The following is a 230,686-nucleotide window of genomic DNA, read 5'->3' on the forward strand; positions in this document are numbered from 1 at the left end:
GGATCGAGACCGATCCTGTGAACGCCAGGCTCGTGCGGCGCAGGAACACGTCGGAGAGGTGGGCCACGCGCTCCGTGCGCACGAGGTGGTCGATCTCCGCGCGGGAGTACGCGGGAGCGGCGGCGAGCGGCGCGTCCTCGCCCTCCCAGCCGGCGATCGCGTCGATGACGAAGGCGGCCTTGGTGCCGTAGCGCTGCAGCAGCGCGCTCGCGCGGGCGGCGCCCACGTCGGCGCCGTAGCGGGCCACCCAGTCGCGCTCGGCCTGCGGGGTGGCCGGGAAGCCGGCGCCGCCGCCGATCGGGAGGCCGAGGGTGGCGACCGTGCGGGGCATGCCCAGGGCCTCCAGCGTCTCGTTCGCGAGGTGCTCGCTGAGCGCGCGGAACGTCGTCCACTTGCCGCCCACGAGGCTGAGCACGGTGGTGTCGCCGAGGCCCGCGATCGTGCCGGGCACGATCCGGTAGTCGCGGGAGACGAACCCGGGTGCGGTGTCGTCGTGGTGCGGCAGCGGGCGGACCCCGGAGAAGCTGTAGACGATCTGCTCACGGAGGACCGGGATCGTTGGGAAAACGTGCGCGACCAGCTCGATGAAGTAGTCGATCTCCTCCTCGGTGCACACCGCGGGAACCGCCATGTCGGCTTCGAGGTCGGTCGTGCCGACCATGACCTTGCCCTTCAGCGGGTAGATGAGGACGATGCGGCCGTCGTTGTTCTCGAAGAAGATCTCGCGGCCGGCGCAGGCCTCCAGCAGCTCGGGGTTGTCGAGCACGATGTGCGAGCCCTTGGTGCCGCCCATGAACTGCGTCGGCCGGCCCAGGGCCGCGTTGGTGAGGTCGGTCCAGGGGCCGGACGCGTTGACGACCACGTCGGCGGTGAGCGTGAACTCGTCGCCGGTCTCCCTGTCGCGCACGAGCACACCGCCGTCCTGCGCGCCGACCGCCTCCAGGTAATTGGCCGCACGGGCGTGCGGGCCCGCAGCCAGTCCGTCGGCGAGGACGTCGAGCGCGAGCCGCTCCGGGTCGTGCACCGAGGCGTCGAAGTAGGTGGCGGTGTATTTGAGGCCGGGGTTGAGCTTCGGGAGGGTCTCCAGCGACTTCCGGCGGCCGTGGAAGCTGTGCCGCGGCACACTGCCGCCCTCGCGCGAGAACGTGTCGTAGATCGTCAGGCCGGTCTTGATCAGGAACGCGCCGCGCTCCTTCGGCTTGCCCTGCTTGTGGGTGAGGAAACGCAGCGGCGCGGCGAGGATGCCGGAGAAGGTGGAGTAGATCGGGATGGTGGTCTGCAGCGGCTTCACGTAGTGCGGCGCGATCTTCAGCAGGCCGTTGCGCTCGGTCACCGACTCCTTGACCAGGCGGAACTCGCCGTTCTCCAGGTAGCGGATGCCGCCGTGGATCATGTGGCTGGAGGCCGCGGACGCGCCGGACACGAAGTCGTTGCGCTCCACGAGCACCACGTCGACGCCCTGCAGGGCGAGGTCGCGGAAGGTGCCGAGCCCGTTGATGCCGCCGCCCACGATGACGACCTGCGCGCTCGGGCGCTCGCGCAACTGCTGGATCTCGGGGCGGACATTCGACTTCGTCGTCACGGTGACTCCTGGAACTTCTACTGAACGGCGGTGGGCTTCGCTATAGTCTTCGATGCCGGCACAACTTCGATCAAGCCGGATGCACATACGTGCAGCGCCACCTCCACCAGTCACCCGAACCCGGAAGGCGGTCCCCGAATGTCCGCGCCCGACACCCAGAACCTCCCCGAGAAGGTCCGCGACGCCCTCAAGGCGGGCCACCTCTACTACATGCAGGACCTGACGATGGAGGCCATCGCCCACGAGATGCACACCTCGCGGTCCAGCGTCTCCCGGCTCCTCTCCTATGCGCGCGCCTCCGGGCTGGTCACCATCCAGATCGCGCAGCCGCACGAGGGCGCCACGCGGGTGCAGCAGGAGCTGCACTCCCGCTACGGCATCGGAGCACACATCGTCCCGATGCCGAGCGCGATCAGCGACGTGGACCGGCTGGAGCGCGTCGCCATCTCGGCTGCACGGATTCTCGACCGCTTCATCGACTCCAACACCACCGTCGGGGTCGCCTGGGGCTCGACGATGAGCGCGCTGAGCAGGCACCTAATCCCGAAGGACCTGCACAACGTGGAGTTCGTGCAGCTCAACGGCGCGGGCAACACCTATACGACCGGCGTGCTCTACGCATCGGAGATCCTGCGCCGGTTCGGGGACACCTACTCCGGGACGATCCAGGAGTTCCCGGTGCCCGCGCTGTTCGACGACCCGCAGACCAAGCAGGCGATGTGGCGCGAGCGCAGCACCCGGCGCATCCTCGACATCCAGGAGCGGATGGACGTGGCCCTGTTCGGCCTGGGCTCGCCGTTCTCCGAGGTGCGCTCGCACGTGTACGCGGGCGGCTACCTCGACCCGGACGACTACGCGTCGCTGGACGAGTCCCGGGTCGTCGGCGACGTCGCCACGGTGTTCTTCCGCGAGGACGGCAGCCACCACGGCATCCCGCTGAACGAGCGGGCCAGCGGGCCGGACATCGACCTGATCAAGCGCGTGCCGCGGCGCGTGTGCATCGTGTCGGGGCCGTCGAAGGTGCACAGCCTGCGAGGCGCACTGGCCGCGGGGCTGATCACCGACCTGATCGTGGACGAGGGGACGGCGCGGGCGCTGGCGGATCTGTCGGAGCCGGTGGAGGACGTCGAGCACGCCGCAGCGTGACGTCACACTGCACGGGGAATAGTTCGCGCGATCCGGCGTTGATCTAGACTCGACAACAGAAGAACGTGCTCCGGGGTCGGTGAGAGTCCGAACCGGCGGTGACAGTCCGCGAGCGGGAGGCGAGAGCCCCCTGCTGAACCGGTGGAATTCCGGTACCGACGGTAATGCGTGCAGGCGGGAGCCTGGGCGCTCAGTCCGGATGGGAGGCGCACGTCGGCGGTCGGTGACGACCGTCGCGAACGCGGGCTTTCCGCTTCAGTGACCCCGGCACCACGTCTCGACGGCAACGAGAGACAGGACGACGGCCGGATGACCCGGACTGGAGATTGGGAAGCCGCGATGCGCACCGCGCTGCGGCTCGCCGAGGGCGGCCCGGCCACCGGCGTGAACCCGCGCGTGGGCTGCGTCATCCTCGACGCCGAGGGCCGCACGATCGCGGAGGGCTTCCACCGGGGTGCGGGCACCGCGCACGCGGAGGTCGACGCGCTCAGCAGCCTCCCCGAGGGCGGGGCGCAGGGAGCGACCGCCGTCGTGACTCTGGAGCCGTGCAACCACTGGGGGCTCACCGGGCCCTGCTCGGAGGCGCTGATCGCCGCCGGGGTCGCCCGCGTCGTGTACGCGGTCGCCGACCCGGGCCGGCACTCCAGCGGAGGGGCCGAGCGACTCAGGGAGGCCGGGGTCGAGGTCGTCGGCGGCGTGCTCGCGGACGACGCGGAGCGCTTCCTCGGCGACTGGCTGACGGCCGCGCGCCTCGGTCGGCCGCACATCACGGTCAAGTGGGCCAGCACCCTCGACGGCCGCACCGCCGCCGCGGACGGCACCAGCCGGTGGATCACCGGCGCGGCCGCCCGGCAACGGGTGCACGAGCAGCGGGAGGCCTCCGACGCCATCGTCGTCGGCACCGGCACCGTCCTGGCCGACGACCCCAGCCTGACCGCCCGGGGCGACGCGGGCGAGCTGCTCGCCACCCAGCCGACGCCCGTCGTCGTCGGGACCCGCGCCGTGCCGAAGGACGCCGCGGTGTTCCGGCACCCGCACCCCGTGATCTTCGAGGGCACCCACGACCTCCACGAGGTGGTCGCCGACCTCCATCAGCGCGGCTTCCGCCGGGTCTACGTGGAGGGCGGCCCGACCCTCGCGAGCGCGTTCGTCGCCGCGGGGCTCGTGGACGAGTACGCCATCTACCTCGCGCCGTCGCTGCTCGGCGGCCCGAAGCTCGCGCTCGGCGACATCGGCGCGGAGACCATCGGCGACCAGCGCAAGCTGCGCGTCCTCGACGTCGAACGGCTCGGCGTCGACCTGTACCTGCGGGCCGTGCCCGTCCCGACCACCCACCAGGAGGCGTGAGCGTGTTCACCGGAATCATCGAAGAGCTGGGCGAGGTCGTCGCCGTCGAGCGCGACGCCGACGCGATGCGGATCACCGTGCGCGGCCCGCTCGCCGTCAGCGACGCCGGGCACGGCGACTCCATCTCGGTCAGCGGCGTCTGCCTCACTGTGATCGGCCAGGACGCCGAGACATTCACAGCCGACGTGATGGCCGAGACGCTCGCGATGAGCACGCTCGACGACGTCGCACCAGGGCGTCGGGTGAACCTGGAGCGCGCCGCGCAGGTCGGCGACCGCCTCGGCGGCCACATCGTCCAGGGCCACATCGACGGCACCGCGACCGTGCTCTCCATCGAGGACGGCAGCGCCTGGCGCGTCGTCCGGCTCAGCCTCGACCCCGCCCACGCGCCGCTGGTCGCGCGCAAGGGCTCCATCGCCATCGACGGCGTCTCGCTCACGGTGAGCGACGTCGGCGGCGGCCGCGAGGACGGCTGGTTCGAGGTCTCGCTCATCCCGGAGACCCTCGCCGCCACGACCCTCGGCGACCGCGTACCCGGCGACCGCGTGAACATCGAGACGGACATCCTCGCCCGGCACGTCGAGCGGATGCTCGCGCTCGAGCCCGACTTCGCCGCCCGCTTCTCCCCCGACACCGAAGCAGCCACCCAGACGCTGACAGAACGGAGTGCGTCATGACGCTCGCCACCATCCCCGAGGCCCTCACCGAGCTGCGCGCCGGCCGGCCCGTCATCGTGGTCGACAACGAGAGCCGCGAGAACGAGGGCGACGTCGTCATCGCCGCCGAGCTCGCCAGCCAGGAGTGGATCGCCTGGACCGTGCGCAACTCCTCCGGCTTCATCTGCGCGCCGATGACGAACGAGATCGCCGACCGCCTGGAGCTGCCGGTGATGGTCGCGAACAACGAGGACGCCCGCGGCACCAACTACACGGTGAGCGTCGACGCGGCCAACCGGCTCTCCACCGGCATCAGCGCCGCCGACCGCGCGCACACCCTGCGCGTGCTCGCCGACACCGAGTCGACGCCCGCCAGCCTCCACCGGCCCGGCCACATCATGCCGCTGCGCGCGGTCGACGGCGGCGTCCGCGAGCGCGACGGCCACACCGAGGCCGCGGTCGACCTCCTGAAGCTCGCCGGGCTGAACCCGGTCGGCGCCATCTCCGAGATCGTCGCGGACGACGGCGAGATGATGCGCCTCCCGGGCCTCCTGGAGCTCGGCGAGCGCGAGGGCGTCCTGGTGATCACCATCGAGGCGCTGATCGCGTACCTGCAGGAGTTCCACTGCGACCAGCAGCTCGCCTCCCCGGCTCCCATCCCGGAGTCGTCGCGGGTGATCTTCGAGGTCGAGACGACCGTCCCCACCACGAACGGCACCTTCCGGATGCGCGCCTACCGCGACCGGATGACCGGCGCCGACCACGTCGCCATCGTCTCGGGCACGCCCTCCGCCGAGGGCACGCTCGTGCGGGTGCACTCGGAGTGCCTGACCGGCGAGGCGTTCGGCTCGCTCAAGTGCGAGTGCGGGCCGCAGCTCGACGCGGCGCTCGCGACCATCCAGCGGGAGGGCGGCGTCGTCGTCTACCTGCGCGGGCACGAGGGCCGCGGCATCGGCCTGATCAACAAGCTGCGCGCCTACAAGCTCCAGGAGGACGGCCTCGACACGCTCGACGCCAACCTGGCGCTGGGCCTGCCGATCGACGCGCGCGACTACGGTGCGGCGACGGCCATCCTGCAGGACCTCGGCATCGAGTCGGTTCGCCTGCTGACCAACAACCCCGAGAAGGTTCGCCAGCTGGAGGAGCACGGCATCACGGTCGAGGAGCGCGTGCCGCTCGTCGTCGGCGTCGGCGTGTTCAACGAGGGTTACCTGGAGACCAAGCGCGACCGCATGGGTCACGTGATCGCCGAGATCGAGAACGAGGAAGACGCCGCTGTCGCGGCGGAGAGGACAGCACGATGAGCGGAGCCGGAGCACCCCAGGCGACCGAGGCCGTCGACGGGAGCGGCCTGCGGGTCGTCATCGTCGCCGGCACCTGGCACGAGCAGATCACCGACGGCCTGATCGCGGGCGCGACCCGGACGCTGGAGGCCGCGGGAGCGGACTACTCGCTCGTGCGGGTCCCTGGCAGCTTCGAGCTCCCCGTCGTCAGCAAGGCGGCGCTGGAGGCCGGCGCCGACGCGGTGGTCGCGCTCGGCGTGATCATCCGCGGCGGCACCCCGCACTTCGAGTACGTCTCGGCGGCGGCGACCGACGGCCTCACCCGGGTGGCGCTGGACACCGGCAAGCCGGTCGGCTTCGGCGTGCTCACGCTGGACGACGAGGCGCAGGGCATCGACCGCGCCGGCCTCCCCGGGTCCAAGGAGGACAAGGGCGAGGAGGCCGCGCACGCGGCGCTCGCGACCGCGATCGTGCTGCGGGAGCTGCGCGCGTAGCGGTCAGGCGAGGCTACGGCTTCCAGACCATCAGGACGACCACGGCGACCAGCAGCAGGCTGGCGACGCCGGAGCCGGCCGCGATGGCCGGATACGTCGACGCCTCGCCGCCCTGCGCGGTGTCGACGGCCCGGAGCGCCTCCGCGGCGCGCCGCATGGTCGGGACGACCAGGAACAGCGTCAGCCCGAGGGCGATCACGTACAGGACGATCGACCAGAGGATCCATGGCGTCGCGATGCTGAGGTCGTACTTCTTGTCGGCCAGCCCCATGACGCCGAAGCCGAAGAAGACCACGAGCAGCGACAGCAGCGAGATCAGGTTCGTCGACTTCGCGAGCACCTCCACCTGACCGGCGTTGCCCGCACGCACGGCGCGCATCGCCGTCATTGGCAGGATGGCCATCGGCCCCACGATGAACACTGCGGACACGACGTGCAGGACGGCGAAGAGGGTTTCCATGCCCTCAGCCTATCGAGCGGGGCGGGCGCCCCGATTCGGCCGGGCCACGCGGGCGGCATAGGGTGAAAGGGACGCCACAAGCGTCCCGTTCCCCTCCCCGCCCGCGCGACGCCCGACCGACGCCCACGCTCTGCGGCTCCTCGTCACGTCACCGGAAGTTCTCCACGCATGTCCACGACGGCCTCCGTCACCTCTCCCGCCCCCGCCAACACCCGCGGTCGCGTCATCCTCGCGAGCCTCATCGGCACCTCCATCGAGTTCTACGACTTCTACGTCTACGCCACCGCCGCGGTTCTGGTCTTCCCGTCGCTGTTCTTCACCAGCGAGGACCCGACAGCCGCGCTGCTGTCGTCGTTCGCCGTGTTCGGCGTCGCGTTCATCGCGCGCCCGGTCGGCTCCATCCTGTTCGGCCACTTCGGCGACCGGATCGGCCGCAAGGGCACCCTCGTCGGCTCGCTGCTCACGATGGGCATCGCGACGGTCCTGATCGGCTGCCTCCCGACCGCGCAGACGCCGGGCTGGGAGTTCTGGGCGCCGTTCCTGCTCGTGGTGATGCGGTTCTGCCAGGGCCTCGGGCTCGGCGGGGAGTGGAGCGGCGCCGCGCTGCTCGCCACCGAGAACGCGCCGGCGGGCAAGCGCGCGATCTACGGGACGTTCCCGCAGCTCGGCGCGCCGATCGGCTTCATCGTCGCCAACCTGCTGTTCCTGGTGCTCAGCCTCTCCATCGACGCGGAGCAGTTCGCGGCGTGGGGCTGGCGGGTGCCGTTCCTGCTGAGCGCGGTGCTCGTCGTCGTCGGCCTATACGTGCGGCTGAAGCTCGTGGAGACCCCCGCCTTCCAGAAGGTCGTGGACACCGGCGAGGTGGCGAAGCTCCCGCTGGCGCGGGTGTTCCGGACCAGCTGGCGGCAGATCGTGCTCGGCACCTTCATCATGCTGGCGACCTACGTGCTGTTCTACCTGATGACAGCCTTCACGCTGACCTACGGGACGACGGCGTCGACCCCGGAAGCCGCGCAGGCCGCCGCCGAGAAGGCCGGCAAGACGTTCTCGGCCGCCGGCTTCGTGCCGGGACTCGGGTACGCGCGCAACGACTTCCTGGTCATGCTCATCGTCGGCGTGGTGTTCTTCGGTGTCTTCACCCTCGTCGCCGGACCGCTCGCCGAGCGCTTCGGCCGCCGGAAGACGCTGATCTGGGTGACGCTCGGGATCATCCTGTTCGGCCTGCTGTTCGTGCCGCTGTTCGCCGGCGGCACGGTCGGGACGATGGCACTCCTCATCGTCGGCTTCACGCTCATGGGGCTCACCTTCGGGCCGATGGGTGCGGAGCTGCCGGAGCTGTTCCCGACGAACGTCCGGTACACGGGCTCAGCCATCGCGTACAACCTGGCCAGCGTGCTCGGCGCGGCGGTCGCGCCGACCATCGCGGTGTGGCTGTGGACGATCGGCGGCGGCAGCACGGTCTGGGTGGGCGTCTACCTCTCCGGCGCCGGCGTACTGACCCTGATCGCACTGCTGCTGTCGAAGGAGACCCGCGACATCGACTTCACCGACAACGTCAGCTGAGCCTCCGCCGCTCCCCCGAGGGGCACGTCGTTGTCACTTTCGCGCGCGAAAAGTGACAACGACGTGCCCCTCGCGCGTGGTCAGTCGAGGAAGAGGGCGCGGAGGCGGCGGGTGGTGAGGATGAGGCCGAGGGCGATCATCACCGCGAAGTAGAGGACGTGCCACAGCATCCCCAGGTCGACGGCGCCGGTCGTGAGGCCGCGGACCAGTTCCACGCCGTGCCAGAGCGGGAGGGCCATGATGATCGACTGGATCCAGGCAGGGTAGACGGTGATCGGGTAGAAGGTCGCCGACAGCAGGAACATCGGCAGCAGGATGAAGTTGATCCAGTCCATCTGCTGGAACGTCTTCATGTAGCTGGTGATGCCCATCCCGAAGCTCGCGAAGCCGAACGCGATCAGCAGCACCGCCGGGAGGGCGAGCAGCGCCCACCAGGACAGGTTCAGGCCGAGCACCTGCATCACGATCTGGAAGCCGATCGCGTACAGCGCGCCGCGCAGGAGCGCCAGCAGGATCTCGCCGAGCGCCACATCCAGCGGGCCGAGGGAGGTCGACAGCATCCCCTCGTACAGCTTGGCGAACTGCATCTTGAAGAAGACGTTCCAGGTGGAGTCGTAGACGGCGCCGTTCATCGCCGCGGTCGCGAGCAGGGCCGGCGCGATGAACGCGGCGTACGGCACCTGCTGGCCGCCGGCGGTCGTGACCTCCCCGACCAGCCGGCCGAAGCCGATGCCGAGCGAGAGCAGGTAGAAGATCGGCTCGAAGAAGCCGGAGACGATGACCAGCCAGTTCGTGCTGCGCGTGGCGGACCAGCCGCGCTGCATCACCGAGCGGGCGTTGCCGGCATAGAGCGCACGGAGCGGACGCGGCCGGGAGGCGGTCTCGACGAACGGGTCGCGGGTGGTGGTCACTTGTTCAGCCTCCGTCGCGCGATCCGGCGCGCCCAACGCCAGAACACGACGAACAGCGCCGCGAGGTAGAGGACGTGCACGAACGTGAGCCAGAGCGGCTCGGCGTAACCGTACGCGAACACGCGGGCGAGCTCGGTGGAGTGCCAGAGCGGAGAGATCCAGCCGATCCACTGCAGGTAGACCGGCATCGACGCCAGCGGGAAGAAGGTGCCGCTGAACAGCGTCATCGGCAGCAGCACGAACCGCATCAGCATCGCGATCTGGCCGGTGTCCTGCTCCAGCGTGGAGACGTACGCCATCACCGGGGCGCCGAACGCCAGGCCGCCGAGGGTCGCGGCCAGGATGGCGAGCCAGCCCCACGGGCTCGGCACCGCCCCGAAGAGCAGCATGAACAGGTAGTAGACGACGCCCGTGCCGAGCAACCGCGCCACCACCGAGATGACGACGCCGTCGATGATCTGCCCCGGAGCGATCGGGGAGGCGCTGATGCCGGTGAACGTCGGATTCCACTTGAACCCGAGGAAGATCGGGTAGGTGAACTCCTCGCTCCCGACGGTGACGGCGGCCGTGCAGAGCAGCGCGGGGGCGACGAACGCCAGGTAGCTCACGCCGTTCACGGCGGTGGGGCCCATGTGGGCGCTCACCAGGCTCCCGAGCCCGACCCCCATCGCGAAGAGGTAGAGGAACGGGTTGCCGAAGCCGGTGACGAGCAGGGTCTGCAGGTACGAGCGCATCACCCGGAAGCGGTGCTCGGCGACGTACCAGGCGCCGAACCGGCGCGGCCGTCCCGAGGCGGCGAGCGCGGCCCGCGTGCCCTCGTCGGCCGAGGTGGCGGTGCTCATTCGATCAGGCTCCGCCCGGTGAGCCGCAGGAAGACGTCCTCCAGACTCGACCGCCGCACCAGGCTGGTGAGCGGGTGGAGGCCGCGCTCGGTCAGCCGGGCGAGCTCGGCCTCCCCGTCGTCGCTGTAGACCAGGATGCGGTCGGGCAGCACCTCGACGCGTTCGCCGATGCCGTCGAGCCGCGGGGCGACCTCGGCATTGCGCTCGGAGCCGAAGCGGACCTCCAGCACCTCCCGCGTCGAGTACTGCCGGATGAGGGACGCCGGGGTGCCCTCGGCCATGATCGTGCCCTTGTCGACCACGACGAGGCGGTCGCAGAGCTGCTCGGCCTCGTCCATGTAGTGCGTGGTGAGCACCAGGGTCGTGCCCTGCTCCTTGAGCCGGAACAGGCGGTCCCAGAGGATGTGCCTGGCCTGTGGGTCGAGGCCGGTGGTCGGCTCGTCCAGCAGCAGGATGCGCGGGTCGTTGATGAGCGCCCGGGCGATGGTGAGCCGGCGCTTCATGCCGCCGGAGAGGTCGTCGACCTTTGCCTTGGCCTTGTCCTCCAGCTGCGCGAACGCGAGCAGCTCGTCGGCGCGCTGCCGGACGCGGGCGGACGGGAGGCCGAAGTAGCGCCCGTAGACGATGAGGTTGTCGCGCACCCGCAGCTCGGTGTCGAGGTTGTCGGACTGCGGCACCACGCCGAGCTGCGACCGGATCTCCGGCCCGTACTTGTCCGGGTCGAGCCCGAGGATGCTCAGCTCGCCCGCCGTGCGGGTGGAGACCGCGCCGATCATCCGCATGGTGGTCGACTTGCCGGCGCCGTTCGGGCCGAGGAGCCCGAACGACTCCCCCGCCTCGACCTCGAAGCTGATGCCGTCGACCGCGGGGAAGTCCTTGTACTTCTTGACGAGGTCGGCGGCGGTGATGACGGACGTCGGCATAGTTCAGCACTGTAGTCCGGGCCACGGACATTCCCGCAGTGTCAGCAAACCGGCAGCCCGCAGGAAGTACGGTCGAAGCAGCATCCCGAACTCCTGTCGAAGGACCCCCCATGAGCACCGAGACCACCGCCGCTCCACGCCGCCGTTCGCCCTTCGCGCGGCGGGAGGCGGACAGCGGACCGCGCGCGCGGTTCAGCCAGCTCCTCCCCTACCTGCTGGAGCACCGCGGAGTGCTCTCGTTCGTCGTCGTGCTGAGCGTGCTCGGCGCTGCCGCAAGCCTCGCCCAGCCGCTGCTGGTCAGCCAGGTCATCACGATCGTCGGCAAGGGTGAGCCGCTGAACGGGATCGTCTGGGGGCTCGTCGCGCTGGTCGTGGTCTCCGCGCTCATCTCGGGCTACCAGCACTACCTCCTGCAGCGCACCGGCGAGGGCGTCGTGCTGTCGTCGCGCCGCAAGCTGGTGGCGCGGATGCTGCGGCTGCCGATCAGCGAGTTCGACACCCGGCGCACCGGAGACCTGGTGTCGCGCGTCGGCTCGGACACCACGCTGCTGCGGGCGGTGCTGACCCAGGGGCTCGTGGAGGCCATCGGCGGCGCGCTGACGTTCATCGGCGCGCTCATCGCCATGCTCATCATCGACCCGGTGCTGCTCGGGCTGACCGTGCTCGTGGTCGCCGTCTCCATCGTCGTGGTCACGCTGTTGTCCGGCCGCATCCGGGTCGCCAGCCAGAAGGCGCAGACCAAGGTCGGCGACCTCGCCGCCGCGGTGGAGCGCGCGATCAGCTCGGTGCGGACGATCCGCGCGGCGAACGCGACGGACCGGGAGATCGCGGCGGTGGATGACGACGCGACCGGGGCGTGGAAGATGGGCATCCAGGTGGCGCGCATCTCCGCGCTCGTCGTGCCGGTCGCCGGGATCGCGATGCAGGTGTCGTTCCTGGTGGTGCTCGGCGTCGGCGGCTTCCGGGTCGCCAGCGGTGCGATCACCGTCGCGAACCTGGTGGCGTTCATCCTCTTCCTGTTCATGATGATCCTGCCGCTCGGCCAGGCGTTCGGCGCGATCACCGCGGTGAACTCGGCGCTCGGCGCGCTCGGGCGCATCCAGGAGATCCTCGATCTCCCCACCGAAGACCAGCACGACCGCGAGATCGCGCCGCTCGGGATGACCGTCGGCGTCGCGAACGAAGGGCTCGCGCCGCACGCGCCCGCGATCGAGTTCGTGGACGTGCAGTTCGCCTACCCGTCCTCGCCCGAGCGCGACGAGCCGTCCGTCGTCGCGGCCGCGCCCGCCGACGCCGAGCGCGTCGCGCTTGCGGCGTTCGGCGGTGTCGACGTGGTCGCCGAGGCGGAGGCGGCGGCCGGGCTCGGCGCCGACACCGCAGTGGCGACGCACGGCGGGGTGCTGCACGGCGTCAGCTTCACGGTGCCGCGCGGTAAGCGCACGGCGCTGGTCGGGCCGTCCGGCGCGGGCAAGTCGACCATCCTCGCGCTGATCGAGCGGTTCTACGACCCGGAGGCCGGCGAGGTGCGCTTCGGCGGGATGGACGTCCGCACGCTCGACCGCGTCGCCCTGCGCTCCAACATCGGCTACGTCGAACAGGACGCCCCGGTGCTCGCCGGCTCGCTGCGCGACAACCTGCGGCTCGCGACGCCGGAGGCGACCGAGGAGCAGTGCGTCGACGTCCTCCACGCCGTCAACCTCACCGAGGTGCTGGAGCGCAGCGACCTCGGCCTGGACGCGCCGGTCGGCGAGGACGGCATCATGCTCTCCGGCGGCGAGCGTCAGCGGCTCGCGATCGCGCGCGCGCTGCTCGCCGCGCCGCCCGTCCTGCTGCTGGACGAGTCGACCTCCAGCCTCGACGGCCGCAACGAGCAGCTCATGCGGGAGGCCATCGACGCCGTCGCCGAGGACCGCACCCTCCTCGTCATCGCGCACCGGCTCTCCACCGTCGTCGACAGCGACCAGATCGTCGTCCTCGACCACGGCCGCGTCGTCGGAGTCGGCACCCACTCCGAACTCGTCGCGACCACCCCCCTTTACCGCGACCTAGCCAAGCACCAACTCCTCGTCTGACCCTCAATCTCTCCCGGACTTATGTACGCGACACGCCGGTCGCAGGCGTACACAAGTCCGGAAGCGATTGTTGGGGTTACGCGTGGAGGTGGTAGCGGAGGGAGGCGAGCTCGGCGTTCAACGCCGGGGGGACGCGGGTGCCGAACTGGGCGAAGAACTGCTCGGTGAGGTCGCACTCGGCGAGCCAGCTCTCGGTGTCGACCTCGAAGAGCTCGGCGACGTCCTCGGCCGGAAGGTCGAGGCCGTCGAGGTCGAGGTCCTCCACCAGCGGCAGGCGGCCGATCGGCGTCGACGCTGCGCCGGCCGTGCCCTCCACCCGGCGCGCGATCCACTCGATGACGCGCGAGTTCTCGCCGAACCCGGGCCACAGGAACCGGCCGTCGTCGCCCTTCCGGAACCAGTTCACCTGGAACACCGCGGGCGCGTTCGAGCCGAGCTTCTCGCCCACGTCGAGCCAGTGACCCCAGTAGTCCGCCATGTTGTAACCGCAGAACGGCAGCATGGCGAACGGGTCGCGGCGCAGCTCGCCGACCGTGCCCTCGGCCGCGGCCGTCTTCTCGGACGAGATGGTCGCGCCGATGAAGACGCCGTGCTTCCAGTCGCGGGCCTGCGCCACGAGCGGCACGTTGGTGGCGCGGCGGCCGCCGAACAGGATGGCGTCGATCGGCACGCCGTCGACCGCGTCCCAGTCGTCCGCGATGGAAGGGCACTGCGCGGCCGACACGCAGAACCGGGAGTTCGGGTGCGCGGCCGGGCGCCCGCTCTCTGGCGTCCAGTCGTTGCCCTGCCAGTCGATCAGGTGCGCGGGCGGGGTCTCCGTGAGGCCCTCCCACCACACGTCGCCGTCGTCGCGCAGCGCCACGTTGGTGAAGATCGTGTTGCCCCAGAGGGTCTCGACCGCGGTCTTGTTGGTCAGCTCGCCCGTCCCCGGCGCGACGCCGAAGAAGCCCGCCTCGGGGTTGATGGCGCGAAGCCTCCCGTCAGCGCCCTGCCGGAGCCAGGCGATGTCGTCTCCGATGGTCTCCACGTTCCAGCCCGGGATGGTGGGCTTCAGCATGGCGAGGTTCGTCTTGCCGCACGCGGACGGGAACGCGGCCGCGAAGTGGAACGCGCGCCCCTCCGGCGAGGTGACCTTGACGAGCAGCATGTGCTCGGCCAGCCAGCCCTCGTCGCGCGCCATCGCCGACGCGATCCGCAGCGCGAAGCACTTCTTGGCCAGGATGGCGTTGCCGCCGTAGCCGGAGCCGAAGGACCAGACCTCGCGCGTCTCCGGGAACTGGACGATGTACTTGGTGGTGTTGCACGGCCAGGACACGTCGTCGTGACGCACCCCGTCGTCGTCGATCAGCGGCGCGCCGACGCTGTGCACGGTGGGCACCCAGGGCTGCCCGGCGTCGATGAGATCGAGCACCTGGCTGGTCACGCGGGTCATCAGCCCCATGCTGACGGTGACGTAGGCGGAGTCGGTCAGCTGGACGCCGACCTGCGAGATGGGGCCGCCGAGCGGTCCCATCGAGAACGGGACGACGTACATCGTGCGGCCGCGCATGCTGCCGGCGAAGACGCCGCGCAGCTCGGCGCGCATGGCCTCCGGCTCGCGCCAGTTGTTGGTCGGGCCGGCATCCTCCTCCTTGAGGGAGCAGATGAAGGTGCGGTCCTCCACGCGGGCGACGTCGCCCGGGTCGGTGCGCGCCAGGAAGCTGTTCGGGCGCCACTCCGGGTTCAGCCGGATGAGCTTGCCCTCGGCGACGAGCTCCTTGGTCAGGCGGTCGGCCTCCCCCGGCGTGCCGTCGCACCAGACGATGCTCTCGGGCTGGGTGAGCTCGGCGATTTCGGCGACCCAGGCGCGGAGGCCGGCGAGGCCGGTCGGGCGGGTCGGTTCGGTGGCAGGCGCTGGGCGTGCGGCCGGGGTGGAGGCCGCCGGGTACGCGTGCGTCTCGTGGTCGGCGTCGGCGTCGTGTGCCTGGTCGGTCAGCGGGAGCTCGGCGATGGACATTCCGTCGTCCTCTCGGTTGGAAAGATCGGGTCGTGAATCCAGGATCGAGCAGGATTCGGGGCCGCGGGTGAGAAACTGCACGTAAAGAATCACGATTCTTTCGCTATTGTGAAGGGATGGACTCCCTCGCCACCGAAGCGGCGACCGCCGACGTCGCCACCCTCGGGCACCGCATCCGGCACTTCCGCACGCAGCGCGGCCTGACCCTGGACGAGCTCGGCGCGGCCGCCGGGGTCGCCGCCAGCCAGCTCTCGCTGATCGAGAACGGCAAGCGCGAGCCGCGCGTCTCCCTGCTCGGCACGCTGGCCGCCGCGCTCGGCGTCCCGCTCGCCGAGCTGCTCTCCGCCGAGCCGCCGGACGAGCGGGCAGCGCTGGAGATCGAGCTCTCCCGTGCCCAGAAGGGCTCACTGTACGGCTCGCTCGGCCTCCCCGCCGTCAAACCGACGAAGGGCACGCCGACCGAGACGCTGGAGGCCCTGGTCGGCCTGCACCGCGAGCTCGCCCGCCGTGCCAGCGAGGCGATCGCGACGCCGGAGGAGGCCAGGCGGGCGAACACCGAGCTGCGCGAGCGGATGCGGCGGCAGGACAACTACATCCCGGAGATCGAGCGGCTCGCGGAGGAGCAGGTGCGCGCCTCGGGACACGTCCGCGGCGCGCTCACCCACCGCGAGGTGAGCGTGATGGCCGAGAAGCTCGGCTTCGAGCTGATCTATGTGGACGACCTCCCGCGCTCCACCCGCTCGATCACCGACCTGGAGAACGGCCGCATCTACCTGCCGCCGGCCTCCATCCCGGGCGGCCACGGCCTCCGTTCGATGGCGCTGCAGGCGATGGCGCACCGGCTGCTCGGCCACGAGCGCCCGGCCAGCTACGCGGACTTCCTGCGGCAGCGGCTGGAGATCAACTACTTCGCGGCGTGCGCGCTGATGCCGGAGGCCGCGGCGGTGGCGTTCCTCCAGCAGGCGAAGAAGGAGAAGGACGTCGCCGTGGAGGACTTCCGCGACGCGTTCGGCGTCACCCACGAGGCCGCGGCGCTGCGCCTGACCAACCTGGCCACCCGGCACCTGGACATGCCCCTGCACTTCCTGCGCGTCGGCGACGACGGCACGCTCTACAAGGGCTACGAGAACGACGGCCTGCCCCTCCCGACCGACGTCACCGGCTCCATCGAGGGCCAGACGGTCTGCCGCAAGTGGGGCGCCCGCAACGCGTTCGCGCGCACGAACCGGACGACGGAGTTCTACCAGTACACCGACACCCCGGCCGGGACGTACTGGTGCTCGACCCAGACCGGCAGCACGGCGGACGGCGGCTTCTCGATCAGCGTGGGCGTGCCGTTCGACCAGGCCAAGTGGTTCCGCGGCCGGGAGACGACGGCGCGCGCCGAGTCCCGCTGCCCGGACGAGTCGTGCTGCAAGCGGCCGGCGACGGAGCTGACCGGGCACTGGGCGGGCAAGGCGTGGCCGAGCGCGCGCCTGCACGCGCACATCCTGTCGCCGCTGCCGTCAGGGTCGTTCCCCGGCGTGGACGACTCGGATGTGTACACCTTCCTGGAGGCGCACTCGGGGATCTGATCGCGCCACATTCGTGCCGAATGGCGCTTATCGCCGCGCCGAAGCGACCATTCGTGCCGAATCTTGTGCGGCTACTTCGGCTGCATCCGAATGGCGCCGTCGAGGCGGATGGTCTCGCCGTTGAGCATCGGGTTCTCCACGATGGCGCGCACCAGCTGCGCGTACTCCGCGGGCCGGCCGAGCCGCGACGGGTGCGGCACCTGGGCCGCCAGCGAGTCCTGCGCGGCCCGCGGGAGGCCGGCCATCATCGGCGTCTCGAAGATGCCGGGCGCGATGGTGACGACGCGGATCAGGCTGCGGGCGAACTCGCGGGCGAGCGGCAGCGTCATCGCGGCGACGCCGCCCTTCGACGCCGAGTAGGCGGGCTGGCCGATCTGGCCGTCGAACGCGGCGACGGACGCGGTGTTGACGATGACGCCGCGCTCCTGGCCGCCGGGGAGGTCCTCGCCGAGCGGCTCGGTCTCCGCCATCGCTGCGGCTGCGAGGCGCACCACGTTGAACGTGCCGATCAGGTTGACCCGGATCACGCGCTCGAAGCTCTCCAGCGGGAGGACGCCGTCGCGGCCGAGCACCTTCTGGGCGGTGGCGATGCCGGCGCAGTTCACGACGACGCGCAGGGGGCCGAGGGAGCCTGCGGCGTCCACGGCGGCCTGCACCTGCTCCTCGTCCGTGACGTCCGCGGCGACGAACCGGGCATGCGGGCCGAGCGCGACGGCGGCCTTCTCGCCCTCCGAGCTGGGCAGGTCCAGGATGACGACGCGCGCGCCGGCCTCCGTGAGCGCCCGGGCGGTGGCGTTGCCGAGGCCGCTGGCGCCGCCGGTGACGAGCGCCGAACATCCGTCGATCTGCATGGGTGATCCTTTCGAGGTGGGTGGCTACAGCCGTTCGATGAGGGTGGCGTTGGCGGTGCCGCCGCCCTCGCACATGGTCTGGAGGCCGAAGCGGCCGCCGGAGGCCTCCAGCTCGTTGAGGAGGGTGCCGAGCAGCCGCGTCCCGGACGAGCCGAGTGCGTGGCCCAGCGCGATCGCGCCGCCGCGCGGGTTCATCCGCGCCGGGTCCGCGCCGAATTCGCGCAGCCACAGCAGCGGCACCGGCGCGAACGCCTCGTTGACCTCGTAGGCGGCGATGTCCTCCAGCTTCACCCCGCTGCGGTCGAGGAGCTTACGGGTCGCGGGGAGGATGCCGGTGAGCATGAACAGCGGGTCACTGCCGGCCACCGCGAACGAGTGGAAGCGGGCGCGCGGCCGGAGCCCCAGCCGCGCCGCCGCCTCCGCGCTCATGATCAGAGCGGCCGAGGCACCGTCGGTGAGCGGCGACGAGTTGCCCGGCGTGATCCGCCAATCCAGCTGCGGGAACCGCTGCGCGAGCCGGTCGGTGCGGAACGACGGCGACAGCGCGGCCAGTTTCTCCGCGGTCGTCCCGGGCCGGATGGTCTCGTCCGCCACGACGCTCCCGCTGTCCGGCGTCGGCACGGGCACGAGCTCGCCCTCGAACGCGCCGGACGCCGCCGCCTCCGCCGCGCGCCGGTGCGACTCGGCGGCGAACGCGTCGAGCTCCTCCCGGGGGAACCCCCAGCGCTCGGCGATCAGCTCGGCCGCGACGCCCTGGTTCACCAGCCCCTCCGGGTAGCGAGCGTGCAGCAGCTCGCCGCCGATCGACGCACCGCCGAGGTTGGAGCCCATCGGTGACCGGCTCATCGACTCCACCCCGCACGCGATCGCGATGTCGTACGCGCCCGCGATGACGCCCTGCGCGGCGAACGCGGCGGCCTGCTGGCTGGAGCCGCACTGCCGGTCGATCGTGACGCCGGGGACGCTCTCCGGAAATCCCGCGCTCAGCAGCGCGGTGCGCGCGATGTTGCCCGCCTGCTCCCCCGACTGCGTCACGCAGCCGGCGATGACGTCGTCCACGAGCGCGGCATCGACGCCGTTGCGGTGCACGATCTCGGCCAGCACCCCGGCGAGCAGGTCGGCCGGGTGGATGTCGGAGAGCTCGCCTCCGGGTTTGCCGCGCCCGGAGGGCGTGCGGACGACGTCGACGATGACGGCTTCGGTGGCCATGATGGTGCGCTCCTCGGCTCGGTGGTGGACTGGGCTCGGATGGTGCCGGGACTCAGACGCTGAACGGGTCCGGCGTCAGGGTGTACTTGGTGCTGAGGTACTCGTGGATGCCCTCCAGGCCTCCCTCGCGCCCCAGCCCCGACTGCTTCACGCCGCCGAAGGGAGCGGCGGCGTTGGAGACGACGCCCACGTTGAGCCCCATCATGCCGGTCTGCAGCCGGTCGATCATCCGCTGGCCGCGCGCGAGGTCCTTCGTGAACACGTACGAGACCAGCCCGAACTCGGTGTCGTTGGCGATCCGCACCGCCTCGTCCTCGTCGCGGAAGCGCACGATCGACAGCACGGGGCCGAAGATCTCCTGCCGCAGGATCTCGCTGCCCGCCCTCACGTCGGTGACGACGGTGGGCTCGAAGAAGGTGCCGGGGCCGGAGACCCGCGACCCGCCCGCGAGCACCGAGGCGCCCCGCGAGACCGCGTCCTCCAGCAGCTCGGCGGCCTTGTCGACGGCGTCCGCGTTGATGAGCGGGCCGATCGTGACGCCGTCCTCGGTGCCGCGGCCGATCTTCATCCCCTTCACGCGGTCGGCGACCCGGCGGCCGAACTCGTCGGCGACGTCCTCGTGCACGATGAACCGGTTGGCGGCCGTGCAGGCCTCCCCGATGTTGCGGAACTTCGCCAGCATCGCGCCGTCCACGGCCCGGTCGAGGTCGGCGTCGTCGAACACGACGAACGGCGCGTTGCCGCCGAGCTCCATCGAGGTGCGCAGCACGTTCTCCGACGCCTGCTGCAGCAGCTTGCGGCCGACCTCGGTCGAGCCGGTGAACGACAGCTTGCGCAGCCGCGGGTCGGCGATGATCGGCGCGGAGACCTTTCCCGAGGTGGAGGTCGTGATCACGTTGAGCACACCGGCGGGGAGGCCGGCGTCCTCCAGCAGCCGGGCGAAGTACAGAGTCGTCAGCGGGGTCAGCTCGGCCGGCTTCACGACGACGGTGCAGCCCGCGGCGAGCGCCGGCGCGATCTTCCTGGTCGCCATCGCGAGCGGGAAGTTCCACGGCGTGACCAGAAAGCACGGCCCGACCGGGTGCTGCGAGACGATCATGCGGCCGGTTCCCTCGGGGTTGGTCCCGTAGCGGCCGGCGATGCGCACGGCCTCCTCGGAGAACCAGCGCAGGAACTCGCCCCCGTAGGTGACCTCCCCGTTGGACTCCGCGAGCGGCTTGCCCATCTCCAGGGTCATCAGGAGGGCGAACTCCTCCCTGCGCTCCTGCAGGAGGTCGAAGGCGCGGCGCAGGATCTCGCCGCGGGCGCGGGGCGGGGTGGCCGCCCAGGCGTCGGCGGCGGCCACCGCGGCGTCGAGCGCGCGCGTGCCGTCCGCCACCGACGCGTCCGCGATCTCGCGGATGAGGTCGCCGGTGGCCGGGTCGTAGACGTTGAGGGTGCCGTTCGATCCCGGCAGCCACTCGCCGCCGATGAACAGGCGGTCGGGCACTCTCTCCAGCAGGGTCTTCTCGTCCATCGTCGCTCCTCGTCTCGTCTCGGGTCGTCGGGTGTTCGCGCGCTCAGTCCTCCACGGCGGACTCCACCAGCGGCACGCTGCGGTGCTCGATCGTGGTCTCCAGGGCGATCACCGTGGAGGTGCGGCTGATGCCGGGCTCGCTGAGGATGCCGCTGATCACCCGCTGCAGGTCGGCGTTCGAGCGCGCGACGACTCGGATCAGCAGGTCCCCTGCCCCGGTCACAGTGTGCACCTCCAGGACCTCCGGGATGCCCCGCAGGTGGTCCACGACCGAGAGGTCGCTCTGGGCGATCTCCGCGGTGACGAACGCCGTGACGGGGAAGCCGAGCCGGAGGCTGTCGATCGTCGGCGCGAAGTCCTTGATCACCCCCGTGCGCTGCAGCCGGTCGAGCCGGGCCTGCACGGTGCCGCGCGCGACGCCGAGCCTCCGGGAGGCCTCGAACACGCCGAGCCGGGGCTCCTCCGTGAGCAGCGCGATGAGGTCGGCATCCAGCCTGTCGATCATGCGGGCACTCCTTCGCTCCTCGCACATCGTACGACCCGCCAGGCGCGTCTCCTACAGGCTGACCGAAGCTCCCAGGAAGGGAAGAGCAGCCTGCTTGAAGGCGCGGGCGCTGAGTGCCGTGATGTGGTTGCGGCGCGGCAGCAGCACCAGCTCGGCGCCGAGCAGGCGGGCGGCCTCGTCCGCGTCGACGGCGACGGGATCGGCGTCGCCCGCCACCACGAGGGTCGGCACGGTCGAGGCCAGCGGCAGCGGATGCTGCGCCATCCCGGCGGCGCACGCAGCGAGCGCCTCGCGGTCGGCCCCGGGGGCCTCGCGCAGGGAGGCCAGCAGCGGCGCCAGCGGGGCGTCTGCCGGCAGCGTGTCCGCGCCGTCCAGGATGGCCCGCTCCACGGCCTCCACGCCCCAGTGGGCGAACTGCTCAACCGTGCCGACGCCGCCGACCACGAGCCGCCTCACGCGCTCCGGCGCGAGGCCGACGAGGGCCAGGGCCACCCAGCTCCCCATCGAGTACCCGACGACATCGACGCGGTCGAGGCCCTGCTCGTCCAGCACAGTCAGCAGGTCCTCCGCGAGCAGGTCGGGCGAGTACGCTGCCGGGTCGTGCGGCGCGTCGGACGCTCCGTGGCCGCGCAGGTCGGGGACGATCGCGCCGCGGCCCGCCTCGGCGAGCGCGGCGACCCAGCCGGTGGACTCCCAGGTGAGCGCGCCGGTGGTCGCGAAGCCGTGGATCAGCAGGACGGGATCGGCTCCGGGATGGCGTTCGACGTGGATGCGCATGGTCCCATCCTCGCCGATCGCGGCCGGGTTCAGGCTCCGACGGCGAGCCGGGCGCGCAGCCGGTCGGCGAGCGCGTCCGCGGTGTCGGCGACCTCGGCGAAGAAGCCGTCGTCCACCGTCCCGGTCATGCGCAGGCGCTGCTCGCAGACCACGAGCGGGTCGCGCGCGGGCCAGGCGGACGGGCCGGGCAGGACGGCGTCGATCAGGACGGGGCCCGCGCCGGACCTGGCGAGGTCCAGCGCCTTCACGGTGGCGTCGTGGACGGCGAGCGCGTCGGCGCCGTCGACCAGCAGGACGGGCATCCCCGCCCCCTCCGTGCGGCCGGAGCTGGAGAGGAAGACCACCGGCAGGGCGGAGCTTCGCGCGGTCGTCACCGCGGTGCGCAGCTCCGCCGCCGATCCGGCGCCGGCGCCGAGCTGGATGAGGGCGCAGCCTCCTGTGCGATCGAGCTTCGCGCAGAGCGCCCAGCCGACGGCGTGGGTCACCGGCCCCTCGACGGTGTCGACGCCACGCCGGAAGCGCAGCGCGGCCGCGGGGTCGCCGCCGAGGGCGATCGACATCCCCGGCTCGTGGGCGGTCGGGAAGGCCCGGTCGCGGGAGGTCTGCAGCGCGAGCGCCGCGCCCACCTGCACCGCCTCCCGGCCGCGCGAGTCGACGTAGCCCGGGAGGACGCCGTGGCCGCGCAGGACGACCGCTTCGCGATCGAGGCGACGGACGGTCGCCAGGGTCCGGTACAGCCGGCGGAGCAGGGCAGCGACGTCGGCGCCCTGTCCGCCGATCGACGCGCCGAGAGCCGGCTCGAGGATCGTGGGGGTCATGCAGGCCACTCTGACCGACCGTCGCGGAGGCGGCAACGCGCCGGTGACACGCCGTGCATCCTGCTCATCCGAGCAGCGGCCGGCGGCCTCCCGCTATACAGACTGCCCTGGTGTGCGCCACAGCTTCGACGGCCACCAGATCGCGCGCCCCACGTCGTACGAGACCGCGGGCACGAGCAGCGAGCGCACCAGCACGGTGTCGAGCAGCACCCCGAACGCGACGATGAACGCGATCTGGACCAGGAACAGGATCGGGATGACGGCGAGGGCCGCGAACGTCGCCGCCAGCACCACGCCTGCCGACGTGATGACGCTGCCGGTCATCCCGAGCCCGCGCAGGATGCCCGGCCGGGTGCCGAGCCGCAGGGACTCCTCCCGCACGCGCGTCATCAGGAAGATGTTGTAGTCCACACCGAGCGCGACCAGGAACACGAAGCCGAACAGCGGCACGCTCGCGTCGGCCCCCGAAAAGCGGAACAGGTGGTCGAACACCAGCGCCGAGACGCCGAGCGCCGCCGCGTATGACAGCACGACGCTGCCGATCAGGAGCACCGGCGCGAGGATCGACCGGAGCAGCAGCATCAGCACCAGCAGGATCACCAGCAGCACGATCGGGATGATCCGCAGCAGGTCGCGCTGGGCCGTGTCGTTGGTGTCGAGGGCGATCGCCGTGACGCCGCCGACGAGCACGCCCGATCCGGCAGCCGGGAGGTCGCGGCGCAGGTCGCGGACCACCTGCTCAGCCGCGGACGAGTCGGGCTGCGCCTTCAGGGTGGCCTGGATGAGGACGCGGCCGTCCTTGACGACCGGCGGCGTGCTCTGGCCCGGCCGCACATTCCCGGCGTACAGGGTCGCGGCCGAGATGCCGTCGTTCTTCTTCGCGGCGGCGAGCACGGCGTCCCCGTCGCCCTCCTTCGCCACGATCAGGACCGGCGCGCCCGACCCGGCGTCGAAGTGCCTCGCGAGCACCTTCTGGCCGTCGACGGCGTCCGACTGGGTGAGCACCAGCGCGGTCTGCTCGACACCGTTCGCCTTGAGCTGCGTCAGCCCGAACGCGCACGCGACGAGGACCACGAACGACACGATCCAGGTCAGGCGCGGCCGGTGCGCGATGAGCAGGCCGACCCGCCGCCAGACGCCGCGGATGCCCTCCAGCCCGGCAACGCGCTCCGTCCCCTCGTGCTTGTGCTCATGCGCGTGCTCGCCGCCCGCGTACGTCGGCCGGAACGGCCAGAACGCCGCCCTGCCGAACACCGCGAGCAGGGTCGGCAGCAGCGTCAGCGCCGACAGCAGCGAGAAGACGATCCCGATCGCGGCGATCGGGCCGAGGCTCTTATTGGAGTTGAGGTCGGAGAACAGCAGGCACAGCAGCGCGAGGATAACCGTGGCCCCGGAGGCCAGGATCGGCTCGAACGCCGCCCGCCATGCCGCCACGATCGCCGTCCAGCGCGACTCGTGCTGCTCCAGAGCCTCCCGGTAACGGGCGACGAGCAGCAACGAGTAGTCGGTGGCCGCGCCGATCACGAGAATGGAGAGGATGCCCTGGCTCTGGCCGCTGAGCTTGATCCAGCCCCAGAGGGCGAAGAGGTAGACGACGAGGATCGCCGCGCACAGCGCGAACACCGACGCGAGCAGCACCAGGACCGGCAGCAGCAGCGCCCGGTACACCAGCAGCAGGATCACGAACACGGCCCCGACGGCGACGAGCAGCAGGATGCCGTCGATGCCGCCGAACGCGTTGACCAGGTCGGCGGTGAGCCCGGCCGGCCCGGTGACCCAGCCCTGCGTCCCGGAGGGCAGCTCCCTCTTCAGTACGCTGCGGAGGTCGGCGACGACCGTCTTCACGTTGTTCGTGTCCGCGACCGGGACGATGAACTCGACCGCACGGCCGTCCTGCGACGGAATGGGACCGGCGACGCTGGTGCGCTGGCCGGACTCCGGAGCCTGCACCCCCTTCACGTCGCCGAGCTTCGCGCCGAGGGCGGAGAACGAGGCGAGGTCGCTCGGCGGGATGGTCGAGTCGGACTGGACGACCACGATCGCGGGCACCGCCTGCGAGTCGGTGAAGCGCTTCTGCCAGTCCTGCCCCGCGGTCGACTCGGCGCTGGCCGGCAGGAACGCGGCCTGGTCGTTGCTCGACACCCCGGAGAGCTTGCCGAAGGTCGGACCGCCGAGGCTCCCGGCGGCGAACCAGATCACGATGACGACGGCGGGCAGCACGATGCGCAGCCAGCGGGCCGGCGTCCAGTCGGATCGGGTCTTCATCTGGGCGCCTCCGGATTAGCTAGCCTGGTTAGTAATCAGCCTAGCGCGCACACGAAGAGTCACGCCACCCGAGGATGACACGACGGGTCGGCAGCTACGACGTGACGACGAGCTCGGCCCCCGCATGCGCCAGCTCCGCCAACGCCGCCTCTGACGACTCCGCCGCCACCCCCGCCACCAGCCCGGTCAGCACCCGCACCCGCTGCCCGTGGCTCAGCGCGTCCAGCGCGGATGCCCGCACGCAGTAGTCGGTCGCGATCCCCACGACGTCGACGGTGTCGATCCCGTGCTCGTCCAGCAGGTTGTGCACCGACGAGCCGGCGTCGGTGCGCCCCTCGAAGATCGAGTACGCCGGGACGCCCTGCCCCTTGCGGATGTGGTAGCCGACGCGGGACGTGTCGAGCGCGGGATGGTACTCCGCGCCGTCCGTGCCCGCGACGCAGTGCGCGGGCCAGGTGTTCACGAAGTCCGGCTCTGCGTCGGTCGCGAAGTGACCGCCGTTGTCGTTGTCGCCGTCGTGCCAGTCGCGGCTCGCGAGGATGATCGCGTACTCGTCGGCGTGCGCGCGGAGGTGTTCGGTGATGGCCGCCGCCACCGCCGCTCCCCCGTCCACGCCGAGCGCTCCGCCCTCGGTGAAGTCGTTCTGCACGTCGATGATGAAGAGCGCCTTGCCCATCGAAGCCTCCGTCCTCGGCCGACCGGCTCAGCCGTTGGTGAGGTTGTCACCGCACTTGTAGAAGCCGGCCGTCAGCGCGTCGATCGCCTGCTTGGCATTGTCGCTCACCGGGCCGAGCGCGTACACAGCGAACGTGAGTTGCGATCCGTCCGCCGCGTCGATGATGCCGGAGAGCGTGTAGCCGTTGTTGATCCAGCCGGTCTTGGCGTGCACCGAGCCGTCCGCGACCGAGCTCGCCCCCGTGAACCGGCTGTAGCCCGGCCCGAGCGTCCCCGTCCGGCCGGCGACCGGGAGTCCGTCGTAGACCACGCCGAGCCCGTTCTGCCGGTTGAGCACCTTGATGAAGAGCCGGGTCAGGTACGCCGGCGGCACGGCGTTGTCGGCGCTCAGCCCGGAGCCGTCGGCGATGTGGATGCCGGTGGTGTCGATGCCGTAGCCCTTCAGCCCGGCCAGCACGCCCGCGTTCTCGGCGGCGAAGGTGTTGCCCGCGCCGGTCTTGATCGCGACGAGCCTGGCCAGCTCCTCCATGATCGTGTTGTCCGAGTACGTCATCGCCTGGTCGATCAGCGTGGTCACCGGCTGCGACTGCACGGCCGCCAGCTGGCGAGCGCCCGCCGGAGCCGTGCCGGAGGTCACCGGGACGTTCGTGCCGAGGTACTGCTGGAAGTACTGCACCGCGCGCCCGACCGGGTCCGTGCTGCGCGGCGACTCGACCGCGCCGGGGTCGTTGCGGTCGCCGTCCACCATCAGCGAGGACATGTACGGCGTCGAGCCCTCGACGACGCGCTCCTCCTGTTCGTCCCAGCTCGGCTGCCACAGCGGGCCGCCGAACAGCGACGTGTCCACCACGATGGAGGTCACGGGCGCACCGCCGAGCGCCTGCTTGGTCTGGGCGGCGAGGTCCTGGATGGAGGGCGCGTTCGTGTAGAAGGCGCCCCGGCCTCCCGGCAGGCGCGACAGCGTGACGTCGCCGCCGCCGACGATGACCACCTGGCCGGGCACGCTGCCCGCGACCACCGTGGTCTGCACGCGGTAGTCCGGGCCGAGCGTCGCGAGGGCTGCGGCCGAGGTCAGCGTCTTGAGCACGGACGCGGTCGGGCCCGGCTTGCCGCCGTCCCGGTCGAACAGCACCTGACCGGTCTTGGCGTTGACGACCTGGGCCTCCAGATTGCCGAGGCGGCCGTCCTGGGCCAGGGAGCCCACCGAGCAGGTCCGGATGCGGCTCGCGGCGGGCTGCGCGGCGGGCACGGGGCGCGCCGGGTCGGCGGTGGGCGTGGGGGTCGGTGTGGGCGTGCGGGTCGCGGAGTGCGTCGGCGTCACCGCGGGCGCGGCCCCGGCAGGCGCCGACCCGGCCGTTGCGCCGAGGGCCACGCTGCCCGCGCCGAGGAGCAGGAACGCGACGGTGGCGCCGGCGGCGATCCAGGCCTTCGGGTGCGTGCGGATGGCGGACAGGACACCCGCGACGGCGCCGTTGAGGGCACCGGAGGCCGCCGCCCCCGAACGCGCCCCGCCGGCCGAGCGACGGCCGGAAGGGGTCGCTCCCGTGCCGGGCTCACTCGTCGCAGAGGAGTCCCCGGCGGGGAGAACAGAGTTCAGGGGGTTCGTCGATTCTGACCCGGTGCCGTCGGTTGCACCGGAGTCGCGCTGGTCCGGTTCGCGCATCCGGGTATAGTACCGGCGTTCCCTGAGAGCGCCAGTCGGCGCGGGCCATCACTCCCGCGCTCCTCCCGCACGCACCCGGCGCGTCGCGGGAGGAGACGAGGAAGCGATGGCGGCTCAGGGCACGGCTACCACTTGGTAGTTGGAGAACTTCACGGTGACCGGGGACACCGTCGCAGCACCCGACAGGTAGGCGCGCAGCCCGACGCTGCCGAACGACTGGAGCGCCGCTGTGGAGTCGGTGAGGCTCACCTGCCACGACGACGGCTCCGCCTGGGTAGCGGGCCAGAGCTTGGCCTGAAGCGTCGTCGGGGATGTGCCCACGGCCTGGACCCGCAGGTTGAGCTGCGTGCCAGGAGTGTAGGTGAGACCGCTGACGACCGCCGAGGTCAGGGTCGTCCCGCTCTGCAGGAGCTGGACCTGGACGGCGCCGCTGGAGCTGATCCACGCTCGACCTTCGTAGGCCACAGAGCCGACCTGCCGCGCGAGCGCCGAGACGAAGAGCCCGCCACCGGTCGGCGCTACGTCGGTCGTGAAGCCGACGGTGGTGTCGGTGCGGCTGGAGGAGACCGAGCCGAGCGACGCCGTCATCGTGCTCCCTGCGGCATCCTTCATGTTGCCGGTGCCCGAGGTGACCGTGTATGACGCCGCCGTGCCGGAGACCGTCCACGCTCCTCCGGTCGTCGCCGAACCCCAGCCGCTCGTCGTGGTCCGGGCGAAGCCGTCCTGCGCGATCGCACCCGCGCTCGAGACGGTCACGGACTTCGACAGGGAGTTGGTCGCGCCCCCGTTGTCGGTGACGGTGAGGGTCACCGTGTAGGTCCCTGCCGCGGCGTAGGTGTGCGCCGCCGTGGCTCCCGAGGCCGTCCCTCCGTCGCCGAAGGTCCAGGCATAGGACGCGATCGTGCCGTCCGGATCGGTCGAGGCGGACCCGTTGACGTTGACCGTCAGCCCGTTGGTTCCGAAGCTGAACGATGCCACGGGCGGCTGGTTGGAGCCGCCTCCCGCGACCACCACCGTGTTGCCGGTGCGCGAAATCGTGTTGCCGTCGGGATCGGTGACCCGGAGCGCGTAGGTGTGTGAGCTGCCCGGCGCGAGCCCGGTGTCGGTGAAGCTCATCGGCCCCGTGTTCCAGAAGTTGTTGCTCTTGACCGCGGTGTAGACCGGGTGCGCCGTGTCGCCGTCGCGCGACAGCGCGTAGGTGAGCTGGATGTTGTCCTGGTCGTAGGTCGAGGTCCAGGCGATGGTCGCCCTCCCCGACGTGGTGGAGGTTGCGTTCGGGGTGAGTGCCGCGTTGTTGTTCGGTCCGGTGGTGCTGCGCCGCACCGCGTCTGTCGCGAAGCGGGTGAGGCCGTACTGGTTCTGCCCGTTCACCTGAGGGAACTCGCCGCCCACGACGACGTATCTGCTGTCGCCCGCGATGGTCCACGTCGCCTGGCCCTGGCCGGTGAAGGTGCCCGTCGCCCAGTTCGGGAACCAGGTCTGCAGGGTCGGCGCCGGCTTGCCCGCGAAGTTGGTGTAGTTGCCCACGGTGTTCTTCGTCACGGTCCCGGTCGCCGCCTTCGAGAACGCGAGCGAATGATGGTACGTGCGCGGGTTCGTCTCGGGGAAGCCGCCGATGTTTCCGCAGAAGTGCGGATGCCCGACCGCATAGAGCACGTTTCCGAGCGGCGCCACCGAGTAGGTGTCGCCGTGGCAGTCCTCCAGCCAGATCAGCGCTCCCGTGACCGGGTCGGCGGAGAAGCTCCCCTCGAAGTTCCCGCCGGAGCCGAAGACGTATCCGGAACCGTAGACGGCGTCCGAGGTCGCGGACAGGGCCGTGATCCCGGCATTGGGCCCGGCGTCGCGGATGACGCTGTTGGCCGCGAACGGCATCGTGGTGGCGTTCGTCCCGTTGAGCATGACGAGGCCGTAGTGGCTCTCGCCGTTGATGTGCTGGAACTGGCCGCCCGCGTAGACGCGGCTCCCGTCTGGGCTCACGGCAAGCGCCTGGACACCCGCGTCCGCCGTGGGCGACCACGCGGTCACGAGCGCGCCGTTCGTCGGGTTGAGCTCGGCGAGGAACGACCGCGAGACGCCGTTGACGTTCGAGAACGTGCCGCCGGCGTAGACCGCCGTGTTCGTCACGGCGAGGGAGCGCACCTGCGAGTCGAAGATCGGCCTGAACGTGGTGATGACCTGCCCGGTCGCAGTGCTGACGGCAGCGAGCCGGTAGTAACTGGCTCCGTTCAGCGTCGTGAAATCGCCGCCCAGGTACACACGCGTGCCGTCCGGCGAGGCCGCCACCACCCTGACCTGCGCGTTCGCCTGCACATTGACGCTGGTGAGGAGGGCGCCGGTGGTGACGTTGTACGCGAGGAAGTTGTTGCGCGGCGTGGTGTTGGATCCGGCGGGCGAGCCCGCGGGACGGGCGGTCGTGAACTTTCCGCCGACGTAGACCGTGTCGCCGACGACGACCTGCGACCAGGCGACGCCGTCGATCTGGGTGGTCGCCAGCGCGGTCGCCCCGACGGTCGGCGGCGAAGCCGGACTCGACGGATTCGGTGGCATCGTGTCCGCCGAGGCGGGCGCGGCGACGCTCAGTCCTCCCCCGATCAGCAGCAGCGCACTGGCCACCGCGGTGAACATACCGAGCATGCGTGCCCGAGATCCCCGTCTCGATTCCATGACATTCCCCAAGGCAAACTGAATTAATCTCAATTTGCCAGGAGTCTACGCCGGCGACGACGGGCGCGCACGGGGGAACGACCGGTCCCAACGGACTCGGAGAAAGACGGAAGAAACGGAGCCGCCCAAGGGAATCGAACCCTTGACCTTCTCATTACGAGTGAGATGCTCTGCCGACTGAGCTAGGGCGGCGTGGCCGGACAAGCGCCCGGGCACAGTCAGATAGCTTACCCGATCCCGCGGGGTGCTTTCGACCACGCGCGGAGGCGGCGGGCACCGCTCAGCCGAGCTGCCCGCCGAGGGCCTGGAGCTGCGCGAACGAGCTGCGGAGACGGTCGGAGAGGGGCTCGACGCCGCCGTGGTCGGCCCAGCACGACCAGGCGTGCCGCATGCCGGCGAACGCCACATACGTGACGAGGCGCGCCCGCTGGTGCAGGGCCTCCTCATCGGCGGCCAGCTCCGGGTCGTCGTGCGCGAGCCTGCGCTGCACGACCGCGCTCAGGGCGTCCTCGAACTTGTGCATGCTCGCCATCCGCTGGGCGAACAGCTCGGGGTTGCCCTTCAGGAGCGAGCGGCGGAGGACGTGCAGCTCCTTCGCAGTGGCCGCGTTCTCGCCGTCGTTGGCGCCGCCGAGGTCACCGTCCAGGTCGCCGGTCTCGATCGCCGCGATGAGGAGGGTGCCCATCCCGTCCAGGATCGGCTCGGCCGGGCCCGCCTGGATGAAGCGCTCGATGCTCTCCTCGTCCGGGAGCTCCGGCAGCTCGCCGATGATCGCCGACTCCTTCGACGGGAAGTAGTTGAAGAAGGTGCGCGGCGAGACGTTCGCCGCGTGACTGATCTCGTCGACCGTGACATGGTCGAATCCCCGCTCGCTGGCCAGTTCGAGCGCGGCGAGCTGGATGGCGCGCCTGGTCGCGATGCGCTTGCGCTCACGGAGGCCCAGCTCGCCCTCCGAGGTCCCGATCTCTACAGTCACGAGTTCGATTATTTCACCGTCTGCAAAATTGCACCACTCCACGCGGCGTTCAGCAGGTCTTGCCCGTGGGCGGCACAGTGCCCCCGACCAGGAAGTCGTCCACAGTGTTGTTCACGCACGAGTTGGACTTGTTGTACGCCGTGTGGCCTTCGCCCTTGTAGGTGAGCAGGTGGCCGTTCTCCAGCTCGGACGCCATGTTCTTCGCCCACACGTACGGGGTGGCCGGGTCGTTCGTGGTGCCGACGACGAGGATGGGCGCGGAGCCCTTCGCTGCGATCGGGCCGCGCTGCGCGGTGGACTTGTACGGCCAGGTGGCGCAGCCGATGTCGCCGTACGCCATGTACGGGCCGATCACCGGCGCCGCGACCGCGAGCTCGGCGGCCTGCGCCCGCATCGCGGCGGGGTTCGCGTCGTAGCCGTAATCGAGGCAGTTGATGGCCGTGAACGCCTCGGTGGAGTTGTCCGAGTAGGTGCCGTCGCTGTTGCGGCTGTTGTAGCCGTCGGCGAGGGTGAACGCGACGGAGGCGTTGCCCTTCATCACGCTCGCGAACATGCTGCTCAGGTACGACCACGCCGTCGCGTCGTAGAGCGGGTAGATGATCGCCGTGACGAGCGTGTTGGCGCCGAGCTCACGGCCGTCCGAGTTGCGGATCGGACTGCGCTCCACCGCGGCCAGCAGCTGGGAGATGGTCTTCATCCCGTCGTCGACCGTGCCGCTGAACGGGCAGTTCTTCTGTGTGAGGCAGCTCTTCAGATACGCACGGAGGGCGCTCTCGAAGCCCATCGCCTGCACCTTCGTCACCTCGTCGTTGCTCGCCGCGGGGTCGAGCGCGCCGTCGAGGACGAGCCTCCCGGTCTTGCCCGGGTAGAGGTCTGCGTACACCGCGCCGAGGTAGGTGCCGTACGAGTACCCGAGGTAGTTGAGCTTCGTGTCGCCGAGCACCGCACGCAGGAGGTCGAGGTCGCGCGCAGCGCTCACCGTGTCCACGTGATCGAGCAGGGCGCCCGTGTTCTTGGCGCACGCGGCGCCGAACTGCTGCGAGATGGCCGTGTTCTCGGCGATCCACTGGTCGGACCCGCGCTGTCCCGGCGTGATCCCGTAGAGGTAGTCGTCCATCTGCTTCGGGTCGTAGCACTTCACCGCGGTCGAATGGCCGACTCCGCGCGGGTCGAAGCCCACGACGTCGAAGTGGCTCTGCAGCGTCTTGTCGGTCGCGTAGTCGACGGAGTCCTTGACGAAGTCGTAACCGGAGCCGCCCGGGCCGCCGGGGTTGACCAGCAGCGACCCCTGCTTCGTGCCCTTCGCCTGCTGGCGGATGAGCGCGAGGGAGACCTGGCCGGCGGAGGGGTCGTTCCAGGTCAGCGGCGCCTTGGCGGTCGCGCACTGCTTGCCGCTGGAGCAGTCGGTCCAGACCAGCTTCTGCTGGTAGAACGGCTGGAGGGCCGCGGACACCTTCTCGGGCGCCGGCGTGGAGGTCGTGGACGACTTCGCAGGAATGAACCAGGTGACGCAGCCGGTCAGCGTCAGCGCGACGACGGCGGCGATCGCGACGAAGACGGTGCGAGCGGCCCGCCGGCGGGCCGGACGGCCCTCTCGGGTGGTCACAGGTCTGTCCCCTTTCGCGCGGCTCCCCCGCGCAGGATCGTCGTGAGCATGGCTTCCAGCGCCAGGGCGGGAGCGACGTTGCCGTCGATCCGCTCGCGGGCGGTCGTGACGGCATCCATCGCGGCGAGCGTAGCCGCGGGACTCGTGTGCGCGCTGAGAGCGGTCAGGCGCTCGCCCAGCTCGACGTTCACCAGGTCGCTGCCGCTGCCGAGCTGCAGCATCATCACATCCCGGTACAGCGAGAGCAGGTCGGTGAGGATGCGGTCGATGCCGTCGCGCAGGCTGCGGGTCGCGCGGCGCTTCTGGTCCTCCTCGAGCTGGCGGAGCTGGCCGCGCAGCGCGGGCGGGATGGCGCCGCCCGGCTCGATCCCGAGCGAGCGGAGGGCGTGCTCGCGCTCCTCGGCGTCGCGCTCCTCGGTGATGGCCTTCGCGTCGGCCCGCGCCACCTCCAGCAGCGTGGCGGCGGCGAGCACGGCCCCGGAGACGGAGCGGATGCCGAGCGCGAGATCGAGGGTCTGCGCGCGCCGGCGGCGGGCCTCCTCGTTGGTGGCGAGCCGGTGCGCCATCCCGATGTGGCTCTGCGCGTGGCGCGCCGCGCGCTCGGCGACGGCGCTGTCCACGCCGTCGCGGCGCTCGATCAGGCGCGCGACGTCCGCGACGCCGGGAACTTTGAGGCGCACGGTGCGGACGCGTGAGCGGATCGTCGGAAGCAGGTCGGCGTCGCTCGGCGCGCAGAGAATCCAGACGGTCCGCTCCGGCGGCTCCTCCAGCGCCTTGAGCAGCACGTTGGAGGTGCGCTCGGTCATCCGGTCGGCGTCCTCGATGACCATCACGCGGTAGCGGCCGACCGACGGCGCGAACTGGGAGCTCGCGACCAGCGTCCGCACCTCCTCGATGGAGATGATGACGCGCTCGGTGCTGAGGACGGCGAGGTCGGGATGCGTGCGGGCCTCCACCTGGCGCTGCGCCGCAAGGTCGCCCTCCGGGTTGCCCGGGCTGAGCAGGGCGGTGGCGAACGCGTAGGCGAGGTTGGAGCGGCCGGACCCGGGAGGGCCGGTGATGAGCCACGAGTGCGTCATGCCGCGGGCCGCCTCGGCGGCGGGTCCGGTGGCGGTGGCCGCCTCGGCGGCGGAGCGGACGACGGCGATCGCCTCGTCCTGACCCGTCAGGTCGTCCCACACCGCCATGCGTTCCAGGCTAGTGGGAACGGAGGACAGCACGGGAGCGGCTGCGGCGGTCAGACGCGGTCCTCCAGCCGGCGGCGGATGTCGGCGGCGATCTCCTCGACCGGGAGGGCGGCGTCCACCACGAGGAACCGCTGCGGCTCCGCCTCGGCGAGCCCGAGGTACGCCGCGCGGACGCGCGCGTGGAACTCGGACCGCTCGGCCTCCAGCCGGTCGTAGCGCGTGCGGGACGTGTCCAGCCGGGCGCGGGCCGCGGTCTCGTCGAGGTCGAGGAGGATCGTCAGGTCCGGGAGGAGCCCTTCGGCCGCCCAGAGCGAGAGGTCGCGCACCTGTCCGGCGTCGAGCACGCGGCCGGCGCCCTGGTAGGCGACGGACGAGTCGATGTAGCGGTCCTGCACGACGACCTCGCCGCGCTCCAGCGCCGGACGCACGACGGTCGCGATGTGGTGGGCGCGGTCGGCCGCGTAGAGGAGGGCCTCCGCGCGCGGTGCGATGTCGCCGCGGTGGTGGAGGACGATCTCGCGGATCTCCACCCCTGCCGCGGTTCCGCCGGGCTCCCTGGTGCGCACGACGGTGCGACCGCGCTCGCGGAGCCACTCCTCCAGGAGGGTGGCCTGCGTCGACTTCCCGACGCCGTCGCCGCCCTCCAGAGTGATGAACAGGCCGCTCCGGGACTCGCTCACTCGGCGGTCTTCTTCGCCGCCGCGCGGGTCGACGTGCCGGTCTTGGGGGCGGCCTTGGTCTTCGCGGCGGTCGTCTTGGCCGCCGTGGTCTTGGCCGCCGTCGTCTTCTTGGCCGCCGTGGTCTTCGCCGCGCTCGTCCGCGCGGTCGCGCGCTTCGCGGCCGGCTTCTTGGCCGGTCCCTTCGCGCGCTTGTCCGCCAGGAGCTGCACTGCGCGGTCGAAGTCGACCTCATCCACCGTCTCACCCCGAGGGATTGTCGCGTTCGTCTCGCCGTCGGTCACGTATGCGCCAAACCGGCCGTCCTTGATCTTGATCGGCTTGCCGCTGACCGGGTCGGCGTCGAACTCCTTGAGGGCGCTGGACGCCCGGCGGTTGCCGTACTTCGGCTGCGCGAAGAGCTCGACGGCGCCGGCGAGGTCTATCCCGAAGATGTCGTCCTCGCTCGGGAGCGAACGCGTGTCCGTGCCCTTCTTCAGGTACGGGCCGTAGCGGCCGTTCGCCGCCTGGATCTCGGTGCCCGTCTCCGGGTCGGCTCCGACCGTGCGCGGCAGGTCGAGCAGCTTCAGCGCGGTGTCGAGGTCGATGGTGGACAGGTCCATCGACTTGAACAGGGAGGCCGTGCGCGGCTTCGCAGCCGTCTTCTTCGCGGTCTTCTTCGGCTCGACGACCTCACCGGTCTGCGGGTCCACCTCGGGCTCCGGCTCCGGGTCCGCCTCGGTCACGTACGGGCCGAAGCGGCCGTCCTTGGCCAGGACGAGCTTGCCGCTCTCGGGGTTCGTGCCGAGCTCGCGGTCGGTCTGGACCGGCGCCTCGATGAGCTCCTTCGCCTTGGCGGGGGTGAGCTCGTCGGGGGCGAGATCCGGCGGGAGGTTGACCCGGCGGGGCGTCGCGTCCTCGGCGGCGCCGGCCTCCTGCACCTCCAGGTACGGGCCGTACTTGCCGATGCGCAGCGTCACGTCGTCGTCGATCGCGATCGAGTTGATGCTGCGCGCGTCGATCTCGCCGAGGTTGTCGATCACCCGGCGCAGGCCCTTGTGCTTGTCGCTGCCGAAGTAGAAGCTGTTCAGCCAGTCGACGCGCTCGGCCTCACCGTCGGCGATCCGGTCGAGGTCGTCCTCCATCTCGGCCGTGAAGTCGTACTGCACGAGGTCGCCGAAGTAGTCCTCCAGCAGGCGCACCACGGAGAAGGCGACCCAGCTCGGCACGAGCGCCTGCCCGCGCTGCGTCACGTAGCCGCGATCGATGATCGTGGAGATGATGCTCGCGAACGTCGACGGGCGCCCGATGCCAAGCTCCTCCAGCGTCTTCACGAGGCTCGCCTCCGTGTAGCGCGGCGGCGGGGTGGTCTCGTGGCCGTCCGCGGCGATGTCCTGGACGCCGAGCACCTGGCCCTGCGTGAGCGGCGGCAGTTTCGCATCGCCGCCCGCGTCGGCGTTGCGCTCCTCGTCGCGGCCCTCCTCGTACGCGTTGAGGAACCCGCGGAACGTGATGACCGTCCCGCTCGCGGTGAACTCGGCGACCGTGCCGTCGAGGGGTCCTTCGCCGATCCGCGCCTCGACGGTGATCGAGGCGGTCTGGCCCTTCGCGTCGGCCATCTGGGAGGCGACGGTCCGCTTCCAGATCAGGTCGTAGAGCCGTAGCTCGGGACCGCGCAGGGACTTCTCCAGCTCCGCGGGCGTGCGGAAGACCTCGCCGGCGGGGCGGATCGCCTCGTGCGCCTCCTGCGCGTTCTTGCTCTTGGAGGCGTAGGTGCGGGGCTTGTCCGGGACGGTCTCCGGGCCGTACAGCTTCGCCGCCTGGGTGCGCGCCGCGTTGGTCGCCTGCTGCGACAGCGACGCGGAGTCGGTGCGCATATAGGTGATGTACCCGTTCTCGTAGAGCGTCTGGGCGACGCTCATCGTCTGACGGGCGGAGAAGCGCAGCTTGCGGGCGGCCTCCTGCTGCATCGTGGAGGTCGTGAACGGCGCCGCCGGTCGACGCGAGTAGGGCTTGGAGTCGACCTTCGCGACGGTGACGGCCGTGCTCTGCTGGCGCACGGCGTCGGCGAGCGCCTGCGCGGACGTCTCGTCGAGGATCGTGGCGCCGGAGGTCAGCCGGCCGTGGTCGTCGAAGTCGCGTCCGGTCGCGACGCGCTCGCCGTTCAGGCGGGCGAGCCGCGCCTCGAACGCCGCGGCGTCCTCCGGGAGGAGCTGGGCGGTGAGCCCCCAGTACGAGGCCGCGACGAACGCGAGCCGCTCGCGCTCGCGGTCCACGACGAGCCGCGTGGCCGCGGACTGCACGCGACCGGCCGAGAGCCCCGGGCCGACCTTGCGCCACAGCACGGGCGACACCTCGTAGCCGTAGAGCCGGTCGAGGATGCGGCGCGTCTCCTGCGCGTCCACCAGGGCCGTGTCGATGTCGCGGGTGTTGTCCCGCGCCTTCTCGATGGCCTCCCGGGTGATCTCGTGGAACACCATGCGCTTCACGGGCACCTTGGGCTTGAGCACCTCGACCAGGTGCCACGCGATGGCCTCCCCTTCGCGGTCCTCATCAGTGGCGAGCAGGAGCTCGTCGGCGTCCTTGAGCGCGCGCTTGAGGTCGGCGACGGTCTTCTTCTTCTGATCGGACACCACGTAGTAGGGGGCGAACTCGTTCTCGACGTCGACGGAGAACTTGCCGAGCGACCCCTTCTTCAGCTCCGGCGGGAGGTTCTTGGGCTCGATCAGGTCGCGGATGTGTCCGACGGATGCCATCACCTCGTAGCCGTCGCCCAGGTACTGGGCGATCGACTTCACCTTGTTCGGCGACTCGACGATGACGAGCTTCTTGGTGCCAGACACGTGACTCCTCTTATATAGCAACTGTGTTCGTACGGACCTCACTGGTCCGAAGCGCGCTCCCCCGAGCGCCGCGCAGAGGGCGGCGAGCGTGGGCCGCACGGCCCAACAGGCAAACCATACACACCTAGGCCGCTTGTGTGCCTAATCGCCGGCCGCCCCGTTCGCCGCGGGCGGACGGCTCGTACGGCGGGGCCTGTTGCTCGCCGAGGCCCGGGAGGACAATGTGATCATGGCAACGACCTCAATGACGACGTACACCGCCAAGCTCATCGACGGCCCTCTGGAAGGCAAGACGATCACGACCTCCTTCCTCGACTCGGGCGACCCGCGACCCCGCCTCGAACTCCGCGCTGCGGCGGGCGGGAAGCACTACCTGTATGTCCGCGGCTCGGCGTCGGAGACGGAGTACGCGTCCGACGACCCGAGCGGCTCGCTCCCGAGCGCGGTGGCGTATCGGTACGTGGAGACGGTGTTCGACTGAGCCGGAGGCCGAGCTCGTCACCGTGACCCCGGCGGACCTGCGCGGGCGGCCGCGGAGGCCTCCCACCCGAGATACGGGACGGAGACCTCCACGCTGACGACGACCGCCGCGACGACGCATCCGGTGACGGAGGCGCCGTTCGCCCGTGCCACGATGTCGGCCTCGGCGCACGGCTCGCCGCTCGTCCTGCCCGCTGCGACGTCGGCCGCGGCGAGCGCGGTCGCGTCGGCGGCGACCGCTGCCTTCTGACGCGCGCCCCAGGCTCCGACCACGCCGATCGTCGCGGTGGTGAGGGTGACCGTGACCGCGACGACGGCGAGCGCGAGGACTGTCCCCGCCCCGCGGTCGTGCCTCGGCGGAAGCGGGGACTCCTCGCACCTGACACCGGAGATGTGACGACTCACGTTCATCCCTCCTCCGTGTCGTCGAGCACGCACGAGCGGGCCGCCACCGTGAGCCCGACAGCGCCGAGGCCGCCAGCCCGGCTCGGTGCCGTGACGGTCACGCAGAGCAATCCGTCATCGGACCCGACCCGTCGGGACGCACCCTCCGGCGGTGCGGGTGCGACGTCCCCACGACCGATGAGCCGCGCCGCGGCCGCCGCGTGATCGAGCAGCCGCGCCTGCTGGGCGCCCGCCTGAATCGCCCCGACGCAGAGCGCCAGACACACCAGCACGGCGGGAAGGGCCGCCGCGAACTCGGCCGTCACGCTCCCCCGTTCGCCGGCCGGGTGCAGCCCGACGCCGCTCGGCCGGCAGCCCTCGCCCGTCCGGCGTGCCGCTGCTTCGTCAGCCATCGACCGTCAACGCCCGTCTGACGAGGTCGGTGAGGATGGACCTCACCTCGTCGCCGCGCAACAGCATCAGCAGCGTGCCGGCGAATGCCACCGCCGCCATCGTCGTGACGGCATACTCCGCCGTGCTCGCTCCCCGTTCCTCCCAGCGCAGCCGGTGAATGATCTCTCGCATCTGTGGTCCCTTCTCCTTCGTTCGTCTTCTGTCGTTTCCGCCGCCCTCCGGCGGCACATCTCGATCGTCTCGTCCGGCGTCTCCGTGGTGGGCGGCGCCGGCGAATCTGTGGACAACTCAGGTGAGGCCGGCGACGGTGGAGGACATCATCCCGAGGATGACGGGCACCACGCCCAGGAGCACGAACGCCGGGAGCACGCACACGCCGAGCGGGAGCAGCAGCCGCACGGCGAGCAGTTCCGCCCGGCGGCGACCGTCCGCGCGGGCGGTCCGCCGCTGCTGTCGGGCCTCGGCGGACAGGAGTTCGATCGCCGGCGCTCCCGCCCGCTCCGCGATGCGGAGCACTCTGTCGACGGACGCGTCGCCGTCCGCGACCGCGTCGAGGCCGATGCGGCGCGCGACCTGCGCGATCGTCACCCGGGCGGACGGCACCGACATGCCTGCCGCGAGCGCGATCGCCATCAGGTCGTGCTGGATCCCCGGGACCGGCCCCTCCCGTGATGCCGACCGGACCAGCGTGCGCGTCCAGGACCGGCCCGCGATGAGCAGAACGCACCCGGACCCGGCCGCCATCCAGCCGAGCGGGCCGGAGACCAGCGTGCCGATCACGTCGACGCCGATCGCGTACGCCATGACGACGCCGACGATGGGCAGCCAGGACATCAGGCGTGCCGTCGCGCGCGGGCCCGCGAGCGCGGTGGCGATGTGGCGCTCGGCTCCGGCACGATCGCGCAGGACCTCGGCCGCGCCGCGCAGCGCGGGCGCGAGCGAGGCGCCCGCGTGTTCTGCGACGGCCCACGCCGCGGCGACGGCTGCGACGCCGGCGTCGCCGCCCCCACCGCCCACCCGCCCACGCCGCGCGGGCAGGGCCGGCCCGTCACCTACCCGGCCAGTCTTGGCCGCCGCGGCCAGCGCCTCGGACGGTGGGATCCCTGCCGCGACGAGCGTCGCCGCTCGCACGACAGCCGGATGGGCCGCCTCCGCAGCCACGTACTCCCACGCCGACCGGGGCGAGATGCCGGCATCGAGGAGCACGGCGAGCGCCTCCACGGAGCTCGATAGGAGGTCGTCGGCTGGGCGGCCCGCTCGATCGCGGGCTGCCTGGCGTCGCTCACTCATGCGCCATCACCGCCAGTCGTCCGTCCGGGGTCGTCCTGAACCGGCCGAAGCCTGCTACTCGGCGGCGGTCTCCCGAGCGCTCGACGTGGACGATCAGTCCGATCGCGCTGATCGTCTGGCGCGCCGTCGCCCTGTCGTCGAGGCCGGCGAGGGCGCCCAGGGCCTCCATCCGGGCGGGGACGTCGTCCAGCGAGTTGGCGTGGAGGGTGCCCGCGCCGCCGTCGTGCCCGGTGTTCAGGGCGGAGAGCAGGTCGGCGACCTCCTCGCCGCGACACTCGCCGAGGACGAGCCGATCCGGCCGCATCCGCAGCGCCTCCCGGACCAGTCTGCGCAGTCCGACGCCGCCGGCGCCCTCCAGGTTCGGCTGGCGGGTCTGCATGCCGACCACGTGCGGGTGCGGGACGCGCAGCTCGGCGACGTCCTCGATGAGCACGATGCGCTCGGTCGGCGGCGCGTGCGCCAGGACGGCGGCCAGCAGCGTCGTCTTGCCCGCGCCACCGGCGCCGGTCACGAGGATGTTCGTCCGCGCGGACACCGCCGCTCGGAGCACGTCCGCGCCGTCGGCGGTCAGCGAACCGGCCCGGACCAGGTCGTCCATCGTGAGCGCGGCCGGTGCGGGGACGCGGATCGACAGCAGGGTCCCTCCCGTCGAGATGGGCGGGAGCACCGCGTGGACGCGGACCCCGCCGGGGAGCCTCACATCCACGAACGGCGTCGCCTCGTCGATGTGCCTGCCGCCGGTGGCGATCAGCCGGGTCGCCAGCGCGCGTGCCGCGTGCGCGTCGGCCGTCCAGCCGTCGACCCGGTGGAGGCCGCGCGGACCGCCGTCCGACCAGAGGACGCCGTCGCCGGTGACGAAAAGGTCCGTGACGCCCGCGCGCATCAGGTACGGAGCGAGCGGGCCGAAGGTGTCCCAGACGTCCGGGGCGGGCGCTGCACGTGCGGATGGCGGTGGCGCCTTCAGCGGTGGCGGGGTCGGCGGCGACGGTTCCACCACTGGCCTCGCTCGCACCGGGGGCTGCGACGTCCACGGCACGGATGGGGCGAACTGCGACGACTGCGTGACCGTCGCGATCGACGGCGTGATCCACTGGCTTGAATTCCTCATGACCTCGACGCTACGAAGTCCGAAGAACGGCCGGACCCGGCGGAGGAGATCAGTGGATAACCCGTGTCATCCACAGCCGGTCGTGGACAAGTCCACCAGAAGGGCCAGGCATGAGCCGTCGGGTTAAAAAAAGGGGGGCCGCACCTATTGGGGGGAACAGGTGCGGCCACTGCGGCGCATGATTGGGGGGAATCGATTGCGCCGCACGCCAGAATTATCATTCGGCCGCTGCCTAGTTTACGCAGAATCAATGCAAACGCAAGTCTGCTCGGAGGCCGTCACTCGCTGGTTGTAGAGTCAGGGATTGTCGCGCCACGACTCGGACACCAGCATCGCGAAGGAGCGAAAAGACTCCCCATGAGCAACACAATCGACAATCTGCTGCACGAAGCCCGGCGGTTCGCGCCCAGCGAGGAGTTCGCCGCCAACGCGGTCGCGACGGCCGAACTCTACGAACGCGCATCGGAGGACAGGCTCGGGTTCTGGGCCGACCAGTCGCGCGACCTCCTGCACTGGCACACGCCCTTCACGCGCACCCTCGACTGGACGAACCCTCCCTTCGCGAAGTGGTTCGACGACGGCGAGCTCAATGTGGCCTACAACTGCCTCGACCGCCACGTCCTCGCCGGCAACGGCGACCGCGTCGCCATCCACTGGGAGGGCGAGCCGGGCGACACCCGCTCGATCACATACGCCGAGCTGACCGCGGAGGTCAAGAAAGCGGCCAACCTGCTCACGAGCCTGGGCATCCGGGCCGGGGACCGCGTCGCGATCTACCTGCCGATGATCCCGGAGGCCGTCATCGCGATGCTGGCCGTCGCCCGCATCGGCGCGGTCCACTCCGTCGTCTTCGGCGGCTTCAGCGCCGAGTCCCTCCGGTCGCGCATCGACGACGCGTCGGCCAAGCTCGTCATCACGGCCGACGGCGGCTGGCGCAAGGGCCGGGTCTTCCCGCTCAAGGACGCCGTCGACGCGGCGCTCGCGAACGGCGAGTCCACGGTCGAGCACGTGCTCGTCGTGAAGCGCGGCGAGAACGAGGTCGCCTGGACCGAGGGCCGCGACCTGTGGTGGCAGGACGAGCTCGCGCTGGTCGACGCCGACCACGTCGCCAAGGCCTTCCCCGCCGAGAACCCGCTGTTCATCCTCTACACGTCGGGCACGACCGGGAAGCCGAAGGGCATCCTGCACACCTCCGGCGGCTACCTGACCCAGGCCGCGTTCACCCACAAGAACGTCTTCGACCTCCACCCGGAGTCCGACGTCTACTGGTGCAGCGCCGACGTCGGCTGGATCACCGGCCACACCTATGTCGTCTACGGTCCGCTCGCCAACGGCGCCACCCAGGTGCTGTACGAGGGCACCCCGGAGACCCCGCACCCGGGCCGCTGGTGGGAGATCATCGAGAAGTACAAGGTCTCGATCTTCTACACGGCTCCGACCGCCATCCGCTCCTTCATGAAGATCGGGCGCCAGCACCCGCAGAAGTTCGACCTGTCCAGCCTGCGCGTACTCGGCTCCGTGGGCGAGCCGATCAACCCCGAGGCGTGGATGTGGTACCGCGACGTCATCGGCGGCGGGGACACCCCGATCGTGGACACCTGGTGGCAGACCGAGACCGGCGCGATCATGGTGTCCGCACTCCCGGGCGTGACCACGCTCAAGCCGGGCAGCGCGCAGGTGCCGCTGCCGGGCATCTCGATCGACATCCTGGACGAGGCCGGCGTGCCGGTCGGCAAGGACCAGGGCGGCCTCCTCGTCGTCACCGAGCCGTGGCCGAGCATGCTGCGCGGCATCTGGGGCGACCCGGACCGCTTCGTGGAGACGTACTGGTCGAAGTTCGGCGACAAGTACTTCGCCGGCGACGGAGCCCGCTACGACACGGACGGCGAGATCTGGCTCATGGGACGCGTGGACGACGTGATGAACGTCTCCGGACACCGCCTCTCGACGGCCGAGATCGAGTCCGCGCTGGTCGCGCACCCGCTCACGGCGGAGGCCGCGGTGGTCGGAGCGGCGGACGAGACGACCGGCCAGGCCGTCGTCGCGTTCGTCATCATCAAGCAGAACCAGCTGGAGACCGCCGAGTCGATCGACGTCGCGGCGGAGCTGCGCAAGCACGTCTCCGAGCAGATCGGTGCGATCGCCCGCCCGCGGGACATCTTCATCGTGACGGAGCTGCCCAAGACCCGCTCGGGCAAGATCATGCGCCGCCTGCTCAAGGACGTCGCCGAGGGCCGGGAGGTCGGCGACACGACTACGCTCGCGGACACGGCCGTGATGAGCTCCATCCAGGCGAAGCTCACCTAGTCGTCCCCGAGCCCCTACGACGAACCGCCGCGGATCAGTGCGATCCGCGGCGGTTCCCGTTCGCAGAGGTTCTATTCGAACGCGACGATGATCTCGACCTCGACGGGCGCGTCGAGCGGGAGCACCGCGACGCCGACCGCGGAGCGGGCGTGGACGCCGGCGTCGCCGAAGATCTCGCCGAGCACTTCGGAGGCGCCGTTGATCACGCCGGGCTGACCGGTGAACGACGGGTCGGACGCGACGAAGCCCACGACCTTCACGACCCGGGTCACGCGGTCGAGCGAGCCGATGACGCTCTTGACCGCGGCGAGCGCGTTGAGCGCGCAGATGCGGGCGTACTCCTTGGCGTCGTCGGCCGGGACGAGCCCGTGGCCGTCGCCGACCTTGCCGGTCGCCGGGAGCGCGCCGGAGATCATCGGGAGCTGGCCGGAGGTGTAGACGTGGCCGGCGTCGACGACGGCCGGCGTGTACGCGGCGACCGGCGGCACGACGTCGGGGAGGTCGATCCCGAGCTCGGCCAGGCGCGCTTCGACGGCGCCCATCAGGCGGCGTCCTCGGCCGGCACCGGACGCTTGAGGTAGGCCACCAGACCGCCCTCGGGGCCGGTCACCACCTGCACCAACTCCCACCCCTCCGAGCCCCAGTTGTTGAGGATCGCGGCCGTGTTATGGATCATGAGAGGAGTCGTAAGGTATTCCCAGCGCAGCATGGTGCTCTTTTCATTCGGGGGGTTTAACAGCTTCATCGCCTACTCTGATCCTATGTCTGCGCAAAAACCACAGGCTAGAGGTGTGCTCGGAGCAGTCGGCGCGTTCGTCGGCATGAGTGCCGTGGCCGGTCTTCTGGTCACCGCTGCCGTCACCCCCGCCATCGCCGTGACGGGCATGGCCGCCAACAACGGCATCGGCGTGTTCGAAGGCCTCCCCGAGTACCTCCAGATCGGTCAGCTCGCCCAGCCGACCACCATCTACGCGAAGAACGGCGACCAGGACGTCCCGCTCGCGACCTTCTATTCCCAGAACCGCCTCCCGGTCGGCTTCGACCAGATGTCGCAGGCGGTCAAGGACGCCGCTATCGCCGGTGAGGACCCGCGGTTCTACAGCCACGGCGGCGTCGATATCCAGGGCACCATGCGCGGTGTGCTGTCGACGGTCTCCGGCGGCGGCGTGCAGGGCGGCTCCTCGATCACCCAGCAGTACGTCAAGAACGTCCTGCTGCAGAAGTGCGAGGCCATGCCGCTCAAGACCGACGCGGAGAAGAAGGCGTACCAGAACTGCGTCGACGACTCGACGGGCGTCACTCCCGACCGCAAGGTCAAGGAGATGAAGTACGCCATCGGCCTCGAGAAGAAGTACACCAAGGACCAGATCCTCGAGGGCTACCTCAACATCGCCGGCTTCGGCGGATCGGTCTACGGCATCGAGGCCGCGGCCCGCTACTACTACAACACCACGGCCGCCGCGCTGACCCCCGCGCAGGCCGCGAGCCTGGTCGCGATCGTCAACGAGCCGACCGGCCTCAAGATCGACAACCCCGGCTCAACGACGAACGGCGCGGCCAACGGCTACGCCAAGAACAAGGACCGCCGCGACTACATCCTCGGCAAGATGTACGAGTACAAGAAGCTGACCAAGGCGCAGTACGACGACGCGATCAAGACCCCGATCCAGCCGGTGATCACGCCGTCGGCGCGCGGCTGCCAGACCGCGGGAGGCGCGGCCTACTTCTGCGACTACGTGCAGAAGATCATCCTCAACGACCCGTCGTTCGGCCAGGACGTCGACACCCGCACGGCGAACTTCAACCGCGGCGGCTACAAGATCTACACCTCGCTCGACCTCGACCTGCAGAAGGTCGCGAATGACACTCTGAACAACTGGATGCCGAAGGACTACAACCAGAACGTCGGGGCGTCCCTCGTCGGTGTGCAGCCGGGAACCGGTCGTGTGCTCTATATGGCTCAGAACAAGGACTACACGCAGGACCCCGACGTGGTCGCGAGCAATCCGGCGGTCTACACAGGCATCAACTTCAACACGGATCAGCAGTATGGCGGCTCCAGTGGCTTCCAGCCCGGATCGACATACAAGGTCTTCACGCTCGCAGAGTGGCTCAAGCAGGGGCACTCGCTGAACGAGACGGTCAACGCTCGGGTGCAGACCTACGGCGGTTCGAACTGGCCGTTCAAGAATTCGTGCACGTCGTCGGGGTCGGGCCCTTGGAAGCCGACCAACGACGACGGCAGCAACCCGGGAACGATGAACGCCATCCAGGCGACTCGTGGCTCTGTCAACACGGCGTTCGTCGGCATGGCGAAGCAGCTCGACCTGTGCAACATCAGGAACGACGCCCAGGCCTTCGGCGTCCACTCTGCTGTTGCGGGCAAGGAGCTCGGGTCGACCGCGGCGAGCGTCCTCGGAACCAACGAAGTCGCTCCCCTGTCGATGGCGACCGCCTTCGCGGGAATCGCCAACAAGGGCGTTGTCTGCACGCCCATCGCAATCGACAAGATCATCGATGGCACCGGTCACGAGGTCGCTGTACCGAAGTCCTCGTGCTCGCAGGCCGTCGATGAGAATGTGGCCGCGGCGATGGACTACGCGCTGCAGCAGCCGCTCGGGCCCGGCGGCACCGCCAATGGCGTGAACACGTCGAGCGTCGACATGCTCGGCAAGACCGGCACCACCGACAACGCCGAACACGTGTGGCTGGTCGCCGCAACCACCAAGGTCGCAGGGGCCTACTGGGCCGGCAACGTCGAGGGCGCTACGTCGATGCGGTCCATCAAGCCCTCGCACGGCAAGACCGTCGCCAACGCTCGCGTCAACGTCCAGAACTCGATGATGATGGCCGCCGTGTCGAAGTACGGTGGCGACAAATTCCCGTCGGTCAACGACAAGCTCATGAAGGGGGTCCAGGTCGCCGTCCCCGACCTCACCGGCAAGTCGCCCGACGAGGCGAAGGCCATCCTGACCAGCCTCGGCCTCGACAGCGCGGACGGCGGTCCGCAGGACTCCGCCGCCGCCGCAGGGACGGTCGCGTCGACCAACCCGCCCGCGGGGTCGCAGGTCGGCAAGGGAACCGTCATCACGATCTACACCAGCAACCAGTCGCTGGTCGCCATCCCGAACGTCATCGGCCAGAAGCTCTCGGCGGCGCAGGCGGCCCTGGCGGCGGCAGGATTCGTCGCGAAGGTCGGCGGCGGCGCCTCCCCCGACGACGTCGTCCAGGCGATGGACCCCGGTGCGGGAACGGCCGCGAAGGCCGGCACCCAGATCATCCTCACCGTGCAGAAGAGCACGCCCACTCCCGGACCGGGAGCGGGCGGCTAGTGCCCGGCGCTTCGCGCTTCCGGCCGGTGGGCGCCGCACTCGCGGTGCTCGCCGGCGCGGGCGTGGCCGCGTTCGCCTACGGCTCGCTCGTGGAGCGCCGCGCGTTCACGCTGCGCGAGGTGAGCGTCCCGGTGCTGCCGGCCGGCGCCCAGCCGATCCGGGTGCTGCACCTTTCCGACCTGCACATGGCGCCGTGGCAGGCCGACAAGCAGGAGTGGCTGCGCCAGCTCGCGCGGTTCCAGCCGGACCTGATCGTGGACACGGGCGACAACCTGAGCCACGAGAACGGCCTGGAGGGCATCCGCGCCGCATTCGACGCGTTCCGCGGCATCCCCGGGGTCTTCGTGCACGGGTCGAACGACTACTACGGCCCGCAGCTCAAGAACCCGTTCAAGTACTTCCTCGGCCCGTCGAAGCGGCACTCCTCGACGGCCCCCCGCCTCGACGACAAGGCGCTCACCGCGTACTTCGACAGCCTCGGCTGGCTGAACCTCAACAACGCCGCCGGCGCCCTCGACATCCGCGGGACGCACCTCGAGTTCTTCGGTGTCAACGACCCGCACATCCAGGCGGACCGCGTGGAGGCCATCCCCGGCGCCCTGGACGAGCTGCGCGAGGACGACCCGTACTCCGACGACGCGATGTGGCCGGCGGACGAGCCGCGCACGGAGCGGCCCACGGTCACGCTCGGAGTGGTGCACGCCCCGTACCGGCGGGTGCTCGACGCGTTCGTCACCTACGGCGCCTCGATGATCTTCGCGGGCCACACCCACGGCGGCCAGGTGTGCGTCCCCGGCTTCGGCGCGCTCGTCACCAACTGCGACATCCCGCGTTCGCAGGTCAAGGGGCTGAGCATCTGGCGGCACGCGTTCCGCGCGGCCTACCTCAACGTGTCGGCGGGGCTCGGGACGTCGATCTACGCGCCGGTGCGCTTCGCCTGCCGGCCGGAGGCGACGCTGGTCACGCTGACGGCGTCGGAGTGAGCCGGGTGGTCATTTGCACCCCCCGCGCTCGTGTATCCTAGATGAGGCCTTCGGGCCACCGGGGTGTGGCGCAGCTTGGTAGCGCGCTTCGTTCGGGACGAAGAGGCCGCAGGTTCAAATCCTGTCACCCCGACCCAGTGGTAAGGCAAAAGGACAGCCGGCTCGCTCAGCGAGCCGGCTGTCCTTTTGCCTTACCACTGTTCGCTGGAGTCTAATGGGCCCCTGCCGCGAGGGGCCCCGGGCGACGCCCCGAGCGAAGCGAGGAGCGGCGTTTGGGGGAGCGCGTAGGGCGCACCCCGACCCAAAGGCAAGAGCCGGTTCGATTATTCGAACCGGCTCTTGTCGTTCTCGGGTCTAAAAAGCGTCGGGCCGCGCGAAATCCACCGTCGCGTACAGCGACTGCGGGTCGATGTGCGAGCGGATCAGCGGCAGCGTGCGCGACACGGTCGTGTTGATGCGCTCGCGGAGGTCGTCGGAGGAGATCGCGTAGTCCGTGAAGTCGGACTCGCTCGCGTAGATGCCGAGCGGGAGCGTCAGCGACTGGAAGAAGCCGAACAGCGGGCGCATCTGGTGCTCCACCAGCAGGGCGTGGCGGTCGCTGCCTCCGGTCGCGGTGAGGACGATCGGCTTGTCGACCAGCGCGTACTGGCCGATGTGGTCGAAGAAGAGCTTGAAGAGGCCCGTGTAGGTGGCGCGGTAGGCCGGTGAGCCCACCACGATGACGTCGGCGGCCTCCACCGTCGCCAGTGCCTCCTGCACCCGCGGGCTCAGCCCGCTGCGGAACGGGGCGGCGCCCAGCTCGCCGAGCAGAGGCGCCAGCTCGATGGTCGTGGAAGTGCCGCCCGTCGCCTCGGCGAACGAGCGTGCGACCGCGTCCACGAGGACCGTCGTGCGGGAGGGCGCGGTGGGGCTGCCGCTCACGCCGACGACGTGGGGTGTGCGTGCCATGCGGGGTACCGCCTTCGCTGGGTGGGGAGGGTCGCGAACGGGCCCAACGCTACCCCCGGCCCTCCCGGAGCGCCCTCGCGGCTGTCACGGTCCGTCATGCAGGCCGACCCGCAGGCCGTCACGCGGGCGGGTACAGCCCCGCCACGATCTCCAGGGAGCGGATGCGGCCCTCCACCGTCGCGGCGCCGGAGGAGACCATCAGCTCGTCCACGCCGGTCGAGGCGATCAGCGCGTCCAAGCGCGCCTTCACGTGGTCCGGTGTGCCGATCGCCTGGCGGGCGTTGCGGGCGGCGATGAACTCCTCCTCGGCCGGGCTGAACTCGTAGGCGAGCGCCTCCTCGACGCTCACCGGCTGCGGCTTGAGGCCGCGGCGCATACGCAGGAACGAGAGCTGGCCGGGCAGGGACAGCGCGCGCACCTGGTCCGGGTCGTCGTCCGACACCACGTTCACGGCGATCATCGCGTGCGGCTCGGCGAGCTGCTCCCCCGGCTCGAAGCGCGAGCGGTAGAGGTCCAGGGCGGCCTCCGTGTTCTCCCCCGCGAAGTGGTGGGCGAACGCGAACGGGAGGCCGAGAGCCGCGGCGACCTGGGCGCTGTAGCCGCTCGACCCCAGCAGCCAGACCTGCGGGGCGTCGCCGAGGCCCGGCACGGCGGTGATGCTGTGCAGCGGGTTCGCGTCGCTCATTCCGCCGTAGAAGAAGCCGAACAGGTCGAGGAGCTGCTGCGGGAAGTCGTCCACGCCGAGGCCCTCCGCGCTGCGGCGCAGCGCCATCGCGGTCGCTCCGTCCGTACCGGGCGCGCGTCCGATGCCGAGGTCGATGCGGTCGCCGTACAGGGCGCGGAGGGTGCCGAACTGCTCCGCGACGACGAGCGGGGCGTGGTTGGGAAGCATCACCCCGCCGGAGCCGACCCGGATGCGCTCGGTCGCCGCCGCGACGCCCGCGATGAGGACGGCCGGCGCGCTGGAGGCGATCGCCGGCATCCCGTGGTGCTCCGCCACCCAGAAACGCCGGTAGCCGAGACGCTCCGCCTGCTGTGCAAGACGGACCGTCCCGGCTACCGCGTCGGCGTTGCTGCCGCCGGCTGGTCTGCTGGCGAGGTCGAGGACGTTGAGGGGGATGCTGGTGGAGGTCACAGGGAGGGCAACCGCTGCCGCCCTCCCGCCATTCCGTCAGGTCAGGACGACCGCACCTTCCGCATCCACGCCGCCACGGCGACGCTCACCAGGCCGATGACCAGGAGGCCGCCGCCGACCCAGATCGACCACTCGGCGATCACGGAGCCGGTGTCGGCGAGGCCCGAGCTGCCCGGGTCGTTGATGGTGGAGGAGGTCGCGTCCGCCGGCGTCACCGTGAGCGACGCGGAGCAGACGTGGCCGCTCGTGGCGCCGGTGCCGGTGATCGTGTACACGCCCGTCGCGTCGGACGGGAGCGTCACCTTGAGTACGTCGCTGCCGTCCGCGTTGGAGTGCTTGGTGAACGTCACCGAGCTCGCCATCACGATGGCCGAGCCGTTGGAGCCGCTTCCGACCCAGGTGATGGACTCGCCGCCGGCCCAGGTGCCGGGGACGCACGTGAGGGTCGCGGTGTGGCCGGCCTGCGTCACGCTCACGTCGAACGTGCAGGGCGCGCCGCTCGGGTACGACACGGCATTCGCGGCCGCGGGCGCCGCCAGCAGCAGCGCCGCGGTGACGGCTGCCGCCGCCAGGATCTTCTTCAACATTCGGGTACGCCTTCCCTCAGACCCGGCCAGTCGTCGGGTTTAGTGATTAATTCTCATTTTACGACGGAGTTGCATGGCACAGCAATCCTCGCGACGGAAGGCCGTGCCCCCACATCGGGGGTCGAGCCGTCCCCCTTCAGCGTCGGGGTGACGTCCACCGTCAGTCCGGGAGCCCACTGCTTCGTACCGAGGAACTGCACGTCGATCGTCTTCGACTCGCCGGGCGCGAGCTGCACCTCCACGACCGCGACCGGGCGCCCGCCGTCCGTGCCCGCGACGGACGGGACGTCCACGCCCTTGCTCTTCACCTCCGCGAGCAGCCCCTGCTCGGGTCCGTAGAAGGCGATCCTCGTCTTGATGTCGCCGGGCGGGACGCCGTAGGACCCGGCTCCCGTGACATAGGCCGGAAGCGCGGTCGCGGCGTTCGCCGGCGCGCCGTTGGTCAGGGTGACCTGCACCATCGAGGTCACCTTCCCGTCCGCGCGGCACACCGCGGCGCCCGCGGCCACCGACGTGCGGAGGTAGTAGTCCATCTTGGAGCCGGTCGCGTCGTTGAAGTAGACGCCGAGGGCGGCGGTCTCCGGCGTCGACACCGGCAGGGCGCCGGCGAGCGTCGTGGTCTGCAGGATCGCCTGCTCCGACGGGTGCGAGCTCCAGATCTGGATGCGGTTCGACGTCCCGGAGGCCGCGAGCGCCTTCACCAGCGCCTTGCCGTCGACACCGCCCATGACGCGGTCGAACACGGCCGACGCCGCCTTGGTGAAGAAGGCGTCCTGCTTCTGCGGAGCGTCGGGATAGCGCGCGTAGATGCCGCTGAGGAGGAGCGGCACGGCGTTCGCGGAGGTCAGCACGTCGCCGGACGGCAGCGCGACGGGCCCCGTCGCCTTCAGCATCGCGCTCAGGACGACCGGGTCGACGGTGATGACGCCGTCGACCACCCCGCCGTGCGTGCGCACCCACATCGCCGCAGCCGTCCGCGCCGCGAGCGGGAAGTCGGGCGTGAAGTTGACGTCCTGGAGGTACCGGCCGACCAGGGGGCCGTAGAGGCCGGTGGTCGCCTCCGGCACGTCGAAGACCGGCGTCGGCCACGGCCCGATGGAGGTGCCCGCCACCTCGGTGGACAGCACCGCCGCCCCCTTGTCCGCGTTCACGAGCGCGACCGAGCCGATGAGGCCTCCGGTGGCGCGGAGCTCGGCGGGGTTCTGCGCGACGATCAGGTACGAACGGGGGCCGTTCGCTCCGAGCATCCCGGGCAGGAGTCGGACGGTGTTGTCGGCGGCCTGCAGATCGGGGGCGACCTCCGACATGAGGGAGCGCATCTTGGTGACGGCCGAGCCGATCGGGCTGATCACGCTGCTCCGGTCGATGGATCCGATGTCGCGCCGGGCCGAGTCGAAGGCCGTCTGGGCCTTGGCCATCACCGGCTGGGCGGCCACGAACGGGGCGAGGTCCAGCTTGCCGCCCGACAGCCGCAGGGTCCGCGGGTCCACCGAGCCCGCGATCGAGACCAGCGGCTTGATGACATCGGTGGCCACGCTGTCGGTGGCCCGGGAGATGGTGCTCACCGCCGACAGATTCCCGCCCACCCACGGGATGCCCTCCGCGAGCTGCCACACGGGATCGCTGGTGAGCGACATCGCGGCGTGCGCGTGCCTCTGCAGTTCGGCGGCGGCGGAGACGGCCCCGGCGGTGTCGCTCGTCGCGACGGCGGAACGGACGGCTTTCACATCCGGCACCGCGGCGTTGAGCTCCTGCTGGGCGAGGAATCCGCGCAGGCCGACCCACGCGATGGCGAGGAAGACCAGGGCGGCGACGACGATCACCGCGAGAAGGAGGCCGCGACCTCGGCGGCTCCGGTGGCGATGGCGCGCCTCGTACGGCGGGGCCGCAGATCGCGGCGGCGCGTCTTGGTGCGAGAGACCAGTCGCCATGAGGATAAAGGTAACAAATCCTCAGTTTATTCAGCAGCCCCTTTCGTACCCCAAAATGGGGGCACGTCGCTGCGTCAGCGACCGAGTCCGCGGAATTGCCACCCGGCGGCGCGCCACCGCTCGGCGTCGAGGGCGTTGCGGCCGTCGATGATCCGGCGATGGGAGACCAGCGCGCCCAGCTCCTCCGGGTCGAGCCCGGTGAACTCCGGCCACTCGGTGATCAGCACGACGATGTCCGCGTCCGCTGCGGCCTCGGCCGCCGACCCCACATAGGTGAGCTGCGGAGCGCGGCGGCTCGCGTTCGCGTTGGCCTCCGGATCGGTCGCGGTGACGATCGCGCCGCCGTCGGCGAGACGCATGGCGATCTCCAGGGCCGGCGAGTCGCGGATGTCGTCCGAGTGCGGCTTGAAGGCCAGCCCCAGCACGGCGACGCGCACCCCTTCGAGGGCGCCGGTCTCCTCGCGCACCAGCTCGACCACGCGCTCGCGGCGGCGCAGGTTGATCTTGTCCACCTCGTCCAGGAACCTGACCGAGTCGCCGCGGCCGAGCTCCCTGGCGCGGGCGCTGAACGCGCGGATGTCCTTCGGCAGGCAGCCCCCGCCGAAGCCGACGCCGGCGTTGAGAAAACGCCGCCCGATCCGGGCGTCGTGACCGATCGCGTCCGCGAGCTGGGTCACATCGGCGCCGGTGGCCTCCGCGATCTCCGCCATCGCGTTGATGAAGGAGATCTTCGTGGCCAGGAACGCGTTCGCCGCGACCTTCACCAGCTCCGCCGTCGCGTAGTCGGTGACGATGACCGGCGTGCCGTTCGCCACCGCAGCCGCGTACACCTCGTCGAGGATGCGCGCGGCTCGCGCGCCCTCCTCGCCCTCCGGCACGCCGTAGACGAGGCGGTCAGGGCTCACGGTGTCCTTGACGGCGAAGCCCTCGCGGAGGAACTCCGGGTTCCAGGCGAGCGTCGCGCCGGGCACGCGCTCGGCGACGAGCTCCGCGAGCCGGGAGGCCGTGCCGACCGGGACGGTGCTCTTGCCGACGATCACGTCGCCGGGCGAGACGTGCTCCAGGAGCGAGTCGAAGGCGGCGTCCACGAACCGGAGGTCGGCCGCGTCGCCCTCCGCGGACTGCGGCGTGCCGACGGCGACGAAGTGCACGTCGGCGTCGGCGATGGCGGCGAAGTCGGTCGTGAACCGCAGCCGCCCGCTGGCCGTGGCGGAGGCGAGCACGTCCGGGAGGCCCGGCTCGAAGAACGGCGCGCGCGCCTCGGAGAGGGCGGCGATCTTCGCCTCGTCCACGTCGACGCCGACGACGGTGTGGCCGAGGTCGGCCATGGCTGCGGCGTGGACGGCTCCGAGGTAGCCGACGCCGATGACGGAGATGCGCATCAGGTGAAGTCCGGGTCCGGTTCGGTGTCGTAGGCGGTGGGCGTGGACGCGGGCCAGTGCCGGCGGCCGTTGTTGAGCACACCCTGGCTCTCATCGAGGTAGCAGTTACCGCACAGCGCCTCGTAGCTCACCGAGGCGCCGTCGATGGCGACCTGGTCGCCGTCGAACACGAAGACGCCGTCGATCTTGCGCGCGTTGAAGATCGCCTTGCGGCCGCAGCGGCAGATCGTCTTCAGCTCCTCGAGGCTATGGGCGACCTCCAGCAGGCGCCGGCTGCCGGGGAACGCGACCGTCTGGAAGTCGGTGCGGATGCCGTAGGCGAGCACCGGCACGTCGTCCAGCAGCGCGATCCGGAGCAGGTCGTCGATCTGCGCCTCGGTGAGGAACTGCGCCTCGTCGACCAGCAGCGCGCTGACGTCGCGGCCGAAGCGCTTGAGCGTCCGCTCGCGGTGCTGCTGGAAGCGTCCGTACGCGTCGGTCTCCGGCGCGATCAGGTAGTCCACCTGCCGGGTCACCCCGAGCCGCGACAGGATGCCCATGTCGCCCTTGGTGTCGATCGCCGGCTTGGCGAGCAGCACCCGGTGCCCGCGCTCCTCGTAGTTGTACGCAGCCTGCAGCATGGCGGTGCTCTTGCCGCTGTTCATCGCGCCGTAGCGGAAATACAGTTTTGCCACGGAGCAATCCTATGCGGGCGCCGGAGGGTCAGGTGAGGTAGCCGTCCTCCGCGGCGCGGCGGATGAGGTCCGCGCGCGAGCTGGTGGGCCTGCCGACCTTGCCGTACTTCTCGCGGACGCGGCGCAGGTAGGTCTTGGCGGTCTCGTACTGGACGTTCATCGCGCGGGCGACCTCGGAGGTCGTGCGGCCGTCGGCATAGAGCACGAGCGCCTGCCGCTCGCCGTCGCTGAGCTTGGGGCGGGAGGCCTCGGGGACGGTCGGGCGCGGACGCCACGCGGGCGCGGGCTCCTGCCCCTCCTCGCGGCCCATCGCGGCGAGGGCCGCGCCGATCAGCTCGGCCATCGGCTGGGTCTTCGTGACGTACGCGACCGCGCCGGCGGCGAGCGCGGCGTCGCGGTCCTCCTGCGTGTCGACGGCGCTCAGGACGACCACCTTCGCGCCGGCCGCCCGGCACGTGCGCACGCGCGCGCCGATCGACACGGACTCGCGGAGCTGGAGGTCCATGATGACCAGATCGGTCGGGAACGCGTCGCTGTGGACGAGCTCCAGCCAGCTCCCTGCGCGCACCACCAGGTCGAAGTCGGGGGCGTTGCGGTCGATCCAGGCGGCGAGACTGTCGAGGAGGATCTCGTGGTCGTCGAGGATGGCGAGCCGGATCGGGGTGGCGGCGGATCCGGGATGTGCTGTGCTGGTGCTCATGGTGCTCGCCTCTCAGGATAGGCGAAGCGGACGGTCAGCCCGCCTGCGCGAACGCGCATGGATGCCACCATCGACACCGACTGCAGCGCGCTGAGGTACGGGACGAGCGCCGACCGGAGCACGCGCCGCGGCTCGTCGACCCGGGCGGTGAGCAGGTAGACCGGGGCGTCGGGCCGCTCCACCGTCACGGCCAGGGTGTCGGGGTGGAGCCCTGGAAGGCCGGCGACGGTCCCGATGAGCGCGCCGACGACCGCGCGCTGCTCCTCGCTCAGCACCTGTTCGAGCCGGTCGGGGTCGTCGACGCGAGAGCGGCGGTCCGTCTCCGCGCCCGTGCCTCGCCGGGAGAGGGCGAGCGCGACGGTCTCGGCCAGCCAGCTCCGCTCGACGGCCTCCACGGCTGACGCGCGGAGCCGCTCGGCGATGCTGCGCGCGCGCCGCCTGTCGTCCTCGGTGACGACGCCGCGGGCGGCCAGCGCGGTCAGGAACGGGACCGCCTCGGCGTTCAGCGCCGTCGCGCGCTCCTGCGCGACCATCCGCGCGGCGACCTGCCGCAGCTCGGCCTCCAGCCGGAGCTGGCCGGCCCGGGCGACCTCCCGCCAGCGGAGCGTCTCGCCGGTCATGGTCCACGCGTATCCCGCGCCGCCGAACGCCAGGGCGAGCACCGGCGTCGCGGCGATGGTCGCGTAGACGAGCGGGTGGTTCGAGATGACCAGCGAGCGCCCCTGCGCGGCGGCGAGCGCGCCGAGCACGACGGCGGCGACGGCGGCGACGGTGAGCACTTCGCCGACGGGACGGTACAGCGGCATCGCCGTCAACAGGAGGGCGACGGCGATCTGGCCCCAGTCGTCCTGGATGCGCTGGTTGTGGCCCCAGACCGCCGCGGCGAAGAGACAAGCGGCGGCGACCGCGACGCCGACGATCGCCAGGTGCGACCACAGCCCCACCGGAGCGAGGCCCGGATGGGTGCGGATCGCCGCGACGACGACCGCCACGAGCAGGACGACGATGGCCCAGATCGCGAGGGCGGGACTGCGGAACTGGTCGTGGTGCAGGATCGTGGAGATCACCGCGTCCGCCACCGCGGCGGCGCCGAGCAGCGGGACGAGGAGCCACGCGGACTGCACGCCGAGCGGGTCCAGCCGCTGCGGCGTGCGCTCGACGGGCAGCGACCGGTAGTGGACGATCGTCTCGGACAGCACCTGGTTCATGACGCCTCCGCGACCGGGAGGGTCATGATCACGGTGGTCCCGACGTCCTCGGCCGAGTAGACGGTGACCGTGCCGCCGACCTTGCTGATCCGGTCGTGCACCGACTGGCGCAGGCCCAGCCGGTCGCCCGGGCCGCCGCCCGCCGCGAAGCCGCGGCCGCCGTCGACGACCATGACCGAGACGGAGGCGTCGCCGCAGGAGAACGCGACCTCGGCGGTGGCGCTGCCGGAGTGCCGCAGCACGTTGACCAGGCACTGGCGGACGGCGAGGCCGACCGCGCGGCGGGCGTCGGCGGTCAGGAGAGCGACGGCCTCCGGCTCGCCGGAGACGTCGACGGCGATGCCCTCGTCGCGCGCATCCTCGATGGCCCGGCGGAGTTCGCTGTCGTACCACGGGTCCTCGTCGGCCGGCGTGTGGTCGTCGGCGGGCAGCCCGGCGCCGCCGATCCGGTGGAGGTCGGACTCGATGCGCTGCCGGAGCCGCGCGGGCAGCTCCCCCGGCTCGGTCGCGGCGACGGCGACGAGCTCGCTGAGCACCGTGTCGTGGAGGTCGGCGGTGGACTCCGCGATCAGCTCGCGCCGCAGGTCGACCAGCCGGGCGTCGCGGACGGCGCGGTGGATGGCGCCCTGGGTCCGCGAGCGCGACCCGCGGGTGAGCCCGTCGAAGGCGAGCACGCCGACCAGCAGCAGGTAGGCGCTCAACGAGATGGCGTCGGGCCGGAAGTCGCGCCCGGCCGCGGTCGCCCCCAGGTACACGGCGGTCTCCGCGAGCGCGAAGCCGAGGGTCGCCCACAGCACGCCGACGAGCGAGCCGGTGCCGGTGCCGCCGACCAGGGTCATCGCGACGACGGGGAGGGCGACGACGAGCAGATTCGTGTCGTGATACGCCGGGGTGCTGTCGAAGATGAGGAAGACGTAGAAGAAGGTGCAGACCGCGCCGACGAGCAGGTAGGCGAGGGTGAGCAGGACGGTGCGCCCGCGCGAGAGCAGGAGGAGCAGCGCGATCATCGGCAGGAGCACGACGGTGCTGATCCAGGAGGCGGCGCCGGTGGTCCCGCCGACCGTCGACACGGTCACGTTGATCGCGGCCATCACCAGGCAGACCAGCGCGGCCCAGCGCGCCGCGGTGGCCAGCGCGCGGGAGTTCGCCGCCCTGGAGAGGTGGCTGGGAAGGCCGAGCGACACCGGACTCCTTCGGCGCGAGAGGGACCGACGGTGGGGGCGTCGGTGGGTGAGCGCGCATTCGGCGGCCTCCCAGTGGGGATTATGGCAGCAACCCTGCCCACTGTGTACCCCGGGCGGAACGGCGTGTTGTACCCCGCGGGAGCGCGTGACCCCCTCAGAACAACGTCGGCTGCACCCCGAGCGTCACCAGCGCCGATTCGGGCGCGACCTCCTCGGGCGCGACCCGATCCACCGCGCGCCGCTCCCCCTCGCCGTCGCGCAGCATCCCGAGTGCCGACGACCGCACCCCTCCGGTCAGCGGGTCCTCCTGCCCGCGCTCGAGCCGGTGTGCTCGGATGAGCGGCTTGATCCGCGCCGCCAGCCAGCTGCGGTACTCCTTGGGCGCGTACGTGCCGCGGCCGTACATGCTGCGGTATCGGGGCAGCAGCTCGGGATGTTCCCTACCGAGCCACAGGTAGTACCACTCCTTCACCCCGGGCTTCAGGTGCAGCGCGGTGTAGAGCACGCTGGTGGCCCCGGCGTCCTTCGCCTGCCGCAGCGCCTCATCCAGGTGCGCGCGCGTGTCCGTGAGGTACGGCAGGATCGGCATCAGGAACACCCCGCAGTCGAGGCCGTGCTCCCGGACCGCGGTGACGGTCGCGAGCCGCGCCTTAGTCGTGGGCGTTCCCGGTTCGACCGACTGCTGGAGCTCGTCGTCGTAGACCGCGATCGACATCGCGAGGTCGACGGGGACCCGCTTCGCCGCCTCCGCCAGCCGGTCGAGGTCGCGCCGGAGCAGCGACCCCTTGGTGAGGATGCTGAACGGCGTGCCCGAGTCTGACAGCGCGTCGATGATGCCGGGCATCAGCGCGTAGCGTCCCTCCGCCCGCTGGTACGGATCGGTGTTGGTGCCGAGCGCGACCGGGTGGTGGCCCCAGCTCGGCCTCGTCAGCTCCTTGCGCAGCACGTCGGCCACGTTGACCTTGACGATGATCTCCTGATCGAAGTCCTTGCCCTGGTCGAGCTCCAGATAGCTGTGCGTGGGACGCGCGAAGCAGTACACGCAGGCGTGCGAGCAGCCGCGGTACGGGTTGATCGTCCAGCCGAAGGGCATCGGCCCTCCCCCGCCCGGGATCTTGTTGAGCGCCGACTTGGCGAGGATCTCGTGGAACGTGATGCCCGCGAACTCCGGCGTGCGCACCGATCGCACCAGGTTGTTCAGCCGGGCGAGACCGGGCAGGGCCGACGGCGTCTCCACCGCCAGCTCCTGCCCGCTCCACCTCATGGGACTATTCGAACATATGTTCGAATCTGCGTCAAGCGGTCACCGGGTCTGGCCGGGCAGCCCCTCGTAGGACAGATTGTCAGCGGCGATGTTCGCGTCGATCAGTGCGGGCAGGCCGGCGAGGAACGTCTTCCGCTCCGACACGACGTTCTTGAAGGCGGCGTCGACGTTCTCGGGCGTGATGCGGGGCATCAGGTAGGTCATGTTCGGCTTGACCTTCTCCCCGCGGACGGTCTTGGCCGCGACCGCGAGTCCGGCAGCGAGCTCCACGGTCCCGTTCTGGAGGGACGTCCCGATGAACCGTCCGCTCTGAACCGCCTTGAGGCCGTCCTCGATGCCGTCGACGGCGACCACGGGGATGTCGGTGAGCCCGGCCTCGCGAAGGGCCTGGACGGCGCCGAGCCCCATGTCGTCGTTCTGGGCGATGACGCCGTCGATGTCGTCTCCGAACGCGGAGATCCAGTTCTTCGTCTTGTTGATCGCCTCGTCGCGCTTCCAGTTCGCGGTGTCTTCGGCGAGCACCGTGATGCCGGGATTCTCGTCGAGCACCTTCTTGATGCCGGTGCTCCGGTCGAGCTGGCCCGAGGCGCCGAGCGGTCCTTTCAGGACGACCACCTTGCCCGAGCCGCCGAGGTGGTCGACCATCGCCTGAGCCTCCTGGACGCCGGAGTCGACGTCGTCCGGCAGCACGCTGCCTGTGAGGTCCTTGCTCAGGATGCGGGTGTTTACCGTGAAGATGGGGATGCCCGCCGCCTTGGCCGCCTGAACCTGCGGCTCGAGCGAGTCGGCCTGCACCGGGAGCACCACGATGGCGTCGACCCGAGCGGAGATGTACTGGTCGACCTGACTGGCCTGGGTGTTCACGTCCGTGTTCGCGGAGTTCCAGAGGAGGTCGATGTCGTTCGCCTTCGCGTACGCGTCCATGCCCTCCTTGCCCGCGGTGATGAAGGAGGTCATCTCGTACGCGGTGACTCCGATGCGGACGCGGTCGGCTGATGCCTCGCCACCGCTGCTGCAGCTCGCGAGGGCGAGCGAGGAGACGGCGAGCGCGGTACCGAGAGCGATGCCGCGGGCGATGGTGGACTTCTTCATTTCATTCCTTTGATTTCGGGATTCCGAGCAGTGGGAGTGGGAGCGGTTACCGTACGTTGCGTTTCGTCGCCCAGACGTCGATGGCCACCGCGGTGACGATCAGCACGCCCTTGATGACGTCCTGCCAGTAGGCGGGCACGATCAGGATGTCGAGGCCGTTGTTGAGGGTCTGGATCAGCAGGAGGCCGAGGGCCGTCCCCCACACGGTGCCCCGCCCGCCCATGAGGCTCGCGCCGCCGATGACGACGGCCGCGATCGCGTCGAGCTCGTAGCCCTGCCCGAGGGTCGGCGCGCCCGAGATGACACGGGAGGAGAGCATGACGCCCGAGACCGCCGCGAGGCCTCCACTGATGGCGTACACGCTGAAGAGGATCCCTCGCGACTTCACGCCCGCGATCTCGGCGGCGAACCGGTTGCCGCCGACGGCGTAGACGCGGAGACCGTAGGACGTGCGCCGCATGATGAGAGCAAGCCCGAGGATTCCGACGACCATGAGGATCACCGGGACGGTGACGCCGAGCACCTTGGTGTTCGCGATCTCGCCGAAGGTCGATGGGAGGCCGTTGATGGGCGCGCCGCCGCCGATGACGAACGCGACGCCCGAGGCGAGTGTCATCATGCCGAGCGTGGCGATGAACGGCGGAACGTTCAGCCGCGAGACGACGAAGCCGTTGAGCGACCCGGCCAGCAGACCGACCGCGACCGCGCTGACGACTGCGAGCCAGAGCTGGTCCGGCGCGCTCTTCGCGACCAGCGCCGCCGTCATGCCGCTCGCCGCGATGACGGAGCCGACCGACAGGTCGATGCCTCCGGTCAGGATCACGAGCGTCTGGCCCAGGGCGATGAGCGCGAACGGCGCGGCCGCCACGAGGATCGTCATCAGGTTGTCGGCCGTGGCGAAGCGGCTGCTCTGCACGATGAAGAACACGATGATCGCGAGCATCACGAGCACCATGGCGTAGCGCACGCCGAACCTCAGGGCGCGGGCCCCGAGCGGTGGGCGCACGGGGGCGACAGGGCGGGCTGTGTCGGTCATAGGGTCGTTTCTCCGGGCTTGGTGGTCGAAAGCTGGCCGGACGCGAGGCGGAAGATCCGGTCCTGCGCATCGGGGCGGGAAAGGTCGTTCCGGTCGAGTTCGGCGGCGACGGCGCCGTTCGCCAGCACGAGCGCGCGGTGGCTGAGGCTGAGGATCTCGGGGAGGTCGGAGGAGGCCATGACGACGGCCATGCCCTGACCCGCGAGCGTGACGATGAGGTCGTAGATCTCGCTCCGGGCGCCGACGTCGACGCCGCGGGTGGGTTCGTCCAGCAGGAGGACGTCGACCGCGCCGATGAGCCAGCGTCCGAGGACGACCTTCTGCTGGTTTCCCCCCGACAGCGTGCCGACTTCTTGGCCGAGGCCGTTGCTGCGCAGAGCGACGGCCTTCATCGCGGCGTCGACGGCTTCACGCCTGCGGGCCTGCGAGATGACCCCGGCGACCGTGAAGTCGCCGATCCGCGGGAGCGACGCGTTGCTCAGCACGTCGAGCGCCAAGACCGCCCCGGCGTCCTTCCGGTCTTCCGGGACCAGCGCCATGCCGGCGCGGATGGAGCGGCCCGGTGACCCCGGAGCGACCGTCGCCCCGGCGACCCTGACCTCGCCCGACGCGACGGCGCGGATGCCGAAGAGGGCTTCCAGCAGTTCCGTACGCCCCGCGCCGACCAGACCGGCGAGACCGACGATCTCCCCGCGCTTGACCTCGAAGTCGAACCCACTGTCCGCCCCCGCGAGCACGAGGTCGGTCACCTCCAGCACGACCTCGGAGCCGGCCGGCTGCTGGTCGGGGAAGAGGTTGCCGAGTTCGCGCCCGATCATCGCCGTGACGATGTCGTCGTCGCTCAGCTCCCGAAGCGGCTCGTCCACGATCAGCTGGCCGTCGCGAAGCACGACGACGCGGTCGGCGACAGCGCGGATCTCCTCCATCTTGTGGGTGGTGAAGAGCAGCGAGACCCCCTGATCTCGCAGGGCGCGCATCGTGCGGAGCAGCATCTCGACCTCGGGCGCCGCGATCGCGCTTGTCGGCTCGTCGAGGAGGATGACGCGCGCACCCTGGCTCGTGGCCTTGATGATCTCGATGATCTGGCGCACCCCGACCGGCAGCCCTCCCATCCGCCGGGTGGGGGCGATGTCTAGTCCGAACCGCGACAGCGCCGCGGCGGCGGCGCGGATCATGGCGGCGCGGTCGAGCAGTCCGAGGGCTCTGCGCGTCTCGCGGCCGAGGTAGAGGTTCTCGTAGACCGTGAGCTCCGGGATCGAGGCCAGCTCCTGGGGGACGATGGCGATGCCCTGAGCGATCGCCTCCTGGACGTTGCCGGACGACAGTTCCCGCCCGTTCCGGGACACTGTCCCCTGGTCCGCGGCGTAGAGCCCGGAGATGATCTTCATCAGAGTGGACTTGCCCGCCCCGTTCTCGCCGGCGATCGCCGTGATCGTCCCGGGCAGCAGGCTGAAGCTGACCCCCTTCAGGACCGGGATCCCTCCGAACGCCTTCGTCACACCGGCGGTGGTGAGTGTCGGCACGCCTGCCGCGTGGGCGGCATCCGTCATCGCTCGCCTCGTGGCAGGGCGGCGGCGCCGGGCCGGCCCGGGACGACGACCGTCTTGATCGCGTCGGGATCCGATCGGTTCATCAGCAGGCCCGCCTCGACCTGGTCGAGTCCGACGTGCCCCGTCACCAGCGGAGCGACCCGGACGGCTCCCCGGGCGACGAGCTCGATCGCGGTCGGCCAGGTGTTCGCGTACCGATACGTCCCGGTCAATTCCAGCTCGCGGTTCTGGATCACGGAGACGGGCAGCTCGAGGTCGTCGTTCCCCATGCCGACGAGCACGATCCGTCCACCGCGGCGCAGAGTCGGGATCGCCTGCCTGATGGCCCTGCCGTTGCCCGAGGCGTCGATGTACGCGTCGAAGTGGAGTTCGAGCGAGCCGAAATCGGTCTCGACGGGATCGACCGTGGCGATGTCGCCGAGAGTCTGCGCGAAGCGGCGGCGGTTCTCCACCGGATCGCTGACGACGACCTCCGACGCACCGAAGGCGAGCGCGACCTGAGCGGTGAGCAGGCCGATCGGGCCGGCGCCGGTGATGAACACTCTGCTCGACGCCGTGACGCCGGCCCGACGGCACGCGTGCACCGCGACCGAGACGGGCTCGATCAAGGCGGCCTCGTCGGCGCTGAGGGAGTCGGGCACGGCGAACGCGAAGTCGTCTTGGATGACGGCGTACTCGGAGAAGACGCCGTCGATCGGATAGGCGCCGTAGAACTCCATCGCGACACACAGGTTGTAGTCGCCCGTCTTGCAGTGCTCGCAGCGCCGGCACGGCCGCTGCGGCTCGATCGAGACGCGTTCGCCGATCCGGGCCGCGGAGACCGCCGAGCCGACGGCGACGATCACGCCGGCGGACTCGTGGCCGAGGATGATCGGCCCCTCGACCACCAGATCGCCGATGTGGCCCTCGTGGTAGAAGTGCGTGTCCGAGCCGCAGACTCCGACCGCTTCGATGCGGACGAGGACCTGGTCGGCATCGAGCGCAGGGATCGGGACATCGCGCAATTCGATCATGCCGGGAGCGGTGAGCACGCTCGCCGACATTTTCGTGGGCAGGGCAGGAGTAGACATCGCAGTCATCGGGTCCTTTCGGTCGAGGCCAACTGGCACGGCCTCCTCGGAATGATCGCGACGAGACTAACCTTAACTCTCATGCGAGATGTTACACTGCTCACATGAGCGGGAAGATTGTCAATCCCGACGAAGCGGTGAAACTCGCCTATGTTAGCAAACGGTATTTCAAGGACTCGGTCCCCCGCACGGAGATCGCTGACGAACTCGGACTCTCGCGCTTCGCCGTCGCCCGGATGATCCAGAAGGCGCTCGAGTTGGGCGTGGTCACGATCACGATCGACGCGCCGGGTCCCGTCGATGTCGATCTCTCGCTGCGGCTCGTCTCCCGCTTCGGCCTGCAGAACGCGTTCGTCGCCCGCATCGCGACCGATGACCGCGAGGAGATCCGCGTCACGCTCGGACGGCTGGCCGCGGACGTGCTCTCCGGGATGATCGCTGAGGACGACATCGTCGGCCTGACCGCGGGCCGGACGCTGATCGAGATGTCACGCGCACTCGGCGAGGTCCCGAGCTGCGATGTCGTCCAGCTGACAGGAGTCGCTGATCCGGTGCGCGAACGCGGAACCGAGGCGGTGAACACCATGGCGCGCCGATCCGGAGGCGCGGTCTATCCGCTGCACGCGCCGTTCGCCGCCACCGACGCGGCGGCCAGGGCCACGATCATGGCGCAGCCAGGCATCCGCCCGAGTCTGGCCAGACTCGACAGACTCACCAAAGCGGTCGTCACCATGGGCGCGTGGCCGGACGATTCCCTCTTGCACGACAGCCTCGAGCCGAGCGGTGAGGCCCGGCGGCTCATCCGGCGCGGTGTCGTCGCCGAGATCGGAACGACCCTGCTCGGCGCCGACGGGCGCGAGATCGACCTGCTGACGGATCGCGTGATCGGCATCCGCACCGCCCAGCTGCGCAGAGTGGCGCAGGTGATCGGCATCGGAGGCGGCCGCCGCAAGCACGCGGCGATCAAAGCCGTCCTCGCGTCCGGGCTGCTCTCGCAGCTCATCACGGATGAGGAGACGGCTCGGTATCTCCTCGCCTGACGCCCGTCACCCGATGCGGCTGGATCGGCCCTGCGGAGGCGCAGCCGGCCGGCAGCTTCTCCGCCGCCGGCCGGCCCGTCCTCCCCGTCAGCTCACGCGTCGCGCAGCGTGGCGCTCCGCAGCGACACCACCTCCCCCGCCCAGCGCTCGCGCAGCCACCGGTCGTGGCTCGCCACCACGACCGCGCCGGGGTAGCCGCCGAGGGCGGCCTCCAGCTCGGTCGCCAGGGTGAGCGAGAGGTGGTTGGTCGGCTCGTCCAGCAGGAAAACGTGCGGCGGCCGCGCCATGATCAGCGCCAGCGCCAGCCGGCGCTGCTGCCCGACGGACAGCGCGCCGACCTCCCGGTCGAGGTCGCGCGGCGCGATGAGGCCGAGCCCCGAGAGCGGGACCGCCTCCGCGCGCCGCTCCCCCAGCGCCAACTCGTAGATCCGGCGCGGGGTCTGCGTCGGGTCCGCGAAGCGCACGTCCTGCTCCAGGAGCTCCACCCGCAGCCCGCGGCGGCGCTGCACCGTGCCGACGAGCGGAACGATCCGACCGGCGAGCACCGAGAGCAGCGTCGACTTCCCTGCCCCGTTGGCCCCGGTCACGAGCACCCGCGACTGCGCCTCCACCGCGAACCGGTCGAGCCTCAGCCGGCCGGGCACGTGGAGGTCGTCCGCCTGCAGCAGCGACCCGGCCTCCTCGCCCACGGCCTGGAACCCCGCGGGGATCCCGGAGAACGCGAGCGGTTTGGGCGGCTTGCGCACCTGCGTGCTGGTCAGCTCCTCCAGCCGGCCGTCCGCGTTGCGCACGCGCCGGCTGATCTGCCGGTCCAGGGTGTTGCCCTTGTACGACTTCACGAACTTGTCGTTGTCACGGACCTTGCCCGACCACGCGATCGAGCGCGCCGTGACGTCCACGGCGTGCTTGAGCGCGACGAGCTCGGCCTGCTCGTCGGCGTACTGCTTCTCCCAGCGGTGCCGCTCGGCCGCCTTCTCGGCGAGGTAGGCGCTGTAGCCGCCGCCGAACACCGTCGTGCCGGAGCGCGTCGGGTCCAGGTCGAGGAGGCCGGTGGCCGCCGAGTCGAGGAACGCGCGGTCGTGGCTCGCGAAGAGCACCGGGCCGTGCCAGCCGAGGAGCTGCGACTCCAGGAACGCGGCGGCCGCGTCGTCCAGGTGGTTCGTCGGCTCGTCGAGCAGCAGCGCCTCCGGCCGGCCGAGCAGCAGCGCGGCCAGCGTGAACCGGCTGCGCTGGCCTCCGGAGACCTCGTCCAGCCGCCGGGCCAGCGGGATGGCGCCGACCCCGAGGCCATCGAGGAGCGCGTCCCGGCGCGACTCGATCGACCACACCTCGGCGAGCTCGGCCGCCGCGAGGGCGGCGTCGTACCGCGCGTGCGCAGCGGGGTCGTCCCCCGCGAGCGCCGCCGCCGCGGCCTCCAGCTCGTGTTCGATGGCACGCACCTCGCCGAGGGCGTCCTCGATCAGCGTGGCGAGCGTCTCGTCGGGCCGGAAGCGGACCTCCTGCCAGAGGAAGCCGACCCGCCTCGGCCGCTGAACGACGCCGGAGTCCGGAGTCTCGGCGCCGGCGAGCACCCGCAGCAGCGTGGACTTGCCCGCGCCGTTCTCGCCGATCAGGCCGAGGCGGGCGCCGGGAGGCACGGTGAGGGAGACATCCGAGAGCACGCGCCGGTCGCCGTAGCTGACGGAGACACCGTCGGCGCGCAGTGGAGTGAGAGTGAGTGTTGGCAATGCTGACCACCTTCCGGGCGCTCCATCACGGAGCAGGCTCCCGCCGGGCGGACTTCCGCGACGAGTGCGCCGGAGCGCCCGGTGCTGGATGACCAGGCGGCGCAGGACCTATGGGGTCGCTCACTCGATCGACGGCGCCTCGGGCGCGGGACGAGAGGAGGTGATCACTTCATAGCGTGGACGACCATAACAGGTCGCGGACGCGGCTGTCCAGTCGATCCGTACCACTCGGTACGGATCGACTGCGGTGACCGGGTGTCAGGCCTTGACGACCTCGCCGGCGGGGCTCTCCGCCAGGTCGAGCACCGCCGCGGTCTCGGCGAGCACGCGCTCGGCCTCCTTCGGGCGGTCGTTGAGCGTGGTGCCGACGGTCGGGATGAGCTGCTTCAGCGTCGGCAGCCAGCCCTCGTAGCGATCGGGGAAGCAGCGCTTCAGGAGGTCGACCATGATCGGCACGGCCGTCGACGCACCGGGTGACGCGCCGAGCAGACCGGCGATCGAGCCGTCCGCCGAGGCGATCACCTCGGTGCCGAACTGCAGCACGCCGCCCTTCTTCGGGTCCTTCTTCATCACCTGCACGCGCTGGCCGGCGGTGATGAGCTCCCAGTCCTCCGACTTCGCGGTCGGCATGAACTCCTGCAGCGCCTTCAGCTTCTTCTCGCGGTTGGCGAGCACCTCGCCCACCAGGTACTTGATGAGGCTGAAGTTGTCGCGCGCGACCGCGAGCATCGGGCCGAGGTTGCCGGCGCGGACCGAGCCGGGCAGGTCCCACCAGCTGCCGCTCTTCAGGAACTTGGGGCTGAAGCCCGCGTACGGGCCGAACAGCAGGGAGGTCTCGCCGTCCACCACGCGCGTGTCCAGGTGCGGGACCGACATGGGCGGGGCGCCGACCGCGGCCTTGCCGTAGACCTTCGCCTGGTGCTGCGCGACGATCTTCGGGTTGGTGGTGCGGAGGAACTGGCCGGAGATCGGGAAGCCGCCGAAGCCCTTGATCTCGGGGATGCCGGACTTCTGCAGTAGGTGGAGCGCGCCGCCGCCCGCGCCGACGAACACGAAGCGCGCGGTGGCCTCGTGCGGCGTGTGGCCGACCTCGTGCCTGACCTTGATCTTCCAGAGCTTGTCGGCGGTGCGCTTGATGCTGAGCACCTTGTGGTTGAGCGCGAGGTCGGCGCCGTTCGCGACCAGGTCGTCCACGAGGGCGCGGGTGAGCGCGCCGAAGTCGACGTCGGTTCCCGCGGTCTGGCGGGTGGCGGCGATGCGCTGCTTGGCGTTGCGCTTCTTGGTGAGCAACGGGGTCCACTCGCCGATCGTCGCCGGGTCCTCCGAGTACTCCATGCCCTCGAACAGCGGCTGGTCCTTGAGCGCCTCGTAGCGCTTGCGGAGGTAGCGGACGTTGTCGCGGCCGCGCACGAACGTCATGTGCGGCGTCGCGTTGATGAACGTGCTCGGGGCAGGCAGGTGACCGGCGGCGACCAGGGAGGCCCAGTACTGCCGGCTCAGCTGAAACTGCTCGTTGATGCTGATGGCCTTGGCCGGGTCCACGCTGCCGTCGGCGGCCTCCGGCATGTAGTTCAGCTCGCAGAGGGCGGCGTGGCCCGTTCCTGCGTTGTTCCACGGGTTCGAGCTCTCCTGGGCGACCTCGCCGAGGGACTCGTAGATGCGGATGGTCCAGTCGGGCTGGACGCGCTGGATCATGGAGCCCAGCGTCGCGCTCATGATGCCGCCGCCGATCAGGACGACGTCGATGGGGTCAGTGCTCACCAGACAATCCTACGGTGAGTGGGCTCGTGACCTGCCGTCGCGCGGGGATTCTGTCTCGATATCGAGACATCGGTCACGCCGCGGACGCCCCCGCGACGATCAGGGCGACTCCGGAGACGACCATGCTGACCAGCAGCACGCCGAAGCCGATCCAGACCAGCGCGATGGCGCCGTTGGGCTTCCGCGGATCGCGGCCGAGCGGCGAGAAGAAGAACCCGGCGGGGATGAGGATGGCGGCGACCAGGACGCCGATCGCGCCGAAATGCATCCAGCCGGTCACCTTCGCCGCGTCGAGCAGCAGCAGCGTGACGAGGCCGAGGATGACGAGGACGCCGGCGTGCGCGTGGCCGGCGCGGAAGAAGGACTTCTGGAGGTCGTTGGCCCCCTGCGTGCCGGTGACGACGCGCAGCATGAAGGTGCCGCCGTACGCGACGCCGATGACGGTGAGCAGGACGATGCCGGCGGTGATGGCGCTGGCGGGTTGCAGCAGCATGACGGCTCCTTGGATAGTTTCGGTATCCAAAGATTAGATAGTATGAGTATCCAGAGTCAAGGGTCGGAGGACGGATGCGCATCTCGGAGCTGGTCGAGCGGACCGGTGTGCCGCTGGCGACGGTCAAGTTCTACCTGCGGCAGGGGATGCTCCCGCCCGGGGCGGCCGTCAGCGCGACGCGCGCGGAGTACGGCGAGGAGCACGTGCGGCGCATCGGCCTCATCCGCGCGCTCTCGGACGTCGCGGGGCTGCCGCTGAGCCGGGTGAAGGACGTGCTCGATCTGATCGACCATCCCGACGGCGAGCTGTTCGACGCGCTGGGGAGCGCGGTCGCGGCGCTGCCGCCGTACCTGGAGGACGCGCAGCCGCCGTACCCCCGCGCCGAGGCCGCCATCGCGTCGATCGGGCAGGTCTACGACGAGCGGTACACGGCGGTCGCCCAGCTCGAACGCGCGCTGGAGGCGGTGGAGGCCGGCGGCATCCCGATGACGGACGAGCGCCTCCACGTGTACGCCGAGCACCTGCGGGCGATGGCGGAGTACGACCTCAGCCGGATGCCGGAGGAAGGCGGCCGGGAGGGCGCGCTCGGCTACGCCGTGCTGGGCACGGCCCTCTACGACCCGGTGGTGGCGGCGCTGCGCCGTCTGGCCCACCAGGACGTCGCCGCGCGCCGCCTCAGCGCGCTCCCCGAGCCGCGGACGGGTTAGTGGGCGACGCGGGAGGCGAGGCGGGCGGCGACGAGTTCCGCGATCTGCACGGCGTTGAGCGCGGCGCCCTTGCGGAGGTTGTCGTTGCTGATGAACAGCGCGAGGCCGCGGCCCTCCGGGGCGCCCTCGTCCGCGCGGATGCGGCCGACGAAGCTCGGGTCCTGGCCGGCGGCCTCCAGCGGGGTGGGGACGTCGGTGAGCGTCACACCGGGGGCGTCCGACAGCAGCTCGGTGGCGCGCTCGGGGCTGATGGGCGACGCGAACTCGGCGTTGATCGACAGCGAGTGGCCGGTGAACACCGGCACGCGCACGCAGGTGCCGCTGACCAGCAGGTCCGGGAGGCCGAGGATCTTGCGGCTCTCGTTGCGGAGCTTCTTCTCCTCGTCGGTCTCGTTGAAGCCGTCCTCCACGATCGATCCCGCGAGCGGGATGACGTCGAACGCGATCGGGCGCACGTACTTCACGGGGTCGGGCATCGTCACGGCCGAGCCGTCGTGCACGAGCTGGAGGAGGTTCTCGTCGGCGACCGCGGTGCGGATCTGGCCGGCCAGCTCCTCGGCGCCGGCGAGGCCCGAGCCCGACACGGCCTGGTAGGTGCTCACGATGAGCCGCTGGAGGCCGGCCTCCTCGTGCAGGACCTTCAGCACGGGCATGGCCGCCATCGTGGTGCAGTTGGGGTTCGCGATGATGCCCTTGCGCGCGTCGGCGATGGCCTCGGGGTTCACCTCGGAGACCACGAGCGGCACGTCCGGGTCCATCCGCCAGCCGCTGGAGTTGTCGATGACGATCGCGCCGGCCTCGGCGAACCGGGGCGCGTGCGCCTTCGAGCCGGTGGCGCCGGCCGAGAACAGGGCGATGTCGATGCCCGAGACGTCGGCGGTCTCCACGTCCTCGACGGTGATCTCCTCGCCACGGAACGGCAGCTTGGTGCCGGCCGAGCGCGACGACGCGAAGAAGCGGATGCTCTTCACCGGGAAGTCGCGCTCCTCCAGCAGCTGGCGCATCACGCCGCCGACCTGGCCGGTGGCGCCGATCACGGCGATGTCGAAGCCGGGAGTGGTCTCGCTCATGGTGTGTCCTTCGTCTGTCTGGTCTGAAGAGGGGAACGGGATGGCGGCGGCGGCCATTCCCGCGAGCGGCGGGAGCGGCTCAGCGGCCGGTGCCGGCGTAGACGATCGCCTTCTCGTCGCCGTCCAGCCCGAAGGCGGTGTGCACGACGCGGGCGGCCTCCGCCACGGTGTCGGCGCGGGTGACGACCGAGATGCGGATCTCGCTGGTGGAGATCATCTCGATGTTGATGCCGGCCTCGTAGAGCGCCTCGAACAGCTTCGCGGAGACGCCGGAGTTGGTCCGCATCCCGGCGCCGACGAGGGCGAGCTTGCCGATCTGGTCGTCGTACTGGAGGGTCTGGAAGCCGACCTCGTCGCGCTCGCCGTTCAGGGCGGTCAGCACGCGCTGGCCTTCCGACTTGGGGAGGGTGAACGAGATGTCGGTGAGGCTGGTCGCCGCGGCGGACACGTTCTGGACGATCATGTCGACGTTGGCGTTGGCCTTCGCGACGATCTTGAAGATCTGCGCGGCCTTGCCCGGGACGTCGGGCACGCCGACGACGGTGATCTTCGCCTCGCTCAGATCGGTGGCGACTCCGGAGATGATCGGCTCTTCCACGGTTCCATCCTTCTTCGCGGCCTCGGCCGCAGCTGCTTCGTTGAGGACGTACGTGCCCACCCGGTTCGAGAACGAGGAGCGCACGTGCAGGGTCACGTTGTGGCGGCGGGCGTACTCCACCGCGCGGATGTGCAGGACCTTCGCTCCGGCTGCCGCGAGCTCCAGCATCTCCTCGCTGGTGATGCGGTCGATCTTGCGCGCGAGCGGGACCTGCCGGGGGTCGGAGGTGAAGACGCCGTCGACGTCGGTGTAGATCTCGCAGACCTCGGCGCCGAGCGCGGCGGCGAGGGCGACGGCGGTCGTGTCGGACCCGCCGCGGCCGAGGGTCGTGATGTCGCGGGTGTCGCGGTTGAAGCCCTGGAAGCCGGCGACGATGGCGATCGCGCCCTCGTCCAGCGCCTCCTTGATGCGGCCGGGGGTGACGTCCACGATGCGGGCGGAGCCGTGCTGGGCGTCGGTGATCATGCCGGCCTGGCTGCCCGTGAAGGAGCGCGCGTCGTAGCCCATGCTCTTGATCGACATCGCGAGCAGCGCCATCGAGATGCGCTCCCCCGCCGTGAGCAGCATGTCCAGCTCGCGCGGCGCCGGGATCGGCGTGACCTCGTGGGCCAGGTCGACCAGCTCGTCGGTGGTGTCGCCCATCGCGGAGACGGCCACGACGACCTCGTTGCCCGCCTTGCGCGTCTCGACGATGCGCTTGGCGACGCGCTTGATGCTCTCGGCGTCGGCGACGGACGAGCCGCCGTATTTCTGAACGATCAGGGCCACAGGCACTCCAGAACTCACGGGAGTGACCATTCTACCGGCCCGGGATATGCCCGCCCGGCCATGTGACGGACCGCCGAGGGGCACGTTGTTGTCACTTTTGGCCACGAAAAGGGACAACGACGTGCCCCTCGGCGGATGGCGGCAGAGGTCAGGAGACCTGGCGGCGGCCCTCGAAGGCGCGGCCGAGGGTGACCTCGTCGGCGTACTCCAGGTCGCCGCCGACGGGGAGGCCGGAGGCGAGGCGGGTGACCCGGATCTCGAGGCTGGTCAGCAGGCGGCTGAGGTAGGTGGCCGTGGCCTCCCCCTCCAGGTTGGGGTCGGTCGCGATGATGACCTCCTGCACCGCGCCGTCGGCGAGGCGCTGCATGAGCTGCCGGATGCGGAGGTCGTCGGGCCCGACGCCGTCGATCGGGCTGATCGCGCCGCCGAGCACGTGGTAGAGCCCGCGGAACTCGCGCGTGCGCTCAATGGCGACGACGTCCTTGGCCTCCTCGACCACGCAGATCGTGTCGGGCGAGCGGCGCGGATCGCGGCAGATCGAGCAGGTGGCCTGCTCGGAGACGTTGCCGCAGATCTCGCAGAAGCGCACCTTGTCGCGCACTTCGAGAAGCACCTCGGCGAGCCGGGTGACGTCGAAGCTCTCGGTCTGCAGGATGTGGAACGCGATGCGCTGCGCCGACTTCGGCCCGATGCCGGGGAGGCGGCCGAGCTCGTCGATCAGCTCCTGGACGATGCCCTCGTACACGGCGTTACCTCATGCCGTTCATGGGAGGGGCGGGCTGCTCCTCCAGGAAGCGTGCGCCGAGGATCTCGCGGACGACGGCCTCGCCGTAGCGCTGCGGAGCCTGGAAGGTGGGCGTGCGGGCGCCGGAGGCGGGGGCGGAGCGCTCGGGGGCGGGGCGGTCGGCGGCGGGACGCTGAGCCTGGGCCTGAGGAGCGGATCGCTCGGGTGCGGCCGCGGGGGCCGAACGCACGGACTCCGCGGGCGCGGCGGACCAGTCGCCCGCCGGCTCCTCGGGGACGGCGGCCTCGTACGGCGGCTCGGTCTCCTCCGGCGGCTCCAGGTCGTCCGGCGGGAGGTCGTCGGGCAGCCCGGCGGCGGAGGGGCCCGGAGCGGCGACGGGCGCCGCGGGGGCCTCCGGACGCTCCAGCGTCGCCACAGCGGCAGCCGGGGCGGACGGGATCGTGACGGTCGCCCACTCGGTGACCGAGGCCGACGGCGACGACGGAGCGGCGGACGACGCTGACGGCGCGCCGCCGGCGGGCCGGGACGCGGGCGCGGACGACGCGGGTCGGCCGGCGGACGACGAGTCCCCGTCCGCGCCGGGCCACGTCGGGGCCTCGGGAGCCGAGGGCGCGCCCGCGGACGGCCGGGCCGGCGCGCCGCCGGACGGAGCGCCGTCGGCGCGCGCGATGAACTTGACCCGGATGCCCAGGACGTCGATGATCGCCTGGCGCAGGTACTCGCTCACGCCCTGGCCGCCCTGCGACTGCGGCTGGCGGAAGCTCTGCACGTCGTTGTCGCTCGGGAACGACAGCGTCAGGACGTCGTCGTTCAGCGACCGGACCTGGGCGGTGAACACGACCATCCACGCGCTGCGCTTGGCGCGCTGCACGGCGTCGAGGATCTGCGGCCAGGAGTCCTTGACCTGCTGCGTGCTCACGGCGCCGACGGCCGCGGGCGCAGCCGGAGCGGCGGGTGCGGCGACCGGCTCGGGAGCCGCGGCGGCGGGAGCAGGCTCCGCGGCCTTCGTGGGCTTCGCGGGAGGCTCGACGGGCTCCGGAGCGACCGGCGTCGAGACCGGGGCGGCCACCGGCGCCGAAGCAGCCGGCGCAGGAGCAGGCGCAGGAACCGAAGCCGGCGCAGGCGCAGCAGCCTCCCGCGCCCCACCGGCGTCGCTCACCCCGACCCGCCGCTCCAGCCGCTCCACGCGCGCCAGCGCCCCGCGCTCGCTGTCGTCGCTCGACGGCACCAGCACGCGCGCGATCATCAGCTCCAGGTGCAGGCGCGGCGAGGTCGCGCCGGTCATCTCGGTGAGCGCGGCGTTCACGATGTCGGCGGCCCGGCTGAGCTCGGCCGCGCCGAACTTCATCGCCTGCACGCCCATCCGGTCGAGCTCGTCCTGCGGCACACCGCGGAGCACGGCGGCCGCGCCGTCGACGCTCGTCGCGGCGACCACGATCAGGTCGCGCAGCCGCTCCAGGAGGTCGTCCACGAAGCGCCGCGGGTCCTGCCCGGTCTGGATGACGCGGTCCACGGCCGCGAACGCACCGGCCGCGTCGCGCGCCGCGATGGCGTCGATGACCTCGTCCAGCAGCGTGGCGTGCGTGTAGCCGAGCAGCGCGACCGCGCGCTCGTACTCGATGCTGCTGCCCTCGGACCCGGCCATCAGCTGGTCGAGCAGGGAGAGCGTGTCGCGCGGCGAGCCGCCTCCGGCGCGCACCACCAGGGGCAGCACGCCCGGTGCGACCGTCATCCCCTCGCTGTCGCAGAGCTGCTGGACGTACTCCAGCATCTGCGCGGGCGGGACGAGCCGGAACGGGTAGTGGTGGGTGCGCGAGCGGATCGTGCCGATGACCTTCTCGGGCTCCGTGGTCGCGAAGATGAACTTCACGTGCTCCGGCGGCTCCTCCACGATCTTCAGCAGGGCATTGAAGCCCTGCGGTGTGACCATGTGCGCCTCATCGAGGATGAAGATCTTGTAGCGGTCGCGGGCGGGGGCGAAGATGGCGCGCTCGCGGATGTCGCGGGCGTCGTCCACGCCGTTGTGGCTGGCGGCGTCGATCTCGACCACGTCGAGCGATCCGGAGCCGTCGCGGCTCAGCTCGACGCAGCTCGCGCACTTTCCGCAGGGGGTGTCGGTGGGGCCTTCGGCGCAGTTGAGGCAGCGCGCCAGGATGCGGGCCGACGTCGTCTTGCCGCAGCCGCGCGGCCCGGAGAACAGATAGGCGTGGTTGACCCGGTTGGTGCGCAGCGCCGTCATGAGCGGCTCGGTCACCTGCGATTGGCCGATCATCTCGGCGAAGGTGTCGGGCCGATAACGGCGATACAGAGCGGTGACCACCCACACATGCTACTTGCCGCAACCGACAATCCGGCCGTCCCGCGAGGACCGTGCGGAATCAGTGACCCGGCACCGACGACGGAGCCGTCAGCGCGGCCATGATGTCCGCCCACAGCGCCTCCCTCGCGCGCTCCGTGGGCTGCGCGGCGGAGCCTGCCGGAAGCAGCAGCGGCGTGTACGGCGGCAGATAGAAGAGGTGCGTCGCCCCCGGCGCGATCAGGTACGCGTCGCCCTCGCGGAGCGGCCGTTTGCGGGCGGCGGCGTCCAGCCACGCGCAGCCGTTCCCGAGCTCCTCGTCGCGTCCGGCGCAGCCCAGCACGACCGGCCCGGGGATGCGCTGGATGTCCAGCACCGCCGCAGGCGCCGGGTCGTGGGTGCCGGTCGTGCACGGCACCCAGGCCCCTCCGACCGTCACGGCCGGGCTGGGCACCGGCGACGGGCAGATGAGCCCGGTGGTGCCGCCCGGCGCGATGGCGCCGTAGACGGTGCCCGGATAGGCGGAGGCCGCCCAGAGCGCAAGCTGCGCGCCGCGGGAGGCCCCGAAGGTGAAGATGCGCTGGTCGTCCACCCCGGGCTGCGCGCGCAGCCAGCTCACGGCGGAGAGGAACCGCTCGGCGGGGAGGCTGCGCACCGGGGCGAGCTGCCCGGCGGAGCCGTAGGTGGAGAGGTCGAGCGTCGGGAAGCCGAAGGCCGCCAGCGTCGCCGACACGAGCACGCCGGTCGGCTCGCCCGGATCGGTGCCGTCGAACACGATGACCCCGGGCCGTACGCCCTCCGCGGAGCTCGTGGGCTGGAAGTAGTCCCCGGTGATGCCGTCGTCGAACACCGCGCGCGACGGCGCCGCCACCGACAGGCCGGTGCGCTGAACCCGGGTCTCGGCGACCCGGCGGCCGCCGACGGAAGCCTGGAGGTCGACCGAGAAGGACGAGCCGCCCCAGGTCACGTCGGAGGTCGCCGCCTCCCCCGTGCTGCTGCGCATCGTCCAGAACAGTCCCATCCCGTCGGCCCCGGTGAACGGCGCCTCCAGCGGGACGTCGCGCGCGAGGTCCACAACTCCGTCGCCCGGGACCGCGTAGACCGCCTGCGACGACCAGAGGCCGCCGGGGACCAGCGAGGCACGGATGGTCACCTCCTGCCCCGGCGGCAGCGCGAGGACCTGGATGCCGACCGGCTGCCACACCGGGCTGGGGTTCGCGCTCAACGCGAAGCGCGGTCCCGCCGCGCCCTGCTGGGTGCCGCAGCCGACCAGCGCGACCGCCGCGAGCGCGACGCCGGCCAGCGCCGCGAGCGCACGGCGCGCGGCGAAGCGGGTCCTCCTGGCGGGGTTCACGGTCCGATGGCTCCTTCCAGCAGCGCGGTCACCCGCGACCAGAATGCCACCCTGGCGTCCTCCGTCGCCTGCGCCGTGGCCGGTGGGAGCCCGTCGAGCCCGATCGGCAGCATCGGCGGCGCGCTCAGCTCGTGCGCAGAGCCCGGGGCGATCAGCGTCTCCCCCAGCGCCCGCGCGCCGCGCTCGTCCGCCCCGGCGCGGGTCCAGTCGCACGCGCTCGGCAGCTGCTCGTCGGCCGTCCCGCAGGCGAGCAGCAGCGGCCCCGGGATGCGGTTCAGCGGCAGGATGGGCGTGTCCGCGATCCGCCGGTTCGGGCTCGCGCACGGCACAGGGCGGCCCTCGTTCAACAGGGTGGGCGCGCCGGACGACGACGCGCACAGCTCGGCGGTCGGCCCGCTCGCGGCGATGGCGCCGTAGACCGTCTGCGGCTCGCTCGCCGCGAACCAGAGCGCGAGCGGGGCCGCGCGGCCGGTGCCGTAGACGACGATGTGGTTCGGGTCGACGCCCGGATCCCGCGCGAGCCAGGCGCGCGCGGCGTCGAAGGCCTCCACCGAGAGGGCGGCAGAGCCCGGGATCTGCCCCTCCGGTCCGAAGGCCGGGAGCATGAGCACGGGAAAGCCGATCGCGGCGATCCGGCGCGCGGCGAAGGCGCCGGAGGCGGCGTCGTCGTCGCCGTCGATGAGGATGACGCCGGGCCGCGGGTGCACGAGCGTCGGCAGCGGGGTGAACAGGGTGCCCGCCCGCAGCGCCTGGGCCTGGTCGGCGGAGGGCGCGGTGCCGGCGGGGACCGCGGCTCTGGCGAGGGCGTCCACCGTCACGTCGCGCTCGACGCTCTGCGCGGACAGGGCGGTGCGCGGCACACGCGCGACGGCGACCCTGACGCCGCGCTGCTCGGCGGTGAGCTCGACCTGCACCGGGCCCTCCGCCCAGGCGCGTTCGAGCTGGGACTGGCTGAGGGACGGGCCGGACATGCTCCAGAACGGCGCGGCGGCGTCCGGTCGCACGTACGGGGCGGTGATCGGCTGCTGGGAGGAGAGGTCCACTCGGCCGCTGGGCGGCACGGCGTAGAGGACGCGGGAGGTCCAGGTCCCCGCGGTCGTGGTCGCGGTGGCGCGGAGGACGACATCCTCCCCCGGGGTCAGGCCGGTGAGCGAGACGACGACCGGGTCGGCGGTGGCGTTCCCGAAGCGCGCGACCTCGATGCGGGCTCCGCCTGCCGGTGCGACGCAGCCGGTGAGGGCCGCGACCGCGACGATCGCGGCAGCGGCGGCGAGCGCGCGCAGCCGCCCCCTCACGACAGCACCGCCCGCAGCAGCAGCTGGCCGACCGCGTTCCAGAACGCGATCCGCGCCTGCTCGGTCGCCTGGCTGCCTGCGCCCGACCCGTCGCCGGGCGCAGGCAGCGCGATGGGGAGGCCGGGCGGCACCGTGACCGCGTGCGCCGCGCCGGGAGCCACGAGCAGCTTGTCGCCCGCGCGCGGCGTCCGGGTGGCGGCGAGCTCCTGCTGCACGGCGCACGCGCCGGGGAACACGTGGTCCACCTGGCCGCAGGTCAGCACGACCGGCCCGTTCACAGCGCCGAGTGGCGGCGCGGAGGTCGTCCCGATGCCCGGGCTGCGCTCGCACGGCACGCCGACGCTGCCCTCGAAGACCGGCGACGCGCTCGATCCGGCGAGGCAGAGCAGCTCGGCGGGACCGGCTCCGGCGAAGAGCCCGTGCAGCCGGGTCGGGAACCGGTTCGCCGCCCAGATCGCCAGCTGCTCCGACGCCCCGGTGCCGTAGACGAAGACGTGGCGCGCGTCGACCGACGCGAGATCGTCCAGCCAGTCCAGGATCGCCGAGATCGTGCCGGCGTCCGTCACCGTGGACAGGTGCACGCCGTCCGCGGAGGTCATCGGCACGACGAACACCGAGGCGCCGAACTGCGAGAGCAGGGCCGCCGTGAAGTCCGCCGAGGCTCCCGGGGTCGGATCGTCGAACATCAGCACCGCGGGCCCGGTCGGGCGCTCGATCGACGACGCGTCGAAGAACCGGCCGACCGGCACGTCCTCGTGCGTCTCGTGCGGCGGCAGCGCGACGCCGGCGGCCGCGGGCGCGAGGTCGTGCGTGTAGACGGTCCGGCCGTCCATGGTGCCGCCCAGCCCCTCCAGCCGGAACGTGCGCCGGGCGACGACCCGGTCGCCGTCGCTCGCGGTCAGCGTCACCGCGTTCGTGTCGTGCATCCACTGCCGGGCGAGGTCGGCGACGCCGAGCTCGGGGCCGCGCAGCGACCAGAACAGGCCGGCGGAGTCCGGCGCGGAGAACGGGGCGAACAGCGGCTTGTCGCGCGCGAGGTCGACCGTCCCGTCGCCGCCGACGTCGTAGCTGGCGGCCGACGTCCAGGCGCCGTGGGGGGAGTCGAGGGAGGCCGTGATCCGCACCCGGGTCCCCGGCTGGGCGTCGATCAGCTCCAGCGGGACCGGCCACAGCACCGAGCTGTAGCGGATCAGCGGCGGCGTGATGAACCGCGGGCCGACCTGGTCGCCGTCAGAGGCGCATCCCGCCAGCACCGCGCCGGCCGCGAGCACTGCGGCGACCACGGCGGCGAGCGCCGGCCGCAGCCCGGCCCTCCGGGTGGACCTGTCGTCCCGCCCGGCTCCGCCGCCGCGCCGCCGCATGGTGCACCCGCCCGCTCAGCCCGCGCCCACCGCCTGCAGCGACTGGCGGGCGATCTCCAGCTCCTCGTCGGTCGGCACGACCAGCACGGCCACGCGGGAGTCGTCGGTGGAGATGAGCCGCGCGTCATGGGACGGGCTCGCGTTGCGCTCGGGGTCCAGGCGGATGCCGAGCACCTCCAGGCCCGCGCACACCTCGGCGCGCAGCCGGGCGTCGTTCTCGCCGATGCCCGCGGTGAAGGTGAGCACATCGAGGCCGCCGAGCTCGGCCGTGTAGGCGCCGATGTAGTGCTTCAACCGGTGCACGGCAGTGTCGAGCGCCAGGCGGGCGGCGGCGTCCCCCGACTCGGCGGCGTGACGGACATCCCGCATGTCGCCGTGGCCGGAGAGCCCGAGCAGGCCGCTGCGCCGGTTGAGCAGCTCGTCGAGGTCGTCGATGCCGAGGCCCGCGCGCCGGGCCAGGTGCAGCAGCACCGCGGGGTCGAGGTCGCCGGAGCGGGTGCCCATGACGAGCCCCTCCAGCGGAGTCATCCCCATCGAGGTGTCGACCGAGCGGCCGGCGTCGACGGCGCAGACCGACGCGCCGTTGCCGAGGTGGAGGACGATCTGCTTCAGGTCGCCGAGCGGCCGGCCGAGGAACTCCGCCGCCGCCTCCGACACGTACTTGTGCGAGGTGCCGTGGAAGCCGTACCGGCGGACCCGGTGCTTCTCGGCGAGCGCCGCGTCGATCGCGTAGGTGTAGGCCTCCGGCGCGAGCGTCTGGTGGAAGGCCGTGTCGAAGACCGCGACGTGCTCCACGTCCGGGAACGCCTTCTTCGCCGCGCGGATGCCCTGCAGGTTCGCCGGGTTGTGCAGCGGGGCGAGGTCGGAGAGGTCCTCGATGTTGATCTCCACCAGGTCGGTGACGATCGTCGGCTCGAAGAACCGCTTGCCGCCGTGGACGACCCGGTGCCCGACCGCGGCGAGCGGGTTCTCGTCCAGGCTCGGGCCCTCGGCGGCGAACGCGTCGAGCATCACCCGGAAGGCGGCGGTGTGGTCCGGGATCGCGAGCGTGGTCTCCCACGTGCCGCCGGGCCCTTTGTGCCGGATGTGGCCCGAGGACTCCCCGATGCGCTCGATGAGTCCGGAGGCCACGGCCTCCTCGGTCCCGGCGTCGATGAGCTGGTACTTCAGCGACGACGAGCCGCTGTTGACCACCAGGACCGCGCTCATCACAGCGCCGCCTGGATCGCGGTGATGGCGACGGTGTCCACGATGTCCTCCACGGTCGCGCCGCGGGACAGGTCGTTGATCGGCTTGCGGAGGCCCTGGAGGACCGGCCCGATCGCGACCGCTCCTGCGCTGCGCTGCACCGCCTTGTAGGTGTTGTTGCCGGTGTTGAGGTCGGGGAAGATGAAGACCGTCGCGCGACCGGCCACCTGCGAGCCGGGCATCTTCGCCGCCGCGACCGCCGCGTCCGCCGCCGCGTCGTACTGGATGGGGCCGGCGACGGCGAGCTGCGGCGCGCGCTCCCTGACCAGCTCCGTCGCGGTGCGCACCTTGTCCACGTCGGCGCCCGCTCCGGAGTCGCCGGTGGAGTACGACAGCATCGCCACGCGCGGCTCGATGCCGAACTGCTCGGCCGTGCGCGCCGACGAGACGGCGATGTCGGCGAGCTGCTCGGCGGTCGGGTCGGGCACGACGGCGCAGTCGCCGTAGACGAGGACCCGGTCGGCCAGCGCCATCAGGAACACGCTCGACACCACCGAGACGCCGGGCGTGGTCTTGATGATCTCGAACGCCGGCCGGATCGTGTGCGCCGTCGTGTGCGCGGCGCCGGACACCATCCCGTCGGCGAGGCCGAGGTGCACCATCATCGTGCCGAAGTAGGAGGCGTCGGTGACGGTGTCCGCGGCCTGGTCGACAGTGATGCCCTTGTGCGCGCGCAGCTTCGCGTACTCGTTCGCGAACCGCAGCCGCAGCACGTCGTCGAACGGACTCAGCACCTCCGCCTTGCCGATGTCCACGCCCAGCTCGATCGCGCGCGACCGCACCTCGAACGGCTCGCCCAGGATCGTCAGCCGCGCGACGCCGCGCGCCAGCAGGGTGGCGGCGGCGCGCAGGATGCGGTCGTCCTCCCCCTCCGGCAGCACGATGTGCTTGTCGGCCGCGCGGGCGCGCTCGATGAGGTCGTACTCGAACATCAGCGGCGTGACCACCGCGTGCCGGGAGACGTCGAGCAGGGAGAGCAGCCGCTCCGCGTCCACGTGCCGCTCGAACAGCGCGAGCGCCGTATCGTACTTGCGCTGCGAGTCGGCGGCGAGCCGGCCGCGCGCGTGGGTGATGCGCACGACGGTGTCGTAGGTGTCCAGCCCGGTGCGGACGATCGGCAGCGGCGAGCGGAGGCCGGCGAGCAGTCGCTCGATCGGCTCCGGGAGGTCGAAGCCGCCGTTCAGGACGATGCCGGCGATGGACGGGAAGGTGCCGGACGCGTTCGCCATCAGCACCGCGAGCAGCACCTCGGTGCGGTCGCCGGGGACCACCACGACCGAGCCCTCCACGAGCCGCGGCAGCACGTTGTTCATCGACATGCCCCCGACGACGACGCCGAGCGCCTCGCGCGCCAGCAGCGCCTCGTCGCCCGCGATCAGCTCGCCGCCGGTGACCTCCATGATCGAGCGGATGCTGGGGGCGACCAGGAAGAGGTCCTCCGGGATCGCCCACACCGGCGGGAGCTCGGGACCGGACGCGGCGGCCGGGCCGGCGGCCTCCACCGCGCCGCTGACCGCGGCCACGATCGCGTCGAGCCGGTCGGCGTCCGCCCGGTTGGCGATGACCGCCACGACGCCCGCGTGCTCCTGGCGCAGCTCGGCGAGCGCGAGCTCCGCGAGCTGGCGGAGCTCCTCCGGCGAGCGCGGCTCGGCCTGGCCCAGCCGTTCGCCGAAGCCCTGGCCGATCCGGCCGCCCAGCACCAGCAGCACCGGAGCGCCGAGGTTCGCGGCGATGCGCGCGTTGTAGCCGAGCTCGGTCGGGCTGCCCACGTCGGTGTAGTCGGAGCCGAGGATGACGACCGCGTCGCTGCGCGCCTCCACCTCCCGGAAGCGCCGGACGATCTCGCCGAGCGCCGCGTCCGCGTCGGCGTGCACGTCGTCGTAGGTGACGCCGATGGCCTCCTCGTAGGAGAGGTCGGCGGTCACGCGGTCGAGCAGCAGCTCCAGCACGTAGTCGCGTTCGACGGCGGAGCGCGCGATCGGCCGGAACACGCCGACGCGTTCGACGGAGTGCCGCAGCGACTCCAGGACGCCGAGCGCCACCGTCGACTTGCCGGTGTGTCCTTCCGCGGAGGTGATGTAGAGCGAACGGGCCACTTTCAGCGGGTCTCCTCGTCTGTGATGCGGTCTGCACTGTCGTCGTCGTCGCTGTCTGCGCGCTCGATCGGCGCGAGCCGGTAGCTGCCGTCGAGCACGGCGGCGCCGGGGGCGTACAGCCGCAGCAGCGGTCGGAACTCCCCCTCCGGCGCGGGCAGCCAGTTGGCGGCGGCCTTCGCGTCGGCCGGCCGGGTCGCGCTGATCGTGATGGTCAGCCCGCCGTCCTCGTCGTACACGATCCCGGGCGTGCGGTCGCCGATCGAGTACCGCCCGATCGGGTTCGCCACCAGGAAGAAGTGCGGGAGGTCGTACATCGTCAGCGACCAGAACGCGTGCACGGGCGGCGTCGGGCTCAGGCGCAGCCGGTAGACGTGCGCGCCGCCGAGCTGCTCGCCGGCGGCGTCCACGTAGGTCGGGAAGTACGCGGCCTCGTAGCCGTGGTTGCCCCACAGCCCGCCGAGGGCGGCGCCGGCCCGGCGGGCGTAGCGGGTGGTCGGGTCGGTGAGCTGCCAGCCGCGGCTGTCGAGCGCGCCGACCTCGAAGAAGTCGGTGTTGTAGTCGAAGACGTGGAGGTTCACCTGCCAGCCGTCGGTCGTCGGCACGGTCGTGTGCAGCGACGACTCGAGCGCCTGCTTGCCGACCGCGTACCCCTCCTCGAGCGCGGCGCGGACGTCCTCCGGCAGCTCGTGCATCGGCGTCGCCCCCGTGAGCCCGATCGGCTCGTACGTCGCCAGCGCGTCCCGGTCGTGGTCGGCGGGAGGGAACTCCTGCGACCACACCCGCATCCGCTCGAAGAAGGTCAGCGCCTCGGTCGGCCCGGCCGCCACCTCCGGGATGCCCGCGGGCGGCGCGAGCGTCTCCAGCGTCGGGGTGAGCACGGTGGCGTCCTGGAGGGCGTGCACGGCGGGGAGGTCGTCCGCCCCCGCGACCGCCCAGCGCCCGACGATGGTGCCGACCCGGGTCGGGAAGCGGATGACGGTGGATTCGGCTCGCCGTTCGTCCCCGGCTTCGTCCTCCCAGCCGGGCGGGACGAGCAGGAACTCACCCGCCGCCGAGCCGGTGGCCCGGGTGCCGACGTAGGCGAAGTTGTTCGTCCAGGCGTCCACGAACTGGAGGACGTAATACCGGTCGCCGACCGCGGGCACGGAGAGCCGGACCGGCCCGACGCTCAGGTCGAGCTGCGCGATCGAGTAAACGGTGTCGTTGTTGATCGAGACGAAGGTGGTCTCCGGACCGGCCAGCGTGCGCGCGTGCCCGAACACGTTGAACGGCGTGGGCGGCACGGCGCCGAGCCCGTCCCGAGTGAACCGCTCGACCTGCTCCAGATCGAACACGAGCGGGAACCCGACCACGAACGCCTCGGAGGCGAGCTCGGCGATCCCGTGCTCGACGGTTTCCTGCTCGGTCATACGCGCACCTCGACTCGTCGGAGTGTCATTCTACAAAGCGTAGAACATAGGTCAGCTGCTGTGCTGCCCACACTCTACGCGGCGCGTGTGACGGGTGCCTGAACACGAAAAAGACCCCCCACGCACCCGCCAGAGCCCGGTTACCCTTGCTGCGTTTCCGCCCTGGGGGAGTTGGCCTGGATGGCGCCACGTGGGGAGCCGCGAACCAGTCTAGCGGGTCCGGCTGGGAGGCCGTGCACAGCAGGGCCTCCGGCGTCCGCTAAGATATTGTGAGCCGTCGCCCGCAGGGTGGTGGCAACCCAGGAGAATTCGCCTAGTGGCCTATGGCGCACGCTTGGAAAGCGTGTTGGGTGCAAGCCCTCGGGGGTTCGAATCCCCCATTCTCCGCCATTTTCCAGAGATCACGAGGGCCCCGAGATCCGCGAGATGACGCGGAAGTCGGGGCCTTTGCTCTTTCCTCAGTCGGCCGGTTCAGCTCTCCGTGCCCACACTTTGCCCACACTTTTCTGATGACCTCCCTCATTGAGGCGCATCGCGACCTCGTCGAGGTCGTCATCGAACAGGTCGGCGTAAGTGTCGAGGGTCATCGCGGCGGACTTGTGCCCGAGCATCCGCTGGACGGCTTTGACGTTCGCTCCGGAGCTGACTGCAAGGCTCGCGGCGGTGTGCCGGAGGTCGTGTGGGGTAAGGCGTTCCAGGCCAGCTCCGGCGAGCGCTGCGAGAAACCAGGACCGCTTGTTCTTGCTGGCGCTCGGGCGGCGGAGGAAGCCGCCGTAGCGATTGGCGAAGACGAGGTCGTCGAGACCCTTCCCGGCGCAAAGCCGAGCCAAAGGTTCGGAGAGGAAATCAGGAAATGGGACGGAACGCCGCTCCCAGGACTTGGGCACGCCCTCGACGACGTTGCCATCCACCTCGGTCGCCGTGTGGTTGATCTCCAGCCGACGCCGTTTCATCGAAATGTCGCGGACGCGGAGGCCCGTGGCCTCCGCCCACCGGAGACCGCAGTAGGCGAGCACCATCAGTAGCGTCGCCTGCATGTCGGTGTCGGCTGCCTCGGCGAAACTAATCACCTCCTCGTGTGTGAGGTATCTACGCGCCTTGTTCGAGTGCTTGCGTGGCGAACCATCGGCGCCGCGGGCAACGTTCTTTGTGATGCGACCATCTTTCAGTGCGACGTCGAGGATGCCAGCGAGCACTCCGAGGGCACGAAGCACGACCGTTGCCGAGCGCGGTCTCGATTCGTCAGCTGTCCACACAGCCTTCGGACTAGACACTGCGGTTCCCTGTCCCAACTCGCGAATCCACTCTGCGACGCCGCTGGGCCGGATGGCGCCGACGGCAACCGTTGACCACCGAGGCTCGACGTACACCCGCCACGACGTCTCAATCGAGTGGAAACTCGAGGGTTTCATCGCCTGACGCTTGTTCGCAAGCCAGCCCGGAGCGAGTTCCCCCACTGTGATTCGTGCCGCCCGGGGATCGATGAATGAGCCGACCGCTTTCGAGACCTCAACGTTCGCCAGGTACAGCTCGGCATCACGCTTAGTCTTGAAGCCTCGTTTGTCCGTCTGACGGTGTTCGGGTGTGCGGTAGCGCACACGCCAACGACGACCCGCACTGGTCTCGTACGGAGTAACAGTTCCCATGATGACCTCCTCACTTGCACGTTCCGGATGGATGCCGACTCTGGCGCGCGCAATCCTTCGGCCTCCCCATTTGTGGGGCATACGCGATGCCTGGTCTCTGTCAGGATCGTGAGTCGGATGGGCAATTCAAGAGGGGGCGTGCGTGAAACTGACGCGAATTGATGTTCGGTTTTTCAAGTCGTTCAACTTCGATTACGAGTTGAAGGCGAAAGAGGACCAGGAAAATCGAGTTCCACCCACGTGGGAGTTGTCGGACGGTAAGTGGTACCCGTTCGTCCGCGTGCCCCTCGATGAAGAGATCACCGCGATTGTCGGCGCCAACGAATCCGGCAAAAGCCAACTCCTTACCGCCATAGAAGCAGCTTTGACCGGCAACCCGATCAAGCGAGAAGACTTCTGCAGATACTCTGACCTCTACTCCGTAAAGCAGGGTGAAATCCGCCTGCCTGAATTTGGAGCGTGGTTCAGGGTGGACAGCGATGAAGCGCGTCCTGCAATTCCGGCTCTGCAATCGGCCAGCGAATTCGCGCTTTACCGACCCGGAAATGCCGCGCCGTTCCTGGTAGTTGAAGGTCAGCGTGTCGCGGTGACTCCTGAACATCTGGCCGAACTCGCACCCGCGTTGCCATCGTTTCACACGCTTCGCACAGATCTGGCGATTCCCGACAGCGTATCAATCGCTCGCCTCGCGGGCCGCAATTTGTCACCGTTCCCGCGGCGGGAACGAGTATCGATCTTGACGACCCTTTTCGGCTCCGAGAAGACCGAAGCGGGCCTCGGCAAAGCACTGCTCCCGTTTCTTTCAACCTCTTCGTCCCCAGACGCGGGAAAGTCCGACGCTGAGTTCGAGCTCGCCCGAAAACTCTTGGTCGATGCAGCGCGAATTGACCAAAGAGCGTTTGGCGAGTTGTTAGACGCTATAGCCGACGGTCGCGAAGGCCAGGTCGAAGGCCTAGTGGACAAGATGAACGCCGCCATCAAGGAAAACCTCAATGTTCAGAGATGGTGGACACAGGACAAGGACTTCGACCTCCTGGTCGAGGCTCGAGAGCACGAACTAGCCTTCACCATCAAGGACCGCACAGCATCCACGTACTCGTTCAAGGAAAGAAGCCAGGGTCTTCGATTCTTCCTGAGCTACTTTGTGCAGCTCACCGCACATCGGCTGCGCAACCAGAAGCCCGACATCTTGCTTCTCGATGAGCCCGACGCATACCTATCCAGTGTCGGCCAACAGGATCTACTGCGAGTCCTACATGATTATGCGTTTCCGGAGGATGGCAGCCCGCGAAGCCAGGTTGTCTACGTGACGCATTCGCCGTTCCTCATCGACAAGAACGCCGGCTACCGCATTCGCGTACTCGACAAGGGGTCGGAGGACGAAGGAACACGCGTCGTGAGAGACGCAGCGAATAACAGGTATGAGCCGTTACGGTCATCCCTTGGCACATACGTTGCGGAGACAGCTTTCATAGGTGGTCAGAACCTATTTGTCGAAGGGCCAGGTGACCAGATCTTGCTGGCGGGCATGTCGTCGCATCTCGCTCGGAGGAATGGATCGACGGCGGGCGTACTTGATCTCAATGCTGTGACCGTCGTTGCGTGCGGAGGTGCTGACGCTATCCCCTACATGGTCTACCTTGCACGAGGGCGGGACACCGTAAAGCCAGCCTGCGTTGCCCTTCTCGACAGCGACAAAGCAGGGAAAGACGCCGCCAAGGTACTCCGACGCGGAGAGGCCCGAAAGAAGCGTGTACTGCAAGATCGCTTCATTGTCACCCTCGCCGATTGGGCGCAGAACAGTGGATTATTCAGAGATGGTGACGTTGAGGAAATTGAGGACCTTGTCCCAATCCCGCTGGCACGCAGGGCCGCACTGAATTACATCGCTCGTTTTGTCGACCTTTCAGGTACACGAGCTGGCGCCTTCAGCGTCGAGCTCATCACGGCTGAGGTGTCACGCGCGAACGGACGAATCTGGCAGGGGCTCACGGCTGCGTTGCGCGTTGCGTTTCCAGAAGAACATCTCGAAAAGGCCGGCTTCGCTCGCGAGGTAGTGGAACTACTCACTATGAACGCTGATGTGGAAGGTGCAAGCGACATTCGCGAGCGTTTCGCCTCATTGCTCGGTCTGCTTTCCGAGACTCTGCTCGACGCTGATGAGGACGAGTCGCACGAGCGCTCGGACGACCGTCTTCAAAGGGCCGTCCGGACGTTCCTGCGCGACTATCCGAAAGGTATGCGCAAGTTCGAGGCGTCGCGCACGCTCAGAACGATCAACACCGCTCTCTCACAGGCGGACCATGCCGACGACATCAGGGCAATCGTCGCGCGACTTGAACGTGAGTACGAGTTGTCAGATCTTTCAAACCCGAATGTCCCGAGGTTCGAGCAGTTCAGGGATGAGATCAAGGCGCTGATCAGTTTGGATCGCGTTCTATACCAAGACGATAGCGATGTAGATCCATCCGCAGCTTTCACAGTTCAAGAACCTACGCAAATCGCACCAGTGTCGGATGTCAGCGTTCCGCCTCGATCAAGCTTAGATTCACCTGGACCGAGCGCGGCCGTTGAATCCGACCTTGTGACTTGACAGCCCGAGCGCCGCATGTCCCTCGACACCACGATTAGGTCCCGATAGATCTACTCGGACCAAGCACGATGAGTTTGGCTTGATTTTGAGCGGTTTTCGATTTCTTAGGCTTGGGTCGAATCTCGCTGAATCAGCTTCAATGTGCGGGGTGAATGCGGGGCGAGCCGGACATCATCGATGCGGACGCTTGCTCGGAAATGGCCTTTTCGCTGGATCGTTCACCAACGGGCGTCACCTCCTACTCTCCCTTTCCGGATCTACGCCTGGCATTCTTCGACCACGATGCAGTGCAGCAAACGGCTTCATTTGAGGCCTGGATATCGAACGGCGCGATGACGCGTACGGCCCAGTGACTTCCGCTTCCGCTTCCGCTTCCGTGGAGCTGGAATACGGCAAATTGTGTAGAGAACGATCGGCCGGTTTGTCAGTGCCAAGCCATAGGCTTTAACGCGGTCCACAATTTGGAGGAGGACGATTGCCCGAGGCGAGACGATCACGATGCACCGTCCCGCGTGAATCTCCGTTGTCATGGCTCGATTTCATCGACCAAGACAATGAGGAAGTGCTGTCGTTCTACCTTTGGCTGCAAGGCCTGGCAGAGGTAGACCAAGAACTAGTCATCGGCCGGATTCGGGCCCTACGCGAACTGGCTGCAGCCGGCGAGATCGATGAGTTCGACGAGGAGTCGCTCGTGCCGATTCGGCGCGATCCCGACCTCTACGAACTGCGCTGGAACGAACTAGGCACGCTCATTAGGCAGTATCACGGCGAACCACCTTCCCGTCCCGAAGTCCTCGTGAACCTGCATCTACATATCAAACGAATATCGCCAACGAGCGAAGCTGTAACCGAGGACCTGCAGAACATCGAAATCAGCCATGCGCTCATGAGGTACCGGGGCGGCGAGTCGCGGAGTTGGCAAAGCTGAGTATTGACGTCGGCGTTTTACGATATAGACTGCAATCTATGTCGAAGCTTCACGATCTGCTGTTCTCCGACCGGATCACCCCAACCCAGCGGAGAGCTACGGAACTCGCCAAAGCTGATTACCGTCTTCTGCTCGGACTAATCAAAGCGCGAAAATCGCGCGGCCTTACTCAGAAAGATGTAGCCGACAAACTTGGTGTCTCGCAGCCCACGATCGCAGACTTCGAGCGGCAGGATTCGGACCCAAAGCTCTCCACCATTCGTCGTTACGCTCACGCCGTGGGCGCCATAGTTACGCACCAAGTGGAACTTGATAACGGTCAGTACGACCAGGTTCAAGACTGGTCGGCTAGGACTTATCGCATTGTCGCACCGCTGAGTTACGCGGCCCCCGCGTCTGCGAGAGCGGACTTCGCACTTGCCGCGTAAGACCACAACGCCTGAGCCATCGCGGGTGAGCAACATTCACGAACTCGTCGCAGCTGTGAATATCTCTGACGTCGTCGTCCATGAAGAACGGGGACGACGGATCTATTGGGAGGACGCCGAGCGCGACGACCTCACTTTTCCACTCACAGACAACTCGCTGGGCATGCGTAATGACGGGCAAGAGATCGGCTTCCGCTTCCGGTCAGTATTCAGCGACGAACGAGCAGAGTTCGTCGCAGACGTCGAAGTGATCTACAGCGCTCAAGAGCCGATCATCGTTGTTGACGAGGTGCTGCGCGAATTCGCCGAGCGAGTCGCGTTCATGGCCGTTTACCCGTTCGTTCGATCATCCATCCACGGATCCGCTAGTCGACTCAATGTGCCCGCCCCGGTACTCGGGATGGTGCGACAGGGAGAGTTCTCGCTGGGTGAAAAGATGAGCGAGGATGAAACTCGGATCGCGTTCGGGGATAACCGCTCCGAATTCTCGGGTCCAGAGTAGAGCAACACACGTTCCGATGCGTGTCGCTGGCTATCCGGGCGTTGTCGATTCTCGCGGGGCCCGGACGACTTAGCGGCCACGTCGCGAATATCGGTTGGGCCAGTTCCCCGGCTCCTCCGCGCAAGAGGCTCGCAGCCCTCCCATTATGAGCCGTGCGCTCAAGTTCGCCCACCGCGAGAGCAGGTGTCGCGCCGGACTTCCGCGGAATTTAGCGGAAGTGCAGGTCCCCGACATCACGGTGATCAGCAGGCCTGGCATCAAGTCGGGGCAAAATGTGGGCAAGCGCACCGAATTGCACGCCTAGACTTTGACGCCGCCTGGGACGAGAAGATTGCGGCGCGCGTGCGCGGCGTCCGCTGAGCAGCAGGACGACCGCGTGGGCCACTCCCAGCGCGGCGAGCGCTGAGGCGAACACCAGACGACCCGCGGCGCCCAGGGAACGGACACCCACCATCGCTCAGCTCGACGCTCTGATGTTCTCCACGTACTTCTGCACCCGCTCGAACAGTTCCACGTCGTAGGGGCCCCACTCAGGCTGCGGGGTGTCCGGACCAACGTAGGGCTCGTCGTGGTAGCGCCGCTGGTACTCGGCCATCTTCGCCTCGAGCTGAGTGCGGATCTCCCGGTACGCCGGATCGTCTGCGATGTTCCGCACCTCGGTCGGGTCGCCGTGCAGGTCGTACAGCTCCCACTCCGGCTCCAAGATCCGGTCGGACGCGCCGGGGACGCCCATCCCCGCGCCGTAATAGTAGATGAGCTTGAAGCAGTCCGTCCGGATGCCGTAGTGCGCGGGGGCGGCGTGGATCGGATCGTCGTGCTCCCAGTAGCGGTAGTACATCGCGTCCGGCCATTCGTCGATCTGATCACCGCGCAGGAGGGGCAGAAAGCTGCGGCCCTGCGACGTGGGGAGCTCGGATGGCTCGATGCCGCAGGCCTCCAGGATTGTGGCGGCGAAGTCGACATTGGTGATGATCGCCTCGCAGCGGCTGCCCGCCTTGATCTGGAGGGGCCAGCGCACCAGCATCGGCATCTGAAGCGACTGGTCGTACATCAGCCGCTTGTCGAACCAGCCGTGATCGCCGAGGAAGAATCCCTGGTCGGAGGTGTAGACGATGAGGGTGTTCTCTGCGTGGCCGGTCTCTTCGAGATGGTCGAGCAGCCGGCCGACGTTGTCGTCGATCGACTGGATGCACTGCAGGTAGTCGCGCATATAGATCTGGTACTTCCAGCTCATGCGGGCAGCACGGTTCTCGGGGCCGCGCAGGTGCTCTGGCACCTCGGTCTTCAGATCGTCGGCGCCCATGTCGTCCGCGATCGTCATGTGGACGCCGCGTACCGCCCTGCTGCGTGTGGCGTAGTCGTCGAAGAAGGTCTCGGGCTCCGGGATGCTGCCATCGGCATAGAGGTGCTTGTGCTTCTCGTCGGGCACCCACGGGCGATGGGGCGCCTTGTGGTGGACCATCGCACAGAACGGCTGGTCCGCGTCGAGGCTGTCGATCCAGTCGATCGAGAGGTCCGTGACGATGTCGGTGGCGTAACCCGGCACGATCCCGGAGCCGTCGGCATCGATCATCTCGGGGTCGAGGTAGTCGCCCTGACCGGGGAACACCCTCCACGCGTCGAAGCCTCGGGGCAGCGACTGGCCGTGCTCTCCCAGGTGCCACTTGCCGAACATCGCCGTCTTGTAGCCGTTGCGCTGCAGCACCTCGACGAATGTCGGGACACGGTAATCGAGTTCGGTCCAGATCGAGGAGACCCCGTTGATGTGGCTGTAGGTCCCGGTCAGGATGGTGGCGCGGGAGGGGCTGCAGATCGAGTTGGTGCAGTAGACCGCGTCCATCCGCATCCCCTCCTGAGCGATCCGGTCGAGGTTCGGGGTGACGTTGACCCGGCTGCCGTAAGCCGAGATGGCGTGCGCTGCGTGGTCGTCCGACATGATGAAGATGATGTTGGGTCGCTTCATGGTCGTCTCCTGTGAAGTCGTGGTCGGTGCGGTCACAGGGTCACCGTGACCAGCAGGGGCAGGTCGGTCACGGAGGAGCCGACACGCAGGTCATACTCGCCGGGCTCGAAACGCCAGGCCCCGTCCCAGTAAGCAAGGGCGCGACGCGGCACAGGGATGGTCGTCTCGACGGTCTGCCCGGATTCCGCACGGACGACAGCGAAGCCCACCAGCCAACGCTCTGGGCGGTCGATTGCCGAGTCGCGCTTTTCGGCATACACCTGGATGACGTGCTTGCCCGCACGGACGCCGGTGTTCGCGACGCGGACGAGGACGTCCGCCCGGCCGTCGTCGAAGCCGTCGGTCGCGGCGTCCTCGAACGTCCAGGTCGTGTAGCCCAGACCGTGGCCGAACGGGTACGCCGGAGCGGCGTCGGAACGCAACCAGGCGCGGTAGCCGATGTGGATGCCCTCGTCGTAGCGCGCGACCCCGTCCTCGGGCGTGACCTCCAGGACCGGCACATCGGCCATGCGGCCCGGCCAGGTGGTCGGCAGGCGACCACCGGGCTCTCGCGCTCCCCTGAGGATGTCCGCGACTGCCGAGCCGTACTCCTGGCCGCCGAACCAGGTCAGTAGGATGGCGGCGGCGTCCGCGCGCCACGGGAGCTCGACGGGCGAGCCTGCGTTCACCACGACGGCGGTTCGTGGGTTGGCGGCCAGGACGGCGCGGACGAGGTCGTCCTGCTTGCCCGGGAGGCGCAGGTCGGAGCGGTCATACCCCTCCGACTCGACGCGCGAGTTGGTACCGACCACGACCACCGCGACGTCGGCCGACGACGCCTGAGCCACCGCCTCCGCGATCAGACGGTCGGGGTCGGTCTCTACCGGCTCGGTGCCGAAGGTGACGCTGAGCGCATTGCTGAGACCTCCGGCGAGACGCTGCGGCTGCAGTTCGACGCGCACCCGGCGCGGGCGTCCGGCACCGAAAGCGACCGGGACGGAGACGGCGGGTGGGGCGAGGAACGCGGCACCGAGGTCGTCTCCGACGCCTGTAGGCGTCGCTTCGGCCTTCAACTCCCCGTCGACGAAGATCCGGCCGGTTCCCACGGAGGCGAAGCCGACGCGGTATACGCCGGACTCGCGCATGGTCAGATCGGTCTCGAACACGAGGGTAGCCAGCGATCCGACCGGTGCGTCGCCGCCGAAGTACACGAGCGCGCTGGCAAGGCGGTCCTCCGCGAAGATCACAGCGCCGTCTTCGTCGAGGAACTCGACTCGCGCGCCGGGAGCGCCTGTGACGGGATTGGTCATCGCATCGCGGTCGAACTCGGCCAGGCCCTCTTGCACGATCGCCCCGAGGGAATACGTGATCTCGGCTTCGGGGAAGGCCGTCGCGATACCGGCCAGCGGCGAAACGACCTTCTCCGGGATGACGGTCGCACTTCCGCCGCCCTGTGTGCGGGCCGCGGAGGCGTTGTGTCCGATCACCGCGATGCGCTGCGGACGTCCGAGCGGGAGGATTCCGTCGTTCTGAACCAGGACCGAGCCCTCCGCGGCGGCCTCCCGTGCGAACGCGACGCCGTCCTCGACGTTCGACGGCTCAGCGGCGACGGCGTCGACACCCTCCAGCGCTCCGACCCGTGCGGCGAGCAGCAGGAGTCGGCGCACCTTCCGATCGATCGCCGACTCTGCGACGTCGCCGCGACGAACGGCATCGACGAGTGTGTCACCCCAAGGGCCGACCGGACCGGGCATCGCGAGGTCCTGCGAGTGCTTCGCGCTCTCGATGCTCCGGACGGCGGTCCAGTCGCTGATCACCACACCGTCGAAGCCCCACTCCGAGTTCAGCGGGGTCTCGAGCAGGTCGTTCTCGGTCGCGGTCGCCCCGTTGACGGAGTTGTAGGCGCTCATGACCAGCCAGGCGCCGGCTTCCGTGATGGCGTCCTCGAACGCCCGGAGGTAGAGCTCGCGGAGGGCGCGGTCGCTCACCGTGACGTCGACGGTGAAGCGCTCGGTCTCGAAGTCGTTGGCCACGTAGTGCTTGGGCGTAGCTCCGACACCGTTGTCCTGCACTCCCCCGACATAGGCGGCGGCGAGCTGGGCGGTGAGTACGGGGTCTTCGCTGAACGCCTCGAAGTGACGGCCGCCGAGCGGCGACCGGTGCAGGTTGATCGTGGGCCCGAGGACGACATCCACGCCCTTGCGCCGCGCCTCGACCGCGGACGCCGCCCCGTAACGGCGCGCGATCTCCGTGTCCCAGGAAGACGAGAGCGCCGTCGCCGAGGGCAGGTTGAGGGACGGGGAACGCTCGTCCCACACCTCGCCGCGGACACCGCTGGGGCCGTCTGAGACGAGGATGCGGCGCAATCCGATCTTCTCGATCGGCCAGGTCGTCCAGAAGTCCCGCCCGGTCAGGAGCCGGACCTTCTCTTCGAGGGTGAGTGCCTCCAGCCGTGAGGTGATCTCCGGTGAGTCCTCGGTGAGCTCGGTCAGGGTGCTTGTGCTCATGCGGCGTCCGTTCGTTCTTCGGTCGAGGCGGGGTCGACCAGTAGTTCTTCGCTGGTTTCGTATCCGAGTCGCCAGGCTCTGGCCCAGACGGGCCCGTCGACGGCGATCGGTGCGGTGTAGGGGTGCCAGAGCCGGCCGTCCGCAGGGGCGGAGCCGAAGGCGGCCAACGGCGGCTCGGATCGATGGTCCGCCTCGGCCGATCGCGCGGGAACCGTCGTCCAGCCGAGGATGGCGCCGGCCGTGTCGCTGGAAAGGGTCAGCACGCCGTCCTGAAGGGTCACTCCGGGCGTAGCCGTCCGTCGTCTGCGGCCGTCCGGGCGCCATCGCTGTTCAAGTTGGTCCTCGGGGAGGAGCCCGAGATCGCCGTAGGCATCTCGCCACGAGGCGAGCGCAGCCCGAAGTCGGTCGAGCTCGGCGGAGTACGCCCGATCCGCCGCGAGGTTCGTGGTCTCATGCGGGTCGGCGATGATGTCGTACAGTTCCTCCGCCGGCTTCGACTGCGCCACGACCGCGCGCTGCACGGGGTCCATTGCAGAAGGCCGCTCACCGCGGGCCCGCTGCTGCGCTTCGTCGGACGCCAGCCGCCGGTAGGCCGACCAGGTCGGGAAACGGTCGGCGTAGTCCGTGTGGAGCATCGCCGGCTTGTCCGGATACTCGTTGCGGATGTAGCGGAACCGGGCGTCCCGGACGGTGCGCGACCGGTCCTCGGCCTCACCCTGACGGTCCCGGCCTCCGTACGCGTACGTATTCGGTTCGTCGACGATCGCTCCCTCCGCCGTCAGCGCCGGCACGCCGTGCATGGCATCGGGGATGTCGATGCCCGCCAAACGCAGCATCGTGGGCGCGAGGTCCATCGTGTGGACCAGACCGGTCGCTCCGGCACCCTCCGGAAGGTGACCGGGCCAGCTGATGATCAGCGGCTCGCGGAGTCCGGACTCGTTGGGCCAGCGCTTCGCGCGCGGCATGCCCTTGCCGTGGTCGCTCCAGAAGACGACGATTGTCTCCTCGAGGAGGCCATCCTCCGCCAGCTCGGCGAGGATGCCGCCGGCCCACACGTCCATCGCGGTGATCAGGTCCGCGTAGCGGGCCCACGCGGTTCGAAACTCCGGCTCGTCCGGGTAATAGGGCGGGAGCGGTGCGGTCGCTGGATCATGCCGTGCGGAATCCGGGACATGCGCTGTCGCCGCCGCGAACGCGTCGTCAGCCAGGTACAGCTGGGATTCGTGCGTGGCCATCCCATGGAAGATCGCGAAGAACGGCGTCTCCGCGTCGGGTCGGTTCCGCCAGTGCGCCGTGGGGCTGCACTCGTCGAACACGACCTCCGGCAGATCCATCTGGAAGTCCGTGAACCAGTTGTTGGTGCAGTAGTAGCCCGCCGTTCGGAGGATTTCCGGGAGCAGGCGGACATCCGGCGGGGGGACCGCCTTGGAGCGCATGTGCATCGTGCCGATCGCGGTGGGGTAGCACCCGGTGATGATGGCGGACCGAGACGGTGCGCAGATGGGTGCGGCGGCGAAGGCGTTGTCGAAGCGGACGCCGCGCGCGGCGAGGGCGTCGAGATTGGGGGTCGAGGCGTACTCGGCACCCGGCCAGACGCCGGCGTAGCATCCGAGGTCCGGGTTGATGTCGTGTGTGCTGATCCACAGGATGTTCGGGCGGCGGGAGGCGGACGGGCTCACGAGACCACGCTCGCCTCGGTCGCCGCGGCCAGGTCGTCCGCGATCGCGATGAGTTCGGTCGCCCCGATGCCCCCGGCCCGCGCCATCCCGAGGATGCTGAACCACGGAGTGGAGGCGACCTGTTCGGTAGTGCCGATCCACGGGAGATGGCGGTCGAGCACCGACCGGATCGCGTCGTCGGCGAGGAGCGCGTGGACCGGTGTCTGCAGCAGGGCCTGCGCGGGCATGTCCTCGAGCGCTGGCAGCGGCTCGGCGACGGCACGCGCGCGCTCGGCGTCGGCACGCACGGCGAGGTGGCGCGCGTCCGCGTCGCCGTGGAGTGGAAGTCCGAGCCGCTCGAAGACACTCGATGGCGCATCGTTCGTGCGGAGCAGCCCGAGCAGCAGGGCGATCATGCTCAGTTCGACGTTGTCGTCCACGATCGGGGACTCCTGACCGGGATCGGTCTCGAGATCCCACAGCAGCGTGCCGTGCTGCCACGAATTGATGCGGAAGCCGCCCTCGGCGTCGATCCGCATCGTGCGCAGTCCCTTGGTGAACGCGAAGGGCTCCGCCGGCTCCCAACCCCGCAACTCGTCCACCCCGAACCTGCTGCGCATGTGCGTCGGCATCAGCGTGTAATCCTCGATGGGACCGTTCGCCGCGTCGGAGCTCGCGCGCATGTAGACGTACCGGCCATCCGTGACGTTGACATGGCCGCCGTGGATGCCGAACAGCGCTCCCGCCTTCCCGTCGGCGAGCTCGAGATCGTGTCCGAGCATGTCGGGCGTCGGTTCCAGGCCGAAGAACTTCAGAACTGTGGGGGCGATGTCGATGGTCTGCGCGAGGTCGCCGCGGCGTGTGTCGGCGCCACCTGACCGGGGGTCCCAGAGGAACATCGGCAGATGAACGAGCTCGTTGAACCACGGCTGCACCGACTTCGCCCACCAGCCGTGCTCTCCGAGGAGGAAGCCATGGTCGGTATTGACGATCAGCATGGTGTCGTCCCACATGTCGTGTTCGTCCATGTAGTCGAGGACGCGCCCGAGCGAGTGGTCGCACATCGAGACCAGCGCCGCGTACTGGGTGCGAGCGTGCTCGACCTGATCGGCGGACTCGACGACCTTCGCGTAGTCCGGCCAGTCGAACTCTGGCCCGTCGTACGCCTCCGGGTACAGGTCCCGGTACTTGTGGTGTACGAAGAACGGCTCGTGCGGGTCGAACAGCTCGATCTGCAGCAGCCAGCGGTCGGCGCCGACGTTGGTGTCGAGGAACTCGATGCCCGCGTCGACGGTGCGGGTCTGGGTGTGCTCGGCCTCGGTGGTCATGTAGCGGCGGTTGACGGCGTCCTGGGTTCGTAGCGTGGCGGGGAACCGGACGCCGCGAAGCGCATCGGCGTCCCCCTTCCAGTTGTCCCCTTCCTGGCCGCGGAAGAACTCCCACGTGTTGTAGCGGGTGTGATAAGTGGCGCCGCCGTCCTCCCAGTAGTGCTGGTGATCGGACACCAGATGCGTGTGCACCCCCGCGTTCTTCAGCATCTCGGGCATCGAGTCGTCGAACGGCTCGAGCGGGCCCCAGCTGCGGTGGAGGAAGTTGTGGCGACCGGTGTGAAGCTCTCGTCGCGCGGGCATGCACGGCATCGAGCCGGCGTAGAAGTTGTCGAACGTCACCGCAGTGCGCGCGAGCCGCGCGAAGTTGGGGGCGTCGACGAAAGTGTCCGCGTACGGCGGCAGCATGTGGCGATTGAGGCTGTCGAACATCAGGATGATGGCGCGCATGTGAATTCTCGTTCCGGGGATCAGACGGCGGCGACGGCGATCGTGCTGGTCGATTCGCGATTCTGGCTGGCGAGCAGAGCGTGGCGCTCCGTCCGTCGTTTCTGCTGGAGGACCGGATCGGGCACGGGGGCCGCCAGGAACAGCCGCTGCGTGTACGGATGCTCCGGACGGGTCGTGACCTGCTCGGCCACGCCCCACTCGACGATCTCCCCGTGGTACATCACCGCGACCCGATGGCTGAGGTGGCGGACCACCGCGAGGTCGTGGGACACGAAGAGGTACGCGACTCCGGTGCGGTCCTGGATCTCCTTGAACAGCTCCAGGACGCGGGCCTGAGTCGACAGGTCCAGCGCTGAGACGGGCTCGTCGCAGACGATGAGCCTGGGCTGGAGCGCGAGCGCCCGGGCGATCGCGACCCGCTGGCGCTGTCCGCCGCTGAACTCGCGGGGAAGACGCTGAGCGGCGTTGCTCGGCAGCCGCACCTCGTCGAGGAGCCCGCGCACCCGTGCACGGGCTTCCTTGACGGGCACGTCCCGCGCCGTGAGAGGTTCCATGAGGATCTGCTCGATGGTCATCGACGGGTTGAGTGACGTGTACGGGTCCTGGAAGACAACCTGGATCTCATGGGCGAGGCCGCGGCGGTCCTTCTTGGAGAGCCGGGCGAGGTCCCGTCCGTCGTAGGTGATCGATCCCCCCGTGACGGGCGCGAGACCGAGCACCGCGCGCCCGAGGGTCGTCTTCCCGGACCCGGATTCGCCTACCAGGCCGACGGTCTCACCCGCCTTGATGTCGAGGGAGACGCCTTTGAGGGCGCGGAACGGCTTCTTCCCGAATCCCTTGGCTGGATACTCGACCTCGACATCGCGGATGTCGACCAGGGTCTCGCTCATCGGAGTACTCCATTCGTGTCGGCGGTCTCGGGCTCGGACGGCGCGTCGACTGCTTCGCCCGTCTCCTCCAGGACCGCGTCGAAGAGGGACTGGGTGTAAGGGTGCTTCGGACCGGCGAAAAGCTCTCGCACCGGTCCGGTCTCGACGATGCGCCCCGAGCGCATGACGGAGACGGTGTCGCAGATGTCGGCGACCACACCGAAGTTGTGGGTCACGAGGACCATCCCCATGTTCCGTTCGCTCTGCAGGCTGCGGAGCAGGTCGAGCACGTCCGCCTGGACCGTCACATCGAGTGCGGTGGTGGGCTCGTCGGCGATCAGCAAGTCGGGGTCGCAAGAGACAGCGCCGGCGATGAGCACGCGCTGCGCCATGCCGCCCGAGATCTGGTGCGGGTACGAGTCGAAGGTGCGCCCCGGGTTCGGGATGCCGACCCTGCGGAGCAGCTCGAGCGCTCGCCTCTTCGCCTCGGCCTTGCCGATCTTCAGCTTGACCCGCATCGGCTCGACGAGCTGGCTCCCGATTGTGAAGGAGGCGTCGAGGTTCGACATCGGCTCCTGGGGGATGTAGGCGATCTTGAGGCCACGGAGGCCGCGCATCTTGGCCTCGCTCTGCGTCGCAAGGTCCGTCCCTTCGAAGGTGATCGATCCGGCGATGATGCGGCCGCCCTCGGGAAGGAGGCGGAGGACCGACCATGCCGTCTGGGTCTTGCCCGAGCCCGACTCGCCGATCAGTCCGTGGACCTCGCCGCGGTGGACCGTGAGGGAGACGTCTTCGACGACCGTGGTGGTCGAGCCGTCCTCTTGGCCGTAGCCGACGGCGAGTTCCTTGACGGAAAGGAGCACCTCAGCCTGGTCGAAGCGGTGGTCGCCGGGGTGCTCGACGATCGGCTCATGGGCGATCGCCGGAACCGCGGTCGCGACGGGGCGCCGCGCACGACGGCGCCGGGTGCGTCCGCTCTGCTCGAGCGTGTCGCGGAGGGCGTTCGCGAGCAGGACCAGCGACATGCAGGTCAGCCCAATCGCCAGGCTGGGCCAGAGCATGAGCACAGGATCCGTGTAGATGTTCGAAAAGCCCTCGTTGAGCATCGAGCCCCACGTCGGGATGGACAGATCGCCCAATCCCAGGAACTCGAGCCCCGCCTGGATGGAGATCGCGATGCCCGCCACGAAGGAGGCCTGCACGAGCGCAGGGCCGCGCACCACGGTCAGGATGTGGCGCGAGATAATGCGCCCGTCGGTCAGGCCCGACACACGGGCGGCGTCGACATACAGCTCGTCGCGCACCGCAGAGACCGTCGAGTACACGAGGCGGTAGAACGCCGGCGAGAGCAGCACACCGAAGATCGCCATGGAGGTCCAGAGCGACGGGCCGAGCACGGCGCGCGCCGCGAGCAGGACGACGATGCCGGGGAGCGCCTGCAGGAGGCCGACCACCCAGGACGAGAGTCCCTCGAACCAGCGTCCGTAGTATCCCGCGATGAGACCTCCGGTGACGCCGACGAGTGCCGCCACGAGCAGGGCGAGCGCCGCGCCCGCGATGCTGAACCGCGTCGCGTAGAGCAGCCGCGAGAGAACGTCGCGTCCCGCACTGTCGGTGCCGAACGGGTGTACAGGGCTGATGCCGCCGAGGACATCCGCGGCCGACGCGGCGTTCGGGTCATGCGGCGCGAGCATCGGCCCGAAGATCGCGACCAACACGATCAGGACGAGGAATGACAGCGCGGCGACCGCAATGGGCTTCTTCAGCAGCCGACGGAGGAGTGGCCGCGACGACCGCGTGGCGGCGGCGTGGATCTCCTCCGTGAGGTCTGCGGCGAGGGGGTCGATCATGACAGACGCACCTTCGGGTTGAGCCAACCTTGTGCCAGGTCGACGACGAGATTGAGCAGGACGACGAGGATCGCTGTCGCGATGACCAGACCCATCACCAGCGGGATGTCGCCCTGCGAGGTCGCGGTCACCGCCACCTGCCCGACGCCGGGGATCGCGAAGATCTGCTCGATGATGACCGCACCGCCGAGCAGCCCGACGAAGTGGACACCCAGCACAGCGAGCGCGGGGCCGGCTGCATTGCGGAGCACGTGCTTCAGGACGACCGACCGGGTGGACAGGCCACGACTCTTGAGAGTGCGCACGTAGTCCTGGCGGAGCGAGTCGAGCATCGAGCCGCGGATCTGCTGGGTGACGCCGGCGATGCCGCCAAGGGACAGCGCGATGATCGGCAGCGTGACCGAGCTGATCCAGCCCTGCGGGGAGTCTGCGAACTGCACGTACCCCGTCGGTGCAAACCAGTGGAGGTTGATGGCGAAGACCACGACCAGCCCGAGCGCGATCAGGAAGCCCGGGATAGCGGTGCCGACCAGCGAGACCACCTGGACCACACCGTCGATCCAGCCGCCGCGGGTCGCGGCCAGCACGCCGAGCACGACGGAGACGATCGCGATGAGGATCGTCGCGCCAAAGACCAGGGAGAGGGTCACCGCCAGCCGGCTGACGATGGCGTCGTCGACCGGCTGGCTGGTGAACCAGGAGGTGCCGAAGTCCCCGTGCAGCACGCCCGACACCCATGATCCGAATTGCGCGATCAGCGGTCGATCGAGCCCGAGCTCGTGCGCCTTCTGGGCGACCGTCTGGGCCGAGGCGTCCTCGCCGAGGAGGCGTCTGGCGATGTCTCCGCCCCCGGCGTAGAGGAGTAGGAATGCGATCACCGAGATGGCGACGACGAGCACGATCCCAGACAGGATGCGGCGGGTGATGAATGCGAGCATGGCAGGGGTCCTCAGCGCCTTACTTCTTCGGGACGAAGTTCCAGAGGTACGGGTAGGCGTTTCCCGTCTGCGTCTGTACCGTCGTGTTCGGGTCGGTGGCGTAGGTCTGCTGGGGCCGGTACCAGGGCGCGAACCAGGCCTGCTTGACGATGTACTCGTTCAGCTGCTTGGCCGCCTGCGCCGACTGGTCCTTGGTTCCGCTCTGGATCGTCTTCGCCAACGAGGCCACGGTGTCGTCCGCAGTGTGGAACGGGTTCCATCCCGCCTTGGGGAGGACATCGAGGGTCAGAGTCTCCCACGTGGTCGGCGCGGCCTTGAGCTGCATGACTGTGCTGCCGTACTTCGCGGCAAGGAGGTCACCGAGGAAGCTCGTCGGCGCCACGTTGACCTGGTTGACCTTGATGCCGATGTCGTCCAGATACTGCGATGTGAGCGCGTACGTGGCCGGGGTGAAGCCCGACGAGGTCGGCATGGTCAACGTGATCTGACCGTCGGAGTAGCCGGCCTCTTTCAGGAGCGCCTTGGCCTTCTTCGGGTCGTAGCTGTAGTAGTTGTCCATCGACTTGTCGTAGCCGGAGGAGTCCGGCGAAAAGATCGAAGAGGTCACGTTGCCGTAGCCCTGGCCGATCGCCTTGAGCATGGCCTTGCGGTCGAAGGCGTAGTTGATCGCCTGACGGACCTTGACGTTGCCGAGGGCCGGCGAGATCGCGCCGCCGCGGTCGAAGAGCAACAGGCCGAAGAAATTCAGCTGCTGGCCGTTGGCTGTGTAGCCGGCGCCCTTCACCTGGGGGATCGTGGAGTTGTCGGAGAGCGGCGCTCCGTTGATCTGGCGCCCCTTGATCGCGTTGAGGATCGCGGTCGGCGTCGAGTACACGTTCATCACGAGCTTCGCGTAGTGCTGCTGCTGAGGCGCCCAGTACTTGGGGTTCTTGGTGAAGACGTACGTGGATCCGACCACGGTCGCCTGCTTGTCGAGGACGTACGGTCCGGAGCCGACCGGCATGGTCTTCTCATCCGGCGTCCCGAACGCGGCCGGGCTCTCCTGCAGGCCCGGATTCTGGGTGAGGAACGACAGCAGCGACGGGTTCGGTGCGCTGAGAGTCAGCTTCAACGTCGTCGGATCCACGGCCGTCGCGTCTGCCAGGGTGCTCAAGTACGCCTTTTGGGGCGAGGTGCCGTCACGGAACCGGAGGAGGTTCTTGGCGGCGACCGTAGCGTCGAACTTCGTGCCGTCGGTGAAGGTCACATCGTCGCGGAGCTTCAACGTCAGGACGGTGTTGTCCGCGTTGTAGGACCACTTGGTCGCCAGCCAGGGCTTGACTGTGCCGTCCGGATCCGCGTGCAGCAGCGTGTCGTACGCCGCCTGGAGGTACGGGGATTCGTTGGCCCACGCCGAGTTGTCGACCGCGAAGGTCGTGGACGCAACGATCGTGCCGATCGTGAGCGTCCCGCCGGATGCGGAGGACGACGACGAGCCGGCGGATGAAGTCGAGGGCGAGCAGCCCGAGAGTGCGAATGCGGCGATGGCCGTCGCTGCGACTGCCGCGACCACCCGCTTCCTGAAGTTGAACATCGTTGTCTCTTCCGGTGCCGTGCGGTCCACCGTGGACCGACCTTGCGGCGAACGTAACAGAAAATCGCGCAGGATTCCACAAGTTGAGTAAAAAAAGTCAATTTGTGGAATACTTCTCGTGAGCGAGAACGCGGGATTACGCTGTTCTCAACACCAGACACGAAGGAACCACGATGAAGTTGGAGCACCTCCTCCTCGGCGTTCTCCTGGTGCGCCCGCGAACCGGTTACGACCTCGCCCGCTACATGGAGATGGATGGCGTCTTCATGCGCCCCCGCACCCAGATGAGCCAGATCTACCGATCGCTTTCGCAGATGGCGGAGCGCGGCTGGGTCACCTTCACGGTGAGCACGCGCCCGGGCGCACAGGACGCCAAGATCTACGAGGCGACCCCGCTCGGCCATGAGGTGTTCATGCAATGGCTGACCACTCCCTTCAAACCCACCGTCGAATCCGTGAATTACGAATTCCGCGCCCGCCTGTTCTTCTCCGGCTTTCTCGACGAGAACGCGGTGATCGACCTTCTAACCATCGAGATCGAGTCGCGCAAGAGGCAGATCGCCAAGTACCGGTACCGCGACCGCACCATCGAGTCGGCCCCGGACTCCGGATTCGACGTCGACCTGGCCACGGAGATCGAGGACTTCGAGCACGAGTCGGGCGCAGCCGCCATGGACAGGATGGTCGGTCGGCTGGTCGAGCTGCGCGAGATGATCCGCGAGCGGCAGCGCAAGCAGCAGCACGAGTTGGAGCCCGCGGGCCAGGGAGCCGGAACATGAGTGCCGGACACCCGATACCTCAAGCCGACATCCCGCCGGGCGTCTTCGTCATGGGCGATCACACCGGCGACGGTCGTCCGGCGGACGGAGAGCGCCCCGTGCACGAGGTTTCGCTGCCGGGATTCTCGATCGATGTCCACACGGTCACGAACGATGCCTTCGCCGCGTTCGTCAACGCCACCGGGTACCGGACGGAGTCCGAGAAGTTCGGTTACTCCGCTGTCTTCCAGCTCGTCTTCGCGGGCGACGACTGTGACATCCTCCGTCGGCCACCGCAGGCCCCGTGGTGGGTCGGCGTCGCCGGCGCCGATTGGCGGCATCCCGGCGGGCGTAACTCCTCGCTCGAGGGGCTCGGCGATCACCCGGTCGTCCACGTCAGCTGGAACGACGCGCAGGCGTACTGCCGGTGGGCAGGCCGACGCCTCCCCACCGAGGCCGAGTGGGAGTACGCCTCCCGCGGCGGGCACGCCGGCCACCGCTTCCCCTGGGGCGACGAGCTGCTCGTCGACGGGGCCTGGAACTGCAACATCTGGCAGGGTGACTTCCCGGGAACGAACACGCTCGACGACGGCTACCTGACCACCGCGCCGGCGCCGCACTATCGGCCCAACGACTACGGCCTGTACCAAACCGTCGGGAACGTCTGGGAGTGGTGCCAGGACTGGTACGACCCCGATTACTACGGCCGCTCGCCCGGCCGGATGCCCGAAGGCCCGGACTCGGGCACGCAACGCGTACTCCGCGGGGGTTCCTTCCTCTGCCACGACTCGTACTGCAACCGCTACCGGAACTCCGCCCGGTCGCAGAACACCCCCGACTCGGCAATGTCGAACGCGGGGTTCCGAACGGTGGCGACCGCCCCGTGACCCGTCGCGACCCGCCCGCCTGCCCGGCCCTGCCACCGAAAGGACCACCATCATGACCGAGAACAGCGTCGACGCCGACATCGCAGCGGATGGTGAGCCCATCGTCCAGGAACCCCGCGACTGTTGCGCTCCCGGACGTGCGGCCTTCCTCCAGACCGCCCCCGACCGCTCGGCCGGCGCGTGACGCAGCGAGCGCGCTTCCCCGCGTCCGTCTTCTCCGTCGGCAGCGAGCCCGACGCCCGCTTCAGCCTCGCGAACGAGCGGACCTTCCTGGCTTGGATCCGGACCGGACTCGCTCTTCTCGCCGGCGGCGTCGCGCTGGAGGCCCTCGGACTCGGCATCCACCCCGGATACCGCTTCGCCGCATCGCTCGTGCTCCTCGCGGCCGGGCTACTGACGCCGTTCCAGGCGTGGCTGGGATGGAAAGCCACGGAACGGGCGCTTCGGAAAGGGACGCCGCTCCCGAATGCGCTCCTCACCCTTCCCCTCGCGGTCGCCGTGCTCATCGTCGGCGTGCTAGTCCTGCTCGGCGTCGTACAGCGATGAGCAAGCTCTTCGACGCCGGCCTGCAACCCGAGCGCACCGCCCTCGCCTGGCGCCGGACCGGGCTCGCGCTCCTGGGCGGATCGCTCGTAGCGGCACGCATCCTCCCCGCCGTACTCGGCGCATGGACAGCCATCCTTGGACTAGGCGGCGTCATCTCCGCCGGCGTGCTCCTCTACGCCATCCACCGCCGGTATCAAAGCCACCACACGACACTCACGACGGAGGGCAAGCTCGCCCCGATGGCGGGTGGGCGTCTCATCGCAATCACCGCCGGATTCGTTCTCGCCGCCGGCGTCCTGACCCTGGCTATCGTGATCGCCGTGCACATCAACGGACGGGCCAGTCTCGGGCTGTGATCCCCTCGGGAAGGCTCGACAGAACTCGCGGAGGGCGTGGGATTCGAACTCTATCTGGGCGTCTTTGACGGCGGCGCTGAGCTTCCACACCGCAGGAAAATCAATGACTCCGACCGTCTTTGATCTCCTTCGACCCCCCTTTGACCTCACCCGCTTGTGCGCAAAATGTGCGCAGATTTGAGGTGTCTAAAGCCCGAGGGCGTTGTGCAACTGACGGAGGCCTATGACAGCGGGCTCTGCGTTTTCTGCTTGAGTCGCTCGTAGGGGGTTTGGCCTGCGAGGGCTCCGTGTGGTCGATCGTAGTTGTAGTAGTCCTCCCATTGTTGGAGGCGGTCGTTGAAGAGGTTGACGTCGTCCATGACCTGCCCCTCCAGGAGCCGGTAGAACTCCTCAGCGTCGATCCGGTGCGAGCGCTCGACCTTGCCGTTCAGGCGCGGTTTGGCCGGTTGGATGCGGATGTGATCGATGCCCTTGTCCAGCAGGTACCAATAGAAGGACTGGCCGAACTCGGTCCTGTTATCGGGATGGACCTTCTCGACCTTGAACGGCAGTTTCGAGAGCACGTGGTCAATGTAGCGGATCGTGGTCTTCTGATCGTGCGTCGGGTAGGCCTTTTGCACGGGGAGCGCCAACTGTGCCTGCGCCGACAAAATTAGGTTTGCCCGTCATAGGGCTTTAAGGATCTCTTCCACTCGGTCCTTCGCATCACCGAAGAGCATCTGCGAGTTCTCGCGCCAGAAGAGGGGGTTGGCTACGCCAGCGTATCCGGAGGCCATCGATCGCTTGAAGACGATGACGTTCTCGGCCTCCCATACCCTCAGCACCGGCATGCCCGCGATCGGCGATCCCGGGTCTTCCGCGGCGGCGGGGTTGACGGTGTCGTTCGCGCCGACGACGAGCACAACGGAGGTCGATGCAAGGTGGTCATTGATCTCGTCCATTTCGAGCACGATGTCATACGGCACCTTCGCCTCAGCAAGTAGCACATTCATGTGCCCTGGAAGGCGTCCGGCCACGGGGTGGATGCCGAAGTGCACCTTGACGCCTCGATCGCCCAGTTGCTTGGCGAGCTCGGCGATCGGGTATTGTGCCTGGGCGACCGCCATTCCGTATCCCGGAGCGATAACAACGCTGGATGCACCGGCGAGCATGGCCGCGGCGGTTACGGCGTCGATCTCACGGTGTTCCGCGTGGTCTTCGGCATCCTTCCTCGGCGCTTCGATGCCAAACCCGCCGGCGATCACTGAGATGAATGACCGGTTCATGGCTTTGCACATTATGTAGGACAGGTATGCACCGGAGGACCCGACAAGCGCGCCGGTGACGATGAGCAGATCGTTGTTCAGCAGGAAGCCGGCCGCGGCGGCCGCCCAACCGGAGTAGCTATTGAGCATCGAGACCACAACCGGCATGTCCCCGCCTCCGATCGAGGCAACTAGGTGCCAGCCCAGCCCCAGCGCCAAGACGGTCACGACGACGAGGAGCCAGGGCTCAGGCGTGATCACGTACCACACTGTCAGGGCGACGAACGCGACGAGCGCGCCTAGGTTGAGCACGTTCTTGCCGGGTAGCACGACAGGCCGCGAGGAGATTCGGGCGGAGAGTTTCAGGAACGCGACGATCGAGCCGATGAAAGTCACTGCACCGATGAAGACACCAATGGACACCTCAGCATGATGAATACCCTCAAGGTCGACGGGAATGCCCACCGCGTACTGAGCGCCGTTCCAGCCGACAAGCATAGCAGCAAGTCCTACGAAGGAATGGAACAAGGCGATCAGCTGCGGCATCGCCGTCATCTCGACCGCTCGCGCCCGCCATAGTCCGATGACGGCGCCGATGAGGACGGCGACGACGAGGAAGGTGAGCCCGAGATCAGCTTGTGGTTGCCCCCATGTCCCGACGACTACCAAGCACAACGTGGCCAGCAGGGCAATCGTCATGCCGGTGATGCCGTAGGTGGCGCCCCGGCGGGCTGACCCGTGCTTGCTGAGCCCTGCAAGGCTCATGATGAACAGCAGACTGGCGACTACATACGCGGCGGTCGCGATATCGGAAACGAGGTCGATGGCTGTCATCGGTCACCTGCCTTCGTGAACATCGCGAGCATTCGACGGGTGACGGCGAAACCGCCAAACACATTGATCGACGCGAGCAGCACGGCGACCGCGGCGAGGACCTGCACTGTAAGCGACGGCGCGACGATCTGCAGCATCGCGCCCACGACGATGATGCCCGAGATCGCGTTGGTCACGCTCATCAATGGGGTGTGCAGCGCATGCGCGACATGCCCGATGACGTAGAACCCGACGACGACTGCGAGCGTTAGAACAAGAAAGTGCTGTGGCAGCGGTGAAGGCGCGATCACGCATATCCCGAACAGCGCCCCGATACCCAGCGCGATCAGCCGAGACTTGGCCGCCACCGACAGGGTTCGCTTCGCCTTCGGAGGTACGACTTCGACGGCCGCCGTCACAACCGTAGCGGCCGAGACCTGCACCGGCGGCGGTGGCCAGGTCACCTCGCCATCCTGTACGACCGTCACCGCGCGCTGCACAACGTCGTCAAAGTCGATGACGAGCTGCCCGTCCTTGCGCGGGGTGAGGAGCTTGATGAGGTTCAGCAGGTTCGTACCGTACAGCTGCGACGCTTGCGCCGGGAGTCGCCCCGCGAGGTTCGTATACCCGAGGATGATCACGCCGTTCGAGGTGATTGTCCGCTCCCCGGGGACCGAGCCCTCCACGTTCCCGCCCTGAGAAGCAGCCATGTCCACGATCACCGATCCGGGCTTCATCGATGCCACGTCCGACGCCGTGATCAACCGGGGAGCGGCGCGCCCTGGGATCAGCGCGGTCGTGATGATGACGTCGACGTCCTTGGCCTGCTCGGAGTAGATCTCCGCCGCTCGTCGGTCGTACGCTTCACTCGTCGCCCTCGCATACCCGTCGGTGGACTGTTCGACTGCGACCTCCACGGGGATATACTCGCCGCCGATCGACCGCACCTGGTCCGCGACTTCCGGGCGCGGGTCCGTCGCCCGCACCACCGCCCCCAGGCTCGAGGCTGCGCCGATCGCCGCCAGACCTGCCACACCGGCACCAGCCACGAGGACCTTCGCCGGCGGCACCTTTCCCGCCGCGGTCACCTGCCCCGTGAAGAACCGGCCGAATTCGTTGGCCGCCTCCACGACCGCGCGGTAGCCGGCGATGTTAGACATCGAGGAGAGCACATCCATCGACTGGGCCCGGGAGATGCGGGGCACGGCGTCCATCGCCAGCGCCGTCAGATTCCGGGTAGCCAAGGCCTCCAAAAGCCCTGGCCTCAAGGCCGGGCTGAGCAGGCCGGCAACCGTGGCTCCGTCCCTCAGGCGAGTGATCTCGTCCGGCGTCAGCTCGCTCACCTTGAGGACGACGTCCGACGTCCACGCCGTCACGCCGTCCACGACCGTGGCGCCGGCCGCCAGGTATGCAGAGTCGAAGTATGACGATGCGACGCCTGCTCCGGCCTCTACAGCTATCTCGTAGCCTAGGTCGCGGAGTTTTGCGACCGTATCTGGTGTTGCCGCGACACGGTTCTCACCGGGTGGCTCGACGACGATGCCAACGCGCATAGTTGGTCCTCTCTGGCTTGTATAAGGTAGTGCCGAGCCGATAGGGCGGCACGCCCTTGGGGAGGTTGCGTGGCTACCAGACTCGGTGGTGCAAGAGATGAAATGTCGATCAACTTCAATGTGGGGCTTGGCAATCGCGAAATGTTGGCACTACCGCCAACAATCCGATAGGCCGTTTTACGCAACCGGGTGGAAGGAATCTCGCCCTTCGCCGGATCAGCGTGTGATGTATATTCCGCCGGAAACGTGGAGATTCTGCGCCGTGATGTGACGCGCCGACGAGCTCGCCAGGAAGTACACAGCCCCCGCAACATCCTCCGGGGTCCCGGGGCGCCCATCGTGCGTCGAGGCCACAAGGGCGCTTCGCATCTGGTCTGGCAGCGGCGTCGAATAGAAGTCGGTTCCTTCTGTGTAGTTCGGCGTCACGGTGTTCACCGTGATCGCGCGCGGGCCGACGAGCCGTGACAGCCCTGCGGTCCATGCCGCCAGCGCTGCTTTTGCTGCACCGTACGAGGTCGCGGCGGACTCGGTTGCTTCGGATCCGATGGCGATTATCGACCCGCCGAGACCAATTCTCGGAAGGAGCGCGGCCGTAGTAAGCACAGCGGGGAGCAGGTTGGCGTCCAGTCCCCGATGCCACTCGGCCGCGAGCTCACGCAGATCTACTGCCTCGGATGCCGGCGGAATTCGGTCCGTGTTCGCTCCGACCGCGTGCACAAGAACATCGATCTCGCGCGGAAGCTCGAGCTTCAGAGCCTCGATATCTGCGGGGTTTGAATGATCGCAACGCAACGAGTCCGCTCCGATCGCAGCCGATGTGTGATCCAGTTTTTCGGGATTTCGTCCGGTGATCCAAACGGAATCACCGTTCGTCGCGAACCGGCTGGCGATCGCCCGCCCGATGCCGCTTGATCCGCCGGCGACTAGGACGTTTCGGCCCATTGTGATCTCTCCTCGCTCGACCGCGGTATGCCATCCTCGATTGCTGAAATGATGCGCGGGTCGTCGGGGACGACGTGATGGGCAAAGCGCTGAATGACACCGTCAGGTCCGATGACGAACTTCTCGAAGTTCCACCGGATGTCGCCTCGATAACCCTCTGCGTCGGCGACTTGCGTCAACTCCTGGTAAAGGCGTGACGCGTGCGGCCCATTGACGTCTACTCTTTCGAACATGGGAAAAGACACGCCCCATGTCGTCGAACAGTATTCGAGGATCTCTTCGTTAGTCCCTGGTTCCTGGCCCATGAATTGGTTGCATGGGAAGCCGAGCACTGTGAATCCCTGACCCTCATAGGTTCGCTGGAGGGCCTCGAGCGCTTCGTACTGCGGCGTCAAACCGCACTTTGAGGCGACGTTCACGATGAGCATCGTCTGACCCTCGAAGCGCCCGAGGGTCGTTGATTCACCTGTGATCGCTCGGATGGGAATAGTGAGCAGGTCTGCCATTTCGTCTCCTTTCAGGTTTCCGGTCACGGTTGAATAGGCGGAATCCGGTGCAACTGGTTACCGCCCGGGCAATCCGAACAAAACGGACGAAACGACGCAGCCCGCGGGACCGATGTGCCATCCGTGGTCGACGCCATTCACGATGGCGCTATCACCCGGAAGCAGCTCGTGCTCGCCATCGTCGAGCACGAGCCAGAGTGAGCCCTCCACGATTGTGTGCGTGTCGATCGTGTTGGTGTAGTGGAGTGGGCGAACCTGGTTCGCGGGGAACCGCACGCGATTCCATCGCGCGGTCCCAACAGGCACCCCGTAGTCCCGATACTCGGAGACGCCGACTGCGCGGGCAGTGGGCTCGCTGACTGCGATATCGGCGACGGAGGTGGCGTCGACGTCTGACGCTTTGGGGTTATGAGTCCATTCGACTTGGTGTACAACGCACGAACGTCCTTCGCGTACATCGGCGATGATGAGCTTCATGGGATGGTCTCCTCTTTCGCGGTCAGTGGACAGCGCAATATCGTCCCGCCCGACATCGCTCGTCTACCGGTTCGAACGGCCGAGTGCGACCGGGAGTTGAATTCCAGTGACGTGCCGCGCCTCGTCGGAGGCGATCCACGCCACCGCGGCAGCGATGTCCTCTGGTTGGCTGATGTAGTCTGGGAGAGCGGGGTTGAACATCGGGCGGTAGACCTCGTACTGGTCGAGAAGCGATCCGACCTCCGTCATCTGCAGGCCGCTCTGCACACCGAACGGGTGCACGCTATTGCAGCGGATCCAGTACGGAGCCAGTTCGTTTGACAACGCCTTAGCAAGACCGGTGACGCCATGCTTGGCCGCGACGTAGTCGGCCATGAATGGCAGACCGACGAGGCCGGCCATCGAACTGGTGAATGTGATCGAACCACCTGTGCCCTGCTCGATCATGATCGGCATCGCCGCCTTCGCGGTGTAGAACGCTCCGGTCAGATTCATCCCGATGGTTACATCCCAGTGCTCATCGTCGATATCCCACGCCATCGCACCGGAGGTCATCCCTGCGTTCGCGACGACCACGTCGAGGCGCCCGAGCTCTGCGACCGCGGCATCAAGCTCCCGCTTCATCGTCCTGTAGTCGCGCGTGTCCGACTGGATTGTGACCACTCGACGGTCGAGGTTCTCGACCATTGCAGCCGTCTCGGCGAGGTCTTCTGGCGCTGACCCCTTGTACGTCACCGTTGGGATGTCCTCGCACAGGTCGAGAGCGATGATGTCCGCTCCCTCAGCTGCAAGCCTCACGGCCTCAGCGCGTCCTTGACCGCGAGCCGCGCCCGTCACGAAGGCGACCTTGCCCACAAAACGCTGCGCGATCGGGTCCGATGGCACGGGCGGCGTCGGAATCGAGCCGAAGGCGGGGGTCGGGTAGTAAGTTGGCGCATCGCTCATGATGGGCTCCTTCTGTTGTCGTTCTGATTGTTGGAATGGATGCTTCGGGTTGATCCGAGGTCAGCCTCTGCCATAGGCATCTACCAGGCCCATCGGCGCGCCCGCGGGATCGGTGGAGGTGAGCCCCTGCGCAACCAACTCCGCTTGGAGCTCGTTAAGCAGACCTCGCGAATACGGGAACATATAGCCGTCCGAGAAGCCGTTGATCATGCGGCAACCGGCAGAGACGTGCTGCGCGCCCGCCTTTGCTCCGGCACCGCCGCCCGACCACGCGATCTTTCCAGCAGCAAGAATCTTCGTGTAGGCGTTGAAGACCAACTCCATCGTCTCAGGGCCGCCGAGCGGCGCCCCCATCTTGACTGCGAGGTCGCCAGGGCCGGCCATCACGGCGTCGATCCCGTCGACGGCGAGGATGTCGTCGAGGTTTTCGTGACCGAGAGGCGTTTCGATGAGCGCAGCAACGAAGATGCTCGTGTCCGTCTCGCGGATCGTTGCCGGCGACATCGTGTAGTCGTTCCAGCGAGTCATTGGATTCCAACCCCGATCACCCTTGGGTCCGAAGCGGGCAGAGCGCACGAGAAGCTCGGCGTCCTCCACGGTCTCGACGGCCGGCATCATGACACCCGACGCACCCACATCGAGTAGCTGCTCGATATCGCCTTGCGTCTTGTCCATCGCGCGGGCGATCACGGGAACACCGTAGACGTTCGCCGCGTTGATGCACGCCGCCAACGATTCGATACCTCGATTACCATGTTCCGCGTCCAGGAAGATGAAGTCGAAACCTGCGCTGGCGAGCAGCCCGCTGTAGTCGTAGTGCGGAATGTACTGACCGGCACCGACCAGCACCTCCTTCTGCGCAAGCAGTTCACGAATCGTGGGAACGTTCTTCATCTCGGTCTCCTTTGCTTCGAGCGATTGGTTCGGTCTTTGGGTTCGGGACCACGACAGAGCATCAGTCGAGGCCGAACGTGACTTTCATCTGCCCACTCGCGGGCCGAGTGGCGGCGATGAACGCCTCCTCTGCAGAGGCGTAGGAGTACGGCGATGTGAGGTAGGCGTCCGCGATTTCAGGAAAGCCCGCGAGATAGTCCTCTGCGTCGGCCAGCACGTGCCTGCGGACCTTCTCGGGGGTGTAGCCGGCCTTGAGCGTTGCGTTTTTCCGGAGAAGGAGATTGATGGGCAGCGGATACACCTCGTCGTTGGGGATGCCGAAATAGAAAACGCGCCCCTCTTCCGCGACCGCCTGCATCGCACTCGTCATGGTCTCGACCTGGTGGCCGATAGCCTCCACAACGATGTCTGCCTGTTCATTCGCTCTGAGCTCGAGAGCCCAGTTGGCGGTGTGGGCATGCACAACCTCATCGATTCCGAACGAGGGGCCGACATCGGACCGGTTCACCCGATCGACGCCGACGACGCTCGCGGCGCCGCGCGACTTCAGGACGTGAGCGAACAACACGCCGATCGGGCCCAGTCCGAGAACCGCAGACGATCGACCAGCGACGTCGCCGATCTGGTTGACAGCGTGGATCACGCACGCGAGCGGCTGAATCATGATCGCCGTCGATGCCTTAAGTTGTTTCGAGTACGAATGGAGGCTGCTGCCTCGCGATACGACGAACTCAGCCAGTCCGTCGTTGGCGGTTGCCCAGCCGACTACATGCTCGCCGACTTCGATCGAGTCATCCGCGGACGCGAGGACCTCCCCGGCGACCTCATGCAGCGAGAACCCGGGGGCGTGTGGCCCTCCAGGCAGAGGGGCGCCGAACGGCCGACCTTGGAAGAAAGGAAGATCACTCCCGCAAACTCCACCTGCGAGGCTGCGGATCATGACTTCCCCCGGCCGCAATTCTGCCGCAGTTGGCGCTGGCGCCTCGTCCATTGCCAGCTGCGATGGGCCGGTTAGCCGCAGGGCCCACATCGATGACTTCATCTATCGCTCCTCGCTGAGTACGAATTCGGGAAAGACCTCCCGCTAGCACGCTACCCATAAGTAGCATGCTACGTTCGCCGTTTGGCCGTGCGGATCGCGGGCGCGACCCGCTGTCGAGCCCCGCCCGTTCACCCCCACACATCCGCCGCGGCATCAGTTGACCGTGACGAATGCCGTCTCTTCGAGCATCTCTTCTTCAGTGAACAGGACTTCCTCGACGTGATGCTCGAGCCAGTCGGCGAGAAGCGCCTGAAGCTGGACAGGGCCGGGGGCGAACTCAGTCGACCTGCCTCGGTACTTTCCTTCTCCGTTGTAGAAACCCGGGGTGCAATGAATACGGAAAGCCAATGCCGCATCTGCTTCAGGCTCGACAGTCGCCGCGATCTCCGCCGTCCACGCATCCTCCATCTCCGCACTTGGCTCGATGAATGCGGCGCCCGCATTCTTCGCAGCCCTGATCATTTCGGTGACGTGCTCCCCGTGAAGCTGCAGCACATGCGAGAAGTTCACGGCATTCGCGCTCTGCATCGGGCCGAGCTGGAAGAAGTTGGGGAACTCATGCGTCATGTAGCCATGGAAGAGGCGCGGCCCTCCCCCCCACACCTCGAGCATGCTGCGACCCTTGCGCCCGATCACTGGCAGAGCTCCGGACATCACGGCCGTCAGCCCGACGTCGAAGCCTGTGGCCACGACCAGCAGATCTAACGGATACTCCTTATCTCCCACGAAGATCGAGTTCTCGCCGAGCCGGGTTGGCCCCCCGAAGTCAGCAGTATCGACGAGTTCCACGTTCGGAAGGTTGAACGCGGGTAGGTACAGGTCGGTGAAAGTCGGACGCTTGCACGCGAAGCGGTACCAGGGCTTCAGAAGTTCCGCAGTCGCAGGGTCATCGACCACTTCGTCAACACGATCACGGATGGCGTTCATCGCGCGCGCATCGAGGTACTCCTCATATAGCTCGCGGATCTCGCCCTTGTACGGCGATATGTAAGTGCCGGTATTGTGCCGATGCAACAGCGGCCAAATGGCCGTCCAGCCGTCGTTCACAAGATCTTCCTCCGGGTTGGCGCCCGTGACGATGTCAAGGAAGTTGTCCATCCGTCGGCGTTGCCACCCGGGCTCAGTGGTGCCGGCCCAGGTGTCATCGGTCTTCTGGTTTCCACGGAAGCTGACGGTGGAAGGCGTCCGCTGGAAAAGGTAGAGCTGATCGGCGTACTTGGCGACCTCCGGCACAATCTGGACTCCCGTCGCACCGGTGCCGATTACCCCGACCTTCTTGCCTTCAAGACCCGTGAGCGGCTCGGTTTCGCTACCACCCGAGTAGGAATAGTCCCATCGACTCGAATGGAATATCTTGCCCTTGAAGTCTTCGATCCCTGGAATGTTCGGCAGCTTCGGGTTCGGGAATCCGCCTGTGGCGACGATGACATAGGTCGCCGTGAACGAGTCGCCGCGATCGGTCTCAATCCGCCAAACGCCGTTCTCCCAGGTCACGCCAGTCGCCCTCGTGTGGAACAGAGCATCTCGGTACAAGTCGAAGTTCCGCGCCAGCTGGTGAAGGAGACCTCGCACCTCGTACCCCGGCGCATATCTCATCGACGGAAGAGCTCCGGTCCGCTCAAGCATCGGAACGTAGATGTGCGACTCGATGTCGACGCGCAGGCCCGGATACCGGTTCCAGTACCACGTGCCACCGAAATCTCCCCCGACATCGAGGATTCGAAGTTCCTCGATCCCAGCTTCGCGTAGATGCACGGCAACCGACAGCCCGGCGATTCCGCCGCCGATAACCAGTGCTTCGACGTGACTTGTGACCGGGTCGCGGTCGACCACGGGCACATGTGGATCGCTCGCAAATCCCGCGAACTCCCCGGTGGCTGAACGGTACAGGGTGCGAGGGTCGCTACGTTCACGACGACTGCGCTCGAATTCGTACTTTGTGCGGATCGCCTCGATGTCGATCTCCGGGAACATGGCCTTGATGTCTTCAACAGTGGTCACTGGTCGTCCTTTGCTGATGGCTGCGTCACGACTGTCGTAGGGGTGGCACATCCGTGAATGAGTCGTCGTAAGCTGCGCCGCTGCAGGCATGTCCACCCTTGGCTGCTTGCCGGCTCCCTTGACGACGTACTTGGCTCGTTCGTACCTTTATCGTATCACGTACCGTAGTTAATTCGATATGAATCTTCGCCGGACGCCGTCACGCTGAGTGGTCGGCCGCTGGAAGAGCCCGCGGGCACGGCACCATCGCGGATCAGCGCGATTAGGACAAGTGCGAGCGACAGAACCGCGGTCGTCGCGGCGGAAGCCCAAGGGAGCAACCCCTCGCGTGCTCTTCCGCCGCGACTGCACCTCAAGGGAGTTAGCTGGGCAGCACGATGGCCGGCCCCGCCTCTTCGGTCGCCACCTCTGCGGCGCCCAGAGTCTCCTCGGCCTCGGCCCCCCGAAGGCGCCGCATGAAGAACGGCGGAATGAGACCCAACGCTGCCATGATCGATGCTGTCAGCAGAGCGAGGGCGACGCCGAGGGTCGGCCCTTTGCTGACGATGACGCTCCCGAAGACGGCAGCGGCGGCGATTGGACCGAAGACGATCTGGGTAGAGATTGCGCCTGTGGCTTGCGGCCGAAGGGCCCCCGGCACCATGATCTGAGGCGCAGCCATCACCGTTCCCTGCTGGCCGACGTTGTAGATGCCAGCCAGGAAGCAAGCGGCGTAGACGACCCAGATGTTGACTGTCTCGGGGGCGACGAGCATCCATGTTCCGAGACCGATCATCGCGATGAGCTTGAATGCGGTCGATGACCAAATCACGCCCCTGACAGTGCCCGTGTTGGCGATCCAACGACCGACAAGCGGGCCGAGGAAGATCGCAGGGATTCCAAACAGCGCTGCTGCGATGCCAGCCTCGACCGCGGTTCCGTGGAGCCCATTCAGGATGTAGACCGGAATGAAGGATTCGGCAACGAGCAACGATCCGGCAGCAAAGAACACCTCGAACATCAGCGCGAGGGAATTCCGGTTCTTGAGCACGGTCGTGGGGATGAACGCCGCCGCCTTACGACGCGCCGTCACAATGCTGAAGCCGATCAACGCAACAGCGGAAACGGCGAAGTAGAGCGTGTTTAGTGGCGATCCGTAGGGGATCGCAGAGGTCCCGAGCGCCAGAGGCAGCACCAGGAATGTGATGAAGGCGGTCAGAAGGATCGCGCCCAACCAGTCGAACGACCCTACGCGGACGGCGAAGGGAGCACACTCCTTCTTTGACGGGCGCGCGCCGAACATGACCAGCAGCGCGGCCACGAGCAGCCCTGCCCCGCTGAAGATGCTCACCCCGCGCCAACCAGCCGACTGGATGATGATCCCGATGATGATCGGGCCCGCGATGACTCCGATTGACGAGACGCTACTCACCGCCCCCAGGAGCGTGCCGGCACGATGCACAGGGAACATGTCTCTGATCAGGGGCAGGCCGATTGTGTAGCTTGCGCTTGTGCCGATCGAGAGCAAGACAGTCGAAGCCACGAGTGCTTCTGCGTCCCAGGCGAGGCCGCGGAGTGCAATGGTGGCAACGACGATCAACAGCGAAACGCCGAGCATCATGGGTCGCGCGTGCGGAAATCGCGCCGCGAGGAAGCCCAGCAATGGCATGGCCACGACGGCCGCGATACCTCCGATGGAGGTCGCGAGAGCATAGAGCTGCATGCCGCCGAGCTCGTTGAGGGCTACGGGAAGCAGGACCGAGAACCCGATCGCGTCGCCGATAACGAAGAAGAAGGTCGCGTAGACCCCGATTAGCGTTGCTACTCGCCGCCCCGAAGGCTGCGTGAGATAGGGATTGAGCACAGAACACTCCTTTGTGTGCGCGGTACTTCCCGTCGGGAAGTGGCGGCGTCATCGTCGTCGCTGGCTAATGGTACGCCATACGGTATCGCGAACGGAAGATGAATCGATGACGGAACTGAGTAGTCAGGCGGGGCGCGCGAATCGCTGCAACCCCTTGAAACGCAGTCGGCCGCCACACCCGTCAGGCGTGGCGGCCAACTGCGTTGCCGTGGCTACTCGAACGTGAGATGCGAGATCTTATCGTCGGTGACCGTGAAGACGAACGTAGGATTGGCCTCCCCGCCCGGGAAGGCATCGCTTTCCAGGTGGTTGAGGACGGCATACACACCGTCGCCGCGATTGGACGCCGACGTGATCTGCAGCGTGTAGACGAACATGCCCGTCGTCCTCTTCAACCATGCTTCAACTTCGGCGACTCCGGTGAATGTCTCCCCCTGGTCGTCGACCCTCGCGTTGTCGGCGAAGAAGGTGATCGTACTCGGCCTCGCGTCGCCGGCCGAGTCGGCGAGAAAACCCCGGATGGCTTCGGGCAGCGTTGTCGTCTCGATCTGCTGGGTGTCGTTCATATGCATTGTCCGTTCTTGGTGTGTTGGGTGGTAGGGGTTGCATACGGGCCGGTTACGACGGTGTCAACACCTCGTCGCGGGCGTTGATCAGCGCCAGGAGGCGCGACCTGACTTCATTGACGTAGTGATCGTCGCTGTAGACGTAGCGACGGTCCCGTTGGATCGCATCGAGCACATTCGCCGCCACTGTCGATGGCTCAACAGTGCCGATCGGGTTCATCGGCGTGCGGATCATGCCAGGGAAGACAGTGCTGACCCCGATCGAAGGCGTTAGCGCGGCCAGTTCGGCGGCGAGTGTGTCCCCGAGCGCAAGTACGCCATGCTTTGCCGCCCCATATGGGCCGACGCCTGCCAGCGGCAGCACTGAGGCCATGGAACCGACATTCACGAGGTGCCCGCCTTCACCAGTCGAGATGATCCGCGGGATGAAGGCACGCACGCCATGGATCGGCCCCCACAGCTGCACTCTGAGCACCCGGTCCCATTCATCGAGCGATGCTTCCCAGGTCGTCTGACCGTTCGGGGCGACACCCGCGCTGCTCACGGCGATATGCAGCCCGCCAAAAGCACGGACGGCGGCTTCCGCAACCGCCTCGACCGAGGACTGGTCTGTCACATCGACCTTAATGGCGCGGACGTCCGCACCGGTGCTTTGCGACAGCCGCTCGGCGTTCGCCTGGGCCAGCTCGAGTTGAAGGTCGGCCAGGAGCAGGCCGCGGACGCCGGCTTCGGCAAGGGCCTCAGCAATAGCCAGCCCGATGCCTCCCGCCGACCCGACGACGACCGCAGCGCGGCCTTTGACTTCGATCACGGTCTCAGTCCTTCCCGTTAGTGTTGGCTCAGCCCGGGATGCCCGCCTCGACGAGATGAAGCATCTGGCCGGTGTCGACACGCAGTTGCATGCCGGTGACGTAGCGGGACTCCTCGGATGCGAAGAACAGAACAGCGTTGGAGATGTCGACCGGCTCCATCCATGGCACGCCCATCGGCGAAGTGGCTTCGAAGGCGGGGATCGCGTCCTCGGGAGTCGGGTTCTCCAGGTCCGGACGGAACAGGCGATAGATGTGATCGTTCTGAATAAGGCGGGTGTTGGTGTTGAACGGGTGGATCACGTTGACGCGGATGCGCCGACTCGCGAAGACGCGTGCGATGTCGTGCGCGTAACGAGCGGCCGCGCGCTTGGCCGACGAATATGCCATGCCTCCGGGACCGATCTTCTCAACTGTGTTCTCCATGAGCGCCGCGGTCGACGAGGTGATGACGATCGATGCGCCCTCTGTGAGGTGAGGCGCGACCGCATCGACGGTATTGACGACCCCGAGGAAATCGACGCCGAACACATCGGTGAACGCCTGAAAGTCCTCCTGGTCGAAGGAGAGGATCCCCGCGTTCGCCGAGATGATGTCGATGTGTCCGAACTCCGCGATACCCTTCGCGACCGCTTCACGCATCTGGCTGGGTTCCCGCACGTCGGCCTTGACGGGCACGATACGACGATCGAGTGCCTCGACAAGCCTGACGGTCTCGTCCATGTCGGCCTGCGAACTCATCTCGTAGGCGGCCGTCGAAATATCCTCAAGGATATCGACGGCGATGATGTCCGCTCCCTCTTCTGCCAGTCGCACGGCGTGGCTCCTGCCCTGCCCCCGTCCGGCGCCCGTGATGAGAGCGACCTTTCCTTCGACTCTGCCGGTCATTTCAACTCCTATTTCTCGGGACCGCATCGATGCGGTCACTGTGGATCGGTGTGTAGTGACAATCTGTGTGTTCGGGTGCGCAGCGCTCAGCTGAAGTCGAGGACCGCACCCTCGAAAACGTGAGGCCCACGAAGTGTGGCCTCTGCGCCGCCGTCGACGAAGATGCTCTGCCCGGTGACGTGCGTGTTCTCCTCGCTCGTGAGCCACGCAAGGAGGCGCGCTACCACCTGTGGCTCGCCAGGGCCGTTGAGCGGCATGGGCGTCGACTTCGAGACCATGGCTCGCCCCTCGGGCGTTGCAAGGTGGGGCGCGACCATCTTCGTGATGAACGTCCCGGGGGCAACCGAGTTGAGGGGGATTCCTTCCCCCGCCCAATCAGATGAGAGCGCCGCCACGCGGACCCATTCGGCGACTGCCCGCTTGCTCGAGGTGTACATGTAGCCTCCCCCGTTGTTCGCGACGAGGTCCTCTCCCAACGCCAAAGCCGCAGCGTCCTCACCTTCGAGCAGCAACCGGGTGAGCTCCGGGTGGTTGGGATGGACAACCGAGATCGACGTCACGACCGCCGCACGAGGCGCGCTCGACGTCAGGAGTTGGGGGCGCAGCCCGACAAGCAGGTCGCGCACGCCGTAGAAGTTGACTTGCAGAGCCTGCGTTGTCATCTCCGTGGTGCCCGCTACTGCGATGATCCCGTCGAGTGTGCCACCGGACAACTCAGCGACTGCATCAGCGACGGTCGCGCGCTGGCCCGGATCGCTGAGATCCACATTGACGTCTGCGCCGTTTCGGGCGATGCCGATCACCCGATTGCCGGCGTTCTCCAATACCTCTTTTGTTGCCTGTCCGATGCCGGAGCCCACCCCGGTCACGGCGTACGTTCTGCTCACGCGCTCACGCTCCTCTCTTTTAGTTCTTGCTCATCGTTGCGATGGTGGCCATATGCTCGTAGGCCAGCCCCGCGTGCAGATCTTCCGCCATCGCGCGACGCCACGGCTGGTTCATCACTGCCCGTGTGTTCATCAGTGACCACAGCGGGAACTTCGTCCACTGGTGCGCGATTTCCATGGCGCGCGGGAGAAGATCCGGGAGAGGCAGCACCTCGTTGACAGCCCCCCATTCCAGCGCTTGTGCGACGGTGATCGTCTGTCCTGCCATCAGAAAGTAGCGTGCCCGGTTGATGCCGATAAGCTGCGACCAGACGATCTGCATGCCATCTGACGGTGGAATGCCCTGCACGAAGTGCGTCCCATCCGAAAACTCGGTCGTGTCCGCAGCGAGCACGACGTCCGCGAGGAGTGGCAACTCGGAATGGCTGACGACTGGCCCGTTGATGGCGGAGATGACCGGGATTTCCAGGCCCACGAAGTTCCGCAGCAGGCGGGAACCGTCGCGGAACAATCGCATGGTCAGGTTCGGGCCGTCCTCCTGCGCCTGGCGCATGAAGTCGTCGATGTCGACCGCAGACGTGTACGAATCGCCAGTACCCGTTAGAACGACGACCTTATTCTCGTAATCGCCGTTTATATATTCGAAGAGTTCACCGAGATCGTGATGGGTACGCTCGTCCCACAGGAACGGTCCGCCCTCCTTGTGAAGGCGCAGAAGCAGCACCCCCGTTTCGTCACGCTCGATGTGCACCGTCGGATAACGGTCCACGTAGTCTTTGAGGCTCATTGCATCTCCTGTCGAGGGCTCGGTCGAGAATGTTGGGTGATCAGTCGAGGGTTATCAGCACCTTCACCGCCGCGCCCGGCGTCTTTGCGAGATCGAGGGCCTCGAGAGCTTGGTCATACGGGAAGCTGTCGCTGATGATCTGCGCGTACTTGTCGGGATTCGCAATGATGGCGTCGGTCACCTCAAAGATCTCGGTGGGGTATGCCACCGACCAGCGGAGGTCGATCTCCTGCACGAGGACTTGGGCGAAGTCGATGAGAATCGGCGTCTTGTGAGTCGCGACGACGACGATCACCGCGCGCGACTTCGCGGCCGCCATCGCCGCCTCGATGACCGCCGGCGACCCCGCAGCGTCGATGTATACGTCGCTTCCGGCACGCATGCTGATACCCAGGGTGTCGGGGGCTTCACCGTGCAACTCCTTCAGCCCAGCGACGACATCCTGAGTCGTCGAATCGATCACGGCGTCCGCGCCGATGTCGAGCGCCTTCTGCATCCGTTGGCCCCCTCGGCCGACGACCACGACGTGGGCAACACCCTTTGCTTTGAGCGACAGCACCGCTCCCAGGCCGATCGGGCCCGCACCGAATACGACCGCCCTATCGCCTGCTTGCGCGCCAGAGCGGTTCACGGCGTGGTGAGCGACAGCCATCGGTTCGTTCAGCGCGGCTACGGCCCACGGGATCTCCTTCGGAATGACGCGGAGCTGGCGACCCGCTTCGAACTCCTTGACCACGACGTACTCTGTGAGCCCGCCTTGCGCTCCGCCACTGCCGCAAATGCCGTCCGCGAACTTGGTGACGTCGATGACGACGTGGTCGCCAATCGCGATCCCACTGCCGACCTCCGCACCGATCTCGACAACTTCCCCGGCCGGCTCGTGTCCGAGGCGCGTTGCACCGATGTGCGGAGGGATGCCCCCCATGTCCGAGTACATGCCGTCCGAACCGCAGACGCCGCACGCTCTGATCCGCAGAAGAACGTCACGCGGACCGATCTCCGGCTCTGGCACCTCCGCCCAACCGTTCTCTCCGACACCCGTCACCTGCACTGATCGCATGGCCACTCCTCTGTGCGCCTATGGGGCCCTCGCGAGCCGCTGGTGGAAATCAAGGCCTCGAGCCGCATCGCTCGAAGTCGTCATGTAGTTCGCGTCACGTAACTGCATCGACGAGAGCGACGGCCGCTCCGCCGCGAGCGTGATGCATGGATATCAGCGACCGGCGCGTATCGTGCCTCGGTCGACCAATGAGGTGCCCGGCTACACAGCTGGCGAGGAAGCTGGCCACGGACACTCTGACCTCCTCGTCGATTGATTGGTAGATACCGTAGTAGATACCGAACGTGATTACAATACGGTTGAATGGGCGTATCCGTGGTAACCACAGGACTGCTCTCACGGCCGGAGGGTAGCATGCTACTTGGGCGAGAAGCCAACGAGCACGCAGACTCATGAATGCGCCGAGTCAGAGAAACCGATCGGCTGGCTAGTGGCGGGCGAGGGTACGATGCCGCATTTCGGCTGCATCCAAGATGAGGTTCAGCCCGGCGATGAAAGCTTCCCCCGTGCCATCCAGGCTGACGCCATGCTCGGTCACAAGTAGAGCGAGCAGCGGCATCGTAGACTGATCCAGCATCGACAGCTGCGCGACGCCCTCGGGAGGAATGCCGGTACTCCGTCGCGTACGCTCGAGCGAGGCGACCTGACTCGTGTAGAGCCACAGTGTCGAGTGCAACTCCCATGCAGCCAGTGGTGTGAATCCAGCGTCGACGAGGAATCCGAGCTCGCCCTCTTGTCGCTGCATCGACGCGCGCGTGACCAGATCACCCGCGTCGACTTTGCGACCGAGCATGAGTTCCGAAAGGACATCGTCATCGGCGTACTCGCGTCGAAGCTGTCGGAAGAACTCGAGAAGATACCTGCGCCAGTCTGAGGTGCCGAAGTCTTCATACTTGCAAAGCCGGCTGTGTAAGCCGAGCCCTACTGACTCATGCATTCGCTGCAGAAGATCATCTTTGCTCCGGACGTACCAATAGATGCTCGTGACGCCGACGTTGAGCTGCGTAGCGAGCCCCTGCATGGTCATCGCATCGAGGCCATCACGATATGCGAGCTCGAACGCGCCGCGAAGGATCATTTCGGCGTCGATCGAGCCGCGCGACCGGCGCGAACGCTTTGAACTCGGAGTGCTCATGATTTCCTACCTTCTACAAGCTCCCATTCTAGACGCGATCGCGATACGGTACACGATCCCGTGCTCTGCACCCTCCACATGTACCGCCCCAACGGCGCCCGCTCGAACGGACATTCGCGCCCAAGATCCCCTGGCACCGAGGCCGCGAGCGCAGGACTCGCCTTTCGCTCGCGGCCGAACTTGGTGTGCTTGGCGCCAGAAGATCTAACGACCTGCGTCCATTGATGAGCCGCCATCGACCATCAGTGTGTGACCCGTCATGTAGCTCGCGGCGTCGCTTGCGAGGAAGACTGCCACCGATGCTACTTCGTCCCCGCCGCCGAACTTATGGAGCGGAACTTGATTCAACATCCATTCCTTTGTCGCATCGTCTGCCTTGTCAAGGAAGATCTTCATCGACGGTGTGTCATATGCGGCTGGGCAGATGGTGTTGACACGGATGCCGTCAGCGCCCCACTCGTGCGCGGCGACGCGTGTCGTCGCCCGGATCGCTTCCTTCGTTGCGGCGTATGCGAAATGCTGCGCCAGGCCGTTGGTGCCAGCAGCGGATCCGATGTTGACGACGGCGCCCTTGTGTTCCAGGAGCTGGGAGTAGCACGCCTGCATGAAGTAGTACGTACCGTAAAGACCGCTACGCATGTGGGCCTCAAGAAGGGCGTCGTCGGTGTCGACGAAAAGCCTCTGAACGACGCGCAGGTTCTGCGCGTTGTTCACGAGGATATCGATCCGCCCCATCTTCTCCACCACTTCGGCGACAGCCGCGTTCACCTGGTCCCGCTCGCTGACGTCACAGGTGATGGCCATTCCCGGCTCACCGTGGGCGCTGAGTTCCTCGGCGACCTTCGTCGCGTTCGCGGCATTGAGGTCGACCACCGCGACCCTCGCTCCCGCTTGAGTCATCGCAATTGCGATATCGCGTCCAAGCCCCTGCCCCGATCCGGTGACGATCGCCACTTTGTCCTGCAACGCCCCGTCGAGGAACGCGAGATTGCGAACCATGCCCGACCTCCTTGTCGAATACTGTACCGAATGCCGTTTGCATTGTTGACGGCCACACTACACGGTGGCAGGCAGAGCCGCTTGCTGACGTCGATATTCCGCAAGATTTGCGCTATCGAATGTACATCGGTATCAACTACGATTAGTGCGACCAAGCCTCAAGGGAGAGCGCATGACCTCGCCAGGAAGTAAAGCAATCGCCGAGCTCGTGCACCACCGGAAGCAGCTGGGGCTCGTAGGCATTCATCCCTACCAGGCGGCGTACGTCACGAATGATCTCGCGCACGCGATAGCGGGCTATCGTCGTATATTCGGAGAATTTGACTTCGCGGTCGCAGAATCCACCGCCCAGATTCGCGTACCGCAGGGCGACGTCACAATGCATCTTCGGGTCGCGCTCGCGTATGTGGGTGACCTCATGATCGAGATCATCGAGCCGCTCTCAGATCCGACTCGGTTCTACGCAGACGCGGTGCCGGCAGTCGGCTCAGGGATCGCTCTGCATCACATGGCGTACCTGCTCGAACCGTCGGCCGATTGGGATCGCTTCCGAGAGACTCTTGAAACTGAGCGGGTTGCGTTCGAGATGTCCGGCGACCCGAAGGTCGTGTACCTCGACACTCGGGCAGAGCTTGGACACTATCTCGAGTACGCCCAGTACAGCCAGGCACTTACAGATCGAATCGAGACGCACATCCCGCACAACAACTAGGGGCGCGACGTTCGATTGTCGAGACTCTCGAGGCAGATCGGTCACGCCTGGAAAAAGGTCGAGAGCGCCGGGGCAACATCGCCGAACCGTCTGACCACGCGCACCCGACCACGACCGTGTCTCGCCAAGTCGCGGGCCAGCTCCGCGTCGTGTTCTCCCGAGGCGTCCAGAAGGACGTCCAGCCTGGGTAGAGACGCCGCTATCGGCTGGGGTTGGGGGCCGGCGTTGTGCACGCAGTCGGACAGCAAAATAACGCGAGCGTCACGGGTCGGCACCCCTCTCAGTTCCCGAGCGGCCAGCTGAAGCGGGAATGCCACGTTCGTCAAGCCCTGCGCAGGGATGCGCAGAAGTGTGTCTAGAACGCGGTCGGTGGATGTCGGCTCGTCGAGCGGGCTGATCATTGCTGCGTCCGACCAGAAGGCGATTACCGCGACGCGATCTCTTTCGAATTCGGCGGTGACGGCGCCTACCGTGGCCGCCGCAGTGCGCACCTTCTCGCCCTTCATCGACCCCGATAGGTCCACTAGGAGCACTACAGAGCGCCGTGGCTGGTCCCGTTCTCGCACGACCAGGTCGCCGTCTAACGCGAAAGGCTCCTCGGCCAGGACTTCGGTCGTCTTGTCCAGGTCAAGCTCTGTCGCACCCTCGCGATACCGAAGACTCACCGGCCTCCCGACGCCACGGCGAGGCTCTCGTCGCAGCCTCGGCCGGGGAACAGACAGCAGCGCCGCGATCCGACGCGCCCGAGCACGAACTTCGGGATCGACGACTGCGGACGGATCCGCAAGAACGAGCTTCGCCTCCTCGTCGGTCGAACCGCATTTTGCCGCTCCCCACCGACTTCCCTGGAACTTCCTTCCTATGGGTACCAGCATGTTGAGCGATGAGCACCTGCCCACCACCGCCGGCCCCGAACAGCGGCGGCTCCTGATCAAGCTGCTTCGACTTTCTCGGGCCATGCTGGGGGCGCATCGATTCTGAACGCCGAGCAAGCGGCCCGTCAGACTCAACCGCTCTTCATCCGGGCTCGGCCGCCGCAGGATCGAGCACGAAGTACTGCTCACAGATTTCACGCAGCACTTGCTCCGGAGTGCTCTCCGACGCTTCATCGACGTGGATCCGACCAGACAGGGCGACTTGCATCGCGTCGGCGAAAGCGCCCTGATAGCTGACGGACGCCCGGACTCCCCCGCGGTCACGCACTTCGCGTCCTTCTAACAGGCGCTATGCGATGAGTGCGAGATCGATGGCACCGCGAACGCTGGATCCCTGACGGACATCTCGGTGGTCGCGGGTCATGCGGCACACAGCGACGGAGTCCGCCGTGATCGCCTCCGAAAGGGGCCCGTCGAGGCCGGTTCTCATCCGGAGGATATTCTCCTCGGCCTCTGCGTCCTGATAGCCGACAACCACGCGGTTCAGACGGTCACTAATGCTCGTCGAAAGTCTGGTCGTACCGACGTTGTCGAAGGGGTTCATCGATGCAATTATGCGGAAGGTCGCCGATGCCACGACGCGACCATAACGCGGAACTTCGATCTCACGATCCGCCATCGCCGTCAGCAACACGTTCAACGGATCCTCGGGAGCTCGATTGAACTCTTCGATGTAAAGGAATCCACCGCGCTGCATCGCGGCCACCAATGGCCCGGGAACGAAACCATCAGCCGTGTAACCCTCACTGAGCACTCGGGCCGGCGAGTGGTAACCGATCAGTTTGGATGGGGTGAGGTCGCCATTGCCCTCCACCAGAACAAGTGGTATTCCCCACTCTGAACTGATCGCCTTCAACATGGTTGTCTTGCTGGTGCCCGGCGGCCCCTCCAGCACGAGATCACGACCGGAATCCACCGTTGCCAGCGCCAGTTCGAGCTCTCGCTCTCGGCCGACAACGCGTTTGGCGATGAGCTTGCGAGGGTTTGGACCAGTCATTGGCATCCTTGTCGATCGACACCCGTTGAAATCGCTTTGTAGCATGCTACTAGTAGTATGCGACACTCCCCCGAGATCGGTAACGTTTGGGTCATGACCGATCGGGACAACCTCAAGGAACAGGCATTCGTGTTCCTTCGCGACGCCATCATCTCCGGCCAACTCGAGGACCAGTCCCTGAACTCCGTGTACCGGCTGGCTGACCTCCTCGACATGTCGCGCACTCCTGTCCGCGAAGCGGTCCTGCAGCTCGCAGAAGCAGGAATGGTGACGATCGAGCGCAATCGCGGCGTGCGGATCCATGGCCTCAACACCCAAAAGATCCGTGACATCTTTGAGCTGCGATTGCTTCTGGAGGTTCCCGCCGCATCATATGTCGCACGGTTCGGGAGCGCCGTGCTGCACGCAGAACTCCAGCAGGCCAACGTGGCGGCGGGGGCCGCGCTCGCCGTCGGCGACCAGAAAGGCTTTCTCGCGAACGATCGGGCATTCCACGACCGCCTCGTCGTCGGTGTGGGAAACCACCAGTTCAAGCTTGCGCTCGACGGCGCGCGCGATGTCGTACTGGCCCCGCGTCTCGACGATCCGTTCGGCGGCCGCAGCCCTGAGGATGTCGTGAAGGAGCATGCCCTCATCGCTTCAGCGATCGCCGCCCGCGACCCTGAAAGGGCCGCATCCAGCATGCGTGATCACCTCCAACGCACGGGGACGATCATGTTGCGCGACCTCTCGCTCCGAACGTCGGAGACCTTCGACGCCAACTGGGCAGATCGGCTCGGCTGATTCCGCGACGGAAGATCTAGGTCTCAGCCGTCGATAGCGACATAGTGCAGTTCGGCCCTGGTGCGCTCGTCAAAGAGGTCGAGGTATTGCTGGGCGATCACGGACGGCTCCGCGTCCGGTCGACCTCCTCCGATCCACGCCATAATCGCGACATGCGCGACGTAGACCCCTTTCGACGACAGTACGTTGTGAAGGTTCAGCACCCAGTTGCGGAGACCGGCTGCTGCAATGTTCACATTCGCCAGATAGGGCAGCGGTTCGACGGACCCTCCGCCCGTTGTGATCAAGATGGTCCCTGCGCCGGCCGTGATCATGTCGGGCAGAACTTGCGAGACGGAATTGATGGCGCCACCCACATAGAAGTCGACGTGCGGGCGTATGTTCGCAAGCGAGACGTCGGGCGCCTCCACTGCGGAGGCGAGATCGCGAGCGGCTGGAGAGAATTCGAGCACGTCGACGCGACCGTACGTGGCCCGAATTCGGTCGAAAGCTTCGGCCACTGCGTCGGCATCGGTGACGTCTGCTTCGAATCCGGCGGCTTCGATTCCCTCGTTCCGAAGTGTCGCAACGAGGGCGTCCAGCCGCTCCTGATTGCGCGCGATGAGGGCGACCCGAAAGCCACGTCGACCGAAGCCGCGGGCAATCTCGATTCCGAGGCCCGGTCCGGCCCCGACTACGGCGATGGTGGGCACGAGGTCATTCTTCGATCGATGCGCGACCACCGAAGAAGCGTTCGTTTTCGGCGACCCGGTCGGCCCCGACAAGCTTCAGGTAATCGACCATGTCGTACTGGCTTGGGTGTTCCTCGAAGTAGCGAGCGGCCAGGCCATCCGAGAGCGCCTCGCGGAGCGCGAGTGTCATGGCTGCGGAGGCCGCGTTGAACGCAATAAGGGGAAGGATGACCCACTTGAATCCGGCGTCACGCAGTTCCGGTGCCGAGAAGGTACGATCGACACCGCCCACTGTCACCAGCGGTCCATTGATCTCCCGAACGATCCGCCGGTACCACTCGTAGCGTTCGGCCCTCGGCAGCTGCGACAGGGGCTGGTCGTCGACGAGCACAGATCTCAGGATGGGGAAGGCGACATCTGCTCCGGCCTCAAGGAACAGATTGCATCGTTCGATCAGATCTACGACAGAGACAGCAGTATCTGTGCGGCCGACGATGAGGAACTCGGGGTCCGTCCGCGCTGCGAGAGCTGCGCGCACGCGCCCCACGGCCTCCTCTTTCGGGACGACCCCGACTCTCGGATCGCCGAGTCTAGTGATCGGGAAGGGCACGTCCTCGATGTGCACTCCGCCTGCACCGGCACGTTCCAGTTCCCGCGTCGTTCGGAGGATGTCCTCTACCGCGCCGAACCCGGTATCGATGTCCGCTAGGACCGGTAGATCGACCGCGCTTGTGATTCGACCGACTTGGGCCGCGAGTTCCGGCATCGTATAAACCATGCCCGAGTAAGCGAACTGACTGGTGTGGAACGCACCACCGCTGAAGTGCAACGAGGAGAACCCGACATGCTCGGCCAATTTGGCCGACCAAGCGTCGAAGCATCCCGCCGATAGGAGCCACCCGTTCGCGAGCTGGTCGCGCAGCGATGCGGGTTTCACGACCTCTCTCTGACTGGTGGGAGACATGTGTTCATTCGCGAGGCCGATCGAGCTCACTGGTCTCCATTCCGAGGCGTGCGCCGAGCAACCGGGCGACAGTGCCACTTTTTCACAGGCTTTGAGTATAGATGCTACTACGGTAGAGCATACCGTTTGTGCCTGCCACCCGCGAGCGCCGAGAACCGAGCATCACAAAGCGAACCCGCCGATGACGGTGTCGCGTCATCGGCGGGCACGAGTGGGTTGTGGAGTTCGCCTGCGGTCAGGCGAGGGGCGACATGCCTCCATCCACGCCGATCATCTGGCCATTGAGGTAGTGAGCACCCTCGCTGGCGATGAACGCAAGGATCGGGCTCGCATTTTCGTACGGCTGCCCCATGTATCCGACCGGGCTCACCTTGGCGATCATCTCGACACTTGAGGTGCCCTCGGTTCCCTCACCGAAGTGGTCGTTCCAGGTGACCGGGAAAATGCAGTTCGTGGTGATCCCGAATCGGCCCCATTCGGACGCGGCAGTGCGCGTAAGAGCCATCATCGCGGCCTTCGACATGCCGTACACCGCGAATCCCGGCGTTGCGTGGATGGCGGCACCGGAGGCCGTGGTGATGATTCGGCCGTAATTCTGCGCCTTGAAATAAGGCAGAAGCTTTTGCATCAGCAGCATCGTGTAAAGCGGTCCTGAACGGTAGCTGAACAAGGCCCCCTCTGCGGTCGCCTGCGAAAGATTGGCTCCGCCCTCCAGACCACCCTGCGCGCTCGCAAAGAGGATGTGCACGGCACCGAACTCTTCGATCGCGTTCGCGACAACGGCGTCGAGGTCAGCTTCCTTCTCGACATCGCATTTCCTGGCCACTATCCGGCCCTCGAGAGCACGACTCCGCGCCTCTTCGACGAGGGCTTCCAGCCGGTCGACCCTTCGGGCGGCGACGAGAACATTGGCACCCTCTTCCGCGAAGCGCAAAGCGGTCCCGTAGCCGAGGCCAGAGCTGGCGCCGACGATGATCGCCGAGCACCCCGAAAGGATTCCCATGTGTAACTCCTTTGTCTCACGTTCCGACGGGGACGAACGCACGGCAAGCATTGGGCCGCAGGCGTCAATTTATCGTACAGACCACCGTATCTAATTCTGTAACGCGGTCCGCACGAAGTTTGCCTGCCGCGATCGGCTCAGTTCCGCTCGAGAAGCTCAACCATTTCGATCAAGCGCTTCGTCGCCCACGATGCCTGGGCCGGATCCTGTGGGCCGCGGAACCGCGGCTCGACGACCATGATGACGAGCAGGTAGACCGTGTAGAGCCGGCGCCTGATCCGCTCGTACGGAGTGAGCGCTCTCACTCCGTATCCGCGCATGAAGTCAGCCCAGTCCCCGAGCATGGGGAGGTCGATGCCGATGAAACCGGCTTCCATCAGCGGATCTCCGAACACAGCGCGTTCATGGTCGATCAGGCACAGACTCCCATCGCTCTTGACAATCGCATTGCTCGGCCAAAGATCCCACTCCACGAGTTTGGGTACATCCACCTGGTCAAGCAACGGCTCGCATTTGCGTGCGATTTCTCTTACTCGGTCCGCAATATTGCCGAGATTGACGCCAGCGCGTTCCGCGTCGGCCAGGCCATCGTTGAGCAGGGAACTGAACGCGGCGCTCCAACTCTTGTGCCCGGGTCCGGCGACCATACCGAAGCGGTCGCCTTCTATTGTGTTGATCTGGCAATTCATCTCGCCGAGCCGAGCCAAGGCCGGCGCGGCCGCCTGCGCGGTCAATCCGCCAGATTCGAGCAACTCGCCCAGGTTGTCGCCCGCGACATAAGACATGAAGAACCAGTCGGCGCCACAGATGTCTCGAGTCGTGTCCGCGAAGAGGACATCCGGGACAGGAATGCGGGGATGTGCCTTGAGGAGCGCCATCGCCTCGAGTTCGTTCGTCATGAGGTTGCGCTCGTATGTCATCAATTCAGTCGCTGGCGATGGCGCAATCTTGAGCACCACGGTGCGCGCGTCCGCCAATTCGAGACGATAGGTCGCCGAGAACAGTCCGTGCGTGAACTCACGTATCGCGGCATCATCGCCGGGTACGACAGCGGCACCGAATGCTCTCTCGACCATCAGTCGAATCGTCGATGACGTCTGTCGATTCTTCGTCAGGCTGTCCACATGCCCATCCTTCCGCAGGTAGGTCAGGACGGCTCGCAGTAGCATGCTACATGCTCTAGCATGCTACTCGTGGGAACAGCATCGAGCCGCCGTCACCGAATGCAAAATCGCGCTGGCGGAACTCAATCCCACTCCACGGTCAAGGTGTTCCTCGGAATCGTCCTCGGCCTGCTCGTCGGGGTGCTGTCCACCTCGATGATCAACACCTCGCTTCCGGTGATTGTCGCGGATCTCGGCGGCGGTCAATCCACGCTCACCTGGGTGGCCACCGGGCCACTGCTGGCACTGACGGTGAGCACCCCGATCTGGGGGAAGGTCTCAGATGTCGTCGGCCGCAAACCCCTTATGCTCATTGCCCTTCTGCTATTCATCGCCTCATCGTTCGGGGCGGGGCTTTCCGCCACACCAATCATGCTCATCGCGGCACGTTCCGTCCAAGGCCTCGCAACGGGCGGACTGCTCACGCTTCCCCAAGTCGTGCTGTCCGATGTCATCAGCCCGCGCGACCGCGGGCGCTATTCGGGGCTTATGGGAGCAATCATCACGGCCGGAACCGCCGGCGGCCCAATCGTGGGCGGCTCCATCACCGACGCATTCGGGTGGCGCTGGACCTTCTTCGCGCTCGTGCCGTTCGCGATCGTCGCGCTGGCGGTCATCGCCCTGCGACTTCGCCTACCGCACCGCCACTCGATCGGCCGGATCGACTACGTCGGATCCGCTCTCCTCGTCGTGTCGATCTCGGCGCTACTCCTCTGGCTCTCGCTTGCAGGGACCGCCTTCGCATGGGACTCGGCGTTATCGTGGGCGATTGCCGCTGGGGCTGTCGCGCTTCTGACAGTCACCGCCATTGTTCAAGCGCGCAAAGCGGACTCGGTTCTTCCGGTCCGATTGTTCCGCGACCGAACGTTCGCGCTCGCCGTGATCTCCAGCTTCTGCGTGGGCGTCGTGATTTACGGATATTCCATCTACTTGATTCAGTACCTCCAGTTCAGCAGGGGGGCAACAGCGTCGCAGGCCGGGCTCATGACTCTCCCTCAAGTGACGGCCAACCTGATCGCCTCCAGTGCAGCGGGCTTTCTCATCAGTCGCTTCGGAGCATGGAAGCCATGGCTTGTCGCTGGCGGGGTGTTCATCAGCTCGTCCGCCGTGCTCCTAGCCACTCTGCGCGCGGGGTCGCCCATCGTCATCGTATACATCGGTGCGGCACTCATCGGCCTTGGCCTGGGAATGACCCTGCAGACCCTCGTTCTGGCCGTTCAGAACGCTTCCGATCCTCGAGAGGTCGGCACCGCGAGCTCCGCGGTGTCATTCTTCCGCAGCCTCGGAGGCGTCCTGGCCATCAGCTGCTTTGGTTCTCTGCTCGAACATCGGGTAAGCGCAGAGATCGCCTCTGGGCTCGCCCGAGCAGGAATCACCCATAGCACCTTGGGGACCACGCCCGGGGCGCTCCCGGACGTAACAAGCCTGCCGCAGTCGGCACGTATTGTTGTGGAGACCGCCTACGGCGACGGCATCGGACTGATCTTCGCGATAATGATCCCCGTCGCCCTCGTAGCCCTCGTCTGCATCATCCTCATTCCGAATGCTCGATTGAAGACCCAGACCGGAATCGAGCAGCTCGCCGAGTTTGACGCGGTCGATTCCTGACGCCGAACCACTCCGATGGGGTTGTTCAGATATTCCACACCGAGAAGGGGCCACGCTTGTGCAAGTGAACTTGCAGGCGGGACCCCTTCTTCTTGCGTTGGCGATCAGTCCGTTTCGGGTCGGAAGTCGGCGAGCGGGTCCTCCATCAGATCATTAATCGGCCGGGCGATACCGTTGTTGGAGATGCCCAGGTTCGGCTTGATGTCCAATGCGGCGACTGCATCCGGGCTGCGGCCAATATTGACCGCGACCTTCCCAGACTTCGAATAGCGGGTCGTGCGGTGCGAGTGATCCTGGCTTGGCTTGTGCAGCACGGCGTCTGCTGCACGCTGCTCGAGCAGCGCTTCGCCGTAACCCTGAACACACTCCGGGTCCGGCCCGTCCAGGGGCAAGCCGGTGAAGAACTTTGCCGCCATACACCCGCCCTTACAGGTGTCAAAGAATTGGCAGGACGAGCATGCACCGCCAGACTGCGGCTGGCGCAGTCGCTGGAAGAGCTCGGAATGCTGCCAAACCTCCTGAAAACCCGCGTCGCGGATGTTGCCAGCCAGGAACTCATCGTGGATGGCGAACGGGCACGCGTAGACGTCTCCGATCGGGTCAATGAGGCAGACGACCCGACCGGCGCCGCAGAGGTTCAGACCAGGTAGGGCCTCGCCAAATGCCGAGAGGTGAAAGAACGAATCTCCTGTGAGGACACCATCGCCGTGCGCGACGAGCCATTCATACAGCTCCAGTTGCTGCGCAGGAAGTGGGTGCAGTTCGTCCCAGACATCGGCTCCGCGTCCTGATGGGCGAAGCCTGGTGAGTCGCAGCTGCGCACCATAGCGGTCGGCGATCGCCTTGAATTCGTCCAATTGCGGAATGTTCTGCCGGGTGCAGACAACGGAAAGTTTGAAGTTCTCGAACCCAGCGGCCTGCAGGTTCTCCATGGCGCGGATCGCAGTGTCGTACGACCCGGGACCGCGAACGAAGTCGTTGACTTCTGCAGTTGCGCCATCCATCGAGATTTGAATGTCGAGATAGTCGTTGCGCGCCAACCGCTCCGCTACCTCTGGCGTGATCTTCACCCCGTTGGTCGAAAACTTCACGCCGATGTGGTGGGCCGTCGCGTAATCGACGAGCTCCCAGAAATCAGGACGCACCGTGGGCTCACCGCCCCCGATGTTGACGTAGAAGACCTGCATTCGCTCGAGTTCATCGATCACAGCTTTGCACTCTGCGGTGGTCAGCTCGCGGGGGTCACGACGACCGGACGATGAGAGGCAATGGACGCAGGACAAGTTACAGGCGTAGGTCAGTTCCCAGGTCAGGCAGATCGGGGCGTCAAGGCCGTATTCGAAGAGATCGACCAGCCGCTGGCCACGCGGCGGGTGCGCTACCTGAGTGTCAAGCAGTGTCATGCGATGCGCTCCTTCAGCATTTTCGACGCGGCGAGCGCGCCGAGCGCCGCCTCGAAGGTTGGGATCTCTGTGTCGGATACGCCGGCGGCTGTCAGTGCGGCCCGGGCCGAGGGGGCATCGGAGAGACCGGTAACTGCATCCAGCAGGCGCCGGTCTTTCAGGAAAGAAAGCTTGCGCGTACCGAAGTGATATACGAGCGCCCCAAACGGCTCAGGCCGCACGGCGACCTGTGGATCGAGCGCCCATGGACGATCCAGATTCATTGCGCGTCGCCGAGCTCAGTAGACGCCGCACATGCCGTCGATGGAAACTTCCTCGACGAGGATGTCTGCGTCCACGGGTGCTTGAATCGGGTTCTGGGTATCAGGAATGGTGTTCTCCATGGGATCCTCCTTGATCGGAACTTCGGTTAGGGTAACATGCTATTGGCATCGAGTGCCAATGAAAAGAGGACGGCGTGGAGAAGCCCCTAACAGCCGACGTGGTCATTGTCGGGGGCGGCACTGCGGGCAGCGTACTAGCCGCAAAGCTCAGTGCAGCGCCTGACCGGACCGTGGTGCTTCTGGAGGCCGGCCCGGTCGAATTGCCGCAGATGCAGACCCTTCTTCATGCGGAGACCATTCCCGGTGCACGCGGTGAATCGAGTTGGCGATTCGCGGGCTCACTTGCTGCTGGTCGAGAGTGGACACACGTGAGAGGCAAGGTCATCGGTGGATCCTCGACCACCAACGGTGGCTATTTCATCGCGGCTGGACCTCGCGATGTCAACGAATGGGCGACTGTGGGCGGCGGTCCATGGTCATGGGAGAATTTGCGTCCGCTTCAGATCGGCATCGAACGCGATCTCGACTATCCCCAATCCCCCGCGCATGGGCATGACGGACCAGTCACTATTGAGCGCGCCCGAGCCGACGATCCGAGCATCGAGGCATTCCACTCTGCTGCGGTGGCGATGGGACTAGAAGGCGACCTCGACAAGGGCGCAGATTGGTCCGACGGCTTCGGAGTCACCCCATCGAATCGACACGATGAGATCCGCAGCAATGCAGCGCTGGCGTACTTGCTCCCAGCAGCGAAGAAGTCCAACCTTCGGATCGTCGGCAACGCTGTTGTACTGCGGGTGGACATTAGCCGCGGACGCGCAACAGGGGTTCACGCACTCATCGATGGCGAGCTCACCCGCGTCGCAGCAGGCCAGGTCATCTTGGCGGCGGGCGCCCTGCGCTCCCCTGATCTACTCGGACTCTCAGGAGTTCGCCATCCCCGACTCGGTCGCGACCTGCACGATGAGCCGCAGCTTATTCTCGAGATCGATGGCTGGCCCGACAGCACCGAAAGGCGCACCTGGTTAGGCGGCGTCGTACACGCGACATTGGCGGACGGCGGGTCCGTCGAGATCTTGCAATCCCTCCGACCACTTCACTACATCATTGGGCAACCGCCGGAACCTTCGACTCCGGTCCCGCTCTTCGTGTCCGTGGACTCCGCCGCCGAACCGGGCCAGCTCACGCGGACTTCGGAGGACCCGATGCAGCTTCCGAGAGTCGAGTTCGACTATCTTGCAACCTCCGCAGCACGCACTCGACTGCGACACGCGGTACGCTTCGCTGCCGAGCTCGCTTGCGCCGGCGGCGGCACAGTCCTCCGCCTCGACACGACGACGTTGTCCGACGATTCCCAGCTGGACAGTTGGATCCGCGCGAATCTCGGCACTGCTTTTCATACAACGGGTGGTGCAGCGATCGGGGATGTGGTCGATGGGGCAGGCTACGTGCTGGATATTGAGAACCTGCGAGTGGCAGACCTGTCCATACTTCCAAGCAGTCCGCGTCGGGGACCCGCGGCGACCGCATTCCTGGTGGGCGAACTGCTCAGCCGATCCTGAGACTCATCGCGTTCGACCGCAATCCGTCGGAGTAGCATGCTACTCTGGGTGGCCGACGAACGAGGCGGATGATCAAGAAGCACTTGGTGAAGTTGCGTCCAGGTGTGTCGCTATACATCAGGCTGGAAGCCAGCCTCGTTGCGTCGATCGAAGCAATGAAGATGGAATCCTTAATTACCTCCCCGATTACCGGGCGCGTCGAACGGATCCTGCTGGATAGCACGCGCCAGGTCGAGAACGGCGATCTCCTCCTCACGATCGCCTGAAAGTGGGGGAGGCCAGCTGCGAACGGCGGGCCTCCCCCACGTTAGCTGGTGAACGCGGCGCATACTGAGCGACCTACTGCTGGTCGAGCAGCAAACCGTTCGCGTCAGGTGCCCACCTACGAAGTCGGCGCATCATCGCAGTGGTCATCGCGGCAAGAAGGTTCTCGCCCTCATCAGTCGACGCGTCTCGTGCGTCGCCGAGCACGCCGTTGGCGGAAACGCTGCCTACGCCCTGAGCGCGCAGTCGCGATAGGAGGGATTCAACCGGTTCTGTGACGCCGACCGGCCGTTCCGGGCCCACCGTCTCCGGACGCAGCTCAAGCATTAGCGAGGTCTCTGCGCGCCCCGCATGCAAGTCCATTCCGTCCACTGCGCACGGCGCCCACCCGACGTCGTGCTTCTCGTAGCGCACCTGGCGTACAGCTGAAACGAGCGCATCTACGTTCCCGCCATGGCCATTGATGAAAGCGATCCGCGACGCCCATCGTGCAGACCGAACAAGCTCGACCAGGATCGTCGCTAACGCCGTCGTGCCGATAGAGAGCGTCCCAGGGAACCCCGCGTGCTCTCCACTTGATCCGTATGCCAGCGCTGGCGCCACGACAGCCCCGAGGAAGTCACCGGCACGCCTTGTGACGGCTGTGGCGATGTCCACGTCAACGGTAAACGGAAGATGTGGGCCGTGCTGCTCCGTCGATCCGAGAGGAACCAGCAGCACAGGGTGCTGCGGGAGGTTGGTCCATGTGGTGTCAGCGAGTTGCGGTGACATACGCGGTCCGACCCTCCGCTAAGCCGGCGCAGCACACACTCTCGGACCGGTGCGCGCTAGATCCCCCGTTCGTCCTTGCACCTCTATCGGGCGCTCTCATCGTGTGGTGGCCCTTCCAGCAGATGCCATCGTTTCCGCGAGCAGCTCGGCGAGGTGCACACCCTTCGCGCCGGCGAGCTGATCCGCTTGGGTTCTGCAGGACAGGCCATCTGCGAGGAAGATGGTCCGTTCATCCGCTGCGCGGAGCGCAGGGAGCAACGAGTTCTCTGCAACTGCGACGGACATCTCGTAATGACCGCGCTCCATCCCAAAGTTGCCGGCAAGGCCGCAGCATCCAGCCAGCACAGTCGTCTTCGCGCCGAGGTCGATCAGCAGTTGTTGGTCTGTATTGAAACCCATCACGGAGTGATGGTGGCAGTGAGGCTGCACCACCAACGTGGTGCCGGACAGGTCCGGACGCGCCCAGGCAGGTCCAGGGCCGATCGGCTCAGGGGCCGTCAGGAGTTCGGCGAGAGTGAGCAGACCTCTCGCTACCTCCGCCGCACGCTGGTCGTCGGGAAGGAGCTCCACCAGATCTGACCGTACCGCGGCTGTGCAGGATGGCTCGAGCCCCAGGATCGGGATTCCCGCCGCGGCGTATCCGTTGAACTGGTCTACAAGGTCGCGCATCATCCGTCGCGCGCCGTTCAGCTGGCCCGTCGTGATCCAGGTCAAACCGCAGCAGACCGGCCTTTCGGGAACGATGACCTCGTAGCCGGCGGCCTCGAGGATGGCCACAGCGGAAGTGCCGATCGACGGCGAGAAATTGTCAGAGAAAGTGTCGGCCCACAGCACAACCCGCTTCGTACGCGCTCGCTCAGCAGGCCGCCGCTTCCACCATGACCTGAATGGGGTGTTGGCGAAGCGAGGGATCGAGCGGCGGGTGTCCATTCCGCCTGCGAAAAGCGTGAATTTCTCGACTGGGCGAATCGAGATGGCCGCGTTCGCCAATCCTCCAAAACGTGTAGCCAGTCGCGCCCAGCGCGGCATCCAGCCCAGAGTGTAGTGCGAGATCGGCCGCACACGCCTTTCGTAGGTTCGATGCAGTACCTCGGACTTGTAAGCGGCCATGTCGACACCGGCGGGGCAGTCGCTCGAGCATGCCTTGCACGACAGGCAGAGGTCGAGCGCCTCGTGCACCTCCGGGGAGCGCCAACCTTCGTCGATCAGCGATCCGTTCATCATCTCCTGGAGTACGCGTGAACGTCCGCGGGTGGAGTCCTTCTCATCCCCGGTTGCCTGGAACGAGGGACACATGAAGCCGCCTGCAGCAGTGTTGTCGGCGCGGCATTTCCCGACTCCGACGCAACGATGCACTGCGCGAGTGAGGTTGCCGTCGTCGTGGGAGAACGCCAGACCGTTCACTTTGCTGATGGTCAGCGCATGCGGTCGCCGCAGGTTGGCGTCGATCGGAGCGGGGCGGACAATCACTCCCGGATTCATGATGTCGGCCGGGTCCAGGAGGTCTTTGAATGCGGAGAAGACACCGAGCATGCGCTCGGAGTACATGTACTTCAGGAGTTCTCCGCGCGCTCGCCCATCGCCGTGCTCGCCTGCAAGCGAGCCGCCATGGCGAGCGATGAGTTTCGCGGCGTCGGTCATGAAGGACCGCAGCACACCGTCGCGCTCCAATGGAATGTCGAGGCGTACGTGTACGCAGCCGTCACCGAAATGGCCGTACGGCATGCCTTCGATGCCGTACGAATCTGTCAGCCGCTCGAATTCACGAAGATAGGCGCCCAGGTGCTCCGGCGGGACAGCCGCGTCCTCGATACCGGGCCAAGCCTGGCGACCCGACTGGGTGCGGCCGGCGAGGCCGGCCCCGTCCTCACGGATGCGCCAGATCGCACGAGCCTCCGGTCCGGCCGGGAGGACACGAACCGAGGACGTACCTGCAGCCGACGCAAGTTTGCGGGCTCGGTCGAGAGCATCGCCGGGCTCGCGGTCGGCCAGTTCGACAAGAAGCCAGCCCGAGCCCGCAGGCAGCACTGGGATGCTCGAGGCCCCGCCGCGTGACTGCAACGCATCGACTATGCGCGCGTCCAGACCCTCGATCGCCATTGCACCGAACTGGATCAGCGCCGGCACTGCGTCCGCCGCAGACGGCATGTCAGGATAGCCGAGCACCACGAGAACCGGTTCCCTCGGGATCTCCACTAGACGAACGGTCGCCCCCAGAACTGAAACAACCGTCCCCTCTGTGCCCACCATCGCCCGGGTAAGGTTCCTGCCGTGTTCGGGGAGAAGGTGCTCGAGTGAATATCCGGAAATCTGCCGTCCGAACCGTCCCAGTTCCGTACGGAAGATGTCCAGATTCGCTGTGACCAGGTCTTCCAGACCATCGAGCGCGTCCATACCCGTTGAGGTGTCGAACCGACGTCCGATTCCATCGATCACATCGAGATCCAGGATGTTATCGGCGGTGCGGCCGAACGCGAGAGCTCGAGGACCGCACGCGTTGTTTCCGATCATCCCGCCGATCGTGCAACGCTTCCAAGTGGATGGGTCGGGGCCGAAGCGAAGGCCATGAGGCGCCGCGAGGTCCTGGAGGGTCCCGAGGATCGCACCAGGCTCGACGACAGCCGTTCGCGCATCGGGGTCGATTTTCAGGACTCTGTTGAGATGACGGGAGGTTTCCACCACAAGTCCCGCACCGACTGCGTTTCCTGCGACCGAGGTTCCGCCGCCGCGCATGGTTACCGGCGTGCCACTCTCGCGGGCCACGGCAAGCGCAGCGAGCGTCTCATCGGTCGATCGGGGAAAGACCACTACTTCAGGAACGACCCGATAATTGGAGGCGTCGCTGGAATACTCGGCGCGCCGCCGGGCGGACCGATCGACTTCGGCAATTCCCTGCCTTCGCAGTTCTGCCTCAAGCTCGGTTGCAAGCGAATTCATGCGTCCTCGCGAATTCTTCGATAGCTGCTCCACCGCGAAAGACACAAGTAGCATGCTACCGCGTCGGCGAAGAATGCCTTAGCGAAACAGCTTCATCGGCGGATGGTGATCCCAGGGTTGTCAGCGTGTCGTGGTTACGTATTCGGCACGACTCTCCGCCGACGGTGCGAGGGCGGCATCATCCGCGCCCAGGCGGCGGGCAAAGCCAGCCGGGATATAGAAGTCAGCCGGAGAGAGTTCCTCGATCGAGGAATGACCAAGTCCGAGCAGAGCGGACTTCAACCCCATCCCCAAGAGGTCCAGCACGTTCTCCACCCCGGTTTGTCCATTCGCGGCCAGCCCCCACAGATACGCCCGACCGATCATCACAGCCCTAGCGCCCAGGGCCAAGGCCTTGGCCACGTCACCCCCACGGCGGATCCCGCCATCCAGGAGCACCTCAAGCTGGTCGCCAACCGCCTCTGCGACCGCTGGCAAGCAACGGATTGACGCCGGGGTGGTGTCCAGATTGTTGCCACCGTGGTTCGAAACCGAGATGGCATCCACTCCCACATCCACCGCCCGCCGAGCGTCATCGACCCGAGTGATGCCCTTCAGCATCACCGGCCCACCCCACTCCTTCTTGATCCAAGCGATATCCGCCCACTGCGCAGGCGGAGTATTCATCCACTCGTAATAAGCGCCGAAAAATGTCGGCGCCACACCCGTCTGCGGATCCCGCAGATTCGGCGCCGTCAAATCGGGCAGACCACCGCCAGTCAGCCACTGACGCGCCCACGGAAGATGCGTCAGCCCCTCCCACTTCATCCCCCAGACCGCTTTCAAGTCCATCTTCTCCGGAATCTGCGGGCTCCCCCAGTCGCGACCGATCGAGAACGACCAGTCTGTCGTCACGATCAACGCCTTCGCCCCCGCCTTCCGCGCCCGATCCATGCGCTGCACCAACTGCTCTCGGCTACCGGTCCAGTACATCTGGAAGAACGTGTTCTTGTTCGCTGCTGCGACCTCCTCAACCGGCTTCGACGCGAAGGAGGACAAACCCATGATCGTCCCCCGGTTCGCCGCCGCACGGGCGACCGCGACCTCGCCCTCCGGGCGAATCGCCTGCACGCCTGTCGGTGAAATCATTACCGGCATCGACACCGGGATCCCGAGGATCGTCGTTCCCATCTTGATTTCCGACGAGTGCCCAACAACATGTGGGGCGAACTCCAACTCGGCGAACGCGTCCTCATTGTCCTGCGGCGTTCGCCCCCGCTCCGAACCAGCCACTAATGCTGCATATACCGACGGCGGCAAGAATGTCCTAGCGCGCCGCTGCGCCTCAAGAACGGTCTCGAACCAAGGATTCTGCTTAGCCACGCTAACTCCCTCGTCTGTGGTGACCCATATTCTAGTGGCACCCGGTGCCAAAGCGTCAAGTGAAACTTGAATCGGTCACCCACGCCTCCTTGGCTCGGCAGCCAGCGTGAACAACGAGAGAATGTGAGAATGAGCGATACCGGACCCAAACCCGCGCCACCTTCCAAGCGCCCTAGGCGGAATGGTCGCGCGAAGGTAACAAGCCGTGCGGAGCTCAGCCGGGTCGGACTCGAGCTGTTCATCGAGCGGGGCTTTGACGAGGTGACGATTCCGGACATCGCTGCCGCGGCAGGCATTGGCCGGCGCACATTCTTCAGGTACTTCCCCTCAAAGAACGACCTGCCGTGGGGTGACTTCGATCTCCTGGTCAAGGAAATGGGTCAACATCTCGCCACCGTTCCCGATGACGAGCCCCTCATCGACGCAATCAGCGCCGCCGTGATCACCTTCAACACGTTCCCCGACGACGAGCTGCCCTTCCACCGCGATCGGATGAACCTGCTCTTCACCGTGCCGATGCTCACGGCGCACAGTGCACTTCGCTATCAGGCCTGGCGAGACGTGATCGCCGAATTCGCCGCAAAGCGACTGGACCACCCGGCGTCCTCAATCGTCCCCCAGACCATCGGCTGGGCGTTCCTCGCCGCGTCCCTGGTCGGGTACGAACAGTGGCTGAAGGATCCTGGCAGTTCACTTACCGACACCCTCATCTCAGCCCATCGCGTTCTGAGACAGCTCGGACAGTACTGACCACCGTTTCGCTCTGGCACCCAGTGCCATAGAGTAGTAAGAACTTGCTAGCCAACGATGACGGAGGACGCCGCAATGACGAGCACGCAGTTGCCCGACGGCGCGGTAATCCGTCTCAACCGGCACACCCGCACATGGCAAGAAGGAACGGTGCTCGTTGGCGGGTCGCCCACCCGGGTGCTACGCCTGTCGCCCACGGCCGCCAACTGCCTCGCGGGACGCGAGGTGACCGTCTCGGACTCCACATCGCGGCTACTCGCCGAACGACTACTCTCTACTGGGCTTGGCGACCCAGTGGCAGCCTCGCTCCCACCAATTCCGCGAAGCCAGCTCACCGCCGTGATTCCCGTCAAGGACCGGCAGCAAGCCCTTGATCGGCTACTCTCCAGCCTCCCGGCAGGCCTCGCAGCGACGATCGTCGTCGACGATGGATCCGATGACGCCCCAGCGGTGGCGCGTATTGTCGCGGCTCACCGGGCGCGGCTTATCGCCCTTCAGCAAAACCAGGGGGTCGCTGTGGCAAGAAACGCGGGGCTTGCGGCAGTGGAGACACCATACGTGGCATTCATCGACTCCGACGTGGTGGTGCAGCCGGGGTGCCTGGAAACCCTGCTTCGACACTTCGTCGACCCCAATCTGGCCATTGTCGCACCCCGAGTTCTGGGCCTGGAACGAGATGGCCCCAGTTGGATCACGAGCTACGAGAACGCCCGGTCCTCGCTCGACCTCGGGCCAGATGCCGGACGCGTCCGACCGCGCAGCCCGCTCACCTGGATCTCAAGTACGTGCATGGTCGCCCGCGTCGACAATCTGGGGGCGGGCTTCGATGGGTCAATGGAATTCGGCGAGGATGTGGACCTCGTCTGGCGATTGGTGCGCGAGGGACGGATTGTGCGGTTCGACCCTTCCGTGGCAGTGCTTCACGAACATCGCACGACCGTTCATGCGTGGCTTCGTCGCAAATTCCTCTACGGTACCGGGGCCCAACCGCTCGCCGAACGTCATCCCCGAAACATTTCCCCGGTTGTTCTTCCCCCCCTGGGGCGCTGTCGTGCTCAGCCTCCTGCTGATCCAGCGGCGATGGTCAATCGTCGCCGCGGTCGCCGTCGTCATCGGAGTCGGCTTCCGTATCCGGCAACGAATAGATTTCGTCGAGAAGCCAACTGCCATCGCCGCTCAGCTAACGGCACATGGACTCGTCGCCACGCTGTCCCAGGGAATGGCGCTGCTGGTGCGGCACTGGTGGCCCGCCACCATCATCGCGAGCGTGATCTCGAGGCGGGCGCGCCGCGCGGCTGCGGCAGCCGCAGCGTTGGACGCGGCGTTGGAATTCATCCGGCTCCGGCCAACGCTAGACCCAGTGCGCTTCGGCGTAGCGCGACGACTCGACGACATCAGTTACGGAGCCGGTGTCTGGATGAGCGCGTGGCGGGGACATTCCGTGCGAGCCTTGATACCCGCCATTACGCGAACGTCCCGAAGGGGGCGCTGACGCAGGCAAAGACAGCGGTAAGTGATTGGTCGCTGCGTCATTCGTTCATGGGTCTTGAAGTTCAGTCTTCCCGGGGCGCGATGCCCTTCAGCGCAGGTGTCTCCGCGATCGCCGTGCCTTTGACACACGGCCTTGCGATAAAAGGGCCTAGAAGACTAAGCACCTGCGCAAAGCCGATCGCGATCGCGACGGGCCAAGTTGCACCGACAGTGGCGGCCGCCAGCGCAGTGCCCATCCATGGCGCTGTTGCTGATCTCAAGATGCCCCGAGAACCGCGGAATCCCGCGGCTTCTCGATGACGTGACCCCGCTTTCGGCTACTGCAGTTGTGAGGCTCTTGTGGGGGCTCTGCTGCCCTCCACGACGCGACTCACCATTCCAGCCCGACTGAACGCGCCTCCCACACCAGCTCCTGGACCATCGCCGGCGGCAGGAGGCCACACGCCAACTCCACCACCATCTGCAACGGGCAGTCGAGCACCGGTTCGAGCAATTGCTCGTGCACCGCAACCTCTGAGAGCGCTCGTCGCATCAGCGACCCGCCCCGTCAATCGGACAGCCACTCTCTCATAGTGCTCGCTGAGTCGACGGCTTGGGAGTAATCATGAGTCGTCCCGGCTACCGCGTCAATTGCCCCGCGAGCACGAAGTCGCGGTATATCTTTGTCCGCATCAGGCCGGAGTTGAGCATCACTCCGGCGACGAGTTCGTCCCAGCCGCCGGTCAAGGTCAGGCGGGAGGCGACCTCGCAGGTGGTGGCGGCGTGCTCCGTCTCGATCGCGACGACCTCACGCGCGCAGGGTGCGCGTGCTCGGCAGCGGAAACGGTAGCCGTGGCCCGAGAAAGCCGTCTCCTAGAGCCTGTCCACTTGCGCGGACGTCGAGGCGCATCCGCGGCAGCGCCCGCGGGCTCGACCAACCAAATGGTGGCTCCCCCGGCGAGATAGCGATCACCGCCGAGCCTCGTCGAAGAGCCGGCGGCGCTCGCGTTGGAGAGACCGTCGGGAACGGACTCGGAAGTAGCAACGCGATGCTGTCTGCTCGAGGTCATGGCGCTGTCGACCAAGGCGTCAGCCCGCTCGGCCCACGATGGGACGCCAGCTTTACAACTCGGGCGGCCAATCGTTAGGCCTCGTCATCTCGAACAACGGGACAACCCGAGTCCATGTCCTCAACCAGCAGCGGCGTATTCGGACCAAGAAGAATCCGGGGAACCCCCACATGCCCACCCGCGGCACGAGCGACAAGATCGACAACGGCAGTCTCCCCAGCCTGTGCTACCGCACGGCTGGAAGCAAGCGCCGCCTCGGCCGTGTCATCGCCGGCACAAGGGGCGGTGAGACCGGCTGACTGCAATCACTTAGGTTTCGCGAGGCATGGAGCGATCGCTCTCCGGCACGCAGCCCGGCAGCCCCTTACCAGCCGGGGCGGATGTGGCGAATCGCCGAATCTCGGTCCTGGTCAGGATGCTGCACGATTACACTGCCACCTGTCTGAAAGATCATGGTCGACTTCGACTTGCCGTACTGCGGCCAACTCAGTCGATCTGTCGAGGGATCACCACTGCGCGCGAAGGCTCCCCATGCCGCCATCATCTCGTCACGGAGCAAGTACCTTTGCTCGCCCGGGTCCGCTGCTGCCCGCGAAGCGTCTGTGTCGACACCGTCCCATGCGGTCGGGTAGGCGAGGTTCCCGAAGACGAACGGCAGCTCACTTGCGTGAAGCGCCCACAGACTTCCGAATGCGGGTGTGCGCCATCGGAACTCGTACACGTAGGTGGGGTTGGGACCGCCGGACGCTTGGCGGAGGTCCAGGAGATGGAGTAATGAACGTCGCATCCAGATGTCAGAGGTCAGTTCCCAGGCCAATTCCTCGTCCGCGCTGTGCTCTGTGAGGCACCGGTAGCGCGCGATCAGATCTGCGATCTCTGCGTCCGTCAACGAGGCGCTACCGAAGAAGTCCCGAACTTCGTCAGCGACCGAGCGACCTAGTTTGCATGCTTCGGGGATGAATCCACGGCTTTCGTCGCGTGTCATTCCGATCATCATCGGAAGCCCGACAGCTCCCAGAGGCTGGCTCTCGGACCACGGCTGCCGCGACATGAGCGTCTCGTCGATCACGGGCTGAAACGCGAGCACCCCAAGGTCGTTCTCCACGGCTTGAGTTGCGCGCTTGAGCGACTCCACGTCGGCCGCTTGGAGCTCTTCGACACTGTCGACTCCTAGCACCTTCAGGAACCTCTGCGCCACTTCGGTGGCCTCCTGCCGCTCGAGCAGACACGTCTGAGACCCGCTTTGGATGATTACCCGATGAAAGAGTCCTGCTGCGGCCTCCGTGTTGAGGAGAGCGCCGATCTTCGCGCCGCCGCCGGACTCGCCGAAGAGGGTGATGTTGGCCGAGTCCCCACCGAATGAGCTGATGTTGTCGCGGACCCAGCCAAGGGCGGCGATCAGATCGCGCTGACCGAGATTTCCGTGCCCGGCGAGCTCAGGAAAGATGTCACCGAACCAGAGGTATCCGAAGGCGTTAAGCCGGTGATTGATCGAGACGACGACGACGTCCTGAGAACGTGCCAATTTCTGTCCATCGTAGATTGGGGCGCCCGCCGACCCGTACTGATAAGCACCGCCGTGGATCCAGACGAGGACCGGTCGCTTTGCCCCCGCGGCACTGTTCGGCGTCCAGACGTTGAGGAAGAGGCAGTCCTCCGATTCTTTGCCTGGGTCGAGCCATGCGGGGTAGTCCGGGTTGGTTTGAACACTCGGATGCCCGAGCCGTGTGGCTGCCCGCGGCGTCTCCCAGGGGCGAGGCGCTTGCGGTCGCCGGAATCGGTTCGCGCCAATCGGCGGTTCGGCGTAGGGCACACCGAGGAAGTGATCGACATCGTCCACCCGAAACCCCACGATGATGCCGGTCTCGGTGGAAACGGCCGGCTCCGTCCGAGTTTGCGTGTTGTCCGTCACAAGCCGTCTCCGTTGATCTCGAGGCGCATGGATACGGTCAGCTGCTGAATGACTCAGCGGGGTCCGGCACCATGTCGCCAGCGTCATCGCGCCCGATTCGGCTGTACACATCGGGCCGACGGCTCCGGTACACGAGCGCAAGGATAACTCCAACTGCCACGAGGCCCCAAATGAGCAACAGAATCAGGAAGGTCGCGACGCCGCTGGTTCCCGCGAGGAGATCAAAGTTCATCGTCGCCAGCACGAGCGCGACCGCGAGGAAGACGAATGCGATCGATGTCGCGGCCGCGGGCAACCACGCCTTCCGTTCGCTCTTGTCGCGGAAGAGGAACACCGCGATGGCGGCGGCCGCGACCACGAGGAGGATCACGAAGCAGTACGAGTAGATCCCGGCCAAGCGGGCATAGACGGTCGATCCGTCCAGGCCCAGGATGCCGAAGGCCACGATCCCGATGAGCGAAAGGATGCTGAGTGCGACTGAGGCGCGATGAGGAGACCCGAAGCGTTCGTGGACCCGGCTCAGCGCACGTGGCAGGACACCGTCAGCGCTGAGGTTGTAAAGGTATCGCGAAGTGATGTTGTGACTTGCCAGGATCAGCGCGAACGAACTGGTGATGAGGAGCACATCCGCCGAGAAGTAGGCAACTTCACCGGTGTACTGCCGGACGCTGTCACTTGATGCACTCACGAGATTCTTGCTCAACACGGACATGATCGCGTCGGTGCCGTACGCATTGATGAACACCCACGCCGTCAGACCGTAGAGGAGAGCCAGGATAGCGACCACCGCGTAGGTGGCGCGAGGAATGGTGCGCTTCGGCTTCTTCACCTCGTCGCGGAAGATGACGGTCGCCTCGAAACCTCCATAGAGGCCCACGCCAAAGATGAACGCAACGGTGATGGAGCCCGAGAAGATGCTGGACGGCTGGAAGGACTCCAGATTGAACCCGTTCGCGCCGCCCTGCGCGATTACGGACGCGTCGTAGATGATCATCAGGCCCAGCTCGAGTGCGAGGAAAATGGTCAACACCTTGGCGGAGAAGCTGATGTTCAGGTATCCGAGGACAGTGACGATTACGAAGAACACGAGCGAGTACAGCCACCACGGAACGCTCGGGCCGTGCAAGGCGCCGCTGATCAGCGAGTCCGTCGCGACTCCCGCCAGAGCGTAGGCCGAGACGTTGGCTGAGTAGTAGCAGACCATGGCGGTGAATCCGGTCCCCAATCCGGCCACCTTGCCGAGCCCTGCCGACACGAAGGTGTAGAACCCTCCGGGCTTCGGCAAGCGCAGTCCCATTGCCACCATCCCAGACGCGAACAAGACGGCAATCACTCCGCAGAACAGGTACATCGCGGGTGTGCCGATGCCGTTCCCGAGAAGGATGGACACCGGGATGAAGCCCAGGAAGACGACCATCGGTCCGTTGTAGGCGAGGACCGTGAAGACGAGGTTGAAGAAGCCGATGTTGCCTTGTAGATGGCTGGTCCCGATCGGTTCAGGGGCCGCTGACATTCCCTCCGGACTTGTGCTGAGCATTTCGGTCTCCTGTCAATCGGCACGTTACAGGCGTGCGTAGGTTTCTCGCAGCGCCACAGCACGGCAGCTGTGAAGTCGGCGGCCCTTCACGTCGAGAGCCTGCGATGAGGTTGAGGTTAGGGACGTCGCGAGGGTCGCGCCTATTGGCGATTCTCCGAATGCCATCGACGCGGTTTGGCCGGATCACAGTACGCGGACCGAACTGCTCTGAGGCCACGCTGGACTGGCACATAACGACTTCCGCAGCGTCGTATCCGACGCCGCCGATGCCGCAATATCGCATTTCTCATGGAGCATGACGTGCTTGTATCGCGAATAGTCGTCGATGGACATTCCCGAGAGTTCTTGCCGTACCCGGAGCCGGCGAAACCGCCGAAGGGCATCTCGGCCACTATCCACACGTGGGAGTTCACCCACCCGGTAGAACGTTGCTGGATGACTGCAATTGTGGGGTTCTTGGAGGCTGCACATCGCGGACGGCCTTGGCGAGGCGTCGCCACGCTCACACGCCCGCCGGTACCTGCTCTCTCATGTCGGCGCTGGGTACACGATGATGCACGATGGACGGCTGATTACAGCCAAGCTATGGACATCCAGCCGGGCTTCGGACCCGCGCCCGCGTACTCTGTCCCTGTGGTAGAGCACTGCGTTCTACCCAACTCTGCGCCGAAGACCTGCCCGATCCGACGCGACCGTTGTTGACTTAGAAGGTCGAGACTGTTCTGGAAGTCGGGCCGATGGTAGAAAGATCCGTATTCGCTCCACATACGATGACAGCCACGTTTTCGCCGTCGTCTGGTCGATAAACCCCAGAGGTGAGAGCGGCAAGCGCCGCCGCCGCACCATGCTCGGCCGGGATCCGGTAGTCGTTCCAGAGTAAATTTCGAGCAGCGTCGATATCGTCGTCCTCAACGAGAACACTGACTGGCGATGTCTGAATGGCAACGTCGAACGCGACACGGCCGATCTGCCTCGCTCCGAGCGAATCGGCGGCGATGCCGGCGACCGTCACGTCGCTGGGCCGGCCGGCCTGGAGCGCTGCATGCAGCGTAGGGATGTTTGTAGGCTCGACGGCGACGACACGAACGCCAGCGGACGCGGCAACCGTTGCGATGCCGGCATACAGGCCGCCGCCTCCGACAGCGAGAACGATTGTGTCAACGCCGGGCAGATCCTCGAGGATCTCCAGGCCGATCACCCCGGCGCCGGCGGCGATCTCGGGTTGGTCGTACGCGTGGCAGAAGAGCGCGCCGGTGTTGGCGACGAAATCTTGCGCGGCGGTGAAGGCTTCTGCGTACTCGGAGCCGATGAGGCGGACGGTCGCGCCGTACTGGCGTAGCCGGTCGACTTTTATTTCGGGAGCCGTGGCTGGAACGAACACAGTGGCGGGGACTCCAAGCTGCGCAGCTACGAATGCGTTCGCGAGTCCTGCGTTACCGCCAGACGCGGCGACGACGCCAAGCTTCGGGTCAAGCTCGCCGCGCTCGCGGGCAGCCAGCTGGCGGTTGAAAGCGCCACGTGTCTTGAATACTCCGCAGCGCTGGAGGAACTCAGCTTTTAACCAGATCCGCCCCTTCGGCTGTGGGTCGCCTTCAAGCATCGGCGTGCGACGGACGTAGGTTTTCGTGCGAAACTGTGCTGCTTCAACGTCGGCGAGCGTGAGTATGACTGCCTCCTGCGCTGATCCGGGGATGGTGGGAGAGTTTTGAACTCTACTGGGTTATTTCAACGTATGCATGACGAGAAGTTTCGCGGAAAGCCGAGCGGTTTTCGAGCGTGGACCCCAACTCGGCACACGCCAAGCGGCTCCCGAGGACTCACTTTTATCGCTCCTGCAGCATGACGTGCTTGTAGCGCGAATAGTCTTCGATTGACATCCCCGAAAGCTCCTTGCCATATCCCGAGCCATCAAACCCGCCGAACGGCATCTCGGGAACAGTCCAAAGGTGAGTGTTGACCCAGACGGTTCCGAAGCTCAAATCCCGCGTGAAGCGGTGGACCTCGTTCACGTCGTTCGTCCACACGCTGGCAGAGAGACCATACGGCACGTCGTTGGCCCAAGCCAACGCCTGGTCGGCGTCGGCGGCTCGCTGAACAGTGACCACCGGCCCGAACACCTCCTTCTGGATGATTTCCGAGTGCTGATCCACGTCGGCAACCAGAGTTGGCTCGTAGAAGAACCCTGGACGGTCCATCGTTCTGCCTCCCGCCAATATGGATGCACCGGCCGACCTCGCACGATCGACGAACCCTTCCGCTCGTTGACGCTGCCTGTCAGACACCAGCGGCCCCATGGTCGTGGCGTCGTCGAGTGCAGATCCGACTCGGATGGCCTTCATCTGGGCCTGGTACCTGTCGACGAACTCGTCGTAAATCGCGTCGTGAACGATAAGACGGCAGGCAGCAGTGCAGTCCTGGCCGGAATTGACGAAGCCGGCTGATGCTAAGAATTCGGCGGCCGTTTCAACATCGGAGTCCGGGAGAACGACCACGGGAGATTTGCCGCCGAGTTCCAAATGCACGCGCTTCAGGGACACCGCTGCACCGGTTGCCACAGCGACTCCTGTGCCGACGTCGCCGGTGAGTGACACCATCCGGGTGCCCGGATGGTCTACGATCGCTCGCCCCGTGCTTGCATCGCCGAGCACAAGGTTGGCTACGCCTGCAGGCAAGATTTCCGACATCAGCGAGAACAGGGCCGCCGTCGTCAGCGGCGTGATCTCGGACGGTTTGAGCACGACCGTGTTTCCCGCAGCAAGCGCCGGCCCGAGCTTCCACACCGCTTCAAGCAACGGGTAGTTCCACGGTGTGATGAGGCCGACGACGCCGACCGGTTCCCTCTCGACCCTCGAGTGCAGCCCTTCCGCGAATCGTCCGGAAGCGGTGCCATGGGTTGTGCGCGCGGCCGCCGCATAGAAGCGAAAGGTGTCAGAGATCCCTGGCATTTCCGCCCGCGCATTCTGAATGGGCTTACCGACGTCCAGCGATTCAAGACGCGCGAGACGATCCGCGTTCGCATCGATCGCATCAGCGATGGCGTTGAGCGCGGTGGCGCGCTCCGCTGGCGTGGCGCGCCCCCATCCTCGACTGGCCGTCTGAGCGGCTTCAACAGCGCGGTCGACGAAGCCGGCCGACGCGATCGGAAGAGCAGCAATGCGAGCGTTCGTCGACGGATCGAGAACATCGATGGTGGCTCCGCGTGCGACCACCGGCGTGTTGTTGATGACATGTTCGAGGGTGGGGACGCTTACGGCTGTGACGCTCATGCGTTGTCCTCCTTGATCAGATCGGCTGCGCGCATACCGATCATGATGATGGTCATGTTCGGGTTCACGCGGATGATTTCGGGCATGACAGAGCCATCGACGACGCGCAGTCCCGAGACCCCTTTGACTCGAAGCCTCGGGTCGACCACCACCTCCGGGTCTGCAGGGTTGCCCATCTTGGCTGTGCACATCGGGTGATAGACGGTGTTGGAGTACTTGCGCGCGTGAGCGCCGAGCTCCTCATCGGTCTGATAGTTCGGTCCCGGCACGATCTCGCGCACGATCCAGCCCGAGAGCGCCTTGGTGTCTGCGAACTTGCGAGCTACCTTGATGCCTGCCACGAGCTTCGCCTCGTCGGCACCGCCAGGATCCGTGAAGTACCTCGGATCCACCAGAGGCTTGTCTCGGTAGTCCGCAGAGGCAAGTCGAATCGCCCCGGAGCTTTCAGGTCGTGCGACATTCGGAGCGAGGGTGAGGGCGAGCTCGCTGTGCTCCAGGTCAGTGAACGGCGGAGCGTCGAGCCAGTAGTTGACGTGCCCTACCGTGAACTGGGTGTCGAAATCCTCGTCGCTGCCGAGGGATGCGTAGATGCCGAGATCAAGCCCGTTGATGCTCTCGCCGGGGTCTTTTGAAATCTCCCAGGTGACAGGCGTTTCGATGTGGTCCTGGAGGTTCGAGCCGACCCCAGCGAGATCGACCTTCACGTCGATGCCGAGCTCGCTGAGATGCTCGGCAGGTCCGATCCCCGAGAGCATGAGCAACTTCGGTGTGTCGATTGCACCAGCGCTGAGCACGATTTCACGGCGCGCGTAGAACATGCCGTGGTCTGTCTCCACGCCGCTCGCGCGGTCGCCGTCGAAAACAACGCGCGTGGCGAGTGTCTCCAGCTGGAGGTGCAGGTTGGCGGGCAATTCGGTCAGTGGGAACAGGTATGCCTGAGCTGTTGAGAAGCGCTTGCCCTCGTATTCGTTCAGCGATACCCAGGAGATGCCTTCGCCGTATTCGCCTGCGGTGTTATCGATCTCTGGAATTCCGATCTCGCCGGCGGCCTCGATGACGACGTTGGACAACTCGGCGTTCTTCGGCACTGGATGCACGTGCATGTCAGCGAAGACACGCTTGAAGTATGGGGCGGTGTGCGCTGAGTCCCAACCCTCGGCGCCCTTGGCCGCCCAACGGTCCATGTCCGCGTCGGGCGCGCGAAGTGCCCACGCGTCGTTGTGCGCGCTACATCCTCCGAGCATCTTGGCCCGGCTGATACGCAGCAACGAGTTACCGCGTTCCTGTTCTACCAGCGGATAGTCGTAGTCGTACTTCGGGTCTCCCGTGAGCGCGAGGGACTCCGAGAGGTAGACGACCTTGGGGTCATCCTCGTAGGCGGGACCACCTTCGATAAGGAGGACTGATGTCTCTGGATCATCGGAAAGTCGTCTTGCAAGGACCGCTCCTGCACTCCCACCGCCGACGATCACGTAGTCGAAGGTGTTCGCGTCATCGTTGACCGTCATGATTCCCTTTCGAGCCGAGTGCTGCTGCCCCGCGGCGATTGTCTAGTTGTGGCGTTTCTGCGAATGCTCCTGGGCATCCTGTGAATCCGAGTGACCTGACATCCATTGTTTGAGGTCCTGGTCTGAGCTTCGACCTCTATGAGGCTCACGAGGTTTGTTGGCATTGGCCCTCGGCTTCGCGAGCTAGAGTCTGCAAGGCTTTCCGCAATCCAGGCCAGATCGAGGTGCGAACGAAGAATCCGGTGTCTTCGTCCTTCACGCACGCGACGTGCCTGGTGCTGACCCGAAGGACCTCACGACTAAAGACCTCTTCGCACCAAGTCGTCTCAAACACGAACTCAGTGTCACGCAGCGAGGTCACCGCAGGCGTCATCTTCAGAGTTTCCCCAAGGCGAGCACTGGCCGGGTATTCAGCCCAACTCGAGCGAACGGGAAGACCGCGGCCAGTCCCGAACAAGCCGTGTAGCGGGACATCGACCTGAGCAAGCCAGCGTGTGAAAACCTCTTCATGCCAACGGAACACATTGCCGAAGTACAGCACACCCGCCGCATCGACATCTCCTAGAACGATGAGTCGAGATGATTGACTCTGTCGTGCTGCATCGGTCATGGTTCGAACCTCCGTCGAAGCTGGTCCCGGCCTGCGATCCGCTTTGGACTCACCAATGCACAGCAACGCCAGGAACGATCGGGTCAAGTGTTCGGCCCCAGCGCACTTCTGTCAGGTCGATCTCGGGGCTGATACCCCGAATGAGCTGGCTGACCAGCTTGCCAGTCATCGGACCCGACGAGTTGCCGAAGACATGACCGGCAGCGACGATCAACCCGGGAGCAGCTTCGTCGATGATCGGAACCATGTCCGACGTGAACGGAAGAACGCCAGCCCAGATCCGATCGATGGCGGCGTCCTTTAGCCCGGGGAAGTCCTGCCCGATGTTCTCTGCTGTTGCGCGGATGCCCGACAGAGTGGGTGACAGGTCCACATCCGCCGGATAGTCCATCGGGCATCCGAGGAGGATCTCGCCGTTCGCGCGCTGAGCCGCAAGCGTGAGCATCCATGAGCCCGTCTCGATCTCGATCGGCGAGAGGAAAGCCGACTCATCCCACGACGGCAACGCTCGAAACAGCTCATACTGCTTCGCCGTGAGCGGACCATAGACGACCGGCCGGATCTGGGCAGGCAGAGGCTTGGTCGCGATCACCTGCAGACGCTCCCGACCTACTCGGGCGTCGACACCACTTGCCGCCATTAGCTTCTCGGTCCATGCCCCCGACGCGACCACGACGTAGTCAGCGAAGTACGTTCCGTTCGTGGTGCGCACACCGGCCGCGCGATCCCCGTCATAGATGACCTCGAGGACAGTCTCATGTTCGCGAATGGTCGCGCCGGCTTCGCGGGCGCCCGCTGCGAGGGCGGCCACAACGGTCGGGGTGTTTATCTGTGCATCGTTTGCACAGAAGCTCGCACCGAGCACGTCTTCGCGGATTGGCTTGACGAGTTCTCGAACCGCCTTGCCGTCGATCAGTTCCATGTCCAGTCCGTCACTACGGCGGGCCGCGACGAACTCTTCGAAGACGGGAGCTTGCCTTTCATCGGTGAAGTAGATGAGGCCTCCGTCCGCTCGGAATTCGAACGAAACCGGCAGATCCTCCTTGAGCTCGTCGTACAACTTGCGTCCGGCGAACGATACGTCGAGGGCCCAACCAGCGTTTCGGCAGTGAAGCCAGACGAACCCGGGGTTGCGCCCGGAGGCGCCGTACCCGATGGTCTCCTGCTCGATGAGCGTCACGTCCAGCCCCTCACGGGCGGTGAAGTACGCAGTCGAGGTACCGACCAGGCCGCCCCCGATGACGATGACTGATGTGGTCATGAGTTTCCTTTCGCTTAGACGCGCGTGGACTGAAAGTACGGCGCGACTTCGGCTGCTTCGATGGGGTCGTGGCTGCTGAGCGCCTGGTAAAAGGCCGCACGCGAGATGCGATACATCCCACGAGAGTTCAGCTGCGCGAAAAGTTCTGCCGCTTTGACGGCCATGATGTTGGGATTGACGACCGAGAGCTCGCTGAACTTTGAGTCGCCATTGGCGGCGGCAAGCTCATAACAAGCGGACACGATTGTGCATCCCACGATGACGGTTTCGGCACCGGTGCGATGCATGACATCAAGGATCTTGAGGTAGGTGTCTTCCGCAACCGCGACGGGGTCGAGGACCATATCGTCGACGAACCAACCGATGGACTCAACTCCGACGCAGTTCGGCTCTGCCCCGTAGATCCTTATCGTGTCCTGGAGCATCGGTACGGCCTTGTGATGGTCTGTGACGATAGCGAATCGATGCCCGAATGGGCGAGCAAGGCCCACCGATGACTCCAGGGGGCCGATGACCGGAATAGAGACAAGTTCCCGGGCCTCGGTCAGTGCCGGGTCGTAGCAGCATCCGATGACGACAGCATCGAAACCGTCTACCTCCGCCTGTTTGACCGCTTTGAGGATTTCGACTTGAACAACCTGCTTCGGCGCGTAATAGTCGAGATTCCGTGGGCCGGCATCGAGGTGGCGGATTTCTAGCGTCGTATCTGGAAGCAGCGAACCTTTAAGGACCGTCCCGATGATTTCGTCATAGGCGTCGGTACCGAACGGATTCAGAAAGCAGATCTTCATCTGTGAAGTCCTCCGATTACTGGGTGATGAATCGACAGTACGGGCGCACCCACGCGCCCTCCATAGGTGGCCTACTGAGCGATCCACCCGTAGGTTGGAATTCTTACGGCGACCGTTCGTCGTCAACCCACGCTTGAGCGATGTCGGAGAGCGTGGCGAACCAGACGCCGGAATGGCCTGCGACGTAATCGAGGAAACGTTCGAACATCAGCAGGTGGTGTGCGCGCGCGATCGTCTGCGGATGAACCGTGAGCGCGAACACTCCTCCGGGGACTCGTTCGTATGCGAAGTCGAACGAGTCCTTCCAGCGGTCGAAGACGTCAGCGGTCGATGCCATGCCGACGCTACGCGGAAGGTTTTCCAACGGCGGGAAATCATCCAGATACCAGGAGACAGGGATCTCGATCACTGAAGACGGTTCGCCGAAGGTGTTTCCGTTTTCCGGGTCTTGTTCGACGACCGGTCGGGGTCGATACACCTCGAAGTCGCGGCCCATCAGTGACGAGTCCCACGAGAACTCGTACTCCTCCAACAGGCTCAAAGTGATGTCGGAGAAGTCCCAAGCAGGAGACCGATATCCCTTGGGACGTGCGCCGAGCAGGCGCTCGTGCTGCGCTATCTGAAGCTCGAGCAGTCGGCGCTCCTCTGCCGGGTCAAGCTTGTGGATCGGCTCGTGGTACACGCCGTGCGCGGCGATCTCATGGCCAGCTTCGAGTATCTGATCGCACTGTGCACGAAACGTTTGAATCGTGTGCGTGGGGGTGCACCACGTGGTCGTTATTCCGAAGCGCTCGAACGCGTTCAATACTCTGCCCACGCCCACAACGGCGCCGAACTCGCCGCGAGACAAGTAGCTTGGGGAAGTTGTGCCGAAGGTGCCCATCCACACGCTTTGCGCGTCGAAATCGGAACTGATGGAGACCGCCAGCCGTGTACCATCGGGGAGCTCGAGGGACATAGTTCAGATCCACTCCAGGTCGGGCTCGGAGCGACTCAGCCCGGCACCGACTAGATCCGTGAGGACTGCGTTTGACCCTTCGCCCGCGATGAAGAGGGCAGAATCGCGAAGGAAGCGGGAGAATTCGCGATCCTCGATGTATGCCCACCCGCCTCCGAGCTCCATGCCAGCTAATGCGGCGTTGATTGCGCTCTCGCCGGCTGCGATCTTGGCAGAAGCGGCTTGGACGTCTTTGCGACCGCCTGCCTGTTTCGCTCGAGCCGCGGCTAGAGTAAGTGCTTTTGCTGCCGCGATCTGAGTCGCCACATTTCCCAGTCGAGCCCTCACTGCAGGCATGTTTGCCAGAGTCGTGCCAAATGCTTCTCGATCGCGAACGTATCCCACTGCGTTCCAGAACGCGCTTCGCGCGACTCCGACCGCCGCCGCTGCGACAGCTACGCGTCCTACCTCGAGTCCATCCATAACCTGGCTGAACCCTCGACCGGGAACTCCTCCGATCAGACGATCGTCCGGAACCATGATTCCGTTGACGGAGAGTTCCACTGTTTCGATTCCGCGTGAACCGAGCTTGTCGAGCTTTCGGTCAACCGTCCATTCACCGGACTGGAGCAGGAAGAGACTCAGCCCACGAGCGCCCAGGTCGGGGTTCGGATCCGTTCGCACCAGGATAAGAAGCAGGTCGGAATGGGCTGCATGCGTGATCAGCGCTTTTCGAGCGCGAATGAGCCATCCGTGTTCAACTCGCTCCGCGCTCGACGTGATTTTTTGAAGGTCGGAACCCGCGTGCGGCTCCGTCAAAGCTAGGGCAGCGATGGTCTCCCCCGACTGCAAACGGGGGCTCCAGTACGCCTTTTGTGCCTCAGTCCCGTAGTTCTTGACGCTCCACACGCTGGTCGAGTGAGCATTGACGATGGGGATGAGGCTGAGCCAACCTCGCCCGAGCTCTTCGAGAGCGAGAGCATACGTCTCGAGATTGCGGGTACATGCATCGAACAGCCGGAGCGCGCGAAGATGTGGAACGAGGTCACTCGGGTATTCTTCGCGCGCATCACGTTGATGGACATCATGAAGGTTGTTGACAAAACCCGTAATCTCCCGAAGGAACTGGGCGTCGTCCCGGCTGAGGTCGCTGTGCATTCGGTCATCTCCGGAGGTTGTTCTCGATGAGCGAATCGCGATGCCGCGCGAACGGTCCGAGAGGGATCGTCGGCTCCTCGCCAGCAACCAGCTGGGCCATGAGCTCACCCGCCAGAGGGCCGGACGCGGTGCCCGAGACGTGCCCGGTATTCACGTAGAGTCCGTCGACCTTGTCGATGATCGGCAAGCGATCGGCCGTTACTCCAACTAGGCCTGCCCAAAGACCGGTGACGCCCAGCTCACCGAAGCCGTTCTTCCTGCGCTGCAATGAGCGAAGCATCACCCCTGTCGCATCGACGGTGATGTGCGGGTTCAACGACTGTGCGTCATCGTGCGTGTGGCCCACGATGATGTTGCCTTCGGCGTTCTGCGTTACGACATCCTCGAAAGTCAGACTCGAGCCCTCGGGAAGGTCCAAGGTCTCGAATTCGGTGGGTTCGAACGCGCTCAAGGAAGTGAGCGCACTGAAATTCTCGACGCCGTGCGGTCCTCTTGTCTGTACATGAACCTGATTCGCCACGGGTTGGGTCATGAGCATTCCCACGCGAATGGGTGTGATCGGCAGGTCCATCCCCTCCGCTGACAGCGCGGAAGCCCAAGCGCCGGTGCACCAGACGACGCCGCCGGCCGAAATGTCGCCTCGCACAGTACGAACCCCTGTCACGGCGTCGCCGTGACGTGTCATGCCGAGAACCGGGGTGTTTTCATATAGCCGCACACCTCGGCGCTTGCACGCGTCCGCGAGGGCGCGGGTGAATTTCGCCGTGTTCACTTGGGCATCGTCGCTGCTGAGCACTGCTCCGATAGCCGAGTCGGGAACTCCGCTGGACAGATTCCGTGCCTCAACTGCGCTGATGATCTCGGCCTGAATTCCGTGTTCGGCACGGTCCGCCACATAGTCCTGGAGGATCCGCCTCTGAGCGTCCGTCTCGAAGTAGATCAGTCCTCCGTCTCGTCGATATTCGAACGTGTCGCCCAGATCGTCCAGGAAGGCCTCGTACAGCGCCGATCCTCGGCGCGCCAGCTCGAGCTCAACGCCACCCCGCACTGTCTGCACCCAGATCCCGCCGGAGTTCCGGCCCGATGCACCGAATGCGGCAAATCGTTGCTCGACGACGACAACATCGAAACCACGTTTCTTGAGGGCGTAGGCCGTCGTCATCCCAACAATGCCGCCACCGACGACGACGATATCTGCCTGATCGAGGAGCATTCTGGGCCTCCGCTGCCGTAACTGCTGGATAAAGTACTGCCATTGTCTGGCGTCAGGTGGCCGACCAGCCACCATCGACGTGGATAACCTGCCCCGTTACGTACGACGCCTTCTCGGAAGCGAGGAATTCAATGACGGCGGCAACTTCGTCGGCGGTGCCTCCTCGCCGCGCGGGGATGAGGAAGTCCCAGAGTTCGGGTGATGCACCGATTCCCCGATTCATGTCCAGCATCCCGCCGAGTTGCTCCCCCGAGTTCTTGCGAATGTCTGTAGCTGTGACGCCGGGTGCGACGACGTTGGCAGTGATCCCAGCTGGCCCGAGGTCAATCGCCAACCGCCGGGTCATGCCTTCGATGCCGGCTTTGCTGGCGGAATACGACAGCCCATCGGCGGCGCCGCGTTGACCGGCGACAGATCCGACATTGATGATCCGTCCACGTTTGTTCGGGAGCATAAGCTGGGCTGCGACTTTGCAGCCGTGGAAGTAGCCGGTCAGGTTGACACCAATGATTCTCTGCCAGAGGTCCACCGTCGTCTCGGTGATGCTGGCGTACGCGTCGAAGACTCCGGCGTTGTTGATGAAGACGTCCAGACCCTGCGTGCCAGCGGCTGTAACGCCGAAAGCGGACATTTGGTCAAAATCAGTGACGTCTAGACGAGAAATCGTCGCCGTTGGGATGGTCGCCTTCGTCGCTTCGAGGCGTTCTTCCGAGATGTCGCCGATGAAGACCTCATCGCCCGCTGCAGCAAACGCGCGTGCCACGGCAAGTCCAATGCCGGATCCGGCTCCCGTGATTGCAACTCGTCTCACCATCCGGCGACCTCCTTGTCGGATTCGAAGTCTCGCACGATCGTGTCGTAGGAGACGTCTTCGGGCGCGACGATTCGGATCGGCCGGCCGCTGTTCTGTTCTTCTGTCAGGTGCGCCACGACGCCCGGCAGCGTCGAAATGATCGCGATGCCAGTGGTTTCGTCGGGAGTGAATCCCATTTCCGCCAGCACGAGAGCCATCACGCCAATGTCGTTCAGGGGAATCCAGTCGCGGCCCGATTGCCGGCGAAACTCGGTGTGGATGAGCTCGTAGAACTCGGCCTGTGGGCCCCAAAAGCCGAGTTCGCGAGCGAGAGTTTTGATCTTTTCGGCACGTGGGTCGACGTTCTTGAACACAGGGTGCCCAAGTCCGGGGATTCGTCGCTTCGCTGCGCGCTCCTCGGCCACAATCCGCGCAGCGACGACGACAGCGTCGTCGTTCGACTCCGTTAACCGCTTGTAGCTATCGATTGCGAATCGTGCTGTGTCTTCGGGGGCGAGCGTGTTTTTTCCCACGGCGAGGACGGCTGAGGCGAGACTGGCTGCCACGTTTGGGTTCGCGGACATGACATAACGTGCTGCGACCGTACCGGGCTTCTGCAGGGCATAGTCGAGAACGGCTGTCAGCACAGCGTCCATCATCTTCGTCTGGTTGGGCGTCGGTAGAGCACCACGGATCAGAAGGTACGCAGCCGAGGTGAAGGTCAGCCCTCCGATGAGCTCTTCGAGGTCATATCCTCGAATGCGGACGGTGGAGTCGTCGATTCGACTAACCGCCGACTCCCAATACTGCTCTGCCAAGAGGTACCTCCCGTTGCCTGGCGCATCGTGATCGTGTCCCCGACACTACGGCCAGATTCCGCATCGGCACATTGGTACTGTTCCAGCGCTGCAACGGTTCAGCTGTGAAATTTCCCAACGCGCCGCCTCCCCAAGCTCGTTAGACTCCCGTCATGTTCGAGACCCTTGCTCGACAGCCGGGATCGATGTGGTGCCCATGAGCCGTCCCGTTGTGAGCCCTTGCACGCTTGGCGACCTGATGACGCATGAGGCGCTCGGGCTGCGTCGTGCAACAGGGACAAACGGTTTCGACGAACGTCAGGTCAACTCCGTTCAGATCTTCTCCGACCGGTTCGATGAAGCACGCCTCGGCGCCGGCGATCTCATCGTTCTCATCGCAGGGTGGTCCGATTCACCCGATGCGTTCGAGCAGCTTGCCGACGTGTTCGCTGACGCCGAGGTCGCAGGTGTTGCCTATCCCGAGACTCTCGCCGAGGCGACCCAGTTGGATATCCGACAGGCGCTCGCTCGACGCGATGTTCCGGCGATGGTGATCCCGAGGACAACACGTTTCGCGGATATCATCGACACGGTGAGCCGAGCTCATGCCAACCCAGACACGGCGCGGTTTCAGCGGATGCTCTCCATGCAGCAATCGCTAGTGGCGTCGATGTCCGGCAACGACCCAGCCGCCTCCTTGGTCAGACGTCTCGCAACCCTGACCGATGGCATCGGCGGCATCACAGATGACGCGGGTGCAGTTGAGTCCGCGACTGGAGTCCTACCGTTCGTTCTTTTCCGCCAGGAGATCGGCGGGTTCGAGGCGCCGATTATCGACCTGGAGGTCGCCGGCTGGTGTGGGCTAGCAGTTCGCCTGCACTCGTTACCGGAACGCCCTCGTCGGTGGCTTATCGTTGCCAACCGTCGCGAGGATTTTGCGAACGCGTATACGCGGACAGCAGCCGCAGTGACGGCTTCGTTGATCGAGGCGTCCAAGCGAATTGACACTCTTGCGATGAATCAGGACCGGGCAGTGAGAAGCTCGATCCTTCGGCGGGCCCTCGACCTTCAGCCTAATGAAAACGCTGACGAGCTGAACGAGCAGGCGGCAGCGCTCGGATTGAGCTTCGTGCAAGAGGTACGAGTGCTTTCCGTCGTTCAACCGATCGCCTCAAAGCAGCACCGGCTGCCGACGGCGGACCTGTTCGAGGAAACGCTCACCACGCACGACGCGACTGTCTTCACGAGGGAGCAGCACAACGGGTACACCGTCCTCATTCAAGCGAACACGGATCAGCGTGACCGGACAATCAAGACAATGCTCTCGATGCACCCAGGATTGTTCGTGGGAACGGGACGGGCGATCGAACAGATTGGCGAAGTACCCACTTCGCATCAGGATGCCGTGCTTGCAGTTCAACATGCGTTGCGTAGTCACACCAGGCGCTCAACGACTTACGACGAGTTGGACTTCTCAATCCGGCTGCTCGCCGACATCGGTCAGGCGAGTATGGCGGCTTGGCGAGAACGAATCCTGGGGCCGTTTCGGGACAAGCCGCTACTTCTGGAAGCGATAACCGCATACTTCGCACACGAGTTCGACGTTATGGCAGCGGCGAAGGACCTGAAGATCCACCACAACTCGATGCGCTACCGGCTATCCAAAGTGGAAGAGATCCTCGGCGCTTCCGTGCGTTCGCCGTCAATGATCACCGCCTTGCACTTGGCCATGACTGCCGAAGCCGCGGGTGATGAGTTGACGGCGGAGCGCTCAGGACCCTTGCGGCCATCCACCGAGCAGCATGCGCGAGTTGCAGACGCCGTCGTAGGCGATGCCCCGGTTGGCGCTCCGGTATTCGGTGAACCAGACTCGTTTGGAGCCGCCAGGGTCGACTGAGTGGGGCTTTAGCAAGCCGGTGAGACGAGCCCTACGCGATCGAGGCCCTCAACGAGGTAATGACACGCTCGGCGGTATTCACCATCGAGCGGACAATGTCACCGGCCGGCGTGATCTCGTGGATGTTCTCGACTCCCTGTCCGATCGGCATCATGCCCTCGTCCAGATCGCCATCCTGGTATCCCGTCTCTACGCGCTCAGCGGCGACTGCGTATTGCGCGGGGAAGTTCTTGATCGAGTCGACCTGAGATTCCCACCGGGTTGTCCACTCATTTCGAAATGCACGCAGCGGTTTACCCGTGTACGACTTCGTCAGGATGGTGTCCCGGCTATGCCCGGCAACGACCCTCTGCTTGAAAGCTCCATGACCGTATGCCTCTGGGGTCGCGATAAAGCGGGAACCGACCCACACGCCGCCAGCCCCGAGCGAGAGGGAAGCGGCAAGTCCGCGACCGTCCGTTATCCCGCCTGCAGCCGCGACCGGGATCGACACCGCATCCACAACCGCCGGCGTCAACGCCATTGTGGCGATGTAACCGGTGTGCCCACCACCTTCAGTTCCTTGAGCGACTAGAAAGTCCGCCCCGCTTTCGGCGGCGCGTTGTGCTGCACCGATCGAGCCGACCATCGCGCCGATCGTGATCCCGCGTTGCCTGGCTGCTTCGATGAACCACTTCGGCGTGGCGAAGGTCAATACAACCACGGGCGGACACTCGGCAAGGACAACGTCCACCTGGTCCTTCACCGCTCCTGGCGTGAGCAGCGCCTCGACGCCCGCGAGCTTTGTCCGCTGGGCCGGGTTCATTTGCTCCCAGAGCTCCCGAACCGGCGCCCACGTTGCCTCATCACTTGTCGTGAGCGATTCGGGAAGGAGGAGGTTGACGGCGTACGGCTTCGTCGTGCGATCCTTGATGCCTTTGATTTCGGCTTGAAGGGCTGCCGGCATGAAGCTGACGCCGCCCAAGCATCCCATTCCTCCTGCTTCGGAAACGGCGACCACGAGATCGGCTTGGGCGACGCGAGCCATGCCGGCGGAGAGCACGGGGTGCTCGATCCGGAGCAGTTGTGTCAGGTCGGTGCGGATCATTGCTCGAGCTCTCCATCTGAGGTTGTCCGGTCGGCGGTCAGCGCAGCCGCGATGGCGGTCGGAATCGGCGTAGCACGCCCCGTACGCAGATCGACGTTCACGTAGGTGCTGTGAATTACGCTAAGAGTTTGATCGTTTCGAGTGAGCTCGAAACGTAGTTCGGTTGATGACGTCCCGATCTTGGAGCAGCGCACGTGCATCTTTAGCGATTCGTCGAGCGTCGCGGGGCGTAGGAACTCGATCTGCGTGGCAACAAGGGATGGGTCAAACCCGAGCTCAAGCAGTTCGGGATAGTCCCAGCCGAGGTGCCGAAAGTATTCCGTCATGGCGACGTCGGCGTACTCCAAGTAGCGACTGTTGAAGACGAATCGTTGAGGGTCGGTTTCGTGGTAGCGGACTCGGAAGATATGGACGAATGTGGTCATGCTAGTGAGCACCTGCTGTCAGGCGTCGATACAGGTCCTCGCGCCGGTACCGATAACCCGGCGGCTCGGGGTTGGCGCGGGATTCGGCCAATCGTTCCATGTCCAGCTCGCCAACCACGTAGCCTTCGACCCCATCGTCGGGGTGCGCTACGGCGATGCCTTCGTTGTCTCCGAATCGTTTCTCAAGCGGCATCGCGATGAACGAATTGCCGGTTCCATACATGGCTCCGTCCTGGGGGAGCCCGCTTGTGCCCACCAAGGTCGATACCGCTACGTAGATCTGGTTCTCCATGGAACGGGCGTGCGCACCGTAACGGACGCGCTGAGCGCCGCGTCGGTTCCACGTCAGCGAAGGAACGAGAATGAGATCGACGCCCTGACTGGCGAGATAGCGGGAGACTTCAGGGAATTCGATGTCCGCGCAGATTTGCACGGCGACTTTCGTTGAGCCGATTCGGGTGACCAGGACGTCGTCACCGGGCTCAGTGCCGAGCAAACGTTCTTCAGGAATGAGGTGAAGCTTGTCCTGCTGTTCGACGCGACCATCAGGGTGGAGCACGTATGCGGTGTTGCGGTATCCGCCCGTCGGGGTCCGACGATAATGGCTGCCGGCGACGATTACGATCTCGTGCGCCGCTGCCAGTTCACTCATCACGTGAATGAATCGTTCGGTGTACGCCGGGAACACCGTGCGATACGCGGCGTTCAGATCTCGAACGGTGAGGCGCTCCACCTCTGAATGTGTTGCGAGCAGCCCGGTGGTCACGAGTTCCGGAAGCAGAACCACTTCGGCGCCGTCGCCAGCGACGGCGCCGATGATCTGCTGGGCGTGATCGGCGAAGTCTTCGAAGGTGCGCTCCGGCCGAAGCTGAAATTGGGTCGTGGCGACCTTAAGCTTCATGTGGTGCTCCCGACCGGGAACGCGGTCGTGGCGACGGCCTTTCGGTCCACTTTTCCCGTTCGCTCATTCAAGGGCAGCTGCCCTACTTCGACGATGAATGTTGGAACTTTGAACGAGGCGAGATGCGCCGCGCAGTAGGCGCGAATCGCATCGTGGTCGAGGCTGGCACCCGTGCGCGGAACGATGGCTGCGACCACCTCTTCTCCGTAGCTTTGATCGGCGCGTCCGAAGACAGCGGCTGCGCGGATGTCGGGAATCTGGGCCAGAACAGACTCGACCTCTGCTGGCGATACATTAGCGCCGCCGCGGATGATCATGTCCGAGAGGCGACCAAGAACGAATACGTAGCCGGCTTCGTCCACGCGGACGAAGTCGCGTGTCCGGTACCAGCCGCTCACCAGCGCCGCCTCGGTTGCGGCGTCGTCACCCCAGTAGCCGAGGAACTGGGCAGGCGCGCGCCAGAGCGCCTCGCCAGGCTCGCCAGCCGGCACGTCTGATCCCGATTCGCCGACGACGCGCATCGTTGCACCGGGAACCACCTTGCCCGCAGATCCGAGCCTTGGCTCGGGATCGGCGACCGGGTCGTAGGTCACGACCGGAAAGCACTCGGACGCCGCGAATACGTCATGTACGGCGACACCGCAGAATTCGCGCCATCGGGCGAACACGGTTTCGTTGCGCGGTTCGCCTCCCGAAATGCACAGCCTCAGCGAGGCGAGTTCAGGCATCTCTTCGAGGGACTGAATGTGTTCGGTCAGCTTGACAAACATGGTGGTTACACCGGGAAGGAACGTTCCGTTGCGCCTGACGATCGCTTCCAGTAGTTGTTCGGGCTTCATGCGCGCGAGAACCAGGACCGTTCCACCGGCTCCCAGCGTCGACATGGAAGCTGTCGTGAGACCGTATACCCACGCCAGCGGCAGACAGACGATTGTCTTATCCGTCTCGGCGAGGCGCCACACGGAGCCGTACGCTTCCGCTCCGGCAGAGAGCCCCGAGGCCGAGTGCATAACCGCTTTGGGGCGGGCGGTGCTGCCAGAGGTATAGCAAATAAGGGCGAGTGCATCCGGGTCGAGGTGATCGAGTGAAACAAGCTCGCCGGCCGCCGTGCCGGTGGGAGCAAAGATCTCACTGTTTGAGATGGCCCAGGCGGCGTGGATCTCGGATCCCTCGACGCGGCTCGCTGATCGTTCATCGACAAGCACGAGGTCCGCCTGCGCGTTGTCGACAACGTAGGCCAGCTCCTCCACAGTCGAAGAGGGGAATACGGTGACGAGCACGGCTTGCAGCCGCCAGACGCTGAACGCGACGGCCAGATATGCTGCCGAGTTGTCCGCGATCAATGCGACTCGATCACCGGCTTTGATCCCGTTCCGCTGGAGACGCACTGCATGGTGGTCGACTGCGCGGAGGAGGTCACGATAGCTGATGACAACTTCACCGTCTTCCAGCGCGACGGCTTCGCTGTCGCCGCGACGCGCGAGTCGTTCCAGGAACCGCATGAGCTAGGCCTGCTCCCTCTTGAACATCACAACCCACTGACCATCCTGAGCAATCTCGCCGTTCTGGGTGACAACAGCCACATCGAACGTGACGACGCCTCGGTCCGGCTTCGACGAAGACGGTTTCAGCGATGCGACCACTTGACGGACGTGGATGGTGTCGCCGATGCGGACAGCCCCCTTGAGATTCCACGTCATACCGAGGAACGCGATCGCGGTGCCCTCTTTGATGCCGAGCCGTGACTCCAGTCCAGTGGCGATAGCGAATACACCCGGACCGTGGAAGATTCGTCCGCCGAACTGCGTCGCCTTGGCGAACTCTTCATCGGTGTGCAGAGGGTTGTAGTCTCCGGAGATCCCAGCGAACAACACAAGGTCCGCTTCAGTGATCGTGCGAGCTGGACTCTCCCAGGTCTGCCCGACGGTGAATTCGTCGAAGTACATCCCCCGCTGCCGGGTCTGCTCTGCCACGTCCATGCGTAATTCCTTTCGAGCTTAGCGCCGACGCAAGATCATCGGCTTATAGCAATCTTCCGGATCGTGAGCGCTGCCGCTATTGGTGAATTACCAACAATCTCTTGCTGCTGTCGGCTTGCGCACCTTGCGGGCTCTCTTCTCCCTGTATCCAACGCACCAACACCTGTGGGAGGGCAGTCTCGCGTGATTGCCCTCCCATAGGTTTTCGTAGCTGCTTCGGTCCTACTGGGCAGGATCCGGAACCAGGTCCCCAGCATCGTCGCGACCGATTCGCGCGTAGACGGCCGGCCGTCGCACTCGGTATACGGCTGCTAGGACAACGCCGCCAACGATGAGACCCCAGATGAGCACAAGCACGAAGAATGTCGCCCACCCACTGGTGCCGGCCAGGATGTCGAAGTTCGTTGTCGCGATCACAAGCGCGAGGGTCAGGAAGATGCACGCCACCGCGGTCCCAACTGCCTGCCAGATGGCCTTCTTCTGCGAGGTGTCGCGGAACAGGAACACTGCGATGGCGAGCGCGGCGATCACGAGGAGGATTACGAAGCAGTAGGAGTAGACGCCCGAAAGTCGCGCGTACGCGGTGTTGCCGTCAATCTGGAGTACTGCGAAAGCGACAAGGCCGATGAGGGACGCAATGCTGACCGCGAGTGAGGCGCGGTGTGGGGAGCCGTGACGAGAGTGGACCTGGCTCAGCGAGCGCGGCAGCACACCGTCGGCGCTGAGGTTGTAGAGATATCGCGATGTGATGTTATGGCTTGCCAGCACTAGCGCGAACGAACTGGTAATTAGGAGGACGTCCGCGGTAAAGTACGCGACCTGGCCCGTGTAGTGCTGAACACTGGCGCTGGAAGCACCCACGAGATTCTTGTTCAGCACCTCCATGATCGCCTCGCCACCATAGGAGTTGATGAACACCCAGGCGGTCAGCGCATAGAGGAGCGCCAGGGTAATGACGACCGCGAACGTTGCCCGCGGGATTGTACGAGAGGGCTTCTTGACCTCATCACGGAAGATCACTGTCGCTTCGAACCCACCGTAGAGTCCCACGCCGAAGATGAAGCCAACCGTCAGGGAGCCGGAGAAGATGTTGGACGGCTTGAAGCTGTCGAGGTTGAATCCGTGTGCGCCGCCCTGCGCGATGACCGAGATGTCGTATGCGATGAGCAGTACGAGCTCTAGGGCGAGGAAGACGGTGAGGACGCGTGCAGAGAAGCTGATGTTGAGGTAACCGAGAACTGTGACAACCAGGAACATGATGGCTGAATAGATCCACCACGGGATGCTGGGACCGTCAAGGGCTCCGTGTACCAGCGAGTCGACCGCCACGCCCCCCAGCGCGTAAGCCGAGAGGTTGGCGGCGTAGTAGCAGACCATCGCGGCAAAGCCGGTACCGAGACCCGGGATCTTGCCGAGACCGGCCGAGACAAAAGTGTAAAACCCACCAGGCTTGGGTAGACGCAGACCCATCGCAACCAGGCCAGCCGCAAAGAGGAGCGCAATGACACCGCAGAAGAGGTACATCGCCGGGGTGCCTACACCATTGCCGAGGAGGATGGTGACCGGGATGAAACCTAGGAAGACCACCATCGGGCCGTTATAAGCCAGGACGGTGAAGACAAGGTTGAAGAAGCCGATACTTCCTTTGAGCCCTGCGGCGGGGGCATCCGCCGTTGTCGTCGGCTCCTCCGAACCAGTTCTGATCATGTTCGGGTTCTCCTGTCGGTTGGCACGTGATCGTGCTGATCTGCTGTTTCGCAGTGCGTAACGCACGGCTGCAGGGCGGGCAGCCAGTCCTCATCGTCGAGGGCCTGTGATGCCGTTGACGTTAGAGAAGCTGCGGAATCCCAGCCATTGGCGATTCTCCAAATCACGCGGTAGCGGTTTGGCCACTCGACAAGTGGAAAGCAGATACTGCCTGAATGGGCGACGCGATTCCCATGCTCTTCGTGGTGCGACGCGACAAGTGGGCCCCTGCCACCGAGTGGGCCCATCGCGTCGTCCCTCGACTACTGTCAACGGATTCGGCAAGCCCGCAATGTTCCGGGAGCACCCAGATCGCTTCAATCGAGCACTTCGAGAGTTCCTGGACTCGATCACGCTAGCTGACGCATTGCCAACCTTCGGCGAGTGAGGCCTCGCGTCAGTTTCGTCGAATCCGTCGAAACGAACATTGGATCGGCGGCGATACACCCCGGCGAGAATGACTCCGGCAGCGATCGCTCCGTAGATCACTGTGAGCACGACTCCCGTCCTCCAAGCTACGATCGGCCGCCGGAACGACAAGCACAACCGTCAACACGGCGCCTCCGCGGGCGATTCCACGAATCGGTTCCCTATCGTGGGTCGAACGGAATGATGTGAGCGTTGCGCGCAACGAGAGCACGAAGGGTCTCCAGGTCACCAGACACCAGCCCTGCCGACCGCGCCTGCACGAGCGCGTTTCCCAGCGCCGTCGCCTCCACCGGGCCTGCGAGAACGGGAAGCCCGGAGCGGTCTGCCGTCGCTTGACACAGCAGAGCGTTGCGCGCCCCGCCGCCCACGATGTGGATGGTCTCCACCGGCACGCCGGATAGCTCGGCGGCGCGGCCTACTGTGTCCGCGAACGCCTGCGCGAGGCTCTCGATGATCACGCGGACGGTCCCAGCCGGGCTTGCCGGGCCGCGCATCCTGCGCTCGACAAACCACGCCGAAATGCGCGACGGCAGGTCGCCCGGTGCCAGAAACCGCGGGTCCTCGGGGTCGAACAACTCGGCGGGCCGAGGTAGCTCTGCCGCCTCCGCGAGCAGGCCCTCCAGCGTGACCTGGAGCCCGCGGCGCTGCCACTCGCGCAAGGACTCGCTGAGAAGCCACAGGCCCATCACGTTGTGCAAGTACCGGATGCGGCCATCGACGCCGCCCTCATTGGTGAAATTCGCCGCCCGGGACTCGTCGGTCAGGACGCGACGCTCAAGCTCCACGCCGACGAGACCCCAGGTGCCGCACGAGATGTAGGCGGCGCGGGACGCGTCCATCGGCACAGCGACGACCGCCGACGCGGTGTCGTGCGAACCGACCGCGGTCACTGCAGGGCCGGCACCGGCGAACGGCAAATTAAGTGAGGGAAGTAAGCCGGCGATTGGCGTTCCAGGTGAAATCGTCGATGGAAACGCCTGCCAAGGAAGGCCCAACTTGTCGATCAGCGCCTCATTCCATGTTCCCGCTGCGGTGAGCAGCCCGGTGGTGGACGCATTGGTCCTCTCGGCGTGCTGCCTGCCGGTCAACCAATAGGCGAACAGATCGGGAATCAATAGAAATCGTGTGGCTTCGCCCAACTCTCCGCTGGCAAGGTCCGCGGCGAGCTGGTAGAGCGAGTTGAACGGGAGGAACTGGAGGCCGCCCTCGCGGTACAGCACCTCCGCTGCCACCTGGGCGTGCACGAGCTCGACGCCCTGCGCGCTGCGCTCGTCGCGGTAGTGGTACGGCTCACCGAGCAGGCGGCCGTCGCGCAGCAGGCCGTAGTCGACGGCCCACGCGTCCACGCCGACGCTCCGGAGGCCGGGATCGGCGTCGGCGACCGCGCGGAGGCCGTCGAGCACGTGGGCGTAGAGCCCGGTGACGTCCCAGTGCAAAGCGTCGCGACCGCCCTCCTGCACCCGGACGGGCCCGTTCGGGAAGCGCACCGCCTCGGTCAGCTCCAGGGTGTTCGCGCCGACGCGGGCGTGCATGACGCGCCCGCTGGTCGCCCCGAGGTCGACCGCGGCGACCGTGCCCGCCCGCACCGCGTTCATCGCAGGGTCCCGTTCATCGCAGGAACGCAGCCGCGACGCCCGCGTCGACGGGGATGTGGAGTCCGGTGGTGTGGTCGAGGTCACTGGAGGTGAGCACCGCGACCGCGTTGGCGACGTGCTCCGGCAGCACCTCGCGCTTGAGCAGGGTGCGCTGGGCGTAGTACTTGCCCAGCTCCTCCTCGGGCACGCCGTAGACCGCGGCGCGCTTGGCGCCCCAGCCGCCGGCGAAGATGCCGGAGCCGCGGACGACGCCGTCGGGGTTGATGCCGTTGACCTTCACGCCGTAGTCGCCGAGCTCGGCGGCGAGCAGCCGCACCTGGTGGGCCTGGTCGGCCTTGGTCGCCGAGTACGCGATGTTGTTGGGGCCGGCGAAGACCGAGTTCTTGGAGGAGATGTAGACGATGTCGCCGCCGAGACCCTGCTCGATGAGCACCTTCGCCGCCGCCTTGGAGACCAGGAACGACCCCTTGGCCATGACGTCGTGCTGCAGGTCCCAGTCGGCCTCGGTGGTCTCCAGCAGCGGCTTGGAGATGGACAGGCCGGCGTTGTTGACGATCAGGTCGAGGCCGCCGAACTGCAGCAGCGCCTCCTGGATGCCGGCCAGGATGTCGGCCTCGCTGGTGACGTTCGCCGCCACCCCGATCGCGACGTCCGTGCCGCCGAGCTCGGCCGCCGCCTCCTGCGCCTTCGCCAGGTCGAGGTCGGCGACGACCACGCACGCGCCCTCGGCCGCGAGCCGGGTCGCGATGGCCTTGCCGATCCCGGAGGCCGCTCCCGTGACGAGCGCGATCCGGCCGGCGTGCGACTTCGGCTTCGGCATGCGCTGCAGCTTGGCCTCCTCCAGCGACCAGTACTCGATGTCAAACTTCTCCGCGTCCGAGATCGGCGCGTAGGTGGAGAGCGCCTCCGCGCCGCGCATCACGTTGATCGCGTTGATGTAGAACTCGCCCGCAACCCGCGCGGTCTGCTTGTCCTTGCCGTAGGAGAACATCCCGACGCCCGGGATGAGCACGATCGCCGGGTCGGCGCCGCGCATCGCCGGGGACTCCGGGGTCGCGTACTGCTCGTAGTAGGCGGTGTACTCGGCCCGGTACTGCTCGTGCAGCTCCGTCAGCCGGGCGATCGAGTCCTCGACGGAGGCGTCGGCCGGGAGGTCGAGGATGAGCGGCTTGACCTTGGTGCGCAGGAAGTGGTCCGGGCAGGAGGTGCCGAGCGCGCCGAGCCGGGTGTGCTCGGAGGACGCGAGGAAGTCGAGCACCACGTCGTCGTCGGTGAACGAGCCGACCTGCGGCTTGTCCGTCGACGCCAGCCCACGGATCGTCGGCGCCAGCGCAGCCGCCTTGGCCTTCCGCTCGGCGAGGGCGAGCGGCTCGTTCGCCGCGATGCGCGGCCCGAACGGCTCAGGCCGCCCGTGCGCCGCGATGTAGTCGGCGGCGGTCTGGATGATCCACAGCGAGTTGGCCTCGGCCTCCTCACTGGTGTCGCCCCACGCGGTGATGCCGTGACCGCCGAGGATGCAGCCGATCGCTGACGGGTTCGCCGCCTTGATCGCGGCGATGTCGAGCCCGAGCTGGAAGCCGGGACGGCGCCACGGCACCCACACCACGCGACCTCCGAAGATCGTCGACGTCAGCGCCTCACCATCGGCGGCGGTCGCGATCGCGATGCCGGAGTCCGGGTGCAGGTGGTCCACGTGCGCCGCATCCACCAGGCCGTGCATGGCCGTGTCGATCGACGGCGCAGCGCCGCCCTTGCCGTGCAGCGTGTAATCGAACGCCGCGACCATCTCATCCTCGCGGTCCACACCGGGATAGACGTTCTGGAGGGCGCGCAGCCGGTCCAGGCGCAGCACCGCGAGGCCCGCCTCCTTCAGCGTGCCGAGGTCGCCACCGGAGCCCTTCACCCACAGCAGCTCCACCGGCTCCCCGGTCACCGGGTCGGTCTCCGTGCCCTTGGCGGAGGTGTTGCCGCCGGCGTAGTTCGTGTTCCTCGGGTCGGCGCCGAGGCGGTTCGACCGGGCCAGGAGGGCCGCGACAGTCGGGTTGGTCACGATGTCTCCATTCGTCGTGCGGTATCTGCCTTTTCGGTGGCAATACGGATCCGTGGGGTTGCTGCGAGTAGTTCGGTTGAAAGGCGAACCAGGTCTTGGGCTGTCAGCGCCAAGTCGGCAGCGCGCGCGCTATCGGCCACCGATTCGGGACGGGACGCGCCCACGATCGGCAACACATCAGGCCGGCACGCCAGCAGCCACGCGATGGTTACCCGCTGTGGAGAGACCGATAATCTGGCGGCCACCTCTGCGAGTTTCGGGAATCGTCCAGCGCGGAGACCGGCCATGACGCCGGAAAGCGGCGAATACCCGAGGTAGACGATTCCATGCGAGGCGCAGTGCTCAGCCATGCCATCCTTGGGCGCCTCGGTCGCGGGGAAGCGGTTCTCCACCGCCGCGACCGTCGCTACGTCTTGGACGGACTCGAGCTGCTCGATGGTCACGTTCGAAAGACCAATGTGAGCGACTTTTCCTTCAGAGCGCAGCTGGTTGAGCTCGCCCACGCTCTCAGCCAGAGGAACCGTAGGGTCCGGGTGGTGGAGAAAGTAGAGTTCGATTCGTTCGCGGCGCAGACGTCGGAGGCTGCGCTCACAGTCGGCGCGGATCGCCTCTGGCGAACCGTCGATTCCCCATGTCGACTTGTCGATCCGGAAGTGGCCACCCTTGGTTGCGATGACCACGTCCTCGCGACTCCCGAGCGCTTCGGCGAACAGTCCTTCATTGTGCGCTTCTGCGTCGACGGTGGTGTACGCGCGGGCCGTATCGAACAAGACGATTCCGCCGTCCGCGGCAGCCCGTATCGCCGTTATCGAAACGCAGTCGTCACGTTCGGCAGACAGCGACATTCCAGCTCCGCCGAGTGCGATGGAACCCACCGGCCGGCCACCAAGGAGATGTCCCGGCCCACGCGGCGGCGAGTCTGCTGACTCAATACCGACCATCGGTCTTACGCCCCCCACCCGGCCTGCGTGCCGCCGACCCGCTCGGTCTCGATCTTCTGCTGGTATCCGGAGGCCTTGTACGCCGCCATCGGGTCGGCCGGGAGGCCGCGCGACTCACGCCAGGCGGCCAGGTCGGCACGCACATCCGTGTTGAACGCGTCCATGAACACCGTGTTCGCGGCCAGCACGTCACCGGCGGCCTGCGCAGAGGCCAGCGCCTCCGTGTCGACCAGCAGCGCCTTGGCGGTGGCCTCCTGGACGTTGAGCACCGAGCGGATCTGACCCGGGATCTTCGCCTCCAGGTTGTGGCACTGGTCGAGCATGAACGCCACGTCCGGGTTGGCGTAACCGCCACCGCGGATGACCTCGAACACGATCCGGAACAGCTGGAACGGGTCCGCCGCGCCCACGATCAGGTCGTCGTCCGCGTAGAACCGGCTGTTGAAATCGAACGAACCGAGCTTCCCCAGCCGCAGCAGCTGCATGACGATGAACTCGATGTTCGTGCCCGGCGCGTGGTGGCCGGTGTCCAGGCACACCACCGCACGCTCGCCCAACGCCGCGGTCTGCACGTAGCTGGTGCCCCAATCCGGAACATCCGTGTGATAGAACGCCGGCTCGAAGAACTTGTACTCCAGCACCAACCGCTGGCCCGCACCGATCCGCTCGTAGATCTTCGCCAGCGAGTCCGCCAGCCGATCCTGCCGGGCCCGCATCGAGTCCTGACCCGGATAGTTCGTGCCGTCCGCGAGCCAGATCTTCAGATCGCGCGACCCTGTCTCGTTCATGATGTCGATGCACTCGAAGTGGTGATCGATCGCCTTCTGCCGGATCCGGTCGTCCCAGTGCGTCACCGACCCGAACTTGTAGTCGTCGTCCTGGAACGTGTTCGAGTTCACCGTTCCGAGCTCGACGCCGTTGTCCTCCGCGTGCTTCTTGAGGTCGGCGTACGAGTCCACCTTGTCCCACGGGATGTGCAGGGCGACCGACGGCGCGAGCCCGGTGTGCTTGTTCACCCGCGCCGCGTCCGAGATCTTCTCGAACGGGTCACGCGCCGTGCCCGGAGTGCCGAACACCCGGAAACGCGTGCCCGAGTTGCCGAACGCCCACGAGGGGAGCTCGATCGCCTGCAGCGCCAGCTGCGAACGGATGTCGTCGGTGAGGGTCATGGTCTCCCTTTCGTGATTGTCCTGGATGCTCGTGGGGTCGCCCGAGGGCGGTGCTACGGAAGGTGGAAGTACTCGGTCAGCCGCTTCATCGTGCTGTCCGGAGCCGTCTCGTCCGCGAAGAAGCCGGCCATCGTGGCCTGCCAGCGCGCGTTGACCTCGCGCTCGTTCATCGCGGCGATCGCGCCCTCGAAGTCGTCGGTCTCCAGGATCCCGACCACGAGCGCTTCCTCCCGGTCGACGAAGAGGGAGTAGTTCCCCCAGCCGGTCTCGCGCAGTGCGTCGAGCATCTCCGGCCAGACGGCCTCGTGCGCGGCCAGGTAGTCTGCGACCCGCTCCGGCTTCAGCCGCATCGTGAAGCACACCCGTTCCACGTCAACTCCCTCGTCGTCTGTGTCTGCATTTATGAATCGATTCAAACTGAATCGATTCAAATGATAACACAGTGAATCGCCCGCATGTTGTGGGGCCCAATCTCAGCCCTCGGAGACGCGTATCGTTCGGCAGGTGGTCGCCGGGAGGCCTTTACGTCCGCCGGGCACTGTCGATCTCCGTCCAAGCAATTCCCCCTACGGAAGTCAGACAGGCCGGCAAGGGCGTCACTGGCTCAGCGGAGAGCGTGGGATTTTGTGAAGCCAAAGCTGAGTGGAGCCTCGAGCGGCACCGTGCCTGATGGCTCGTCCGTCGGCCTGGCGGTCGATCGTAGTTCACTCCCACGGGCTGCGTGCCGGGTCGGCGCGTCGATACCGAGCAGGGTCGCGGCAAGCCGGTTCCCGTTGCTCATGCCTCCCTCGACAACCGTCCATGACGCGGTGAGCGCAATGGCGACAAACTGGGCGGCGTCCTTGGGGAGGGTCTTGCGGGACAGGAAGGTGGTAGGCCATTCGCGGCGGACGATCTCGGCGGAGGCCCATGCCTTGTTGTTCGCGATCAGGGTTCGACGTTCCTCCTTCTGCTCGTCACTCATGGGCCCGGCGGTTCCGGTGGCGGTGGCCTTCTTGAACCCGTGGGTCTTGGGGTCGGTGACGAAGTACGCCACGTCGACCTCGCCGGCGTAGTGAGAGCGCACGTGCGCGAACTTTTCCTCCACCTCGGTCAGGTCGTCAACGGTGACGGGGTGCCGTCGGCGGTAAGGAGGTCGCCGATGTTGATGTGCTCTTTGTCCCAGTACTCCTCCGGCCGGTTGTCCAGGATCGTGAACCCAGCGTCGGTGAGGCGTTGCTGTTCGGCGGTGACGAGTTCGGCGCGGGCGTGGTTGTCGCGTTGCCGTTGCAGTTCGTGAGCGAACTGGTCGGGCTGGTTCTCGGCGGTGTCGACGCTCAGTGTCGAAGCCGGTCGTGATCGACGAGATGGGATACGACGGCGACATCCAACAAGGGTGGGGAAGTCTTCCCGCCGAGGAGCTGGTGATCCGGTTCTGGCAGGTGACCAGGCGGGGCCGGCTTCGCGACGCACGGTGAGACGATCAGGCACGACGACGAGGGGATCTTCTGGGCGAAAGGCGGTACGTTGGAGGGAGAGAGCCCAGCCAGGATCGGGTTCCTCCGCGAACTCGTCGCGGCGTCGCTCAGCGGGCGCGTGGACGCATTGCCCTCCCAGTTCGACGCGGTGTGGGGAGGTGTCGCCGGTGAGTTTGTGCTGATCCACTTCGGACGCGACCGTCCGGTAATCCGAGACATCGCCGTCCCCGAGGGCTTCGTTGCGCAACTGGCGGTGATCGACGGCTGGAACATGACGATCGACGAGGTACCGGGCGCCCATACGGGCACGATGCGCGTCGACCTGCCTGGACGCCAGCACGTCGTGGTGCGGATGTTGCTGCAGCCGGTGGCCGAGTAGCGGTTCGTTCAGTCGTCGAATGTGCAGAACCTCATCCGGGTGCTCGACGTGAACCGTTTCCCGACACCCAGAACGGTCGACGGGAAGGCGGGTCGGTTGGGGCTGTCGGGGAAATGCTGCGGTTCCACCGCGATCCCCGAGCGCCGGCCGTAGGCGCGACCGCCGTGTCCGAGGAAGCGACCGTCGAGCGCGTTTCCGGAGTAGAGCTGCACGGCGGGCTCCGAAGTCGCGAACTTGAGGGTGCGCCCGCTTCCAGGATGTTGGATCGTCACTGCAGGCCGCAGCCGTTCAGCGTCCTGCGGAGGGCGCAGAACGTAGCTGTGGTCGATTCCCCCCGCTCGCTCCAGTTGCAGGTGGTTCTGACCCAGTCGCTCGTCCAACGGACCGAGCTGTCGGAAGTCGAACGGCGATCCGGCCACCGGCTCGAGGGTCCCGATCGGGATCAACTGATCGTCGACTGGCAGGTAGCTGTCGGCGTCGATCCGCAGGAGGTGTCCGGCCGCGGACTCCGCCTCGTCGCCCGCGAGATTCCAGTAGCTGTGATTGGTCGGGTTGAGAACCGTGCGGGCGTCGGACTCCGCACGAGTTTCCAGTGTGAGATCCCCATCGATGAGCGTAAACTCCACCGTCACCCGGACCGTCCCGGGGAAACCCCCCTCGCCGGCTGGTGACGTGTACTCCAAGCGCACACCGTCATCGAGCGGCGTCGCGCTCCATAGCCGTCCGTCGAAGCCTTCGGCGCCACCGTGAAGGAGGTGGGGGCCCTCGTTAGCCTGTGGGCGGTATTCGACGCCATCCAAGGAGAACCGGGACTGGGCGATGCGATTCGCGTACCGACCGATCGTCGCACCGAAGTAGGGGTTGTGACGCCGATACTCGTCGCGGAGGTAGTCGGCCAGCCGGGGGAACCCGAGGGCGATCTCGGAGCTGACACCGCTCCGATCCGGCGCCCTGACGGACTGAATGCAGGCTCCCCACTCCATCACCGACACCGTGACGCCCCGGTCGGCGTCGTGCATGGTCCATAGCCGAACGAGTCGACCATCCGGGGTCTCGCCGAACGGACGAGCCGTCACCGTGGACGCCATCAGACCGTCGGCACCTCGAAGCGATCACGTGCGAGGAGCGGCTGCGTCCACAAGATGGAACCGTCCCCATTGAGCGCTTCGACCCGCAGGTAGGTCTCATCACCTTGGAGTCGGTAGCTCCCCGTACGACCACGCTCCGTCGCACGGACAACTCCTCCGTCGGAGATAAAGCGGTACTCGGCTTCGCCGGCGCGCTGATACGGCAAGTCGGCCTCCACCTGGAGGACTTCGCCGTCGAACGACCAGCCGTACAGGCGCATGCCGCGACTGGCGACGACGGCGCCCGCGACCACGGCGGACTTGAACGCTGGGAAGTCGTCCGTCGCCGAGAGGACGTCGGTCCACCCGACATTCATCTCCCAGCCATTGTGCGAGTCGTCGGTGGCGAAACCCCACAGGAGCCGGCCGGAGCTCAAGGCCTCGTCCCAGTAGTCGGTCGCGAGGCTGAGGCCGAAGGGCACCCCCGCCATCTCCCGACGCGAGAGGCACCCCGTGTAGATCTCGACGCCGACGACGCCGGTGAGGGTGCGCGACATCTCCTTGGTGAGCAGCACGGGGATGCCGGGCAGCTCGCTCAGCGCGGGATTCTGGTTGGGGTGGCAGATGATCGCGAAGCCGCCCTCGGCGTTCGTCTCGTCGATCACATCCTGCGGTTCGCCGCGATGGCCTCGCTTGATCCCGACCAGGAGGATCCCGTCGTAGTCGACGTACTCCTCGCCGTTGAACGAGCGGATGCCCACCAGCTCGTCGAGATGCGAGGTGTCGAGCATGTCGTTGTGCATCGCGTGAGCGACGACGTCGAAGCCCGCCGCCTTGTAGTCCCAGAAGAAGTCGTCCATGCCCTCCATCGAGTAGGTGAAGGAACCGCGCGCGGGGTCACCGCGCAGGTTGTGCATGTGGAACTGCGATTTCAGCCATCGCCGGTCATCGCCGCCGAAGCCCGCGTAGGGGTTGTAGTACTCGGTCATCAGATTGCTCCTCCTCAGAGTCCGTAGCGCCGCACGAAGTCGCGGCTGATGGTGGCGCACTCGAGCGGCGTTCGGCCGCGGCTCGGGCCGAGGTTGCCGTTCTGTTCGATGACGATCCATCCCTCGTAGCCGCCGCCGGCGATGAGCTGGGCGATGCCGTCCCAGTCGGCGTATCCCTCGCCGAGCGGAGTGTTCAAGTCCGTCTCATCGTTGAAGTCCTTGAACTCCAGGTACTCGAGCGTTCCCCACCGGCGGGTAAGGAAGTCGAGCGCGCGTTCGGCGGGCGGCAGTTCCGGGAAGTCCTTCGTCGCGTGCCCGACATCGAGCATCACGTGACGGTGCGCGGGCTCGATCCCGTCGAAGATCGCCTCCACCTGCGCCATGGTCTCGCCGACTCCGCCCGTGTGGTTGTGGTAGTAGACCTTGAGTCCTCGGGAGTCACCCACACCCGCTCGCTCATCGAGGATCTCGATGGCCTTGGGAATGGTCAGCGTCGTATCGAAGTCGGTGCAGGCCAGATGCTCCGCGCCGAGTGCGCTCATGAAGTCCATGAGCTTCTCCGCCCACTCCTGCGTGTCGTCGAGCAGCCCGGTCACTGCCGCCAGTTGCAGACCCCGTGCGTCGAGCAGGCGCCCGAAGTCGTCCGGACGGTCGATGAAGTCCTTGATCTGGAAGCCGAACACGGCGACGCCGTCGTAGCCGGCTTCGACGACCTCGTCGAGCCAGCCGGGGATGGCGTCGCCCATCGGAATCGTCCAACTGATCGCGTGTGCCGCGAACCGGATCTGCTTTGCGATCTCAGGGGGAACGGTGATGGTCATCGTCGTCGTCTCTCTTCTGGCGGCTTCACGCCGCGTCGATGGCGCGGAACTGCTCTCGCCGCGCCGCCTGTCGCTCGGGGTCCGGCACCGGGGCGGCGAGCATGAGCCGCTGGGTGTACGGATCTCGTGGGTCTGTGGTCACTTGCCGCGCGGTCCCCTCTTCCACGGTGCGCCCTTGATTCATCACGACGACGCGATGGCTGATGTGGCGGACCAAAGAGATGTCGTGCGTCACGAACAGATAGGCGACGCCGGTGCGGTTCTGGATCTCCATGAAGAGATCGAGCACAGTCGCCTGATTGGACAGGTCGAGTCCGCTCACCGGCTCATCGCAGACCACCAATCGGGGTTCCCTCGAGAGCGCTCGCGCGATGGCCACCCGCTGGCGCTGGCCCCCCGAGAATTCGTTGGGGTAGCGGTCCCCGGCGTCACTCGGCAGATGCACCTGGTCGAGGAGCGTCTGCACGCGCCGACGCGCGTCTGCGGAGGAGATTCCCGCAACCCGAAGGGGCTCGGTGAGGATCTCGAACACCGTCATGGCCGGGTTGAGGGAGCTGTACGGATCCTGGAAGACCACCTGGATGTCGCTGCTCAGCGCGCGGCGATCGTGCTTCGCGAGGTGCGAGATGTCGCGTCCGTCGAATGCCACGCGGCCCGAGGTCACCGGCGCGAGCCCCAGGATGGCGCGACCGAGCGTCGTCTTGCCCGAGCCGGACTCGCCGACGATCCCCAGCGTCTCGCCGCGAGCGACCTGGATCGACACCTCATGCAGAGCACGGAATGGCGGCCGTCGCAGACCGCGGCCCGGGTATTCGACGACCAGGTCGTCCACGCGGAGCAGCGGCTCCCGGTCGGTGACGCTCATCCGGCGAGCTCCTCTCGGAATGGCGAGTCGGCGAGACTCGAGTCCAACAGCAGGCGCGTGTACGCGTGCTGGGGGTCGGCGAACAACTGTCGGACCGGGGCGCTCTCGACGATCGTCCCATCCCGCATGACCACCACACGGTCGCAGATGTCAGCGACCACGCCGAAGTCATGGGTGACGATCATCATCGCCATGCCGCGCTCCGCCTGGAGGGATCGGAGCAGCTGCAGGACTTCGGCCTGCACGGTGACGTCGAGGGCGGTGGTCGGCTCGTCGGCGATCACCAGGTCGGGATCGCACGAGACCGCCCCCGCGATCAGCACGCGCTGTGCCATCCCGCCCGACAACTCGTGCGGGTAGGAGCGGAACACCCGCTCGGGCTCGCGGATGCCGACGCGCGCGAGCAGCTCGAGCGATCGGCGACGAGCTTCGGTGCGCGAAATGTGAAGATGCCGGCGGATCGGCTCGACGAGCTGGGAACCGATCGTGAACGCCGGGTCGAGGTTCGACATCGGCTCCTGAGGGATGTAGCCGATCCGTTTGCCCCGCAGTCGATTGACGGCCGCGTCGTCGATGGTCTGGAGGTCGGAGCCGTCGAACAGGATGCGAGCCGCCCTGCGCCGTGCGGCGGCTGGGAGCAAGCCCATGATGGCGAAGGCCGTCTGCGACTTGCCGGATCCGGTCTCGCCGACGATGCCGAGCACTTCTCCTGCCATGACGGCGAAACCGACGCCGGCGACGACGTTCCGGTCGCCGTAGCTGACGCGGAGGTCTTCGACCTCGAGAATGGCTCCCTCGATCGGGGGCATGGCCGACCCTCCATTCGTCACCTCGATGTCGCCGGCCCGTGACGGACGGACGCTCTGGCGCCCCCGGCCCTGGTATCGGTCGCGCACCGCGTTGCCGAGCAGGGAGGTGCAGATCACGGTGATGACGATGGCCGCAGACGGCCAGACCAGCAGAAGCGGATCGGCGTAGATATTCGGGAAGGCGTCGTTGAGCATCCCACCCCAGCTGGGCTTGCTCGCGGAGCCCAACCCCAGGAACTCGAGACCCGCCTGGATGACTACTCCGACCCCGAGCAGCTGCGACGCCTGGATGATGAGCGGCGCGATCGACACGCGGAGGATGTGACGCCGGACGATCCTTCCCTCGCTCAGGCCCGCCACGCGTGCCGCATCGACGTACAGCTCCTCGCGCACGGCCGTGACGGACGCGCGCACGATGCGGAACACACTGGGCGCGATGAGCACACCGAAGACGACCATCGCGATGTAGATGTTGTTGCCCACGGCGACCAGGACGACGAGCAGGAGCACGATCGCCGGGATCGCCATGATCAGGTTGAAGACCCAGTTCGACACCCCGTCGAACCAGCCCCGGAAGTAGCCGGCGATGAGTCCGAGAGGCGCTCCGATGGCGATGGCGACCGCGACCGTGATGAGTGCACCGAGGAGGCTCGCCTGGCCGCCGTAGAGCAGTCGTGCGAGCACGTCACGTCCGACGCCGTCGCCGCCGAGAGGGTGCGCGGCCGACGGGGGGATGAGGATGTCGCCGGTCGATGAGCGGATCGGGCTCGCTGAGGTGATGAGCGGCGCCGCGACGCAGACGACCACGATGAGCGCGAGCACCGCGGCGTTGGCGACGATCACCGGATCGGAGAGCATCCGACGAAGGGTGCCCGGTCGGGGTTGTTTCACGCCGATTGGAACGGCGCTTGTCGAGTCGGGAATGGTCACGCGGCACGCACCTTCGGATTGAGCCAGGCATAGGCGAGATCGAGGACGAGGTTGATGATCACGATGACGAGCACCAGGATGGCGACCACGCCCATCACGATCGGGACATCTCCTTGGCCTGCGCCCCCTTGGATGGCCGATCCGAGGCCCATGAGTCCGAACACCTTCTCGACGACCACGGTGCCGCCGATCAGCCCGATGCACTGCAGGCCCAGTACGGTGACCGCCGGCGGGGACGCGCTGCGCAGGGCGTGACGGAGGTACAGGCTGGCGCTGCTGATCCCGCGGCTGCGAAGTGTTCGGACGTAGTCGGACTGCAGCACGTCGACCATCGACCCCCGCACCTGCTGGCTCGTTCCCGCGATCACCTGAGCGGCGAGGGCGAGAGTCGGCAGGGTGATGGACGCGAGCCAGAGCGCGGGCGATTGGGCGATCGGGACGTAGCCGACGGCGGGGAACCATCCCAGCTGCACGGCGAAGAACAGGGCGAGGAAGAGGGCGAGTACGAACCCCGGTAGCGCGAAGCCGAGCAGCGAGACCGCCTGGAGCACCCGATCGACCCAACCCCCGCGAACCGCCGCGAACACCCCGAGCGCGATGCTGATCACGGCGGAGAGCAGGATGGCGGCGATGACGAGCGAGAATGTGACGGGCGCCTTGTTCTGCAGCAGCACGCCGACCGCATCCCCCGTGAACCAGGAGCGTCCGAAGTCGCCGTGCAGGGCGTTCACCACCCACTCGACGTACCGCACCAGCACGGGTTGGTCGAGGCCGAGTTCGACCTCCTTGGCGTGAACGACCGATGCCGGTGCCGAGGTGCCGACGATGGTCCGCGCGACGGTGTCTTCGTTGAGACTCATCAGCAAGAAGGTGAGCAGAGTCACGACGAGTGCGAGAACAATCGCACCGACGACGCGGCGGAACAGAAACCAGAGCATGGGGAGGACCTCGACGGTTCGTCGGGGCCCGCCCGGGCGGGGCCCCCGCACAAATAAAGTGGGGGGACGGTAGTTGTACAGCGGCGGGCGCTTCGAGTACGCCTGCGGCGTCACGGTGACGTCGCTGGTCGTAGCGTAGGTGAGGATCGCCGCCGCGATCGGCGCGGACCACGCCGTCTTGACCAGGTACTCGTTCAGCTCCTTGTACAGCGCGAGCTGTTTGTCACCGGTCGCCACCTGTATCTGCGAGATCAGGTCGGTGACCGTCGGGTCCTCGTAGTGGAAGGGGTTCCAGGGCGAGGTCGGACGTAACTGGTAGCCGATCAGATCCCACGGTCGGTTGTCGTCGTACGGCTGCCAGCCCATCGGGTACTTTCCCTGGAGCGTGCTGGCGTACAGCTTGTCCGGCGGGAGGGTGTCCGGGACCACCTTGATCCCGACATCCGCCAGGTTCTGGTTGATCTCGGTGAGCGGCGCCGGCGCGACGGCGGCCCAGTCCGGCATCGTGATGCTGAAGCCGTTCGGGTATCCGGCATCGGCAAGCAGCTTCTTTGCCTTCGCCGGGTCGTACGGGTACGTCGAGTCCAGCCTCGGATCGTAGATTCCGTTGTCCTTCGAGATCGCGAACATCTGCTCGGTCGGAGTCGCCAGCGTTCCGTATTCGGCCTTGACGATCGCCGCGCGGTTGAGCGCGTAGTTGATCGCCTGCCGGACGCGGACATCCTTCAGCTGCGGAGCGATGGTCCCGTTCTTGTCGTAGAAGTACAGCGCCTCGAGGTCGCCGTTCGCCCAGGTGATGGTGTTGAATTTGCTGGCCTTCGCGACCGCTGCATCTTTGACGCCGTCGATCGTGCCGCCTTGGATCTGCTTGGTCCGCAGCGCGTTGAGCACGGCAGTCGGGTCAGCAAGCACGGTCAACACGACCTTGTCGAACGGGAAGTCCTTGGTGTTCCAGTAGGTCTTGTTCCGCACGTAGGTATAGGTCGTCCCCGCGGTCGTCGCGGCCTTGTCGAGTGTGTACGGACCCGATCCTGCTGGCGTGTCTTTCAGTGTCTTCGCCGTGATGCCCGCGGGATTGGCGATCATGCCGGCTTGGTTGCCGAGATTGGCGAGCAACGAGGGATCGGGGGCAGACAATGTGATCTGCACCTCCTCGGCACTCGCGGCGTGGATGCTCTTCACTGACGCCAGTTGTGTGGCCGTGGTCGAGGTGCCCGATTTCGTGTGCTCCAGGCTCTCCTTGACGGCATTTGCATCGAGCTTGGACCCGTCGCTGAACTTCACGTCGGTCCGCAGGTCGATGGTCAGACTGGTCAGCGACTTGTCGTAGCTCCACTTGGTCGCCAGGTTCGGCGTCGGCTCGCCCTTGGGGTTGAGCCGGAACAGCGTGTCGTAGACCGGCTGCATGTACTGCTCGAAGTAGCCGGGCTGCGATTCGGCCGGGTCGAAGCCGAGGCTCGGCCCAGGAGTGGAGAGCGTCAGCGTCTTGGACCCGCCGCTTGGGGAATCGGTGCCGCCGGATGCGCAACCTGCGAGGGTTGCGACCACGACGAACGCAGCGGTCAGTGCCGCCGCCATGCGGACCGGGGAACCGGACCGCCAGGTGCTGTGGCGCATATCAGTAGCCTCCTTTGCCTACCTTCGACCGGCGTTCTCACCGATCGCGGCGCGGGCGCCGATGTCCGGGCCTGCGGTGTCGTCAAAAGTAACCAGGCCCTACCAGTACCTCCATGAACTATCTCGCTGCATCCCTTCGTTTTATTACTCGGTCGGGCCTCCCCTGGCAGCACGTCGGTATTCCCCGGGAGCGCGACCGGTGTATCGCTTGAAGGCGACGCCCATGTACTCGGCGTGCGGGAATCCCAGGCGCTCCGCGAGCTGAGGGAGGGTGGCATCGGTCTCAGCGAGGAGCTGCGCGAGCCTCTCCATCCGCACCTGCGTGATCTCGCTGTGCACCGTGTGGCCGATGAGCTTGAGAAACCGGATGTCGAGGGCGCGGCGCGCGAGTCCCGCGTGACGCTCGACGAGGGAGACCGAGACCGGCTGCTCCGCGCGCTCCCTGATGAATCGCAGAGCGCGGACGACGACCGGATCGTCGACCGCAAGAATATCCGTCGACTGTCGCGTCACAATTCCCATCGGCGGCACGAGGTGCAGCTCGCCGGGTACCGGCGCACCCGCCATCATCTCGTCGAGCAGCGACGCGGCGAAGTATCCCGTCCGGGACGCATCGGATTGAATGCTGGACAGTGGTGGACTGGTCAGATTGCAGATGAGATCGTCGTTATCGACGCCGAGCACCGCTACCTCGTCGGGGACGTCCACCCCGGCTATGGCGCAGGCCTCGAGGACCGACTGGCCTGCGATGTCGTAGCACGCCAGGATGCCGATGGGCTTCGGCAGGTCGGCCACCCATCGCGCCAACGCGGCGCGGTCGTCGGCGATCGTGCCACTCGGCGCGAGGTCGTACTCGTGCGCGACGACGCCACGCTCGGCCAAGCAGAGTCGAAACCACTCACGTCGCTTGATGGACCAGGCGAACCGCTCGTCGCCGCAGTACGCGAAGTGGCGCAGGCCTCGCGAGGCAAGGTGGTCGACGGCACCCCTCGCGATCTGTTCATCGTCGGTCTCCACGCAGGGCAGCTCGGGGAGTAGACGTGCCGCGCTCAGGTCGACGGCGGGCAGATCTAGCCGGCGGACCTGGTCGGCGATCTGACGGTTCTCGATTCGCGCGATGATGCCGTCTCCCCGCCATCCCTCCAACCAGGAGAGGTCGGTGTCCTGACGACTGTGCTCGCCGAGGTAGATCGACCAGCCCGGGTGGTCGATCAGATAGCGCCGGATCCCTCCGAGCAGTCCACGCGCGTAAGCGTTCGACGTTTCGATGAGGAGGGCGACTTGTCGTTCGCGCATCGCAGGCATGCACTAAATCTAAGCCTCACAGCGAGATAGTTCATGGAGGTGCCGGCGGGCGATGGTTAGCGTTGAGGCTCGCTACGAAGGAGGGCTTCAATGGGGCAGCGAGTGCGAGTCGCGATCGTGGGATTGGGTTTCGGCGCCGAATTCATCCCGATCTACCAGCGGCATCCCGACGCGGAACTGGTCGCGATCTGCCGCCGCGATCGCGGCGGTGTCGACGAGGTCGGTGACGCGTTCGGCATCGAGAAGCGCTACACCTCGTATGAGGAGGTCCTCGCCGATCCCGACGTGGATGCGATCCACATCAACACGCCGATCCCAGAGCACGCGCAGCAGTCGATTGCCGCCCTCCGAGCGGGCAAGCATGTGGCGTGCACCGTACCCATGGCCACCAGCCTCGAGGACTGCAAGGCGATCATCGATGCCGCCCGCACCGCCGGAAAGAACTACATGATGATGGAGACGGTCGTGTACTCGCGGGAGTTCCTGTACGCACAGGAGCTCGCGAGGTCCGGAGCGCTGGGCCGCATTCAGTTCCTGCGCGGTTCCCACCAGCAGGAGATGGGCGGGTGGCCCGGCTACTGGGAAGGCCTTCCGCCGATGCATTACGCGACGCACGCCGTGAGCCCGTTGCTGACTCTCGCGGGGCACTCCGCCGCCGCGGTGTCGTGTGTCGGATCCGGGCGCATCGACGAGGCGCTGATCGGCCGGTACGGTTCGCCGTTTGCCATCGAATCGGCCCACCTGCGTCTGCACGACTCGGATCTCGCGGCCGAAGTCACCCGATCCCTGTTCAACACCGCTCGCGAGTACCGCGAGAGCTTCGACGTCTACGGTTCACTCAAGTCGTTCGAGTGGGAGCAGACGCAGGATGCCGGCTTCGTCGTGTTCACCGGGGAGACTCCGGAACGTGTCGAAATCCCGGACTTCGCAGATCGACTCCCCGAGGAGATCCGGTCGTTCACCACACACGGGGTGTACGACGAGGAGAACGCGCATCTGTCGTTTGTGCAGGGCAGTGGGCACGGCGGATCCCACCCGCACCTGGTGCACGAGTTCGTCTCGAGCATCGTCGAAGGGCGACACGCTGCGATCGACGAGGTGACTGCTGCCAACTGGACGGGCGTTGGAATCGCGGCGCACGAATCCGCAATGCAACAGGGCGCGTGGGTGGAGCTTCCGGCCTACACCCTGAGGCATAGAGGTCTCGCGGTTCAACAGAGAGGACGCTAGCGACCATCTGACAAGCGTAGACACGGAAGCGTCTCGTTATCCCTTGACACCGCCCGATAGTCCGGAGAAGCTACAGCCTCAGCGAAGTCGAACAGATCGCGACTGGTTGGACGACCATAGAGACGGAAGAAATCGGTCCTTCAGCCACCGCCGAACCGGGCGCGGGAGGCTGAGCCGCACACGGAAGCGGACCCGTGCTGGGTCCGCTTCCCTTGTGCGTTCAGGACAGTTCGCGCGCCGGTGACCCAAGCCTCAAGGCCCCGATCACCGGGCCGCCCCGCTGGGCGACCCGGTTGAAAGCTAGGAAGGGCACGCCTGCGGTCTCGGCCGTGATTGCCGCAAGCCGGCCGATCGGCGTGCGTGGGTCCGCGGCGATCGCCCATCCATCGACGGCGTATCTGCTTACGGTCTCCACACACTCCCTCTTCTCCTCCGCCGAAGGGCTGGCCGAGCCAACCACCCCGATCAGGCCGCCTTGCACTTCCGGACCCATGTTGCTCGCATCGATGATGAATAGTCGCATCCTGATCACTCCCCTGGTTGATCGACCCTTCTATGGGCCGGTGTCAAATTGGTCTGCCGAGCCGGCGTGACCAGGCGGGGCGCTTTGCTGTCCTGCTCCTGATCGTTTTTCTTGCCGTTCCGGCACAAAGATCGAGAGCGGGCGGAGGCAGCGCAGTGCCCGGAGGGAGTGGTTGCTAAGCGCAGGGAGCGCAGCGAGTGGAGTCTGCAAAAAGCGCGCGAAGGGAACGGAGCTGGTGGAGCTCGCTATGATCGGCTGCCGGATCGGAAAGAAAACCAAGGGGAACAGCACGCCGGAGGCGTTCCATCCGACAAAGACGGCGCCGCCTCCGTGCGGCTCCAGTGCCTTGGCCGCTTCGGAGACAGCGACCGCTGTGCCCAATTCGCCGACCACGCGGATGAGAAGGCATTCAGGGAGCTAGTGGCGACGCTTCACGTGGATCATCCTGTGGGCATGAGTGGGACAGCCGACAACAACGCGTTCTTGGCCAGGGCGGACGACAGCGGGGCGTCGCTGTTGACGCTGCACTTCTCTCAGCAGGAGCGCATCGAGATCCTGCGACTGGCTGCTGCGCTTAAGACGACGCCCGAACAACTGATCCGACAGATCATCCGCAGACATCTTCCTCACGATGTCGCCTGGAACAGACGGAACTGATCACACCCTGGCCGTGAGCGCAGCGGTCACGGCACTACGGCGTTCAGATGACGGAACAGTTGCCGGGCGATGTAGCGCTTCAGGCCGCGTCGAATCTCGCGTTTGCTCTTGCCTTCGGCCAGCCGCCTGGCCAGATAGTCGCGGGTTGGAGGATCACAACTCAACCGGACCCGAGCGATGACATCCAACGCCCGGTTCACCTGCCGATCGCCATGCCGATTCAAACGATGCCGGGTCGTGTTCCCGCTCTAGGCCCCCAGCGGAGACGCTCCGGCCAGAGCGGCGAACGCCGCCTCGCTGCGGACACGCCCCTGATGCGAATACGCGGTGACCAGGATCGCGCCGGTGACAGCACCAACTCCGAGCAACTGCTGCAACCCGGGCGCAAGCTCCTGAACATGCCCGGCCAACGCCGCCTGATTCTCAGCCAGCTGCGCGGAGAGCGCTTGGACCGAGACCGCCAGCCGACGCGCTTCCTGTCGGATCGTGACCATCGCGGCGTCCTCGGCTGAGCGCTGCCGCCAGCCGGCGACCTCCTTCACCTGGGTGTCAGTGAGTGGCTTGCGAACGTCGATGCCGAGATCGAAGCTGCGCAGCAAGGCGGTCAGCGCGTTCCGCTCTGCGGTGCGCCGGCTGTCCATCGCCTCCCGTGCGACCAGCAGCACTCGCAGCGCCGCGCGGAGTCCGTCCGATCGCGGGGTCGTCAGCCGTTCGACATCTGAGGCCAGAGCGGTCCGGGCTGCTGCGATCGCGTCGATCTCGTCCGATTTGCCGCGGCCAGCACGAGCGGCCCGCTTCCGCGGTCGGACGTCGCAAACGTCGACGCCAGCGGCGATCAGGGCTAGCCGGAGGCCCGAACCATAGGAACTCGCGCCCTCGATTGCGACCAGGACGCGACCCTGAGCGCACCGTCGCATCCAAGCCAGTGCTCGGCCGAGCCCGTTCGCCGTTGTCGGGAAGGTTGCCGCGTCGAGTCGGCGTCCGGTCCCTGCTTCCAGAACGGCATAGGTGTGTGTTCGTGCACGCGTGTCGACGCCGACGACATGGTCATAGTGATCAGCCACGGAGCTCACTCCGATGGTCCCCTTCCGGTTGGCCAACAGTGCAGTTCGTCGGTCTGGAGGTGTTTCGAGGCGGAACTCTTATAAGCCACACGAGCCGGTTCGCCGGTCGCGGACGACCTTCTATCAAGCCATCGGAACAGACAAACCGACGCCCAGCTCAGCGCGCGGACAGATCGATCGAAAGGCACCCTAGAGGCCATTGTTGTTTTGAGTCACGCGACGCCGAACCGGACGTCAGTCTGCCAGCCAGTCCCAGACCAACCGGTCTCATTAGAGTTTTGTTTGCCTTTCCGGCGGGGAGATCTGTGGCGACTGGACGGTGCGCAGTGCGGGGACTGTGGAATACCGCAGGGAGCGCAGCGAGTGAGGATATGCCGCTGTCAGTCTGGACTCGGCTGGTCTGGGACTGGCTGGCAGGGTTGGTGTTGGTCGTCTTCGTCCGGTCGTGGCTCGATATGCCGCTGGCCCCGTGTGGGCCTTGCTTTCGACATGTCCGTCCGGGCGAGGGCGGCCGGCGCCACCCGGCCCACCTCGATGACCTGATTAGAAGCCTGCCCGACCCTTTGCGGGGTCGTGGCCCGTCACAGTGCTGCCTCGAAGTGACTTCCTCCCGGGCCGGCGCCGGCCGCCGTGCGGCCGAGCCCGTGTTCCATCGAAGGAAGGATCCGATCCGCAATGACTATCGTCGCGCATTCCCGTTCGTTCGTCATCGGCGTGGATACCCACGCGAAGACACACACCTATGCCGTGATCCAGACGTCGTCCGGGCAGCTGCTCGGCTGCCAGCAGTTCCCGACCACCCCGCAAGGCATCGCCCGCGCAATCGGGTGGGTCGCCCGGCTGACCGGTGGCGACGCCGACGCTCTCTGGGCGATCGAGGGCGTCGCAACCTACGGGGCGAAACTCGCCCGCGCTGCAGCCGAGAGCGGATACGAGGTGACCGAAGCGCCCCGGATGAACGCGAAGGCCCGCCACGGAATCGGCAAGTCCGACCCGCTGGACGCGCACGCGATCGCCACCGCCGTTCTGCCGCTGGACGAGGACCGGTTGCGCCGTCCCCGCGCCGATGACGGGACCCGTCAAGCGCTGCGGGTGCTGGTGACCGCCCGCGATCAGCTGGCGCAGGAGAAGACGATGAACGTGAACGCGCTCACCGCGCTGCTGCGAACCAACGACCTCGGCATCGACGCCCGCAGGCCCCTGGCCGCCGCCCAGATCGGTCAGGCATCGCGGTGGCAGCACCGCACCGAACCGCTCGCTCTCGCCACCGCACGACGCGAGGCCGTTCGGCTGGCCCGGCGCATTCTGGAGCTGGAGGATGCACTGACCGTCAACCACGCCCGTCTGAGCGAACTCATCACCGCGAGCCCCGCGGCGCCGCTGCTGGAGGAGACCGGCATCGGCGCATACACCGCCGCCGTCGTCATCACCGCCTGGTCCCATCCCGGCCGAGTCCGCAACGACGCCGCATTCGCAGCCCTCGCCGGCGTGAACCCCATCCCCGCCTCCAGCGGCAACACCACCCGGCACCGCCTCAACCGCGGCGGCGACCGACGTCTGAACAAGGCGCTCCACTACATCGCGATCACCCGCATGAGCCGCCACCCCGGCACCAAGGCCTACCTCGAGAAACGCCTTACCGAAGGACGCAGCCGACGCGAGATCCGCCGCTGCATCAAGCGCTACCTCGCCCGACACCTCTATCGGACCCTCAACGCCCTCTACGCCGCCCCCGAGACGACTTGACAAACATAGAAGCGTCGAAAGCCCGGCACGGAGAACCTGGAACGAGCTACGATCGGCCGCCGGAAATACAAACAAGACCGGCCAGTACAGCGCCGCCGCAGGCGGCTCCACGCTGGGGCGCAGACGCGTCGCACCTAGATACAATCAAATGCTCAGGTACGTGCCCAGTTTGCCGATCGTCGAGAACGGTATGTCGTGTTCAGCCGCAAACTCTTCGAGTTACTCGCCACGCAGCATGTCGCCGTCATCGCCGATGATCTCGACGATGAGAGCCATTGGGTGCAGACCCGCTAGCCGAGCCAGGTCGACAGCTGCCTCGGTGTGCCCAGGCCGTTGAAGCACTCCCCCAGGTCGTGACACGACCGGAAACAGATGACCTGGACGGCTGAAGTCGTCTGCGACTCCGTCAACGGCGAGTCGCGCCGTGATCGCACGATCCGAAGCCGAAATGCCGGTCGTGACACCGTGTTCCCGGACAGCATCAATGCTCGCCGTGAACGCTGTACCAAGGGGGTCGGTGTTTGTTCGCGCCATCTGTTCGAGATGAAGCTCCTTCGCTCGTTCCGCGGTCATCGCAAGGCACACCAGCCCACGGCCTCTTGTGATCATGAACGCCAAGGCCTCGCGGCTCGCGAACTCCGCTGCCAGGATGACGTCGCCCTCGTTCTCCCTGGATTGGTCATCCGCCAGGATGGCGAAGCCTCCGTTACGGATCGACTCGACCAGCTCGAGGATAGGGCTGTAGGTCACGGTTGCAAGCATACCCACCGCGGAATATCGCGTCATCGCGTGCGCTTTGCGTGAGGCACGATCGCAAATATTGCGCAAGCCGTGACGGGGTTGCCCGATGGCTTGCTAGCGTTCGATTGGCACGAGCCAAGTCGTGCCTGCACTCTGCGAGAGGTCGGTCCGTGACACTGTCAATCCCTGCTCCGCGCGTCATTCCCGTCGATTCGGTTCCGCAATTGCGCTGGGGAATCGTCGGCACCGGAATCGCAGCCAGCTTTGTGGCGGCTCTTCATGGCCACACCACCCAGCACGCGACGGCGGTCACCGCGCGCGACGTCGAGAAGACTCGCGCGTTCGCCGTGAAGCACGAAATCGCGGTTGTGCACGAGTCAATCGAAGCACTGGTCGAGGATCCGACTGTCGATGTGGTCTATGTCGCGACACCGCATCCGCTCCATCACGACGTCGCTCTTGCGGCGATTGCCGCCGGGAAGCATGTCCTGGTTGAGAAGCCGATCGCGATGTCCGCTGCAGAAGCCTCCGAGATCACCGAAGCTGGCCGAGCTGCGGGCGTGCTGGTTATGGAGGCTATGTGGACGCGCTACCTGCCGCAGTCCGATGTCATCCGCCAGCTGCTCGAAGACGGCGCGATCGGAACTGTAAACATCGTCGACGCGAACTTCGGTTTCCCGGCACCGTTCGACCCGATGAGCAGGATGTGGAGCAAAGAGCTCGGAGGAGGAGCGCTGCTCGATGCGGGGGTCTATCCGATCTCGTTTGCGTCCTCGATCCTGGGATCACCGACGTCCGTTACGGCGAAGGGGACGGTGACCGAGACCGGTGTCGACGGTACGGCCAGCCTTCTTCTGACCGCGCAGAGCGGCGCCACAGCACTACTGACCACCTCGATGCTCACCTCTGTGCCCACCACCGCCGTCGTCATGGGGACGAAGGGCTACATCGAGATCCCAAGCCCGTTCTTCGGCCCGACCGGCGTCGTGCTCCATCGTGGGGCGCTGGGTCGTTACGAGGTCACCGAGTGGCGCGACGACTCGCTTCCGGGATTCCAAGACGGTCTCAGCCATCAGGCGACCGCGTTCGCGTCCTACGTGGGCGATGGCAGACTTGAATCCCCACTGCATGGGCACGCTGAGACGGTCGCTGTGATGGCGACGATCGACGAAGCACGCCGCCAGATCCGCGAAATGGCGACGCGATGACGGGGACGGCCAGCGCTGAAAACGGCGAGCTGGACTTCGATCAGTTCGGCCACGGTGACGCGTGGGCGCTCGGCCAGACGATCATCCGGCTCGCATCAGAGCGATCCCTCCCGATCGCGGCTTCGATCTGGATCGGTGAGCAGCATGTGTTCCATGCGGCACGACCAGGCACCTCAGCCGATAACGACGGCTGGCTCGAACGGAAAGCCGCACTCGTCCGCCGCTATGACGTCAGCTCGCTGTTCACGACCCAGCGACTCAAAGAACTGGGAATCCGCGAAGCCTTGCCCGTCCTCGGCCTCGACCCACGAGTCCACGTGCTGAGCGGCGGCGCTGTACCCATTCGTGTTCGCGGAACGTCCGTAGGAGTGGCAGCTGTTTCGGGTCTGACTGAGGAAGATGACCACGCACTGGTCGTCGAAGCTATCCAGAGCACCATTAGCAACATCGCGAAACGGAGAGAGGGATGAGAATTCAGCACACGGTCGTCTTCAGCCTGATTCACGACGCGGGATCGGCCGAGGAGACCGCGTTTCTGGACACTGCAGAGCAGGTGCTTTCCTCCATCCCGGCGGTGACTGATTTCATCGTGTGTCGTCAGGTTAGCGAGAAGAGCTACCTCGAGTGGCAGTTCTCGATGCGCTTCTCGGGCTTAGCAGAGTACGAGGCGTACAACAGCGCTCCCGCGCATGTCGACTTCGTCGCCACGCATTGGGCCGATGAGGTCGCCGCTTTCCAGGAATACGACTTCATCGCCCGATGACACCAGAGCCGCTCGATCTCCCCCATCGGTTGCCGACGATGGGCGACGTCGCGCAACGCGCGGGCGTGTCGCGGCAGCTGGCCTCGCTTGTTCTGAGAGGTGAGCCCGGGCCGAGTGAGGCCTCTCGCGAGCGCGTGCTTGCTGCGGCCTCGGAACTCGACTACCGTCCCAACTCCGCGGCACGCCTCCTGCGCCAACCGCGGACACGGCTAATCGGGGTCATGTTCACTGCGCTCAACTCCTTTGAAGCGCGCGTCGTCGAACGGTTGATGGAGCGCGCCGAGGAAGAGGGCTTCACTGTTGTCCTCGGACCGAACACCACGGCCAGGACAACAGAGGTCGTCATCCGACAACTCCTGGAGCAACGGGTGGAAGCGCTCGCATGTTTCAACCCCGACCCGGCGTCGCCGACGTTTCAACGCGCGCTGGATCTGGTACCGGTGGTGTGGCTGGGTGAGCGGAGTGATGAGCTGCGCGCAGACGTGGTCCGGACGGACGACGACGCCGGTCTGATGGAGCTTGTCGGCTACCTCGCCAACCTCGGCCACCGTCGCATCGCGTACGCCGGCGGTCGGGGAGGTCGTGTCGGACCGGATCGGGCCGCCTCGTATCGCGCCGCAATGCTCAGCCACGGCCTGAGCAAGTCGATCGATGTCGTCGAGGTCGGATTCGGTGAAGAGGACGGCGCCGAGGCTGCCCGTGAGCTGATGGAACGCGAGGCTCTCCCCACTGCAGTCGTCGGGTGCAGCGATCACTGTGGCGCTGGCTTGCTGGCCACATTCCGCGCCGCTGCCGTGGCCGTTCCGGGCAAAATCTCGGTGACTGGATACGACGACAGCGATATCGCGGCCTTGTCCTACAACAGCCTGACCGCCGTTCATCAAGACGTCGGGCTGACGGTGGAAGCGACTCTCGCTGCGATTCTTTCTCGACTTGCCGAACCGACACTGGGTCCACGGCGGTACGCAACGCCGGCCCCGGTGGTGGTTCGCGCCTCGACAGGTCCGGCGCGCGCCGGGCAGGCTTGAGCCCTTGCGCACTCACATTTCGGTAGAGCAGGAGTCGGGGCGACGATTCGCCGCCCCGACTCCGCTCGCTCAGCTGCCCGGGATATTGACCGGCTTGATCGCGTTGATCAGCTCCCACGAGGCCAAGTTGGACTCGAAGGCCGGGTAGATCCAACGCCCCGAGTCCGCCTTGTTCCACTGGAGTGGCGCGTTGAACTGGTAGCCGTTCGAGTCGACGTTCCAGATCTGCGTGGCGACTGCCGATCCCAGATCGATACCCGTCTGACGGAACTGCGCGCTGCCGAATCGTTTGGCTGCGTCGACGTAGGTCGCACCCATGAAGTAGTTCACCGTTGGCCAGACACCATCCTCGTATGTCGTGCCCGCAAACCCCGTGTACGGGAAGCCGGTCGAGCCTGGGGGCAGCGCCATGTTCGGCGACCCGATCTTGTTGCCCTGGGCATCAGCTTGTGAGGCGAACAAGCCCGTCTGGGTAATCAACTGCTGCCGATAGTGCACGGGGTCGACCAGGTCCGGCAAGCCGGCCCGCTCCGCCAGGTGCTGCGCGAAGAGCGTCGCCAATAGGACACTGTCGTTGTCCGCTGAGGGGCCCGGCGTATACCGGTAGTACTGGTGATCCGGGTTCCAGAAGGTTGCTTCGTACTCGGCCTTTGCCGCCTTCAGCTGCCCGCTCCATTTCGTCAGGGTCTCTCGCGACACCCCGAGCTTCTTGCCGGCAGCCGAAATGGACTCGAGGGCGAGGAGATAGAGCTGTGAGTCGTACGCGTCGACCTTGTTGACCGGAATGACGTCGAAAACGTTCGCGTACGGGAGCGGGCTCTTCAGGTCCGGGCTCGGCGCGTTCATGTTCGGAGCCTGAGGAAGCGTCGATCCTGCAGGGATCGTTGCCTGAATGTATGACAGCAGCTTCTGCATCGCCGGGTATGCACGCTTGAGGAAGCCCTGGTCATGGCTCGACTGGGCATAGTCGTACAAGCGGAAGAGGTTCTCGCTCGGCCGATCGATGAACCACACATTCCCCGGCGAGGGTTGCGACCCTTGGGTCCAGGTGATGAACGGATCTCCGGTCGCTGTGTACGCCGCGGGGTCGGTAGACGAGGTCAAGCCGGGATCCCACGGATCTCCATACGGATCGGCGAGCACCGCGTCGATCTTGGCCTGAAGGCGGTCACGTTCGATGGTCGGGAAGACCTGACGGTAAGCTAGATAACTGTAGGTGCCGACCTCCGTTCCCATCCCGCCGTTCGCTCCGCCTCCGGCGTTCGAGTCGACTCCCAGATAGAGGTGGGTTCCGGGTACCGACGTGCCCTGCCGTTTTCCACCGGTCGGCGTGACGGTGTTGGACACCAGGCCGCCCTCCCACAACGCGGTCTTGAATGGGACCTGTGCGAGTTGGTTCAGGGCACCGGTTCGAAGAACAACCGGGTATGCGGATTCGTTGGCGATGGGGTTCCACCAACGCTCGACGGCCTTCAACGACTGGTCGTGGTCGGCAAGAGCGTCCCGTGCAATTGCGAAGCTCTGGTGGAACGGGTATGAACCCTGGACGTAGTTGTTCTGCTTGTCCTCCTTCGCGCCGTAGAAGTCCGTGTAGCGACGCATCCAGACAGAGTTGTTGTCTGCGAAGGACACCTGCGGAAAGTCCCAGCTGAGAGCGAACGGCACAGTCGACACTTCGCCGGGCTTCAGCTTCACGGAAACGGAGATCGCGCCGGCCGAGTGGGAACCGTCGATCGGGGTGTCAGCTAGCGACCCGGTGGAGGTGAACGGCGCGTAGACATCGCTTCCGTCCCCGTTGGCGTTCCATGAGGTGGTGTAGCTGACCCGTTGCCCATTCTGCGGCTGGGCGGCGATAGTCCATTCCGACTTCGTCGCATCGGCTGTGTTCGACGGGTCGTCGGAGCTTAGGGTGACGGCCTGCACGCCGCTCTTCTTGTCCGTGGTGAACGAGCTCGCGAGCCCGGTCCGGACGGTGGCCGGCTGCCGGCCCTCGTGACCGGGGACGTTGGGCATCGTGAACATGACCGAGACGTTGCTCGTCTTACCAGTGTGGTTGGCAAGCCTGACATCGAAGTATGCGACCGGAAGCGATGTGCGCCGATCCTCTCCTGCGACGATCGGCGAGAAGAAGCGCATCGAGACATCGGTCTTGAACGGCGTATAGCTGGTGTATCCGAACGGATACAAGGCCGCGTATGACCCTTCGCCAGGCTGGAGAACGTTCCACGCCGGCAGAGGCGACTCCCACGATCGCGCGGCGGACGTGCCCTGCGGTCCATCCGTCGCGAGCGTTTTCACCGTCGCAGGGTTGTCACCGACCTGTTCCCGAACATGGAATGCCGCTTGTGTCAGTGCTCGCGTCTCCCATGAGTCGTCCTGTGATCCGCCGAAGAACCAGGGCCCGAAGGTGCCGGATTGATTGACCATGAAGGATCCGGCACCCACGCCGCCAAGTGGAACTCCCAAGCCGGGCACGCTCTCAGGAAGGCCGGGAAAACCGGGTGTCGTCGGCCCTGAGGGGATCTCACCGAGCGGTCGCACCGTCGCCGCAGCTGGAATGGCAAAGTAGTCGCGGCCGGAACTGGGTTGGGGGCTCGGTGCGGCGAGGGCGCTGCTGAGCGGAAGGAATCCGCCAACCAGGCCAGCCGTGACAGCTGTCGCTATTCCCGTTCTCCACAGAGATCGTGCACGCGCGTCTCTCGGTCTGCGTGTGCCTTTGGGTTGGATCATCGTCGGTCCTTCCGAGTCCATCGTCGTCGGTGGATCCACCTCGAATCGAGGCGGCTGTGCCGTCGTAGCGTCCCAGTTTCGCGGCACCGCCGCGACCCGATTGCGCAAAAATCGGAGGCTGGTCAACTGCGGTCGAGCGCCGCCACCCGCCAGGGTCGCAGAACGAAGAACAGCGCCAATAGTGCGATCATCATTCCCGCGCAGATGACGCCGCCCAGCGATTGCGCCGTCCCTCCCCCGAGCACTCCGGGCAGTGGTGAGATCAGGCCGCCGATCACGGAGTTCGCGAACCCTGTGATAGCGGCTGCGGTTCCGGCCCGCCCGTGGTGATCCTTGAGCGCAAGGATGCTGATGCAGGGGTTGGCGAACCCGGTGGTCGAGACGAAGACGAAACTCGCGACGGCGACGCCCGGCAGCCCCGAATGATTGGTGTCGAGAACCACGAGCGCCAAGCCGGACGCCAGCATTATCGCCAGAGCGCTGGCGAGCATCCACGCCGGCTCCAAGACTCGCATCAGCCTGGCTGAGAGCTGGGTGGCGATCAGCAGGCCAACCGCGTTCACCGCGAACAAGACGCCGAACTCCTGAGGATCGAGGCCAAGGCTGGTCTGGAACACGAAGGGGGACGTGGAAAGATACGTGACGATTGAAGCGAAGATCATGCTGCCTGCGACCGCCGCACCAACGAACGCACGGTCCCGGAGCACCGCTCGCAGTCGGGACAACATTGTTCCGTTCTCAGCTGTGTTCTCGCTGCGCGCGGGCAGCGTTTCGGGAACGACGAGTACGCAGAAGATCAGGATCGCGAGTCCGTACACGGCGAGCGCTGCGAAGACGCCGCGCCACGAGATGACGAGCAGGAGCTGGGAGCCGATCACCGGCGCGATGATGGGGGCGAGGCCGCTGATCAGAGCGATGCGCGCGAGCATCCGCACCAGTCGATACCCGCCGAACAGGTCGCGGATCATCGCCACGGTGACGACGGCGCTCGCAGCCGCGCCGAGCCCTTGGCCGAGGCGGGCCAGCGAGACGATTGCGATCGTCGGCGAGATCGCAACGACGAGGCTGGAGAACACGTGAAGAGCCGTGGCGATGAGAAGAGGGCGGCGGCGGCCGAACGCGTCGCTCATCGGTCCAACGAGCAGCTGACCAATTCCCATCCCTACTGCCGTCGCTGTGAGGGTGAGCTGGACGGCCGCCTGTGTCGTGGTCAGATCGTGTTGGACCTGCGGGAATGCCGGCAGATACAGATCCATCGTGAACGGTCCGAGCATTGTGAGTCCGCCGAGCACGAGGACGAGGAGCCAACGGCGTTCCACGCTTGACGTGGCAGCAGGTTCACCCAGCGTGGCGCTCTGGTTCGTGGATGAGTTCGTCATCGGGCGGACGGCCCCTTATCTTCATGGTGATGGATGGCGGGGCAGAACCGCTGAGGGTCAAAGGCAATCACAATCGCGACCTCACAAGCCACTAAATTGCGCAAAATCCAGCCACATTTGCGACAATTGGGACGTGGACTCCAAAGCCGTGACCTTGCAGGACATTGCTGACGCCGCATCGGTCTCGGTGTCGACGGCCTCTCGCGCCCTCTCCGGACGCGGTGACTTGAAAGCGAGCACTCGAAACGAGGTCCTTCGGGTCGCGAGCGAGCTGGGTTACGATCCCACCCAGACCTCACGTGGGCGACCGACGACCCTCGATCTCCGGCTCATCGAGCTGGTCCTTGGCACTTTTGGGGATGCCTGGACTGACGCGATCGTGGCCGGTGCTAGACAAGGGGCGTTCGATCACGGGTACGACCTGGTACTCACCTTGGAAAGGGATGACCCGTCCGACGATTGGCCTGCCCGGGTGGCACGGCGCAGGCCATCCGGCGTGATCCTTGGCCTAATTCGCCCCACGACTCGTCAGCTGGAGGAACTCAGCGGCGCCCGGATCCCGATCGTGCTTCTCGACCCGCGCTCAGATCCGCACGGAGAGCTCGCAAGCGTCGGGACCACGGACTGGCAGGGCGGGTATGACGCAGGTAAACTGCTCGCGTCCTCCGGGCTCAGCCGGTTCGCCGTCGTGACGGGCCTCCCTCACTATCGATTCGGGAAAGCCCGCGAGGAAGGCTTCCGCGCGGCGATCGTGGATGCACTTGGCGATGCACCGGTCACCCGCATCGATGCCCGCTGGACCGGGCCCAACATCACCCCGGACTTCCGCCGGTTCATGGCGTCCGATGCTTCACCGGTTGGCGTGTTCGCTTGCAACGACGAGATGGCGTTGGATGTCTATCGAGCGGTCGCAGCGCTTGGGCTGCGTATTCCGGAGGATGTGAGCGTTGTCGGCTTCAACGATGAGGCGCGTGCAGCGATCGCGACGCCTCCGTTGACCTCGGTTCGCCAGCCGTTGCAGGCGATGGCCGCGAGGGCTGTCCAGCTGGTGGGCGAGCTTCGCGCGCGCGAGCCGGAGCGCTACGAGCGCATTGAGCTCGCGACCAAGCTCATGGTTCGCGAGTCGACCTTGCTGTCGTCTGAGACAAGAGAATAGCGAGCTCGTGGCGTCACACGGGTTGATACGAGAATCGCGTCAGGATCGAGTCGCCGCCAGCGGAGCCCAGTCCGATGACCCGTCCCGTGAATCCGCCGGCCACCTCCGTGGACAGGTAGCGGCCGTCCAGGCGGGCGAGTTCGTGATCGCCCTGACCATCACTGAACGAGAGTTGGATGTCGTCCGGACCCCCATGCCCGAACGGGAGCTTGCCACCGGACGGCTCGGTTGCAGAGATGCGCAGGATGAGCCGGCCCGCCTCACACGTCGCAGTTGCCACGGCCTGCTGGAAGTCCCCCACACGGGTAGTGACTGTGACGAGTCCGCCCTGAAATTCGATCTGGTACCAATGGCGGTCATCGATTCGCACCTGCAACCGCCCGGAACCGATGAACTCGGCATCGACGCTCCACCGCAAGTCCTGCACACGAGTGCAGAGCAGATCGTCACCGTTGGCCGAGCCATTTGACGGAGTGAAGATCAGTCCTCCCTCCGATCGGGGAACGGCAACTCGGGCCGGTTCACCCGTTGGGGTCACCCAATTCAGGGCGAACTGCTGCGAGCGGAAGTCGTCCGTGAACGCAGTGTCGCGCGGCGCGAACTCGAAACGGTCTTCGTCGATCACCGGCCACTCATCGAGCCAGTCCACTCCGGCGAGGAACGTCTCCCTCCCAATGACATGAAAGCCTGGGGTGGGACCTGTGGGCCGTGCAGCCAGGTAAAGTGCCGCCCAGCCCCCGTCCGGTGCTTCGACAAGGTCGGCGTGGCCAACGTTCTGGACCGCGTGCCCGGTGCTGCGGTGCGTGAATACAGGGTTCCAAGGGCACGCCTCGAATGGGCCCGAGATCTCGGTGCTTCGCGCGACTGTGACGCAATGACCACGCTCGGTCCCGCCTTCGGCAAGAACGAGATACCAGTACTGCCCAATCTTGTAGAGGTGCGGGCCCTCTGGTGCGAGTAGGCCGGTGCCCTGCCAGATGGGGTAGTCGGGTGCGAGCAGCCTTCCGGTTGCCAGATCGATCGGAGCCTGCCGAATCCCTCTGCCGCCGTCCGCGAAGTCAAGTGCGTTCCAGGTCAGGTAGCAGCTACCGTCCTCGTCCCAGGACAGGTCGGGATCGATGCCTGTCGCCTCGGGCACGAAGACCGGCTCGCTCCATGGGCCGGCGGGATCCTCGGCGCTGACGATCAGTTGTCCTGACTCGAAGTCACTGACGTTTGTTGTGATGAACCAGAACCGCGCGTCGTGGAATCGGAGGGTGGACCCATAGATTCCGGTCGAAGGAAGGTCGACGCCGTGGCGGAATTGTGACCTCCGATCCAGGATGTTTCCGACCTGAGACCACGTGACGAGATCAGTGCTGTGGAAGATCGGCGCTCCAGGGAAGTACTCGAAGCTTGAGTTGGAGAGGTAGTAGTCGTCGCCGACCCTGCAGACGGTCGGATCCGGATAGAACCCGGCTACGACGGGCTCAGTCGAAGCAGAACGGCTCCGCGTTGCGGGCGCCGACGGCCGTACCGTCGCAGGTCCGTTCTGACTGATGTACGTCATGCGCGTCCGTTTCTTGATGAGTCGCCGACTGGTGTGGCACCCGCGCCGAGCGCGGCCGTCAAAGCTTCGTTTGCAGCCTCGGCAGCGGCAGCGCGCGTTGTCGCCGTGGTGATGCCTTCGGGTGCGAGGGCGTGCGCGAGCGAGCCAACCGGGAAGTCGAAGAACGGCTCGAGCCATGCGGCGAGCCGCACTTCGCTCTGGGGGCCGACCGCGTGCGTTCGAGTCGCCGCCAGTAAGGCGGCCCATGCGGTCGCATCATCGATCAGGTCGCGGATGGTCTCGAACCGCGCTCGATTCGGTTGGCCGTCGATCACCCACTCGTGTGACCCGTGCTCGATTGCCAGCGGCTCTTCCCATCCGGGTAACAGCACTTCAGCCGTTGCGCCGATAGGTATCTGCGCGTTCACGACGAGCTGGTTCCCACGACGTTCCCAGTGCACATGAGCTGGGCCGAAGGGGGTCAGGTGTTCTGCACGTGCAAAGTCAAGTTCACGTGGGGGCAGGGGGGCGATCCGGATGGATCGATAGCCGGATGCGCCCGGGGCCAGGCCGGCGATGCTTCTGTGGAGCCAGTCGCCTACGGCGCCGAGGGCGAAGTGGTTGAACGATGTCATCTCACCGGGATTGATGGTCCCGTCGGGCAGCATGCTGTCCCAGCGTTCCCAGATCGAGGTGGCTCCCATCGTGACCGGATAGAGCCAGGACGGACACTCCGTCTGCAGGAGCAGTCGGTGGGCGACGTCCGCGTGGCCCGTCGCAGTGAGGGCATCGCAAATCAGGGGTGTGCCGACGAAGCCGGTGCTGATCCGAAAGCCGGCCGCTCGGACCAGGTCTGCCAGTCGTCGGCCAGCGTAAATGCGTTGGCGACTCTCGGGGAACAGGTCCCAGACGATTCCAACCGCGTACGCGGTGGGTGCGTCCGACTGCAGGCGACCGTCTGCGGTGACGAATCGCCCGGCGAAAGCGTTGCGGACATCCGAGGCGATCACGGAGTACTCGAGCTCGTCTCCGACACGTCCGAGCACTCGGGCTGCGTCTGCCAAGATCTGCGTGGACCGTGCCAGGTACGCGGTGGCGATTAGGGCGGGGTCCGCCTTCGCTCGTCCCGGATCCTCGGGGGGTGCGGTGGGATCGAGCCAGTCCCCAAACTGGAATCCACCGGACCAGATGTGATCGGCGCCAGCGGCCTCGACGATCCGGTCCGTCCAGCGCTTCATGCTGTCAAACTGACGATTGAGGACGTCGCGATCTCCCGTGCGCTCGTACAGCGTCCACGGAACGACGGTCGCCGCGTCGCCCCAGGCGGCCGTCGGCGACGGGGCGACGAGGCCGCCGAGCACGTCGGGAACGACGTATGGCACCGTGCCGTCCTCCCACTGCTCTGCTGCCAGGTCTTTGAGCCACGACGACAGGAAGCCGCTCGAGTCGTAGAGGTAGGTCGCGGTCGGCGCGAAGACCTGGATGTCTCCGGTCCATCCCAGTCGTTCGTCTCGCTGCGGGCAGTCGGTCGGGAGGTCTACGAAATTGCCGCGCATGCTCCAGACGATGTTCTCGTGGAGGCGGTTCAGCTGACGGTCGGACGTGGAGAACCAGCCGCGTCGGGATAGGTCGGAGCCGATCACGATCGCCTCGACCTGCGATGGTTCCAGGTCCGGCAGGCCGGTCACCTCCGCGTATCGGAACCCGTGGAGCGTGAAGTGCGGTTCGAGTGCAACAGGACCGCCGTCTGTGAGGATGTATCGGTCTGTCGCCGCGGCGCCGCGTAGCGGACGGGTGCCGAGTTCGTCGTGCTCGAGGACCTCGGCGTGCCGGACTACGACCTCAGTGCCGGCCTTGGAATCAGGACGGGCGATCCGAATCCAGCCGACGAGGTTCTGGCCGAAGTCAATCAGTGTCTTGCCGCTGGGTGAAGTCCAGATTCTGGCTGCGGGCACGTTTCCGGTGGGTCGAATGGGCGGCCCGTCCGGCGCGACCAGCTGCTCCTTGGGATAGTCCAACATGGTCACTGCGGATTGGTCGGAGGCGAGGACCGGTCGGCGGAGGTCTTGCGTTTCACCGTCGTAGAGATCGTCGACGATGATCTGCGACTCGACCGCGTGCCATGTGGAATCTGTGGCCAGACGATGTGTGCTTCCGTCAACGAGGGTGACCTCGAGCTGTGCGATCATGCCGAGCCTGTCTCCGTAGATCGCCGACCGCCCCTCGAATCCCAGCCGTCCTCGATACCACCCGTTACCTAGCGTGAAAGTGATCCGGTTGTCGCCTGCGGAGAGAAGACGGGACACGTCATACGTGTGGTAACGGAGACGGTGGTGGTACGAGGTCCATCCGGGAGCAAGGAGGTTCTCGCTCACTGCCACCCCGTTGATCGTGCCGAAGTACACGCCGAAAGCCGACGCATAGAGGCGTGCGCTGCGAACCGCGCTGGGAAGTTGGATCGAGCCAACAAGGGTCGGAGCCGGCGCTTCGGTGCCTCCCAGGAGCACGGGTGTGATGAAAGAAGCTTCCCAATCGTCTGCCGCGAGAAGGCCTGCCTCGACGGATCCTGGCTCACTCCACGAGCTCCAAGCAGCGCCATGGGCGACGCGGACCCGCACGAGTGCACTCTCTCGCGACTGCAAAGCTGAGCCTGGCCACGGAACGAAGACCTGCTCGGACGAGGGGACGTCGAACACAGCGATGTCGCCGGCGCGGCTGATCTCGAGCTGATATGCCGATTGCCGCCATCCCGGGTCTGCCGACGGCACCATCCAAGACAGCCTTGGCGTGCTGGTACCGATGCCGAGCCCAGGCCCATATTCGAATCGCGGAGCTGAAGGTGCAGCTGATGCGGGCATAGATGTCTCCCCAAAAGGTCGTTACGGGTGGATCAGCCGATGGCTGGTGCAGCCGATGCGCCGGACAGGAACCGGAGACGCTCTTCGCGACGCTCCCGCTGTTGGATGGGGTCGGCTACCGGCGCCGCCATCTGCAAGCGTCGGGTGTATTCGTGGTGAGGGTGATGGGCGACCTGAGCCGCCTCCCCTAGTTCGACGACCTGACCCTGATAGAGCACTGCGATGCGGTCACTGATCGAATTGACGACGCCCAGGTCGTGGCTGATGAAGAGGTAGGCGACGCCCGTTCTTTCCTGGAGCTCGTGCAAGAGAGTGAGCACGCGTGCTTGCGTCGTGACGTCGAGCGCGCTGGTTGGCTCGTCGCAGATGATCACGGACGGTTCGAGGGCGAGCGCGCGGGCGATCGCGACCCGTTGACGTTGGCCGCCAGAGAATTCCTTCGGGAATCGGCTGCCGGAGTCGGCGGGAAGACCGACCGAGTCAAGCAAGTCTCGAACTCGTTTGCGTCCGTCACGGACACCAACGGACTTCAGAGGCTCGACAAGGATGTCCTCGATCGTCATGGAGGGGTTGAGCGACGAGTAAGGGTCCTGGAACACGACCTGGATGTCACGTGCTATCTTGCGGCGTTCAGACCGCTTGATGTTGCTGATCGTCTTCTTGCGGAACTCGATGGTGCCCCCAGTCACTGGGGCAAGGCCGAGGATCGCGCGTCCGATCGTCGTCTTTCCCGATCCGGACTCGCCGACCAGGCTCAGGGTCTCGCCGGCGTGAAGATCGAATGAGACCTTGTTGATGACTTGCTTGGCACCTTTGCGTCCAGCCCCGAAGGTGACGTCCAGTTCCCTGACCCGAAGGATCGGCTCCGTCACGATGCCTCCTCGATGATTTCCACGCTCCGAGAAGAGTCGAGGAGTTCTTTGGTGTATTTCTCTTTCGGCTGGGCAAAGAGGGACTCGACGTCGGCCTCCTCCACGATCAGCCCATCTCGCATCACGCTGACGACGTCGCAGATGTCAGCGACCACACCGAGGTTGTGGGTGACCAGGATCATGGCGAGACCGCGCTCGCGGCTGAGTTCCCGGAGTAGTTCGAGGACTTCTGCCTGCACTGTCACGTCTAGTGCCGTGGTGGGCTCGTCGGCGACGATGATGTCAGGGTCCGAAGCGATCGCACCACAGATGAGGACACGCTGAGCCATTCCGCCGGAGATCTCGTGCGGATACATCTTGAAGACCTGTTCGGGGTTCCGGATGCCAACCCGCTCAAGGAGCGCGAGCAACTGAGCGCGGGCGTCCCTTTTCGAAATCGACTTGACCGCACGCAGCCCATACGTCAGCTGCGCGCCGATCGTGAAAGACGGGTCGAGGTTCGACATCGGCTCCTGAGGAACATATCCGATCTTCCGGCCGCGGACTCTCGCGCCCCGTTTGGGATCCGCAAGGAGATCCTCGCCGTCGACCCAGATACTGCCGCTGAGGACGACGGCTTCGCGGGGCAGGATGCCGAGCGTGGAGAAGGCGATCTGCGACTTGCCCGATCCGGATTCGCCGACGAGTCCGTGGATCTCGCCCGGCCTCACCTCGAGATCCACTCCGTGTACGACCTCACGGATCTCTCCCGTGTGCTCGGGGTAGCCGATCCGGAGTTCGCGCACGGCGATCGCGTAGGTGCTCCGAGGCACCGCGTGAACCGGCGTCGCCCCTCTCGAGACGAGAGCCCGACGGCCGCGTGCGGTAAGCGGCTTGACTCCCGTGGACTGAAGCTCGTCTCGCAGCACGTTGCCAAGGAGGACGAGGCTAAGGATCGTGAGGCTGATCAGAAGCGCCGGCCACCAGACGCCGACCGGGTTGTTATAGATGTTGTTGAACGCATCCTGCATCACACTTCCCCAGGAAGGCTGTTTGGGATCCCCCAGCCCAAGGAAGTCGACGCCGGCCTGGATACCGATACCGGCCGCGATGATGAATGCACTCTGGATAATGACGGGTCCGCGGACGGCCCACAGGACGTGCCGCCCGATGATGCGCGTGTTGGAGAGGCCGACGACACGAGCTGCGTCGACGTAGAGCTCGTTACGAACCCCGACAACCACCGCACGCACAAGTCGGAAGTAGGTGGGGGCGACGAGGATCCCGAAGACGGCCATGGCTGCCGGGATGTTCGGGCCTGTGAGGGTGTAAAGCGCGATCAGCAGGACGATGCCGGGCAAGGACATGATCACGTCGGAGAAGAAGCCGCCGACCGCTTCTGTCCTGCCCCGGAAGAAGCCGGCGATCAGGCCGCTGGTGACTCCCACAATCACGGAGACGAACAGGACGATGAGCGATCCGATGATCGTCGGCTGCGTGCCCCAGACAAGCCGGGAGAAGACGTCGCGTCCGGACTGGTCCGCACCAAGTAGGTGTCCCGGCGAGAACGGCGGTGCGTTCACCGCGGCGAGGTCCGCGTAGTTGGGCGGCGTGGGTGCGATGAGCGGGGCGAAGACGCCCAGGACGACTACGAAAAGGAGGAAGAGCAGGGTCGCCGCTCCGAGCGGGTTCAACACCAGACGCACGATCAACGGGCGCCGGCGCCGCGGCTGTCGCTTAACAGCGAGCATGGCTTCGGTTGTGGGTCGGAGGCTCATCGTGTCCTCGCTTTCGGGTTGAGCGCGGCGTTGGCGACGTCGCCGAGGAGATTGACGATCAGGACGAAGACGATGGTGACCAGCACGACGCCCATCACGATGGGAACGTCACCCTGCTGCGCGGAGGTGTTCGCGAGTTGGCCGATGCCGGGCAATGCGAAGATCTGCTCGACGAAGACGGCACCACCTAGCAGTGCGATGGTCTGCAGGCTGAGAGCGGTCAGGCCGGGGCCGGACGCGCTCCGGAGAACGTGTCTGAAAAGGAGTGGCGTTTCGCGGATTCCTCTGGCGCGGAGAGTGCGCACGAAATCCTTGCCCTGCACGTCGAGCACGGCTCCGCGGATCTGACTAGCGGCGCCGGCGACCGAGCCGATGAGGAGCGCGAGGACGGGCAGCGCGATGGATCTCGTCCAGCCTGATGGATCCTCGGTCAGCGGAATATATCCGGTTGCGGGGAAGAGGGGTAGCGCGACCGCGAAGGCGAAGACCAACGCGACGGCGATGATGAAGGCGGGTACCGCGGCGCCGAGGACGGTGAGGAACTGGACAACGCGATCGACCCAGCCTCCGTAGATCGCCGCGATGACCCCGATCGCCACGCTCAGGAGCATGGTGAGGATCAAGGTGACGAGCACGAGGGAGAGCGTCACCGGGACCCGGGTCGCGAGGGCATCGTTCACGGACTGGCCCGTGAAGTACGAGTGGCCTAGGTCTCCGGTGACGACTCCGAGGAGCCATTTTCCGTATTGCACAAGAAGAGGTTGGTCGAGTCCCAGCTTGACGACTTCCTTCTCCACGTCGGACTGCTGGGCGTTGAGGCCGAGCACCCCACGGGCGATGCCTTCACCGTTGCCGAACATCATGCAGAAGGTGACGAAGGTGACCACGAGCAGCACAGCGACTGCGCGCGCCAACTTCTTGGCGATGGATAGTGCAAGCATGGGACTCGAACCTCTTCCCGGGTGTTACTTGAAGTCCCGCAGCAGCGGGTTGAGCGCGGCGAAGTCGGACGCCGGGTTCACGGTGATCTTGGAGTTGTAGGCGTAGAAGCCGTCCGGGTAGGCCATCGGCACGAACCACGCCTGGTCGGTGATGTACTTGTTGATGTCCTGCTCCGCCTTCTTCTGGTCGGCACCGCTGCTGCTGGTGATCTTCGCCCAGAGAGAGTCGATCGTGGCGTCGGGCTGGTGGGAGACGTTCCAGATTCCCCCGGTGAGGACGTAGTCGTAGATGTCCTGGAGGCTCTCACCGTAGTTCCCGAGCGGCCACAGCGGCACGGGGTACTTGCCACCAAGCAGATCGTTGAACATGTTCGGACCCGACAGCGCCTGCTGCTCGACTTTGATGTTGATCAGGCCAAGCTGCTGGGTGACGTACGGCAGGAGCTTGTCCACACCAGTGTTGGCGATCACGGGAATGGTAAGAGTGAAGCCGTTCTCGTAGCCGGCCTCCTTCATCAGCTCCTTGGCCTTGGTGACGTCGTACGGGTACGGGTCCTTCATGCCGTCGATGTACGCGTCGCTCCCCTGGCGGAAGATCTGCGTCGCAGGCTCAGCGTTGCCCAGGTAGAGCTTGTCGGCGACGGCCTGCTTGTCGAAGACCATGTTCATAGCCTGGCGGACCTTGAGGTTGCCCAGGGCCGGGATGGTCTTGCCCAGGTGATCAGTGATGAGCAGGCGGGTGGTCTCGCCCTTCAGCGTCTGCAGCTTCAGTCCGGAGGACTTCGCTTGGTTGACGGTAGAGGTCGTGACCAGCGACCCGTCGATCTGCCCGGTCTTCAGAGCGTTGATCACTGCCGTGTCGCTGGTGATCACCTTCACGACCAGGTTCTTGTACGGGTAGTCCTTCGAGCCCCAGTACGAGTCATTCTTCGTGAACGAATAGACCGAACCCTGAGTGGTCTTCGACTTGTTCAGCGTGTACGGGCCCGAACCGACCGGGTCGGTGAACGACTTGGAAGCGAATACCTTCGGGGTGGAGATCGGGACGTTGCAGGTGTTCAGCACGATCAGCGGGTTCGACGTCGGCCACGTAAGGCTGACATGCGTCGCATCGGGGGTCTCGACCTTCAGGCCCTTGTAGCGTGCCGAACCGGCACCACTGTTGGCCGCGTACTCGAAAGTGGCCTTGACCGCGGCAGCGTCCGCAGCAGTGCCGTCGGAGAATTTCTGCCCGGAGCGCAGGGTCGCCGTGAGGGTGCGGTTGTCGTCGCTGATCTTCCAGCTCTCCGCCAGGCCGGGCAGAGCCTTACCGAGCTTGTCGCACTGGATCAGGGTGTCCCAGACCGCCATCATCGGGTAGTTCTGGTAGGGCGGCTGGTTCGAGGGGTCCCAGCCGGTGATGTCGGCGGTGATGCCGAGCGTGAGGGTGTCCTTCGAGCCGGAAGCGGACGTGGACGAGGTTCCGGAAGTGCAGCCGCTGAGGGCGACAGCTGTGACCAGGACCGGGATCGACAGAGCGAGGAGCGCTCGTCGTCGGGTGCTTCGCATTGCAACTCCTTTGTTGGATGTGATGCTGTCGCGCCTCTGGTGCAAATGGTCACCTGCGTGGTGACAGCGACGTGCATCGTTCTACGTTTCGAAGGTAAGGACCCGCGCCAATCGCCGCAATAATGCGCCCTTTTTTTGCGCAAATTGGTCTCGATTTGGTCACATTGCCCGTCGGCCGCTAGTCGGCTAACGTCGGAGCACCATGTCATCCTCTGTCGATACCGACGCCACTTCACCGCGGCGTCGAGTCACTATCAGCGACGTCGCGCAGGCCGCTGGCGTCTCGACGTCGGCTGTGTCCAAGGTCCTCCGGTCGGCTTCAGGGGTGAGCCCGCAGATGCGCGCGCGGGTATCCGAGGCGATCGAGACGCTGCAGTATCGTCCCCACGCCGGCGCGCGCGGCATGCGCGGCACCTCCTTCACGATCGGCGTGATGGTGACAGAGTTCTCGTCGCCGTTCCAACCGGAGATCGCGGAAGGAATCAGCGATGAACTCGGTGACACGAACTATCAAGAGATCGTGGTCCGCGGGAGCACCGATCCGGCACAGCAGCGGCGCAGTCTGGAGGCCTTGTTCGACAGGCAGGTGGACGGTGTGATCGTGATTGCGCCGTGGACGTCGCAGGCGTGGCTGGAGGATCTCGGGCGCGACATCCCGACCGTCGTCGTTGCGCGCCACGGAACGTCCCGGAACTTCGACACCGTCGTCAGCGATGACCGCCGCGGGGCGCAGTTGATGGTGGAGCATCTCGTCCAAAACGGTCACACCCGGATCGCCCACACAGGCCAGCCCTCTGGTGGGTTGCGAGGACAGCATGTCCTTTCCCACACGGAGCGTCAGCGTGGCTACGAGATCGCAATGCGTGAGCACGGACTGGAACCTGAGCTCGTCGTGACCAATTACACCGAACAGGGGGGTTACGACGCGGCCCAGCTGCTGCTCGACCAAGCCGCACCACCGACGGCGATCTTTGCTGGAGCTGATATCGCCGCTCTCGGCGTGCTCCGCGCGGCGGATCAACGTGGCCTGCACGTTCCCGGTGACGTCGCCGTCGCGGGCTACGACGACATTCTGATCGCCGGGATCCCGCGGGTGGGTTTGACCACCATCAATCAGTCGGGCCGGGAGACGGGCCGGGCCAGCGCCCGACTCCTGCTCGAACGTATCCGCGGCCGCACGGAGCCGCTTCGTTACGTCGTCGCGCCCGTGCTCCGCCCCCGGAGCACGACCTCCGGTTAGTCGCGCAGGAGCCTTGGAGCCGGTGATCGCCATACCGAGCGTCTCAACGTTTCATTCCGTCGACATCGATCGGTTTTGCGCAAAATTATCCCGGGTCGAGCCTGCATGTTTGCAAGTCGGCAACGATGGATTGAACGCCGTTGAGGTCGACCTGAGGAGTAGCCGTGTCCCCCGTGACTGTGTGGAAACCCCGCGAGATCACTTTCGAGAGTGCCGCCGAGAAGCCAGACCCGGGCTCTCGAGTCGACGTATTGTTCACAGGACCTCAGGGGATCACGCTCCACCGGCCCGCCTTCTTTGACGGCGGCCGGCTCTGGCGCGTCCGCGTCGCTCTACCGGTAGCAGGCGACTGGACATACCAAACGACCGCCTCCGAAACCTCTGATCGTGGATTGCACGGCAACTCGGGGACTCTCACCTGCGCGGAAACGGAGCTCTCCCACCCCGTCTATGAACACGGTTTCCTCCGCGCCTCCCCGACTGGAACCTACCTTCAGCACCAGGACGGCACACCGTTCTTCTGGCTCGGCGACACTCACTGGCGGTTCGCCTGGGAACGCTGGGACGAGTCGAACAAACCAGGCTGGACGTCACAGTTCCGCGACACTGTTGATCTGCGAATTCGACAGGGATTCAGCGTGTATCAGTCGAACATTCTGTCGTGGACACCGCCGACGTTCTGGGATCGCCTCGTCAGCGATGACGAGCTCGACCTTTCCTTCTTCCGGGAGATCCTCGATCCACGATTCGAATACATCGCCAACGCCGGGTTGGTCCACGCAGTCGGGTTGGGCTGGTACAGCGCCGTCGACGAGCGACCCGCCGCGGTGGAACGATTCGCTCGCGAGATCGTGGCGCGATATGGCGCATATCCTCTGGTCTGGACGCTCGGGGGCGAAGTCGCGGGCTACGACCCTGAGCTGAGGACTCAGCGTCTTGACGCCTGGCGAAACGTCGCTCTCGCAATCCAGGAAGCGGACGCCTATCACCACCCCATCACCGCGCACCTGACGAACGAACGGCCAATGCCTGCTGACTTCCAGTCCGAGGATTGGCTGACCTTCGCGTTGAGCCAGCTCGGGCACGGAGACATGGACATGGGGAAGGCACACTGGGAGGACCACCTCCGAACCTATCCGGGGAAGCCACTGGTCGAGGGTGAAAGCTTCTACGAGGGCCTGACCAGCGTCGAATCGAACGGGCGCCGAACGGTCACCGACACGATGGTGCGCCAGGTCGCGTACCGGGCGATTCAATCCGGCTGCTGTGGCTACTCATACGGCGGCCAAGGCATCTGGAACGGTGCATGGGACGCGAATGACAGCACTTCGATGTGGGGCAGATCGCCCTGGTACGACGGAGTGGAGCTCCCGGGGGCGACGCAGATGGGATACCTGCGGCGCTTCTATGAAGGAATCGACTGGTGGATGCTGAAGCCGGCTCCAGAGTTGTTTAGTACCGACTTCTGGACCAACGAGCTGTTCTACTTCCCATTCGTCTCGGCAGATGAGAATCGCCTGACGGTGGTTGCCTACTTCGGCGAGACCTATAGGCACGACGAAGGCAACGCCCAAATCACCGGACTCCCCCAGACCGCGTTCACCCTCGGCTGGTTCGATCCGCGCACCGGCGAATCCTGGGTCGTGTCAATCGGAAACTCGCCGAACCAGGGGACATTGGAGATCCCGAAGCCGCCAGCAGACGGCGACTGGCTTTTCCTCCTCGTAGCCGACAACGGTTGATGAATCTTACCCGATAGACTAATTTGACGGTTCTTCTTGCGGCATCCGTCGTTGATATGCGCCGTCTGCAGCGATCAAACTTGGCATTCACTCAAGTTTCGCTTTACGCTAGACCTACGCGATGGCGCGACCCAGGAGGGATCCACATGTCTGAAACACTCGCTCGAGTTCAGTCCGAGGACGCGGTTTTCGATCGCCCGTTTATCGACCTCGACGAACAGCGCTCAGAGCCCTATTCCTACCGGTACGTTCACGGCGGCTTCCAAGGAACCGAGACTCGGTTCTCGTTCTACTTCCCTTCAAGCAACACTTACGAAGGGCGCTTCTTCCAGCACATCACTCCCGTTCCCGAGAGTGAGAATCTCGCACTCGGGTTCAACGGAATCGACGACAAGGTCGGCTTCGCATTCGACTCGGGTGCCTTCTTCGTCGAAACCAACGGCGGCGGGGCCATCGACTTGTCCAAGCCCCAACTGGACAACGACCCGAGCATCGGCGCCTTCCGCGCCAATGCCGCAGTTGCTCGGTATGCCAAGGAGGTCGCACGACAGGTCTATGGTGACCACCGCACGTATGGCTACGCCTACGGCGGCTCGGGCGGAGGGTTCCGCACGATCGCGTGTGCAGAGAACACGCGCGGCGCCTGGGACGGCTTCGTTCCCCACGTCATCGGGAGCCCGGTCGCAATCCCGAACGTCTTCACAGTGCGGATGCACGCGATGCGAGTCCTCCGGGACGTGCTCGATCGGATCGTCGATGCGACGGAGCCCGGGGCTGATCATGGTCTCGAAGACGGCCTCAACGACGAGCAGCGCGAAGCACTCACGGAGGTGACCAAGATGGGCTTTCCGCCGAAAGCTTGGTACGGCCACCGCACGATGGGCACTCAGGCGTTCGGCGTTCTATACCAGTCCCTCGAGGCAATCGACCCGACCTACTTCGATGATTTCTGGACGAAGCCTGGATATCTTGGCCACGACCCAGCCTCGTCGGTGCATCGCGACCGCGTCATCCTCTCGACCACTGTCACCGAGGTGTACTCCCGTTCCGAGGCAGCGCGTGCCGGCCTTCTCGGGGAGACGACCGGACCGGCCGGTGGAGTCGACGAGGCGTTCAAGGGCCCGCAAATCGGCGACGATGTCATGGTCGCGTTCCGCGTGGCCGACGCTCCCCACGTCGATCCGTCGAATTCCATCCTGACAGCTCTCGACGGCGAAGCGGAGGGCGTTCGCGCTAACCTGCAACGCATCGACGGCGACCTAGCCTTCGTTGACTTCCCCGACCTGTACCCGGGGCTCAAGAAGCTGCGAGTCGGCGACAAGGTGAAGGTCGACAACAGCAACTTCCTCGCGGCCCAGACCTACCACCGCCACCAGGTGCCGGGGGCCGAGTTCACCGTCTGGGACCAGTTCCGTGACACATCGGGCGCGCCGACCTACCCGCAGCGGGATCTTCTCGTCGGCCCACTGATGACCCGAGGCGCGTCCGGGGCCCTCCAGTCCGGCGATATCGAGGGCAAGATGATCGTCGTCGAGGCGATGCACGATCGCGAGGCCTACCCGTGGCAGGCCCACTGGTATGCAGGCAAGGTGCGGGAGCACCTCGGAACGGCCACCGACGATCACCTCCGGGTCTGGATGGTCGACCGGGCACTTCACGCCGATGTCGGCGCCCAAGAACACCCGACGCACACCGTCTCTTACCTCGGGGTACTGCACGTGGCACTCCGCCAGGTCTCTCGCTGGGCTGAAGAAGGGATCGCGCCCGCGCGGTCCACGAACTTTGCCGTGACTGACGGACAGGTGCTCGCACCCCGATCCGCAGATCGCAGACGGGGCGTGCAGCCCACCATCGATGTCACGTCGAACGGCTCCGACCGGGCCGAGGTCGCCGTAGGAGAGTCCGTAGCGTTCACCGCGATGGCGAGCGCGCCAGAGGAGGCCACGCGCATCGTCGAGATCGCATGGGATCTCGACGGTTCCGGCGCGTTCTCCGACACGGATCAGGTCCAGCCGGCGGCACAGGTCGAGTCCCAGCGGTCGGCTTCGTTTGCCACCCCTGGCGTCTACTTCGTCACCGCGCGTGTCGCGGCCCAGGATCGAGGCGACCTGACGAGCCCATACGCGCGGATCGAAAATCTTGGACGCGTGCGAGTCGTCGTGAGTTGAGCCTACGGCTGCAGGTCGTCCAGGCGCATCCGCGCAGCCATCACCTGCTCGCCGAGCAGGAGCCGCAATGCCTGCAGGAGCAGTCGATTGACCTCGACATCATCGTGGAGGAAGGCCATGGCACCGAGACCGTTCCACATGGCGATGAACTGCGTCGCCGCGTCGCGCGCATTTACGGCTGGGTGCGCCAGGCCGGCGCTTTGCCTCGCCTGAATGAGCTTGGCGAAGATACCGATGGACCGCGCATCCCGTTCCTCGAAATAGGTCGCTGCCGGGCTCCCGGGTGTCGCAGCCTGACCACGCAGCATGTAGAGAAGACGGGCGCGTGCACTCGTGTCGACCCCACTGGTTGCCGAGAGCGTGTCGGCGAACAGATCCAGGCCATGGGGATCCGGCTCGAAATCGCTGCTGAACAGATCCGTCACACCAGACTCAGCTGCCGTGAGCTCGTCCGCTCTCTGGAGTGCCGCCACCAGCATGTGGTCCTTGGACGGGAAGTGGTAGAGGACAGTTGCTTCGCTGATGCCCGAGCGATCCGCCACCAGCGTGGTGGTTACGCCCTCGTGACCGACCTCGTCGATCAGCTCCAGGACAGCACTCGCGATGTCCTCGCGGCGTTTGAGCGATCGCGCGTATGGGCCGCGCTTCGAACCGAGATTGCTCATTCGATCACCTTAGCCAACTTCTCGAACATTGGTATTTGCTCCATTTTCACACGTCAAGTGTCGGAAAAGAACGATCTGTGTTCACAACAGATCGCTCGTCTCCGTTTGAAAACATGCGTACACTCAACTTTCATCTTGCTTTTTACGCTGACGAGGACGTACAGTTTTTTCACCAAGCCTCCGCAGCCGTATTCTCGGCTCACACACTCAAGGAATGATGACGATGGCGTCGATCAAGGAAGCACCCACCGTGGAGAAGCCCTCAAAAGAGGAACGCGCGAGCGCGAAAGCGCTGAAACGCCAGGACAGGGTCTCGATCTGGCGGGTCATCCCCTGGTCCGCCCACTCATTCTCGATGAACGCGCTAGTTGTCATGACCGGCTACTTCACGATCTACGCGACCGACACTCTGCGGCTGAACCCCGCCGTCGTCGGCATCCTCCTCGTCGTGAGCAAGATTTTGGACGCAGTTGGAGCGCTTTTCACGGGATGGCTCGTAGACCGCGCCCCCGAGACGAAGTGGGGCAAGGCACGGCCGTTCGACCTCATCATCATCGCCTGCTGGGCAGCCACGGCGTTCATGTTCTCAACACCCGGCGCTCTCGGCGATGTTGCCAAGTACATCTGGCTGTTTAGCTCCTACATCCTGCTCACCGCTCTCTTCATGCCGCTCTACCAGGCGAACAACCCGCTCTTCACGGCCCGGGTGTTCCCCCGACGAGAGCACTACAGTGATGTCTCCGCCAAAACCGGACTCGTCACAGTCCTCGTCGCGATCATCATCACGGTGGGCATGCCGATCGCGATCCAAACAGCAGGCAAGGATCCTGCAGCGTGGTCCCTCGTCGCTATCTGCATCGCAGTTCCCGCGACACTAATCGGTCTCGTCCGGTTCTGGGTATTCCGCGAGTCGAAGGACGCAGCCGAGATCCAGGCCGTGCGCGTGAGCATGCGGGAGATCTTCGGTACCCTCCGCACGAACCCGTACATCTGGGTGCTCTCGGGCATGGCGGTGCTCGTCGGGCTTTATGGAAGCATCTCTGCAGGCGCGTACTACTTTCGCTACATCGTCGGCAACATCGGCCTGCAGGGCATTGTCGCCATTTCGTACGTGGCACTCATCCCGCTGATGTTCTTCTTCCCAGCACTCATCCGCAAGTTCTCGATCTCGCGAATGATCGCAATCTCCAGCTTCATTGGCGTCATTGGCTACATGGTGATGATGTTCGCCGGTGCAAACCTCCCCCTGATCATGGTCTCGGCCGTCTTGACCGGCCTCGCGGCGCTGCCAGTCAACTTCCTTGCGCCGATCCTGATCATCGACAACGCAACGTACAACGAATGGAAGGGCAACCGTCGTCTCGAAAGCGTGGGCGGCGCGCTCTACTCTTTCGCCGGCACGGTGGGCGCAGCGCTCGCTGCAGGCGTGCTCGGAATCGTCTTGGCGGTCTCCGGATATGCCGGCGCGGCCAGCACGCAGAGTCCAACCGCCGTCCACGGAATCATCGCGCTCAACAGCTGGATCCCCGCCATCTTCGCCCTCATCACGGGGATCGTGGCACTGCGCTATCACCGCCTGGAGCAGAACATGAAGTCCATCAGCTCCGAAGTCCTCGCGCGGCGAGAGGTAGCCGTCGAAACCGAGATCATTTCCGGCGCCCCGCTGACCGGGACCGAAGCAGTCCGGGTCGTGCGCAAGGAGCGCAACGCCCCCTTCGGACACTCAGAACGCAAGCGCGATCACTGAGCCCTGACACAACCAGACCAGCGCGGCCCCACCTCGCGGTGTGGGCCGCGCTCATTGATCCCGCGAATCGAAACCAGTAATGTCCAGCCGGACGGCCGCAGCGCCATCGACAAGGCGGAACGCAGTGTCGTACGCATCGCCGAGGTCGAGGGCCGGATCCGCGGCCCACAAGCTCCAGCCGAGCTCGATGGCTCCCGACGCGGTAATGGCGACGGCCAACGCGGTCTGCCGGTCGTGCACAAACGGTTCCAGCGCGGAAGCAAGCGTCGCGCGTTGGTCGGCCCGATCGACAGCGAGCCGCGCACGAAGCGATGGGTTCGCCACGATCATTGCGATCCGTCCGCGCAGTCGCACCGGATTCGCGCGCGATGTCGCCACCGTGGGCTCCAGAGCCCGACGCACGGCATCAAGGGCAACCTGCCCTGGCTCAGCCTGCACGCGCACGCGGTCGGCAAGCGAGTCGTGCTCGTCTCGCAGCGCGGAAACGACCGCGTCCTCCTTCGAGCCGAAGTACCGAAAGAACGTCGCGCGCGAGACGCCGATGCTCTGCGCAATCTCGTCCACCGTCACGTCATCGAACCCGTGCTCCGCGCAGAAGTCGGAAGCCGCGGTCGCGAGCTGCGCACGCAGAATTTCCCGGCTGCGCTCCCGAACGGCATTGGTCACTCGGATAGTCTAAACGCGATACGCTATCTCTTGCATGAGACGCAGTCTCACGAAAGGGAACCATGCCAGACCACCCCCGAACCACTCGTCCCTACGGATTCGTCATCGCCGTTCTTGCGTTCGCGGGCTTGGGCGCATCCTTCATGCAGACGATCCTCATCCCGATTCAGCCGCGGCTTCCGCAACTGTTGCACGCGTCCGGTGAGGACACCCCCTGGGTCATCACATCGACGCTTATTGCCGCTGCGATCTGCACGCCCATCGCCGGCCGCCTCGGCGACATGTACGGAAAACGCCGGATCGCTATGGCACTCCTTCTGCTCCAAGCGGCGGGAGCGATCCTGGCCGCACTGTCCTCTGCCCTCATCCCGCTGATCATCGCTCGCGTCCTGCAGGGAATGGCCGCCGGCGTGATCCCGCTCGGCATCTCCATCCTGCGCGACGTCCTGCCGGCGAAACGTCTCGGATCGGCCGTCGCGCTCGTCAGCGCCACGCTCGGCGTGGGCGGAGCCCTCGGCCTTCCTTTGAGTGCGCTTGTCGCTGAGAACTTCGACTGGCACGCTCTGTTCTGGGTTGCGGCAGGAATCGCTGTGGCATGCTTCCTCCTCTACGCCGTGTTCGTGCCCGCGAGCACAATGCGAACACCCGCCCGACTCGACGTCGTCGGGATCGTGGGACTTTCGCTCGGCCTGATCGGCGTCCTCATCGCCATCTCGCGGGGAAGCGAATGGGGTTGGGGCGACACGCGCACGCTGGGATTCCTGATCGCTGGAATCGTCGTCCTGCTCGCGTGGGGCTTCCTGGAACTGCACATCACCGACCCGCTCGTGGACCTCCGTGTCAGCGCGCGCGGAGCGGTGCTCCTGACCAACCTCGCCTCAGCCGCGATGGGCTTCGCCCTCTTCGCATCCAACGTGGTGTTTCCGCAGCTTCTCGAACTGCCCGTCGGCACAGGAATCGGCCTGGGCCTCTCCCTCGTGGCCGCTGCCCTCGTCTTGGCGCCCTCCGGGGTCGCGATGATGGCCATATCGCCGATCGCTGGACGCCTGGAGCGGCTCCGCGGGCCCAAGCCCCTTCTAATCGCAGGCGCAGGAGTCATCGGAATCAGTTACGCGGCGGCGATCCTCTTCCACGCCGAGTTCTGGCAGATCTTGATCGTGAACATTCTTCTCGGCGTCGGAGTCGGGCTCGGGTATGCGGCCATGCCGGCACTGATCATGCAGGCGGTTCCCGCATCGGAGACGGGCGCGGCGAACGGGCTCAACGCCCTGATGCGCTCGCTCGGGACATCGATCGCCTCGGCGGTCATCGGCGCCGTCCTCGCCCAATCCGTGACAACCAGCGGCGGAGTGACCGGGCCGACCGAGCAGGGCTTCATGGCGACGCTCGCGATGGGACTCGGGGCCGCCTTACTGTGCGTGTTGTTGGCAGTTCTCATCCCTCGCACAAAGAAGTTCCCAGAGACGGCAGCCGTGCTCGAGGCACCTCTTGAGGACGCAGTCAGCGCGTGAGCGCTCAGTGGTTCGAAGCAGTCCCCACGGCGTCGAACGCGGCGTCGAGAGCCGCCTCGAACCGCTCCCTGCCAGACGAGTCTGACCACTCGATGACCGCGACATCCAACGCCGCTAGGGCTGCGGCCGCACGGGCTTGCGCCTGACGTGGTGACGTCTCGGGGCGCCGCGCCACAGCGGCCTCGGCGATTACATCGCGCCACTGATCCCGCTGCAACGCCAAGGATCCGCTGAGGCCCGGGTTGGTACGGACCGACTCGACCAGCTGCAGGAGCCGCTGGGCGTTCGTCCCATGTGCCTCGGTGATTGCGTCGAAGGCGCGGCGCAGCGCAATCCAATCCGATTCGTCGGACGGGCGCTCCCGGAGTCGCTGAGCAATCTGGTTGCCGACCGACATTAGACCCCCGACCACAGCTTCCGCTTTCGAGCCCACGTAGCGCAGGTACGTGCTGCGAGAGACTCCCGCAGCATCGGAAATCTCCACGAGGGTTACATCGTCGAATCCGCGCTCAAGGACGAGCTCCAGGGTCACCTGTTCGAATCGCTCTCTCAGCGCGTCGAACGCGATAGCCCTACTCTGTCCCCGAAGCACCTTCCGACTATAGACGCGGGCGTGGGTGCGTCGCGGAGACGACGGCCATGGGCCGGCCGTCTCCGCGTCCGGCTTAGCGTCCGGCATCCATGTTCGAACCGCCGTCGACCATGAGAGTGTGGCCGGTGATGTAGCTCGACGCGTCGCTCGCGAGGAACACCGCCACCGAGGCGACCTCGTCGCCGCCGCCGAAACGCCCGACCGGGATCTGCGTGACCATCCAGTCCCGCGCCTCCTGGCCGGCGTTCTCGAGGAAGACCTTCATGGCAGGGGTGTCGAAAGCGGCGGGGCAGATCGCGTTGACCCGGATGCCGTCGGCACCCCACTCGCGCGCGACGACCCGGGTGGTCGCGCGGATGGCCTCCTTCGTCGCGGCGTACGCGAAGTGATCCTTGAGTCCCCCCACACCCGCGCCCGAGCCTAGGTTGATCACGCGTCCGCCACGTTCCTTGAGCGTCGGGTGGGCGGCCTGCATGAAATAGTAGGTGCCGTACAGTCCGCTCGTGAGGTGCGCCTGGAGGAGCGCCTCATCGGTCTCGAGGAACGATCGTTGGACCACGCGCACGTTCTGGGCATTGTTCACGAGGACGTCGATGCCTCCGAAGTCGGAGATGACCTGGTCGACGGTCGCGTCCACTTGCTCGCGAACGCTGACATCGCAGGTGATCGCGAGTCCGGGCGCGCCGAACTGTGACAGCTCGCCGGCGACCGACGCCGCCGTGTCTGCGTTCATGTCTATGACCGCGACCTGGGCGCCGGCCTGCGTCATCGCAATGGCGATATCCCGTCCGAGTCCTTGGCCAGCACCGGTCACCAGGGCGACCTGGCCGTCGAGGGAGCCTTCGAGAAACGAGAGGTTGCGTGTCACTGTGTGACCTTTCTGTTGGGGGATTACTTCAGTAGTGGGCGAGGCCGGCGCTCTCGCCGCCGTCGGCGACGAACTCGGCTCCCGTCGAGAACGACGAGTCGTCGCTCGCTAGGAAGAGCACAAGCGAGCTGAGCTCGGACATCTCGCCGAGCCGGTGCAGCGCCACGTGGTTCTGCGGAAAGTCGAGACCGCCGATCATGGGCGTGCGGATGAGACCGGGGTGGATGGTGTTGACCCGGACGTTGTACCGACCGAGGTCGAGCGAAGCGTTCTTGGTCAGGCCGCGAAGACCGAACTTCGATGCGTTGTAGCCGGTGATCTGCTCGTACCCCTGTAGGCCGGCGTCCGAGGAGACGTTGATGATCGACCCGTGACCGGAAGCCTTGAGCGCCTCAGCGCTCGCTCGGATTCCGTAGAACGCACCGCTCAGGTTGACACTGATCACCAGGTCCCAGTCGGCCACTGGGTGCACATCAATCGGAGCGCTTCGCACGATGCCGGCGTTGTTGATCAAGATGTCCAGTCGCCCGAACGCGGCCAGCGAAGTGGCGACCGCGGTCTCCCATTGCGCGTATTCCCGCACGTCGAGATGCACGTACCTGGCCCGGCCACCGAGCTCCGCGGCAAGGGCAGCTCCCTCGTCGTCAAGGACATCGCCGATCACCACTGAGGCCCCCTCGTCGACGAGTACGCGCGCATGCTCGGCGCCCATCCCCCGCGCGGCCCCGCTGATCAATGCGACTCGACCATCAACTCGACCCATGACTCACTCCTTTTCTTGGAACGCAGTGTCAAAAGTAACACCGCATTCCAGAATTGTGAACGTGCTTCAAGGGAGGGAGGTGTGCTACATTCCCCGTAATTCGAAATTAGTATCTAATTTCGAAATTCACCCGAAAGCCCTGATCAAGGAGGATCCCGATGTCCGACACCCCCACGTCCCGAGCAGCGTCGGAACAGTTGACTCCCGCTGTTGGCGGGGAGCCCATCGAGGGCGGCATCCCTGTCGGACAGGCGCTCGAAGGCAGTACTGCCGCGGCCGCGGCCATCGATGTCGAAACACCTTCGCTGCCGCGCAAGCGCGTCGGGCGCAGCTACATCACCCTTGTCACCTTTGCCGCGTTCGGCGGCTACCTCGCGCTCGTCACGCCCATCGCCCTCTCCCTCTCGCTCAAGGTCGAGGAACTCGCGCCAGGCCACCCCGAGATCCTCGGCTATATCACCGGCATTGGCGCGATCGCGGCTCTCCTTGCGACACCGATCATCGGCATGTTCAGCGACAGGACCCGATCGCGGCTCGGCCGCCGTCGCCCCTACCTCATCGCGGGAACGATCCTCGGACTCATTGCTCTCGCCGGCCTCGCAATCGCACCGAATCTCATCGTCCTCGGGATCGCCTGGGTGCTCACCCAGCTGGGCTGGGGTGCGATGGTTTTGCCCGGCATCATCTACTCCCAGGCAGACAAGGTGCCTGAGGAGCAGCGCGGCAAGGTCTCCGGGCTCGTCGGATTCGTCCAGAATCTTGGCCCCATCGTCGGTGCCGGGTTGGCCTCAGCCTTCATCGGCAAGGACCTTCTCGTTTTCCTTGTCCCTGGCGTCATCGGTGCGATCACCATCGCCCTGTTCGTGATCTTCGTCAAAGACGACCCCAATCCCTCGCTCGTCAACACGGAGAAGCTCCGCCTCAGCACCTTCTTCGGCAACCTCGTCTTCAACCCGCGCAAGCATGTCGACTTCGCTTGGAACTGCCTCGGACGCGTGATCTTCAACCTCGGTCTGAGCTTCTCCACGACCTTCACGACCTTCTTCTTCGCCGCTCGCATGGGCGTGACGGTCAGCCAGATCGGCGGAATTATCGTCATCCTCTCGATCGGCGGGGTCCTCACCGGATCACTCGGCGCCCTCGGAGGCGGATGGCTCTCCGATAAACTCAAGCGACGGCGCCTGCTCGTCATGGTCTCAGCCGTCCTCTTCACCGCCGGCGTCTTGATCATGGCCTTCAGCACCGCGCTCCCGTTGCTCATCACGGGCTCGCTGATCACCTCGATCGCTGTCGGCGCGTTCGCCTCAGTCGACCAGGCAATCGTCCTCGACATCCTGCCTGAGCGCGACACCGACGCGGGACGCTACATCGGGATCAACAACTACGCCACGATGCTCCCCCAGGCCATTGGCCCGCTGATCGCTTCTGTCATCCTCGTCATCGGCGTCACGGGCGCCGACAAGAACTATGGCCTCCTCTTCATCGTCGCCGCGATCTGCACACTGATCGGTGGTTCCATCATCCTCGCCAAGGTTCGCGGCACGCGCTGAACGCCGCATTTAGCAGCAACGACCATGGCAACGGCGGACCGGCAGACCCGTGTTTCGGAGATCCTCGACGACGAACGGGGACGCTCCGCGCTCCGTGTTGCCCTCCCACAGCTATTCGAGCTGCCTGAGAGCGCCGACACGGTCCGAACCATGGTCATCGGAACCCTGATGGACTACGCCCGACTTGACACCGCGGCGAGCTCGGCGCTTCTTGCCGAGCTCGCTCACGTCGAGGTCTCCGGGACGGTCGAGCAGCCTCCAATCACCCCGGATCCCGGGTACGAGTCAGCGGATGTGCCCGAGGGCACCGCTCGGCTCGATGCACCCGCAACGACGCAACAGTGGGAGACATTCGACCTGCGGTTGACCGGTCCGGCGCACGGCAATCCGTACGTGGACGTCGATGTGTGGGCCGATTTCTCCGACGACGATGGAGTAATCCGCGTAGGTGGCTTCTACGACGGCGACGGCCAGTACCGAATTCGGTTCCTGCCGACGCGTCCGGGGACCTGGAGCTTTACGACCGGATCGACAGCTCGATCCCTGAACGCCATCGTGGGGTCTGTCCACGTCGACGCCGGATCCGCTCCCGGACCGGTCCGCGCCGACGGAACACACTTCACCTACGCCGATGGTCGCCCCTTCGTCCCCATCGGGACGACGCTCTACGCCTGGACTCACCAGGAGGAGGAGCACGAGCGAGAGACCCTCGTCTCGCTCGCAGCCAGCCCCTTCACCAAGGTCCGTATGTGCGTGTTCCCCAAGCACTACAACCTCACCCGGAGCGAGCCGCCCCGTTTTCCCTTCCCGCACGACGACGACGGAGAATGGGATACGACTCGATTCGATCCAGAGTTCTTCCGTCACCTCGAATCCAGGATCATCGATCTTGCCCAGCTCGGCATTCAAGCCGACGTCATACTTTTCCACCCCTATGACCGGTGGGGATTCCAGTCGATGGGTACGGCAGCGGACGATCGCTACACGCGCTACCTGGTCCGTCGACTTGCCGGTTTCGCCAACGTTTGGTGGTCGCTCGCCAACGAGTACGACCTCATGCCAGACAAACGGGACCACGACTGGCATCGGATCGCGCGAGTCATCCAATCGGAAGACCACGCATCCCATCTTCTGTCGATCCACAATGGCACCCGCATATTCGACCACGGTGCCGAATGGGCGACACACTGCAGCATCCAGAAGATCGATGCGGACTCACCGGTCGCTCACGTGGAGACCTGGCTTTCACAGTGGCGCAAGCCGGTCGTTGTGGACGAGTTCGGGTACGAAGGCGACGTCGATTTCGAATGGGGTTCCCTGACCGCCGAGGAGGTCGTACGCCGATTCTGGGGGATCATGATCCGCGGCGCGTACGCCACGCATGGCGAAACGTACCTCAATGATCAGTCCCGTCTCTGGTGGGCGACCGGCGGCACACTCGCCGGCGAGTCGCCGCGCCGGGTCGCCTTCCTAGCCGGGCTTGTGAACGAATGCCCGTCCGGGCGTCTCGACCCACTCAGCGGTCTCTCGCACATCAAACGGGCCGGCATCGCGGGCGAGTACGAACTCGTGACCTTCAGCCACTTCCAACCCAAGTCCTACACATTCACCTGGCCGGAAGGCGTCCCCGCCATCGTCGATTTCATTGACCCGTGGGCGATGACGATCCAGCAACAGCCTGGCCAGCACTCGGGTACCTTCTCCATGGAGTTGCCTCGGCAGAGCGACCTGGTCGTCCGGGTGCGGCGTCATGAGTGACCGTCGGTCAGTAGATGCCTTTCAGAAGCGCATCCACGAGAGCCTGGAGGCTTTCCGCGACGTCCACTTCCTCCGGGTGATAGAGCCACTGCAATTGCAGCCCGTCGAGAGCAGCCACGAAGAGGCTTGCCAAGGCCCGCGGGGACGCATCCACGCGCAACAACCCCTTGGCCTGATGCATTTCGAACAACGCCGTCAGGTACGTTCTCAGGTTGTCGTACCGTTCCCGGTACAACTCGTGCGCCGGATGCTCCGCATCCGTCGCCTCTGCACTGATCGTGGTGTGCAGTTGCAGCAGACCGGGCCGAAGCGCGTTATCGCGCACGACATCCAATTGCGCGTGGAAGAAGTCGTGCTGGTCGGTCGACCGCATGATCGACGACATCTGCAAGTCGCGCTCCTTGAGCACCTCGACCAGCAGGGCCGCCTTGTCCGGAAAATGATGAATCAGACCGGTCTGGCTGATCCCGGCACGCTGAGCGATGTCCTTCATCGTCGACCCGTGGAAGCCGCTCACACTGAACGCCTCGATGCACGCAACGAGGATCGACTCCCGCACCGCCTCGCTCTTCGCGTAACGGCCGCGAGGACCACCGCCAGGCGGCGTCTGCTGCGGGATCTGCTCGGCGGACATGCCACTGATTCTAGCTTTGCAGCCCCTCCCTCTCTGCCAACGCTGGTCACGTCAACACCGTGATCCGAAGGCCTGAACCACCAACCCGGACCATCCCAGAAAGGTCATCCATGCGACACCCGCACCTCGACTCCCTCTCCCTCGACGAGAAGACCTCCCTGCTCAGCGGGGGCTCCTTCTGGCGCTCCGCCGACATCGAACGCGTCGGCATCACCGGAGCCACACTGACCGACGGCCCCCACGGCGTCCGCAAGCAGGACGCAGCAGCAGATCATCTCGGCATCAACGAGAGCATCCCCTCGACAGCGTTTCCGACGGCCGCAGCAACCGGGTCGAGTTGGGACACCGACCTTCTCGAGCGGATGGGCGCGGCACTGGGCGTCGAGAGCCGCGAGCTCGGTGTCGACGTCCTCCTCGGTCCCGGCGTCAACCTGAAGCGATCGCCGCTGTGCGGACGATCGTTCGAGTACTTCTCCGAAGACCCGTTGCTTTCGGGAAAGCTCGGAGCCGCCTGGGTGCGTGGCCTCCAGGATCAGGGCGTGGGTGCCTCCGTCAAGCACTTCGTCGCCAACGACCAGGAGACCGACCGCCAGCGCATCAGCGCCGAAGTAGACGAGCGCACCTTACGAGAGCTTTACCTTCGCCCGTTCGAGATCATCGTCGAAGAAGCTCGTCCTGCAACTGTGATGTGCTCCTATAACCGCATCAACGGTGTGTTCGCCTCAGAGAACCGATGGCTCCTCACCTCCGTCCTGAGAGACGAGTGGGGATTCGACGGTTATGTCGTTTCCGACTGGGGCGCAGTGACGGACGCCGTCGCGGCGGTCGACGCGGGCCTCGACCTTGAAATGCCGCCCAGCCATGGCCGTGGGCCCGCCGCGGTCGCCGCCGCCGTCCAGTCGGGACGGATCAGTGAGGACACCATCGACGAAGCCGCGAGTCGTATCCTCACCGTTCACGAGCGTCTTCGCGCCACGCGCCGGCCGGTCACTGCCGACTGGGACGCGCACCACACCTTGGCTCGGGAGATCGCCGCCGCCAGCGCCGTCCTTTTGAAGAACGAGGGCCGTATCCTGCCGCTCGACCCGTCGAACGGCGGCACCATTGCGGTGATCGGTGAGTTCGCTCGCACACCGCGATATCAGGGGGCCGGCAGCTCGCACATCAACCCGACTCGTCTCGACGATGCCCTGTCGGCTATCAGAAGCCGAGCCGGCCGCAATGTCGCCTTCGCTCCAGGATTCACGATCGACAGCGACGACGACGGAAGTCTCCGGACGCAGGCGGTGGAGATTGCGCGTACCGCAGAAGTGGCCGTTGTCTTCCTCGGCCTGCCACCGATCGACGAGTCCGAAGGGTACGACCGCACGCACCTCGAGCTCCCACGGACGCAGCGACAACTCGTCGCGGAAGTCCTCGACGTCAACAAGAACGTCATCATCGTTCTCAGCAACGGGTCCGTTGTGAACATGGAAGACTTCCGTGACCAGGCGCCGGCGATTCTCGAAATGTGGCTGGCCGGACAGGCCGGCGGCAGTGCGACAAGCGACATCCTCTTCGGCGACCGTGAACCGGGCGGACGTTTGGCCGAGACGATCCCTCTCCGCCTCAAGGACACCCCCGCGTTTGTCAACTGGCCAGGCGGCGACGGACGGGTTCACTACGGCGAGCGCGTGTACATCGGCTACCGCTGGTATGACGTCACCGACCGCGATGTGGCCTACCCGTTCGGACACGGATTGAGCTACACCGAGTTCGCGTACTCGGACCTCGTCCTGACCGCCGACCCGGAGGGAGCGATTGTGGAGTTGAGCGTAAGCAACGTCGGCGAGCGCCTCGGGTCGGAGGTCGTCCAGGTTTACGTGGGCGATGTCGAGTCAAGTGTCGACCGCCCGATCAGGGAACTCGCCGGGTTCCTGAAGGTCGTGCTCGATCCCGGCCAGTCCAAGAGAATTCGAGTCCCGGTGGACGGCCGAGCATGGTCGTTCTGGAGCAAGGACGGATGGCGTGCCGAGACCGGCGACTTCGAGATCGCCGTCGGAGCCTCCTCCCGCGATCTGCGGCTCGTGACCACGGTCACAATCGATTTTCCTGACTCGGAGCCTCCGCTGGACTCCGATTCGACGCTCGGCGATTGGGTGACCCATCCGCGTGGGCTGCCAGTGCTCGAGGACGCCTTGCTCGGGTTGCACCCCGAGGCTCGCAACCTGACCAGCGGCGAAGTCCTGCGGCTCTCCTCCTCCATTCCTCTTCGACAGTTGTTCGGGATGGCCGGTTCAAGCGACCCGAACGGACTCGTTTCAGATTTACTGGCCCGAGTGCAGTAGGTCCCAACAGAACAGACCGGGCCGGCGCATGGCGCCGGCCCGGTCTGCTGTCATTGGTTGGTGGGCTAATAATGAGTCGCTCCAGACCACCGCGTCATCTTGTTTGTTGGGTGTCTTTGCGCAACACGCTAGTAGCGTGATTCACGCCATGAGCCGTTGGGCTGTCCACCGATCGGTGACGAGAATGTTGATCCATCGACCCACGATTGCGCCGCGAATTGCGGTGAATTTCCGTTCTCCACCAGCAACACCAATGCGGCGAGGAATTGTCAGAAGGGTGTCTCGATCGATTCCGAGAACGCGGTCATCGAAATCAGTCTCGACCGGCCGTCCTTCCTCGTCGAAGAACCGGAGGCACACGTCCCCAACTCCCCCGGCTGCCCGGAGGGCGGCGCTCTCGATCTCGTCCACGGCATTCCCGGAGGAAGCCAGCAAAGCGGAGGGTTCCAGAGTTCCGATACCGGCGAGGAGAAGCGTGAGGTTGCGCCACTCCGAGGCGAGCAAACCGAGGTAGCGGTCGCCCATGAGAGCGTCCCTCGCCGACTTCGACCCGACAACTCCCGGCGCGGGGAAGAACTTGGGCACAGCCCCTGTCACGCGCGCAAACTGATCCGCGAGGTGGTTGGCCTGTACCTGCACGTCCGGCCGGCCGACGCCGCCGAGAACCTGCACGAGCTCACGCGTGGTCCTAACTGGAGCAGTCGCTGCCATCGAATTGACTGTCGCCAACAACGTCTGCGACCACGACGAGATCCCGATGCGTTCTGTAGTCGAAAGCGAACTCTCCAGGTAGAGTGCCGCGGCCGAGCCCAACGCTGCCAGGACTGATAGGTCGTCCGCGGCGATCGGCTCGGCGACGACCGCGTCGATCAGCCCATATTTCTCTGTCAGCGCCTGCTCGAGATCTGAGTAGAGACCCTCGGGCGAAATCACGACAGTTCGGACAATTCCGGCCTCCGTCGCCTGCTTCAGCAAACGGGAAACCCGGGATTGCGATAGGTTCAGCCGTTCGGCGATCTCCGGCTGACGCAGCCCTGCCTCGTGGTACAGCTTGGCCACCTTGGTGACGAGCGGGAGGCGTTCGTCGGTGGACTGCACCAGCGAGGCAGCGCTGGTCGAATCGGTCATGCCGCCAACTCTAATCGGCGAGCCCGCCAAGGCTTGCGATCTCACCAGCCATACAGTGCGTCCTGAGCGAGCTCCATGGCCTTCACTGCATCCTGCTGCGTCTGTGCCTCCGCCAGGGCGGCGAAGTCCAGCCGGTCGAGACCGGCCTCGGCCTTCTTGAGGAAGCGGATAGCCGATTTGGCAGCCTTGACGCTGTCCTCTCGGAACGGGAACTGGTCGAGCTGCCAGACGCCTTCCCAGCCGTTCTTACGGAGCGTGACGAAGAACTCGAACAGCTCGATCGGGTGGACGGTGCCGGCGATCATATCGTCGTCCCAGGATCGCAGGTTGTCGTTGACATCCATCCCGAAGAGCCGTCCATAGTCGATCGCCAGCTGGGCCGAGTCCGCCGGGCTTTCACCGCCGAAAAGAGCGTGGCCGAAGTCGAGCAAGATTCCCACATTGGGCAGGCCGATCTTCTCGATGCCCAGCAGGGTGCGAGCGACGGAGTCGAAGGCCATGTGGACTCGCGGCTCACGCGGCTTGTATTCGATGACGAACTTGAGGTCGGGATTCTCGCTCGCAAGCTGGCCGACTCCGTCAAGGGACGCCTTCCAGAGCGTGCCGTAGTCGACCTGGAACGGGTAGTCCCAGCCGTCCTGGCCGGGCCACAGCTTCACATAGTCGGCGTCGAAGGCGCGCACCTGGTTCGCGGCGTCGCTGATCAGTTCGTGTGCAAGGCGACGCACGCCGGGGTCGGGGTTCGTGAACGAGCCCTTTGCGAAGACTCGCGTGTAGATCTCAGGGGTGATGCCGATGACGCTGAGCTTGTTGCGGTCCAGCGCTTCCTTGATCTGCTCGTTGCTGAAGTCACCGCCGAAGAACGGGTAGTTCAGGTCGACGACGTCGAGGTCGCCGACCTGGCCGGCCAGGTCGATGGCGTCGAGGATGGTACGCGGCTCGCCGTAGCCGTCGGTGGCGTAACGGTCGACGTAGGTGGCGAAGTGCCAGATGCCGGCACCGTACTTCTGGTTGCTCATGGGATCTCCTTCAGCGTGTCGTAGGTGAAATCAGGACGGTCGGTGGGGCGCAGCCTGGCGCGGTCGACGGCAGCGCGCCATCGAGAACGCCGTTCGGTACGTTCGGCGAAGAGGGACTCGGGCTCGAAGAAGTCAGCCGCTGTTCCCCAGGGTGCGACGCCGTCGGGCCAGATTCCAGCGGTCTGTCCGGCCAGCCAGGCTGCTCCGAGCGCCGAGAGGGATGTGCGCTTCGGGCGGACAATGGTGCGACCTGAGATGTCTGCCTGCAGTTGCATCACAGAGTCGTTGCCGGCAGGCCCCCCGTCGACGTGTACCCGTTCGATGCGGGTGTCGACCCCGGTATCGGCGGCGGAGAGGATGTCTTCGATCTGGAGGGCGATAGACTCCACAGCCGCACGCGCGAGCTGGGCGCGAT

197 protein-coding genes, 3 tRNA genes, 1 other RNA gene and 1 pseudogene (2 of these 202 cut by a window edge) are annotated in these 230,686 nt (G+C 66.4%); 49 read left to right on the top strand and 153 right to left on the bottom strand.

Going from position 1 to position 230,686, the window contains the following annotated elements:
• A protein-coding gene (locus ABCS02_RS16830) for a glycerol-3-phosphate dehydrogenase/oxidase (RefSeq protein WP_345836818.1) crosses the window boundary here: on the bottom strand, positions 1 to 1,582 show its 5' portion. The gene continues 158 nt to the left of window position 1, outside the view; 1,582 of the gene's 1,740 nt are visible here — the first part of the coding sequence; the start codon lies at positions 1,580 to 1,582; its stop codon lies off the left edge, out of view.
• A gap of 138 nt (positions 1,583 to 1,720) precedes the next feature.
• Between ABCS02_RS16830 and ABCS02_RS16835 the strand changes: the two genes are divergently transcribed.
• From ABCS02_RS16835 to ribH, 5 genes are all read left to right on the top strand, one after another.
• Positions 1,721 to 2,728, top strand: coding sequence for a sugar-binding domain-containing protein (locus ABCS02_RS16835; protein WP_345836819.1), 1,008 nt, complete (start codon positions 1,721 to 1,723; stop codon positions 2,726 to 2,728).
• A gap of 339 nt (positions 2,729 to 3,067) precedes the next feature.
• The gene (gene ribD, locus ABCS02_RS16840) at positions 3,068 to 4,075 is read left to right on the top strand and encodes a bifunctional diaminohydroxyphosphoribosylaminopyrimidine deaminase/5-amino-6-(5-phosphoribosylamino)uracil reductase RibD (RefSeq protein WP_345836820.1); all 1,008 of its coding nucleotides are present in this window, start codon (positions 3,068 to 3,070) and stop codon (positions 4,073 to 4,075) included.
• Between the two features lie 2 nt (positions 4,076 to 4,077).
• Positions 4,078 to 4,752, top strand: a complete 675-nt coding sequence (locus ABCS02_RS16845; RefSeq protein ID WP_345837332.1) for a riboflavin synthase — start codon at positions 4,078 to 4,080, stop codon at positions 4,750 to 4,752.
• Complete coding sequence (ribA, locus tag ABCS02_RS16850) at positions 4,749 to 6,035, top strand: GTP cyclohydrolase II (protein ID WP_345836821.1); 1,287 nt, start codon at positions 4,749 to 4,751, stop codon at positions 6,033 to 6,035. The genes ABCS02_RS16845 and ribA overlap by 4 nt, the downstream gene beginning before the upstream one ends.
• Positions 6,032 to 6,508 carry a 6,7-dimethyl-8-ribityllumazine synthase gene (gene ribH / locus ABCS02_RS16855; RefSeq protein WP_345836822.1) on the top strand — a complete coding sequence of 159 codons (477 nt, stop codon included), beginning with the start codon at positions 6,032 to 6,034 and terminating at the stop codon, positions 6,506 to 6,508. The genes ribA and ribH overlap by 4 nt, the downstream gene beginning before the upstream one ends.
• 13 nt (positions 6,509 to 6,521) lie before the next feature.
• Here the strand turns inward: ribH and ABCS02_RS16860 are convergent, their stop codons facing one another.
• Complete coding sequence (locus tag ABCS02_RS16860) at positions 6,522 to 6,968, bottom strand: DUF2269 family protein (RefSeq protein WP_345836823.1); 447 nt, start codon at positions 6,966 to 6,968, stop codon at positions 6,522 to 6,524.
• 168 nt (positions 6,969 to 7,136) lie between these two features.
• Here ABCS02_RS16860 and ABCS02_RS16865 point away from each other — a divergent pair, with 168 nt between their 5' ends.
• Complete coding sequence (locus tag ABCS02_RS16865) at positions 7,137 to 8,531, top strand: MFS transporter (protein ID WP_345836824.1); 1,395 nt, start codon at positions 7,137 to 7,139, stop codon at positions 8,529 to 8,531.
• A gap of 80 nt (positions 8,532 to 8,611) precedes the next feature.
• On the opposite strand, the gene ABCS02_RS16870 is transcribed toward ABCS02_RS16865, so the two are convergent.
• The 3 genes from ABCS02_RS16870 to ABCS02_RS16880 are packed head-to-tail and all read right to left on the bottom strand — an operon-like array spanning position 8,612 to position 11,207.
• Positions 8,612 to 9,442 (bottom strand): ABC transporter permease, encoded by an 831-nt coding sequence (locus ABCS02_RS16870; RefSeq protein ID WP_345836825.1) that lies wholly within the window; start codon positions 9,440 to 9,442, stop codon positions 8,612 to 8,614.
• Positions 9,439 to 10,284, bottom strand: coding sequence for an ABC transporter permease (locus ABCS02_RS16875; RefSeq protein ID WP_345836826.1), 846 nt, complete (start codon positions 10,282 to 10,284; stop codon positions 9,439 to 9,441). The genes ABCS02_RS16870 and ABCS02_RS16875 overlap by 4 nt, the downstream gene beginning before the upstream one ends.
• The gene (locus ABCS02_RS16880) at positions 10,281 to 11,207 is read right to left on the bottom strand and encodes an ATP-binding cassette domain-containing protein (RefSeq protein ID WP_345836827.1); all 927 of its coding nucleotides are present in this window, start codon (positions 11,205 to 11,207) and stop codon (positions 10,281 to 10,283) included. The genes ABCS02_RS16875 and ABCS02_RS16880 overlap by 4 nt, the downstream gene beginning before the upstream one ends.
• 110 nt (positions 11,208 to 11,317) lie before the next feature.
• Here ABCS02_RS16880 and ABCS02_RS16885 point away from each other — a divergent pair, with 110 nt between their 5' ends.
• The gene (locus tag ABCS02_RS16885) at positions 11,318 to 13,279 is read left to right on the top strand and encodes an ABC transporter transmembrane domain-containing protein (protein WP_345836828.1); all 1,962 of its coding nucleotides are present in this window, start codon (positions 11,318 to 11,320) and stop codon (positions 13,277 to 13,279) included.
• A gap of 76 nt (positions 13,280 to 13,355) precedes the next feature.
• On the opposite strand, the gene ABCS02_RS16890 is transcribed toward ABCS02_RS16885, so the two are convergent.
• Positions 13,356 to 15,275, bottom strand: a complete 1,920-nt coding sequence (locus tag ABCS02_RS16890; protein WP_345836829.1) for a phosphoenolpyruvate carboxykinase (GTP) — start codon at positions 15,273 to 15,275, stop codon at positions 13,356 to 13,358.
• A gap of 116 nt (positions 15,276 to 15,391) precedes the next feature.
• On the opposite strand from ABCS02_RS16890, the gene ABCS02_RS16895 reads away from it, so the two are divergent.
• Positions 15,392 to 16,849 carry a helix-turn-helix domain-containing protein gene (locus tag ABCS02_RS16895; RefSeq protein WP_345836830.1) on the top strand — a complete coding sequence of 486 codons (1,458 nt, stop codon included), beginning with the start codon at positions 15,392 to 15,394 and terminating at the stop codon, positions 16,847 to 16,849.
• Between the two features lie 71 nt (positions 16,850 to 16,920).
• Here ABCS02_RS16895 and ABCS02_RS16900 read toward each other — a convergent pair whose 3' ends face one another.
• The 16 genes from ABCS02_RS16900 to topA form a co-directional block, all read right to left on the bottom strand.
• Positions 16,921 to 17,700, bottom strand: a complete 780-nt coding sequence (locus tag ABCS02_RS16900) for a 3-hydroxyacyl-CoA dehydrogenase (protein WP_345836831.1) — start codon at positions 17,698 to 17,700, stop codon at positions 16,921 to 16,923.
• A gap of 24 nt (positions 17,701 to 17,724) precedes the next feature.
• The gene (locus ABCS02_RS16905) at positions 17,725 to 18,909 is read right to left on the bottom strand and encodes a thiolase family protein (RefSeq protein ID WP_345836832.1); all 1,185 of its coding nucleotides are present in this window, start codon (positions 18,907 to 18,909) and stop codon (positions 17,725 to 17,727) included.
• 52 nt (positions 18,910 to 18,961) lie between these two features.
• Positions 18,962 to 20,425: an NAD-dependent succinate-semialdehyde dehydrogenase gene (locus tag ABCS02_RS16910; RefSeq protein WP_345836833.1), complete on the bottom strand. Its 1,464-nt coding sequence runs from the start codon at positions 20,423 to 20,425 to the stop codon at positions 18,962 to 18,964.
• Between the two features lie 43 nt (positions 20,426 to 20,468).
• Positions 20,469 to 20,930, bottom strand: coding sequence for an Lrp/AsnC family transcriptional regulator (locus ABCS02_RS16915; RefSeq protein ID WP_345836834.1), 462 nt, complete (start codon positions 20,928 to 20,930; stop codon positions 20,469 to 20,471).
• A gap of 51 nt (positions 20,931 to 20,981) precedes the next feature.
• Positions 20,982 to 21,707 (bottom strand): alpha/beta fold hydrolase, encoded by a 726-nt coding sequence (locus tag ABCS02_RS16920; protein WP_345836835.1) that lies wholly within the window; start codon positions 21,705 to 21,707, stop codon positions 20,982 to 20,984.
• A 29-nt stretch (positions 21,708 to 21,736) separates the two neighbouring features.
• Positions 21,737 to 22,525: a thiamine pyrophosphate-dependent enzyme gene (locus ABCS02_RS16925; RefSeq protein WP_345836836.1), complete on the bottom strand. Its 789-nt coding sequence runs from the start codon at positions 22,523 to 22,525 to the stop codon at positions 21,737 to 21,739.
• Positions 22,526 to 22,618: 93 nt separating this feature from the next.
• On the bottom strand, positions 22,619 to 24,790 hold the full coding sequence (locus tag ABCS02_RS16930) for an efflux RND transporter permease subunit (protein ID WP_345836837.1): 2,172 nt from the start codon (positions 24,788 to 24,790) through the stop codon (positions 22,619 to 22,621).
• Positions 24,791 to 24,884: 94 nt separating this feature from the next.
• Complete coding sequence (locus ABCS02_RS16935; protein ID WP_345836838.1) at positions 24,885 to 25,466, bottom strand: isochorismatase family protein; 582 nt, start codon at positions 25,464 to 25,466, stop codon at positions 24,885 to 24,887.
• Positions 25,467 to 25,493: 27 nt separating this feature from the next.
• Positions 25,494 to 27,128: a D-alanyl-D-alanine carboxypeptidase gene (locus tag ABCS02_RS16940; protein WP_345836839.1), complete on the bottom strand. Its 1,635-nt coding sequence runs from the start codon at positions 27,126 to 27,128 to the stop codon at positions 25,494 to 25,496.
• A 114-nt stretch (positions 27,129 to 27,242) separates the two neighbouring features.
• The gene (locus ABCS02_RS16945) at positions 27,243 to 29,762 is read right to left on the bottom strand and encodes a PKD domain-containing protein (protein WP_345836840.1); all 2,520 of its coding nucleotides are present in this window, start codon (positions 29,760 to 29,762) and stop codon (positions 27,243 to 27,245) included.
• A gap of 149 nt (positions 29,763 to 29,911) precedes the next feature.
• A tRNA-Thr gene (locus tag ABCS02_RS16950) sits at positions 29,912 to 29,984 on the bottom strand.
• A gap of 88 nt (positions 29,985 to 30,072) precedes the next feature.
• The gene (locus ABCS02_RS16955; protein WP_345836841.1) at positions 30,073 to 30,768 is read right to left on the bottom strand and encodes a TetR family transcriptional regulator; all 696 of its coding nucleotides are present in this window, start codon (positions 30,766 to 30,768) and stop codon (positions 30,073 to 30,075) included.
• Between the two features lie 49 nt (positions 30,769 to 30,817).
• Entirely contained in the window at positions 30,818 to 32,374 is a 1,557-nt protein-coding gene (locus ABCS02_RS16960) for an alpha/beta hydrolase (RefSeq protein ID WP_345836842.1), read from the bottom strand.
• Positions 32,371 to 33,561: a DNA polymerase III subunit delta' gene (locus tag ABCS02_RS16965; protein ID WP_345836843.1), complete on the bottom strand. Its 1,191-nt coding sequence runs from the start codon at positions 33,559 to 33,561 to the stop codon at positions 32,371 to 32,373. Before ABCS02_RS16965 ends, ABCS02_RS16960 begins: the two co-directional genes overlap by 4 nt.
• A 50-nt stretch (positions 33,562 to 33,611) precedes the next feature.
• Complete coding sequence (gene tmk / locus ABCS02_RS16970; RefSeq protein WP_345836844.1) at positions 33,612 to 34,241, bottom strand: dTMP kinase; 630 nt, start codon at positions 34,239 to 34,241, stop codon at positions 33,612 to 33,614.
• On the bottom strand, positions 34,238 to 37,060 hold the full coding sequence (topA, locus tag ABCS02_RS16975) for a type I DNA topoisomerase (RefSeq protein ID WP_345836845.1): 2,823 nt from the start codon (positions 37,058 to 37,060) through the stop codon (positions 34,238 to 34,240). The genes tmk and topA overlap by 4 nt, the downstream gene beginning before the upstream one ends.
• A gap of 229 nt (positions 37,061 to 37,289) precedes the next feature.
• Between topA and ABCS02_RS16980 the strand changes: the two genes are divergently transcribed.
• Positions 37,290 to 37,541 (top strand): hypothetical protein, encoded by a 252-nt coding sequence (locus ABCS02_RS16980; protein WP_345836846.1) that lies wholly within the window; start codon positions 37,290 to 37,292, stop codon positions 37,539 to 37,541.
• Between the two features lie 17 nt (positions 37,542 to 37,558).
• On the opposite strand, the gene ABCS02_RS16985 is transcribed toward ABCS02_RS16980, so the two are convergent.
• The 5 genes from ABCS02_RS16985 to ABCS02_RS17005 all read right to left on the bottom strand — a co-directional run bounded on the left by ABCS02_RS16985 (position 37,559) and on the right by ABCS02_RS17005 (position 40,736).
• The gene (locus tag ABCS02_RS16985; protein WP_345836847.1) at positions 37,559 to 37,945 is read right to left on the bottom strand and encodes an Rv3654c family TadE-like protein; all 387 of its coding nucleotides are present in this window, start codon (positions 37,943 to 37,945) and stop codon (positions 37,559 to 37,561) included.
• Between the two features lie 2 nt (positions 37,946 to 37,947).
• Complete coding sequence (locus ABCS02_RS16990; RefSeq protein ID WP_345836848.1) at positions 37,948 to 38,337, bottom strand: hypothetical protein; 390 nt, start codon at positions 38,335 to 38,337, stop codon at positions 37,948 to 37,950.
• Complete coding sequence (locus ABCS02_RS16995; RefSeq protein WP_345836849.1) at positions 38,330 to 38,509, bottom strand: DUF4244 domain-containing protein; 180 nt, start codon at positions 38,507 to 38,509, stop codon at positions 38,330 to 38,332. The genes ABCS02_RS16990 and ABCS02_RS16995 overlap by 8 nt, the downstream gene beginning before the upstream one ends.
• Before the next feature lie 117 nt (positions 38,510 to 38,626).
• A complete protein-coding gene (locus tag ABCS02_RS17000) occupies positions 38,627 to 39,628 on the bottom strand; it encodes a type II secretion system F family protein (RefSeq protein ID WP_345836850.1) in 1,002 nt (333 codons plus the stop codon).
• On the bottom strand, positions 39,621 to 40,736 hold the full coding sequence (locus ABCS02_RS17005; RefSeq protein WP_345836851.1) for a TadA family conjugal transfer-associated ATPase: 1,116 nt from the start codon (positions 40,734 to 40,736) through the stop codon (positions 39,621 to 39,623). Before ABCS02_RS17005 ends, ABCS02_RS17000 begins: the two co-directional genes overlap by 8 nt.
• Positions 40,737 to 41,093: 357 nt before the next feature.
• Here ABCS02_RS17005 and acs point away from each other — a divergent pair, with 357 nt between their 5' ends.
• Positions 41,094 to 43,043, top strand: coding sequence for an acetate--CoA ligase (gene acs, locus ABCS02_RS17010; protein ID WP_345836852.1), 1,950 nt, complete (start codon positions 41,094 to 41,096; stop codon positions 43,041 to 43,043).
• A gap of 71 nt (positions 43,044 to 43,114) precedes the next feature.
• Here the strand turns inward: acs and ABCS02_RS17015 are convergent, their stop codons facing one another.
• On the bottom strand, positions 43,115 to 43,585 hold the full coding sequence (locus tag ABCS02_RS17015) for a RidA family protein (protein WP_345836853.1): 471 nt from the start codon (positions 43,583 to 43,585) through the stop codon (positions 43,115 to 43,117).
• Complete coding sequence (locus ABCS02_RS17020) at positions 43,585 to 43,752, bottom strand: DUF4177 domain-containing protein (RefSeq protein WP_219732693.1); 168 nt, start codon at positions 43,750 to 43,752, stop codon at positions 43,585 to 43,587. Before ABCS02_RS17020 ends, ABCS02_RS17015 begins: the two co-directional genes overlap by 1 nt.
• Positions 43,753 to 43,834: 82 nt before the next feature.
• Here ABCS02_RS17020 and ABCS02_RS17025 point away from each other — a divergent pair, with 82 nt between their 5' ends.
• From ABCS02_RS17025 to ABCS02_RS17035, 3 genes are all read left to right on the top strand, one after another.
• Complete coding sequence (locus tag ABCS02_RS17025; protein ID WP_345836854.1) at positions 43,835 to 46,375, top strand: transglycosylase domain-containing protein; 2,541 nt, start codon at positions 43,835 to 43,837, stop codon at positions 46,373 to 46,375.
• Entirely contained in the window at positions 46,375 to 47,358 is a 984-nt protein-coding gene (locus ABCS02_RS17030) for a metallophosphoesterase (protein WP_345836855.1), read from the top strand. The genes ABCS02_RS17025 and ABCS02_RS17030 overlap by 1 nt, the downstream gene beginning before the upstream one ends.
• Positions 47,359 to 47,417: 59 nt before the next feature.
• Positions 47,418 to 47,491, top strand: a tRNA-Pro gene (locus tag ABCS02_RS17035).
• 221 nt (positions 47,492 to 47,712) lie between these two features.
• On the opposite strand, the gene msuE is transcribed toward ABCS02_RS17035, so the two are convergent.
• The 14 genes from msuE to ABCS02_RS17105 form a co-directional block, all read right to left on the bottom strand.
• Positions 47,713 to 48,306 (bottom strand): FMN reductase, encoded by a 594-nt coding sequence (gene msuE / locus ABCS02_RS17040; protein WP_345836856.1) that lies wholly within the window; start codon positions 48,304 to 48,306, stop codon positions 47,713 to 47,715.
• A 118-nt stretch (positions 48,307 to 48,424) separates the two neighbouring features.
• Positions 48,425 to 49,441: an LLM class flavin-dependent oxidoreductase gene (locus tag ABCS02_RS17045; protein WP_345836857.1), complete on the bottom strand. Its 1,017-nt coding sequence runs from the start codon at positions 49,439 to 49,441 to the stop codon at positions 48,425 to 48,427.
• Positions 49,442 to 49,482: 41 nt separating this feature from the next.
• Positions 49,483 to 50,028, bottom strand: coding sequence for a hypothetical protein (locus tag ABCS02_RS17050; protein ID WP_345836858.1), 546 nt, complete (start codon positions 50,026 to 50,028; stop codon positions 49,483 to 49,485).
• Between the two features lie 53 nt (positions 50,029 to 50,081).
• Positions 50,082 to 51,959 carry a DUF4012 domain-containing protein gene (locus tag ABCS02_RS17055; RefSeq protein WP_345836859.1) on the bottom strand — a complete coding sequence of 626 codons (1,878 nt, stop codon included), beginning with the start codon at positions 51,957 to 51,959 and terminating at the stop codon, positions 50,082 to 50,084.
• 74 nt (positions 51,960 to 52,033) lie between these two features.
• Positions 52,034 to 53,341 (bottom strand): UDP-glucose/GDP-mannose dehydrogenase family protein, encoded by a 1,308-nt coding sequence (locus ABCS02_RS17060; protein WP_345836860.1) that lies wholly within the window; start codon positions 53,339 to 53,341, stop codon positions 52,034 to 52,036.
• Positions 53,341 to 54,015 carry a thymidine kinase gene (locus ABCS02_RS17065; protein WP_345836861.1) on the bottom strand — a complete coding sequence of 225 codons (675 nt, stop codon included), beginning with the start codon at positions 54,013 to 54,015 and terminating at the stop codon, positions 53,341 to 53,343. The genes ABCS02_RS17060 and ABCS02_RS17065 overlap by 1 nt, the downstream gene beginning before the upstream one ends.
• Before the next feature lie 28 nt (positions 54,016 to 54,043).
• The gene (locus ABCS02_RS17070) at positions 54,044 to 54,715 is read right to left on the bottom strand and encodes a response regulator (RefSeq protein ID WP_345836862.1); all 672 of its coding nucleotides are present in this window, start codon (positions 54,713 to 54,715) and stop codon (positions 54,044 to 54,046) included.
• Positions 54,712 to 55,923, bottom strand: a complete 1,212-nt coding sequence (locus ABCS02_RS17075; protein WP_345836863.1) for a hypothetical protein — start codon at positions 55,921 to 55,923, stop codon at positions 54,712 to 54,714. Before ABCS02_RS17075 ends, ABCS02_RS17070 begins: the two co-directional genes overlap by 4 nt.
• Positions 55,920 to 57,107 carry an ATP-binding protein gene (locus ABCS02_RS17080; RefSeq protein WP_345836864.1) on the bottom strand — a complete coding sequence of 396 codons (1,188 nt, stop codon included), beginning with the start codon at positions 57,105 to 57,107 and terminating at the stop codon, positions 55,920 to 55,922. The genes ABCS02_RS17075 and ABCS02_RS17080 overlap by 4 nt, the downstream gene beginning before the upstream one ends.
• A gap of 154 nt (positions 57,108 to 57,261) precedes the next feature.
• A complete protein-coding gene (locus ABCS02_RS17085; RefSeq protein WP_345836865.1) occupies positions 57,262 to 58,371 on the bottom strand; it encodes an Rv2578c family radical SAM protein in 1,110 nt (369 codons plus the stop codon).
• 39 nt (positions 58,372 to 58,410) lie between these two features.
• Positions 58,411 to 59,463 carry a substrate-binding domain-containing protein gene (locus ABCS02_RS17090; protein WP_345836866.1) on the bottom strand — a complete coding sequence of 351 codons (1,053 nt, stop codon included), beginning with the start codon at positions 59,461 to 59,463 and terminating at the stop codon, positions 58,411 to 58,413.
• A 46-nt stretch (positions 59,464 to 59,509) separates the two neighbouring features.
• Positions 59,510 to 60,499 carry an ABC transporter permease gene (locus tag ABCS02_RS17095; RefSeq protein WP_345836867.1) on the bottom strand — a complete coding sequence of 330 codons (990 nt, stop codon included), beginning with the start codon at positions 60,497 to 60,499 and terminating at the stop codon, positions 59,510 to 59,512.
• A complete protein-coding gene (locus tag ABCS02_RS17100) occupies positions 60,496 to 62,049 on the bottom strand; it encodes a sugar ABC transporter ATP-binding protein (RefSeq protein WP_345836868.1) in 1,554 nt (517 codons plus the stop codon). Before ABCS02_RS17100 ends, ABCS02_RS17095 begins: the two co-directional genes overlap by 4 nt.
• The gene (locus ABCS02_RS17105; RefSeq protein WP_345836869.1) at positions 62,046 to 63,062 is read right to left on the bottom strand and encodes an NAD(P)-dependent alcohol dehydrogenase; all 1,017 of its coding nucleotides are present in this window, start codon (positions 63,060 to 63,062) and stop codon (positions 62,046 to 62,048) included. Before ABCS02_RS17105 ends, ABCS02_RS17100 begins: the two co-directional genes overlap by 4 nt.
• Before the next feature lie 161 nt (positions 63,063 to 63,223).
• Between ABCS02_RS17105 and ABCS02_RS17110 the strand changes: the two genes are divergently transcribed.
• Positions 63,224 to 64,159, top strand: coding sequence for a sugar-binding domain-containing protein (locus ABCS02_RS17110; protein ID WP_345836870.1), 936 nt, complete (start codon positions 63,224 to 63,226; stop codon positions 64,157 to 64,159).
• 92 nt (positions 64,160 to 64,251) lie between these two features.
• On the opposite strand, the gene ABCS02_RS17115 is transcribed toward ABCS02_RS17110, so the two are convergent.
• From ABCS02_RS17115 to ABCS02_RS17125, 3 genes are all read right to left on the bottom strand, one after another.
• Positions 64,252 to 65,886 carry an ABC-F family ATP-binding cassette domain-containing protein gene (locus ABCS02_RS17115; RefSeq protein WP_345836871.1) on the bottom strand — a complete coding sequence of 545 codons (1,635 nt, stop codon included), beginning with the start codon at positions 65,884 to 65,886 and terminating at the stop codon, positions 64,252 to 64,254.
• 258 nt (positions 65,887 to 66,144) lie between these two features.
• On the bottom strand, positions 66,145 to 67,647 hold the full coding sequence (locus tag ABCS02_RS17120) for a malate:quinone oxidoreductase (protein WP_345836872.1): 1,503 nt from the start codon (positions 67,645 to 67,647) through the stop codon (positions 66,145 to 66,147).
• 73 nt (positions 67,648 to 67,720) lie between these two features.
• On the bottom strand, positions 67,721 to 68,140 hold the full coding sequence (locus ABCS02_RS17125; protein ID WP_345836873.1) for a hypothetical protein: 420 nt from the start codon (positions 68,138 to 68,140) through the stop codon (positions 67,721 to 67,723).
• 74 nt (positions 68,141 to 68,214) lie between these two features.
• On the opposite strand from ABCS02_RS17125, the gene ABCS02_RS17130 reads away from it, so the two are divergent.
• Positions 68,215 to 68,847 carry a MerR family transcriptional regulator gene (locus ABCS02_RS17130; protein WP_345836874.1) on the top strand — a complete coding sequence of 211 codons (633 nt, stop codon included), beginning with the start codon at positions 68,215 to 68,217 and terminating at the stop codon, positions 68,845 to 68,847.
• On the opposite strand, the gene ABCS02_RS17135 is transcribed toward ABCS02_RS17130, so the two are convergent.
• The 11 genes from ABCS02_RS17135 to ffs form a co-directional block, all read right to left on the bottom strand.
• Positions 68,844 to 69,917, bottom strand: a complete 1,074-nt coding sequence (locus ABCS02_RS17135) for an aspartate-semialdehyde dehydrogenase (protein ID WP_345836875.1) — start codon at positions 69,915 to 69,917, stop codon at positions 68,844 to 68,846. The two genes, ABCS02_RS17130 and ABCS02_RS17135, sit on opposite strands and share 4 nt — an antisense overlap.
• Positions 69,918 to 69,996: 79 nt before the next feature.
• Positions 69,997 to 71,283, bottom strand: coding sequence for an aspartate kinase (locus ABCS02_RS17140; RefSeq protein ID WP_345837333.1), 1,287 nt, complete (start codon positions 71,281 to 71,283; stop codon positions 69,997 to 69,999).
• A 148-nt stretch (positions 71,284 to 71,431) separates the two neighbouring features.
• Positions 71,432 to 72,028: a recombination mediator RecR gene (gene recR, locus ABCS02_RS17145; protein ID WP_345836876.1), complete on the bottom strand. Its 597-nt coding sequence runs from the start codon at positions 72,026 to 72,028 to the stop codon at positions 71,432 to 71,434.
• Between the two features lie 4 nt (positions 72,029 to 72,032).
• Positions 72,033 to 74,348 (bottom strand): DNA polymerase III subunit gamma and tau, encoded by a 2,316-nt coding sequence (locus ABCS02_RS17150; protein ID WP_345836877.1) that lies wholly within the window; start codon positions 74,346 to 74,348, stop codon positions 72,033 to 72,035.
• A 58-nt stretch (positions 74,349 to 74,406) separates the two neighbouring features.
• Positions 74,407 to 75,678 (bottom strand): acyl-CoA thioesterase/BAAT N-terminal domain-containing protein, encoded by a 1,272-nt coding sequence (locus ABCS02_RS17155; RefSeq protein ID WP_345836878.1) that lies wholly within the window; start codon positions 75,676 to 75,678, stop codon positions 74,407 to 74,409.
• Positions 75,675 to 76,973 (bottom strand): acyl-CoA thioesterase/BAAT N-terminal domain-containing protein, encoded by a 1,299-nt coding sequence (locus tag ABCS02_RS17160; RefSeq protein ID WP_345836879.1) that lies wholly within the window; start codon positions 76,971 to 76,973, stop codon positions 75,675 to 75,677. Before ABCS02_RS17160 ends, ABCS02_RS17155 begins: the two co-directional genes overlap by 4 nt.
• On the bottom strand, positions 76,970 to 78,334 hold the full coding sequence (locus ABCS02_RS17165) for an acyl-CoA thioesterase/BAAT N-terminal domain-containing protein (protein ID WP_345836880.1): 1,365 nt from the start codon (positions 78,332 to 78,334) through the stop codon (positions 76,970 to 76,972). The genes ABCS02_RS17160 and ABCS02_RS17165 overlap by 4 nt, the downstream gene beginning before the upstream one ends.
• 15 nt (positions 78,335 to 78,349) lie before the next feature.
• Positions 78,350 to 79,543: an acetate kinase gene (locus tag ABCS02_RS17170; RefSeq protein ID WP_345836881.1), complete on the bottom strand. Its 1,194-nt coding sequence runs from the start codon at positions 79,541 to 79,543 to the stop codon at positions 78,350 to 78,352.
• Positions 79,543 to 81,678, bottom strand: a complete 2,136-nt coding sequence (pta, locus tag ABCS02_RS17175; RefSeq protein ID WP_345836882.1) for a phosphate acetyltransferase — start codon at positions 81,676 to 81,678, stop codon at positions 79,543 to 79,545. The genes ABCS02_RS17170 and pta overlap by 1 nt, the downstream gene beginning before the upstream one ends.
• A gap of 2 nt (positions 81,679 to 81,680) precedes the next feature.
• Positions 81,681 to 83,087: a DUF1254 domain-containing protein gene (locus tag ABCS02_RS17180; RefSeq protein ID WP_345836883.1), complete on the bottom strand. Its 1,407-nt coding sequence runs from the start codon at positions 83,085 to 83,087 to the stop codon at positions 81,681 to 81,683.
• Positions 83,088 to 83,193: 106 nt separating this feature from the next.
• An RNA gene (gene ffs, locus ABCS02_RS17185) (signal recognition particle sRNA small type) lies at positions 83,194 to 83,290 on the bottom strand.
• Between the two features lie 99 nt (positions 83,291 to 83,389).
• Between ffs and ABCS02_RS17190 the strand changes: the two genes are divergently transcribed.
• Positions 83,390 to 83,477: transfer RNA gene (locus ABCS02_RS17190), tRNA-Ser, on the top strand.
• A gap of 68 nt (positions 83,478 to 83,545) precedes the next feature.
• Here ABCS02_RS17190 and ABCS02_RS17195 read toward each other — a convergent pair.
• Positions 83,546 to 84,733 carry a site-specific integrase gene (locus ABCS02_RS17195; RefSeq protein WP_345836884.1) on the bottom strand — a complete coding sequence of 396 codons (1,188 nt, stop codon included), beginning with the start codon at positions 84,731 to 84,733 and terminating at the stop codon, positions 83,546 to 83,548.
• Between the two features lie 142 nt (positions 84,734 to 84,875).
• On the opposite strand from ABCS02_RS17195, the gene ABCS02_RS17200 reads away from it, so the two are divergent.
• From ABCS02_RS17200 to ABCS02_RS17215, 4 genes are all read left to right on the top strand, one after another.
• Positions 84,876 to 87,326: a hypothetical protein gene (locus ABCS02_RS17200; protein WP_345836885.1), complete on the top strand. Its 2,451-nt coding sequence runs from the start codon at positions 84,876 to 84,878 to the stop codon at positions 87,324 to 87,326.
• Between the two features lie 523 nt (positions 87,327 to 87,849).
• A complete protein-coding gene (locus ABCS02_RS17205; protein ID WP_345836886.1) occupies positions 87,850 to 88,254 on the top strand; it encodes a hypothetical protein in 405 nt (134 codons plus the stop codon).
• Between the two features lie 38 nt (positions 88,255 to 88,292).
• A complete protein-coding gene (locus ABCS02_RS17210) occupies positions 88,293 to 88,682 on the top strand; it encodes a helix-turn-helix transcriptional regulator (protein WP_345836887.1) in 390 nt (129 codons plus the stop codon).
• A 25-nt stretch (positions 88,683 to 88,707) separates the two neighbouring features.
• Positions 88,708 to 89,184 carry a hypothetical protein gene (locus ABCS02_RS17215; protein ID WP_345836888.1) on the top strand — a complete coding sequence of 159 codons (477 nt, stop codon included), beginning with the start codon at positions 88,708 to 88,710 and terminating at the stop codon, positions 89,182 to 89,184.
• Positions 89,185 to 89,641: 457 nt separating this feature from the next.
• On the opposite strand, the gene ABCS02_RS17220 is transcribed toward ABCS02_RS17215, so the two are convergent.
• Genes ABCS02_RS17220 through ABCS02_RS17255 form a run of 8 tightly spaced genes read right to left on the bottom strand, consistent with a single transcriptional unit; the run spans position 89,642 to position 102,299 of the window.
• Positions 89,642 to 91,147: a sulfatase gene (locus tag ABCS02_RS17220; RefSeq protein ID WP_345836889.1), complete on the bottom strand. Its 1,506-nt coding sequence runs from the start codon at positions 91,145 to 91,147 to the stop codon at positions 89,642 to 89,644.
• Positions 91,148 to 91,179: 32 nt separating this feature from the next.
• Positions 91,180 to 93,633, bottom strand: a complete 2,454-nt coding sequence (locus ABCS02_RS17225) for a glycoside hydrolase family 3 C-terminal domain-containing protein (protein WP_345836890.1) — start codon at positions 93,631 to 93,633, stop codon at positions 91,180 to 91,182.
• On the bottom strand, positions 93,630 to 95,312 hold the full coding sequence (locus tag ABCS02_RS17230) for a sulfatase (RefSeq protein ID WP_345836891.1): 1,683 nt from the start codon (positions 95,310 to 95,312) through the stop codon (positions 93,630 to 93,632). Before ABCS02_RS17230 ends, ABCS02_RS17225 begins: the two co-directional genes overlap by 4 nt.
• A complete protein-coding gene (locus ABCS02_RS17235) occupies positions 95,309 to 97,069 on the bottom strand; it encodes a sulfatase (RefSeq protein WP_345836892.1) in 1,761 nt (586 codons plus the stop codon). The genes ABCS02_RS17230 and ABCS02_RS17235 overlap by 4 nt, the downstream gene beginning before the upstream one ends.
• 20 nt (positions 97,070 to 97,089) lie before the next feature.
• On the bottom strand, positions 97,090 to 97,959 hold the full coding sequence (locus tag ABCS02_RS17240) for an ATP-binding cassette domain-containing protein (protein WP_345836893.1): 870 nt from the start codon (positions 97,957 to 97,959) through the stop codon (positions 97,090 to 97,092).
• On the bottom strand, positions 97,956 to 99,788 hold the full coding sequence (locus ABCS02_RS17245) for a dipeptide/oligopeptide/nickel ABC transporter permease/ATP-binding protein (RefSeq protein ID WP_345836894.1): 1,833 nt from the start codon (positions 99,786 to 99,788) through the stop codon (positions 97,956 to 97,958). Before ABCS02_RS17245 ends, ABCS02_RS17240 begins: the two co-directional genes overlap by 4 nt.
• On the bottom strand, positions 99,785 to 100,726 hold the full coding sequence (locus tag ABCS02_RS17250; protein ID WP_345836895.1) for an ABC transporter permease: 942 nt from the start codon (positions 100,724 to 100,726) through the stop codon (positions 99,785 to 99,787). Before ABCS02_RS17250 ends, ABCS02_RS17245 begins: the two co-directional genes overlap by 4 nt.
• Positions 100,727 to 100,745: 19 nt before the next feature.
• The gene (locus ABCS02_RS17255; RefSeq protein ID WP_345836896.1) at positions 100,746 to 102,299 is read right to left on the bottom strand and encodes an ABC transporter substrate-binding protein; all 1,554 of its coding nucleotides are present in this window, start codon (positions 102,297 to 102,299) and stop codon (positions 100,746 to 100,748) included.
• A gap of 179 nt (positions 102,300 to 102,478) precedes the next feature.
• Between ABCS02_RS17255 and ABCS02_RS17260 the strand changes: the two genes are divergently transcribed.
• The 5 genes from ABCS02_RS17260 to ABCS02_RS17280 are packed head-to-tail and all read left to right on the top strand — an operon-like array spanning position 102,479 to position 104,846.
• Positions 102,479 to 103,078: a PadR family transcriptional regulator gene (locus tag ABCS02_RS17260; protein WP_345836897.1), complete on the top strand. Its 600-nt coding sequence runs from the start codon at positions 102,479 to 102,481 to the stop codon at positions 103,076 to 103,078.
• On the top strand, positions 103,075 to 103,944 hold the full coding sequence (locus ABCS02_RS17265; RefSeq protein ID WP_345836898.1) for a formylglycine-generating enzyme family protein: 870 nt from the start codon (positions 103,075 to 103,077) through the stop codon (positions 103,942 to 103,944). Before ABCS02_RS17260 ends, ABCS02_RS17265 begins: the two co-directional genes overlap by 4 nt.
• A gap of 52 nt (positions 103,945 to 103,996) precedes the next feature.
• Positions 103,997 to 104,128 carry a hypothetical protein gene (locus ABCS02_RS17270; RefSeq protein ID WP_345836899.1) on the top strand — a complete coding sequence of 44 codons (132 nt, stop codon included), beginning with the start codon at positions 103,997 to 103,999 and terminating at the stop codon, positions 104,126 to 104,128.
• Complete coding sequence (locus ABCS02_RS17275) at positions 104,125 to 104,490, top strand: DUF202 domain-containing protein (protein WP_345836900.1); 366 nt, start codon at positions 104,125 to 104,127, stop codon at positions 104,488 to 104,490. Before ABCS02_RS17270 ends, ABCS02_RS17275 begins: the two co-directional genes overlap by 4 nt.
• Positions 104,487 to 104,846, top strand: a complete 360-nt coding sequence (locus tag ABCS02_RS17280) for a DUF202 domain-containing protein (RefSeq protein ID WP_345836901.1) — start codon at positions 104,487 to 104,489, stop codon at positions 104,844 to 104,846. The genes ABCS02_RS17275 and ABCS02_RS17280 overlap by 4 nt, the downstream gene beginning before the upstream one ends.
• 221 nt (positions 104,847 to 105,067) lie before the next feature.
• Here the strand turns inward: ABCS02_RS17280 and ABCS02_RS17285 are convergent, their stop codons facing one another.
• The 19 genes from ABCS02_RS17285 to ABCS02_RS17375 all read right to left on the bottom strand — a co-directional run bounded on the left by ABCS02_RS17285 (position 105,068) and on the right by ABCS02_RS17375 (position 124,237).
• Positions 105,068 to 105,466, bottom strand: a complete 399-nt coding sequence (locus tag ABCS02_RS17285; RefSeq protein ID WP_345836902.1) for an integrase core domain-containing protein — start codon at positions 105,464 to 105,466, stop codon at positions 105,068 to 105,070.
• A 45-nt stretch (positions 105,467 to 105,511) separates the two neighbouring features.
• Entirely contained in the window at positions 105,512 to 106,924 is a 1,413-nt protein-coding gene (gene pntB, locus ABCS02_RS17290) for a Re/Si-specific NAD(P)(+) transhydrogenase subunit beta (protein WP_345836903.1), read from the bottom strand.
• Positions 106,921 to 108,456 (bottom strand): Re/Si-specific NAD(P)(+) transhydrogenase subunit alpha, encoded by a 1,536-nt coding sequence (locus ABCS02_RS17295; RefSeq protein ID WP_345836904.1) that lies wholly within the window; start codon positions 108,454 to 108,456, stop codon positions 106,921 to 106,923. Before ABCS02_RS17295 ends, pntB begins: the two co-directional genes overlap by 4 nt.
• Before the next feature lie 216 nt (positions 108,457 to 108,672).
• Positions 108,673 to 109,398 (bottom strand): SDR family oxidoreductase, encoded by a 726-nt coding sequence (locus ABCS02_RS17300; protein ID WP_345836905.1) that lies wholly within the window; start codon positions 109,396 to 109,398, stop codon positions 108,673 to 108,675.
• Positions 109,380 to 109,904: a glutathione peroxidase gene (locus tag ABCS02_RS17305; protein WP_345836906.1), complete on the bottom strand. Its 525-nt coding sequence runs from the start codon at positions 109,902 to 109,904 to the stop codon at positions 109,380 to 109,382. The genes ABCS02_RS17300 and ABCS02_RS17305 overlap by 19 nt, the downstream gene beginning before the upstream one ends.
• 57 nt (positions 109,905 to 109,961) lie before the next feature.
• Positions 109,962 to 110,381 (bottom strand): hypothetical protein, encoded by a 420-nt coding sequence (locus tag ABCS02_RS17310; protein ID WP_345836907.1) that lies wholly within the window; start codon positions 110,379 to 110,381, stop codon positions 109,962 to 109,964.
• A 63-nt stretch (positions 110,382 to 110,444) separates the two neighbouring features.
• Positions 110,445 to 111,326, bottom strand: coding sequence for a mycofactocin-coupled SDR family oxidoreductase (locus tag ABCS02_RS17315; protein WP_345836908.1), 882 nt, complete (start codon positions 111,324 to 111,326; stop codon positions 110,445 to 110,447).
• Positions 111,327 to 111,386: 60 nt separating this feature from the next.
• Entirely contained in the window at positions 111,387 to 112,220 is an 834-nt protein-coding gene (locus tag ABCS02_RS17320; protein WP_345836909.1) for an aldolase/citrate lyase family protein, read from the bottom strand.
• Between the two features lie 61 nt (positions 112,221 to 112,281).
• Positions 112,282 to 113,262, bottom strand: coding sequence for a zinc-binding dehydrogenase (locus tag ABCS02_RS17325; protein ID WP_345836910.1), 981 nt, complete (start codon positions 113,260 to 113,262; stop codon positions 112,282 to 112,284).
• 153 nt (positions 113,263 to 113,415) lie between these two features.
• The gene (locus tag ABCS02_RS17330; protein WP_345836911.1) at positions 113,416 to 115,263 is read right to left on the bottom strand and encodes an NAD(P)/FAD-dependent oxidoreductase; all 1,848 of its coding nucleotides are present in this window, start codon (positions 115,261 to 115,263) and stop codon (positions 113,416 to 113,418) included.
• A gap of 361 nt (positions 115,264 to 115,624) precedes the next feature.
• Positions 115,625 to 117,106 (bottom strand): MFS transporter, encoded by a 1,482-nt coding sequence (locus ABCS02_RS17335; protein WP_345836912.1) that lies wholly within the window; start codon positions 117,104 to 117,106, stop codon positions 115,625 to 115,627.
• Positions 117,107 to 117,318: 212 nt separating this feature from the next.
• Positions 117,319 to 117,672: a hypothetical protein gene (locus ABCS02_RS17340; RefSeq protein ID WP_345836913.1), complete on the bottom strand. Its 354-nt coding sequence runs from the start codon at positions 117,670 to 117,672 to the stop codon at positions 117,319 to 117,321.
• A gap of 52 nt (positions 117,673 to 117,724) precedes the next feature.
• Positions 117,725 to 118,483, bottom strand: a complete 759-nt coding sequence (locus ABCS02_RS17345) for an SDR family NAD(P)-dependent oxidoreductase (RefSeq protein WP_345836914.1) — start codon at positions 118,481 to 118,483, stop codon at positions 117,725 to 117,727.
• 28 nt (positions 118,484 to 118,511) lie between these two features.
• Positions 118,512 to 119,369 carry a mycofactocin-coupled SDR family oxidoreductase gene (locus tag ABCS02_RS17350; protein ID WP_345836915.1) on the bottom strand — a complete coding sequence of 286 codons (858 nt, stop codon included), beginning with the start codon at positions 119,367 to 119,369 and terminating at the stop codon, positions 118,512 to 118,514.
• An 86-nt stretch (positions 119,370 to 119,455) separates the two neighbouring features.
• Entirely contained in the window at positions 119,456 to 120,256 is an 801-nt protein-coding gene (locus ABCS02_RS17355; RefSeq protein WP_345836916.1) for an SDR family oxidoreductase, read from the bottom strand.
• Positions 120,257 to 120,275: 19 nt separating this feature from the next.
• The gene (locus ABCS02_RS17360) at positions 120,276 to 121,043 is read right to left on the bottom strand and encodes an enoyl-CoA hydratase/isomerase family protein (protein WP_345836917.1); all 768 of its coding nucleotides are present in this window, start codon (positions 121,041 to 121,043) and stop codon (positions 120,276 to 120,278) included.
• Between the two features lie 40 nt (positions 121,044 to 121,083).
• Positions 121,084 to 122,103 carry a zinc-binding dehydrogenase gene (locus ABCS02_RS17365; protein ID WP_345836918.1) on the bottom strand — a complete coding sequence of 340 codons (1,020 nt, stop codon included), beginning with the start codon at positions 122,101 to 122,103 and terminating at the stop codon, positions 121,084 to 121,086.
• A gap of 427 nt (positions 122,104 to 122,530) precedes the next feature.
• Complete coding sequence (locus ABCS02_RS17370; protein WP_345836919.1) at positions 122,531 to 123,238, bottom strand: TetR family transcriptional regulator; 708 nt, start codon at positions 123,236 to 123,238, stop codon at positions 122,531 to 122,533.
• A gap of 204 nt (positions 123,239 to 123,442) precedes the next feature.
• Entirely contained in the window at positions 123,443 to 124,237 is a 795-nt protein-coding gene (locus tag ABCS02_RS17375; protein ID WP_345836920.1) for an SDR family oxidoreductase, read from the bottom strand.
• Positions 124,238 to 124,409: 172 nt separating this feature from the next.
• On the opposite strand from ABCS02_RS17375, the gene ABCS02_RS17380 reads away from it, so the two are divergent.
• The gene (locus ABCS02_RS17380; protein WP_345836921.1) at positions 124,410 to 124,949 is read left to right on the top strand and encodes a VOC family protein; all 540 of its coding nucleotides are present in this window, start codon (positions 124,410 to 124,412) and stop codon (positions 124,947 to 124,949) included.
• A 41-nt stretch (positions 124,950 to 124,990) separates the two neighbouring features.
• Here the strand turns inward: ABCS02_RS17380 and ABCS02_RS17385 are convergent, their stop codons facing one another.
• The 3 genes from ABCS02_RS17385 to ABCS02_RS17395 form a co-directional block, all read right to left on the bottom strand.
• Entirely contained in the window at positions 124,991 to 125,824 is an 834-nt protein-coding gene (locus ABCS02_RS17385) for a vWA domain-containing protein (protein WP_345836922.1), read from the bottom strand.
• Positions 125,825 to 125,966: 142 nt separating this feature from the next.
• Positions 125,967 to 126,152 carry a hypothetical protein gene (locus tag ABCS02_RS17390; protein WP_345836923.1) on the bottom strand — a complete coding sequence of 62 codons (186 nt, stop codon included), beginning with the start codon at positions 126,150 to 126,152 and terminating at the stop codon, positions 125,967 to 125,969.
• Positions 126,153 to 126,173: 21 nt separating this feature from the next.
• Positions 126,174 to 126,881, bottom strand: a complete 708-nt coding sequence (locus ABCS02_RS17395; protein ID WP_345836924.1) for a MoxR family ATPase — start codon at positions 126,879 to 126,881, stop codon at positions 126,174 to 126,176.
• A gap of 93 nt (positions 126,882 to 126,974) precedes the next feature.
• On the opposite strand from ABCS02_RS17395, the gene ABCS02_RS17400 reads away from it, so the two are divergent.
• On the top strand, positions 126,975 to 127,664 hold the full coding sequence (locus tag ABCS02_RS17400; protein WP_345836925.1) for a GntR family transcriptional regulator: 690 nt from the start codon (positions 126,975 to 126,977) through the stop codon (positions 127,662 to 127,664).
• Positions 127,665 to 127,687: 23 nt separating this feature from the next.
• Here the strand turns inward: ABCS02_RS17400 and ABCS02_RS17405 are convergent, their stop codons facing one another.
• The 4 genes from ABCS02_RS17405 to ABCS02_RS17420 form a co-directional block, all read right to left on the bottom strand.
• The gene (locus ABCS02_RS17405) at positions 127,688 to 128,356 is read right to left on the bottom strand and encodes an SDR family NAD(P)-dependent oxidoreductase (RefSeq protein WP_345836926.1); all 669 of its coding nucleotides are present in this window, start codon (positions 128,354 to 128,356) and stop codon (positions 127,688 to 127,690) included.
• A gap of 4 nt (positions 128,357 to 128,360) precedes the next feature.
• Positions 128,361 to 129,299, bottom strand: coding sequence for an isocitrate lyase/phosphoenolpyruvate mutase family protein (locus ABCS02_RS17410; protein WP_345836927.1), 939 nt, complete (start codon positions 129,297 to 129,299; stop codon positions 128,361 to 128,363).
• Positions 129,300 to 129,534: 235 nt separating this feature from the next.
• Positions 129,535 to 130,302 carry an SDR family oxidoreductase gene (locus ABCS02_RS17415; RefSeq protein ID WP_345836928.1) on the bottom strand — a complete coding sequence of 256 codons (768 nt, stop codon included), beginning with the start codon at positions 130,300 to 130,302 and terminating at the stop codon, positions 129,535 to 129,537.
• A gap of 137 nt (positions 130,303 to 130,439) precedes the next feature.
• Complete coding sequence (locus ABCS02_RS17420; protein ID WP_345836929.1) at positions 130,440 to 131,426, bottom strand: aminoglycoside phosphotransferase family protein; 987 nt, start codon at positions 131,424 to 131,426, stop codon at positions 130,440 to 130,442.
• Between the two features lie 69 nt (positions 131,427 to 131,495).
• On the opposite strand from ABCS02_RS17420, the gene ABCS02_RS17425 reads away from it, so the two are divergent.
• On the top strand, positions 131,496 to 133,073 hold the full coding sequence (locus ABCS02_RS17425; RefSeq protein ID WP_345836930.1) for an MFS transporter: 1,578 nt from the start codon (positions 131,496 to 131,498) through the stop codon (positions 133,071 to 133,073).
• A 104-nt stretch (positions 133,074 to 133,177) separates the two neighbouring features.
• Here the strand turns inward: ABCS02_RS17425 and mftC are convergent, their stop codons facing one another.
• From mftC to mftA, 3 genes are read right to left on the bottom strand one after another with little or no spacing between them, the layout of a single operon-like run.
• Positions 133,178 to 134,476, bottom strand: a complete 1,299-nt coding sequence (mftC, locus tag ABCS02_RS17430) for a mycofactocin radical SAM maturase (RefSeq protein WP_345836931.1) — start codon at positions 134,474 to 134,476, stop codon at positions 133,178 to 133,180.
• A complete protein-coding gene (gene mftB / locus ABCS02_RS17435) occupies positions 134,473 to 134,739 on the bottom strand; it encodes a mycofactocin biosynthesis chaperone MftB (RefSeq protein ID WP_345836932.1) in 267 nt (88 codons plus the stop codon). Before mftB ends, mftC begins: the two co-directional genes overlap by 4 nt.
• A gap of 15 nt (positions 134,740 to 134,754) precedes the next feature.
• Entirely contained in the window at positions 134,755 to 134,859 is a 105-nt protein-coding gene (mftA, locus tag ABCS02_RS17440) for a mycofactocin precursor MftA (RefSeq protein ID WP_345836933.1), read from the bottom strand.
• A 74-nt stretch (positions 134,860 to 134,933) separates the two neighbouring features.
• Between mftA and ABCS02_RS17445 the strand changes: the two genes are divergently transcribed.
• Positions 134,934 to 136,361, top strand: coding sequence for a GMC family oxidoreductase N-terminal domain-containing protein (locus ABCS02_RS17445; RefSeq protein WP_345836934.1), 1,428 nt, complete (start codon positions 134,934 to 134,936; stop codon positions 136,359 to 136,361).
• A 68-nt stretch (positions 136,362 to 136,429) separates the two neighbouring features.
• Positions 136,430 to 136,627 (top strand): biotin/lipoyl-containing protein, encoded by a 198-nt coding sequence (locus ABCS02_RS17450; protein WP_345836935.1) that lies wholly within the window; start codon positions 136,430 to 136,432, stop codon positions 136,625 to 136,627.
• A 73-nt stretch (positions 136,628 to 136,700) separates the two neighbouring features.
• Here the strand turns inward: ABCS02_RS17450 and mftE are convergent, their stop codons facing one another.
• From mftE to mftD, 3 genes are all read right to left on the bottom strand, one after another.
• Positions 136,701 to 137,396: a mycofactocin biosynthesis peptidyl-dipeptidase MftE gene (gene mftE, locus ABCS02_RS17455; protein WP_345836936.1), complete on the bottom strand. Its 696-nt coding sequence runs from the start codon at positions 137,394 to 137,396 to the stop codon at positions 136,701 to 136,703.
• A 96-nt stretch (positions 137,397 to 137,492) separates the two neighbouring features.
• Entirely contained in the window at positions 137,493 to 140,333 is a 2,841-nt protein-coding gene (locus ABCS02_RS17460; protein WP_345837334.1) for an FAD-linked oxidase C-terminal domain-containing protein, read from the bottom strand.
• A gap of 120 nt (positions 140,334 to 140,453) precedes the next feature.
• Entirely contained in the window at positions 140,454 to 141,695 is a 1,242-nt protein-coding gene (gene mftD / locus ABCS02_RS17465) for a pre-mycofactocin synthase MftD (protein WP_345836937.1), read from the bottom strand.
• 129 nt (positions 141,696 to 141,824) lie between these two features.
• On the opposite strand from mftD, the gene mftR reads away from it, so the two are divergent.
• Positions 141,825 to 142,445 (top strand): mycofactocin system transcriptional regulator, encoded by a 621-nt coding sequence (gene mftR, locus ABCS02_RS17470; RefSeq protein WP_345836938.1) that lies wholly within the window; start codon positions 141,825 to 141,827, stop codon positions 142,443 to 142,445.
• Positions 142,446 to 143,276: 831 nt separating this feature from the next.
• Here the strand turns inward: mftR and ABCS02_RS17475 are convergent.
• The 15 genes from ABCS02_RS17475 to ABCS02_RS17545 all read right to left on the bottom strand — a co-directional run bounded on the left by ABCS02_RS17475 (position 143,277) and on the right by ABCS02_RS17545 (position 160,789).
• A complete protein-coding gene (locus ABCS02_RS17475; protein WP_345836939.1) occupies positions 143,277 to 143,558 on the bottom strand; it encodes a hypothetical protein in 282 nt (93 codons plus the stop codon).
• 748 nt (positions 143,559 to 144,306) lie between these two features.
• Positions 144,307 to 144,468 carry a hypothetical protein gene (locus ABCS02_RS17480; RefSeq protein ID WP_345836940.1) on the bottom strand — a complete coding sequence of 54 codons (162 nt, stop codon included), beginning with the start codon at positions 144,466 to 144,468 and terminating at the stop codon, positions 144,307 to 144,309.
• 881 nt (positions 144,469 to 145,349) lie between these two features.
• A complete protein-coding gene (locus tag ABCS02_RS17485; RefSeq protein WP_345836941.1) occupies positions 145,350 to 146,897 on the bottom strand; it encodes a carboxylesterase family protein in 1,548 nt (515 codons plus the stop codon).
• Positions 146,898 to 146,934: 37 nt separating this feature from the next.
• Positions 146,935 to 148,434, bottom strand: coding sequence for an APC family permease (locus ABCS02_RS17490; protein WP_345836942.1), 1,500 nt, complete (start codon positions 148,432 to 148,434; stop codon positions 146,935 to 146,937).
• A 703-nt stretch (positions 148,435 to 149,137) separates the two neighbouring features.
• On the bottom strand, positions 149,138 to 150,100 hold the full coding sequence (locus ABCS02_RS17495) for a threonine/serine dehydratase (RefSeq protein WP_345837335.1): 963 nt from the start codon (positions 150,098 to 150,100) through the stop codon (positions 149,138 to 149,140).
• A gap of 157 nt (positions 150,101 to 150,257) precedes the next feature.
• The gene (locus ABCS02_RS17500; RefSeq protein WP_345836943.1) at positions 150,258 to 151,700 is read right to left on the bottom strand and encodes an aldehyde dehydrogenase family protein; all 1,443 of its coding nucleotides are present in this window, start codon (positions 151,698 to 151,700) and stop codon (positions 150,258 to 150,260) included.
• Positions 151,697 to 153,208: a GMC family oxidoreductase gene (locus tag ABCS02_RS17505; RefSeq protein WP_345836944.1), complete on the bottom strand. Its 1,512-nt coding sequence runs from the start codon at positions 153,206 to 153,208 to the stop codon at positions 151,697 to 151,699. Before ABCS02_RS17505 ends, ABCS02_RS17500 begins: the two co-directional genes overlap by 4 nt.
• Before the next feature lie 145 nt (positions 153,209 to 153,353).
• Entirely contained in the window at positions 153,354 to 153,818 is a 465-nt protein-coding gene (locus ABCS02_RS17510) for an acyl-CoA thioesterase (protein ID WP_345836945.1), read from the bottom strand.
• A gap of 49 nt (positions 153,819 to 153,867) precedes the next feature.
• A complete protein-coding gene (locus ABCS02_RS17515) occupies positions 153,868 to 155,079 on the bottom strand; it encodes an FAD-binding oxidoreductase (RefSeq protein WP_345836946.1) in 1,212 nt (403 codons plus the stop codon).
• Positions 155,080 to 155,093: 14 nt separating this feature from the next.
• Positions 155,094 to 155,870 carry an aspartate/glutamate racemase family protein gene (locus tag ABCS02_RS17520; RefSeq protein WP_345836947.1) on the bottom strand — a complete coding sequence of 259 codons (777 nt, stop codon included), beginning with the start codon at positions 155,868 to 155,870 and terminating at the stop codon, positions 155,094 to 155,096.
• 103 nt (positions 155,871 to 155,973) lie between these two features.
• Positions 155,974 to 156,828 (bottom strand): polysaccharide deacetylase, encoded by an 855-nt coding sequence (locus tag ABCS02_RS17525; protein WP_345836948.1) that lies wholly within the window; start codon positions 156,826 to 156,828, stop codon positions 155,974 to 155,976.
• 3 nt (positions 156,829 to 156,831) lie between these two features.
• On the bottom strand, positions 156,832 to 157,965 hold the full coding sequence (locus tag ABCS02_RS17530; RefSeq protein WP_345836949.1) for an acyl-CoA dehydrogenase family protein: 1,134 nt from the start codon (positions 157,963 to 157,965) through the stop codon (positions 156,832 to 156,834).
• 4 nt (positions 157,966 to 157,969) lie between these two features.
• On the bottom strand, positions 157,970 to 159,178 hold the full coding sequence (locus tag ABCS02_RS17535) for an FAD-dependent oxidoreductase (RefSeq protein ID WP_345836950.1): 1,209 nt from the start codon (positions 159,176 to 159,178) through the stop codon (positions 157,970 to 157,972).
• Between the two features lie 52 nt (positions 159,179 to 159,230).
• Entirely contained in the window at positions 159,231 to 159,992 is a 762-nt protein-coding gene (locus ABCS02_RS17540) for an SDR family NAD(P)-dependent oxidoreductase (protein WP_345836951.1), read from the bottom strand.
• Positions 159,986 to 160,789 carry a citryl-CoA lyase gene (locus ABCS02_RS17545; protein ID WP_345836952.1) on the bottom strand — a complete coding sequence of 268 codons (804 nt, stop codon included), beginning with the start codon at positions 160,787 to 160,789 and terminating at the stop codon, positions 159,986 to 159,988. The genes ABCS02_RS17540 and ABCS02_RS17545 overlap by 7 nt, the downstream gene beginning before the upstream one ends.
• Before the next feature lie 196 nt (positions 160,790 to 160,985).
• Here ABCS02_RS17545 and ABCS02_RS17550 point away from each other — a divergent pair, with 196 nt between their 5' ends.
• The gene (locus ABCS02_RS17550; protein WP_345836953.1) at positions 160,986 to 162,665 is read left to right on the top strand and encodes a helix-turn-helix domain-containing protein; all 1,680 of its coding nucleotides are present in this window, start codon (positions 160,986 to 160,988) and stop codon (positions 162,663 to 162,665) included.
• A 31-nt stretch (positions 162,666 to 162,696) separates the two neighbouring features.
• On the opposite strand, the gene ABCS02_RS17555 is transcribed toward ABCS02_RS17550, so the two are convergent.
• The 13 genes from ABCS02_RS17555 to ABCS02_RS17615 all read right to left on the bottom strand — a co-directional run bounded on the left by ABCS02_RS17555 (position 162,697) and on the right by ABCS02_RS17615 (position 176,457).
• Positions 162,697 to 163,752 (bottom strand): nitronate monooxygenase, encoded by a 1,056-nt coding sequence (locus tag ABCS02_RS17555; protein ID WP_345836954.1) that lies wholly within the window; start codon positions 163,750 to 163,752, stop codon positions 162,697 to 162,699.
• Positions 163,749 to 164,177 carry a thioesterase family protein gene (locus ABCS02_RS17560; protein WP_345836955.1) on the bottom strand — a complete coding sequence of 143 codons (429 nt, stop codon included), beginning with the start codon at positions 164,175 to 164,177 and terminating at the stop codon, positions 163,749 to 163,751. The genes ABCS02_RS17555 and ABCS02_RS17560 overlap by 4 nt, the downstream gene beginning before the upstream one ends.
• 1 nt (position 164,178) lies before the next feature.
• Positions 164,179 to 165,078, bottom strand: a complete 900-nt coding sequence (locus tag ABCS02_RS17565) for a nitrilase-related carbon-nitrogen hydrolase (RefSeq protein ID WP_345836956.1) — start codon at positions 165,076 to 165,078, stop codon at positions 164,179 to 164,181.
• Positions 165,075 to 166,580 carry a class I adenylate-forming enzyme family protein gene (locus ABCS02_RS17570; RefSeq protein WP_345836957.1) on the bottom strand — a complete coding sequence of 502 codons (1,506 nt, stop codon included), beginning with the start codon at positions 166,578 to 166,580 and terminating at the stop codon, positions 165,075 to 165,077. The genes ABCS02_RS17565 and ABCS02_RS17570 overlap by 4 nt, the downstream gene beginning before the upstream one ends.
• A gap of 3 nt (positions 166,581 to 166,583) precedes the next feature.
• Positions 166,584 to 167,057 (bottom strand): MaoC/PaaZ C-terminal domain-containing protein, encoded by a 474-nt coding sequence (locus ABCS02_RS17575; protein WP_345836958.1) that lies wholly within the window; start codon positions 167,055 to 167,057, stop codon positions 166,584 to 166,586.
• 222 nt (positions 167,058 to 167,279) lie between these two features.
• A complete protein-coding gene (locus ABCS02_RS17580; protein ID WP_345836959.1) occupies positions 167,280 to 168,764 on the bottom strand; it encodes an APC family permease in 1,485 nt (494 codons plus the stop codon).
• 629 nt (positions 168,765 to 169,393) lie between these two features.
• Positions 169,394 to 170,827, bottom strand: a complete 1,434-nt coding sequence (locus ABCS02_RS17585) for a rhamnulokinase family protein (protein WP_345836960.1) — start codon at positions 170,825 to 170,827, stop codon at positions 169,394 to 169,396.
• A 13-nt stretch (positions 170,828 to 170,840) separates the two neighbouring features.
• A complete protein-coding gene (locus tag ABCS02_RS17590; protein WP_345836961.1) occupies positions 170,841 to 172,877 on the bottom strand; it encodes a bifunctional aldolase/short-chain dehydrogenase in 2,037 nt (678 codons plus the stop codon).
• The gene (locus tag ABCS02_RS17595) at positions 172,874 to 173,818 is read right to left on the bottom strand and encodes an aldo/keto reductase (protein WP_345836962.1); all 945 of its coding nucleotides are present in this window, start codon (positions 173,816 to 173,818) and stop codon (positions 172,874 to 172,876) included. The genes ABCS02_RS17590 and ABCS02_RS17595 overlap by 4 nt, the downstream gene beginning before the upstream one ends.
• Before the next feature lie 5 nt (positions 173,819 to 173,823).
• The gene (rhaI, locus tag ABCS02_RS17600) at positions 173,824 to 174,987 is read right to left on the bottom strand and encodes an L-rhamnose isomerase (RefSeq protein WP_345836963.1); all 1,164 of its coding nucleotides are present in this window, start codon (positions 174,985 to 174,987) and stop codon (positions 173,824 to 173,826) included.
• A 53-nt stretch (positions 174,988 to 175,040) separates the two neighbouring features.
• The gene (locus ABCS02_RS17605; RefSeq protein ID WP_345836964.1) at positions 175,041 to 175,358 is read right to left on the bottom strand and encodes an L-rhamnose mutarotase; all 318 of its coding nucleotides are present in this window, start codon (positions 175,356 to 175,358) and stop codon (positions 175,041 to 175,043) included.
• 233 nt (positions 175,359 to 175,591) lie between these two features.
• The gene (locus ABCS02_RS17610; RefSeq protein ID WP_345836965.1) at positions 175,592 to 176,074 is read right to left on the bottom strand and encodes a hypothetical protein; all 483 of its coding nucleotides are present in this window, start codon (positions 176,072 to 176,074) and stop codon (positions 175,592 to 175,594) included.
• Positions 176,075 to 176,079: 5 nt separating this feature from the next.
• Positions 176,080 to 176,457, bottom strand: a complete 378-nt coding sequence (locus ABCS02_RS17615; RefSeq protein ID WP_345836966.1) for a hypothetical protein — start codon at positions 176,455 to 176,457, stop codon at positions 176,080 to 176,082.
• A 36-nt stretch (positions 176,458 to 176,493) separates the two neighbouring features.
• On the opposite strand from ABCS02_RS17615, the gene ABCS02_RS17620 reads away from it, so the two are divergent.
• The gene (locus ABCS02_RS17620) at positions 176,494 to 176,823 is read left to right on the top strand and encodes a DUF5605 domain-containing protein (RefSeq protein ID WP_345836967.1); all 330 of its coding nucleotides are present in this window, start codon (positions 176,494 to 176,496) and stop codon (positions 176,821 to 176,823) included.
• Positions 176,824 to 176,831: 8 nt separating this feature from the next.
• On the opposite strand, the gene ABCS02_RS17625 is transcribed toward ABCS02_RS17620, so the two are convergent.
• The 7 genes from ABCS02_RS17625 to ABCS02_RS17655 all read right to left on the bottom strand — a co-directional run bounded on the left by ABCS02_RS17625 (position 176,832) and on the right by ABCS02_RS17655 (position 186,164).
• Positions 176,832 to 177,911 (bottom strand): aldose epimerase family protein, encoded by a 1,080-nt coding sequence (locus ABCS02_RS17625; protein ID WP_345836968.1) that lies wholly within the window; start codon positions 177,909 to 177,911, stop codon positions 176,832 to 176,834.
• Positions 177,911 to 178,879 (bottom strand): hypothetical protein, encoded by a 969-nt coding sequence (locus ABCS02_RS17630; protein WP_345836969.1) that lies wholly within the window; start codon positions 178,877 to 178,879, stop codon positions 177,911 to 177,913. The genes ABCS02_RS17625 and ABCS02_RS17630 overlap by 1 nt, the downstream gene beginning before the upstream one ends.
• Positions 178,880 to 178,893: 14 nt before the next feature.
• Positions 178,894 to 179,700, bottom strand: coding sequence for a sugar phosphate isomerase/epimerase family protein (locus ABCS02_RS17635; protein WP_345836970.1), 807 nt, complete (start codon positions 179,698 to 179,700; stop codon positions 178,894 to 178,896).
• Positions 179,701 to 179,725: 25 nt separating this feature from the next.
• Positions 179,726 to 180,565 (bottom strand): ATP-binding cassette domain-containing protein, encoded by an 840-nt coding sequence (locus tag ABCS02_RS17640; protein ID WP_345836971.1) that lies wholly within the window; start codon positions 180,563 to 180,565, stop codon positions 179,726 to 179,728.
• Entirely contained in the window at positions 180,562 to 182,232 is a 1,671-nt protein-coding gene (locus tag ABCS02_RS17645; RefSeq protein ID WP_345836972.1) for a dipeptide/oligopeptide/nickel ABC transporter permease/ATP-binding protein, read from the bottom strand. The genes ABCS02_RS17640 and ABCS02_RS17645 overlap by 4 nt, the downstream gene beginning before the upstream one ends.
• A 68-nt stretch (positions 182,233 to 182,300) precedes the next feature.
• Positions 182,301 to 184,859, bottom strand: a complete 2,559-nt coding sequence (locus ABCS02_RS17650) for an ABC transporter substrate-binding protein (protein WP_345836973.1) — start codon at positions 184,857 to 184,859, stop codon at positions 182,301 to 182,303.
• A 144-nt stretch (positions 184,860 to 185,003) separates the two neighbouring features.
• The gene (locus tag ABCS02_RS17655) at positions 185,004 to 186,164 is read right to left on the bottom strand and encodes a DNA-binding transcriptional regulator (protein ID WP_345836974.1); all 1,161 of its coding nucleotides are present in this window, start codon (positions 186,162 to 186,164) and stop codon (positions 185,004 to 185,006) included.
• A 90-nt stretch (positions 186,165 to 186,254) separates the two neighbouring features.
• On the opposite strand from ABCS02_RS17655, the gene ABCS02_RS17660 reads away from it, so the two are divergent.
• Positions 186,255 to 187,394: a Gfo/Idh/MocA family oxidoreductase gene (locus tag ABCS02_RS17660; protein WP_345836975.1), complete on the top strand. Its 1,140-nt coding sequence runs from the start codon at positions 186,255 to 186,257 to the stop codon at positions 187,392 to 187,394.
• Between the two features lie 220 nt (positions 187,395 to 187,614).
• Here ABCS02_RS17660 and ABCS02_RS17665 read toward each other — a convergent pair whose 3' ends face one another.
• On the bottom strand, positions 187,615 to 187,917 hold the full coding sequence (locus tag ABCS02_RS17665) for a hypothetical protein (protein ID WP_345836976.1): 303 nt from the start codon (positions 187,915 to 187,917) through the stop codon (positions 187,615 to 187,617).
• Positions 187,918 to 188,370: 453 nt separating this feature from the next.
• Between ABCS02_RS17665 and ABCS02_RS17670 the strand changes: the two genes are divergently transcribed.
• Positions 188,371 to 188,574 carry a hypothetical protein gene (locus ABCS02_RS17670; RefSeq protein ID WP_345836977.1) on the top strand — a complete coding sequence of 68 codons (204 nt, stop codon included), beginning with the start codon at positions 188,371 to 188,373 and terminating at the stop codon, positions 188,572 to 188,574.
• 26 nt (positions 188,575 to 188,600) lie between these two features.
• Here ABCS02_RS17670 and ABCS02_RS17675 read toward each other — a convergent pair.
• Positions 188,601 to 189,647: pseudogene (locus ABCS02_RS17675) on the bottom strand (IS110 family transposase).
• A gap of 666 nt (positions 189,648 to 190,313) precedes the next feature.
• Here ABCS02_RS17675 and ABCS02_RS17680 point away from each other — a divergent pair.
• Positions 190,314 to 191,384 carry an IS110 family transposase gene (locus ABCS02_RS17680; protein WP_345836978.1) on the top strand — a complete coding sequence of 357 codons (1,071 nt, stop codon included), beginning with the start codon at positions 190,314 to 190,316 and terminating at the stop codon, positions 191,382 to 191,384.
• A 219-nt stretch (positions 191,385 to 191,603) separates the two neighbouring features.
• On the opposite strand, the gene ABCS02_RS17685 is transcribed toward ABCS02_RS17680, so the two are convergent.
• Positions 191,604 to 192,134 (bottom strand): 3,4-dihydroxy-2-butanone-4-phosphate synthase, encoded by a 531-nt coding sequence (locus tag ABCS02_RS17685; protein WP_345836979.1) that lies wholly within the window; start codon positions 192,132 to 192,134, stop codon positions 191,604 to 191,606.
• Positions 192,135 to 192,295: 161 nt separating this feature from the next.
• Here ABCS02_RS17685 and ABCS02_RS17690 point away from each other — a divergent pair, with 161 nt between their 5' ends.
• Genes ABCS02_RS17690 through ABCS02_RS17705 form a run of 4 tightly spaced genes read left to right on the top strand, consistent with a single transcriptional unit; the run spans position 192,296 to position 195,124 of the window.
• A complete protein-coding gene (locus tag ABCS02_RS17690; protein WP_345836980.1) occupies positions 192,296 to 193,333 on the top strand; it encodes a Gfo/Idh/MocA family oxidoreductase in 1,038 nt (345 codons plus the stop codon).
• The gene (locus tag ABCS02_RS17695) at positions 193,330 to 193,803 is read left to right on the top strand and encodes a heme-binding protein (RefSeq protein ID WP_345836981.1); all 474 of its coding nucleotides are present in this window, start codon (positions 193,330 to 193,332) and stop codon (positions 193,801 to 193,803) included. Before ABCS02_RS17690 ends, ABCS02_RS17695 begins: the two co-directional genes overlap by 4 nt.
• The gene (locus tag ABCS02_RS17700) at positions 193,800 to 194,096 is read left to right on the top strand and encodes a Dabb family protein (RefSeq protein ID WP_345836982.1); all 297 of its coding nucleotides are present in this window, start codon (positions 193,800 to 193,802) and stop codon (positions 194,094 to 194,096) included. The genes ABCS02_RS17695 and ABCS02_RS17700 overlap by 4 nt, the downstream gene beginning before the upstream one ends.
• A 38-nt stretch (positions 194,097 to 194,134) precedes the next feature.
• Entirely contained in the window at positions 194,135 to 195,124 is a 990-nt protein-coding gene (locus ABCS02_RS17705) for a LacI family DNA-binding transcriptional regulator (protein WP_345836983.1), read from the top strand.
• A 69-nt stretch (positions 195,125 to 195,193) separates the two neighbouring features.
• Here the strand turns inward: ABCS02_RS17705 and ABCS02_RS17710 are convergent, their stop codons facing one another.
• Positions 195,194 to 197,875, bottom strand: a complete 2,682-nt coding sequence (locus tag ABCS02_RS17710) for a GH116 family glycosyl-hydrolase (RefSeq protein WP_345836984.1) — start codon at positions 197,873 to 197,875, stop codon at positions 195,194 to 195,196.
• Between the two features lie 101 nt (positions 197,876 to 197,976).
• Positions 197,977 to 199,233, bottom strand: coding sequence for a multidrug effflux MFS transporter (locus tag ABCS02_RS17715; RefSeq protein ID WP_345836985.1), 1,257 nt, complete (start codon positions 199,231 to 199,233; stop codon positions 197,977 to 197,979).
• Positions 199,234 to 199,366: 133 nt separating this feature from the next.
• Here ABCS02_RS17715 and ABCS02_RS17720 point away from each other — a divergent pair, with 133 nt between their 5' ends.
• Complete coding sequence (locus ABCS02_RS17720) at positions 199,367 to 200,389, top strand: substrate-binding domain-containing protein (RefSeq protein ID WP_345836986.1); 1,023 nt, start codon at positions 199,367 to 199,369, stop codon at positions 200,387 to 200,389.
• 13 nt (positions 200,390 to 200,402) lie between these two features.
• Here ABCS02_RS17720 and ABCS02_RS17725 read toward each other — a convergent pair whose 3' ends face one another.
• From ABCS02_RS17725 to ABCS02_RS17750, 6 genes are all read right to left on the bottom strand, one after another.
• Positions 200,403 to 201,938: a family 43 glycosylhydrolase gene (locus ABCS02_RS17725; RefSeq protein WP_345836987.1), complete on the bottom strand. Its 1,536-nt coding sequence runs from the start codon at positions 201,936 to 201,938 to the stop codon at positions 200,403 to 200,405.
• Positions 201,935 to 204,688 (bottom strand): family 78 glycoside hydrolase catalytic domain, encoded by a 2,754-nt coding sequence (locus ABCS02_RS17730; RefSeq protein WP_345836988.1) that lies wholly within the window; start codon positions 204,686 to 204,688, stop codon positions 201,935 to 201,937. The genes ABCS02_RS17725 and ABCS02_RS17730 overlap by 4 nt, the downstream gene beginning before the upstream one ends.
• A gap of 119 nt (positions 204,689 to 204,807) precedes the next feature.
• Entirely contained in the window at positions 204,808 to 205,647 is an 840-nt protein-coding gene (locus ABCS02_RS17735; RefSeq protein ID WP_345836989.1) for an ATP-binding cassette domain-containing protein, read from the bottom strand.
• The gene (locus ABCS02_RS17740; RefSeq protein ID WP_345836990.1) at positions 205,644 to 207,404 is read right to left on the bottom strand and encodes a dipeptide/oligopeptide/nickel ABC transporter permease/ATP-binding protein; all 1,761 of its coding nucleotides are present in this window, start codon (positions 207,402 to 207,404) and stop codon (positions 205,644 to 205,646) included. Before ABCS02_RS17740 ends, ABCS02_RS17735 begins: the two co-directional genes overlap by 4 nt.
• The gene (locus ABCS02_RS17745) at positions 207,401 to 208,345 is read right to left on the bottom strand and encodes an ABC transporter permease (protein ID WP_345836991.1); all 945 of its coding nucleotides are present in this window, start codon (positions 208,343 to 208,345) and stop codon (positions 207,401 to 207,403) included. Before ABCS02_RS17745 ends, ABCS02_RS17740 begins: the two co-directional genes overlap by 4 nt.
• A 24-nt stretch (positions 208,346 to 208,369) precedes the next feature.
• Positions 208,370 to 209,893: an ABC transporter substrate-binding protein gene (locus tag ABCS02_RS17750; protein ID WP_345836992.1), complete on the bottom strand. Its 1,524-nt coding sequence runs from the start codon at positions 209,891 to 209,893 to the stop codon at positions 208,370 to 208,372.
• A 202-nt stretch (positions 209,894 to 210,095) separates the two neighbouring features.
• Here ABCS02_RS17750 and ABCS02_RS17755 point away from each other — a divergent pair, with 202 nt between their 5' ends.
• The 3 genes from ABCS02_RS17755 (at position 210,096) to ABCS02_RS17765 (ending at position 215,043) form a co-directional block, all read left to right on the top strand.
• Entirely contained in the window at positions 210,096 to 211,133 is a 1,038-nt protein-coding gene (locus ABCS02_RS17755; RefSeq protein WP_345836993.1) for a LacI family DNA-binding transcriptional regulator, read from the top strand.
• A gap of 164 nt (positions 211,134 to 211,297) precedes the next feature.
• On the top strand, positions 211,298 to 212,875 hold the full coding sequence (locus ABCS02_RS17760) for a DUF4038 domain-containing protein (RefSeq protein WP_345836994.1): 1,578 nt from the start codon (positions 211,298 to 211,300) through the stop codon (positions 212,873 to 212,875).
• A gap of 146 nt (positions 212,876 to 213,021) precedes the next feature.
• Positions 213,022 to 215,043 (top strand): hypothetical protein, encoded by a 2,022-nt coding sequence (locus ABCS02_RS17765; RefSeq protein WP_345836995.1) that lies wholly within the window; start codon positions 213,022 to 213,024, stop codon positions 215,041 to 215,043.
• A 2-nt stretch (positions 215,044 to 215,045) separates the two neighbouring features.
• Here ABCS02_RS17765 and ABCS02_RS17770 read toward each other — a convergent pair whose 3' ends face one another.
• Positions 215,046 to 215,708, bottom strand: a complete 663-nt coding sequence (locus ABCS02_RS17770; protein WP_345836996.1) for a TetR/AcrR family transcriptional regulator — start codon at positions 215,706 to 215,708, stop codon at positions 215,046 to 215,048.
• 223 nt (positions 215,709 to 215,931) lie between these two features.
• Here ABCS02_RS17770 and ABCS02_RS17775 point away from each other — a divergent pair, with 223 nt between their 5' ends.
• A complete protein-coding gene (locus ABCS02_RS17775; RefSeq protein ID WP_345836997.1) occupies positions 215,932 to 217,455 on the top strand; it encodes an MFS transporter in 1,524 nt (507 codons plus the stop codon).
• 51 nt (positions 217,456 to 217,506) lie between these two features.
• On the opposite strand, the gene ABCS02_RS17780 is transcribed toward ABCS02_RS17775, so the two are convergent.
• The gene (locus ABCS02_RS17780) at positions 217,507 to 218,121 is read right to left on the bottom strand and encodes a TetR family transcriptional regulator (RefSeq protein WP_345836998.1); all 615 of its coding nucleotides are present in this window, start codon (positions 218,119 to 218,121) and stop codon (positions 217,507 to 217,509) included.
• 62 nt (positions 218,122 to 218,183) lie between these two features.
• Here ABCS02_RS17780 and ABCS02_RS17785 point away from each other — a divergent pair, with 62 nt between their 5' ends.
• The gene (locus ABCS02_RS17785) at positions 218,184 to 219,632 is read left to right on the top strand and encodes an MFS transporter (protein WP_345836999.1); all 1,449 of its coding nucleotides are present in this window, start codon (positions 218,184 to 218,186) and stop codon (positions 219,630 to 219,632) included.
• 4 nt (positions 219,633 to 219,636) lie between these two features.
• Here ABCS02_RS17785 and ABCS02_RS17790 read toward each other — a convergent pair whose 3' ends face one another.
• From ABCS02_RS17790 to ABCS02_RS17800, 3 genes are all read right to left on the bottom strand, one after another.
• Positions 219,637 to 220,164 (bottom strand): TetR/AcrR family transcriptional regulator, encoded by a 528-nt coding sequence (locus ABCS02_RS17790; protein WP_345837000.1) that lies wholly within the window; start codon positions 220,162 to 220,164, stop codon positions 219,637 to 219,639.
• Positions 220,165 to 220,297: 133 nt separating this feature from the next.
• Positions 220,298 to 221,092, bottom strand: coding sequence for an SDR family oxidoreductase (locus ABCS02_RS17795; protein WP_345837001.1), 795 nt, complete (start codon positions 221,090 to 221,092; stop codon positions 220,298 to 220,300).
• Between the two features lie 28 nt (positions 221,093 to 221,120).
• Positions 221,121 to 221,855: an SDR family oxidoreductase gene (locus ABCS02_RS17800; protein ID WP_345837002.1), complete on the bottom strand. Its 735-nt coding sequence runs from the start codon at positions 221,853 to 221,855 to the stop codon at positions 221,121 to 221,123.
• Positions 221,856 to 222,013: 158 nt separating this feature from the next.
• On the opposite strand from ABCS02_RS17800, the gene ABCS02_RS17805 reads away from it, so the two are divergent.
• Entirely contained in the window at positions 222,014 to 223,405 is a 1,392-nt protein-coding gene (locus ABCS02_RS17805; RefSeq protein ID WP_345837003.1) for an MFS transporter, read from the top strand.
• Positions 223,406 to 223,429: 24 nt separating this feature from the next.
• Positions 223,430 to 225,163, top strand: a complete 1,734-nt coding sequence (locus tag ABCS02_RS17810) for a DUF5060 domain-containing protein (RefSeq protein ID WP_345837004.1) — start codon at positions 223,430 to 223,432, stop codon at positions 225,161 to 225,163.
• Between the two features lie 7 nt (positions 225,164 to 225,170).
• Here the strand turns inward: ABCS02_RS17810 and ABCS02_RS17815 are convergent, their stop codons facing one another.
• Positions 225,171 to 225,797 (bottom strand): TetR/AcrR family transcriptional regulator, encoded by a 627-nt coding sequence (locus ABCS02_RS17815; protein ID WP_345837005.1) that lies wholly within the window; start codon positions 225,795 to 225,797, stop codon positions 225,171 to 225,173.
• Positions 225,798 to 225,907: 110 nt separating this feature from the next.
• Between ABCS02_RS17815 and ABCS02_RS17820 the strand changes: the two genes are divergently transcribed.
• A complete protein-coding gene (locus ABCS02_RS17820) occupies positions 225,908 to 228,124 on the top strand; it encodes a glycoside hydrolase family 3 C-terminal domain-containing protein (protein ID WP_345837006.1) in 2,217 nt (738 codons plus the stop codon).
• 141 nt (positions 228,125 to 228,265) lie between these two features.
• Here ABCS02_RS17820 and ABCS02_RS17825 read toward each other — a convergent pair whose 3' ends face one another.
• The 3 genes in view from ABCS02_RS17825 to ABCS02_RS17835 are tightly spaced (at most 41 nt apart) and all read right to left on the bottom strand, a layout consistent with a single transcriptional unit that may run on beyond the window.
• Complete coding sequence (locus ABCS02_RS17825) at positions 228,266 to 229,252, bottom strand: sugar-binding domain-containing protein (RefSeq protein ID WP_345837007.1); 987 nt, start codon at positions 229,250 to 229,252, stop codon at positions 228,266 to 228,268.
• Between the two features lie 41 nt (positions 229,253 to 229,293).
• Positions 229,294 to 230,271: a TIM barrel protein gene (locus ABCS02_RS17830; protein WP_345837008.1), complete on the bottom strand. Its 978-nt coding sequence runs from the start codon at positions 230,269 to 230,271 to the stop codon at positions 229,294 to 229,296.
• Positions 230,268 to 230,686, bottom strand: partial view of an FGGY family carbohydrate kinase gene (locus tag ABCS02_RS17835; protein ID WP_345837009.1) — the 3' portion only. 1,084 nt of this gene lie beyond the right edge of the window; the window shows 419 of its 1,503 coding nt (coding positions 1,085-1,503); its start codon lies off the right edge, out of view; its stop codon occupies positions 230,268 to 230,270. The genes ABCS02_RS17830 and ABCS02_RS17835 overlap by 4 nt, the downstream gene beginning before the upstream one ends.

It is taken from the genome of Microbacterium sp. X-17, assembly GCF_039615055.1.

Coding starts and splice junctions, on each gene's coding strand:
- ABCS02_RS16835 (WP_345836819.1), top strand. CDS start 1,721: ATGTCCGCGCCCGACACCCAGAACCTCCCCGAGAAGGTCCGCGACGCC.
- ribD (WP_345836820.1), top strand. CDS start 3,068: ATGCGCACCGCGCTGCGGCTCGCCGAGGGCGGCCCGGCCACCGGCGTG.
- ribA (WP_345836821.1), top strand. CDS start 4,749: ATGACGCTCGCCACCATCCCCGAGGCCCTCACCGAGCTGCGCGCCGGC.
- ribH (WP_345836822.1), top strand. CDS start 6,032: ATGAGCGGAGCCGGAGCACCCCAGGCGACCGAGGCCGTCGACGGGAGC.
- ABCS02_RS16860 (WP_345836823.1), bottom strand. CDS start 6,968: ATGGAAACCCTCTTCGCCGTCCTGCACGTCGTGTCCGCAGTGTTCATC.
- ABCS02_RS16865 (WP_345836824.1), top strand. CDS start 7,137: ATGTCCACGACGGCCTCCGTCACCTCTCCCGCCCCCGCCAACACCCGC.
- ABCS02_RS16875 (WP_345836826.1), bottom strand. CDS start 10,284: ATGAGCACCGCCACCTCGGCCGACGAGGGCACGCGGGCCGCGCTCGCC.
- ABCS02_RS16880 (WP_345836827.1), bottom strand. CDS start 11,207: ATGCCGACGTCCGTCATCACCGCCGCCGACCTCGTCAAGAAGTACAAG.
- ABCS02_RS16885 (WP_345836828.1), top strand. CDS start 11,318: ATGAGCACCGAGACCACCGCCGCTCCACGCCGCCGTTCGCCCTTCGCG.
- ABCS02_RS16890 (WP_345836829.1), bottom strand. CDS start 15,275: ATGTCCATCGCCGAGCTCCCGCTGACCGACCAGGCACACGACGCCGAC.
- ABCS02_RS16895 (WP_345836830.1), top strand. CDS start 15,392: ATGGACTCCCTCGCCACCGAAGCGGCGACCGCCGACGTCGCCACCCTC.
- ABCS02_RS16900 (WP_345836831.1), bottom strand. CDS start 17,700: ATGCAGATCGACGGATGTTCGGCGCTCGTCACCGGCGGCGCCAGCGGC.
- ABCS02_RS16905 (WP_345836832.1), bottom strand. CDS start 18,909: ATGGCCACCGAAGCCGTCATCGTCGACGTCGTCCGCACGCCCTCCGGG.
- ABCS02_RS16910 (WP_345836833.1), bottom strand. CDS start 20,425: ATGGACGAGAAGACCCTGCTGGAGAGAGTGCCCGACCGCCTGTTCATC.
- ABCS02_RS16915 (WP_345836834.1), bottom strand. CDS start 20,930: ATGATCGACAGGCTGGATGCCGACCTCATCGCGCTGCTCACGGAGGAG.
- ABCS02_RS16920 (WP_345836835.1), bottom strand. CDS start 21,707: ATGCGCATCCACGTCGAACGCCATCCCGGAGCCGATCCCGTCCTGCTG.
- ABCS02_RS16925 (WP_345836836.1), bottom strand. CDS start 22,525: ATGACCCCCACGATCCTCGAGCCGGCTCTCGGCGCGTCGATCGGCGGA.
- ABCS02_RS16930 (WP_345836837.1), bottom strand. CDS start 24,790: ATGAAGACCCGATCCGACTGGACGCCGGCCCGCTGGCTGCGCATCGTG.
- ABCS02_RS16935 (WP_345836838.1), bottom strand. CDS start 25,466: ATGGGCAAGGCGCTCTTCATCATCGACGTGCAGAACGACTTCACCGAG.
- ABCS02_RS16940 (WP_345836839.1), bottom strand. CDS start 27,128: ATGCGCGAACCGGACCAGCGCGACTCCGGTGCAACCGACGGCACCGGG.
- ABCS02_RS16945 (WP_345836840.1), bottom strand. CDS start 29,762: ATGCTCGGTATGTTCACCGCGGTGGCCAGTGCGCTGCTGCTGATCGGG.
- ABCS02_RS16965 (WP_345836843.1), bottom strand. CDS start 33,561: ATGGCGGTGTGGGACGACCTGACGGGTCAGGACGAGGCGATCGCCGTC.
- ABCS02_RS16980 (WP_345836846.1), top strand. CDS start 37,290: ATGGCAACGACCTCAATGACGACGTACACCGCCAAGCTCATCGACGGC.
- ABCS02_RS16990 (WP_345836848.1), bottom strand. CDS start 38,337: ATGGCTGACGAAGCAGCGGCACGCCGGACGGGCGAGGGCTGCCGGCCG.
- ABCS02_RS16995 (WP_345836849.1), bottom strand. CDS start 38,509: ATGCGAGAGATCATTCACCGGCTGCGCTGGGAGGAACGGGGAGCGAGC.
- ABCS02_RS17000 (WP_345836850.1), bottom strand. CDS start 39,628: ATGAGTGAGCGACGCCAGGCAGCCCGCGATCGAGCGGGCCGCCCAGCC.
- ABCS02_RS17005 (WP_345836851.1), bottom strand. CDS start 40,736: ATGAGGAATTCAAGCCAGTGGATCACGCCGTCGATCGCGACGGTCACG.
- acs (WP_345836852.1), top strand. CDS start 41,094: ATGAGCAACACAATCGACAATCTGCTGCACGAAGCCCGGCGGTTCGCG.
- ABCS02_RS17015 (WP_345836853.1), bottom strand. CDS start 43,585: ATGGGCGCCGTCGAAGCGCGCCTGGCCGAGCTCGGGATCGACCTCCCC.
- ABCS02_RS17020 (WP_219732693.1), bottom strand. CDS start 43,752: ATGCTGCGCTGGGAATACCTTACGACTCCTCTCATGATCCATAACACG.
- msuE (WP_345836856.1), bottom strand. CDS start 48,306: ATGGCACGCACACCCCACGTCGTCGGCGTGAGCGGCAGCCCCACCGCG.
- ABCS02_RS17050 (WP_345836858.1), bottom strand. CDS start 50,028: ATGTTGAAGAAGATCCTGGCGGCGGCAGCCGTCACCGCGGCGCTGCTG.
- ABCS02_RS17055 (WP_345836859.1), bottom strand. CDS start 51,959: ATGGCGACTGGTCTCTCGCACCAAGACGCGCCGCCGCGATCTGCGGCC.
- ABCS02_RS17060 (WP_345836860.1), bottom strand. CDS start 53,341: ATGCGCATCTCCGTCATCGGCGTCGGCTACCTCGGAGCCGTCCACGCC.
- ABCS02_RS17070 (WP_345836862.1), bottom strand. CDS start 54,715: ATGAGCACCAGCACAGCACATCCCGGATCCGCCGCCACCCCGATCCGG.
- ABCS02_RS17075 (WP_345836863.1), bottom strand. CDS start 55,923: ATGAACCAGGTGCTGTCCGAGACGATCGTCCACTACCGGTCGCTGCCC.
- ABCS02_RS17085 (WP_345836865.1), bottom strand. CDS start 58,371: ATGAGGTGGAGCGGGCAGGAGCTGGCGGTGGAGACGCCGTCGGCCCTG.
- ABCS02_RS17090 (WP_345836866.1), bottom strand. CDS start 59,463: ATGAAGAAGTCCACCATCGCCCGCGGCATCGCTCTCGGTACCGCGCTC.
- ABCS02_RS17095 (WP_345836867.1), bottom strand. CDS start 60,499: ATGACCGACACAGCCCGCCCTGTCGCCCCCGTGCGCCCACCGCTCGGG.
- ABCS02_RS17100 (WP_345836868.1), bottom strand. CDS start 62,049: ATGACGGATGCCGCCCACGCGGCAGGCGTGCCGACACTCACCACCGCC.
- ABCS02_RS17105 (WP_345836869.1), bottom strand. CDS start 63,062: ATGATCGAATTGCGCGATGTCCCGATCCCTGCGCTCGATGCCGACCAG.
- ABCS02_RS17110 (WP_345836870.1), top strand. CDS start 63,224: ATGAGCGGGAAGATTGTCAATCCCGACGAAGCGGTGAAACTCGCCTAT.
- ABCS02_RS17125 (WP_345836873.1), bottom strand. CDS start 68,140: ATGCTGCTGCAACCCGCCAGCGCCATCACCGCCGGCATCGTCCTGCTC.
- ABCS02_RS17130 (WP_345836874.1), top strand. CDS start 68,215: ATGCGCATCTCGGAGCTGGTCGAGCGGACCGGTGTGCCGCTGGCGACG.
- ABCS02_RS17135 (WP_345836875.1), bottom strand. CDS start 69,917: ATGAGCGAGACCACTCCCGGCTTCGACATCGCCGTGATCGGCGCCACC.
- ABCS02_RS17165 (WP_345836880.1), bottom strand. CDS start 78,334: ATGCGGCGGCGCGGCGGCGGAGCCGGGCGGGACGACAGGTCCACCCGG.
- ABCS02_RS17170 (WP_345836881.1), bottom strand. CDS start 79,543: ATGAGCGCGGTCCTGGTGGTCAACAGCGGCTCGTCGTCGCTGAAGTAC.
- ABCS02_RS17180 (WP_345836883.1), bottom strand. CDS start 83,087: ATGACCGAGCAGGAAACCGTCGAGCACGGGATCGCCGAGCTCGCCTCC.
- ABCS02_RS17195 (WP_345836884.1), bottom strand. CDS start 84,733: ATGGGAACTGTTACTCCGTACGAGACCAGTGCGGGTCGTCGTTGGCGT.
- ABCS02_RS17210 (WP_345836887.1), top strand. CDS start 88,293: ATGTCGAAGCTTCACGATCTGCTGTTCTCCGACCGGATCACCCCAACC.
- ABCS02_RS17220 (WP_345836889.1), bottom strand. CDS start 91,147: ATGAAGCGACCCAACATCATCTTCATCATGTCGGACGACCACGCAGCG.
- ABCS02_RS17225 (WP_345836890.1), bottom strand. CDS start 93,633: ATGAGCACAAGCACCCTGACCGAGCTCACCGAGGACTCACCGGAGATC.
- ABCS02_RS17235 (WP_345836892.1), bottom strand. CDS start 97,069: ATGCGCGCCATCATCCTGATGTTCGACAGCCTCAATCGCCACATGCTG.
- ABCS02_RS17240 (WP_345836893.1), bottom strand. CDS start 97,959: ATGAGCGAGACCCTGGTCGACATCCGCGATGTCGAGGTCGAGTATCCA.
- ABCS02_RS17245 (WP_345836894.1), bottom strand. CDS start 99,788: ATGATCGACCCCCTCGCCGCAGACCTCACGGAGGAGATCCACGCCGCC.
- ABCS02_RS17250 (WP_345836895.1), bottom strand. CDS start 100,726: ATGCTCGCATTCATCACCCGCCGCATCCTGTCTGGGATCGTGCTCGTC.
- ABCS02_RS17255 (WP_345836896.1), bottom strand. CDS start 102,299: ATGTTCAACTTCAGGAAGCGGGTGGTCGCGGCAGTCGCAGCGACGGCC.
- ABCS02_RS17265 (WP_345836898.1), top strand. CDS start 103,075: ATGAGTGCCGGACACCCGATACCTCAAGCCGACATCCCGCCGGGCGTC.
- ABCS02_RS17270 (WP_345836899.1), top strand. CDS start 103,997: ATGACCGAGAACAGCGTCGACGCCGACATCGCAGCGGATGGTGAGCCC.
- ABCS02_RS17280 (WP_345836901.1), top strand. CDS start 104,487: ATGAGCAAGCTCTTCGACGCCGGCCTGCAACCCGAGCGCACCGCCCTC.
- pntB (WP_345836903.1), bottom strand. CDS start 106,924: ATGACAGCCATCGACCTCGTTTCCGATATCGCGACCGCCGCGTATGTA.
- ABCS02_RS17295 (WP_345836904.1), bottom strand. CDS start 108,456: ATGCGCGTTGGCATCGTCGTCGAGCCACCCGGTGAGAACCGTGTCGCG.
- ABCS02_RS17300 (WP_345836905.1), bottom strand. CDS start 109,398: ATGGGCCGAAACGTCCTAGTCGCCGGCGGATCAAGCGGCATCGGGCGG.
- ABCS02_RS17305 (WP_345836906.1), bottom strand. CDS start 109,904: ATGGCAGACCTGCTCACTATTCCCATCCGAGCGATCACAGGTGAATCA.
- ABCS02_RS17310 (WP_345836907.1), bottom strand. CDS start 110,381: ATGAAGCTCATCATCGCCGATGTACGCGAAGGACGTTCGTGCGTTGTA.
- ABCS02_RS17315 (WP_345836908.1), bottom strand. CDS start 111,326: ATGAGCGATGCGCCAACTTACTACCCGACCCCCGCCTTCGGCTCGATT.
- ABCS02_RS17320 (WP_345836909.1), bottom strand. CDS start 112,220: ATGAAGAACGTTCCCACGATTCGTGAACTGCTTGCGCAGAAGGAGGTG.
- ABCS02_RS17325 (WP_345836910.1), bottom strand. CDS start 113,262: ATGAAGTCATCGATGTGGGCCCTGCGGCTAACCGGCCCATCGCAGCTG.
- ABCS02_RS17340 (WP_345836913.1), bottom strand. CDS start 117,672: ATGAACGACACCCAGCAGATCGAGACGACAACGCTGCCCGAAGCCATC.
- ABCS02_RS17350 (WP_345836915.1), bottom strand. CDS start 119,369: ATGACCGGCAGAGTCGAAGGAAAGGTCGCTCTCATCACGGGCGCCGGA.
- ABCS02_RS17360 (WP_345836917.1), bottom strand. CDS start 121,043: ATGAGCCTCAAAGACTACGTGGACCGTTATCCGACGGTGCACATCGAG.
- ABCS02_RS17365 (WP_345836918.1), bottom strand. CDS start 122,103: ATGCGATCAGTGCAGGTGACGGGTGTCGGAGAGAACGGTTGGGCGGAG.
- ABCS02_RS17370 (WP_345836919.1), bottom strand. CDS start 123,238: ATGAGCACTCCGAGTTCAAAGCGTTCGCGCCGGTCGCGCGGCTCGATC.
- ABCS02_RS17375 (WP_345836920.1), bottom strand. CDS start 124,237: ATGGTTCGCAATCTCGCGTTCCTCGACGGGGCGTTGCAGGACAAAGTG.
- ABCS02_RS17380 (WP_345836921.1), top strand. CDS start 124,410: ATGACCTCGCCAGGAAGTAAAGCAATCGCCGAGCTCGTGCACCACCGG.
- ABCS02_RS17385 (WP_345836922.1), bottom strand. CDS start 125,824: ATGCTGGTACCCATAGGAAGGAAGTTCCAGGGAAGTCGGTGGGGAGCG.
- ABCS02_RS17395 (WP_345836924.1), bottom strand. CDS start 126,881: ATGACTGGTCCAAACCCTCGCAAGCTCATCGCCAAACGCGTTGTCGGC.
- ABCS02_RS17400 (WP_345836925.1), top strand. CDS start 126,975: ATGACCGATCGGGACAACCTCAAGGAACAGGCATTCGTGTTCCTTCGC.
- ABCS02_RS17410 (WP_345836927.1), bottom strand. CDS start 129,299: ATGTCTCCCACCAGTCAGAGAGAGGTCGTGAAACCCGCATCGCTGCGC.
- ABCS02_RS17415 (WP_345836928.1), bottom strand. CDS start 130,302: ATGGGAATCCTTTCGGGGTGCTCGGCGATCATCGTCGGCGCCAGCTCT.
- mftC (WP_345836931.1), bottom strand. CDS start 134,476: ATGACACTGCTTGACACTCAGGTAGCGCACCCGCCGCGTGGCCAGCGG.
- mftB (WP_345836932.1), bottom strand. CDS start 134,739: ATGAATCTGGATCGTCCATGGGCGCTCGATCCACAGGTCGCCGTGCGG.
- mftA (WP_345836933.1), bottom strand. CDS start 134,859: ATGGAGAACACCATTCCTGATACCCAGAACCCGATTCAAGCACCCGTG.
- ABCS02_RS17450 (WP_345836935.1), top strand. CDS start 136,430: ATGATCAAGAAGCACTTGGTGAAGTTGCGTCCAGGTGTGTCGCTATAC.
- mftE (WP_345836936.1), bottom strand. CDS start 137,396: ATGTCACCGCAACTCGCTGACACCACATGGACCAACCTCCCGCAGCAC.
- ABCS02_RS17460 (WP_345837334.1), bottom strand. CDS start 140,333: ATGAATTCGCTTGCAACCGAGCTTGAGGCAGAACTGCGAAGGCAGGGA.
- mftR (WP_345836938.1), top strand. CDS start 141,825: ATGAGCGATACCGGACCCAAACCCGCGCCACCTTCCAAGCGCCCTAGG.
- ABCS02_RS17475 (WP_345836939.1), bottom strand. CDS start 143,558: ATGACGACGGCGACCGCGGCGACGATTGACCATCGCCGCTGGATCAGC.
- ABCS02_RS17480 (WP_345836940.1), bottom strand. CDS start 144,468: ATGCGACGAGCGCTCTCAGAGGTTGCGGTGCACGAGCAATTGCTCGAA.
- ABCS02_RS17490 (WP_345836942.1), bottom strand. CDS start 148,434: ATGCTCAGCACAAGTCCGGAGGGAATGTCAGCGGCCCCTGAACCGATC.
- ABCS02_RS17500 (WP_345836943.1), bottom strand. CDS start 151,700: ATGAGCGTCACAGCCGTAAGCGTCCCCACCCTCGAACATGTCATCAAC.
- ABCS02_RS17505 (WP_345836944.1), bottom strand. CDS start 153,208: ATGACGGTCAACGATGACGCGAACACCTTCGACTACGTGATCGTCGGC.
- ABCS02_RS17510 (WP_345836945.1), bottom strand. CDS start 153,818: ATGACCGATGCAGCACGACAGAGTCAATCATCTCGACTCATCGTTCTA.
- ABCS02_RS17515 (WP_345836946.1), bottom strand. CDS start 155,079: ATGACCACATCAGTCATCGTCATCGGGGGCGGCCTGGTCGGTACCTCG.
- ABCS02_RS17520 (WP_345836947.1), bottom strand. CDS start 155,870: ATGAAGATCTGCTTTCTGAATCCGTTCGGTACCGACGCCTATGACGAA.
- ABCS02_RS17525 (WP_345836948.1), bottom strand. CDS start 156,828: ATGTCCCTCGAGCTCCCCGATGGTACACGGCTGGCGGTCTCCATCAGT.
- ABCS02_RS17530 (WP_345836949.1), bottom strand. CDS start 157,965: ATGCACAGCGACCTCAGCCGGGACGACGCCCAGTTCCTTCGGGAGATT.
- ABCS02_RS17535 (WP_345836950.1), bottom strand. CDS start 159,178: ATGCTCCTCGATCAGGCAGATATCGTCGTCGTCGGTGGCGGCATTGTT.
- ABCS02_RS17540 (WP_345836951.1), bottom strand. CDS start 159,992: ATGGTGAGACGAGTTGCAATCACGGGAGCCGGATCCGGCATTGGACTT.
- ABCS02_RS17550 (WP_345836953.1), top strand. CDS start 160,986: ATGAGCCGTCCCGTTGTGAGCCCTTGCACGCTTGGCGACCTGATGACG.
- ABCS02_RS17555 (WP_345836954.1), bottom strand. CDS start 163,752: ATGATCCGCACCGACCTGACACAACTGCTCCGGATCGAGCACCCCGTG.
- ABCS02_RS17560 (WP_345836955.1), bottom strand. CDS start 164,177: ATGACCACATTCGTCCATATCTTCCGAGTCCGCTACCACGAAACCGAC.
- ABCS02_RS17565 (WP_345836956.1), bottom strand. CDS start 165,078: ATGAAGCTTAAGGTCGCCACGACCCAATTTCAGCTTCGGCCGGAGCGC.
- ABCS02_RS17570 (WP_345836957.1), bottom strand. CDS start 166,580: ATGCGGTTCCTGGAACGACTCGCGCGTCGCGGCGACAGCGAAGCCGTC.
- ABCS02_RS17575 (WP_345836958.1), bottom strand. CDS start 167,057: ATGGACGTGGCAGAGCAGACCCGGCAGCGGGGGATGTACTTCGACGAA.
- ABCS02_RS17580 (WP_345836959.1), bottom strand. CDS start 168,764: ATGATCAGAACTGGTTCGGAGGAGCCGACGACAACGGCGGATGCCCCC.
- ABCS02_RS17585 (WP_345836960.1), bottom strand. CDS start 170,827: ATGAACGCGGTGCGGGCGGGCACGGTCGCCGCGGTCGACCTCGGGGCG.
- ABCS02_RS17595 (WP_345836962.1), bottom strand. CDS start 173,818: ATGGTCGGTATTGAGTCAGCAGACTCGCCGCCGCGTGGGCCGGGACAT.
- rhaI (WP_345836963.1), bottom strand. CDS start 174,987: ATGACCCTCACCGACGACATCCGTTCGCAGCTGGCGCTGCAGGCGATC.
- ABCS02_RS17625 (WP_345836968.1), bottom strand. CDS start 177,911: ATGGCGTCCACGGTGACGGCTCGTCCGTTCGGCGAGACCCCGGATGGT.
- ABCS02_RS17630 (WP_345836969.1), bottom strand. CDS start 178,879: ATGACCGAGTACTACAACCCCTACGCGGGCTTCGGCGGCGATGACCGG.
- ABCS02_RS17635 (WP_345836970.1), bottom strand. CDS start 179,700: ATGACCATCACCGTTCCCCCTGAGATCGCAAAGCAGATCCGGTTCGCG.
- ABCS02_RS17640 (WP_345836971.1), bottom strand. CDS start 180,565: ATGAGCGTCACCGACCGGGAGCCGCTGCTCCGCGTGGACGACCTGGTC.
- ABCS02_RS17645 (WP_345836972.1), bottom strand. CDS start 182,232: ATGCTCTCCGATCCGGTGATCGTCGCCAACGCCGCGGTGCTCGCGCTC.
- ABCS02_RS17650 (WP_345836973.1), bottom strand. CDS start 184,859: ATGCGCCACAGCACCTGGCGGTCCGGTTCCCCGGTCCGCATGGCGGCG.
- ABCS02_RS17655 (WP_345836974.1), bottom strand. CDS start 186,164: ATGCCTGCGATGCGCGAACGACAAGTCGCCCTCCTCATCGAAACGTCG.
- ABCS02_RS17660 (WP_345836975.1), top strand. CDS start 186,255: ATGGGGCAGCGAGTGCGAGTCGCGATCGTGGGATTGGGTTTCGGCGCC.
- ABCS02_RS17665 (WP_345836976.1), bottom strand. CDS start 187,917: ATGCGACTATTCATCATCGATGCGAGCAACATGGGTCCGGAAGTGCAA.
- ABCS02_RS17670 (WP_345836977.1), top strand. CDS start 188,371: ATGAGTGGGACAGCCGACAACAACGCGTTCTTGGCCAGGGCGGACGAC.
- ABCS02_RS17680 (WP_345836978.1), top strand. CDS start 190,314: ATGACTATCGTCGCGCATTCCCGTTCGTTCGTCATCGGCGTGGATACC.
- ABCS02_RS17695 (WP_345836981.1), top strand. CDS start 193,330: ATGACGGGGACGGCCAGCGCTGAAAACGGCGAGCTGGACTTCGATCAG.
- ABCS02_RS17700 (WP_345836982.1), top strand. CDS start 193,800: ATGAGAATTCAGCACACGGTCGTCTTCAGCCTGATTCACGACGCGGGA.
- ABCS02_RS17705 (WP_345836983.1), top strand. CDS start 194,135: ATGGGCGACGTCGCGCAACGCGCGGGCGTGTCGCGGCAGCTGGCCTCG.
- ABCS02_RS17710 (WP_345836984.1), bottom strand. CDS start 197,875: ATGGACTCGGAAGGACCGACGATGATCCAACCCAAAGGCACACGCAGA.
- ABCS02_RS17715 (WP_345836985.1), bottom strand. CDS start 199,233: ATGACGAACTCATCCACGAACCAGAGCGCCACGCTGGGTGAACCTGCT.
- ABCS02_RS17725 (WP_345836987.1), bottom strand. CDS start 201,938: ATGACGTACATCAGTCAGAACGGACCTGCGACGGTACGGCCGTCGGCG.
- ABCS02_RS17730 (WP_345836988.1), bottom strand. CDS start 204,688: ATGGTGCCGTCGGCAGACCCGGGATGGCGGCAATCGGCATATCAGCTC.
- ABCS02_RS17740 (WP_345836990.1), bottom strand. CDS start 207,404: ATGAGCCTCCGACCCACAACCGAAGCCATGCTCGCTGTTAAGCGACAG.
- ABCS02_RS17745 (WP_345836991.1), bottom strand. CDS start 208,345: ATGCTTGCACTATCCATCGCCAAGAAGTTGGCGCGCGCAGTCGCTGTG.
- ABCS02_RS17750 (WP_345836992.1), bottom strand. CDS start 209,893: ATGCGAAGCACCCGACGACGAGCGCTCCTCGCTCTGTCGATCCCGGTC.
- ABCS02_RS17755 (WP_345836993.1), top strand. CDS start 210,096: ATGTCATCCTCTGTCGATACCGACGCCACTTCACCGCGGCGTCGAGTC.
- ABCS02_RS17765 (WP_345836995.1), top strand. CDS start 213,022: ATGTCTGAAACACTCGCTCGAGTTCAGTCCGAGGACGCGGTTTTCGAT.
- ABCS02_RS17770 (WP_345836996.1), bottom strand. CDS start 215,708: ATGAGCAATCTCGGTTCGAAGCGCGGCCCATACGCGCGATCGCTCAAA.
- ABCS02_RS17775 (WP_345836997.1), top strand. CDS start 215,932: ATGGCGTCGATCAAGGAAGCACCCACCGTGGAGAAGCCCTCAAAAGAG.
- ABCS02_RS17785 (WP_345836999.1), top strand. CDS start 218,184: ATGCCAGACCACCCCCGAACCACTCGTCCCTACGGATTCGTCATCGCC.
- ABCS02_RS17800 (WP_345837002.1), bottom strand. CDS start 221,855: ATGGGTCGAGTTGATGGTCGAGTCGCATTGATCAGCGGGGCCGCGCGG.
- ABCS02_RS17805 (WP_345837003.1), top strand. CDS start 222,014: ATGTCCGACACCCCCACGTCCCGAGCAGCGTCGGAACAGTTGACTCCC.
- ABCS02_RS17810 (WP_345837004.1), top strand. CDS start 223,430: ATGGCAACGGCGGACCGGCAGACCCGTGTTTCGGAGATCCTCGACGAC.
- ABCS02_RS17815 (WP_345837005.1), bottom strand. CDS start 225,797: ATGTCCGCCGAGCAGATCCCGCAGCAGACGCCGCCTGGCGGTGGTCCT.
- ABCS02_RS17820 (WP_345837006.1), top strand. CDS start 225,908: ATGCGACACCCGCACCTCGACTCCCTCTCCCTCGACGAGAAGACCTCC.
- ABCS02_RS17825 (WP_345837007.1), bottom strand. CDS start 229,252: ATGACCGATTCGACCAGCGCTGCCTCGCTGGTGCAGTCCACCGACGAA.
- ABCS02_RS17830 (WP_345837008.1), bottom strand. CDS start 230,271: ATGAGCAACCAGAAGTACGGTGCCGGCATCTGGCACTTCGCCACCTAC.